The sequence below is a fragment of the Butyrivibrio sp. WCD2001 genome (assembly GCF_000424485.1).
Classification (GTDB): domain Bacteria; phylum Bacillota; class Clostridia; order Lachnospirales; family Lachnospiraceae; genus Butyrivibrio.
The window spans coordinates 1-230,686 of sequence record NZ_KE384200.1 but is presented as its reverse complement, the minus strand read 5'-3'; the positions used below and the strand labels follow the sequence as shown (position 1 = coordinate 230,686).

Annotated in this window: 214 protein-coding genes and 1 other annotated feature; of the genes, 14 read left to right on the top strand and 200 right to left on the bottom strand. The window is 42.6% G+C overall.

The features are described 5' to 3' along the window. Nucleotides 1–7: 7 nt before the first annotated feature. From G630_RS0118900 to G630_RS23980, 43 genes are all read right to left on the bottom strand, one after another. The gene (locus G630_RS0118900; RefSeq protein ID WP_196805828.1) at nt 8–2,314 is read right to left on the bottom strand and encodes a glycogen/starch/alpha-glucan phosphorylase; all 2,307 of its coding nucleotides are present in this window, start codon (nt 2,312–2,314) and stop codon (nt 8–10) included. Between the two features lie 257 nt (nt 2,315–2,571). Continuing rightward, nucleotides 2,572–3,561, bottom strand: coding sequence for a LacI family DNA-binding transcriptional regulator (locus G630_RS0118895; protein WP_022760897.1), 990 nt, complete (start codon nt 3,559–3,561; stop codon nt 2,572–2,574). A 3-nt stretch (nt 3,562–3,564) separates the two neighbouring features. Further along, nucleotides 3,565–4,647: an SGNH/GDSL hydrolase family protein gene (locus G630_RS0118890; RefSeq protein WP_026499464.1), complete on the bottom strand. Its 1,083-nt coding sequence runs from the start codon at nt 4,645–4,647 to the stop codon at nt 3,565–3,567. Nucleotides 4,648–4,802: 155 nt separating this feature from the next. Next, complete coding sequence (locus tag G630_RS22930) at nt 4,803–5,414, bottom strand: VanZ family protein (RefSeq protein ID WP_049946312.1); 612 nt, start codon at nt 5,412–5,414, stop codon at nt 4,803–4,805. Beyond that, nucleotides 5,411–6,736 carry an FxLYD domain-containing protein gene (locus tag G630_RS0118880; RefSeq protein WP_026499463.1) on the bottom strand — a complete coding sequence of 442 codons (1,326 nt, stop codon included), beginning with the start codon at nt 6,734–6,736 and terminating at the stop codon, nt 5,411–5,413. Before G630_RS0118880 ends, G630_RS22930 begins: the two co-directional genes overlap by 4 nt. A gap of 124 nt (nt 6,737–6,860) precedes the next feature. Next, on the bottom strand, nt 6,861–8,012 hold the full coding sequence (locus tag G630_RS0118875) for a FecR domain-containing protein (RefSeq protein ID WP_026499462.1): 1,152 nt from the start codon (nt 8,010–8,012) through the stop codon (nt 6,861–6,863). Between the two features lie 86 nt (nt 8,013–8,098). Continuing rightward, nucleotides 8,099–8,620, bottom strand: coding sequence for a cysteine hydrolase family protein (locus G630_RS0118870; protein ID WP_026499461.1), 522 nt, complete (start codon nt 8,618–8,620; stop codon nt 8,099–8,101). A gap of 90 nt (nt 8,621–8,710) precedes the next feature. After that, nucleotides 8,711–9,613: an AAA family ATPase gene (locus G630_RS0118865; RefSeq protein WP_026499460.1), complete on the bottom strand. Its 903-nt coding sequence runs from the start codon at nt 9,611–9,613 to the stop codon at nt 8,711–8,713. A 597-nt stretch (nt 9,614–10,210) separates the two neighbouring features. Continuing rightward, nucleotides 10,211–11,548: an O-antigen polymerase gene (locus tag G630_RS0118860; protein WP_081668061.1), complete on the bottom strand. Its 1,338-nt coding sequence runs from the start codon at nt 11,546–11,548 to the stop codon at nt 10,211–10,213. A gap of 91 nt (nt 11,549–11,639) precedes the next feature. Further along, nucleotides 11,640–13,058, bottom strand: coding sequence for a flippase (locus tag G630_RS0118855; RefSeq protein ID WP_026499458.1), 1,419 nt, complete (start codon nt 13,056–13,058; stop codon nt 11,640–11,642). Further along, the gene (locus tag G630_RS23995; protein WP_026499457.1) at nt 13,018–14,079 is read right to left on the bottom strand and encodes a glycosyltransferase family 2 protein; all 1,062 of its coding nucleotides are present in this window, start codon (nt 14,077–14,079) and stop codon (nt 13,018–13,020) included. Before G630_RS23995 ends, G630_RS0118855 begins: the two co-directional genes overlap by 41 nt. Continuing rightward, nucleotides 14,064–14,879, bottom strand: coding sequence for a glycosyltransferase family 2 protein (locus G630_RS22920; protein WP_049946311.1), 816 nt, complete (start codon nt 14,877–14,879; stop codon nt 14,064–14,066). Before G630_RS22920 ends, G630_RS23995 begins: the two co-directional genes overlap by 16 nt. A gap of 29 nt (nt 14,880–14,908) precedes the next feature. Next, a complete protein-coding gene (locus G630_RS0118840) occupies nt 14,909–15,835 on the bottom strand; it encodes an ATP-grasp fold amidoligase family protein (RefSeq protein WP_026499456.1) in 927 nt (308 codons plus the stop codon). A 6-nt stretch (nt 15,836–15,841) separates the two neighbouring features. Next, on the bottom strand, nt 15,842–16,942 hold the full coding sequence (locus G630_RS0118835; protein WP_026499455.1) for a glycosyltransferase family 4 protein: 1,101 nt from the start codon (nt 16,940–16,942) through the stop codon (nt 15,842–15,844). A 220-nt stretch (nt 16,943–17,162) separates the two neighbouring features. After that, the gene (locus G630_RS22915; protein ID WP_044959905.1) at nt 17,163–17,435 is read right to left on the bottom strand and encodes a hypothetical protein; all 273 of its coding nucleotides are present in this window, start codon (nt 17,433–17,435) and stop codon (nt 17,163–17,165) included. A 42-nt stretch (nt 17,436–17,477) separates the two neighbouring features. Then, nucleotides 17,478–18,263 (bottom strand): hypothetical protein, encoded by a 786-nt coding sequence (locus G630_RS0118825; RefSeq protein WP_155832035.1) that lies wholly within the window; start codon nt 18,261–18,263, stop codon nt 17,478–17,480. 70 nt (nt 18,264–18,333) lie between these two features. After that, a complete protein-coding gene (locus G630_RS0118820) occupies nt 18,334–19,371 on the bottom strand; it encodes an aldo/keto reductase (RefSeq protein WP_026499453.1) in 1,038 nt (345 codons plus the stop codon). 5 nt (nt 19,372–19,376) lie between these two features. Next, the gene (locus G630_RS0118815) at nt 19,377–20,585 is read right to left on the bottom strand and encodes a UDP-N-acetylglucosamine 4,6-dehydratase (protein ID WP_026499452.1); all 1,209 of its coding nucleotides are present in this window, start codon (nt 20,583–20,585) and stop codon (nt 19,377–19,379) included. Between the two features lie 99 nt (nt 20,586–20,684). Then, nucleotides 20,685–22,058, bottom strand: a complete 1,374-nt coding sequence (locus tag G630_RS22910) for a sugar transferase (RefSeq protein WP_049946310.1) — start codon at nt 22,056–22,058, stop codon at nt 20,685–20,687. A 101-nt stretch (nt 22,059–22,159) separates the two neighbouring features. Then, nucleotides 22,160–22,894, bottom strand: a complete 735-nt coding sequence (locus G630_RS0118805; RefSeq protein ID WP_026499451.1) for a hypothetical protein — start codon at nt 22,892–22,894, stop codon at nt 22,160–22,162. A gap of 141 nt (nt 22,895–23,035) precedes the next feature. Continuing rightward, a complete protein-coding gene (locus tag G630_RS23990) occupies nt 23,036–23,818 on the bottom strand; it encodes a class B sortase (protein WP_049946309.1) in 783 nt (260 codons plus the stop codon). A 13-nt stretch (nt 23,819–23,831) separates the two neighbouring features. Continuing rightward, entirely contained in the window at nt 23,832–24,908 is a 1,077-nt protein-coding gene (locus tag G630_RS0118795) for an LCP family protein (RefSeq protein ID WP_044959902.1), read from the bottom strand. A 2-nt stretch (nt 24,909–24,910) separates the two neighbouring features. Next, entirely contained in the window at nt 24,911–25,372 is a 462-nt protein-coding gene (locus G630_RS22900; RefSeq protein ID WP_139176184.1) for a DUF5011 domain-containing protein, read from the bottom strand. Nucleotides 25,373–25,382: 10 nt separating this feature from the next. After that, nucleotides 25,383–26,246, bottom strand: a complete 864-nt coding sequence (locus G630_RS0118785; protein ID WP_022760873.1) for a polysaccharide biosynthesis tyrosine autokinase — start codon at nt 26,244–26,246, stop codon at nt 25,383–25,385. Between the two features lie 91 nt (nt 26,247–26,337). After that, on the bottom strand, nt 26,338–27,063 hold the full coding sequence (locus G630_RS0118780) for a YveK family protein (protein WP_026499449.1): 726 nt from the start codon (nt 27,061–27,063) through the stop codon (nt 26,338–26,340). A 78-nt stretch (nt 27,064–27,141) separates the two neighbouring features. Then, the gene (locus tag G630_RS0118775) at nt 27,142–27,867 is read right to left on the bottom strand and encodes a CpsB/CapC family capsule biosynthesis tyrosine phosphatase (RefSeq protein WP_022760871.1); all 726 of its coding nucleotides are present in this window, start codon (nt 27,865–27,867) and stop codon (nt 27,142–27,144) included. A gap of 184 nt (nt 27,868–28,051) precedes the next feature. Then, on the bottom strand, nt 28,052–32,341 hold the full coding sequence (locus G630_RS0118770) for an endo-1,4-beta-xylanase (protein WP_026499448.1): 4,290 nt from the start codon (nt 32,339–32,341) through the stop codon (nt 28,052–28,054). Between the two features lie 238 nt (nt 32,342–32,579). Further along, nucleotides 32,580–32,762 (bottom strand): DUF4250 domain-containing protein, encoded by a 183-nt coding sequence (locus tag G630_RS0118765; protein ID WP_022760869.1) that lies wholly within the window; start codon nt 32,760–32,762, stop codon nt 32,580–32,582. 112 nt (nt 32,763–32,874) lie between these two features. Next, complete coding sequence (gene clpB, locus G630_RS0118760; RefSeq protein WP_026499447.1) at nt 32,875–35,463, bottom strand: ATP-dependent chaperone ClpB; 2,589 nt, start codon at nt 35,461–35,463, stop codon at nt 32,875–32,877. A gap of 147 nt (nt 35,464–35,610) precedes the next feature. After that, nucleotides 35,611–37,257, bottom strand: a complete 1,647-nt coding sequence (locus G630_RS0118755) for an ABC transporter substrate-binding protein (protein WP_044960010.1) — start codon at nt 37,255–37,257, stop codon at nt 35,611–35,613. A gap of 44 nt (nt 37,258–37,301) precedes the next feature. Then, nucleotides 37,302–40,019, bottom strand: coding sequence for a hybrid sensor histidine kinase/response regulator (locus G630_RS23985; protein WP_049946307.1), 2,718 nt, complete (start codon nt 40,017–40,019; stop codon nt 37,302–37,304). A 184-nt stretch (nt 40,020–40,203) separates the two neighbouring features. After that, nucleotides 40,204–40,500 (bottom strand): hypothetical protein, encoded by a 297-nt coding sequence (locus tag G630_RS0118745; protein ID WP_022760866.1) that lies wholly within the window; start codon nt 40,498–40,500, stop codon nt 40,204–40,206. Between the two features lie 22 nt (nt 40,501–40,522). Then, nucleotides 40,523–41,164 carry an HdeD family acid-resistance protein gene (locus G630_RS0118740; protein ID WP_026499445.1) on the bottom strand — a complete coding sequence of 214 codons (642 nt, stop codon included), beginning with the start codon at nt 41,162–41,164 and terminating at the stop codon, nt 40,523–40,525. 22 nt (nt 41,165–41,186) lie between these two features. Beyond that, complete coding sequence (gene yihA / locus G630_RS0118735) at nt 41,187–41,801, bottom strand: ribosome biogenesis GTP-binding protein YihA/YsxC (protein ID WP_022760864.1); 615 nt, start codon at nt 41,799–41,801, stop codon at nt 41,187–41,189. A gap of 51 nt (nt 41,802–41,852) precedes the next feature. Next, entirely contained in the window at nt 41,853–43,127 is a 1,275-nt protein-coding gene (clpX, locus tag G630_RS0118730) for an ATP-dependent Clp protease ATP-binding subunit ClpX (protein WP_022760863.1), read from the bottom strand. Nucleotides 43,128–43,129: 2 nt separating this feature from the next. Beyond that, nucleotides 43,130–43,732, bottom strand: coding sequence for an ATP-dependent Clp endopeptidase proteolytic subunit ClpP (gene clpP, locus G630_RS0118725; RefSeq protein WP_022760862.1), 603 nt, complete (start codon nt 43,730–43,732; stop codon nt 43,130–43,132). A 157-nt stretch (nt 43,733–43,889) separates the two neighbouring features. Beyond that, a complete protein-coding gene (tig, locus tag G630_RS22885) occupies nt 43,890–45,338 on the bottom strand; it encodes a trigger factor (RefSeq protein WP_044959899.1) in 1,449 nt (482 codons plus the stop codon). A gap of 228 nt (nt 45,339–45,566) precedes the next feature. Next, nucleotides 45,567–46,172 (bottom strand): hypothetical protein, encoded by a 606-nt coding sequence (locus G630_RS22880; protein ID WP_044959896.1) that lies wholly within the window; start codon nt 46,170–46,172, stop codon nt 45,567–45,569. Between the two features lie 9 nt (nt 46,173–46,181). Then, nucleotides 46,182–46,733: a DJ-1 family glyoxalase III gene (locus G630_RS0118710; RefSeq protein ID WP_022760859.1), complete on the bottom strand. Its 552-nt coding sequence runs from the start codon at nt 46,731–46,733 to the stop codon at nt 46,182–46,184. A 44-nt stretch (nt 46,734–46,777) separates the two neighbouring features. Next, nucleotides 46,778–48,358, bottom strand: coding sequence for an extracellular solute-binding protein (locus G630_RS0118705; RefSeq protein ID WP_026499444.1), 1,581 nt, complete (start codon nt 48,356–48,358; stop codon nt 46,778–46,780). A 79-nt stretch (nt 48,359–48,437) separates the two neighbouring features. Then, nucleotides 48,438–49,970 (bottom strand): 4-alpha-glucanotransferase, encoded by a 1,533-nt coding sequence (malQ, locus tag G630_RS0118700; protein ID WP_026499443.1) that lies wholly within the window; start codon nt 49,968–49,970, stop codon nt 48,438–48,440. Between the two features lie 78 nt (nt 49,971–50,048). Then, nucleotides 50,049–50,975 carry a carbohydrate kinase family protein gene (locus tag G630_RS0118695; protein WP_022760856.1) on the bottom strand — a complete coding sequence of 309 codons (927 nt, stop codon included), beginning with the start codon at nt 50,973–50,975 and terminating at the stop codon, nt 50,049–50,051. An 80-nt stretch (nt 50,976–51,055) separates the two neighbouring features. Next, nucleotides 51,056–51,658 carry a TetR/AcrR family transcriptional regulator gene (locus G630_RS23980; protein WP_022760855.1) on the bottom strand — a complete coding sequence of 201 codons (603 nt, stop codon included), beginning with the start codon at nt 51,656–51,658 and terminating at the stop codon, nt 51,056–51,058. 156 nt (nt 51,659–51,814) lie between these two features. On the opposite strand from G630_RS23980, the gene G630_RS22870 reads away from it, so the two are divergent. Then, nucleotides 51,815–52,144 carry a hypothetical protein gene (locus G630_RS22870; RefSeq protein ID WP_044959893.1) on the top strand — a complete coding sequence of 110 codons (330 nt, stop codon included), beginning with the start codon at nt 51,815–51,817 and terminating at the stop codon, nt 52,142–52,144. Between the two features lie 81 nt (nt 52,145–52,225). Here the strand turns inward: G630_RS22870 and G630_RS22865 are convergent, their stop codons facing one another. The 5 genes from G630_RS22865 to G630_RS0118660 all read right to left on the bottom strand — a co-directional run bounded on the left by G630_RS22865 (nt 52,226) and on the right by G630_RS0118660 (nt 59,666). Next, a complete protein-coding gene (locus tag G630_RS22865; protein ID WP_022760853.1) occupies nt 52,226–53,095 on the bottom strand; it encodes a DUF2225 domain-containing protein in 870 nt (289 codons plus the stop codon). Between the two features lie 35 nt (nt 53,096–53,130). Then, entirely contained in the window at nt 53,131–54,792 is a 1,662-nt protein-coding gene (locus G630_RS0118675; protein WP_022760852.1) for a glutamine--tRNA ligase/YqeY domain fusion protein, read from the bottom strand. A 61-nt stretch (nt 54,793–54,853) separates the two neighbouring features. Next, nucleotides 54,854–57,520, bottom strand: coding sequence for a sensor domain-containing phosphodiesterase (locus G630_RS22860; protein ID WP_049946306.1), 2,667 nt, complete (start codon nt 57,518–57,520; stop codon nt 54,854–54,856). A 175-nt stretch (nt 57,521–57,695) separates the two neighbouring features. Next, nucleotides 57,696–59,150 carry an IMP dehydrogenase gene (gene guaB / locus G630_RS0118665; RefSeq protein ID WP_022760850.1) on the bottom strand — a complete coding sequence of 485 codons (1,455 nt, stop codon included), beginning with the start codon at nt 59,148–59,150 and terminating at the stop codon, nt 57,696–57,698. Nucleotides 59,151–59,162: 12 nt separating this feature from the next. Beyond that, nucleotides 59,163–59,666: a DUF6106 family protein gene (locus tag G630_RS0118660; protein ID WP_022760849.1), complete on the bottom strand. Its 504-nt coding sequence runs from the start codon at nt 59,664–59,666 to the stop codon at nt 59,163–59,165. A gap of 136 nt (nt 59,667–59,802) precedes the next feature. Here G630_RS0118660 and G630_RS0118655 point away from each other — a divergent pair, with 136 nt between their 5' ends. Further along, a complete protein-coding gene (locus tag G630_RS0118655) occupies nt 59,803–60,528 on the top strand; it encodes a hypothetical protein (protein ID WP_026499441.1) in 726 nt (241 codons plus the stop codon). A gap of 40 nt (nt 60,529–60,568) precedes the next feature. Here G630_RS0118655 and G630_RS0118650 read toward each other — a convergent pair whose 3' ends face one another. The 3 genes from G630_RS0118650 to G630_RS0118640 are packed head-to-tail and all read right to left on the bottom strand — an operon-like array spanning nt 60,569 to nt 63,614. Next, complete coding sequence (locus tag G630_RS0118650) at nt 60,569–61,888, bottom strand: aspartate kinase (RefSeq protein WP_022760847.1); 1,320 nt, start codon at nt 61,886–61,888, stop codon at nt 60,569–60,571. Between the two features lie 23 nt (nt 61,889–61,911). Then, complete coding sequence (locus tag G630_RS0118645; protein ID WP_026499440.1) at nt 61,912–63,117, bottom strand: homoserine dehydrogenase; 1,206 nt, start codon at nt 63,115–63,117, stop codon at nt 61,912–61,914. A gap of 44 nt (nt 63,118–63,161) precedes the next feature. Beyond that, on the bottom strand, nt 63,162–63,614 hold the full coding sequence (locus G630_RS0118640) for an ACT domain-containing protein (protein ID WP_022760845.1): 453 nt from the start codon (nt 63,612–63,614) through the stop codon (nt 63,162–63,164). A gap of 192 nt (nt 63,615–63,806) precedes the next feature. Between G630_RS0118640 and dapF the strand changes: the two genes are divergently transcribed. Continuing rightward, entirely contained in the window at nt 63,807–64,670 is an 864-nt protein-coding gene (gene dapF / locus G630_RS0118635; protein WP_026499439.1) for a diaminopimelate epimerase, read from the top strand. A gap of 2 nt (nt 64,671–64,672) precedes the next feature. Here dapF and G630_RS0118630 read toward each other — a convergent pair whose 3' ends face one another. The 16 genes from G630_RS0118630 to rpmG all read right to left on the bottom strand — a co-directional run bounded on the left by G630_RS0118630 (nt 64,673) and on the right by rpmG (nt 83,864). Continuing rightward, nucleotides 64,673–66,193 carry a hypothetical protein gene (locus tag G630_RS0118630; RefSeq protein ID WP_026499438.1) on the bottom strand — a complete coding sequence of 507 codons (1,521 nt, stop codon included), beginning with the start codon at nt 66,191–66,193 and terminating at the stop codon, nt 64,673–64,675. A 70-nt stretch (nt 66,194–66,263) separates the two neighbouring features. Further along, nucleotides 66,264–67,493, bottom strand: a complete 1,230-nt coding sequence (locus G630_RS0118625) for a hypothetical protein (protein ID WP_026499437.1) — start codon at nt 67,491–67,493, stop codon at nt 66,264–66,266. 13 nt (nt 67,494–67,506) lie between these two features. Beyond that, nucleotides 67,507–68,775 (bottom strand): leucine-rich repeat domain-containing protein, encoded by a 1,269-nt coding sequence (locus G630_RS0118620; protein ID WP_026499436.1) that lies wholly within the window; start codon nt 68,773–68,775, stop codon nt 67,507–67,509. Between the two features lie 207 nt (nt 68,776–68,982). After that, on the bottom strand, nt 68,983–71,112 hold the full coding sequence (locus tag G630_RS0118615) for an NAD(+) synthase (RefSeq protein ID WP_026499435.1): 2,130 nt from the start codon (nt 71,110–71,112) through the stop codon (nt 68,983–68,985). Nucleotides 71,113–71,132: 20 nt separating this feature from the next. Beyond that, nucleotides 71,133–72,041: a class I SAM-dependent DNA methyltransferase gene (locus G630_RS0118610; RefSeq protein ID WP_022760839.1), complete on the bottom strand. Its 909-nt coding sequence runs from the start codon at nt 72,039–72,041 to the stop codon at nt 71,133–71,135. A gap of 54 nt (nt 72,042–72,095) precedes the next feature. Further along, nucleotides 72,096–72,614 (bottom strand): COG2426 family protein, encoded by a 519-nt coding sequence (locus G630_RS0118605; RefSeq protein WP_242829967.1) that lies wholly within the window; start codon nt 72,612–72,614, stop codon nt 72,096–72,098. Nucleotides 72,615–72,704: 90 nt separating this feature from the next. Beyond that, nucleotides 72,705–76,130 carry an Ig-like domain-containing protein gene (locus tag G630_RS0118600; protein ID WP_081668059.1) on the bottom strand — a complete coding sequence of 1,142 codons (3,426 nt, stop codon included), beginning with the start codon at nt 76,128–76,130 and terminating at the stop codon, nt 72,705–72,707. Nucleotides 76,131–76,323: 193 nt separating this feature from the next. Beyond that, complete coding sequence (gene hisC, locus G630_RS0118595) at nt 76,324–77,391, bottom strand: histidinol-phosphate transaminase (RefSeq protein WP_022760836.1); 1,068 nt, start codon at nt 77,389–77,391, stop codon at nt 76,324–76,326. 95 nt (nt 77,392–77,486) lie between these two features. Next, entirely contained in the window at nt 77,487–78,626 is a 1,140-nt protein-coding gene (locus G630_RS22855; protein ID WP_049946305.1) for a YncE family protein, read from the bottom strand. A gap of 148 nt (nt 78,627–78,774) precedes the next feature. Further along, the gene (locus G630_RS0118580) at nt 78,775–79,803 is read right to left on the bottom strand and encodes a glycosyltransferase (RefSeq protein ID WP_026499432.1); all 1,029 of its coding nucleotides are present in this window, start codon (nt 79,801–79,803) and stop codon (nt 78,775–78,777) included. Nucleotides 79,804–79,916: 113 nt separating this feature from the next. Then, nucleotides 79,917–81,347 carry a CapA family protein gene (locus G630_RS22850; protein ID WP_049946304.1) on the bottom strand — a complete coding sequence of 477 codons (1,431 nt, stop codon included), beginning with the start codon at nt 81,345–81,347 and terminating at the stop codon, nt 79,917–79,919. Nucleotides 81,348–81,472: 125 nt separating this feature from the next. After that, nucleotides 81,473–82,162, bottom strand: coding sequence for a 50S ribosomal protein L1 (gene rplA / locus G630_RS0118570; protein ID WP_022760832.1), 690 nt, complete (start codon nt 82,160–82,162; stop codon nt 81,473–81,475). A gap of 14 nt (nt 82,163–82,176) precedes the next feature. Beyond that, the gene (gene rplK, locus G630_RS0118565) at nt 82,177–82,602 is read right to left on the bottom strand and encodes a 50S ribosomal protein L11 (protein ID WP_022760831.1); all 426 of its coding nucleotides are present in this window, start codon (nt 82,600–82,602) and stop codon (nt 82,177–82,179) included. A 173-nt stretch (nt 82,603–82,775) separates the two neighbouring features. After that, on the bottom strand, nt 82,776–83,429 hold the full coding sequence (gene nusG, locus G630_RS22845; protein ID WP_026499431.1) for a transcription termination/antitermination protein NusG: 654 nt from the start codon (nt 83,427–83,429) through the stop codon (nt 82,776–82,778). Nucleotides 83,430–83,438: 9 nt separating this feature from the next. Continuing rightward, the gene (gene secE, locus G630_RS0118555) at nt 83,439–83,660 is read right to left on the bottom strand and encodes a preprotein translocase subunit SecE (RefSeq protein ID WP_026499430.1); all 222 of its coding nucleotides are present in this window, start codon (nt 83,658–83,660) and stop codon (nt 83,439–83,441) included. Between the two features lie 54 nt (nt 83,661–83,714). After that, a complete protein-coding gene (rpmG, locus tag G630_RS0118550; RefSeq protein WP_022760828.1) occupies nt 83,715–83,864 on the bottom strand; it encodes a 50S ribosomal protein L33 in 150 nt (49 codons plus the stop codon). A 365-nt stretch (nt 83,865–84,229) separates the two neighbouring features. Between rpmG and fliD the strand changes: the two genes are divergently transcribed. Beyond that, nucleotides 84,230–85,525 (top strand): flagellar filament capping protein FliD, encoded by a 1,296-nt coding sequence (fliD, locus tag G630_RS0118545; RefSeq protein WP_022760827.1) that lies wholly within the window; start codon nt 84,230–84,232, stop codon nt 85,523–85,525. Nucleotides 85,526–85,607: 82 nt separating this feature from the next. Here fliD and G630_RS0118540 read toward each other — a convergent pair whose 3' ends face one another. From G630_RS0118540 to G630_RS0118390, 31 genes are all read right to left on the bottom strand, one after another. Then, nucleotides 85,608–86,876 carry a UDP-galactopyranose/dTDP-fucopyranose mutase family protein gene (locus tag G630_RS0118540; RefSeq protein WP_026499429.1) on the bottom strand — a complete coding sequence of 423 codons (1,269 nt, stop codon included), beginning with the start codon at nt 86,874–86,876 and terminating at the stop codon, nt 85,608–85,610. A 167-nt stretch (nt 86,877–87,043) separates the two neighbouring features. Further along, a complete protein-coding gene (locus G630_RS0118535; protein ID WP_022760825.1) occupies nt 87,044–87,376 on the bottom strand; it encodes a hypothetical protein in 333 nt (110 codons plus the stop codon). Nucleotides 87,377–87,776: 400 nt separating this feature from the next. Then, complete coding sequence (locus tag G630_RS0118530; protein WP_026499428.1) at nt 87,777–89,378, bottom strand: glycosyltransferase; 1,602 nt, start codon at nt 89,376–89,378, stop codon at nt 87,777–87,779. A gap of 75 nt (nt 89,379–89,453) precedes the next feature. After that, nucleotides 89,454–91,052, bottom strand: coding sequence for a CTP synthase (locus G630_RS0118525; RefSeq protein WP_026499427.1), 1,599 nt, complete (start codon nt 91,050–91,052; stop codon nt 89,454–89,456). 87 nt (nt 91,053–91,139) lie between these two features. After that, a complete protein-coding gene (locus G630_RS0118520; protein ID WP_026499426.1) occupies nt 91,140–92,354 on the bottom strand; it encodes an LL-diaminopimelate aminotransferase in 1,215 nt (404 codons plus the stop codon). Between the two features lie 235 nt (nt 92,355–92,589). Next, the gene (locus G630_RS22840) at nt 92,590–93,198 is read right to left on the bottom strand and encodes a methyl-accepting chemotaxis protein (protein ID WP_049946303.1); all 609 of its coding nucleotides are present in this window, start codon (nt 93,196–93,198) and stop codon (nt 92,590–92,592) included. Nucleotides 93,199–93,226: 28 nt separating this feature from the next. Continuing rightward, nucleotides 93,227–94,417: an elongation factor Tu gene (gene tuf / locus G630_RS0118510; RefSeq protein WP_022760820.1), complete on the bottom strand. Its 1,191-nt coding sequence runs from the start codon at nt 94,415–94,417 to the stop codon at nt 93,227–93,229. Nucleotides 94,418–94,585: 168 nt separating this feature from the next. Continuing rightward, nucleotides 94,586–96,700, bottom strand: coding sequence for an elongation factor G (gene fusA, locus G630_RS0118505; protein ID WP_022760819.1), 2,115 nt, complete (start codon nt 96,698–96,700; stop codon nt 94,586–94,588). 48 nt (nt 96,701–96,748) lie between these two features. Next, nucleotides 96,749–97,219, bottom strand: coding sequence for a 30S ribosomal protein S7 (gene rpsG, locus G630_RS0118500; protein WP_022760818.1), 471 nt, complete (start codon nt 97,217–97,219; stop codon nt 96,749–96,751). A gap of 174 nt (nt 97,220–97,393) precedes the next feature. Beyond that, nucleotides 97,394–97,813: a 30S ribosomal protein S12 gene (rpsL, locus tag G630_RS0118495; protein WP_022760817.1), complete on the bottom strand. Its 420-nt coding sequence runs from the start codon at nt 97,811–97,813 to the stop codon at nt 97,394–97,396. Between the two features lie 221 nt (nt 97,814–98,034). Next, nucleotides 98,035–101,730, bottom strand: coding sequence for a DNA-directed RNA polymerase subunit beta' (gene rpoC / locus G630_RS0118490; protein WP_044928007.1), 3,696 nt, complete (start codon nt 101,728–101,730; stop codon nt 98,035–98,037). Between the two features lie 68 nt (nt 101,731–101,798). Then, entirely contained in the window at nt 101,799–105,659 is a 3,861-nt protein-coding gene (gene rpoB, locus G630_RS0118485) for a DNA-directed RNA polymerase subunit beta (RefSeq protein ID WP_022760815.1), read from the bottom strand. Nucleotides 105,660–105,867: 208 nt separating this feature from the next. Beyond that, a complete protein-coding gene (gene rplL, locus G630_RS0118480; RefSeq protein WP_022760814.1) occupies nt 105,868–106,245 on the bottom strand; it encodes a 50S ribosomal protein L7/L12 in 378 nt (125 codons plus the stop codon). A 47-nt stretch (nt 106,246–106,292) separates the two neighbouring features. Continuing rightward, nucleotides 106,293–106,889, bottom strand: a complete 597-nt coding sequence (gene rplJ, locus G630_RS0118475; RefSeq protein ID WP_022760813.1) for a 50S ribosomal protein L10 — start codon at nt 106,887–106,889, stop codon at nt 106,293–106,295. A 23-nt stretch (nt 106,890–106,912) separates the two neighbouring features. Beyond that, nucleotides 106,913–107,043 (bottom strand) — a sequence feature (ribosomal protein L10 leader region). A 76-nt stretch (nt 107,044–107,119) separates the two neighbouring features. Further along, nucleotides 107,120–108,262 carry a peptide chain release factor 2 gene (prfB, locus tag G630_RS0118470; RefSeq protein WP_026499424.1) on the bottom strand — a complete coding sequence of 381 codons (1,143 nt, stop codon included), beginning with the start codon at nt 108,260–108,262 and terminating at the stop codon, nt 107,120–107,122. Between the two features lie 107 nt (nt 108,263–108,369). Beyond that, nucleotides 108,370–110,937: a preprotein translocase subunit SecA gene (gene secA / locus G630_RS0118465; RefSeq protein ID WP_022760811.1), complete on the bottom strand. Its 2,568-nt coding sequence runs from the start codon at nt 110,935–110,937 to the stop codon at nt 108,370–108,372. A 176-nt stretch (nt 110,938–111,113) separates the two neighbouring features. Then, entirely contained in the window at nt 111,114–112,151 is a 1,038-nt protein-coding gene (locus G630_RS0118460) for an ABC transporter substrate-binding protein (RefSeq protein ID WP_026499423.1), read from the bottom strand. Next, nucleotides 112,148–113,182, bottom strand: coding sequence for an ABC transporter permease subunit (locus tag G630_RS0118455; RefSeq protein WP_022760809.1), 1,035 nt, complete (start codon nt 113,180–113,182; stop codon nt 112,148–112,150). The genes G630_RS0118460 and G630_RS0118455 overlap by 4 nt, the downstream gene beginning before the upstream one ends. Next, a complete protein-coding gene (locus tag G630_RS0118450) occupies nt 113,183–114,268 on the bottom strand; it encodes an ABC transporter permease (protein WP_026499422.1) in 1,086 nt (361 codons plus the stop codon). 3 nt (nt 114,269–114,271) lie between these two features. Continuing rightward, nucleotides 114,272–115,756, bottom strand: coding sequence for a sugar ABC transporter ATP-binding protein (locus G630_RS22835; protein WP_044959994.1), 1,485 nt, complete (start codon nt 115,754–115,756; stop codon nt 114,272–114,274). 111 nt (nt 115,757–115,867) lie between these two features. Then, complete coding sequence (locus G630_RS0118440) at nt 115,868–116,971, bottom strand: ABC transporter substrate-binding protein (RefSeq protein ID WP_026499421.1); 1,104 nt, start codon at nt 116,969–116,971, stop codon at nt 115,868–115,870. Between the two features lie 149 nt (nt 116,972–117,120). Beyond that, complete coding sequence (locus tag G630_RS0118435) at nt 117,121–118,455, bottom strand: sensor histidine kinase (protein ID WP_044959890.1); 1,335 nt, start codon at nt 118,453–118,455, stop codon at nt 117,121–117,123. 3 nt (nt 118,456–118,458) lie between these two features. Continuing rightward, complete coding sequence (locus G630_RS0118430) at nt 118,459–120,063, bottom strand: response regulator transcription factor (RefSeq protein WP_044927980.1); 1,605 nt, start codon at nt 120,061–120,063, stop codon at nt 118,459–118,461. A 146-nt stretch (nt 120,064–120,209) separates the two neighbouring features. Beyond that, nucleotides 120,210–121,277: a butyrate kinase gene (gene buk / locus G630_RS0118425; RefSeq protein WP_022760803.1), complete on the bottom strand. Its 1,068-nt coding sequence runs from the start codon at nt 121,275–121,277 to the stop codon at nt 120,210–120,212. Between the two features lie 71 nt (nt 121,278–121,348). Beyond that, nucleotides 121,349–122,266: a phosphate butyryltransferase gene (gene ptb, locus G630_RS0118420; protein ID WP_022760802.1), complete on the bottom strand. Its 918-nt coding sequence runs from the start codon at nt 122,264–122,266 to the stop codon at nt 121,349–121,351. Nucleotides 122,267–122,380: 114 nt separating this feature from the next. Beyond that, a complete protein-coding gene (locus tag G630_RS22830) occupies nt 122,381–123,040 on the bottom strand; it encodes an HD-GYP domain-containing protein (RefSeq protein ID WP_022760801.1) in 660 nt (219 codons plus the stop codon). Between the two features lie 71 nt (nt 123,041–123,111). After that, on the bottom strand, nt 123,112–123,621 hold the full coding sequence (locus tag G630_RS0118410) for an acyl-CoA thioesterase (protein WP_022760800.1): 510 nt from the start codon (nt 123,619–123,621) through the stop codon (nt 123,112–123,114). Between the two features lie 107 nt (nt 123,622–123,728). After that, nucleotides 123,729–124,280 carry an ANTAR domain-containing response regulator gene (locus tag G630_RS0118405; protein WP_026499418.1) on the bottom strand — a complete coding sequence of 184 codons (552 nt, stop codon included), beginning with the start codon at nt 124,278–124,280 and terminating at the stop codon, nt 123,729–123,731. Between the two features lie 24 nt (nt 124,281–124,304). Beyond that, nucleotides 124,305–125,660, bottom strand: coding sequence for a type I glutamate--ammonia ligase (glnA, locus tag G630_RS0118400; RefSeq protein ID WP_026499417.1), 1,356 nt, complete (start codon nt 125,658–125,660; stop codon nt 124,305–124,307). Nucleotides 125,661–125,816: 156 nt separating this feature from the next. Beyond that, nucleotides 125,817–128,588: a hypothetical protein gene (locus tag G630_RS0118395; protein WP_026499416.1), complete on the bottom strand. Its 2,772-nt coding sequence runs from the start codon at nt 128,586–128,588 to the stop codon at nt 125,817–125,819. Nucleotides 128,589–128,677: 89 nt separating this feature from the next. Further along, nucleotides 128,678–129,355 (bottom strand): hypothetical protein, encoded by a 678-nt coding sequence (locus tag G630_RS0118390; protein ID WP_026499415.1) that lies wholly within the window; start codon nt 129,353–129,355, stop codon nt 128,678–128,680. A 265-nt stretch (nt 129,356–129,620) separates the two neighbouring features. Here G630_RS0118390 and G630_RS0118385 point away from each other — a divergent pair, with 265 nt between their 5' ends. Further along, on the top strand, nt 129,621–130,148 hold the full coding sequence (locus G630_RS0118385; protein WP_026499414.1) for a QueT transporter family protein: 528 nt from the start codon (nt 129,621–129,623) through the stop codon (nt 130,146–130,148). Between the two features lie 135 nt (nt 130,149–130,283). Here the strand turns inward: G630_RS0118385 and G630_RS23975 are convergent, their stop codons facing one another. Beyond that, entirely contained in the window at nt 130,284–131,351 is a 1,068-nt protein-coding gene (locus G630_RS23975; protein WP_022760794.1) for a hypothetical protein, read from the bottom strand. Between the two features lie 236 nt (nt 131,352–131,587). On the opposite strand from G630_RS23975, the gene G630_RS0118375 reads away from it, so the two are divergent. Further along, nucleotides 131,588–133,525, top strand: coding sequence for a PilZ domain-containing protein (locus tag G630_RS0118375; protein ID WP_026499413.1), 1,938 nt, complete (start codon nt 131,588–131,590; stop codon nt 133,523–133,525). Between the two features lie 57 nt (nt 133,526–133,582). Here the strand turns inward: G630_RS0118375 and G630_RS0118370 are convergent, their stop codons facing one another. Next, complete coding sequence (locus G630_RS0118370) at nt 133,583–135,223, bottom strand: sensor domain-containing diguanylate cyclase (protein ID WP_026499412.1); 1,641 nt, start codon at nt 135,221–135,223, stop codon at nt 133,583–133,585. Further along, on the bottom strand, nt 135,220–135,861 hold the full coding sequence (locus G630_RS0118365; protein WP_026499411.1) for a hypothetical protein: 642 nt from the start codon (nt 135,859–135,861) through the stop codon (nt 135,220–135,222). Before G630_RS0118365 ends, G630_RS0118370 begins: the two co-directional genes overlap by 4 nt. A gap of 215 nt (nt 135,862–136,076) precedes the next feature. On the opposite strand from G630_RS0118365, the gene G630_RS0118360 reads away from it, so the two are divergent. Beyond that, entirely contained in the window at nt 136,077–136,796 is a 720-nt protein-coding gene (locus G630_RS0118360) for a LytR/AlgR family response regulator transcription factor (protein ID WP_026499410.1), read from the top strand. Here the strand turns inward: G630_RS0118360 and G630_RS23970 are convergent. The 33 genes from G630_RS23970 to G630_RS0118195 all read right to left on the bottom strand — a co-directional run bounded on the left by G630_RS23970 (nt 136,791) and on the right by G630_RS0118195 (nt 173,257). After that, nucleotides 136,791–139,289, bottom strand: coding sequence for an HD domain-containing phosphohydrolase (locus G630_RS23970; RefSeq protein ID WP_049946302.1), 2,499 nt, complete (start codon nt 139,287–139,289; stop codon nt 136,791–136,793). The two genes, G630_RS0118360 and G630_RS23970, sit on opposite strands and share 6 nt — an antisense overlap. Before the next feature lie 14 nt (nt 139,290–139,303). Next, nucleotides 139,304–139,684 (bottom strand): response regulator, encoded by a 381-nt coding sequence (locus G630_RS22815; protein WP_022760788.1) that lies wholly within the window; start codon nt 139,682–139,684, stop codon nt 139,304–139,306. Beyond that, nucleotides 139,677–141,389: an ATP-binding response regulator gene (locus tag G630_RS0118345; protein WP_155832032.1), complete on the bottom strand. Its 1,713-nt coding sequence runs from the start codon at nt 141,387–141,389 to the stop codon at nt 139,677–139,679. Before G630_RS0118345 ends, G630_RS22815 begins: the two co-directional genes overlap by 8 nt. 116 nt (nt 141,390–141,505) lie before the next feature. Next, nucleotides 141,506–143,122 carry an ATP-binding protein gene (locus tag G630_RS22810; protein WP_049946301.1) on the bottom strand — a complete coding sequence of 539 codons (1,617 nt, stop codon included), beginning with the start codon at nt 143,120–143,122 and terminating at the stop codon, nt 141,506–141,508. 5 nt (nt 143,123–143,127) lie between these two features. Next, nucleotides 143,128–145,029: an EAL domain-containing protein gene (locus G630_RS0118335; protein WP_026499408.1), complete on the bottom strand. Its 1,902-nt coding sequence runs from the start codon at nt 145,027–145,029 to the stop codon at nt 143,128–143,130. Nucleotides 145,030–145,133: 104 nt separating this feature from the next. Further along, entirely contained in the window at nt 145,134–146,789 is a 1,656-nt protein-coding gene (locus tag G630_RS22805; protein WP_049946300.1) for a L,D-transpeptidase family protein, read from the bottom strand. Between the two features lie 268 nt (nt 146,790–147,057). Beyond that, entirely contained in the window at nt 147,058–148,011 is a 954-nt protein-coding gene (locus tag G630_RS0118325; RefSeq protein ID WP_022761270.1) for an ABC transporter permease, read from the bottom strand. Nucleotides 148,012–148,031: 20 nt separating this feature from the next. Further along, the gene (locus G630_RS0118320; RefSeq protein WP_022761271.1) at nt 148,032–149,528 is read right to left on the bottom strand and encodes a sugar ABC transporter ATP-binding protein; all 1,497 of its coding nucleotides are present in this window, start codon (nt 149,526–149,528) and stop codon (nt 148,032–148,034) included. A gap of 10 nt (nt 149,529–149,538) precedes the next feature. Next, complete coding sequence (locus tag G630_RS0118315; RefSeq protein ID WP_022761272.1) at nt 149,539–150,486, bottom strand: ABC transporter permease; 948 nt, start codon at nt 150,484–150,486, stop codon at nt 149,539–149,541. Nucleotides 150,487–150,602: 116 nt separating this feature from the next. Beyond that, entirely contained in the window at nt 150,603–151,775 is a 1,173-nt protein-coding gene (locus G630_RS0118310; RefSeq protein ID WP_026499407.1) for a sugar ABC transporter substrate-binding protein, read from the bottom strand. A 136-nt stretch (nt 151,776–151,911) separates the two neighbouring features. Beyond that, a complete protein-coding gene (locus tag G630_RS0118305; protein ID WP_022761274.1) occupies nt 151,912–152,364 on the bottom strand; it encodes a hypothetical protein in 453 nt (150 codons plus the stop codon). 122 nt (nt 152,365–152,486) lie between these two features. Continuing rightward, nucleotides 152,487–154,097, bottom strand: coding sequence for a response regulator transcription factor (locus tag G630_RS0118300; RefSeq protein ID WP_022761275.1), 1,611 nt, complete (start codon nt 154,095–154,097; stop codon nt 152,487–152,489). A 13-nt stretch (nt 154,098–154,110) separates the two neighbouring features. After that, nucleotides 154,111–155,958, bottom strand: coding sequence for a cache domain-containing sensor histidine kinase (locus tag G630_RS22800; RefSeq protein ID WP_022761276.1), 1,848 nt, complete (start codon nt 155,956–155,958; stop codon nt 154,111–154,113). An 82-nt stretch (nt 155,959–156,040) separates the two neighbouring features. Further along, nucleotides 156,041–157,459, bottom strand: coding sequence for a HAMP domain-containing sensor histidine kinase (locus G630_RS0118290; RefSeq protein ID WP_022761277.1), 1,419 nt, complete (start codon nt 157,457–157,459; stop codon nt 156,041–156,043). Between the two features lie 8 nt (nt 157,460–157,467). Further along, nucleotides 157,468–158,154: a response regulator transcription factor gene (locus tag G630_RS0118285; RefSeq protein WP_022761278.1), complete on the bottom strand. Its 687-nt coding sequence runs from the start codon at nt 158,152–158,154 to the stop codon at nt 157,468–157,470. A gap of 69 nt (nt 158,155–158,223) precedes the next feature. Further along, complete coding sequence (locus G630_RS0118280) at nt 158,224–159,120, bottom strand: hypothetical protein (RefSeq protein WP_022761279.1); 897 nt, start codon at nt 159,118–159,120, stop codon at nt 158,224–158,226. 1 nt (nt 159,121) lies between these two features. After that, entirely contained in the window at nt 159,122–159,877 is a 756-nt protein-coding gene (locus tag G630_RS0118275; RefSeq protein ID WP_022761280.1) for a hypothetical protein, read from the bottom strand. Nucleotides 159,878–159,879: 2 nt separating this feature from the next. After that, nucleotides 159,880–160,560 (bottom strand): ABC transporter ATP-binding protein, encoded by a 681-nt coding sequence (locus G630_RS22795; protein WP_022761281.1) that lies wholly within the window; start codon nt 160,558–160,560, stop codon nt 159,880–159,882. A 197-nt stretch (nt 160,561–160,757) separates the two neighbouring features. After that, nucleotides 160,758–161,408: an ABC-2 transporter permease gene (locus G630_RS0118265; protein WP_022761282.1), complete on the bottom strand. Its 651-nt coding sequence runs from the start codon at nt 161,406–161,408 to the stop codon at nt 160,758–160,760. A gap of 1 nt (nt 161,409) precedes the next feature. Continuing rightward, on the bottom strand, nt 161,410–162,255 hold the full coding sequence (locus tag G630_RS0118260; protein WP_022761283.1) for an ABC transporter ATP-binding protein: 846 nt from the start codon (nt 162,253–162,255) through the stop codon (nt 161,410–161,412). Beyond that, complete coding sequence (locus G630_RS0118255; protein WP_022761284.1) at nt 162,255–162,629, bottom strand: GntR family transcriptional regulator; 375 nt, start codon at nt 162,627–162,629, stop codon at nt 162,255–162,257. The genes G630_RS0118260 and G630_RS0118255 overlap by 1 nt, the downstream gene beginning before the upstream one ends. A gap of 108 nt (nt 162,630–162,737) precedes the next feature. Further along, complete coding sequence (locus tag G630_RS0118250; protein WP_026499406.1) at nt 162,738–164,636, bottom strand: endonuclease MutS2; 1,899 nt, start codon at nt 164,634–164,636, stop codon at nt 162,738–162,740. Between the two features lie 426 nt (nt 164,637–165,062). Continuing rightward, a complete protein-coding gene (locus G630_RS0118245; protein ID WP_022761287.1) occupies nt 165,063–166,073 on the bottom strand; it encodes a hypothetical protein in 1,011 nt (336 codons plus the stop codon). A 33-nt stretch (nt 166,074–166,106) separates the two neighbouring features. Then, complete coding sequence (locus G630_RS0118240; RefSeq protein WP_026499405.1) at nt 166,107–166,823, bottom strand: flavodoxin family protein; 717 nt, start codon at nt 166,821–166,823, stop codon at nt 166,107–166,109. Next, nucleotides 166,820–167,482, bottom strand: a complete 663-nt coding sequence (locus G630_RS22790; protein ID WP_044959885.1) for a TetR/AcrR family transcriptional regulator — start codon at nt 167,480–167,482, stop codon at nt 166,820–166,822. The genes G630_RS0118240 and G630_RS22790 overlap by 4 nt, the downstream gene beginning before the upstream one ends. A gap of 176 nt (nt 167,483–167,658) precedes the next feature. After that, nucleotides 167,659–168,465 (bottom strand): CPBP family intramembrane glutamic endopeptidase, encoded by an 807-nt coding sequence (locus tag G630_RS23965; RefSeq protein WP_049946299.1) that lies wholly within the window; start codon nt 168,463–168,465, stop codon nt 167,659–167,661. Next, nucleotides 168,455–169,021, bottom strand: coding sequence for a TetR/AcrR family transcriptional regulator (locus G630_RS0118225; protein ID WP_026499404.1), 567 nt, complete (start codon nt 169,019–169,021; stop codon nt 168,455–168,457). Before G630_RS0118225 ends, G630_RS23965 begins: the two co-directional genes overlap by 11 nt. 232 nt (nt 169,022–169,253) lie before the next feature. Continuing rightward, nucleotides 169,254–169,934 (bottom strand): nucleotidyltransferase domain-containing protein, encoded by a 681-nt coding sequence (locus G630_RS0118220; RefSeq protein WP_026499403.1) that lies wholly within the window; start codon nt 169,932–169,934, stop codon nt 169,254–169,256. Between the two features lie 18 nt (nt 169,935–169,952). Next, a complete protein-coding gene (locus G630_RS22780) occupies nt 169,953–170,624 on the bottom strand; it encodes a helix-turn-helix domain-containing protein (RefSeq protein ID WP_081668054.1) in 672 nt (223 codons plus the stop codon). A gap of 112 nt (nt 170,625–170,736) precedes the next feature. Continuing rightward, complete coding sequence (locus G630_RS24495) at nt 170,737–171,921, bottom strand: GNAT family N-acetyltransferase (protein WP_081668052.1); 1,185 nt, start codon at nt 171,919–171,921, stop codon at nt 170,737–170,739. Between the two features lie 93 nt (nt 171,922–172,014). After that, nucleotides 172,015–172,458, bottom strand: coding sequence for a hypothetical protein (locus G630_RS0118205; RefSeq protein WP_026499401.1), 444 nt, complete (start codon nt 172,456–172,458; stop codon nt 172,015–172,017). Beyond that, the gene (locus tag G630_RS0118200) at nt 172,445–172,660 is read right to left on the bottom strand and encodes a helix-turn-helix transcriptional regulator (protein WP_022750258.1); all 216 of its coding nucleotides are present in this window, start codon (nt 172,658–172,660) and stop codon (nt 172,445–172,447) included. Before G630_RS0118200 ends, G630_RS0118205 begins: the two co-directional genes overlap by 14 nt. A gap of 99 nt (nt 172,661–172,759) precedes the next feature. Then, entirely contained in the window at nt 172,760–173,257 is a 498-nt protein-coding gene (locus G630_RS0118195; RefSeq protein WP_242829966.1) for a plasmid recombination protein, read from the bottom strand. A gap of 104 nt (nt 173,258–173,361) precedes the next feature. Between G630_RS0118195 and G630_RS0118190 the strand changes: the two genes are divergently transcribed. Continuing rightward, nucleotides 173,362–173,694: a tyrosine-type recombinase/integrase gene (locus tag G630_RS0118190; protein ID WP_026499399.1), complete on the top strand. Its 333-nt coding sequence runs from the start codon at nt 173,362–173,364 to the stop codon at nt 173,692–173,694. A 334-nt stretch (nt 173,695–174,028) separates the two neighbouring features. Here G630_RS0118190 and G630_RS0118185 read toward each other — a convergent pair whose 3' ends face one another. The 21 genes from G630_RS0118185 to G630_RS0118080 all read right to left on the bottom strand — a co-directional run bounded on the left by G630_RS0118185 (nt 174,029) and on the right by G630_RS0118080 (nt 193,695). Continuing rightward, a complete protein-coding gene (locus G630_RS0118185) occupies nt 174,029–175,378 on the bottom strand; it encodes an MATE family efflux transporter (protein WP_026499398.1) in 1,350 nt (449 codons plus the stop codon). Between the two features lie 816 nt (nt 175,379–176,194). Further along, nucleotides 176,195–177,001, bottom strand: coding sequence for a Cof-type HAD-IIB family hydrolase (locus G630_RS0118180; RefSeq protein WP_026499397.1), 807 nt, complete (start codon nt 176,999–177,001; stop codon nt 176,195–176,197). Between the two features lie 9 nt (nt 177,002–177,010). Beyond that, nucleotides 177,011–178,369, bottom strand: coding sequence for an alpha-galactosidase (locus G630_RS22775; protein WP_081668050.1), 1,359 nt, complete (start codon nt 178,367–178,369; stop codon nt 177,011–177,013). Then, the gene (locus G630_RS0118170) at nt 178,311–178,550 is read right to left on the bottom strand and encodes a hypothetical protein (RefSeq protein WP_026499396.1); all 240 of its coding nucleotides are present in this window, start codon (nt 178,548–178,550) and stop codon (nt 178,311–178,313) included. The genes G630_RS22775 and G630_RS0118170 overlap by 59 nt, the downstream gene beginning before the upstream one ends. A 156-nt stretch (nt 178,551–178,706) precedes the next feature. After that, the gene (locus G630_RS0118165) at nt 178,707–179,693 is read right to left on the bottom strand and encodes a hypothetical protein (protein ID WP_026499395.1); all 987 of its coding nucleotides are present in this window, start codon (nt 179,691–179,693) and stop codon (nt 178,707–178,709) included. 193 nt (nt 179,694–179,886) lie between these two features. After that, on the bottom strand, nt 179,887–180,339 hold the full coding sequence (locus G630_RS24930) for a hypothetical protein (protein ID WP_022761297.1): 453 nt from the start codon (nt 180,337–180,339) through the stop codon (nt 179,887–179,889). Continuing rightward, nucleotides 180,332–181,213: a RhuM family protein gene (rhuM, locus tag G630_RS24485; RefSeq protein WP_022761298.1), complete on the bottom strand. Its 882-nt coding sequence runs from the start codon at nt 181,211–181,213 to the stop codon at nt 180,332–180,334. Before rhuM ends, G630_RS24930 begins: the two co-directional genes overlap by 8 nt. Then, nucleotides 181,200–181,412 (bottom strand): helix-turn-helix domain-containing protein, encoded by a 213-nt coding sequence (locus G630_RS0118150; protein ID WP_022761299.1) that lies wholly within the window; start codon nt 181,410–181,412, stop codon nt 181,200–181,202. Before G630_RS0118150 ends, rhuM begins: the two co-directional genes overlap by 14 nt. A gap of 435 nt (nt 181,413–181,847) precedes the next feature. Beyond that, the gene (locus G630_RS0118145; protein WP_155832031.1) at nt 181,848–183,167 is read right to left on the bottom strand and encodes an IS3 family transposase; all 1,320 of its coding nucleotides are present in this window, start codon (nt 183,165–183,167) and stop codon (nt 181,848–181,850) included. A gap of 35 nt (nt 183,168–183,202) precedes the next feature. After that, complete coding sequence (locus G630_RS22760; RefSeq protein ID WP_044959882.1) at nt 183,203–183,658, bottom strand: hypothetical protein; 456 nt, start codon at nt 183,656–183,658, stop codon at nt 183,203–183,205. Beyond that, on the bottom strand, nt 183,627–185,579 hold the full coding sequence (locus G630_RS22755; RefSeq protein ID WP_049946297.1) for an IS3 family transposase: 1,953 nt from the start codon (nt 185,577–185,579) through the stop codon (nt 183,627–183,629). Before G630_RS22755 ends, G630_RS22760 begins: the two co-directional genes overlap by 32 nt. 118 nt (nt 185,580–185,697) lie before the next feature. Beyond that, complete coding sequence (locus G630_RS25985; RefSeq protein ID WP_330363839.1) at nt 185,698–186,153, bottom strand: hypothetical protein; 456 nt, start codon at nt 186,151–186,153, stop codon at nt 185,698–185,700. A gap of 58 nt (nt 186,154–186,211) precedes the next feature. Then, nucleotides 186,212–186,634, bottom strand: a complete 423-nt coding sequence (locus tag G630_RS0118125; protein WP_026499391.1) for a bis(5'-nucleosyl)-tetraphosphatase — start codon at nt 186,632–186,634, stop codon at nt 186,212–186,214. 61 nt (nt 186,635–186,695) lie between these two features. Then, a complete protein-coding gene (locus tag G630_RS0118120) occupies nt 186,696–187,625 on the bottom strand; it encodes a hypothetical protein (protein WP_026499390.1) in 930 nt (309 codons plus the stop codon). A 45-nt stretch (nt 187,626–187,670) separates the two neighbouring features. After that, the gene (locus G630_RS25225) at nt 187,671–188,672 is read right to left on the bottom strand and encodes a GNAT family N-acetyltransferase (protein ID WP_196805826.1); all 1,002 of its coding nucleotides are present in this window, start codon (nt 188,670–188,672) and stop codon (nt 187,671–187,673) included. A 622-nt stretch (nt 188,673–189,294) separates the two neighbouring features. Further along, a complete protein-coding gene (gene rpsI, locus G630_RS0118105) occupies nt 189,295–189,693 on the bottom strand; it encodes a 30S ribosomal protein S9 (RefSeq protein WP_022761304.1) in 399 nt (132 codons plus the stop codon). A gap of 20 nt (nt 189,694–189,713) precedes the next feature. Further along, nucleotides 189,714–190,142, bottom strand: coding sequence for a 50S ribosomal protein L13 (gene rplM / locus G630_RS0118100; RefSeq protein ID WP_022761305.1), 429 nt, complete (start codon nt 190,140–190,142; stop codon nt 189,714–189,716). A gap of 220 nt (nt 190,143–190,362) precedes the next feature. After that, entirely contained in the window at nt 190,363–191,109 is a 747-nt protein-coding gene (gene truA, locus G630_RS0118095) for a tRNA pseudouridine(38-40) synthase TruA (protein WP_022761306.1), read from the bottom strand. 65 nt (nt 191,110–191,174) lie between these two features. Then, nucleotides 191,175–191,975, bottom strand: coding sequence for an energy-coupling factor transporter transmembrane component T family protein (locus G630_RS0118090; RefSeq protein ID WP_022761307.1), 801 nt, complete (start codon nt 191,973–191,975; stop codon nt 191,175–191,177). A 32-nt stretch (nt 191,976–192,007) separates the two neighbouring features. Next, entirely contained in the window at nt 192,008–192,853 is an 846-nt protein-coding gene (locus G630_RS0118085; RefSeq protein ID WP_022761308.1) for an energy-coupling factor transporter ATPase, read from the bottom strand. Continuing rightward, complete coding sequence (locus G630_RS0118080) at nt 192,844–193,695, bottom strand: energy-coupling factor transporter ATPase (protein ID WP_026499389.1); 852 nt, start codon at nt 193,693–193,695, stop codon at nt 192,844–192,846. The genes G630_RS0118085 and G630_RS0118080 overlap by 10 nt, the downstream gene beginning before the upstream one ends. A 209-nt stretch (nt 193,696–193,904) precedes the next feature. On the opposite strand from G630_RS0118080, the gene G630_RS24925 reads away from it, so the two are divergent. Both G630_RS24925 and G630_RS24920 read left to right on the top strand, forming a co-directional pair. Further along, complete coding sequence (locus G630_RS24925) at nt 193,905–195,770, top strand: flagellinolysin (RefSeq protein ID WP_155832030.1); 1,866 nt, start codon at nt 193,905–193,907, stop codon at nt 195,768–195,770. An 18-nt stretch (nt 195,771–195,788) separates the two neighbouring features. Beyond that, nucleotides 195,789–195,962, top strand: a complete 174-nt coding sequence (locus G630_RS24920) for a hypothetical protein (RefSeq protein ID WP_155832029.1) — start codon at nt 195,789–195,791, stop codon at nt 195,960–195,962. Nucleotides 195,963–196,063: 101 nt separating this feature from the next. On the opposite strand, the gene G630_RS0118065 is transcribed toward G630_RS24920, so the two are convergent. The 31 genes from G630_RS0118065 to rpsJ all read right to left on the bottom strand — a co-directional run bounded on the left by G630_RS0118065 (nt 196,064) and on the right by rpsJ (nt 212,426). Continuing rightward, a complete protein-coding gene (locus G630_RS0118065; protein WP_022761311.1) occupies nt 196,064–196,600 on the bottom strand; it encodes a bL17 family ribosomal protein in 537 nt (178 codons plus the stop codon). A 156-nt stretch (nt 196,601–196,756) separates the two neighbouring features. Beyond that, nucleotides 196,757–197,719: a DNA-directed RNA polymerase subunit alpha gene (locus G630_RS0118060; protein WP_026499387.1), complete on the bottom strand. Its 963-nt coding sequence runs from the start codon at nt 197,717–197,719 to the stop codon at nt 196,757–196,759. A 108-nt stretch (nt 197,720–197,827) separates the two neighbouring features. Further along, complete coding sequence (gene rpsD, locus G630_RS0118055) at nt 197,828–198,421, bottom strand: 30S ribosomal protein S4 (RefSeq protein ID WP_022761313.1); 594 nt, start codon at nt 198,419–198,421, stop codon at nt 197,828–197,830. 159 nt (nt 198,422–198,580) lie between these two features. Further along, nucleotides 198,581–198,979 carry a 30S ribosomal protein S11 gene (gene rpsK / locus G630_RS0118050; RefSeq protein ID WP_022761314.1) on the bottom strand — a complete coding sequence of 133 codons (399 nt, stop codon included), beginning with the start codon at nt 198,977–198,979 and terminating at the stop codon, nt 198,581–198,583. Nucleotides 198,980–199,037: 58 nt separating this feature from the next. Next, entirely contained in the window at nt 199,038–199,406 is a 369-nt protein-coding gene (rpsM, locus tag G630_RS0118045; RefSeq protein WP_022761315.1) for a 30S ribosomal protein S13, read from the bottom strand. A 166-nt stretch (nt 199,407–199,572) separates the two neighbouring features. Continuing rightward, a complete protein-coding gene (rpmJ, locus tag G630_RS22730; protein ID WP_022754357.1) occupies nt 199,573–199,686 on the bottom strand; it encodes a 50S ribosomal protein L36 in 114 nt (37 codons plus the stop codon). A 150-nt stretch (nt 199,687–199,836) separates the two neighbouring features. After that, nucleotides 199,837–200,055 carry a translation initiation factor IF-1 gene (gene infA / locus G630_RS0118040; RefSeq protein WP_022761316.1) on the bottom strand — a complete coding sequence of 73 codons (219 nt, stop codon included), beginning with the start codon at nt 200,053–200,055 and terminating at the stop codon, nt 199,837–199,839. A 38-nt stretch (nt 200,056–200,093) separates the two neighbouring features. Beyond that, nucleotides 200,094–200,852 carry a type I methionyl aminopeptidase gene (map, locus tag G630_RS0118035; RefSeq protein WP_022761317.1) on the bottom strand — a complete coding sequence of 253 codons (759 nt, stop codon included), beginning with the start codon at nt 200,850–200,852 and terminating at the stop codon, nt 200,094–200,096. Nucleotides 200,853–200,870: 18 nt separating this feature from the next. Continuing rightward, entirely contained in the window at nt 200,871–201,512 is a 642-nt protein-coding gene (locus tag G630_RS0118030; protein WP_022761318.1) for an adenylate kinase, read from the bottom strand. A 92-nt stretch (nt 201,513–201,604) separates the two neighbouring features. After that, the gene (gene secY / locus G630_RS0118025; RefSeq protein WP_022761319.1) at nt 201,605–202,921 is read right to left on the bottom strand and encodes a preprotein translocase subunit SecY; all 1,317 of its coding nucleotides are present in this window, start codon (nt 202,919–202,921) and stop codon (nt 201,605–201,607) included. Next, nucleotides 202,921–203,361: a 50S ribosomal protein L15 gene (rplO, locus tag G630_RS0118020; RefSeq protein WP_022761320.1), complete on the bottom strand. Its 441-nt coding sequence runs from the start codon at nt 203,359–203,361 to the stop codon at nt 202,921–202,923. The genes secY and rplO overlap by 1 nt, the downstream gene beginning before the upstream one ends. Before the next feature lie 15 nt (nt 203,362–203,376). Next, nucleotides 203,377–203,580 (bottom strand): 50S ribosomal protein L30, encoded by a 204-nt coding sequence (gene rpmD, locus G630_RS0118015; protein ID WP_022761321.1) that lies wholly within the window; start codon nt 203,578–203,580, stop codon nt 203,377–203,379. 29 nt (nt 203,581–203,609) lie between these two features. Continuing rightward, a complete protein-coding gene (gene rpsE, locus G630_RS0118010) occupies nt 203,610–204,119 on the bottom strand; it encodes a 30S ribosomal protein S5 (protein WP_022761322.1) in 510 nt (169 codons plus the stop codon). A 16-nt stretch (nt 204,120–204,135) separates the two neighbouring features. After that, a complete protein-coding gene (gene rplR / locus G630_RS0118005) occupies nt 204,136–204,504 on the bottom strand; it encodes a 50S ribosomal protein L18 (protein ID WP_022761323.1) in 369 nt (122 codons plus the stop codon). A 19-nt stretch (nt 204,505–204,523) separates the two neighbouring features. Then, nucleotides 204,524–205,063 (bottom strand): 50S ribosomal protein L6, encoded by a 540-nt coding sequence (gene rplF / locus G630_RS0118000; RefSeq protein WP_022761324.1) that lies wholly within the window; start codon nt 205,061–205,063, stop codon nt 204,524–204,526. A 15-nt stretch (nt 205,064–205,078) separates the two neighbouring features. Continuing rightward, nucleotides 205,079–205,480 (bottom strand): 30S ribosomal protein S8, encoded by a 402-nt coding sequence (gene rpsH / locus G630_RS0117995; RefSeq protein ID WP_022761325.1) that lies wholly within the window; start codon nt 205,478–205,480, stop codon nt 205,079–205,081. Between the two features lie 88 nt (nt 205,481–205,568). Beyond that, the gene (locus G630_RS0117990; RefSeq protein WP_022761326.1) at nt 205,569–205,754 is read right to left on the bottom strand and encodes a type Z 30S ribosomal protein S14; all 186 of its coding nucleotides are present in this window, start codon (nt 205,752–205,754) and stop codon (nt 205,569–205,571) included. Nucleotides 205,755–205,773: 19 nt separating this feature from the next. Further along, nucleotides 205,774–206,313: a 50S ribosomal protein L5 gene (rplE, locus tag G630_RS0117985; RefSeq protein ID WP_022761327.1), complete on the bottom strand. Its 540-nt coding sequence runs from the start codon at nt 206,311–206,313 to the stop codon at nt 205,774–205,776. Between the two features lie 21 nt (nt 206,314–206,334). Then, nucleotides 206,335–206,646: a 50S ribosomal protein L24 gene (rplX, locus tag G630_RS0117980; RefSeq protein ID WP_022761328.1), complete on the bottom strand. Its 312-nt coding sequence runs from the start codon at nt 206,644–206,646 to the stop codon at nt 206,335–206,337. 11 nt (nt 206,647–206,657) lie between these two features. After that, nucleotides 206,658–207,026 (bottom strand): 50S ribosomal protein L14, encoded by a 369-nt coding sequence (gene rplN, locus G630_RS0117975; protein ID WP_022761329.1) that lies wholly within the window; start codon nt 207,024–207,026, stop codon nt 206,658–206,660. Between the two features lie 33 nt (nt 207,027–207,059). After that, nucleotides 207,060–207,314, bottom strand: a complete 255-nt coding sequence (gene rpsQ / locus G630_RS0117970) for a 30S ribosomal protein S17 (RefSeq protein WP_022761330.1) — start codon at nt 207,312–207,314, stop codon at nt 207,060–207,062. A 24-nt stretch (nt 207,315–207,338) separates the two neighbouring features. Next, nucleotides 207,339–207,542, bottom strand: coding sequence for a 50S ribosomal protein L29 (gene rpmC / locus G630_RS0117965; RefSeq protein ID WP_022761331.1), 204 nt, complete (start codon nt 207,540–207,542; stop codon nt 207,339–207,341). Beyond that, nucleotides 207,532–207,969, bottom strand: a complete 438-nt coding sequence (gene rplP, locus G630_RS0117960) for a 50S ribosomal protein L16 (RefSeq protein ID WP_022761332.1) — start codon at nt 207,967–207,969, stop codon at nt 207,532–207,534. Before rplP ends, rpmC begins: the two co-directional genes overlap by 11 nt. Further along, nucleotides 207,969–208,640 carry a 30S ribosomal protein S3 gene (rpsC, locus tag G630_RS0117955; protein WP_022761333.1) on the bottom strand — a complete coding sequence of 224 codons (672 nt, stop codon included), beginning with the start codon at nt 208,638–208,640 and terminating at the stop codon, nt 207,969–207,971. The genes rplP and rpsC overlap by 1 nt, the downstream gene beginning before the upstream one ends. Before the next feature lie 20 nt (nt 208,641–208,660). Beyond that, complete coding sequence (gene rplV / locus G630_RS22725) at nt 208,661–209,047, bottom strand: 50S ribosomal protein L22 (RefSeq protein ID WP_022761334.1); 387 nt, start codon at nt 209,045–209,047, stop codon at nt 208,661–208,663. 41 nt (nt 209,048–209,088) lie between these two features. After that, nucleotides 209,089–209,370: a 30S ribosomal protein S19 gene (gene rpsS, locus G630_RS0117945; RefSeq protein WP_022761335.1), complete on the bottom strand. Its 282-nt coding sequence runs from the start codon at nt 209,368–209,370 to the stop codon at nt 209,089–209,091. Nucleotides 209,371–209,403: 33 nt separating this feature from the next. Then, nucleotides 209,404–210,246 carry a 50S ribosomal protein L2 gene (gene rplB / locus G630_RS0117940; RefSeq protein ID WP_022761336.1) on the bottom strand — a complete coding sequence of 281 codons (843 nt, stop codon included), beginning with the start codon at nt 210,244–210,246 and terminating at the stop codon, nt 209,404–209,406. A gap of 88 nt (nt 210,247–210,334) precedes the next feature. Next, entirely contained in the window at nt 210,335–210,634 is a 300-nt protein-coding gene (rplW, locus tag G630_RS0117935) for a 50S ribosomal protein L23 (RefSeq protein ID WP_022761337.1), read from the bottom strand. Then, on the bottom strand, nt 210,634–211,257 hold the full coding sequence (rplD, locus tag G630_RS0117930; RefSeq protein WP_022761338.1) for a 50S ribosomal protein L4: 624 nt from the start codon (nt 211,255–211,257) through the stop codon (nt 210,634–210,636). The genes rplW and rplD overlap by 1 nt, the downstream gene beginning before the upstream one ends. A gap of 29 nt (nt 211,258–211,286) precedes the next feature. Continuing rightward, complete coding sequence (rplC, locus tag G630_RS0117925) at nt 211,287–211,970, bottom strand: 50S ribosomal protein L3 (protein ID WP_022761339.1); 684 nt, start codon at nt 211,968–211,970, stop codon at nt 211,287–211,289. Between the two features lie 144 nt (nt 211,971–212,114). Then, nucleotides 212,115–212,426, bottom strand: a complete 312-nt coding sequence (gene rpsJ, locus G630_RS0117920) for a 30S ribosomal protein S10 (protein WP_022761340.1) — start codon at nt 212,424–212,426, stop codon at nt 212,115–212,117. A 481-nt stretch (nt 212,427–212,907) separates the two neighbouring features. Between rpsJ and G630_RS0117915 the strand changes: the two genes are divergently transcribed. Then, nucleotides 212,908–213,771 (top strand): class I SAM-dependent methyltransferase, encoded by an 864-nt coding sequence (locus tag G630_RS0117915; protein WP_022761341.1) that lies wholly within the window; start codon nt 212,908–212,910, stop codon nt 213,769–213,771. 116 nt (nt 213,772–213,887) lie between these two features. Here the strand turns inward: G630_RS0117915 and G630_RS22720 are convergent, their stop codons facing one another. The 9 genes from G630_RS22720 to G630_RS23950 form a co-directional block, all read right to left on the bottom strand. Next, nucleotides 213,888–214,745 carry a GTP pyrophosphokinase gene (locus G630_RS22720; RefSeq protein ID WP_081668048.1) on the bottom strand — a complete coding sequence of 286 codons (858 nt, stop codon included), beginning with the start codon at nt 214,743–214,745 and terminating at the stop codon, nt 213,888–213,890. Between the two features lie 146 nt (nt 214,746–214,891). Next, complete coding sequence (locus tag G630_RS0117905; protein WP_026499386.1) at nt 214,892–216,121, bottom strand: bacterial transcriptional activator domain-containing protein; 1,230 nt, start codon at nt 216,119–216,121, stop codon at nt 214,892–214,894. Nucleotides 216,122–216,229: 108 nt separating this feature from the next. Further along, on the bottom strand, nt 216,230–217,312 hold the full coding sequence (locus G630_RS0117900) for a nucleotidyltransferase family protein (protein WP_044959880.1): 1,083 nt from the start codon (nt 217,310–217,312) through the stop codon (nt 216,230–216,232). Between the two features lie 31 nt (nt 217,313–217,343). Further along, nucleotides 217,344–218,030 carry an acylneuraminate cytidylyltransferase family protein gene (locus G630_RS0117895; RefSeq protein ID WP_026499384.1) on the bottom strand — a complete coding sequence of 229 codons (687 nt, stop codon included), beginning with the start codon at nt 218,028–218,030 and terminating at the stop codon, nt 217,344–217,346. 19 nt (nt 218,031–218,049) lie between these two features. Continuing rightward, entirely contained in the window at nt 218,050–219,048 is a 999-nt protein-coding gene (gene neuB, locus G630_RS0117890) for an N-acetylneuraminate synthase (RefSeq protein ID WP_026499383.1), read from the bottom strand. Nucleotides 219,049–219,078: 30 nt separating this feature from the next. Then, nucleotides 219,079–219,723 carry an acetyltransferase gene (locus G630_RS0117885; protein ID WP_026499382.1) on the bottom strand — a complete coding sequence of 215 codons (645 nt, stop codon included), beginning with the start codon at nt 219,721–219,723 and terminating at the stop codon, nt 219,079–219,081. A 104-nt stretch (nt 219,724–219,827) separates the two neighbouring features. After that, a complete protein-coding gene (locus G630_RS0117880) occupies nt 219,828–221,672 on the bottom strand; it encodes an AAA family ATPase (RefSeq protein ID WP_026499381.1) in 1,845 nt (614 codons plus the stop codon). Nucleotides 221,673–221,754: 82 nt separating this feature from the next. Beyond that, the gene (locus G630_RS22715) at nt 221,755–222,300 is read right to left on the bottom strand and encodes a Uma2 family endonuclease (protein ID WP_049946296.1); all 546 of its coding nucleotides are present in this window, start codon (nt 222,298–222,300) and stop codon (nt 221,755–221,757) included. Between the two features lie 54 nt (nt 222,301–222,354). Continuing rightward, the gene (locus tag G630_RS23950; RefSeq protein ID WP_049946295.1) at nt 222,355–222,990 is read right to left on the bottom strand and encodes a helix-turn-helix domain-containing protein; all 636 of its coding nucleotides are present in this window, start codon (nt 222,988–222,990) and stop codon (nt 222,355–222,357) included. Between the two features lie 193 nt (nt 222,991–223,183). Here G630_RS23950 and G630_RS0117865 point away from each other — a divergent pair, with 193 nt between their 5' ends. Next, entirely contained in the window at nt 223,184–223,993 is an 810-nt protein-coding gene (locus G630_RS0117865; RefSeq protein WP_026499380.1) for a hypothetical protein, read from the top strand. Next, the gene (locus G630_RS25220; protein ID WP_049946294.1) at nt 223,980–224,777 is read left to right on the top strand and encodes a hypothetical protein; all 798 of its coding nucleotides are present in this window, start codon (nt 223,980–223,982) and stop codon (nt 224,775–224,777) included. Before G630_RS0117865 ends, G630_RS25220 begins: the two co-directional genes overlap by 14 nt. 49 nt (nt 224,778–224,826) lie before the next feature. Here G630_RS25220 and G630_RS0117855 read toward each other — a convergent pair whose 3' ends face one another. The 5 genes from G630_RS0117855 to G630_RS0117835 form a co-directional block, all read right to left on the bottom strand. Beyond that, complete coding sequence (locus tag G630_RS0117855) at nt 224,827–225,906, bottom strand: hypothetical protein (RefSeq protein ID WP_026499379.1); 1,080 nt, start codon at nt 225,904–225,906, stop codon at nt 224,827–224,829. Between the two features lie 38 nt (nt 225,907–225,944). Then, nucleotides 225,945–226,607, bottom strand: coding sequence for a PIG-L deacetylase family protein (locus tag G630_RS0117850; RefSeq protein WP_026499378.1), 663 nt, complete (start codon nt 226,605–226,607; stop codon nt 225,945–225,947). Then, nucleotides 226,604–227,494 (bottom strand): formyltransferase family protein, encoded by an 891-nt coding sequence (locus G630_RS0117845; protein ID WP_026499377.1) that lies wholly within the window; start codon nt 227,492–227,494, stop codon nt 226,604–226,606. Before G630_RS0117845 ends, G630_RS0117850 begins: the two co-directional genes overlap by 4 nt. Beyond that, nucleotides 227,491–228,666: a UDP-N-acetylglucosamine 2-epimerase gene (gene neuC, locus G630_RS0117840; RefSeq protein ID WP_026499376.1), complete on the bottom strand. Its 1,176-nt coding sequence runs from the start codon at nt 228,664–228,666 to the stop codon at nt 227,491–227,493. Before neuC ends, G630_RS0117845 begins: the two co-directional genes overlap by 4 nt. An 89-nt stretch (nt 228,667–228,755) precedes the next feature. Continuing rightward, on the bottom strand, nt 228,756–230,090 hold the full coding sequence (locus tag G630_RS0117835) for an ATP-binding protein (protein WP_026499375.1): 1,335 nt from the start codon (nt 230,088–230,090) through the stop codon (nt 228,756–228,758). A 385-nt stretch (nt 230,091–230,475) separates the two neighbouring features. Between G630_RS0117835 and G630_RS24465 the strand changes: the two genes are divergently transcribed. After that, nucleotides 230,476–230,686 (top strand): transposase zinc-binding domain-containing protein (locus G630_RS24465; RefSeq protein ID WP_081668085.1); only part of this gene is annotated, 211 nt, incomplete at its 3' end.

The following is a 230,686-nucleotide window of genomic DNA, read 5'->3' as shown; positions in this document are numbered from 1 at the left end:
GTGATTATTAAAGTTTCCAGATGTCTCTGTTATACTCTTCAATTGTTCTGTCTGATGAGAAGAAGCCGGCCTTTGCAATGTTGGTAAGCATCATTCTCTTCCACTTATCACGGTTCTCGTAGTCTGCGAAAATCAAATCCTTTTCACGGATATAATCCTCGAGATCGATAAGAGTCATGAACCAGTCCTTCTTAAGGAGCTCATCCTGGAGACGCTTCAAGTTCTCCTTGTGTCCCACTGCAAGGCACTGCTTGGATGTGATGAAGTCAACTGCTTCCTTGATGACCTTGCTCTTCTTGTAGTAATCCTTGGAAACGTAGTCTGCCTTCTTGTAATGAGTGATAACTTCATCTGCACTGATACCGAAGATGTAAATGTTATCATCACCTACGAGATTGTGGATTTCTACGTTTGCACCGTCATCAGTTCCAAGAGTAACTGCACCGTTAAGCATGAACTTCATGTTACCTGTTCCTGAAGCTTCCTTACTTGCAAGTGAGATCTGCTCGGATACATCACAAGCGGGGATAAGCTTCTCAGCATAGCTTACGTTATAGTTCTCTACCATAACAACCTTCATGTAATCCTTTACATCGGGATCATTGTTAACGATCTCCTGAAGGCAGAGAAGCAGGTGAATAATATCCTGCGCAATTACATAAGCGGGAGCAGCCTTCGCACCAAAAATGAATGTGATGGGACGCGCGGGCTTCTTGCCGCCCTTGATCTCCAGATACTTGTGGATGATGTAAAGGGCATTCATCTGCTGACGCTTGTACTCATGAAGTCTCTTAACCTGAATGTCGAAGATGGAGTTAGGATCAACCTCAACATTCTCCTTCTTCTTAAGGTAAGCAGCAAGTTCTTCCTTCTTCTGGTGCTTGATGGCATCAAGCTTATCCAGAGTTTCCTGATCATCGATGAACTTAAGGAGATCCTCAAGCTTATCAGCATCCTTCTTGAATCCGTCACCGATCTTATCAGAGATGAACTCAGTAAGAGGATGGTTACAGGACATAAGCCATCTTCTGAAGGTTACGCCGTTTGTCTTGTTATTGAACTTCTCAGGATAAAGCTTGTAAAAATCGTTAAGCTCTGAGTTTTTCAGAATCTCAGTGTGGATGGCAGCAACACCATTTACGGAGAAACCGTAGTGGATGTCAATAAATGCCATGTGTACCTTCTTATCCTTGTCAATGATCTGAACTGCAGGATCCTTAACCTTAGCACGGATTCTCTTATCAAGCTCCTTAATGTAAGGAACGAGCTGCGGAACAGCCTTCTCAATATACTTAAGAGGCCATGTCTCAAGTGCCTCTGCGAGGATTGTATGGTTTGTATAAGCGCAGGTCTTAGATACAACATCGATGGCATCATCCATTGAAAATGCCTTATCCTCAACAAGAATTCTGATGAGTTCGGGAATAATCATTGTGGGGTGCGTATCGTTGATCTGGATAACTGCATGCTTATTGAGCTCGCGAAGGTCATACTGATGCTCCTTCTGCTCCTTCAGGATGAGCTGAGCTGCATTACTTACAAGGAAGTACTCCTGATAAATTCTAAGGAGGTTACCTGCCTCATCAGAATCATCGGGATAGAGGAAAAGTGTGAGATTCTTCTCGATCTCTTCCTTATCAAAAGTGATGCCCTTCTTTACAAGGCTCTCGTCAACTGTCTCAACATCAAAAAGTCTGAGTTTGTTAACACCTGTGTCATAGCCGACAACATTCATGTTGTAGAGTCTTGAAACTACTTTCTTTTTGCCAAAAGCAACCTCGAATGTAGTGTCTGTCTTCTCAAGCCAGGATTCATTCTCAATCCACGCATCCTTCTCTGCAGTCTGAAGGTTGTCCTTGAACACCTGCTTAAAGAGACCATAGTGGTAGTTAAGGCCGATACCCTCTCCTGAAAGTCCCAGGGTTGCAATTGAATCAAGGAAACATGCTGCAAGTCTTCCGAGACCGCCGTTACCAAGTGAAGGCTCGGGCTCGCACTCCTCGATGGCTGCAAGGCTCTTGCCGTTCTTTTCAAGAATCTCGCTTACCTTATCATAGATTCTGAGGTTGATAAGGTTATTTGAAAGGAGCTTTCCGATAAGGAACTCCATTGAAATATAATATATCTTCTTCTCGCCGCCTGTAATCTGCGCTACATCCATAAGACGATTTGAGTACTCAAGAAGAACAACATAGGTCTCCTTATCGCTCAAATCTTTAAGGCTCTTGCCGAACTTCTCGTTCGCAATGCCGCTAAGTGACTCCTCCATATTGGTTACTAAAACGTCCTGCTGTAAATTACTGTGCTGACTCATAATTCCTCCTTTCGCCTTTTTGGAGAAAACGTTTTCTCCAAAACTGAATATATCATATCATGCGAAAACGTTTTCCGCAATATTAATTTTTTCGAAATTTTTTTGACTGTTGTATTCTTTGAATAACAGAACCTATTGCAGACTCGGAATCAATGATTCCTCGTTGTAGGGCTACCGCCCTATGAAGAAAATAAAAATGATCAAGCTTTGTGCAAGCACAGCCTGATCATTTTTATTTTCTTCGCACTGCAATAGGTTTAACAGATGATGTCTTCATATTTAAGTCTAACTAATGTATGAGGTAGGCGGACCTTCCTGCCGGCGGAGCCGTTGAGGAGGCGGTTCAATTCGCAGACTGCCTCGGCTGAAACATTGTTGAAATTCTGCTTAACCGTATTCATCTGCTTACCAACGTACCCCATCAGAATGATACCGTCGAAACCGCAGACCGGTCTGAAAATATCCATATCGATAAGGGCTTTCATCGCACCAATTGCCATCAAGTCGGAACCGCAGACAACCACATCCCTGTTCTTTGCATACTTAAGAGTAAGATTTCGCGCCTTTAATTCGGAGAAGTCGCCATTGCGGATGAAAAGCTTAAGCTTCTTCTTTTTCGCAAGATCCTCCATTGCTCTTATCTTCTCGTCAGTAACGAAACTGTTTCTCATACCGGCGATGTAGAGAATCTTCTTACACTTATTCTCGCGTATAGTCTTCTCAGCTACATCATACTGAGCCTGATAATGATCAACGCCCACAACTGATGTGTTTTCATTTATATTGGCGCCGTCCACCACAACTATCTTGAATTTCTGTGAATCAACCAGCTGATGAAGAACCTTATCATCGTTGTTCATTCCGAAAATGACTATTCCGCTGATACTCTGAGACGCAAAGTATCTGATCATCTCCTCTAAATTCATCTCAGCAATAACAGAATAAAACACAGTTATGACATCGAGCTTTTTCTCCTGAGCCATGGCGAGAGCACCTGAGATATACTGCATATCTATCTCATCTATCGCCTGCGTCTTCATATTTAACTTCAAAAGAAGCGCTATCCTTCCCGATCTCTTCGAGGACAGCGCAGCCGCAACCTGGTTAGGGACGAAGTTTAAATGGTCAACTGCCTCCATAACCTTCTTCTGAGTTGATTCACTTATGTTCGGATAATGATTTAAAACCTTAGAAACTGTTGAAATGGCAACTCCCGCTTCTCTTGCCACATCCTTAATGGATACCATGTATCATGCTTCCTTCTGCGCTGCAACCTGATTCATATAGTATGTATACAGCGTCTTATAAGTATCTGAATTATAATGAAGGCCATCACCTGATGAAAATCCCTTATTCTGGAGATATGAATACCCATCGAGCCATCCGATTCTGCTATCAAGCCCGCTTTTCATCTCACTGTTGAATTCTTCGATATCTGAATTGGTGATAGTGGGATAATCACTTACAGGAGTAACCGCCGCGTAGTAAACAGTGGCGCCTGCTGCTATCCATGAATCTACCTTCTTATTTATAAGTTTAATATATTTTTCGGCGTTGTAAAGGTCATTTACGCCATAGTTGATGATAATTGTGCTTCCGCTTCCTGCCTCAGCATCGATCTTCGGAACCGCTTCATTAGAGAAAAATGAGAAGCCCTCACCCACCTTGGCAATCCATTCGTAGTCATCCTTATCAACGGCCTGACTCATCTGAACTGTTCTGGAATCGCCGGCAAAAATATACTCGGTACCCGGCTCCTTTTCCTGAAGATAATCCATCTTGATATATCCGACTTCATCATCATGCTTTACCTGATACCATCCGTTATCGGTCTCTCCGAGAACTTCTACCTTTGAATCTCTGGCGATTGTATCCAGTCTGTCAAACATTATGCCCGCACCTGATCTGATATTGACACGATCATTTGAATAGTAATTCTTTACATTTTCATAAACGGTTATCGCATAGTCGGTTACCATATAATCGATATCCGATGCGTCTGTCTCCTCAGATTCTGCCTTTGGAGTTTCTGTCTCCTCAATCTCTTTTCCTGTAATACCTTCCTTCACAATAGTCTGGGTATCGGCTGCCTTGGCATTGAGAGCGGTGAATATTCCCACGGTCAGGGAACTGCTATCTGCAGCGCTTGCCGTATTATCGGCCGGCACGTGGATAGTCTCCTGTTTAGTTTCGATAGCACTCTTCTCATCAATGGCCTTCGCACCAAATTGAACAAGAAGTACTATTATAAGAAGTATGGAAGCGGCAAACACGATTCGTGCTGCCGGGATAAATTTCCTGACGTTTTTGTTCCTGTTACCTGTTCTTTTCATAAAAATACTGTTAAACTCCTTGAAATTCCTATGAGAAACAAGTTTAAAGGTTGCAAAATGTGCTTAAATACAGACATAGGGAGCGATACTGCTCCCCATAGTTCGAGATATTACTCCAATTTTACACATTCGTCAAGTTTTTGTAATATTTTTCTTTAGCTTTTCTTTTTCTCTTCTTCCTCTTTTTTCCCGAAAATACGCGTGACAATCAGCCCCATCACGCAGAAAATGCCCCAAATAAGCCATCCTATGGCACCTCCTGCTGTATTAGTCACAACATCGTCCAACTCTGCGATTCCAAGCCCTTTTACAAACTGAATCAGCTCAATAAAAATGGAGAGAACAGTGCAGGTGAATACACACACAAAAGGATTCCTCAACCTCTTAAAAGCACTCGGCAACAGTATACCCATCGGAATGAACATAATGATATTTTCAATAAACATCGCTCTCTTTAAAGTCGTCGTGCCCCAGGAGGACCACAGTTCCAGATTTACACCCTCATATTGCCCGGGTTCTCTGCTCATGAATACTATGAAAAGAGTTGCCGTTAAATAAATCAGCAGAGCGAAAACCGCAACTGCATGTCCGGTGGTAAGCTTTCTCTCTTTTCCCAAAAGCTTACATATTACAACGTACAACAAATAGACCGCCCCGTACATCAGGGCGATCCCTATGCCTATATTCATATATTTAGTTACACTCACCAAATCTGATAGTACCTGTTTGATGAGTGTACCGTAATTACTAATTAATTCGCTTATCATTGCTTGCTAACTGCTTCCCTTGCATAGACAACACATTGAACTATGTTGGAGCGCTCCTCTCTTGTGAGAATATAGCTTACTCCGAAGCTTCTTACTGCGCCGGTATAAAAATCCGTGATGGAATCCTTTCCTACAGCGATCGCATTACCCCTGCGATCAAGCGCAACAACCGTAACCGGAATATAATCAACATTTCTGTCGGAGAGATTGGTAACATCTGCAGACAGAGTGAAATAGCCGCTTGTATTACTTCCATACATTATATTACTTATATCGAAGTCGCTGCGAGGATCATTCGCGCACTTTTTAACATCAAGGTTGGGCATTATAAAGTACTCATGCACTCTGTAAAGTGAGAGTCCGGGATAACTTGGTTTTTGTTCTTCTTTGGATGAGCTCTCAGCTGCTGAAGAAGCTGCACCGTCCTCTGAAATAGCTGCATCGCCGGAGGTAACTTCCTCTGTACCCTCCGGTGCTCCTTCATCAGGTGCCTGTCCCTCAGGCGGTATCTCTTCGCCATTCTCATCAGCGGGAAGAAGCTCTGTGCCGCCACTACTCTGATCAGCTTCATCGACAGTAGTTCCTCCGGCAGAATCTGCGGCTGCCATGAGCTTATCTGCGCTTACTGCTATCTTTTCAACATCCTTTATTGAAGAAGAGGTCAGCCCCTCCTCCTTAAGAGCTTTTTCAAGCTCATCTATATCTATAGCGTTAAAATCCTCACCGTTTACATTTGCGGGAGCACTGTTGGCCTCTGAAGGATCAGGTGAATCTCCGGAAAGATCTCCCTCTTCAATGGTTACGCTGTCCTCTCTTGTTTTTATCTGACCGTAAGGAACGTAGAAATAACCCTTCTCACCCGGTGCGATGACATCAGGAACTGCTCTGACATAATCATAGGAATCCACAACCTCAAGGTTTCTGTCCTCTATATCAAACACCGATTCCGAGCCGAGATAGAGATTACTCTTACCAATATTCTCAATAGTAACTACTGCGTGAAAACCGGAATAAAGACCATCATCCTCATAGACAAAGGTAGTTCCGGTGATTCGATAATCGATGTTCTCAGAAGCATCAGCGCCTGTGGAAACTGAATCGCCGCTTCCACCATAGCCGCTCTCACTCTCGCCGTACTTAAAAATCCAGTTTCCGTCACTGTCATAGTAGGCCGAATTATCCAAGGCCTCCTCCTGTGAGGGCGCCTCATTAACCTGCTGGGCGGGAAGAGGGTTGTTCTTTCTATACATATAATATGCGCCGAAAATAAAGCCCCCAAGCAGCGTCACTATTAATGCAAATGTAGTAAAGGCATATTTCATAATGTTCCCCTCAAAAAAAATTCTTCCGATTTTATTGTAATAAACATCCGAGGCTGTTTCAATCTTTTAATGCCAGAATGATTCTCGACAGATGAGAGGATATCCTATGAGACATCTAAAGTATTTAATCCTTGGCGGAGGTTCCTACGCCCTCATACGCATGAAACAGAACTACTGCTGTGGGACTGGGAATAATTCTGTAATGTGCGCTCTCACTACCTGACGGACCCGATTTTGCTGAAATCTCTCTGATCACAGTTCGTCCTCTGCCGCTATTATTATCGGATGAATTATCTGCAGAGGCCTGATCTGCCTGAGGTGCCTCCTTTGCTATCTGCTCCTCACTTACAGGCTCCGGAATTATAACAACATCCCCCTCTGTGGTATAGAGTATTTTTCCTTCCTCATGCTCTCTGAAAAAGTCCATCTGTATAGCTTTTTTAGAGTCAACCTTTGCCTTTGCCGATGTATTTACAGCTGTGCTCTGATCCTTTTTGATTCTGGACTCTACGACATCACTTGTTAGGCTCCTGAAATCAAGTCCGCTTTGCTGAAATACCTTGTTTGCAAGACTCTTATCATTTAAGAGTTCCTCAAGTACGAACCCCCTTATAGCATCAGGATTCACATCCTCTGTGACAATTTTGCAGTCACCCTCACCTTTTCCCGAAAGATAAAAATCCGCTGCCTGCCCGGCAAGGAGGATCACTGTCTTGCTCTCCCCTGACTTAAGGCTTGTGATCTTACAGTGGAGACTACCCTCAAGAAGAGACACCCTGGTATGCTTCGAATCCAGAATCTCCACTTGTGCGCAGGTTCCACGAACAGACATAACCATATTTGAAGTACGAATATTGAAAATCTCATTTTCCGAAAGCGCTGATGTCACATTAAAGAAAAGATTGCCGGCATCCAGGAGAACCTCTGCCTTGCCCTCCTTCTTTCTTACTTCCGCCTTAGATAAGCTGTCCAATTTAATGTACTTTGTGCTGTCGATTTTCACAGTCGCAAAGCTTTTTGAAGATGTTGTAACCATGCTGCCGTTATCAAGTCGCATCTTGGTTGTGGCTTTTGTCTTTTTGCCCCTGCTGTCTGTAATGGTTATTGTTCCCTTACCGGAGGTAAGTCTTATTGCATTCTCAGTCTCGGACTTCACTTCAGCAGCTATAGCATCTCCTGAAAAGCTTATAATCAAAAAAAGAGCAACCGCAATCGCGAGCAATTTCTTGCCCGCCTGAGCTGCTCTATAAATCGTATAATCGTATTCTCCCCTCATAGCGCCACCTTTCTCATAGGCCTATATGAAAATAATACGATATTTTGATAAGAATTGAAATAAAATAAGTGTAATATTTTTATGAATTAGTACACCTTTATCTGGCAGGATCTCATTGTCTCGAGAGCCGCATCATGCTTATCCGGAGTTACTCCGGCGCAGCAGGATGAATCCACACTTATCGGTACTTCCGGCATAAAAGCTTTGAGCATGAGCGCATTTGAAACCACGCATATATCAGTACATAAACCGATAAGTTCAATCTCGATATCTTCCTTCGCTGCAATGTCCTTTATCATCTCTGCAAGCTTCGTGCTTCCAAAGGTCGGCTTATCCACAATTGTTGCGCCTTCTGAGAGGGCCTTTATATTCTCATCAATTTCCCACCCGGGAGTTCCTTCTATGCAGTGCTCCACCGGAAGATTCGCCCCCTCCTGTGTCTGCATATAATCAGTCTGATGAGTATCCCTTGTGAAAATCACATCATTTTTGTCATGGCTTTTAATTTTCTCTACAACCTTCGGAACAATGCTTACCGCTTCCTTTGTTCCGAGCGCCCCATCAACAAAGTCCTTCTGCATGTCTACAACTACAAGTATTTTTCTCATTTTTCATACACCTTCCATAGAATTCAGTAGATATCAACTCTATGATTATAGCAGATTTTACTTTTTTAATTCCATGAAAAGCATAAAACTCTAGATCTGCATAAGCCTCGATCTTATCGCTCCGACAGTTCTTCCATGTCTTCTTGCTATTTCATCAAGGCCCATTCCCATCGCCCACTCGTCCTGAACCTTTCTGTCTTCCTCATCGTTCCATCCGGAATATGCACGTGCAACTATCTTTCTGCTTTCATACAGATCTGACACCGCTTCGCCCGCGATTTTTACATAAAAATCGAATACTGCCTTAGTGGTTCTAAGAAGTGTCTCACGCATATCGAAGGTCGCATCCGACTCCCGGCTCATTCTGATCCTGTTTAGTCTCTCCATATAATCGGGAGTTTTACTGTTTTCAACAGGTGTTTTCAAAATGATATTTACCAGAGAAAGGTCATCCCAAAGAGACGAGTTGAACGCAAAGCGATCCTCACCTCTCTTATATCCCCATTCGGTCACAAAATCCGACCTATCCTCAACATTCACCTTCGGCGGTTTTTGATAGAAATCTCCGATCAGAATCAGCTGCTTATTGTAATGATCAGGTTTCTCCGCAAGGCTCTTTCTCTTAATAATATCGCGCAGAGTCCGAATCACATACTCAAACTCATCCACCCTGCAGCTGTTTATATCATCAATTATTATTATGTCTGCATCATTCAGAATGCTTCCCGGGTTGTGGTTATACTCACCCACCTTGATGATTCTGCCCGGAATATCAAATATTCTCTGAAGCGTATCTCCGCAGATTGCGGTTGCCTTCTTCTCCGTAGGCGCACAAATCACAATGTTGCTGTTTCTTCTCTCAGAGATAAACTTATTTATCAGGAAGGATTTGCCCGTTCCCGATATTCCGGAAAGAAAAATGTTCGCTCCGGTCCTCATGACTTCCATTGCCCGCTGCTGATCAGTTGTTAATGCATTCGATTCCTTACTCATACGTATCCCCCAATACTAAGAGTCTCGAATATTACTATCCGGCAAAATGTGAGCTTGCTGCGTTTTCTATAGTTTGTCTCCTTTATCTGTTGTACTTGTGTATTTGCTTGAAAAAAGAATTCGTTATGATATTATATACATATAAAAGGTGCTACCGATAGACGGTTGGCTCCGTTAATTACTACAGATCAAAAAAGACCGCAGCGTTTGGAGTCGTGGCGGTCTTTTTTGATGCTTACTTTTTTGATTCTTTGTAAATACTGATGATCGTCACGATAATACTTACTATCGTAACTACAATACTCACAAGAGTAATCGCAATTTCTATCACCAAGTTTGCTCCCGTCAAAATTTCTCATACGCATCCCTCCCAATACTGAGAGTTCTCGGAATGATATACTCCGGCAAAGAGCCAACCGCCTACCGTTGTTGGCAGCACCCAAGTTATTTTATCGCACATTTGTTCGATATGCAATGATCCTTATTTCGTGCTGCGATTTACGGATTTATACGTTTCTTAATTTATAATAATCTGGAATAATGATGTCCTAAAAATCTTCACCTACCAAATCGATTGGGTAACAAACACTCTCAACCTCAAATTCTTATTGCTGTTCTAGTATAAAAAGAATATATCAACAACATAATTATAAACGTAATAAAATAGTATACAGATACCATAAGTGACAAAACATTTGCATAAAAAGATAAACCGATTATGTAATAAAAAAACGAATACATTATAATTGCTTTATTCCTTTTTATACTACCATAAGTATTCTTTATCTTAATAAAATAAAAGAAATCTAATAACACATATATTATTGTTATCAATATTAGCATTCCCATTATTCCAAAATCGATTGTTGGTGCTCCAAAAATAGTATCTGCATTTCCATAAACCTTTGAATGTCTATCAATAGGAACGAATGCCGATGATTTAACTCTTCTATTATTAACCATTCCTAAATTTCTTAGTGTGTTCCAAAAAGAAGAAAGCGTGAGATTTCCCCAAACGCCACCTCTAAATCTATGTATTCCTCTTACAATTTTATTATTCAACGCTATCCAAGGAGATCCTATATAGTAGAATAAATATGATAACATTCCATATTTTTCATTTTCGGCTAAGTGAGCAGATTTTATTGAAAATCTAGAAACATAAAACACTATTAAAAAAGCCAAAACAGGAATCAACACCTTTTTTAAAACATTTATTATACTTATTCTTTTTTTCCAATTGTTTTTTTCAGAATAGCCAATCAACATATACACAAAAAGCGATAACATGATTCTAAATATTTCAGTTCTCACTCCAGTAAAAACCGAGCAAATCATTCCACAAAGGCATGGAACTATATATATCCAGTCAATTTTCTTCTTTTTTAAGGATAATGAATTATTAACAAAAATAAATCCATTTACATAAGAAGCAGCCATTACAAATTTTACACCTTGCTTAAATATCGGATTTACCACCAGCCTCTCAGAAATACGTACTTTATATATAAAGCCTGCTATTCCCCTGGTTGCTGAGGTTGTACCCAAAAAATAGATATTCAGTGCATAGCCAATGGTCAAAAAAATACATAAAAAAACTATTATTTGCACATTTAGAAGTGGTGGATCTACTCTATCTACTTTATGTTCAAAAGATACCTTTTCTGTTTTGCTCTTTACGATGAATAATGAAACAATTTTCTGCGAAATGTAATCTAACACACCTATCCAAATGAGCGCTATAACCACAATGAGATAAGTATCTATATGAAAATAATTATTCCATTTCATATTTCCTGCTATAGAAAACAAAGATGATAACATACAAAAAAAATAGGTCCCCACGCATGGGCATAACAAATCACCATTATTATGTTTATATGCTATACAAAATAGTATAAATATCGATATCCCCAAAACATTTAGATAATCCATTAGTCCCTCGCGAAAAAATCAATTTCATTTGCTAGACTTATTTCTATTTCAGTATTTCCTTTATATGGAGAATAAACCAGTTTCAATCTATTTAATCAAAATAGATTGCCAATTCCCTTATTTTCTTTCTAAAAACCAACAAACACCACCCCACCGATATAAAGGTTGGCATGAAAACTCTATATATACACCCATTGAAGCATTTGCAAAAATAACATATAAAAATTACACCTATATTAGCAAAGCATATCAGGCTTATTGTTCTACAATCTATTATTATATCTATTAGTTTTCTGCATTTTATAAATCCCAAAACTGCAACAATAGTTTCAGCCAAAAATGTTGTAATTGCTGCACCTACCATCCCACATCTAGGAATTAGTACCACGTTTATTGTTATATTCACAATTGAGGCAATCAATGTCGCTCTAAATACAATAGTATCTTTTCTATTCGGAATAAGAATTACATTCACAAAATATCCCGCTAGTGATGCTACGCATATTGTTAATGCTAGTATTTTAAATGCAGAAGCACCACCGATATATTCTGCTCCGCTAACAAGTAGAATAATATCTTCTGCCAGCATATACGCGCCAATACTTATCGAAATTGATATGATTACAAGTATCTCAAAAAAGGCTATGCTTAGTTCTCTAAAAGAACGCGAATCTTTTTTATTTATAACAAAAGAAATTCTTGGCATCATAACTAACATAGCAGATCCAAGAATCTGCTTAATCACAGAATAAAGCTTTGAAACAGCAGAATAAACTCCAACAATATTATCATTTGTAAAATATCTTACCATCATAATATCTGAATTGATATATATCTCAGTTGCTATACTTCCTGCAAACAATATCATAATTGGCTTTATGTGCTTTAATAGATCATTAGGTTTCACTATTCTCAACAAAAAATGTTTTTTTAAATAGAGAATATTACATATATTACCGCCTGCACTTGAAATCACATACACTAAGCAAAAAATCAAAATATTACTTTGATTTTTTACAAATGCAAACATTACAATCAGTGCTACAATTTGAAATATTAAATTCCTATACGCAAGATACTTGAAATTTTCGTAAACATAATTCACCCAATCAGCACCTATTCCATTCAAAATAATTATCAGCGATAGACAAAAGCTTAATGCTTCATATGCTTTCAACTGCCTAAAAAAAACAAAAAAAGAGCATAAAAAAGCGAGCGAAATAAATGATGATAGAATACTCATCATTAAGATCTCGCTCACTAATCTGTTAATCTTATCTTTGTCATTTTTTATTCTAGAGCCTTCTCTAATTGCATAATTACTATTTCCAAGGCTTGCAATCAAGATAAAAATATTTATTAGAGATAGCGAAAAACTAAACTTTCCAAATCCTTCAGATCCAAGAATTCTAGAAGCATATGGAAAGGCCACCATCGGAAAAAGAAATCTTCCTATTTGTCTAGCTATGCTATATACAAAATTCTTTTTTATTGATACTGTGTTTTCCATATTTAACTATCCATTTTTTTATATATAATATTCCCAACAAAAATACATACATTCTTCTTTCTGTGAGTCTATGTATTATTTGAATATAAATTCTTTTTTTTGAATTAATTTCTTTGTACTGAGTATACTGACTTTTATACTTATCACATATTTCTTTTATAGCCTTAATCTCTCTTAATTGCACATCCCATGTTTTATCACTCATACTCTCAAAAAACCAACTATATCCTATTCTTAGACCATATAAATATGCATATCTTTCCATACTACATTTTGATAAAGACTCATACATTGTTGACATAAAAAAATCTAAGTCACTAATATAATTCATGTTCTTTTTCATTGAAACACTCTGTCCATCTCTTCTTCGATATATATATAAATGGTCTGATACTAATGAAATCATATTGCATTTATTTGCATATAATAAATTAAATAAAGTATCCTCATGCCCCATCTTGAGTTCTGGTGAAAACATAATTTTATATCGCTTTATCAATTCTGTTTTATATACGCAATTCCATATATGAGCTAAGCATAAATCACAATCAAGATCAAAAATCTTTCTATATATATTATCCTTTGTAATAATACCATCCCTATATCTAATGCATCTCTGATTGACTAGCCTCCCTTTCACATCAAAACACTGTATTGTCTTCCCCCCAATTATCATATCACTATCGTTTGTTGCTAAATATCGACATAACCTATCAATTGCTCCAGGTACAATACTATCATCCTGATCCACGAACAAAATGAAACGTCCTCTAGCCTTTCCAATTCCAGCATTTCTTGCCGAGCATATTCCTTTGTTTTCTTGGTTAATTAAATCTACTCTTTTATCATGGAGTGCATAATTTAAGCATATTTGTTTAGACGAATCAATCGATCCATCATTTACTATGATGAGTTCAAATGAATCATCTGAATTATTCAAAATAGCACCGACAGATTCGCTTAAATATTTTTCTCCATTATAGACAGGCATAATTATGCTTAAATTCATAATATTTTCCATATTTGGCTCTTTTTACCAACTGATCCAAAAAGCTTTTTCATTCTAATCCTTTGATTTATTGGAATAACTTTTTTTAAACCATATTTCATCAACTTAACAGCAAAATATACTACAATTTCACAGTTATTTGCCCCATGTTTTTTTAATATATATATTGACTCCTTATTTTTTGTCTTATTATCTCTGCTTCTAAATGTCAATCCATCCAATGAATAATATGCCACAGCCCTATCAATATATTTTATATGCGCATTATCTTTTGAAAATCTAAGTAAAATATCCCAATCCATCTTATATTTCAGCTTTATGTCATACATCCCATACTTTAAATATGCATTCTTCGAGACAAATGTTCCTTGATGACACACATTAACAAAAGGCTTCTTCACAGAAAAGTACAACGTCGGTCTTTCAATAGCCTTAATACCTTTTTTTTCGTCAATCAAAAAAATATTGAACCGATATACGTCAACTTGAGCATCATATGCTTCACTTACCATTTCTAAAGCATTACTTTCTAGCCAATCATCTGCATTTACAATTCCAATAATATCCCCACTTGCAGCTAGTATTCCTTTATTAAATGCATCGCTTATACCTTCATCCGGTTCCGAAATAATTTTTGTAATATGATTTTTATACTTTTCAACAATATTAAGTGTATTGTCTGAAGACAATCCATCAACTATTATATACTCTAGATTTTCATACTTTTGGCCAAGCACACTTTTAATTGCTCTTTCAATTGTATTTTCTGCATTATATGTAATTGTTATGATGGTAATCTTTGGCTTTTCCATTTGTATTTAGTCAAATCCGCTGTAAAATATTATTCTTCCATTTCATCATGTTTGGGGATTTCGAAACAACTCCCGATCTCAAAATCAAAATCATCCGGATCATATTTCATATAACCACTTCCATCCCAAAACGTCATTTCCCCAAATAAAATTCTTCCCTTCACACTATATAAATCTATTCTAACTTCTGGAAATCCTTCAGATAATGTTCTAGCAACATGCTTCATCTCTTCAAAATTTTCTGGCTTATTTATCTTTCTTTCAAGTTTCTTTTCATCAGTTCTATATGCATTAATAGCATTAAAATTCTCATCATATATGCCCAAACTTGCTTGTTTTCCAATTATCCTATCTGAAATCACATATATATATTTAGGGACTCCATTAAAGCAAAAAAATTTATAATCGATAAGTCCGCACGCGTCATCGTTAGGTTCAATATATTCTTCAATAATAATCCTATGCCTTTTACCAGAGTAATAAGGCCACTCTCTTCCACCTGTCTTTACATTCGACTTTTTGTGCACCCATGCATTAGCTAATTTATATACCTCTTCTTTCTTCTCAGCATTTTTATCCTTAATTATTTTCACCGATGCACCACCCATTCCAAGTGTGTCCTTAATAACAAATGATCTTGGCAAGCTGTCCCATGGGATTTCTTCAATTGTTTCGTACACACCATAGCATGGAATAAGAATACTCTTCATGCCTTTATCGATAACATATTCTCGCACATCAGCTTTATCAACGCATTTTATCATCAATGGATTTTTATAATTCAATTTGTACCACTGTAATTTTTCTGTAAATCTATTTGGGGTCTTAATATTCAATTTTCTTCCGGTCTTAATCCTATATTGAATACTTATCATCATTTTATCTGGCACGAACCCTAATGCTTGTAATATGGCTAATCTAACTTTTTGGCTCTTTATTATTTTTTTATAATCCATATACAATTACACCTTTATTTCATTTAGTTCTTCCATATACTTATCAACAACTATCTCACGATTATATTCTCGTACTACTTTATTCCTAGCCATAAGACCAAGCCTTCGCTTTTTTTCCCAGTCTAATTGGATAAAGTAATTCACTTTTTCGATTAGCACTCTACAATTTTGTATTGGAACAATCATTCCAGTTACTCCGTCATCTACTGTATCTCTACACCCTGGATTATCAGTTGTAATTATTGGCCGTCCACATGCAGCAGCTTCCAAACAAACGTTACTTATTCCTTCTGGATAATAACTTGGATGAATCAAACAATGTGCCATCCTTAAATACTCTCTTGTATCTTCTACCATTCCATGATATTGAATTATTTCTTTTTTTTGCGCTTCCTCAATTTCTTTTATGTATTTCTTATCATCACATGGTCCAATTACATGAAAAAAAATGTGTCTGCTTCTCTTCTTTAGTTCTTCTGCAGTATGCAGATACTCATCTATCCCCTTTTCTTTAATTATTCTAGCTATAAACAGAAAATGAATCCCATTATCTTCATTTGGATACTCTTCATAATCCCAATATTCAATATTAACACCCGATCCCGGAATCAAATGTTCTTTCTTAGGCATTATTCCTTTCTGATGAAAAAAATCTCGATTATATTTATTTTGAAAAAAAACACAGTTTGCATTTTCTACTGCTTTTTTATACATTATTATCAGAAATCGCTGTAAAAAACTCTTTTTTCCAACAGCTGTACCAAGTCCAGAAACATTAATAATGTAGGGAATACCTTCTTTTCCTGCTACTATTCCCCCATATAAGTCAATTTTTGTCGTATATAGCAAAACAACATCTGGGGAAACATTTCTTATTATTTTTTTTAACATAATAAGCAATTTATAATCTCGAAATATATTCTTCCCTCTCCCGTCAATATCCAACGGAACAAAACGAGCTCCAGCTTTAACCATAATATCCACTTTAGGGCCATAAGGTAATGCTATGTACACTTCATTACCGTTCTCAATCAACTTTTTTATGAGTTCAAACCTGAAATTATATAATACAAAATCACGATTTGCTAAAAATAAGAGTCTTTTCATGATTATTCCACACTAAAATAATATCGGCAGCCACGCCGAATATTCGGGCGCGCTGCCGCTTATAAATCAAAATATAAAATGCCCCCGAATAATAACTTTTTTCATAAAGTTAACCACATAAGAAAATCCCCATAGAACACGCAGTTCTATAAGGATATTATACGCTAAATATGTTTTTTTGTCATTGACCTAAAATCCACCTTAATAGTCATGAGACAAATCATACAGATGCCTTTTTTGAAGCTTCCAATTCGTTAAATATAGCATCAACATCATAGTCCGGAGCATACTGATTGGCGACATCACAAATCTTTTGAACCGCAGAAATATCTTCCTCGACTTCATCTGCAATAATTGCCGTATTCTTGCCTTTTGACAACTTTTTGCAAATCAGTTCAATAAGATGCCTATCTATTCCTTGTTCTATTCCTTGTTCTATTCCTTGTTTTACGCCTTCTTCGAATTCATCTTTCATCATTTCCTGGAGTGTCATATATTCTTTCCTCTCTATATCCGCAAAATTCAATGCCACTTTTCAATTCAACTTATCAAAAATATCATCCAGAGATAATTCCTTTCCCGTCCTGTCTTTATAGATTTCATCGAAGTCCTTATTCTGATCCTGCGGATCAAAGTCGACATCTTTGGCATGAGATTTCATGTCGTTGCTGTCGGGGAGTATCTGGTACGCCATGTTGTGCTGGACCCACTCGTAGGCCATGTCCTCAGCATCTCTGTAGGATTGCATATCTCTTCCATGGACGGGTTTCTCATCTATCAGAGCCTGGCAGATATATAGCATATCGCTGACGCTGTTTATTTTATACGAGTCTATTATTTTCCAATTGTCCTCGACATAAATTGCAGAGAAATCTTCGCTGTTGTAAGTGAAGATGTAGTTTTTGCCTGAACCATCGTCATGGAGATTAATGTCTGCCGAAGATGTCAGGATTCCGTCATCCTTATCCAAACTCCTACTTTCATCCCCTACTGCATTGGCAGACGCTGAGATATCGTCAGTATTGCTATCCTCATCCGAAGTAACTGATTCAGACGATTCCGCAACATTCTCAATATCTTGAGCCATCCCTGATTCATCCTTTTTTGTTAAGTCTACGTCTTCCGATTTTACTTCATTGTTATCCTGATTCTGTGTTTCTTCTACCTTATCAGCATCTTCAATCTTCGCAAAAAGCTCAGAAGCAGAATCTCCGCCATTCTCCGATGTATCATTATTTCCGCCACACCCTGCCAGAATCCCTGACAAAACTATGGTTCCGGCCAGTAAAAAAGCCGGAACCTTTCTCATAATCTTACTCATAAAAATCTAATCCAATCCTATCTTATCTCTTAATCTGCGCACGGACTCATCCCTTTTCCATGCTCTAAACTTATTTTACTTTTCTGTTCCCCGCCAGAACCTCTCTGTAATCCTCGAGATTCTTCTTAAGAAGCTGCGGAATCCGAAGCTCATACGGGCACTTTGAAAGGCATACTCCGCAGTTCACGCATTCCTCAATCTTATTCATTTCTGCCTGCCAGTACTCGGAAAGCCAGCTGTCACTGGGCGCGCGGCGAAGCATAAGTGTCATGCGGTTACACTGATTGATCTGGATACCCACAGTGCAGGGCATGCAGTATCCGCAGCCACGGCAAAAGTCGCCCATGAGCTCTTTTCTCTCACTCTCAATAAACTCTTGAATTTCCGCATCCACCTGCGGCGTGTCGTCCATGTAGGAGAGCCATTCGTTAAGCTCGGTCTCTCTCTGAATTCCCCAGATAGGAACAAGTCCGTCAAACTGATTTGCAAAGGCCATTGCAGCCTTCGAATTAGTGATAAGTCCACCGGCAAGCCCCTTCATGCAGATAAATCCGACATTCTTCTCATTACAAAGATGTATTAAATCTATCTCCTGATCTGTTGCAAGGTAGCTCATCGGATACTGCACAGTCTCATACAGATCTGACTCAGCAAGCCCCTTTGCAATTCCAATCTTGTGCGCGGTTCCGCCGATATGCTTTATCTTACCCTGTTCCTTGGCCTTGATCATACACTCATACATACCCGTGCCGTCGTCAGGCTTCCAGCACTGATTCATCAGATGGAACTGGTAAATATCAATGTATGAAGTCTTAAGTTTATCAAGTGAAGTCTCCAGATGCTCCCAGAATTCTTCGGGAGTTTTAGAGCCTGTCTTTGTTGCGATGACGATGTCTTCTCTTTTTACATAGCCGTCACCGAAGGCAGCGCCCACCTTCTCTTCACTGTCACTGTAAGCTCTTGCGGTATCAAAAAATCGCATACCTCCGTCATAAGCTTTGCGAAGGAGCTTCACAGCATCTTCAAGTGGTATTCTCTGAATCGGAAGTGCGCCGAACCCATTTTGCGGAACGGTTATGCCGGTGCGGCCGAGTGTTACTTTTTTCATAGTCATTACATCCTCCCATCAAGAAATTTGCCTGTTTCCTTATGGTTGAAATTGGGAATCATCCTATTAAACAAATCAATAAGATCCGCTCTCTCCCAAGTTCCTCGTCTCTTCATGTCAGCAATTGTATTTACAAAATCATCCAACAAATCAGCATTAAAATCAAGCTCATTTTTGATGATTCCGATGGATTCGAATTTATCCATATCTAGCACTTCATTATCGGTGTAAAATTCCTCAAAGTCCTTCTCACCGGTTGTATCACTGGCAAAGAAATACACAGGGTATTTGTGCTGCGCTTTGAGTTCTCCGACTCTGTCCCTTGCCTCCTGCTCTGTAGCACACTGTACGGGCTCATAACCCAGGTTTGCAAGATATTTCTCCGCAATGCTGCTAAAGGTGATGAGGTTTAATTCTTCACTCAGTTTAGGAAAATAGATATCTCTGTTCTCCCCTGTAAGGCAGGACAACAGGCAGAGTTCACCTGATTCCTTCAGAGTTACAAAATATCGTCTGACATCGTTAGGCGCTGCAATTGGCTGATTTTTCTCTATTCTTCTGTTAAACCCATAAAGCAGACTTCCGTCCGAAAATGCCACGTTGGCAAATCTCGCCATTGATAAGGGCATGTTCTCACTTCTTCTACTTAGAAACATCTCCATGATTCGCTTGGATGCTCCCATCATATTTACGGGATTGGCGGCTTTGTCGGTGGATACGCAGAAGTACTTTTTAGCCCCCATATCCTCTGCCATCCTCATGAGTTTTTCCGTATAAAAAATATTGGTGTCTACCATTCGCATCAGAGTAAACGGATCTTTCTCCGAGCGCACATGCTTAAGCGCAGAGGTGTTGAAAATATAGTCATAACCGCCGATGCGCTTTTTCTGAGCTTCTATAAAAGCTTCAAAAATCTCACTTCCACAGTCTATCGCGAAAGTAGCAAACTCACCGCTTCCGTAGCCGGCAGAGGATCTGATATCACGCACAAGTTCAACCATGTTATTTTCACTTATATCAACTACATGTAAAACCTTCGGATCCCTTGCGAAAAGTTCTCGGCAAATAGCGGAGCCAATTGTTCCTGCACCGCCGACTACAAGGAATCTTGAGGATGAGATAATCTCCTTTAACTGCGCTTCTCTGTTTTGAATATCATTAACAAAAAGCGGTTCTGTTCTTCCGATAAGTTCGAGTATGTTATCCTTCGCCATTTTTCACCTCACCATAGGCAGAATAAAAATATTTATGCCACAACTAAACGAAACTCCTTTGCCTTCGCAAAGGAGCCTCATAAAACTCACTTAATAATATCAACCAGCTCTTCTCGCTTTTCTATTCATAAGGCGAACCATCTCTTTTTCGAATCCCTCTGTACTCTCACCCCTGAACATAACTTTAACTGTCAGCATGATAAGTCTTATATCAAGACTGAGAGACTGGTTTTCAATATAGAGCATATCGAGTCGTAACTTATCGAATGCAGATGTATTGTATTTTCCGAAAATCTGAGCATAACCTGTAAGTCCTGCTTTAACCTTCATTCGATATTTGAATTCCGGAAGCTCCTTGGTATAGAGTTCTACATGCTCGACTCTTTCAGGCCTTGGTCCCACAAAACTCATATCACCCATAAGGATATTGAATACCTGCGGAAGCTCATCCAGTCTGTACCTTCTGATAACTGAACCAACCTTGGTAATTCTGGGATCGAAGTTGATTGTCGGTTGTAAACCCTTTGCCTCTGCATCAACTATCATACTTCGGAATTTTAGGATTTCAAACACCTCACCATCCTTTGTACATCTCTTTTGTTTGAAGAACACCGGACCGCCATCCTCGATTTTTATAGCAAGAGCAATGAGGAGCATGACAGGAGAAAATGCTACCGTAAAAACTATTCCGAAACATACATCAAATATTCTCTTCGCATTTAATCTCTTATGATCTTCATAGACGTAATCATACTTCATAAGAGGTGTATCCAGGAGATGTCTTGTAGAGCATCCCTGAAGAATAATATCTTCAACTCTTGGTGTAAAGTAGAAATTTTTATGTTCATCTATGCATCTCTGCATATAAACTCGTCTCTGTTCTACCGACAGTCCAAACATTATTACCGTACAGCATTCAGATAGTTTTTCTTCGAAGGAAAGGGGATTTATCGACTCATACTCAACATATCTGAAATCAAACAGATGACTGTATTTTTTAAGAATTCTCTGTTCAAATCTTTCGGCTTCATCCCTTGAAACCCAGCTTCCGATAAGAAGCAGCGTCTTCTGAGGAGTTACGCAGTTCATGAAGTATCTCTTGGCAGCCATGATGATAATTGCCGTCCCGACCACCTGCATAACTACTATGATTGCTCCCGGTACAAAGCTTGTATATCTGTTTCTGATAAGGTTACATTCGACATAAAGTATCAGATCCGCAATTCCAAAAGAAATAGACTGCGACAGAACCATCTCAGATATCGAGGAAGACGCAATTCGAAACGCATTATACAGGTTGCATAATCCGTTATATATAAACACGTATATGATTACTGAAATAAAACCGCCAAGCACATAGTATGTCTGAAAAGCATTGCGATTGTAGAACGCATACCAAATATATGCGAACAATCCAATGTTCCAAAGCATTACGATGAACTTGGCTGTATGTGTCACCTTTTTGCTTTTCAAGTACTTCCCCTCATCCGTCAGCTTCGCTGACACCTATCACAAACGGAAAGGCTTTAATTCATACCATCCGATCGCAAGAAATAATTATTCTGTCCAAAAAATTAATTCATTTTAAGAAATGCAAATGTTCCGGCTCTGTTAACCGTGCAGATTACATGTCCTTCGCGTACTTCGTCAACCTGCACTTCCTGCCAGTTGCCCTTGGAGCACATCTGGAATACTCTATAGATATCGCCGTCGTGAGCACCGTAAACCTTGAAATCAACCTGTGCTGTACTGAAACGAACACCGGGTGCGTAGGTCTCAACCACGTTCTTAACCGATCCACCGATCTGTGCTGCAAGGATCTTTGCGGAATCAACCTTGGCAGATGTGGTCTCTCTCATAACGAAAGTTGCTCTGGTCTTAACTCCGCAGATAACGAGCTTTCCACCCTGTCCTACAGGGATCGGGCAATCAAGTCCCGGGGCTTTAAGAACTGTATTTACAAAAGGCTCTGATGCCGGTGAATAACCGCTTCCAACTGTGTTATTCTTAACAACCACCTTCGGTTTTGATGCTTTGCCGTTTTTAACCGTAACCTTTACTTCTACGTTGGTCTTTTTATTTGCAAGCTCAATAACTTTATTGTAAAGGTTCTGCACCTGCGCTTTGAGGTCAGCGATTTCTCTCTCAAGATATTCACCATGTGCTTTTGCTTCCTGATATTTGCCTTCTGCCAGACCGCGCTGGTAAGCTTCTTCAGCTCTGGGTGATCTGATAACAGTAGCCCCTGCTAATATCGGGGTTGACATAATCATTGCTCCCGCCAACAATAAAGCCATTATCTTTTTCATAACAGTTCCCCTTTCTACGCCTTTCAGCGTATGATACTCATAAGATAACCTAAATTAATATTATCAAAAATACGACTAATATACTACTTAAAAAACTATAAACTCTGCATGAACACTAGCTTTATTTTTACTTAATTACGATTAATCGGATGGCAGCTCAGGTGTCTGCGTATCACCTACATCCGGTATCTCATCATTCCTGTCAATAGTGCCGTTTTGATCATCTATAAGGCACCCTACGACCACCCACTGTTTATCCGGATGCTCAGGATCTACGGTCACAAGACTCACAAGGAAATTGTCAGGTGTCGCCCCCTGTTCCCATTCGCTTCGAATGTTAGTGGCTGAGGTCCAATCCTTCTTCATATCATCAAGGTACTGCTGACAGCCCTCTGCTTCCGTGAAATCATACTGATGCATCACATCATTATTATCTCTCGCGTAGGCTGTCCAGACTTCGTATGTCAGTATGTTATCCGCGATGGCAATCATGAATGTCTCGTGGCTGTTAAAAAAGTCTTCATCCGCGAAATTCCAGAGCTCCGAGAACATATCCCCGTCCTTCGTGGTGGATCCGTATATCACGGTGTTAAAATCGCACATGTCATTCATGTTGACCGACTCAATATAAATCCCGCCCTTTTCACTCTCCTTCGTTCCGGTGATATCATGAGTCTTGTAATAAGTGTCGTCACCATCAAGACTCTGGGCGATCGGATAATCAATATTCGTATCAGGTACGACAAGCCATCCGAAAATATCAGGATTCTGATCAATAAGTTCCTGAGATTTCTTTGTTTTTTCCTCTTCGGTTTCAGTCTGATTACCGCATGACGCAAGAACAGCCGCCACACTCATACCAATCAGAAATAGTCCCCCTTTTTCAAGCAACTTATAAACTGTCCATTCTTTATATCGGTTCATTGTTTAGTTTCCTTTACCCCTGCACATCGATTTTTTCATAAAAAACATCTAGAAACATCTCGTATTTAGCATCCTCGTCCGGATAGAACTCTTCGAACTCATCTCCAAGTCTCGTTTCACCTTTAAGAAGCAGCAGGCTGTCAGCATCAAACTTATATCCGGAAACAGTGGATGCTATATAGGACAGCTGATCAGCCGAAACATCTGTTACCATTTGCTTGCTTATTTCTTTGTAAATATCCACTGCGAGCGTAGGCTGACTCTCCGCCCTATCAATAACCTGTGAAATAAATGCTGTCAGATATATTTTTTGTCTCTCAAGTCTTCTGTCTGCTGATCCTATCTGAGCCATATTTCTTCCACGCAAAAAAGCAAAAGCGGCTTCACCGTCAAGATGAACGGTTTCTCCCGCTTTAAAGTTGTAATCACCGCTCTCGAAATCAGCTGTGGGCGTCACATCCACACCTCCGACAGCATCATTTATCGTAGTGATTGCACTCATATTGATAGCCGCATAACCATGTATGGGCAGTTTGTAAAACAGATCGCTCACAGCTCTCTTCTGGAGCTCACAGGAACCTTCAACGCCATCTCCGAAGCCGTGCTGAAGCGCAATCTGTGCCTTTATCGTGTTTACAAAATTGCCATATTCATCGTACATTTCAATATCCGTCATGGTATTTCTGTTAATACCGATGACCTTGGTCGTTTTATCATGAGGATTGAAAACAATAAGAAAAAGTGCATCTGCCTGACCGCCGTTTATCTCGCCGTACACAGGGCTGACCTCCTCGTCCTTCTTGTCAATTCCCATCACAAGAAATGTCATTATATCATCGTTATAATCGTATATTTCGCCGTTATGCTTTACCCAGTCGTCCTCCCATTTCATGGCACTCTCTGCCTGGGTCAGCACCTCAGTGCTCTTAGTTACAGGCGCACTTACAGCATTTTTTGAAAAAAGGCCGGACTTACCAATGACCCTTGTAGCCTGAAAAGCTCCAAGGCCCACCAAAATCAGTGTGACCACTATACACCATATAAGCAGGAATTTATTTAATCCATTTTTTCTTCTTTCATGCCCACTCATAATTAATTACCTACGGTTTCTGATTCTCCCGTTCCAAATCCCTCTGTGTTAAATCCGTCTGTTACTACACCCTCCGGATAAGCGTTGTAGCTCTGGTCGCTTGAAAACAGCACATTGCCGTTACTTTTAATACTGTCGATATTTGCCGGAAAAACTCTGGACTGTTTAGTCACATTACCGGACTTATCACTCACAGCATAGTAAACAACAGCAGTTTCCTGCTCTTCGTTCAGAATTGTCTTCTCAACAACTATCCTGTCTGTGATGTCCCCGTCAATAGCATCATAAGCTACCACTCCGTTAAGAAGATCTGCTTCCTTCGTATTTTCATCGTAAGTGAGCTCATATGAGGAGAACCTCATCTCAGGCTGAATTCTATCAGTCATGTTGTAAAACCAGACTATGAAAACAGCCATCACTATACTTCCTATTGTGAAAAAGAATGCAAGTATATTACTTTTCACTTATAGTTCCTCAATCCTTTCTGACTACGCCTTCAATGTAATCAAGTTCATCAAGATTGCCCTTGGCCGCTGCACTTGAAGGTGCAGGTCTCTCTGACTTTACCTGCGGCTGCATGATTCTTCCCGGCTTTCCTCCGGTCATACTGCCATCACTGTATGAATCATTTTTTCCGTAATATTTCCCGTAATACTTGCCATAATATCTGCCGTAATATCTGCCATAATGACCGTAAACGCCGCCGGTCATATCAACCTTATTGAGCACTGCACCTATAACCTTGGCACCCGCTTTATCAAGCTGACTTTTTACCTTCTGAGCAAAGCGGTAGCTTATGGCATTATCCTCAATAACCATTATTGTGCCGTCACACTGCTTCGCGATAACGGCTGCATCAATAACACTTCCAAGAGGAGGAGTGTCGATTATTATATAGTCGAAAACATTCTTCATGTTATCGAGAATCTTGCTGAAAATCTGACCTCCAAGAAGCTCACTGGGATTGGGCGGAATAGGTCCAGAAAAAATAACATAAAGGTTCGGAGTATCGGTCTCGCATATAACATTGGAGAGCTTCTCGCGGCCCACAAGACAATGCGTAAGACCAAGTCTTACGGAGCCTGTCTTATAGCGGCCTACCATTACAGATTTTCTCATGTCCGCATCCACAAGAACCGTCTTCTTTCCTGCCTCCGCAAAGGCTCTCGCAAGTGCCATGGATACACTGGATTTGCCCTCGCCGGGTGTGCAGCTGGTCACCGAGACTGCGCGCACATCCTGCCCGCTGAACTCAACGTTACTTCGAAGAGTTTTGTAGGCTTCCTTTATCTGGTAATTATTTTCGGATTCGCTGAAATGTAATGTGGTTTGCTGCATGTTACCCCTCATCCGGCGCTGCGCGCCACCTTCTCCACAGGAGAAGGCATAAATAATTTTCTACATACCACCTTTTCCAGAAAGGTAGCTATTACGTCTTACTTGATTTTGATTTTCTCTTTTTCTTATTGTTCTGCTCATCGGATATCGCAGGTATCATGGCAAGGGTGCTGAGTCCCAGGTATGCCTCTACGTCATCACTTGATTTTATAGTGTCATCCATAAGGTAATTGAGAATGATAACTACGGATACCACAACAACAGCTGCAACGCCGCCGATCATAGTCCACCTCTTTGCACTGGGGCTGTACTTTTCAGTCGGCATGTTTGCAAGCTCTGCTATGTTAATGGCATCGATATCCATAACGTTCTGAATGTGTTTTGAAGCAACCTCACGCACGCAGTTGGCTTCCTTCATCGCCATCATAGGATCGGAGTCCCTGACAGTGATTGCTACAATACGCGTATCATCAGGAGTGCTGATGGATACGAGATTGCTCAGCTCGTCGTAATCCATGTCGAGTCTGAGTGTCTGAATAACCTCTTCAAGCACATAGCGACTTTTTATCAGCTGTGCATAATCCTGCGTCAGCTGCGTGGATATCTGCACGTCCGAATAGGTTACGGTCGCGCCTTCTTCCTTGTTCAATATGTATATTTTTGTAGTTGAGGAATACAATGGAGTCAGTACGAATTTACTGACAAATAGACAAAGGAGCGCAAAGAACACTCCCGCACTCAGGATGAGCCATGCTCTTCCAAGTAAGACTGCGAACAATTCCCCCAGATTAATTTCAATTACATCATCTTTTCCCATACGCCCCTCATTCGTCCGGTCACAGAATCAAGTAAATAATCCTTCCCTAAAAATCGGTTAAAGGATCAAATTTGTTTGTCAGATAACTTCATTTCTTAGCACTTTCATGGCATTATCATGAAAAATCTTAAGCGCATAATCTTCGCCGAGCTTCCCCTCCACATAATCCCGACAATCCAGGAGGTGCGGCGCCCGCGAACCATTGTCATGTGCATCGGTTGCAACAAAATGAACCATCTGTTGTTTTAATAACTCTCTGGTAAAATGCCTTATTCCAAGGCCATATTTTCCCATTACGCTATTAGCATTAACCTGTATATATATTCCCATATCTAACAGTTCATCCACATACTTCACATGCTTAGCCATATCCGCATAGCGTTCAACATGCGCAAGAATCGGCATGTATCCTGCTGACTGAACTGCGTACAGGGCATTATGTATAGTCTTATACATATCTGTTGGATGAAACTCTATAAGTACATAATCCGACTGGGCAAGAGTTGATGCTCTTCCACTCTCGAGCTCTCTGAGCGTCTGATCACTGTAGTATATCTCATTTCCGGGAAAAAGCTGAACGTTGATACCTGCCTGATGTGCTCTCTCCATAAGCTCACCCGTATATATCGGAAGATGTTCCGGGCTTACATTGTGATGCATCGGCTTATGATGCGGAGTCAGTATCATGCCCTTAGTGCCCTCTGAATAAGCGGTTTTCAGCATTGCAAGACTGGTCTCCATATCAGGAGATCCATCATCCACACCGGGCAATATATGACAATGAATATCAATTGAAGGTACCACGAAAAATAGCTCCCCGACCTACTATAACTTGTACTTATACACTATATATTATACTTCATGTGGTTTTGTATCGCAATAAAATAAGATAAACAAAGGCCCCGGATGAGAGCGCTCTCATCCGGGGCAGAAAGGGATACTTAAATTAGCTTTAAATTACTAATTAATAGCAATATCAAGTTATTGGTTATTTAACCTTAATCTTGAAGGTCACTTCTGTTGTAGCTTCCTTGTGTGTATCGTCGCCGGCTGCCTTAACTGCAACCTTAACCTTATAAGTGCCCTTCTTAAGACCCTTCTTAACAGTTACCTTACCTGTCTCACTGTCGATCTTAATGTTCTTGTTACCACTTACCTTTGTATAGGTTACATCGCCCTTTGCCTTGCTGACTTTAACCAGTTTGGAAATCTTTATCTTCTGAGTCTTTTTGCTAACCTTAGAAGCCTTGATGGCTACTGTCTTACCCTTAACCTTAAGAGTATTCTCTTCCTTCTCCTTAACACTTTCTGCAGGAGTAGTAGCTGTAGCAGTCTTTGCTTCTTCCTTTGTTTCTACTGAAGATGCTTTCTCCTCTGCGGGCTTTGTCTTCTCTTCAGTCTTCTCCTCAGTTTTTTCCTCCGTCTGCTCGGAAGGTGTTTCTGCAGGTTCCTCTACAGCAGGCTCCTGTGTAGCGGGCTCTTCTGTAGCAGGCTCTTCTACAGGATCAACTGCCTCACCTGTAAGAACGATAGTTCCAAATACCTCTGTTGAAGACCAACCGTTACCTGTGTTATCTGCCCAGCTGAGTGTTCCGCTTCTCTTTCCTGATGCGTTAGCATCGTTGATCTGAAGTTCAAGACCAACCTGAGCACCTGTCTTAGGTGTGATGTCTGTCCACTTGAATGCTGCTTCGATCTGATAGCCACCCTCTGTAAGAACTGCCGCAGACTTTACATTATCCTCAATACACTTTGTGCCGTTGAAGCTGTGCTCGTTCAGATAGTTAATTCTGTACTGCTTGTCATCATCCTGATATGAACTTGTCTTTGCATTGTTCTCATCGATGAATACTTCAAGTGAATCCTGCTGGTACTCATCAGATGAATCCTTGTTTAAAACTGCGTCCTTAACATCTGCAAGAACATAGAGATACTTAGAATCCCAAAGGAGCTTAGCTGATGCCTCTACCTCTGAACCAAGGTTAATTGTAAGCGGAACTGCTTTAACATCATTCCATGCATCATCAACCTTACCGTCAACTACTACGCTGCCGCTTGCAACTGCAAGAAGAGGCTTAACTACTGTTACTGCGAAATACTTGGTATCGAGCTTATTCAGATCGCTGGGATTCGGAAGTTCATCAAGTGCCTTAACCAGAGTTGTATCACCAAATACAACTGCATTGCATTTATCTGATGCAACAAAATCCATCTTTACTTTATTTGTTTCAAGTGCTTCCTGATCAACCTCAAGATTTACTACTGCCTCATAACCTGTATCTGTTACTTTTGCCTCTTCTCTTGTAACATTTACAAATTTGAGTTCTCCTGTTCCGTCATCTGCCAGAACCATGAAGCCATCTGTTTCATTCACTGTTGAGTCGTTTACGGTTACCTTTACAGTAATCCCGTTCTCATCCCAAACAGGAATAAATGTAGCATCGAAATCGTCGCCTGTAACCTTGTAAGATTCTCCTACTGAGAAGTCATCATTTACTTTCTGCACAAGAGTAATGCTTCTGATCTCGGGCTCAAGCTCACCTGCTTCGGCAAGAGCATAGAACGCATTCTTTGCATGGTAGTTATCATCGAACAGAAGAGGATACTGTCTTGAGCTTCCGTTTGATCCGCCACCGTTGTTGTTTGCTGTCTGGAGCCATGAATGCTTATCTGTGATTCCCCAGATAGTCATACCTGTGAAGTTCACGCCTTCATTTCTAAGTCTTCTGATTGTGTCATAAACTGCTTTGTATCTCTCAGCGAGCTTCTCGTCCGTTGCACTTGCAGCTCCTTTGAAGTCAAGCTCGGTAACCTGAACCTGATCAACGAGTTCTGCATATCTTCTTGCAGCAATCTTGAACTGCTCCATTGTAGGAGAGTTAGCTGCAACCTGATAATGAGCCTGCATGCCCATACCGTCGATTCTTGCGCCGGGTGTAGCCTTAACATTTTCGATAAGCTTGCAGATACCTTCCATCTTGTTAGTAACTGTCTCGTTGTAGTCGTTGTAGAAGAGGTCAACATCTGCAGGCATATATTTGTTTGCATATACGAATGCATTGTTGATGAACTCGGGTGACTCATATACCCTCCACCATGTTGAGTTCTCGCTTGCATTTCTGTATGTACCTGTTCCGTCACTGACTGCCTCATTAACAACATCCCAGCCATAGAACATTCCTGCATATTTGCTGCCCTCACCTGTGAAGTGCTCAGCAACTTCTCTGATGTATACCTCGAGACGCTTGTTCATAACCTCAGGTGTTACATAAGGCTTTGAAGTATCATAATCCTCACGGAAGAAGAAATCCGGTGTCTGTGAGTGCCATACAAGAACGTGGCCTCTGATCTTGATCGGCTTCTCGGGATGCTGTTCATTCCAGTCAACAAAGAAGTCGAGACGACTCTCAGGTAATGAGAAATCAAGTACCGGGAATGCAATCTCCTCGCCATCAAGAACTTTTGTCGTGATCTCTGCATTTGCCTTAAGCATTGACTCAGGCTTAAGCTCATTACCAAGTGTTACGCCATTGAAATGCTTTGTTGCAAGCTCCATATCAAGAGGATCACGGAACTCATCATAACTTGCTGCTGTACCGATGATGAAATCATCACCCATAAGAGCTGTTACGGGATCGCGAAGATCCACGATATCCTGCTCAACTTCCTTCTTGGGACGAAGTGCTTCAGGTGTGTTATCAACTGTAAGTTCTATCTTTTTCACTGTAACATCAAACGGGAATGCCTCATCCTGGTTATTCATAGCCATGATAGCAATTCTGCATGCATCTCCTGTTGAAGAAGGGCGATAAGTATATGTGCTCTGTCCACTCTGTCCGTAAACCTGAGTTACCTCAGTATCCTGCTCATCATATAACTTAAAGCAAAGAATATTTGTTGCTTCAGTGAAATAGAACTTTATTTCCTTGATATCATCTATTGCATAGGTCTTGCCAATGGACATCCAATATTCATTCCACTGTTCAGCGTATGAAAGAGTTTGTCCCTCAACATCCTCGCCTGTATTCTTATTGCTGAACTTAAGATCATCACCTTCGAAAACGATTGTCTCTTCGTATTCATTCTTCTCGGAAGATGATCCATCCTTTTTATTTACCTTGATGCTTGTGACGGTCACGCTGTAAGGATAGTTACCCTCAGCCATGGACATGATACCAACATATCTTACAGTACCATCAAAGTCAGGGGTATATGAATACTCGCTACTGCCGTTTGCGTTATAGTCCTGGAATTTCTCGCCGGCTTCTGACAGTTCGGAGTATAGCTTGATGCAAAGGTTGTCACCCTGATCCTTAACTTTAACCGAGATCTTATCTACCTGATCTGTAGGGATATCCTCTCCCAGATCATAAACGAACTCCTCATACTGAGCGTTGAATGTAAGTGTTCCCTGTGCTGAGATGCTCTGATCCCATCTGCCCATAAATACCGGAGCTTCAGTATTTTCCTCTGATCCTGCAGCATTCTTACGCTCAACAGATATGTCTGTAACTGTGACGCTCAAAGGATACACGTCGGCATTATCGTTACTCATAACAGCAACGTATCTTACTGCTCCGTCATAGTTTGGAGTAAAGGAATACTCATCCTTTCCGCTGCAGTTGTATTCATGGAAATCTTCTTCTTGCTGACTAAGTGAAGCATAAAACTTAATGCAAAGGTTTCCACCCTGATCTTTTACCTTTACAGAAATCTTCTCAATCTCATCTGTAGGAATCTCTTCTCCGAGATCATAAACATACTCCTGATATATCTCTGAGAATGTAAGTTTTCCTTTTACAACATCATTCGGATTCCATCTGCCTCTGAATTCAAGTCCTTCAGTTTCAGCTTCCTCCTCGGCAGCTGCAGGTGCGGCCTCTTCGGCTGCTTCCTTAGTCTCCTCTGCTGTTCCAACAGTTTCGCTCTCATTAGCCTTGGTTTCTTCAGCCTTGGTTTCTTCAGCCTTGGGTTCTTCAGCCTTGGTTTCTTCAACCTTGGGTTCTTCCACTTTTTCCTCAGCTGCCTCTTCCTTCTTCTCTTCGGGAGCTTCAGCTTTGGTTTCTTCTTTGGTTTCTACCGCTGCCTCTTTTACTTCCTCTTTTGTTTCAGACTCAGCTTTCTCTGCTGTCTCCTGCTCAGATCCAGTAGTCTCTTCCGCCTGTACTACTGCTTCTTCTGTAGCCGCATTAACCGGTAGCGTACTTACATTGACAGATGATACAGCGAGGACTGCTGCCATCAAAACAGATGACATACCCCAATACTTTTTGTGCATACCTTACACATCCTCCTTTAAAATTTTGTCGACGTTGTGCAATCCCCCTATATTACACAGCAAGTTGATTAATTATAAGGGGAAATATTGCCCAAACGCTTACCAGAAAGTGCGCTTGCCTTTATCACATTTTGTCAACAAATTCGCAATATATGAAAAGAGGATGCCAATATTTGACATCCTCTTACTCAATACGTAATAAACCTTGAATTCATGCGGTTTTTTTATAAATAAAATTTCAGGCAAACTTATTGGAATCCGGATTATAAACATATCCAATCCCATTAAGTTTTGCTACAATCCCATCCAGCTCATCTTTTCCTATATCAAGCCCTTCCGCAAGTGCGTCGAGACTGCTGTAATTGTCCCTGAGCTGGGTATTTATGTAACTAAGTAGCATTATTGGATCTTTCGGTATCATGCGGCCCCCTCATCCGGCGCTTCGCGCCACCTGTCTTCGCTCCGCTTCGGTCCGCGCTAAACCGACGTCCCCCGGACGTCGAGCGCCCCCTCGGAGAAGGCAATAATATTTATCAAACTTTTATTGCACGTGCGACAAGCGCATCATCTTCCACATCGATTTCAATTACATCGTGTGGCATAACCTTATCTTCAAGTATAAGCTTTGCGGAGAGAGTTTCAACATGCTTTTGCACAAATCTCTTAACAGGTCTTGCACCGTAATTTGCATCATAGGCATTGTCCGCAACAAACTGCTCAGCTGCAGGTGTAAGACGAATGCTAATCTCTCTGTCCGAAAGTCTCCTGTTAAGATCGTCAACGATCAGTTTAACGATTCCGCTGATATTGTCCTTGGTCAGCGGCTTAAACAGGATCATCTCATCAAGTCTGTTAAGGAACTCCGGTCTGAAGCGCGCATGCAGCTCGTTCATTGTAAGGTCCTCTGCTTCCTTGCTGATGCTGCCATCCTCCTGAATTCCGTCAAGAAGGTATGGCGCACCGATATTGGAAGTCATGATGAGAATTGTATTCTTAAAGTCCACAGTCCTTCCCTGAGAATCAGTAACACGTCCATCATCAAGTATCTGCAGAAGTACATTGAATACATCGGGGTGCGCTTTTTCCACTTCATCAAAAAGTACAACCGCATAGGGCTTCCTGCGAACCGCCTCGGTGAGCTGACCGCCTTCCTCATATCCCACATATCCGGGAGGTGCTCCGATTAGCCTGGACACGCTGAACTTCTCCATGTACTCACTCATATCAATTCTGACGATATTGTTCTCATCATCGAAAAGCGAAGCCGCAAGGCTCTTAGCCAATTCCGTCTTACCTACACCTGTGGGTCCGAGGAACATAAACGAGCCGATCGGTTTGCCGGGATCCTTGATACCTGCCTTCGAACGCATGATAGCTTCGGAAACCTTGGTCACAGCTTCATCCTGTCCGATGACTCTCTTATGAAGTTCATCCTCAAGGTGAAGAGTCTTATTTCTCTCACTCTCAGTCAGCTTGGCAACAGGAATGCCTGTCCATCTTGAAATAATCCGGGCTATCTCTTCATCGGATACTCTCTCATGGACAAGAGACATGTCCTTCGATCCAACCTTCTGTTCCTCCTCTTCGAGCTGTTTCTTAAGTTCGGGAATTCTGCCGTACTGAAGTTCACTGGCCTTCTCAAAATCACCTCTTCTCTGGGCAATCTGAAGTTCACTGTTTGCAGACTCAATCTCTTCACGAATTACCGCAAGCCTGTCCACAGCTTCTTTCTCATTGGTCCACTGTGCCTTCTGATTATCAAAACTGTCCTTTAATTCTGCCAGTTCTTTTTGAAGATTTTCGAGCCTCTCCTTACTTAAGGAATCATCCTCTTTTTTCAGAGCAGTCTCCTCGATCTGCATCTGCATGATCTTCCTGTTCATCTCATCAAGCTCTGCAGGCATAGAATCCATCTCGGTCTTAATAAGTGCACAGGCCTCATCCACCAGGTCGATTGCCTTATCGGGAAGGAATCTGTCGGAGATATATCTGTTACTGAGTGTCGCTGCACTAACGAGCGCTGAGTCCATGATCTTAACACCGTGATAAACCTCATAGCGGTCCTTAAGTCCTCTGAGGATGCTTATGGTATCTTCAACTGTAGGCTCCGAAACCATTACAGGCTGGAAACGTCTCTCAAGAGCAGCATCCTTCTCAATGTACTGTCTGTATTCATTAAGCGTTGTCGCACCGATACAGTGAAGTTCGCCTCTTGCAAGCATGGGCTTAAGCATATTGCCCGCATCAAGCGCGCCATCTGTTTTTCCCGCACCCACTATTGTATGAAGCTCATCTATGAAAAGAATTATCTCGCCGTCGGATTCCTTGACGTCCTGTAGAACTGCCTTAAGTCTCTCCTCGAACTCACCGCGGTACTTGGCGCCCGCAACAAGTGAACCCATATCCAGCGAAAAGATTTTCTTATCCTTCAGGTTCTCAGGCACGTCGCCCTCCGCAATTCTCTGCGCAAGCGCCTCAACCACCGCCGTCTTACCTACACCGGGCTCACCGATGAGAACAGGATTGTTCTTGGTCTTTCTGGACAAAATTCTTACGACATTTCTTATCTCGGCGTCTCTTCCGATAACGGGCTCAAGCTTCTGCGCCTTTGCCTTGGCCACAAGCTCTGTTCCGTATTTTTCAAGCGTATCGTAGGTGGCCTCAGGATTATCGGAGGTCACCTTCTGATTACCTCTCACCTCGGACAGTGCCTTAAGGAATCTGTTCCTGTCGATTCCGAATGCCTGGAATATATTGATAATCTCTTTGTTAGGATAGTGAAGCATCGCAAGGAATATGTGCTCAACTGACACATATTCATCGCCCATCGCCTTCATCTCATCCTCACTCTTAAGGAGAACCTTATTAAGGCCGGCACCCACATACGGGCTTCCTCCCTGCACCTTGGTTCTCTTTTTCAGAGCTTCATCAACCCTTGACAGGAACACCTTATTATCGATACCCATCTTCTCAATGAGTTTCGGAATAATGCTATCCTCTATGGTCAGCAGGCTGTATAAAAGATGCTCCTGCTCGATTTCCTGATTGCCGTAGTCAACCGCAACCTTCTCCATGTTCTGGACAGCCTCAATTGATTTTTGTGTAAATCTGTCTATCTTCATAACTATCACCTCTTTTACCGGTTAGTAGTTCTTCCTGACTGAAATTTTGTATTATATTCTGTTCTACAACTGTTATAACACGATTATTAGCACTCGTCAATAGAGAGTGCTAATAATTCTTTCCGGTTCATCGAAGTGATGTCATGGTCAATATATAGTCTTTAACTTTTTCGACATGTTTCTATAATTATTCTTCACTGAGCCATTCCAGGATGCCTTAATGCCATCCAGCTTTTCACTCTTCACATAGTATCGGATTCGTGAAAACAGCGGTATCCACGCAGCTTCATCCTGAATAATCGTCTTCTCCAAGTCTCTGTATTCCTTGATGCGCTCATCCTTATCCGTAATGGCACGGGCATCGGTAACCCGTTTCATGATGTCCTCACGCGGGTAGCAAAGACTCCTGAAGGTTGTGTTCTCCTTATTTCCGAAAAATGTATAAATGAAATTATCGGGATCGTTAAAATCTGCTGTCCAGGTTGCCTCGTAGCAGGTAAGCTGTCCGCTCTTTCGAAGGGTCATCCATTCGGAGTCATCGATTACCTCCACAGTAGCTTTAACTCCTATCTTTTCCCACATGGATGCTACTGATTCCATCATAGACTTTTCCCAGTCGGCTACAGAAGATTTGACGCTGATTGTCATTTCAAATCCGTCCCCATACCCAGCATCAGCAAGGAGCGCCGCCGCTTCATCAGGATCATAGGCAATCTCGGGAAGATCCTCATTGTAACCGCTAAGGCCATGAGGGAATATTCCCTGCTCAATCTCTCCCCTTCCATTCCTGCTGCTGTCCAGAAGTGCCTGTCTGTCCAGCGCCATCTGCAGTGCCTTACGTACAGCCACATTATTTAAAGGTTCTATGGACTCATTAAGCGCGATATAAGTGATACCTACCGGATGTGCGCGGAACAAACGATCCTTATACGAACTATCATTCAGATATTTATCAGCATCGCTGCCAAGGCCATCCAGATCCAGGATATCCAGTTCACCCTTTTCAAATAATGCCTCAATATCTTCTGCCTCTGACAGGAATCTCAGATCCAGTCCTTCGCACTTAGGTACTCCGTTCCAGCAATTCTTATTTGCTTTGAGCAGCATACCTTCTCCCTTATTCCATTTCCATAGAACGAAGGAGCCGGTTCCGACTGTCCATTCGGGCTCCGTCCCAAAACGGTCCCCTGCCTCAACAGTTGTCGCTTCATCCATAATAGATGCACCGGGCATGGATAGGCATGGCAAAAATGCCGCAAAAGGTTCCTCTAAAGTAATGGAAAAATCAAGATCTCCCAAAATCTTAAAGCCTTCCAGCTGATCAGTCTCACCGGCTTCTAATTTAGCGGCACCTACAATATTATCAATGATATCCTGATTGCAGGAATCAGGATGAGTCAGAAGACGGGTAAATGAATACAGCACATCCGAAGCCGTAAGCGGTGATCCGTTACTGAAGGTTACACCCTCGCGAAGGTGAAATGTGTAGGTCATACCGTCATCAGACACTTCCCAGTCCTTTGCCAGAGATGGCAGAACAACCGCGCTTCCATGGGCATTGTTTTCCATCTCTACCAGACGGTCGAATACATTCTGTGCAACTGTGTAGTGAATGGACGTGCACTGAAAATCCACTGTATCCGGCTCTTCTTCGATAGCAACTACAAACTCAGATACGTCCGGCTCGGCATTTTCCGCACTGTTTTTTCCTGACGTGCTCCCCGGTGCTGTCGCACATCCGGACAACAGAGAACCCATTAGAAAAAATGCTGTCAACAGGTATACCGGTTTCATAATTTTGTGTTTTGTCATTTTCCACACCTTTCTGCGAAAAATCACTACTTCGCCGCTTTTTCCACTATAGCCAACAAGTCCTCCCGGAACTCACGGTAAGACTTAAGAAAATCAGGTGTATCGCGTTTAATTGTTTCTATATCATTACTTTTTCCTGCCAGTTCAAGCGCTTTTGCCCTTGCAGAAAAATCTTTCATACCAATGGATAGAGAAGAGCTCTTTAATGCATGAACCTTGGTTGTATACAGTTCTATATCCCCATCGGCAAGGCTTTTCTCAATTACGCTAGCATTTCTCTCTGTCGCATTAGCAAAAAACTCAAGTGCGTCCATGTACATAGGTCCGCTTCCGCAATATTCAACGCCTTCCTTCGGATCAAGCCAGGAACATGCAAATGCCTCCTCCGGAATACCCTCGTAAGGATCCTCGGCCTCAGCCTCATCACCGGTCGCCTGGGAGATCAAATTTTCCGGCAGATATTTTAGAAGTACATCATCCATGTCTGCGATATTCACAGGCTTAGTCAGATAATCTGTAAAACCTGCTGCTATCATACGTTCCCGGTCTCCCTGAATTGCATTCGCAGTAAGCGAGATAATCGGGGTATTAGCTACCTTCTCCGGCTCCTTCTCCTTCAGGATGTTCAGAGTCTCCACTCCGTTCATATTCGGCATTCTGTAATCCAGGAATACCAGATCATAGGAATTAGCACTGAACAATTCAATGCATTCTGCTCCGCTGATCGCTGTAGTAATCTGTATCTGCGTCGGCTTAAGGAGTCCCTTGATTACTTCCAGATTCATTTGTGTATCATCCACGATCAGGATATGACTGTCCGGAGCAACAAATGAAAAGCTTTGAAGGCGCATATGATCTTTGATGGATACCGTTTTCTCATCAAGCTGTCCTATTTCAGCAGGATCCGAAATCTCCTGCTCAAGATTAAATGAGAACGTCGATCCCACATTATAGGTGCTTTTAACATCGATATCGGTTCCCATCATCACAAGAAGCTTTCTTGTAATGGCGAGCCCCAGACCGGTTCCTTCTATCGTCTTTGTTCTTTTTGTATCAAGCCTGTCAAACTTTTCAAAGAGCTTGTACATCTCCTCCTCTTTAATTCCAATACCGGTATCGATAACCGCAACATATATCGTTGCTTTCTTTTCATCTTTTTCCTTAAGAGATACCTTAAATGTCACAGAGCCTTTCTCCGTATACTTTATGGCATTGGTCAGCAGATTGGTGATTACCTGCTTGATACGAAGCGCATCACCGACAAGCTCTTTCGGAAGATGCGGATCTACATCCAGCCGCAGGCTCAGACCCTTATCACCGGCCCTTATCTGCAGCATAGAATATAAATCTCCGATAAGGTCTTTCAGAGAATAGGATGCTGGAACGAGTTCCATTTTGCCTGCTTCAATCTTGGAAAAATCGAGGATGTCGTTAATTATTCCCAGAAGATTGTTCCCTGCTATGCGAATGTTATCGCAATACCCGAGTATGGTCTCGTCATTTGTTTCTCTACTGATAATCTCATTCATTCCAAGAACAGTCGTAATAGGAGTCCTAATCTCATGACTCATATTGGACAGGAATGAAGACTTTGCCCGGCTTACCTGCTCAGATTCAGCAAGTGCATGAATTTCAGTCTGAAGGTTCTTTGCCAGATTAGAAAAGGTCTTTGTAAGGATGCCGACCTCATCATCTCCGCTGTAATTAAGTTCAACGTCGTAATTTCCGCTATTTATCTGTTCAGTGGCTTTTGTAAGATCATTGAGCGGTTTAGTAAGACGCAGTGCAAACCTGCGATTAATGTGACTTAGAACAATCAGCAGAAAAACGGAAGCAATCATTATCTGCACTACCATTTTTCTAAGTGTTCTGTTGATTTCAGATGTAGGTACCGTTACATGCAGTCGCATCCCGTTATCCAGCGGTAGCCATAAGCCCATCTTTTCTTTTCCGTCGACTGTATAATGATAATGTCTTTCTGCTGTCAGAAGCTCCGGCGGAACATCCGGTCTGCTCATATCCGTCAGTATGGTAGCATCAATATGCGGATGGTATATCAGATTACCTGCTTCATCTGTGATAAAGGCATACCCATTGTCATACAATGTAATATTTCTTACCTCTGAAGACATAAGTGAGTAGTCAATCTCAGCCCCTATAACGCCGATGAACTCGTTTTTCCAATAAACAGGAACATTGTAGGAAATGACTCGCGCCTCATCGATGTCGGTGATGTAGGGAGAAATCCACACCGGTTCTCCGGTAACCTTCGGAACAGTGAACCACGGAAGCTCACTGGTATCGTTGGTATCATAGAGAGTCATGTCAATCATCTCGTGTTCTCTAAATCCCTCTCCGTCAGGATTTGAATACCAGAACCCTTTGATCTTTTTCGATACTGCAGGGTCAATCCTGTAGTAATATGTTAAAACGCCATTTGTCTGATACATAACCTTCTCGAAGGCGGTGCGCATACGTTCAATATGATCCCCTAGCTGATCATCCGAAGTTCTCTCAAGATCCTCTTCAACAATATCTGCAATCTTGGTCACTGAATGCTCTGCACTGTCAAAATACGCATTCAGATTCTTCTGTCCGGCCTCACAGAGGTGCAACAGCATTTCATCCGCATCGCTGTTGCCCAGTTTATTGATTGAGCAAACAGCAATTGCGGCAACTATAATAACTGCAATGACAATGGTACACACCGTCAGCAGAGTAATTTTTGTTCGTATTGACTTCATGCCATTTTATCCTTTCCGGAATGCATCTATCGTCAAATAAAAACGTCAACAAGGTTAGAAAATCCCAATTCTCCAATAATAATTGTAACAATGAAGAATAAAATGAATATTAATGCACTATAAAAAAACAATTACAATAACATCAAAAAAACCTGCAAGACAAACAATTGTTGTCTTACAGGTTTTACTCACCATCTCCAAGTCCGTAGTAGAGAATTTCATTATATCTGGCATTGGCTTCCTCACTGGCTTTCTTATCTTTCCATCTGCTCACATCACTGCAAATAGCCAGCATCTCGTCCACTATAAGCTCAGCGCTTTGCGGCTTCACATTATACAAATACGCCAACATACGCTGCATAGCTTTGGGGCTTCCAAGCTGCCTTGCCACCTGATCTCCCAGTTCTCCCGGAAACCCTAGCTGTTCCACAACATGAACCAGCTCATCATGGGTCCTCGCCCATTCCACTCTGTTATCCATAACTCCTTCTCACGGATTAGCTCTAATTATCTAAATCCTTGCTTTCCACATCTATGATTTCCTGCTTCGCCTCTGCCTTTGGCTCCACTTCCACGCTCTCCACGTCGACAATCTCTTTCCTGTTGACCTTGTCAACCTTGTGAATTCTTGAGATGATCCAAAGGTTTGAAGCGCCGTTGTATGCAAGAGCTGCGCCTATTATCTGCACCACGTACTTAACCATAGTGAGCGGATTGAAAACAAGGAATGCTCCTGCTGCAATAGTAAGCGCCGCAAGAATAAGCGCAATCCACCAGTTTTTATAGCTGTTTTTTCCAAGGCTGAGAGTCTCACCAAGATTCATGATTCCGCTAAAAAGCATGATCACACCGGCGATAACGGGAATTATAGCCTCAAAAAATTCCGGATTAATCAAAATCCAAACACCCACAACAGCGATAACAAGCCCAAATCCTAGTGAACCGTTCTTTGTAAGTACGTTCTGATTTTTCGATGCAAGTCCTGTCACCACAGATATAACTCCGGCGACAAGTACCACAGCTCCTATCACCTTTGTGAGGATATTGAGTGAGGTTCCGGGAAGGAATATAAGAACCAGTCCAACCACGATAAGCGCTATTGCATCTACCAGAATATTCTTTTTAAGCCTTACGAAAAATCCCATATGGGACCTCCTTCATCTGTTCTTATTCTTCCTGAGACTCCTGTGGTCTGCACTCCTCAAGGAGTCTGTCCATCAGCTCATAGATTTCTTCTCTTCCGGCCTTACTCTGCGCCGAAAAAGGAAGAATCATTCCATCCTCAGGCATTCCAAGGGTAGTCTTAATCATATTCAGATGCTTCTCAAGCTGACTGTTCTTTATCTTATCAGACTTAGTAGCAATGATAATCGGGCTTACACCCTGCGAGACAATCCATTCATACATCAGCTTATCATTTGCCGAGGGCTCATGCCTTATGTCTATCAGCAGAAAAACCTGTTTAAGCATTCGGGATTTATTCAGATAATTCTCTATCATCTTTCCCCATTGCTTTTTCACAGACTCCGGAACCTTCGCAAAACCATATCCCGGAAGATCCACCAGATAAAACTCATTGTTAATGTTGTAATAGTTTATTGTCTGAGTCTTTCCCGGTTCCTGACTCACTCTGGCATAATGCTTGCGGTTCATAAGTCCGTTGATCAAAGACGATTTTCCTACATTACTTTTCCCCGCAAATGCAAACTCCGGTTTATCATTCTGGGGAAGCTTACTCGTAACACCTATTACAGTTTCAAGATTTACATTTTTAATTACCATAAAAAACCTCTTTAAAAAAGGCAGAAATGCTCTGCATCTCTGCCTCAAAAATCACTTCGCCGGTTTAAGTCTCTTAGCCTCATCCTTGTAAACAATCAGAGGACTTGAAGAACCGCTGACTGCTTCCTCGGTAACAACGCACTCTGAAATGTTGTCATCTGAAGGAATCTCGTACATAACATCCATCATAGCCTTTTCCATAATGGATCTTAAGCCTCTGGCACCGGTCTTCCTCTCGTGAGCCATCTCTGCGATCTTATCAATAGCGTCATCCTCGAAGGAGAGCTTAACATCATCAAAATCGAAGAGTTTCTGATACTGCTTAACAAGAGCATTTCTGGGCTCTGTAAGAATTCTTACAAGTGCCTCCTTGTTAAGGCCTTCAAGAGTAACACAAATCGGTACACGTCCTACGAATTCAGGAATAAGTCCGAACTTAGTCAGATCCTGAGGAGTAACCTCTTTTAATACTTCTCCGATCTCTCTCTCCGTCTTATCTGCAATCTCTGCATTGAAACCGATAGAATTGCGATCAAGTCTGGCCTCAACAATCTTATCAAGTCCGTCAAAAGCACCACCGCAGATGAAAAGAATATTTGAAGTATCAATCTGGATAAGTTCCTGATGAGGATGCTTACGTCCACCCTGCGGAGGAACGCTTGCTGTTGTACCCTCGATTATCTTAAGAAGTGCCTGCTGAACACCCTCACCGGAAACATCACGGGTGATTGAAACGTTCTCACTCTTCTTGGTTATCTTATCAATCTCATCAATATAAACAATACCGTACTGTGCTCTCTCAACATCATAATCAGCTGCCTGAATGAGCTTCAAGAGAATGTTCTCAACATCCTCACCTACATAGCCGGCCTCTGTAAGAGTTGTAGCATCGGCAATTGCAAAAGGAACGTTTATAATCTTTGCCAGTGTCTGTGCAAGGTAGGTCTTACCCGAACCGGTGGGACCAACCATGATAATATTGCTCTTCTGAAGCTCAACTTCATCATCAACACCCCGAGCCTTGGGAGCCATAACACGCTTATAGTGGTTATAAACCGCTACAGAGAGAACCTTTTTAGCCTCGTCCTGACCGATTACATAGTCATCAAGGAAGTTCTTAATCTCAACGGGCTTAAGAAGATTAATGTCCCTGTCATCATGCTGCGTGGGCTCATCTTCAAATTCCTCTTCAATGATATCGGCACAGATGTCTACACACTCATCACAGATGTAAACGCCTGCAGGTCCTGCAATCAGCTTCTTGACCTGGTTCTGTGTCTTGTTACAAAATGAGCAACGAATCTCACCGTTGTTTTTACCTGCCATAATTACTTATCCTTTTCTTCCTTTGGTCTTGATTCAATTACTGAATCTATAAGTCCATACTCAAGAGCCTCCTGAGCTGTCATCCAGTTATCGCGCTCAGTATCTGCTGCGATCTGCTCATAAGGCTTTCCTGTATTCTCTGATAAAAGAGTATTCAGTTTTTCCTTTGTACGAATGATGTGCTTAGCCGCAATCTCAATCTCAGTTGCCTGGCCCTGAGTTCCTCCGAGGGGCTGATGAATCATGATCTCCGCATTGGGAAGAGCCATACGCTTGCCCTTAGCACCGCCTGCAAGAAGGAATGCTCCCATACTTGCTGCCATACCTATGCAGATTGTGCTGACATCGCACTTGATGTAATGCATTGTATCGTAGATAGCCATTCCGGATGTGATCTCACCGCCGGGGCTATTGATGTACATGTGAATATCCTTACTTGGATCCTCTGCTTCGAGGAAAAGGAGCTGAGCTACTACAACGCTGGCTGATACGGAATTAACCTCCTCACCCAGGAACACAATACGCTCCTTCAAAAGTCTTGAATAAATATCGTATGAGCGCTCACCGCGGCTCGTCTGTTCTATGACATAAGGTATTAAACTCATTAAAATCGCTTCCTCTCTGTTATATTTAGAATATAATACCAAATTATTATACCCCATTTTATTCATTTTGCGCAACCTTAGTAAAATACGCCCACAAAAAACCTCCCTGAATATTGTAATTCAGGGAGGTGAATATTTTATTTATTTAGAGAAAGAATTATTCCTCTGTCTTCTTTGCTGCAGTCTTACGTGTGCGCTTCGGCTTCTCCTCAGCTGCATCGTCGTCCTTCTTAGCTGCAGTCTTGCGAGTACGCTTCGGCTTCTCTTCGCCTGCATCTTCGCTCTTCTTAGCTGCTGCCTTCTTAGTAGTCTTCTTAGCACCAACTTCCTTAGCGTTCTCTACAAGGAACTTAGCTGCCTTCTGAACAAGAAGATCATCCTTAAGAGTCTTGATCTCGCGCTCGCCCATGAGCTCCTTAACCTTGTCAGCTTCCATGTTGTACTGCTTAGCCATCTTCTCAAGTTCTTCCTGAATCTCATCCTCTGAGATCTCGAACTTCTCAGCTGCAGCTACAGCCTCAAGAACAAGTCTTGACTGGATACGCTCTACAGCCTGAGGCTTAACCTGCTCCATCATCTGATCAACAGTGTTGCCTGTGTACTGCATGTACTGCTTCATGTTCATGCCCTGATACTGAAGTCTCTGAGCAAAGTCATTAACGATCTGTCTCTGCTGTGTTTCGATCATCTTCTCAGGAAGCTCCATCTCAGCGTCCTCGATAACAGCCTTAACTGCCTCATCCTCACGCTTAGCCTTAGCTTCGTTTTCCTTGCGCTCTGCAAGCTTCTTCTTAACATCTTCCTTGTACTCAGCTACTGTCTCGAACTCAGAAACATCGCTTGCGAACTCATCGTTAAGCTCAGGAAGCTCTCTGGTCTTGATAGCCTTAACTGTACACTTGAAGGTAGCATCTTTTCCTGCAAGATCCTCTGAATGATAATCCTCAGGGAACTTAACATTAACTTCACCCTCTGTACCGATCTCGAAGCCTACAAGCTGCTCCTCGAATCCGGGGATGAAAGAACCTGAACCGATTGTAAGAGGATAATCTGTGCCCTTACCGCCCTCGAAAGCAGTTCCGTCAACGAATCCCTCAAAATCAAGAGTTACGATATCGCCATCCTCAACCTTGCGGTCTGTAACCTCGATTGTTCTTGCGTTTCTATTACGCTCCTGATCGATCTCAGCATTGATCTCGTCCTCGGTTACGTCAATATCCATCTTCTCAACCTCAACGCCCTTGTACTTGCCAAGCTTAACTTCAGGCTTAAGAGCAACAGTTGCTGTGAAGATGAAAGGCTTGCCTGCCTCAAGCTGTGATACTTCGATATCGGGATTGGAAACAACGTCCTCACCACACTCATCAACAGCCTTGGGATACTCCTCGTTGATAACCTCGTTAGCAGCATCCTCGAAGAATACTTCCTTACCGTACATACGCTCGATCATATGACGGGGTGCCTTACCCTTACGAAATCCGGGAATCTGGATCTTGTTCTTCTGCTTGTTGTAAACCTTGTCGATTGCCTTGTCGAAATTCTCAGCTGCAACTTCGATTGTAAGCTTAGCCATGCTCTTCTCGAGCTTTTCTACTGATACGCTCATCTTTACGTAATTCCTCCTATTACTACATATAAAATCGTTGTAACTATCCGTATCTACAAATCGAATGATTTAAAATAGCTACAAATTAATGTACACAACTCAGATTGTGATATATAAAACGACCTGTGCTACTTACCTCGGCACAGTCGCCTAAAGATTATAGCACAGGTCTGATTTATTTTCCATATTAATTTATAATTCGTAAAAAGCAGCTCAAACGCTCGATTATTATACCATTTCAGAGCAGTCTCGCACCTTCTCCGTACTCATATGTGCATTGCTGAATCTGACGTCACCGGTAACATCCTCATCAAACCAGTCCGCCATACAATAGGCTGCTGCCGCTTCTTCGCTTGGAAACTCCACTTCAGCCAGAATTCTGCCATCGAATGGTGCTCCGAAAACATCCAGTTCGATCTTAATATCTCCGCTTTCAAATGCTTCTCTTGTTTCGGAATTCCTCCTCAAAAAACCATCTTCAAACGCATCCTCATTTACAGGGATAATATACCTCTTTTTCCTGATTACATTACCGTCTGCCTTTTCCACAAGATGATCGTATGAGTCTTTATCAAGCGGGAGATTATATTCAATCTTGCCGATATCCTTTTGAACGCCGGCATTGTCACCAGCACCGCTTTCAGAGTCGTTCTGCCCGGATATTCCGAATCCCTTGTAACTTTTATAGGTCATATAATATCTATCATCCTCGCGTCTTACCCTAATTGCGGGCACAACACTAAGATACCCCTGTTCAATAATATGTACAGGATATTTTTCCAGATTCTCGGGCAATTTCTTAACTGTAAATTTTCTTTCAATCTCAAGTCCCATATTCTAATCCTACAGCCTGAATACAACCTTTTTTCCGAGTTCGTCTGCTGCCTCTTTGCCGCAGAAGCGCTCAACAATAGCAAGTCCGAAAGGAATAGCTGTTCCCATTCCCCTGCTTGTCAAAATATGTCCATCGACTGTAGTCTCCGTCATCTGCACATCGGCACCTTTAAGTTCTCCCTCAAGTCCCGGGAAAACACATGCCTTCCTGCCGTTTAAAAGTCCTGCTCTTCCGAACACGCCGGGTGCTGCGCATATAGCGCTGATATACTTGCCCGCCGCATCAAAAACGCGAACCTGTTCCATAAGCTTTTCTGTCTTTTCAAGGTTTGTGGTTCCGGGCATTCCTCCGGGAAGAACCAACATATCCATAGCATCAAACTTAACATCAGACAAAAGCTTATCAGCTTTCACCTCAATTCCGTGGGATCCGGTAACGGAGAGCCCCTCCATAACCGATACCATGTCAATATTAAGTCCGGCTCGTCTGCACAGGTCAACCACTGTAAGAGCCTCTATCTCCTCAAATCCGTCTGCAAGAAAAATTGCAATATCAGCCATTCTCATATCCTCCAACTGTCAAAAAACATTTTCAAAAACTTCTATCACTTACCAAGCCTCAGCTCACCGCTGTCATAGCTTGATGCTCTCTCATCAAGAACTTCTTTTAGCCCAAGATCCAGCAGTCTCGAGTACTCCTCATGCTGTGTCCTGTCAAATTCACTTGTGGGACAACATATCAGATTATACGCATATTCCACCAGCGCCACATCGAGATCAACCTGATATTTCACCTCGGATTCAAGCACACTGCTGCAGGTAGGGAATGTAAACTGATCCGTCACACATACATCATAGTAATTCTCAAACCAGTCCGGTGTTTCCCATCCGCAATTTTCCGTCCACAGAGACACCTGAGCTTCCTTGTCATCAACAAAATCAAAATGTTCATTTACTATGCAGTAATCACCTGGCGTCCCGGAATAGCCGCGCGAGAACAGATGCTCCTTTGACATGGTCATAGCTGCGCCAGATTCAGTATCTTCATGATCCGGTGTAAAGTTTACCATCTCGGCATTAGCAGGATCTGCAAGCCAGTTGAGATATTTCACAACCGCATCTGTCTTATCCTTACTGGTAGCAGGAACCATCACATACATTCCGTAATCCGGCTCCGCCACATTTCTGTACCCTCCCCCGGGAAGATCAAAACACAGAATCGGATCAAGTTCTATAGTAGGATCCTTTTCCTTCAAAATAGATACATAAGTAAAAGGGCTGGCCGAATCATCCACCAAAAAGCCGACCTTTCCCGCCTCTGCATCCGCAACATATTTTGAATTATCCGAATCTGCAGTAAAATCCAGAGAGATAATCCCATCATTGTAGAGCTTGTTTAGTACCCTCAGTCCTTCTACTGCCCCGTCAGCCACAACCATATATCTCTCGGAATAGATGAATGCATCCCTCTCCGAAAGATTCTCCACATAGGAACCGACAAAGCCCTGATAAAAACGTTCAGAATGAACATCTCCGCCCATAGCCCAGGGAATTACGCCATCCACTCCTCCGGGATTTTGCTCTTTTACAGCATACAAATAAGATATAAGTTCCTTCTTGGTCTTAGGCACACTGATTCCCAGCGCATCACACCAGTCTTTTCTGATATAGGCGGTATGCCTTGGGGACTTAAAGCCTCTCCTTTTCATTACAGCAACCTGAAGATCATTATAGGAACCCATATACTGAATATCACCGATGTATTTCTCAATATTCTGACCGTACTTTGACAGTGATTCGGTTAGATCCGCAACCTTGCCCTGCTTTGTCATATATCCGAACACAGAGGATGAATATGTGAAAACAATGTCCGGCGCTATGTTCTCATCGACCATCTTCTTGATGGTTTCATCAGAAGTGGATCTTCCCACGCTTACAAAATGAACATCTATGCCACACTCATCCTTTACCTTGGCTCTTATCCAGTTAGCGAGCGTATTATCATCAGCTGTGTAACCTTCAGGCATGTTGTCACGATCCCACACCATACAGGTTATGGAATTAACGTCTACCTGATTATCATCGTTTTCAACCGTCTGCTGCTCACCAAGTGCACCACAGCCCACAGTAACAGTCAAAAATGATACCGTTAAAAATACGCTTATTGCCCGGGATAATCTACTCATAGTAAGTCCTCACATTAAGTCACATTCACCTTAGCTCGGAGCATTTATCATCTACAGTCAAAACAATTTCGCTATACTTTTATAAAGCACTTCTTCCGTAAGTCTTTGCCATATCAAGCATCTTTTCCGCAAGTTCATCGGTAAGCACACCGTTCTTCATGCGCCAGGTCCAGTTCTTACCGAGAGTCGAGGGAATATTTATTCTCGCCTCACTTCCGAGTTCGAGATAATCCTGCATGGGAATTATCGCTGTTTCGGATACACTTGCAAAAGTAGCACGAATAAACTCCCAAACAACGCCCTTGTTACTCTTAATATTCAGATACTTCTTGGCAAAACGCTTGTCTTCCCTTGGTATCGTATTAAACCAACCGAGAGTTGTATCGTTATCATGCGTTCCCGTATATACTATGCTGTTTTGCACATAGTTATGCGGCAGATAATCACTCTCTTCTCTGGCGTCAAATGCAAATTGCAGAATCTTCATTCCCGGGAATCCGGTTCTCTTAACCAGCGCAATAACAGAAGGAGTCAGGTATCCCAGATCCTCCGCAATCACTCTGCAGTTACCGAGCTCTTTTTTCATAACATCAAAGAGCTTGTAACCCGGGCCCTTCACCCAAGTTCCGTTCTCAGCAGTAGGCTCGCCGAACGGGATGGAATAGTATTCATCAAAACCGCGGAAATGATCAATTCTGACTACATCATAAAGCTCATAGCAGCTCTTTATGCGCTTAATCCACCATTTAAAGCCGGTCTTCTCGTGATAATCCCACTTATATAAGGGATTGCCCCAAAGCTGTCCTGTTCTTGAAAAAGAATCCGGAGGGCAACCGGCAACCGCTATCGGAAGGTTCTTCTTATCCAGCTGGAAAAGCTTGGGATTTGCCCAGGTGTCAGCCGAATCAAAGGCGACATAAATCGGGATATCACCGATAATGTCTATATTCTTCGAATTAGCATAGGCTTTTAGTTCAAACCACTGCTTCATGAAAATATACTGTTCAAACTCATAGAGTCCGATTCTGTCAGCATACTTTTCTCTTGCAGTCTCCAGTGCTTCCTTTTTTCTGAGCCTGATATCCTCCGGCCACTCATTCCAGCTAAGGCCGTCATAGCGCTTCTTAAGTGCCATATAAAGAGCATAGTCAGCAAGCCAATCCGAATTCTTCTTCACAAAGGCTTCAAACTCTTTTTTAAGCGCAGGCTTCGCTTTTTTCTTGCTGTTTTCGGAGAGACCGCTGTTAACATAAGCGGTGTAAAGTGTAAGATCACGAGCCTTGAAAAGTCTCTCATAATCCACAAACTCCTCGCTGTTTCCGAAGTTTACCTTATCAACCTCGTCCTTCTTCAAAAAGCCCATCTCTATCAGCTTCTCAAGATCGATAAAATACGGATTTCCCGCAAAGGTTGAGAAGGACTGATACGGAGAGTCTCCGTAGCTTGTGGGACCAAGCGGCAGTATCTGCCAGTAGCTCTGTCCGGATTTTTCAAGAAAATCCACAAATTCATATGCTTCCTTGGAAAATGTTCCGATGCCGTACTTAGAAGGAAGGCTGAATACAGGCATCAGTACGCCGCACCTTCTTTTGTTTTTTACTTTTTTTGCCATTTTTTCTATCCTTTTCTTTTTTCCCTCATCCGTCAGCTCCGCTGACACCTTCTCCAAAGGAGAAGGCAAGAGTTATTATCATAGTCCGTTGTCTCTGATTCCCCAGATAAGATTACGCCACTGCTCCATCTGTTCGGTTGTCATGAAGCCGTTTGAAGTTCCCATATATCCGATCTTGTAGGATGAGAACAAAAGCGCATTCTTGATGGAGTTGACCGAATCCTCGGTTTCCTGGTAATAGTGCAAAAAGCACGAAAACAGCGCATTACCGGCACCCACCGTATTGACGATTTCATTTGTCTTAACGGTCTTGTAATCGGCAATGAATTCACCCTTTTTATCAAACAGGATAACACCCTTGGAACCGCGGCCCATGATGATGATCTCGGTACCGTAGGTCTTACTTATTCCGCGGATGAAATCATAAGGATCTTCCTCGAGCTGATCATCCGAGAAATACAGAATAGTAGCCGCATCCAGGAAATCTCTGTTGTATTTTTCCTTTTCCCTGCAGAAATTACGAATGTTAACCGCTACCTTTTTCCCGCACTCAGCTGCAGCTACGGCAAAAGGTCTGCAGAAATTCGCGTTCGCAAGAACTACCATGTCTGCCCAACCCGCAAGAGGTGCAAACATTGACATGTCATAAACCTTGTCGCGCAGATCCTTGATATCCTCGAATATCTGTCTTCTGCGTTCCTTGTCATAGAGAATTACACAGTTCGGAGTTTCCTCCATCATCTGCACAACATATTTTGTAGAGAGCTCAATCTTGCTCCCCGGAGGGTTAAGATCTTCAACGGACTTATCCCTTCCGATGATGGACATGAATTCAACCTCATCACCAAGCCATCTGAGCGCCAGGGACTCATTATAAGCATCGCCGCCAAGTCCGGTATAAATGGAATTGACCTCTGTTGTGAGCGGCGCATACTCAATTGGGACCTTATTAACTCTGACAATTGTCTCAACCTGCGTGATACCTGCTACGACGAATTTTCCCATGTGTGCCTCCTTTGTATAGGATAATGTACCTGATAGGAGTGTCAGAAAAACGATTTCCTAACAGGCAAAATTTTTTATGCTTAATCATATGTAACTGCTCTAAGCATGTTCATATGTTTCATAACCTCTTCAAAATAATCCTCCGGCTGAAAAATTCCCTCTCTGAACATTCTCTCCAAAATCTCTTTATTTATCATCTGAATCATGTCACCGACAAGCTGATAGTTGGCGCCCGGCTTAAATCTTGTGATGTCACCTCTGTCCAAAATGCTCTGTATCATTGCTTCGTAACCTTCTCTGGTCTGAAGAATCGCAGATGCTGCCTCCGGTGTATCTTCGGCTTCCGCTTTGTATAAAAACAGCTGAATATACGGATACTGCTGCATGCAGACAGATAATACCTTTTCAATTTCCTCTCTTATAGTGAAAAAGTCGGTGATATCACCTGATACAGCGGCGCGTATCTCCAAATTGATAACGCGGATGCTGTAATCGTACACAAACTGGTAAAGTCCCAGCTTGGTCTCAAAATAATGAAAAATCAGCCCCTTGCTGATTCCTGCCAGCTTAACGATATCGTCCGTACTGGCATGGAGATAACCGCCGAGAGCAAAGGCTCTAAGCGCAGCGTTGATGATACGATCCTGTTTTTCCTTCTTAAGATCAAAAAATTTCTCGTTCATAAAAAACGCGTCTCCTAGAATTGACCGGACTAGTCCATTTCAATATAGCATTTCGCGTCTCTTTTTACAACATTTTGCTGACAAATGCTTTTCTTATCTGACGATTTGTATTAAAATAAATTTTGCAATATGAAATTCTCTTACGAGGAGGGTACAATGGCTAAGCATTTCGGAAAAGTAGTATTATTTGCAGCTGCTCTGGGAGCTGCAGCAGCCGGTGTTTATTACTATCTTACTCAGAAGGACAGCGTTCTTACTGATGATTTTGATGAATTTGACGACTTCGAAGATATCGATGATTTCGAAGATGATGATACCGGAAGCCCGTTTAAACGTCGCTATGTAAATCTCGGCGATTCAGAAGAGGAATCTGAAGAGGAAGCTTCTTCAGAGGAAGAAAGTGTTCCCGATAAAACTGAGGAATTCTTCGATGATGATGAGGATGACGACATTAACGACCTCAAGAAGATGGACGGTGCTCTGTAAACTACTGCAGCAATAAACCCTCCGCTACATGTTCGTAGCGGAGGGTATTTTTTATCAGTATATCTGCCAAAGTGGCACAGCTTATTCAGCGGGAGCGGCTGCTTCTGCTTTTTTCTTTGCTTCTGCCACAAGGTCTTTAAGATCCTTTGCCTTTTCCTTGATACGGGAATTAGCAACCCTGGAACCGATAATATTAGATATCATTCTGTTCGCAAGATCAAAATCTTCAACCTCCATAGCAATGGCTGCCATGAGATAATCGGTAGTGGTCGCATCCATTCCGGCGATCTGAGTTTCGCTCTGCCTTGCAATTACGAAACCATCGAGAGCCTTCTTAAGGAGTTCCTTCTCCTCTGCCTCATTCTTCTTCTTTTTCGCCTCATAATCGGGAGCTGCAGGATCAAGATGCTCTGTCTCGCCTCTTATAAGCCATGCCATCTTAAGGCATAGATATGCCTTCTCCGAATTCTTGGACTTCTTGACCATGGCTGTTGCTATGGCAAGTTCATAGCGCATGCGTGCTTCTTCATAAGTGTAGGTTGTTTCACTGAATTGCTGCTTTTTATAATTTGCACTTATCTTACTTTTTACTTCATCAATCTGGAACTTTGTAAGATTGCCGAAGTACCTTGCCATTACCGAATAACCGCATTCAGGGCAGGTTACGATCTCATACTTACTGGGATCCATTTCATCGTAAACCGGGCGAAGATCCACATCCTGGCTCTTCATCCTTACCTTACCCGAGCGAAGCGTCTTTACATTGAACTTAGCCTCACAGATAGGGCAGGTATAGCCTTTATCAAAAAGAAGAGTCTCTTCGTTTATTACTACCGGAGCCTTCTTGGGTTCTTCCTTCTTGGCTGCAACCTTCTTTTTGGGATCCTCATACAGTTCTTCATCCTCTAATGCACCAAGACCAAACTTCTTTAATCCATCCAAAAATCCCATGATATTACCCCTCATCAATAGAAAAAATTAAAAAGTTACGCTTTAGGTAAAACAAAAGAACTCTTAAGAGAAACTATACGGTTGAAAACAGGTGCCCCGTCTTTGGAATCCTTGCTGTCCACACAGAAGAATCCGTTTCTCACAAACTGGAATTTATCATAAGCCTTGGCTTCCATAAGCTCAGGCTCCAGCTTCGCATTTTTAATCACGGTGATGGAATTGGGATTGAGGTTAAGTGATCCGTCCTCGTTATATACACCCTTTTCCTCATCTATGATGTTTTCATAGAGGCGAACTTCTGCCTCTCCGCACTTCTCAGCTGATACCCAGTGAATTGTACCCTTGACCTTTCTGCCATCCGGGCTGTCTCCACCCTTGGTCTCGGGATCATAGGTGCAGTGAATTTCAGTCACCACTCCGTTTTCATCCTTGACGCATCCGGTGCAGGTTACGAAATACGCATTCATCAGACGAACTTCGTTTCCGGGGAAAAGTCTGAAGTACTTCTTCGGAGGCTCCTCCATGAAATCTTCACGCTCAATCCAAAGCTCTTTTCCAAACGGAATCTCTCTGTTTCCGAGCTCGGGTGCTTCCTTGTTGTTCTCGATAGGAAGCATCTCAACCTGTCCCTCCGGGTAGTTATCAATGATAAGCTTAACCGGATCGAGGATCGCCATCATTCTCTTAGCCTTAGGCTTCAAGTCCTCACGGATACAGTACTCAAGCATCGCATAATCAGCTGTGGAATTAGCCTTACTTATACCGCAAAGCTCTACAAACTTCTGAATTGACTCAGGTGTGAATCCGCGTCTTCTCAGAGCTGCGATGGAAACAAGTCTCGGATCGTCCCATCCGTCTACAATTCCGTCCTCTACCAGCTTCTTGATATATCTCTTACCAGTAACAACGTTCTGCAGATAAAGCTTTGCAAACTCAATCTGGCGCGGAGGATTCTCATATTCGCACTCGATTTTCACCCAGTCATATAAAGGTCTGTGGTCCTCAAACTCAAGTGTACATATGGAATGTGTGATTCCTTCCTCAGCGTCCTCGATGGGATGAGCAAAATCGTACATAGGGTAGATACACCACTTGTCGCCTGTACGCGCATGAGTCATGTGCGCAACTCTGTAGATGATCGGATCACGCATGTTGATGTTAGGTGATGCCATATCAATCTTGGCTCTGAGTGTCATCGCACCATCCGGCACGCTTCCGCTCTTCATCTCCTCGAAAAGACGAAGGTTCTCTTCAACACTTCTGTCCCTGTTGGGATCATCTTTTCCGGGCTCTGTGAGAGTTCCTCTGTACTCACGCATCTCTTCTGCTGTGAGCTCAGATACGTATGCCTTGCCTTTTTTTATAAGCTTAACTGCGTTCTCATACATCTTGTCAAAATAGTCGGATGCATGGAAAAGTCTGTCCTCATAATCAGCCCCAAGCCAGTTCACGTCCTCGATAATGGCATCCATGAACTCGGATTTCTCCTTGGTGGGGTTAGTATCGTCAAATCTCATGTTGAACTTACCGCCGTATTCCTTGGCAAGTCCGTAGTTTAAGAGAATACTCTTAGCGTGTCCTATATGTAAAAAGCCGTTTGGCTCCGGAGGAAATCTGGTAACAACGTGGTCGTATACCCCCTCCTTTAAGTCCTTATCGATTTCCTGCTCAATAAAATTTCTTGATTCTTCTGACATGTTTCTATTTCCAACTTTCTAATAATGTTTCCCCTCAGACTATACATAGTTCATTTTATCATCAAATATACTTTTTCTCAAACTCCTCCGCGGGCATGGGTTTTCCGAAATACTCACCCTGCACAAGCGGAACCTTAAGTCCTTTTAAGATGTCGATCTGAGTCTTCTCTTCAACACCCTCGACACATACACTGGCACCGATTGCCCCGGAGAGATCCATGAGTGAGACAATAAGCGACTTAGCATACTCCTCTTTTTCAAGCTGTGAAGATATGGTTCTGTCGACCTTGACCGTGGCAAAAGGAAGCGCGCGAAGTCCGTTTATGGAGCTGTAGCCCGTTCCGAAATCATCAAGAGATAGCCGAACTCCCATCTCGCTTATCTTTTCCATCGCTCCTTTTGTACGCTCCGTGTTATTCATAGTGAGAGCCTCTGTCACATCAAGGACCATCTGCGAAGGCTCTATCCCTGCCTCATCAACTGCCGTCTTAAGCTTGCCGGCGATGTCAGGCTGCATCAGCTGAACCACGGACATATTCACATGGATGCTGATCTTCCTTCGAAGCTTCTTACTCCATTTTCCGCAGCACTTCGCTGCCTCTTTAAATACGTGTTCTCCGATGGGATTTATAAGTCCCAGATATTCCGCAAGGGAAATAAACTCCGACGGGCTAACCGCGCCAAGTATGGCACTGTTCCATCTGACAAAAGCTTCCGCCCCAACAACTTTGGGATTCTTACCCTTGATATCCATAAGCGGCTGGAAATGCACCGAGAACTCCTTGCATCCGTCCTCCACAGCCTTGTACATAGCTTTTTCCATATCAAGGCGCCTTATGGTGGAAGCATCTATGCTTTCCGAATACTGAGAAATCCTGTTCTTTCCTGATTTCTTAGCTTCGTACATCGCTATATCCGATTTTCTTATAAGTTCCTCCACCGTATCTCCGGCAGTCGGAAACTCGACGGTACCCATACTCATGGTGCAGTAGTAGTCGCCGTCCTTTAGGTACCAGGGTGTGGCAAAAGCGCGGCGTATCTCTTCCAGAATACTGTCCAGTTTATCGTAGCTTTCAGGAGGAACGATAATTACAAACTCATCTCCACCCATGCGGTAGCAGGAATTCTGCACACCATCGATATTCTTTATCGCGGTGGAAATATCCTGAAGCAAAATATCGCCATACTGGTGTCCCAAACCGTCATTGATTTTCTTGAAATCATCGAGATCGAGGTACATCAGCATACCCTTAGTGCCCTTTTTCTTAGCCTGTTCGATATATGTGACCAGATCTCTCTCACAGCACAATCTGTTAAAAAGTCCTGTAAGGAAGTCAGTGTATGCCTGCTGTTCTATACGTTTCTGATAAATCTTTTTCTCGGTTATCTCATAGATGGCACAAAGTGAAACAAGTCTGTCATCAACCCACTTGATCCTTGTATAGTAAAGGTCGTACCATCTGTCCTTCTCATCGTAATAGATTTCATAATTTCCGCTGTGGGAACGCGGAGGAATATTGCCTTCAAACAGATCCTTGAGCTCATTCTTCTGAAGCTCCTTTGCAAAGTGCTTGCGAAGACTTCTGTTTGCAAATAGAAGTTCATCGGTCTTCATACAACGCACATAGATCGAACTTCCCACATTATCAAGAACCGCCTCCAGCGACTGGAAAGAGCTGGCGATAGAGTTCTTCTGAATTCTCTTTGTAATGATATTCTGAAGAATTTTTATTGAATCATTTATGAATTTGATGTCGTCTACAAGCCAGTCCTTACCACGGTTATCCTCCCTCGTCTCCGCGAAGCAGGCATAGAAAGGAGTCTGATCAGAAATCGTGATCGGTACGGAAACGACGGCCTTGATTCCAAGGTCCTGCAGCTGTTCCTTCTCCCCGGAGTTCATTGTCGTACTTGAAGAAACCGCTATCATCTGAGGATGGCCGATAAACCAGCAGGGATCCAAATCCTTTTCCTCTTCGAAGAGCCTGAAAACACCCTGCCCCGTCCACTGCACAACGATATCCATGAGGTCGTCCTCGGAATGCATGCGGCATATGAAAGAATTGCTGATATCAAGATATTCGCATATCTTCTTTAAGATATTCAGCATGATGTCTTCTATTTCATCATCACTGTCGAGAAGTGATACTATCTCTGTCATCAGTTCCGCTCTGTGGAACGATAGCTTGAAATCCTCCGAGCGCTTGAAATTCTCAGCTGTCGAAGCGGCAGCCTGATTCTCGGATTTGAGTGCGCCGACAAGTGCAACCGAAGTAACCCTGAGGAAATCCAGGGAATTATAGAATTTCTTTTCACTTGTAATATAGGAAAAATCTGTAATAGGCTGCTCTGTGTAGAGATCGGGCTCATACTCGGCATCCTTTAAGATTGCACATACTATCCAGACGAGCTGCGGCTGTCCGTCGAGCTTGGCTGCAACCGCCGCCACTCGGAGATTTGGAATCATGGTTCGCTCAACCGCCTGATCCTCAAGCTCACCCTCCGTAACTCTCTGAAAAATGTTCCTTATATGAATTTCATCAACAGCCTTTTTTATTGTCGGAAGTTCAAGAAGATCACCCGAAAAATCGGTAATCTTCTCTCCCGAGGAATCGAGGCAGCATAAATACACTCCTGCCATAGCTGCGAAGCTGTCCTGCCACCTGCGGAGTTCTTTATCCTTAAGCTTTATGAAATTGCCGGGATTTTTCCTGGTATCTCGATCCAAAGCTGTCTCCTTCAGATATTTGTAAATTCTATTATATCACTATTCTATAAAGAGAACATAAAAAAAGCCTTCCCCCATTTTTTGGGGGAAGACATAGGAAGTTCTGCTCTCACTACGTTCGCCAGAACAACTCCATCCCACTAAGCTCGAAAGAACCTCGCTAAGTGGTATAGGTTTATTCATCCACGCTATAGTTCGGAGCTTCCTTCGTGATATGAATATCATGAGGATGACTCTCCTTAAGTGCAGCGCTTGTCATCTTTATAAATTTACCGTTCTCATTAAGTTCCTTGATTGTCTCGCATCCGCAGTAACCCATACCTGCACGGAGACCGCCGATAAGCTGGAATACTGTGTCCTCAACTGTTCCCTTGTAAGCAACACGTCCTTCAACACCCTCGGGAACAAGCTTCTTTGCGCCTTCCTGGAAGTAACGATCCTTTGAACCGTTCTCCATAGCTGAGATAGAACCCATTCCGCGGTAAACCTTGTATTTTCTTCCCTGGAAAAGCTCGAACTCACCGGGAGCCTCATCACAGCCTGCAAACATTGAACCCATCATTACAAGACTGCCGCCTGCTGCGATTGCCTTTGTGATATCTCCTGAGTACTTGATACCTCCGTCTGCGATGATCGGAATACCATAATCCTTAGCTACTGAGTAGCAATCCATAATAGCTGAAACCTGAGGAACACCGATACCAGCAACAACACGAGTTGTGCAGATGGAACCGGGTCCGATACCTACCTTAACAGCATCTGCGCCTGACTCGATAAGAGCCTTGGTAGCTGCCGCAGTTGCAACGTTACCAGCAATAACCTGAAGATCCGGGAACTTTTCCTTAATCATTCTGAGGCATTTAAGAACGTTCTCTGAATGGCCGTGAGCTGAATCAAGAACAACACAATCAACCTTAGCGTCTACAAGAGCACCTACTCTGTCAAGAACATTGGCACTGATTCCAACACCTGCGCCGCAGAGAAGACGACCCTGATCGTCCTTTGCTGAAAGAGGATATTTTATTGTCTTTTCAATATCTTTTATAGTGATTAGTCCAACGAGATTGTAATCATCGTCAACGATAGGAAGCTTTTCCTTCTTGGACTTCGCAAGGATCTGCTTTGCTTCCTCAAGAGTGATTCCTTCCTTGGCAGTTACAAGATTCTCACTTGTCATGATGTCTCTGATCTTCTGATCAAAGTTCTGCTCGAATTTAAGATCGCGGTTGGTTATGATTCCAACAAGCTTTCTGCCCTCTGTGATCGGCACACCGGAAATTCTGAACTTAGCCATAAGAGCGTCTGCATCAGCAAGTGTGTGATCGGGAGAAAGAGAAAATGGATCAGTGATGACGCCGTTTTCAGATCTCTTAACCTTATCAACTTCATCGGCCTGATCTTCGATTGACATATTTTTATGGATAATACCGATACCACCCTGACGTGCCATTGCAATAGCCATGCGGTGTTCTGTTACGGTATCCATTCCTGCACTCATCATAGGAATGTTGAGTCTGATCTTCTTAGTAAGGTTTGTGCTTACATCAATCATGTTAGGCACTACCTGCGAATATGCAGGAACCAAAAGTACATCATCAAAAGTAATTCCTTCGCCAATAATCTGTCCCATTTTTCTCTCCTTTTAATCCATGAATACTTTACGGGGTGCTACGTTTTTAATAGCGTCTACTAGTTCTCTGTTAGGCTCGAGAATTACCTTCTCCCTGCCATCATAGTACATTGTGTAAGTTGAATCCTCACCCGCACCGGATGAATAATCAAGTGTTCTGTATTTGTCCTGTCTGCGATATTCGTCAAGATGATAAGACTTAGACGGAGCAAGCGCATCGATACGCTCTGTAGCGAAAGTTGCTATTCTTTTTCTTCTGCTCTTATTGAGAATTTTGTCCACGGTAACTTCACGCTCACAATACTGATATTCATACTCTATTGATGCATTCAGAGTCGCGAAATATGCTCCGACGGCGCATCCAATGAATACTATCATGAAAAGTATACCGCCACCAAGAAAGCTGATAATAAAAGAAAAAACAGCCATAATAATCATAAGATATTTAAGAAAAACCACTAACGGTCTGGGTTTTCCCGCAATCATACATTCCACATAACTGTTGTCATTCATCATGATATTGCACTTTTCCTTCCATATTTTTTAAACGTTATGATATATTAAGTGTATTCTCCCGTCAATAATAGTTTTAAACATATTTAAAAAAATATTGCGGGTGACCTAATTAAATTTGGATGGAGTATATGAAAAAATGAATATCAACGAAGAGAAGAGACACCAGTGGCAAGCCTTGAAAGGCATGGGCTTTAAGGCTCACTGGGATTATTTTTGGGATTACTACAAAATTCACGTCATCGTAGCTTTGATAGTGATTATCGGTATTGCTTCCTTTGCAAAGGAAATCCTTACAAGAAAACCCGATGCCTTATCCGTCACCATAGTAAATGCGGCAAACACTCAGGATGCAACGCTTCTGCATGACGAATTTGCTGAGTATGAAAAAATCGACACATCACAATATAACGTACTTATAGATTCATCTTCAGTCATAAACATCGAGAATCCGGACAGTTACACAGTAGCTAATTCAGAGAGACTCTACGCAATGATAGCAGCTCATGATCTCGATGTGCTCATGGCCGATAAGGACGTATTCGATAACTATGCAAAGAGCGAACTGTTTTTGGATCTTAGGGAATGTTTCAGTGAAGAAGAATTAAAGAGTTTCGGTGACGCCGTTTATTACTTTGATACAGCTGATTATAACAGCAACGGTGAATATGACATGGATACCGGCGAGTATGTGAAAAATGAGAATGTTAAATCCGAATTGATTCCTGTAGGAATTGTTTTGAATGATAATCCTCACCTTACCGCAATGGGCTTTTACCCGGGAGTTTCACCCATCGTGGGGCTTGCGGTTTCAAGTGAGAGAACGGATGTAGGTGCGGACTTCATAAGATTTTTGATGCAATAACCCCCTCATCCGGCGCTTCGCGCCAGATGAGGGAATTATATTACAGCTGTGTTACTACAAAGATATCATAAATAGCCTTGATGGCTTTCTCAAAATCTCTGTTCTCAACACCGATGATAATGTTAAGCTCGGATGAACCCTGATCGATCATTCGGCAGTTTACATTGACATGTGCAAGTGCGGAGAAAATTCTTGCAGCGGTTCCGCGCTGCCTCTTCATTCCCCTACCAACGACTGCGATAAGCGCAAGGTCTGACTCAATCTCAAGAAGATCAGGCTTAGCCAGGCGGTGGATCTCTGAAACAACAGCCTGTTCCTTGTCGATGAACTCATCCTGGGCAACGAACACTGTCATAGTGTCGATTCCTGAAGGAACATGCTCGATTGAAATATTCTGATCTTCAAATGCCTGAAGAACTTTTCTCACAAATCCAACCTCTGAGTTCATCATATCCTTAGAGATGTTCACACAGCAGAAGCCTTTCTTTCCGGCAACACCTGTGATTGTGAACTTGGACTTCTTAGCAGTGGATTCAACGATCCAGGTGCCGCTGTCCTCAGGTCTGTTGGTGTTTCTGATATTGATCGGAATGCCCTCTTTTCTTACGGGGAAAATCGCATCCTCGTGAAGGACGGAAGCACCCATGTATGCGAGCTCTCGAAGCTCTGTATAAGTAATTGTCTGGATTGGAGCAGGTCTGTCGATGATTCGGGGATCCGCAACAAGGAATCCGGATACATCTGTCCAGTTCTCATATACGTCAGCGTGAATAGCACGTGCGATGATGGAACCTGTGATATCTGAACCACCTCTTGAGAAGGTCTTGATTCTGCCGTCTTCATAAGCACCGTAAAAACCGGATACAACAGCATACTCGATATTAGCCAGACGCTTCTGCATTCTTCTGTTAGTTATCTCTGCATCAAAGGAACCATCCTCATCAAAAAGAACAACTTCAGCGGGATCAATATATTCAAAGCCCAGGTACTGTGCCATGATCTTACCGTTTAAGTACTCACCTCTTGAAGCGGCATAATCACTTCCTGCCTTCTTCTTGAACTGCTTCTCGATCTCGGCAAACTCTTCCTTTAAGGACATCTTAAGCTTAAGTCCCTTTATGATCTCATTGAATCTTGCCTCGATTGCTGCAAGTTCCTTTGAAAAGTCTTTTCCGTTCTCAGCAAGTTCATAGGTCTGATAGAGCATATCCGTAACCTTGGTATCAAGGTTGGTCCTCTTACCGGGCGCAGATACAACAACATATTTGCGCTCCTTGTCACTCTTTACGATATCTGCTACCTTCTGAAACTGCTTTGCGTCGGCGCAGGAACTGCCGCCGAATTTCACTACCTTGCTCATTTCTTCACTCACTCCTCTGTAAATTACAATAATCTAAGATAACTCTTTGCTCCGTCGAGCTCCGCAAACTTCTTTGCAAAATCGCCCTCAGTCATCTCAGGTGTAATAAATGCGAACTCGCCGCTAACCTTATCTGACTTAACCTGCTTTACATCTCCGAAAAGCTCTTTTACGCCGGCCTCTGCCGAAGCATCGCATCTCACAAAGAAATTCCTGATATCATCATTTATCGGTGCAACCTCTGCGGGAACATTTCTGAGGTTCCAGTCGATGTGCTTACCCTTGTGACGGACAATGTCAATTACATCTGCTACAACTGCGGAAGCGGTAGCCTTTTTTCCTGCTCCCTTGCCGTAGTACATTACATCGCCGAGCATATTTCCGTGAACATCAATGGCATTGAATACACCGTTTACCATTGAAAGTGAATTGTCAAAAGGAATAAGGAAAGGAGCAACCATCGCAAAGAACTTGCCGTCCTCTCTCTTGCAGCTTCCGAGAAGCTTGATAGCCATGTTGAGCTCTCTCGCATACTCGAAATCTTCACCTGTAATCTTTGTAATTCCCTCTGTATAAATATCGTCGTGCTTTACAAACTGACCGCTCATAATGGAAGCAAGAATTGCGGTCTTTCTGCAGGCATCATGTCCCTCGATGTCAGCCTCGGGATTTCTCTCAGCATAGCCCTTATCCTGAGCCACCTTAAGCACTGCATCAAAATCGGCTCCCTCCTGATCCATCTTGGTCAGGATATAATTGGTTGTTCCGTTTAAGATACCTGTGATGGAATCAAGTCTCTCGTGGCGAATGGAATCATTCATGGAACGAAGAACCGGTATTCCGCCGCCAACGCTGGCTTCAAACAGATAGCTTACATTGTTCTTTTTTGCAAGCTCTACGAGCTCAGGTCCGTGCGCTGCAACGAGTTCCTTGTTGGAAGTGCATACGCTCTTGCCGCTCTCAAGTGCCTTCTTCTCAAAAGTGAAAGCAGGCTCAATGCCTCCCATTGTCTCACAAACAACTTCAATCTCAGGATCATTTAAGATTACATCAAAATCGTGTACTACCTGACTCTCATGCTTATCTCCCGGAAAATCCCTAAGATCCAGTATATATTTGATCTCAACTTTTTCACCGGCACTATCCTCAACGCAGGCTCCGTTTACATCCAGAACCTCTGCGACACCGCTTCCAACCGTGCCGTATCCTAATACTGCAATCTTTGCCATTTCGACTTCCTCCTAAATAGATAAATTTTTTCAAATGTAGGCTGCTAGACTTCGGTACTTCTGCCGATTATCTGCACCTTATGTACACGGCTCTGCTTCTCGAGCTTAGTAAGCATATCCGTTATATTCCCTGTGGTGGGTAAAACCTGAATACCTACAGACAGCGCTGCAACTCCGTTATACGGTATCGCCTGATGTATTGTCAGAATGTTTGCTCCGCACTTTGAGATTATCCGGAGCACTTCGGATAAAACTCCGAGCTCATCATCCATCTGCAGATTTAGTGTAAGAGTGGTACCCTGAAGACTGTCATGAAATTCATAGATATCATCTTTGTACTTATAAAATGAACTACGGCTGATTCCCAGGCGTTCTGCTGCCTCGTTGACTGTCTTGCATTTACCGGTATCTATCAGCTTCTTAGCCTCGAGAACCTTTAGCAAAACCTCCGGAACTGCCTGCTTTTTGAGCACGTAGTATCCTGTTTCTTCTCTCATAAGCGATATTTCCTTGCTTTATGGTGTTTTTGTGGCGCGGACATTTGTACGCCCTCGAACGATATTATCACAGAAGAATTTTAATAGCAAGTACTTTCGCGAATTAAATCGAAAAAGTTTTTTGACATCATAAAAAAATCAAGCGTATAATCAATGTTGTATTTATTGCTTAAGAAATGGAGATTTTCATATATGCACTTTACTAAAATGCACGGCTGCGGCAACGATTACATCTATATTGACGGAAGCCGTGAGGGCATTCCCAAAAAAGAAAAACCCGAGCTTGTGAGACTCCTCAGCGACAGACACTTCGGTATCGGCGGAGACGGAGTTATTTTTATAAACAAAGCAGGTGACCTTGCTGACTTCGAGATGGAGATGTATAACGCAGACGGCTCCTACTCCGAGATGTGCGGTAACGGCATCAGATGCGTTGCCAAGTTCGTCTATGACAAAGGTCTTACCGATAAGAAAAAGCTTCGCATCATCAGCGGTGGCAAGATTAAATATCTTGATCTCAAGACCGAAGATGGCATGGTCACAAAGGTTCGCGTCAACATGGGTGCGCCTATCCTCGCACCTGCTGAAATTCCGGTAGCTCTTCCCGATGAGAAGGTCATGGCAGGTAAGCAGGTTGTAAACTACCCCATTAAAGTTCTGGATAAGGATTACAACATAACCTGTGTTTCCATGGGTAATCCTCATGCCGTAGTTTTCCTGAACAGAGGCACCGATCTTGATTCACTCGATCTTGAAAAAATCGGCCCCAGATTTGAGCACCACGCGTTCTTCCCCAACTGCATCAACACTGAATTCGTAACCATCGATGACAGAGAGAACGTCCATATGCGTGTATGGGAGCGCGGCACAGGTGAGACTCTCGCCTGCGGTACAGGCTGCTGCGCAACAGTTGTTGCATGCGTTTTAAACGATCACACCTCCGATAATATCACCGTTCACGTAAGAGGCGGCGAGATAAACTGCAAGTGGGACAGAGAAGAAAATGTAGTCTACATGACAGGTCCCGCCACCACAGTTTTTGAAGGAGAAGTCTAAAACTATTCAAGATATGAAGACAGTGCTTTGTCGTTATGATGAGGGCTGTCTTTTTCTATGCGCTCAAGGTACTCATAGAAGGCATAGGAAAACTGCTGGTGCGATATATGGAATACCGTCGTAGGCGCACTTGCACCTGCTATTATCGTATCCGAATCGAGATGAGTCATCATGATAATTGAAGATGGAATCTGATTCACAGCTATAATTCTGTAGCCCTCGTATTTTTCCGACAACTCGGCTGCATGCTTTAAATGTCTTAAGTATTCATCACCGGTATATCTGTAATCCGCGCTTCCGTACATATCGGCAAGCGGCAGCGGTGCACCATTCGCCATCAGCTTGTCCTTATCGGGGAGCGCGATCATTTCGGTAATCTTCCCTCCCCCTTCCAGCACTCTTATCATATTTTCGTTTAGTGCCTTGGAGACATTTATAACATCAATGCTCTTTGCCCTCTTAGCTATGGCTGCTGCTATATCTTTAGGCATGGTCCAGAGTGACGGCGCGGGACTTGACAGGAAAAATTTCCCCGCCACTGCATTTTCACCAAGCAGAATATCCGTAAACCTTTCCCTGTCCTTAGAAACGTACATCTTCATAAGAGGTCTGCACATGCCAAGATAATTCTGATACTCTGCTTCAAGCGCAGATACCGCCTCTGTATTTCTCACTAGGAAATTTACCATCCCCTCTGTTTTGTCACCCACAGAGGTCGAAATAAGTGCAGAATATCCCTTGGCTATAAACAGAGATCGCCTGTATATCTTGTCACGCATTTTAGGACAGTAATAGGGCTCAATGGCACCCATTGCATATAGAGGAAGCCACTTTCTTATCGCTTCCATCATCTCCGTAAATTCGCGTCCTATCGTATGTATTATCTGTATATGTGAGCCGCTTTTAATAAGGCTTACCAGAAGCCCCGTCCACTCTCTGGCAAAAACAGGATTTTCGTAGAGCCAGCTCATATCCTCATCCGAATACAGATAAAGCAGGAATGGCCTTTTTTGCATAAGAAGCGATGAGAGGAATCTTTTTACACTGTCACGTTTCCCCTGGTTCCCATAGAACACTCCCACCGGGATGACTCTCTCGTCGCTCTCCGCAGACGCTCCAAAAGAAGCCGGCGCATCAAACATATCCGGTCTGGCCTTGTCATAACTTTCCAGCATCTGCGTAATATCGTCGATTAGTCCGGACATGGAACCGCCGCGTTCATCCTTGCTAAGATCATCCTGAAGCCAGTTATAGATCAGTTTCTCAAGCTCATCCTCGTCGATGGGCACATACTCATCTCCCCTGATCATTTTGGAGAGTGTCTCGAGCTGGTACCTGTCTTTTATGTTTCTGGAAAAGTAAGCCGCCACAGGCCTTGAAAAAGGCTGGCTCTTGGGAATGCCACGGCTCCCTGATCTGATCCTGCTAATGTAAGAAGGATCAAACGAGAGAGCCTTGCCAAGCGCTGAATTGCGCGTATTTGTGATGTTCATTAGAAAATCAAGCTTTTCAGAAATATTCATTTGTTATACCCCACAAGAAAACCAATCTTCTTAATGTAAAGTATAACATTTTTGTCATGAAATGTGCCAATCAGTCTTTCTTTTTTCCTAAAATTGAAGAAACAGCATCATCATAGGTTACTGTGCCGTGACACACAACCTTTCCTTTCTGATCGAATTCAAAGGTAAGGACTATAGCAAAGCCATCACCCGAATATGCATAGACACCGGTGCTCTCATCATAATCCTCAAGATCTGCCATCGTCATCTTATTGTCAGCGGTATTTGTGTTTGTCTCACCGGAAGCTGTCACTGTCTCATAGGTCATAAGATAATCGCCCACCAGATCTTCCTTCGTTGGAATCTTATTTACAGCTCCTGATACCGAATTACTATCGCCTTTGATTGTGATATCACTTACAACCTCCATAAGAATGTTCTTAAAAGTCTCGGTTGAAAGGTAGGGTTCGGTGTTGCCAAAGTAATAAAAGCGTCTGTCAATGACGGTCATATAACTGTACAGATTCATCGGACAGGACACATCCTCAACTGTGAAGGTCGACTCACAAATCAGCCCCTTTCTTCCACCAATCTGCACTTCTTTTCTGCTGATAAGTTTTTCGGAGCTTTCAAGATAAACATCAGCAAAGGTCTCCAGAAGCTCATCATCGGAAATTTTATCGAAAGCAGAATCCGTCAAGTCATCGGTATGAGCAAGCAGAAAGGCAGGAATTTTATCGGAGTAATATATATAAAGTGTATCCGTTGATTCCTCGGTTTTAAAAGCTGATGAGGTCTTAAATGTAGCTTCCCCATATGTATATTCACTGTCCAGAGCGTTTTTTTCCACAGCATAGTCGCAAAATGAAAGTCTGTAGGAATTATCGGTGCTTTCCATTCTGTAAAAGCCCGCATAAATATCCGAATTTATGAAGCTAACTTCAGGGATGCCGAGATTTTGAGAAGTCCCGGTGTATTTTCCGAAAACGCGAAGATCCTTGTCAACTGCCTGTACTGCAAGCGCATAGAAGCTTGACGTTCCGCTTTCGCCGCAATAAGCTGCCCATTCACCATTCACTGTTCTTATAATAATGGATTTTGCCTTTTCATTATAGGAAATGCCTCTTCCCTCAATCCACACAAGACTATCCTTAACGGATGCATCTTCATTAGCGTACTTTTCGTAGTCGCTTACCTTTTCAAAACCGTCAGTATAAAGCGCATCCTTTACATCCGCTTCTTTCGTCTTAGCCTTTGCAGAAAACGGTAAAAGCAGACACATCGCACAAATTATCAGCGCACCTGTGAGTCTTTTCTTCATGAGCAGATCCCCCTTATTTAAATTTTGCATTCTCCGAAGCACCCGCTGCTATAAACAGTTCCTTGTACTTCTTTTTCTTACCCCCAGGAAAATTATATTTTGCTTTTTCAGGTGTACCATAAAAAGCATTCTCTCCAACATATGTAAGTTTCTTTGATTTTATTTTTATCGTCTTTAGATTCCTACATTCACTTAAAGCCTCATCTCCTATTGATTTAAGGTTTGTCCCTAGTGTTACCGATTTAGCTTTGGCACCCTTTAAAGCACCTTTCCCAATTTCTGTAATCTTGTATTTTTTCCCTTTGAATGTTACGGTCTCCAGCTTTATTTCTGCCTTCTTATTCTTTTTCTTATCACTTATCCCGATAAGTCTTGCTGTCTTTTTCGATTTGCTGGTTATGTAATAAGTCAGTCCGTCTTTTTCTACAAAAACATTGCCATATCTATACTGCGTGCCATTGGCTGTTGGAATGGTTCCATAGATTACTTCCAGTTCTTTCTTGAAGGTCTCCATATCGGAACCGCTTACATCTGCTGTAGCAACAGTATCTCTGATATGTGTGGTATGTTGATTCGCTACCTTGTAGCTCTTCATCTGCTTAGTTGTAAGACCAAAGAAGTCATGTCTTCCAAGGCTGTCATCCCATGTCGCATCTACCTCATACCATTCTCCATCATCGAGCTGGATAATGTTCCAGGCATGTCTTTCGCTTCCTCCTGCATTACTTGCAGTTCCCGTAACCATATAGCATGGAATATCTCTTAAATCGCACAAAAGCTTGTAGGATGCAGCATAGCCTGTGCATGCCGCTTTTCCGAGGACAAGAGCCTCATAAGCTGACTGTGCTCCGTTAACCCCGTTTCTGTCATAGGAGACAGCTGCCATTACCTTGTCATAGAGTCCCAGCGCTATCTCAAATCTAGTACTTCCGGATACACTTGCAGCAATTGACGCCGCCTTAGAAAGGGTCTTCGCGCCTTTATCCGCAGATATTCCCTTGTTATAATCAACAAATGTCGCCGGATGATCGAAGGCATAGGCATAGGCCCCCGGAATATATTTAGTTCCGCAATCCCATAGTTCTCCGCCTGCCAGTACTTTTACCTGGTTATATCCTTCTTTGTAAATACCCGTCAAATGACTTGCATAATTACCATCTGTCTTTACATAATCAGCATAAGATGATGGCACGGCAGCTGCCGTCTCCATCCCAAATGAATTCAGTATTACTGACGCACAAAGTACAGCCGCAATATATTTCCCTAACACTTTTCTTATCATGGATTGCGCCCTCCATTACAAAAAATCCCTGCAATCTTATTTTTTCAGATTGCAGGGATTTTTTCATTACTTATAGTTGCATTGACAATGACAATTTTTTTGTCACGGTTCATGCCATCATTTTTCAGACTTATTTAATTTTTTATTAAGGCTTTAAAAAGTTTCTATTCGAAGTATTTATAAGATATTTCTAAAGCCTTCTTTATCTCACATCCACAGCGCAAAACTTGCATCGGATGGCATTCTGAGATCGCCTCTCGGAGAAACAGCCACCGATCCGACCTTCGGTCCGTCAGGCAGACAGCTTCTCTTAAACTGCTGCGTGAAGAAGCGCTTGCAGAATATATCAAGCCACTTGTTTATTGTGGCATGATCGTATATCTCCTCACCGTCTTCCACCTCTCCCGCACTCTTCTTTGAGCTCTTCTTTTTACCCTCTGAAAAAGCGAGATAAGCAATTCTTCTGATTTTCTCCTTGGAATATCCCCACCTCAACATGTAATACAGAAAAAAGTCATGCAGCTCGTAAGGACCCACAATGGACTCTGTCTCCTGTGAGATTTTACCGTCAGTAGGCGGAAGAAGCTCGGGGCTTACAGGCGTATCGAGGACATCAAGAAGAACCTCTCTTACTGTCTTTACTTCCGAAGTCTTTGCTTCTTTTGCTGAAGTCTTCTTTGAGGTTTTAGCTGCTGTCTTCTCACCTTTCTTATTTGGAACAGAAATCACAAACGGGCAGGTATCTGCGTAGTATTTAACCAGATGCCTTACAAGCGTCTTCGGAACACCGGCGTTAACACCGTACATTGACATGTGGTCGCCGTTATAGGTCGCCCATCCAAGAGCAAGTTCGGAAAGATCACCGGTTCCAATGACCATTCCGCCCTTCATGTTCGCAATATCCATAAGCACCTGTGTGCGCTCTCTCGCCTGGCTGTTTTCATAGGTGACATCGTGCTTATCTGGATCCTGTCCTATATCCTTGAAATGCTGGGTCACAGCCTTCTTGATATTTACCTCCTGAAGTGTTGCTCCGAGAGCCTTCGCAAGGCTGCATGCATTGTTATAGGTTCTGTCTGTTGTCCCAAAACAGGGCATTGTAACTGCAATAATTCCGCTTCTCTTAAGACCAAGCGAATCAAATGCTCTCGCTGTGACAAGGAGTGCCAGTGTAGAATCAAGTCCGCCGGAAACACCAATTACAGCTGTTTTGCAGCCTGTATGCTCCAGACGCTTTTTAAGTCCCATTGCCTGTATGGAAAGAATCTGCTCGCATCTCTTTGCACGCTCGAATTCAGATGAAGGCACAAAGGGCTTTCTGGGGAATTTTCTATCCAGCTTTGTCTTTGTAAATTCTATATCACACTCAGCTGTCTCAAAATCATCTTCACTATGCTTTGTAACAAAGGTTGTGGTCTTTTGTCTCTCATGAAGGATTCTGTTTATATCAATGTCAGCGTAAGTGATTCCGTTTTCAAAAAGTGTCTGCTCGGCAAGAATTGTTCCGTTCTCGGCTATGATATTATGTCCGCCGAAAACAAGATCCTGGGTCGACTCTCCCTCACCTGCAGAAGCATATACATAGCCTGCGATAAGTCGTCCGCTCGTAGCCTGCACGAGGCTTCTTCTGTAGGAGTCTTTTCCGATAAGATCATTCGACGCCGAGAGATTCACAATTATGGTCGCTCCCTGCTGCGCATAGGCTGTGGAAGGTGTGTCCGGCACCCACAGATCCTCACAAATCTCGCAGCCTATCTTCAGTCCGTGCATCACTTCTGACAGATCAATTATCTCTCTTCCAAAGTCGAAGCTGTCGATATCGTCCTCATCCTCATCGTCGTCTTCATCATCCCCGTCATAGTCGGAATATTTAGAACCTCCGACATAATCATTAAAAAGATTCTCTGCGGACACGTAGACTGTCTCATTAAAATCAGCCCCACTCTCAAAATATCTTCTCTCATAGAATTCCCCGTGATTAGGAATGTTTATTTTGGGGATCATCGCGCATATCTCGCCCTGATTGATAACGGCAGCGCAATTGTAGAGCTTGCCGTCGTATTCAAAAGGAACTCCCACAAAAAATACGGCGTCAAGGTCTTCGGAATGGCTTACAATTTTGCCAAGTGCCTTCATTGCTCCCTTGAGTAATGCATCCTGCAGGAACAAATCTCCACAGGTATATCCTGTCACACAAAGCTCAGGGAAAACGACTATCTTTGCACCCTTTTTCACCGCTTCATCCATCTGCTCCATTATTCTGTCAGCGTTATAAAAAGGGTCAGCGACCCTGATCTTCGGAGTGGCTGCTGCCACCTTAATAAATCCGTCTTTCATAGTTTATGTATTCTCCTCTATTAGTTCATTAACTTACCATGCTCTCTCGCAAGCACGTAGATCCGTTCGCTATCCTCTGTTGGCTGATCGTGCGTATCCGCATCTATTGCGGTTATGAAGCTCATCCCCGCCTGTTCGATAAATGCTTTCATCTCATCTAAAGTGTACCCTCTCTGAAGGTGCGTCTCTATAGATCTCTCAAAGAGTTCCTCTTCCTTGTCGCCACTCTTATCTTTTTTCACGAAAAGTGTGAGATCATATTCATTTATATTTGTATCGATGTCGAAGAAGTTTTCCCAGATAAAACTGCAGTCCTCACGGTTCTCCGCAATTGTCACGTTCCCGATAACATCTCTGTATTTGTGCAGGGTATTGAAATCGAATAAAAACAGTCCGCCGGGATACAGATAATTATTCACCTTCGTGAATGCCTTCCGTATCTGCTCGTCCTCAATGAGATAGTTTATGCTGTCGCAAACGCTGACTATCGTCCCTGCGGTGCAGAAAAGATCAAGCTCGCACATATCCTGCTCAAGGTACATGATATCAAGTCCCGCCTTTTCCATCTTGTTTCTGGCTATTCCCAGCATTTCTCCGGAGTTATCTATGCCTATCATATCATAGCCAAGTTTAGCCATCTCCTCGGTAAAGCTGCCGGTGCCGCAGCCAAGCTCTACCACCAGGTTCTGCTCCTGCAGAAGTAGTGCCTCTTTGTCCTCTTCTTCCTCTTCTCCCGGCTGTGAGGTGGGGGCGTCAATATCCTGACTTTCTGCCCCGTCTTCCTGCGTGGGGTCCTCACTTTTTTTCTTGTAAGGAACAGAAATCCCATATCCCGAAATAAGCCGCGATATATACGCAGCCCAATCGTGATATGGGGTCTCGTCCATAAATTCATCATATACTTTTGCAAAATCGGTATAGGCTTCCATAATTATCTCCTATTATGTGCTACACCTTATTCTAGCAAATACGTTCTGCCATTATCAACCTGCAAATCCCAATATTGCTCCAATGCTGAGGAAGCTAACCAGGCTCATAATTATTCCTGCTAAAGCTATTCCACCTATAACCGCAAGAACGCTCTTTTTAAAATCCATGTCAAGGATAGAAGCTGCAAGAGTACCTGTCCATGCTCCTGTTCCCGGAACCGGGATTCCTACGAAAAGTAGAAGAGCCCAGTAAAGTCCGCCGCCTGCTTTTTCCTGAAGTTTCATTCCACCCTTTTCACCCTTCGTGAGGCAGAAGTTAAAGAATCCACCGATTACAGGCTTGTCCTTTCCCCACTCAAGAAGTCTTCTTGCAAAGAAGAAGATAAAGGGCATCGGAATCATATTACCAACAGCAATAAGAATATAACCAAGAATTATATTGAATCCCGTGCCGGTTTTCAAAAAGCCATAGGCAAAAGGTACCGCTCCACGAAGTTCAACAAGCGGAACCATTGAAAGCAAAAATACAAAAATATACTGACCAACTAACGATGTTTTAAAAAAACTAAGCATACAAACAGCCTTTCCGATAAAAATCACCTTTAATCAAAACACTCCAAGGCACAATTTTACCAAAAGGCTGCTTTATCATCAAGTTTTATTTCACTTTACAGTTACTCTTATTCTCTTACCCACTCCGTTCTGGGCATATACATATACCCAGGCTTTACCGGGTTTAAGCCCCTGAATAAAGCCTTTTTTATCCACTCTTACTACGTCCGGTCTGTCGGTCTCATACCTGAACTTCGCTATGTGAATATTTACCTTTTTATCATACTTGAAGGATGCCGAAATCTTTACTATTTCATTCTTTTCTATCTTGTACTTCCTTTTTTTCACCTGGACACTGGTCGGATTGCCACGCCTCTTTGAGCATGTCAGCGCATGAACGGACTTGGAGGTACTGATCCTATTTATCGTGTCTCCTTCCATCTTATAAGCAATAACCAGGTATTTATAATACCTATCCTTCTTGACCTTCTTCGGAGACCATGAAGTCTTTTTATTGTTCTTGATGGTGGTGATATATTCCATCTGTATTCCGCATGGTGACCCGTATATCATGTACCCTTCCGCTTCCGGAATCTTGTTCCATGAAAGCTTCAGCGTCTTTCCCTTAGGTTTAAGCTTTGCTGCAAGGATATAATACTTGGTATCCTTTACATCTGTTTTATCTGTATTGGTCTCGGCAATTTCCTTATCTATTGCAGGTTTATTGACCGCGTTCTCCGGGTCCACTTTTTCTACTAAGGTTGTGGTTATGCACTCCGGGGCACTATCCTTATGGTTCGCATCTCCCACTATCTTGTACCAGATATAGTAAGTCCCTGCCCCCTTGGCTTTTGGAACATTTGTCGAAAAAGCACTGCTAGCCGGAGGTGTGGTATCATCCGTACCAAGCGCATACAGAATTGTGCCCTCTGCGGTACTCCCAAGATTAGCAAGTGCTACATCAAGGTCGCCGCTGATCAACTGATTCCCTGTAGGTCTGGTTATATAATTCGATGGTACTTTATTAACCTTAACCCTGACGCGGGCAGTATCAGTTCCTATATAGCTGATCCTATCATTAGGAGTAAAAATCACCAGATATTCAGTGTAGTTACTGTCTAAAACTTCAGGTCTGGTTGTAGGTTCTGCCCATGCAAAGGTTCCCTGAACATTAGAGACTCCGCCTGAAAGCACACTGCTTGCAAGTGACTGCCCGTAATCAATCTCTGATGCCACCGGAGGAGTAATGATTCTCGGAGTATTACCTATCAAAACTGTAGTAACATATTCCGGCGCACTATCCCTGTGATTCGCATCGCCAACAATCTTGTACCATACATAATATGTTCCCGGATTTTTAGCCTTGGGTATAGTAGTAGAAAAGGCACTTGCAGCAGGCGCTGTAACTGCATCTGTTCCCACTGCGTACAAAATGGTTCCATCGGAGGTGCTTCCCGGATTAGCGAGTTCTACCTCACTTTCGCTGCTATCCTGATGTTTTCCTGTAGGTCTGGTTACATAGTTGGAAGGCGCCTTATTTACCTTAACCTTTAAATATGTAGTAGCTGTCCCAACATAACTGACTGTATCATTAGGTGTAAAAATAACCATGTATTCCGTCACCTCACTGTCAGAAACAGCGGGTTTTATAGTCGGCTCAGCCCATGTAAAAGTTCCGGGAACATTTCCTACGCCGCCTGAAAGCACACTATCTGCCAGTGACTGCCCATACTCAATTTCAGATGCCACAGGAGGAGTTGTTATGATTGGAACTCCTTTGAGTATAATCCATGACTTACTACCTGTCCCCGTATAATTGCCGCTCCCGGTTACAGTTATTTCATATCCCGGTGATTCGTTTATATCGGTTGCACTTCGTTCGCCGGTCACAGTATAATCTGTACCTTCAGTAAGAACTTTATTCCCTTTTGTAACAATCACTCTGGGTGCCTTACTGCTTCCATCATAATCAAAATGGGTTGGGGATAGAGCCAGATCATCACTCGTAATAGTGACCTGATTTATTTCAAAGTCCTTAGTGATCGTCACAGTATTCGCACTAGTCCCATCAGAAACAGTGGCATATGCTGTATATTCACCGGCATCACTGGGCGGCCCGGCAAGATCAGATGTCGCCCCTCGAATCTTGTACTTGGGTTCACTTACTTCTATTTCATCAGGAAAATCGCTATCTTTAGTGACCTGAGCCGTAACAAGCGTTCCATCATAGGGTTTACTTTCATCTGAAACACTTATAGTTGCGGTATATTCACTGCCTTGAGTGTATGGGCAGCCAGCCACAGTACATTTTACTTTTGCAGTATCCTCAGGTGCCTTGTTAATCACCCAATTATGAGCATGTATTGGCCCATCAATTAAACGAGGAGTGCCGGCGTAATCTGTCTCATGATCTCCTTTTACAATCTCCGCCAAATAATATATTTTATCTGTACTGCTATCATAAGTACTTGGTAAATTGTTTGTATCAAAAGTAACTCTTCCATTTGTCGAAACAACACCACCTACCGGCTCTAATTTGCCATAGTATTTGCAGGTTCCGGTATAATCATTTAATACACCACTTGATGGCAGCTCTGAACTAGTTATAAGAATTGATATTTGGTTTACATCCCCGGCCTTACTTCCTGTAAGTCTATATGGAATTGAAAGAATATCACCGTTTTGAGTCATCGTACCAGTGGTAGGAAATTCAATACCAATGTCACTGTCTCTAAGTGTGAGTTTATACTCATATGGTCCTGATAATCCGCCAGAGCTGTTACAACGAGATGTAAATAATACAGAATTCAGGTCAATATTAAATGCAGGACTTACCCCCGCATAGCTACCATCAAAATGTGAAAAATATCCGCCAGCTGTAACCAACATATCATAGCCACAAGTAGCACTATTTCTTGTAGCTGTGCATATGGATCTTGTTAACCATTGAGTTTGTCCTGCTCCGCTTTTTGCTCTTTTATCATCCGCCATACCTGAAGATGATGACGAATTGAAACCATATAAACTATTATTTAACTCAGCCACATCGAGCTTAAATATATGCTCTCCATTTAACGGTGTAAATTGTCTTGTTGTTATCACCGTGTCACCTGTAGTCGGATTTGCCTTCACACTTGCAGCTATTGCTGATTCTTCCATAGCTGTAAACACACTTCGATTGTGTAAAAAATAATCACTGTTTAAATCATGATATGAACGCGTAGGATGACTAAATGATTCTTTATAAAGTATGCTGTCACAGTCCAGAAGCATAGTCCTGCCACCAAAATCAGTTGTGTCCATTCGAAGTACGCGATATTTTACAGGCTGACCATCATATTTCCCATAATAAAGATATGCCCATGATTTTCCTACACCCGGATTTCCTATAAGCCTTGTTCCAAAACAGGTAAATCCTTTATCCGCTGCCTGTGCAGTCACATTTTGGGTTAGAAAAGTACCTGTAAAGCTCGTCAGACACAAAATCGGAATCATTATTTTACTTATTAAGTTGTTAAAAAACGAACGTTTTTTCATATCATGTCAGTCCTTTAGGGTATAATTTGGTTAGCATACTTCATATTAATCTTCGCAAACCCCGGGCGGCTTTTCAATTAATTAGGACTAAACTTTCTATTAGATTTTAGTAAACGATTTTTTATTACATAGGTGTTTTCTATGTAATAAAAAACTGCCGGCTTTTATACCGGCAGGCCTTATTTGCAATATGCTATTTTTCCGATAGATAATCCTTCAAAAATGCGACAAGCTTATCCATCTCCTCGTCTGTTCCGATGGTGATTCTGAGATAATCAGCTATCCTTTCGGCATTCCAGTGTCTTACGTAAATTCCTGCTTCTTTCAGGGCAAGGAATAACTCTTCACCGCTCACCTTATCATGCTTAGCGAAGATGAAATTGGCCTTGGAATCCGGGAATGTAAATCCCAGCTCTGCAAGTTCCTTCTTTACCCGCTCTCTGGTATTAATGATTTTCGCACAGGTCTCCTTGAAGTATACATCATCCTTGATTGCAGCTACGCCCAGCTCCAGTGATGGTCTGTTCATGGTGTAGGAATTGAAGGAAAATTTCGCATCCTTCAGATATCCTATGAGTTTCTTCGAACCGAAGGCATATCCTATTCTCATTCCCGCCATAGCCCTGGATTTGGAAAAAGTCTGCACCACAAGAACATTGTCATATTTTTCAATAAGCGGAAGTGCGCTCACTCCGCCAAAATCGATATATGCCTCGTCAACTATGCAGACAGAATTAGGATTGTGAGCTATTACCTTCTCAATCTCAGACACAGGTTCAAATATTCCCACCGGTGCATTTGGATTTGCAATAATCACTCCTCCATTGGGATGATTTTCCTCATAATAGTCTTCGAATCGTATCTTAAAGTTCTCATCAAGCGGAATCTGCTCGTAAGGCACCTTGTATAGCTCCGCCCAGACATCATAGAACGAATAAGTGATATCCGGGAACAAAACCGGCTTATCCGAGTTAAAGAACGTAAGATACGCCATCGATAACACATCGTCCGATCCTACGCCTACAAATATCTGATCCTCCGGGACGTCATAATATCTTGAGAGTGCCTCCACAAGTACCTCGGCCTCCGGATCCGGATAAAGTCTCATATCCTCATATTTCATATTCTCAATAAGAGTGTTGACAGCCGGCGCCGGCGGATATGGACACTCATTTGTGTTTAGCTTTATTATGTTTTTATTCTTGGGCTGTTCGCCCGGAACATACGGATTTACTCTTCTTACGGATTTTTCCCAGCTCATAACTCGCTCCATTTCTGTTGTTTATGATACTTTAACATATTATCACGCTAAAGCATAAAAGTGCAAGTCAAAATTTTTCTTTTACTTCCGTACTTTTAGTACAACGCCTGAACATCCGTTATCTCATCATTTTCAATCTTATAGCTCCACACAGAATGCCCCGGAACCCTGTGCTCCGTAAGATACAAAGTATCCCCAACCCTGGTGATATTGTAGGGAGTCCCTCCGCCAACAAAATACTCACTGTAAATCTCCTCGTAATCGCCGCTTAAAAGCCCGTGAAGATCCTTTGTCCTTATCATGGTGGCTGCATCCTGATTGCCTGTTATATCGGTCGAAACTGTTATGTAGAAGTATCCTCCATCCTTTCTAAGAGCCACCATTCCCGCCATATCATCCGGGACCTCTATCTTTTCCTTAATCTCGAAGCTATGCTTATCACACACCAGTATCCCCGATGCCTGTCCGTCAGAGCCTATTCCGGAAACAAAATAAATCTCTCCGCCATCAATGTAAAATGACCTGATATAGGTGTCCTTTGTACCCGCATCCCTTATCTCTGTCAGGTACATCTTCGTATCGTCCGCAGCATGCCTGAAAATGTACATCTCACCGGTTGTCGAGCTCCATACATAAAAGGCTTTATCCTCTTCATCATAAACTGTATAATGAGGTCTTTTCCCAATATCATTAAAAAGCTGAGTATTCACATAGGAATCGCCTCTCTTCTCATACACAAGGACTCTGTTATTCTCTGTATCATCAACCAGAATAACGCTGCCATCTCCTGCAATCGTATGAGGCTGCTTTGCTTCTTTAGTCAGAACCCGCCACTCATTTAGCGGCGCTGTCATATTGTCGTTATATATAATTTGATCGTGATAGCAATCCACAATAAACCATTTATCGTCAATCCTAGTAACAAAGGTCGGAACACTTAATGAAAATTCTGTATTGAAAGCATTCTCACCCTCCTGCAAACTCTGATCGCTTTCTACATCTCCGCTTTGCATCAAAACTTCCTCAGATTCTTTTAAGTAGCCGTCTTCAGGCCTAAAATCCGCAGTTTCAACAGTGTCATAATCTTTCTCAGTATTCGTTATCGTCACCTGTCCATTTCCCGTTTTACTGCATCCTGCAGCAAGACATGTACCCAGAAAAATAGAAGGAATCAGCACTATTACAGAAAGTGCCTTATATAATTCAGCTTTTATAAAATTCTTCTTTATTTCCATACTTACACCCAAAAACATATTTATTAGGAATTACGGTGTAATTTCCCATAAGATAAAAAGCTGCTTTTTTCAGCAGCTTTTTAATAACAAAAATATAACTCAATGAAAAAGAAATATCTTTTCCCCAAATAGCCTCTTATGAGCTTATTCAGCTGGGATCCGGAACTACCCAGTGATTAGCTTCATTTTCATAATCCTCCGCCTGCTCCAGATTACCCATCTCACGGTAGCACTCAGCAATCTTATGGAGAGCCATATCTCCTCCGCGGTGAATATCAAGAATCGGTGAGGTCTCATACGCAGCATTATAATACCAAACTATTGCCTCTACGAGATCTCCCTTGTTTCTATAATAACTTCCAAGTTCATAGCACATCTCACTTGAAGGAATGGTCGTGAGATCCTTCAAGGAGTACTTCAGTATCTCCTCAGCTTTCCCATCAATAACCGCTATGTGTGCAAGGACACATGCCGCCTCCTTTATCTGGTCAAGGTCGCGACCATTGTCCTCAATCGACTCCTCAAAGAACTCCTTGGCAAGCATGAAGTCCTCATCCGTTCCAACCATGTAAAGTTCTCTGGCATACATGTTGTGAAGGCGCTTACTGATGTACTCACCTTCTCTGATAGCCCTTCTGAAAGCAGCCAGATCTCTCTGTCCATGATCTTCTGTCGGATTGTGCTTAATCTCAACTTCACTGTTGCAGACAGTGGAATCGAGCTTTATCATCTCATGGATCGGATCGTGCCACACATATTTACGAATTCTTCTGAAAAGCTTAGGTCTAAGCTCTCTGTCATAATTATATACAGTATTATGGCTAAGCTGATTGCAATAATACATCTGAACAATATCAATATTCAGCTCATCAATATCCTCTTTGAGCTGTCTGAAGCGTTCCTGGTTTTCCTCGTCTATCGTCTCATCAGCATCCGCAGAATAGATGAAATCACATGTAGCCTGCTCAAACGAATAGTTCCTGGCATCCGAAAAGCTGCCGGTCCACTCAAAATCAAACACCTTGGCCCCATAAGATTCCGCAATCTCTTTGGTCCTATCAGTTGAACCGGTATCAACGATGATCATCTCATCAACAAGATCTTTCAGACAATCCAGGCAGGTAGCCAGTTTATCCTCTTCGTTCTTAACGATCATACACAAGCTTACAGTAATCATAAATTATCCCTCATAATCTGCGAAATACCGACAATATTTCACTTATATATTACTCAAAAAGCCATTTTATGTCAATGATAACGGTTGCCTAGGAATATATATCCAAAACCTGTCTATTGAATAAAGCCGTTTTCATCCAAGGCAACACCGGGTGACATTTCACGCATGTGATTTAGGATTGCGGTTTTTCGTTCGCCTGTGGCTTCGTTAACTGTACAGCCGCTTTGAACACAGGGCACGAATTGCAGACCTGTGTGTCCGTCGGTATAGATATTAACGCGTAGAAGTCCTGTATTAAGATCCTTGGAATTAAATAAAAAATTACCAAGACTATATATAACCGGAACGCCATCTATATATCCTATTTTCTGTAATATATGCGGATGAGCTCCAACTATCAGATCCGCCCCTGCTGCAACAATCTCCGGTCCCTGTTTCTGTTGCCACCAGTCAATAGTTTCATCATTCTCAGTTCCCCAGTGGATACATACTATCGTATATGCACCGGCAGCCTTTGCCTCCTTAATTCGACTAAGGAGCTTTGTTATATCAAGACATCTGAAAACTCCGGGCGATGTATCTGTGGCACCTCTTGTGTCAGGATTGTCTATCCTTTCAATCTCTGTAGCGGATATAATGGCTATTTTTATACCATTACTCGACGTGTAGTAAACAGGATGTGAAGCCTCCTCAAGATTGGCGCCTGCGCCTATTCTGGCAACCCCGACACTATCTAAGGTGGAAAGTGTATCAAAAAGCGCCTGCTCCCCATGGTCATATGCGTGGTTGTTTGCGAGTGTAGCTACATCAACTCCCATCTGGTTAAGCAGCGCTGCCGATGACGGATCAGCCCTAAAGGTAAAGGTCTTTCCTTCTATCGGAGTTCCTCTGTTGGAATATGGAAACTCGTTATTTACTACCATAATATCGGCACCACGCATATATGAAAGAAGGCTTCCACCTATCACACCCTCTATTCCGCCTCCATTCTGGCGGATTTTGTTCATAATTGCATACCCCGGGTCAAAGAGGATATCTCCTGCAAAAGCAAGGGAGACATAATCCGAGTTGGCCGGCGTTATATTGTACTCCCAATTTGCTCCTGAAATATAAGTTTCTCCTGTACTCTCCACAGCCTCTCCAGCGTCATCTGCTCCTTCGCTGCTCTCATCATTCTGGGATTCATCTCCACTCTCTGCGGAACCTTCCGCTGTTTCTTCACCCGCAACAATCTCAGTATCATTTTCATCATCAGCAAGAGCGTTATCCGCTGCGGTAGCCTCACCCTGCAGACTAACATCAGCAGTTCCACCTATATCATCCGAGCGCTTCTCTGAAAACGGAAGCCTTGAAGCTACTGTCTCCTCTTCAAAAACATCCGCTTCTACAGTTTTTGTAGTCTTTCCTGCTTTCATGCTAAGAAGTGCGACTCCACCAATTGAAACAGTAACTAAAAAAGCGCATACAAAAGCTATTACAGCCTTGTTTGCACCTGCAAAAAATCCGGTTTTCTCATTTTGATAGTCTAATTGTTCTTTTTTCATACCTATAGCACAGAGAATAACTCCCTGTTCGTCTCCTCGCTTTTAGAATAGCATATTTGCAAAGAAAAAGCACAAAATCTTGCGATTTTGTGCTTTCTGATAACATCATATTGGTATATAACTTATCAATACTTGTTTGATACAACCTTGACACCAGGGCCCATTGTTGTAGCAAGTGAGATGCTCTTAAGGTACTGACCCTTAACTGTTGAAGGCTTAGCCTTAACAATAGCATCCATAAGAGCTGTGTAGTTCTGCTCAAGCTGCTCTTCTGTGAAAGATGCCTTTCCGATAGGGCAGTGGATGATGTTAGCCTTGTCAAGACGGTACTCAATCTTACCAGCCTTGATATCGTTGATAGCCTTTGTAACATCCATTGTTACTGTACCAGCCTTCGGGTTAGGCATGAGACCCTTAGGTCCAAGAACCTTACCAAGACGTCCTACAACACCCATCATATCAGGTGTAGCAACTACAACGTCAAAGTCAAGCCAACCTTCGTTCTGAATCTTAGGAATAAGCTCCTCGCCACCTACATGGTCAGCGCCGGCAGCCTGTGCCTCGTCAAGCTTTGTTCCCTTAGCAAATACAAGAACCTTAACAGTTTTACCTGTTCCGTGCGGAAGAACAACCGCACCACGGATCTGCTGATCCGCATGACGACCGTCGCAGCTTGTACGAATGTGTACTTCAACAGTCTCATCAAATTTTGCAGTAGCAGACTTCTTTACTAAAGAGATTGCTTCTGCAGCTTCATACTGCTGTGCTCTGTCGATGAGCTTAGCAGCTTCAACATACTTCTTTCCGTGTTTCATCTCTCAGTCCTCCATCAGTCTTCTACTACAACACCCATGCTGCGTGCAGTTCCAGCGATCATGCTCATAGCACCTTCGATATCAACTGCATTCAGGTCAGGCATCTTTGTCTCTGCAATTTCTCTGATCTTATCCTTAGAAATTGTTGCAACCTTGTTCTTGTTCGGAACACCAGAAGCCTTCTGGATGTTGCATGCCTTCTTGATAAGAACTGCTGCAGGCGGAGTCTTTGTGATGAATGTGAAACTTCTGTCTGCATAAACTGTGATGACAACAGGAATGATGACATCACCCTTGTCAGCTGTCTTAGCGTTGAACTGCTTTGTGAACTCAACGATGTTTACACCATGCTGACCAAGTGCCGGTCCAACCGGGGGTGCTGGTGTTGCTTTACCAGCCTGGATCTGTAACTTAATGTATCCTTCGACTTTCTTTGCCATAATGGCACCTCCTAGAAATAATGTGGTCAGGCGCATTCCATGTGCATTTCCGCGCTCTCATATGAAAGCAATACACAAATGCTCCCACTCCAGTTCCCATGAATTGAAATATCTTAATTTCAACTCATCTATATATAGTAGATTGCTCTACAATATACCAAAATTATTATATATTAGCTTGTCACCTTACGAACTTCTGAGAAACCAATCTCAACAGGAGTCTCTCTGCCAAACAGATTAACATTGATTGTAGCACTCTGTTTACCGAAGTCCATACGCTGTACGATACCAACTGTACCGTTCCATACGCCGGCAACAACAGCAATCTCGTCGCCTACGCCGAAATCGACAGTCATATTCTCTGTCTTGATTCCAAGCGGCTTGATCTCTGCATCTGACAGCGGCACCGGCTTACTTCCGGGTCCTACAAAGCCTGTAACACCTCGGGTATTACGAACCACATACCATGTCTCGTCATTCATGTCCATGTTTACAAGAACATAACCGGGGAACATCTTACGGCTTACTGTCTTACGTGCGCCATTCTTCATCTCAACAACATCCTGAAGCGGTACACGAACCTCAAATATCTGATTCTCAAGATGACGGTTCTCAATAGTCTTCTCAAGGTTAGCCTTAACCTTCATCTCATAGCCTGAATATGTATGAACAACATACCAATGGGCATTCTCATGAGCAGGAGCCTCTGTGGATTCCTCACTGCCTTCAGCAGTCTCGTTTACAGCTTCAGCAGCCTCGTTAGTGCTCTCCTCTGCTGATCCCATAGTCAGATCGAGTTCATTTTCATTCTGCATCTCTTCTGCCATAACACTCCTTTATCCAATCTTGGTGATGAAGTTAATCAAATAACCAAAAGCATAGTCAAACACAGCTATAAGAGCACCAATAATAACAGAAATGATAACTACAGCCGTTGTCTGCTTGTAAATATCCTCTCTTGTAGGCCACTTGATCTTATTGAACTCAGCCTTAATACCCCTAATAAAAGCAGATACTTTACTCTCCTGTGCATTCTTTGCAGCATTATTTTCGCTCATATCAACTAAACTCCCTTCAACTCAAGGACTTCCTCTACCTATATTATAGTAGAATTACTTTGTCTCCTTGTGCGGTGTGTGCTTCTTGCAGAAAGGGCAGTACTTCTTGATCTCCATTCTGTCAGGATGTGTCTTCTTATCCTTTGTTGTGTCGTAGTTACGGTTTTTGCACTCTGTGCAAGCAAGTGTGATTCTTGTACGCATTGTTCATTCCTCCGTGCGTTATTCTAAAAGGTTTACCGCCTATTTTAAGGCATAAAAAAAAGACCTAAATTTCTGTCGCTTGTATAATATAGCATAGGTCTCCTGCTGAGTCAACATCTTTTTATAAATTATCTGCTATATGCACCTACTTATAATACAACCGTTAACGTAATCGGTCAATTAGTAAATATTCTTAACCGACTTTCTTCTATTTTAAGAATATGTTTATACTTATTTAATTGACGCTATTGACTAGGGGATGATAATGTTAAGGTAATAAAACATGTCTTTGTATGCCCTCGTGTCGGTTGCCAAAGGAATGGCAGAAGCACTCGCACGACATCAAGGAAGAAAGGAGGGGCAGCATGGCAGGCATTAGTGTTAATGAAGCTTATAATCATTTCGCGTCAACATACGTCGCAAAAGAGAATGCGAATGTAGACAAGCATAAGAAAAGCGAACTGCAGAGTGTCTACAAATCCATCGCACGGATCAACAGAAAATCCCCTCTTCATGTTTTAAAACAGGATGATAATGCTCAGGCTGAGGCCGTGGGCATTAAAGAGCATGCCCGGACTCTTAGAAGTCAGCTGGATGCAATCAGCGGCGAAGAAGATGCAGCTCTTAGCAAAAAATCAGCTATTTCATCAAATCCTGATAAGGTAGCTGTTGAATATGTAGGAAAAGGCCAAGGAAACACATCCGAATTTACAATCGGTGTTGATCACCTCGCAACGAATCAGATCAATGCCGGTCATTTCCTAGTACCCGATGAAGAGGTTGCTCTCCCCAAAGGAAGCTACGCATTTAATGTAAGCATAAACGGTCATGACTACGAATTCCAATATAGCATTCGGGATGGTAACACCAATCATGATATTCAGGCTAAGCTGTCCCGTCTTATTAATAAAGCAGGCATCGGACTTATTGCCGGAATGCAGGAGGATGCACAAGGAAGAACCACATTGATTATCGGTTCGAGCGATACCGGTCTTAAGCCCGGGCATACTCATCGCTTCGAAGTAAGTGAATCCCAAATCTCAGAGAATCCGCATAGTGTATCCTATTTTGGACTTAATCTGATAGCACAGGAACCTACAAATGCACATTTTTATCTGAATGGTACGGAGCACAGTTCCTCTTCCAACAGATTTACGGTTGGAAATGAATTTGATATCACTCTTAGAGGCGCAACAGATCCCGCATCTCCCGTCTCGATCAGTATAGAGGATGAGAATGATGCTCTCGTAGAAAATGTCCGCTCCCTTATAAACGGATACAACGGATTTATAGACAGTGTCAGTGATGTTCACGATGCCGGATTCAAGAGCACCAAGCTGGTCGGAGAAACCATAGCAATTGCCGAAAAGCATCTGACAAAGATGGATAATTATGGTATTTCCCTAAATGAAAACGGACGAATCGATTACGATTCAGGGCTTTTGAGAGAAAAATCCGCAAAAGGTCCTCCCAAGGAAGTCCTACATCCACTCATGGATTTTGCAAAAGCGCTTATCCAAAAGACCGATGAAATATCTATAGATCCAATGAAGTATGTAGAGAGACCCGTATTCAATTACAAGGATCCGCACGGCAGCAACACACCGTCGCCATATATCACAAGCGAATACAGTGGTATGATGTTTAACAATTATTGCTAACAGTCCGTTCAAATAACAAATAGGTGCACAATAAATCTCGTTGCTTACGCATAATCGATTTATTGTGCACCTATTTTTATTTTCACATTCCTTCTACCATTTCCAATGCGGCGGCGATGACCTGATCCATATTGTAGTATTTGTACTGACCAAGGCGGCCTCCAAAGAGAACGTCACCGAAATCATCAGCGAGCTTTTTATAATCTTCAAAAAGCTTGTTGTTTTTCTCGTCGTTCATCGGATAGTAAGGCTCATCACCGGGCTTCCAGTCCGCAGGATACTCTTTTGTGATGATGGTTCCTTTGCCGGTACCGAATTCAAAGTGCTTGTGCTCAATAATTCTGGTATAGGGCACTTCACGCTCTGTATAGTTTACAACTGCATTTCCCTGATAGTTATCATTATCGGGAAGATCCTTTGTCTCAAATCTGAGAGATCTGTACTCGAGATTACCCAGCTTATATCCAAAGAATTCATCTATCATACCTGTGTATAGGATCCTGTCAAAAGTATCCCCATCAGTCGATGTGAAAGGTTTTGCAGGTACATCTCCATCCATTTTCACGAAATTCTTGAATTCAGTTTCAGTCTTTACAGTTATGCTTCCGGTCAGGTTATTTTCAGATGCAACATCTGAAGGCTCCAAAAGAAGAAGCTTCTTAATAGCGCCGGTATAGCCTCCCATTGGGATTCCCTGATATCTGTCATTAAAATAGTTGTTATCATAGATAAATCTGAATGGAAGTCTTCTTATAATAAATGCAGGAAGTTCCTTGCAGTCCTTACCCCACTGTTTCTCTGTATAGCCCTTAACAAGCTTCTCAAATACATCTCTGCCGGCAAGGGAAAGTCCCTGCTCCTCTAGATTAGCTGCTTCAAAGCCTTCGCGAATATCCTCTCCACTGGCCGCTGCCACATCGAGCTGTTCTGCTGCTGCCTCATCGCCATTTGCAGCGCGTTCCTTCAAGATACGTTTCACTTCCTTCTTTGCCTGCTCATCAATAATGGCACGGGCTTCATCCGGTGTTCTGATTCCCCAGAGCTTGCTGAAAGTATTCATGTTAAAAGGAAGGTTATAAAGTTCATCGTGATATACCGCCACAGGTGAGTTTATATACTGGTTAAACTCAGCAAAGCGGTTTATGTATTCCCATACCTTCTTGTCGGATGTATGAAAAATGTGGGCTCCGTACTTATGGACGTTAATTCCCATTCTGTTTTCAGTATAAATATTGCCGCCGATATGGTCTCTTTTATCTATTACAAGAACATTCTTGCCTTCTCTTGCCATCTCATGTGCAAAAACGCAGCCGAAAAGTCCTGCTCCAACTATCAAATAATCGTATTTCATTTTTCCCTCCAAAACCATGTACATAATACCGCAGGAGATAACTAAGTATGCGGCACAATCCCACCATCATGACAGGACACTTGAAATAGTATCATATTTCAGGGCAAATAGAAACCCGGAAGGATTTCCTTCCGGGCCGGTAATCTTCATAATATAAACGGTAAATCTTATGCCTGGTATTTCTCAAGGGCTGTCATGTCACTCATATAATCAAGCACCTTTTTGCGGCCAACCTTGTTGAGCTTAACATACTGCTGCATCACACGATTCTCTACAATCTTGTTTCCAAGATCTGTTCCCTTCTCCAGTGTGCTGAAATCAACAGGATTAAGGTTGAGCTTGTCGCACATACGAATAACGGTACCATAGGCCATGCCCTCAATACCTCTGTCAAGTGCTGTTACCAATGTGCTATATGGAATCGACATATCAATCGCGAATTGTCTGACACTCTTATACTGTGCTAAAATTTCTCTCTTAAGTATCTCAGCTTTTGTCATTACATATACCTCCTATTCGTAATATTTATTTCAGGTCTCCTTACCTGGCCACAATAGTAATAATAAAATGCAATCAGATACTTCTGTAGCATTTACAAGTATAACGTATGAACGTTTTTTCGTCACTTATTTTTTTCTTAAATTTTGTGATAATATTCAATAAATTTATCTGCGTTTTTTGGTCATGTTGCCAAAAAGTGCATGGATTCTGAATTTTTTATAACTATTTCAAAACCCATGCACATTTTTTCGTCTTTGAGATTTCACTCATCCGACAATATTTGAAATATATTTTTAGAAAAATTTGTAATTTTCAAAATATTTAACGAAATTACATACAAATTTTCAAAAATATTTCGAAATATTATTTCGTTTTTTCGTGTGTAAAATAACGCCAAAATCAATCAGTTTCCCTAATAACATTTATTAGCTGGCCATTTTCCTTTAGATAAACATGTAGTTTCCTAAGAAGCTTCTCCGGATCAGAAGCAGACGCCGGAATATCTCCCAGAATAATGAAATCAAAGCTGTGTTCAGGCCATGGGAAAGTCACCAGTTCAGGGTTTCCTGAAATCATGTCATCAGCCATATATTTAGAGAGTCCGGCAAAAACATCTACGTTAGTTATTCCGGCGGTAAAGCTGTCAGGCATCTGATACTTTATCGCAGACAACGTAGTTCCCATCCCGGCACTGATATCCAATATTCTAAGCACACGGTTATAAAGCTTAAGGTCCGTCTGATTTCTGCTTGCACCGGCATCTTCATCAATTGAAGCTCTTTTATCACTCTCAGCAATCGCAGACATAAGCGCATTCATCTTATCTTCCTCAAGGAGGGTATAATTCCATATATCAAAGCCCCACTTTTCCTTGAACTTCTCCCTGGAAGCCTCCATCGCATCTGTTTTATCGGCAAAACCGCTTCCGCCATGATGATATATAAATGCGTTATGACACAGAATCTGTCTGTAACCCGCAAGGCAAAGACGTATCCCGAGATCATCATCTTCAAAGTACCCGGGAGAAAAGCGCTCATCAAAGAGCCATTTCCTTTCCTCTGAATCCTTCATCATCACATTATTCAGAGCTTCTCTTCGAAGCAGCACGGCAAATCCTGTAAGTCTGCACCTTACCTCAAACGGATTCCACATCGGAACATTGTGATCCTTCGCATAACTTTTTGCGGTTTCAAGAGCCGAATCCAGGCTTATTGTACGCCACCATCGGTGTTCTTTGACATCCGAAGATATACTGGTTATTGGTCTTGTCTCATCCATCGGAGCATTTTGCAGATAAGGTTGTAGTGATTCCATTGACACTTCCTGAGAAGGCGCACAGTTTGTAACCGCCCCGGATGCTCCGTTTCTCTTATCGGCATAGAGTCCCATTTTCATCCAGAATAGTGCATTGGGCATAAGTACTGCATCGTTGTTTAAGAACAATACATCATTTTCCGAATTAGCAGCTTCCAGTCCCTTGTTGCACCCGGCAGGAAAACCTTCATTTTTATCATTTTCGATCAAAATAAATTTCTTGTTTTTTTCCTTCTGCTCCCGCAAATATCTAAGAAGAGCTTCATCTGTCGAGGCATTATCCACTACAACTATCTCTATATCATCCTTGTGATAATATCTCCTAATGGCTCTTATGCACTCCCTGCAAAGTTCAAAATCATTATAGGATACAATTACTATCGAAGTCCCACGAACCCTGGCCCTGTCCTTTATTCCTTCAATAGCGTCACGGATTATTTTTTCATCCTCAGGTTCATCGCAATATCTGATAGCGTTCTCAAAACACAAAAATGCCTGATCTGCATTACGATACCTGTAATACAGACCAAGCATAAAATACAGCTCATAGTTGTCATAGTGAGCCCTGAGTCCTTCTATCAAAACCGCATACTCATCCACGCTGCTGCCTTCCTGCTCGAAGACGCCCGCACGCAAAATATATGATTCCGCTGATTCACGTTCAACTTGTTTAGCATGAGCTTCCATATACATCTCCAAAAAGCAAATCACGATAAATAGTCAAAATAATTATATTAAAGTGATAAGCTTTTTTCAAGAGATTTACTTTGTCTCAAGTGATGCTCTTATAAATTCTCTGAAGATCGGATGAGGTCTGTTGGGTCTGGACTTAAACTCAGGATGATACTGAACTCCAATATAGAATGGATGATTCTTGACCTCAACAGTCTCAACAAGCTTTTCGTCCGGTGAAAATCCGGACAGGCAAAGACCGGCTCCCGAGAGCACTTCTCTGTAGTCATTGTTAAACTCATATCTGTGACGATGTCTCTCATTGATGAGGCTCTCTTTATAGCATCTTTCCATAAGAGTACCCTCTACGATACAGCAAGGATAGCTGCCAAGTCTGAGTGTACCGCCCTTATCTACTTCATCTGACTGCCCCGGCATGAAATCAATGACTTTATGCTCCGATGCATGTGAAAACTCGCCCGAGCACGCATCTTCAATACCCGCAACATTTCTGGCATATTCTATTACGGCGATCTGCATTCCGAGGCATATTCCAAAGTAAGGAACATTGTGAGTTCTTGCATATTTTGCCGCAAGTATCATTCCACCTATGCCTCTGTCTCCAAAGCCTCCCGGCACAATGATTCCATGGAGATTTTTCAATCTTTCCTCATAGTTATTCTCATCAAGCTCTTCCGAATCAATCCACTCGATGTTTATATGCGCATTAAATGCAAATCCCGCATGAGTAAGAGCCTCGGCAACGGAGAGATATGCGTCGTGAAGCTTTACATATTTTCCTACAAGTCCTATGTTTACTTCCTTGTTCCTGTTTTTTATCATGCTGACCATCTGTTTCCACTCATCAAGTTCGGGTTCGGGAACATCAAGTCCGAGTTCTCTGCAAACTACCTCTGAGAACTTCGATTGTTCCAGCATGAGCGGCGCTTCATACAGACTGCCAAGGGTACGATTTTCAATTACGCAGTCCTCCTTGACGTTGCAGAACAGTGATATCTTCTGAAAAATGCTGTCCTCAAGCGGTTCATCGCATCTAAGTACAATAATGTCAGGATTTATGCCCATTCCCTGCAGTTCCTTAACAGAGTGCTGGGTGGGCTTTGATTTGTGCTCATCAGAGCCGTGAAGATAAGGAACAAGCGTAACATGTATGAAGAGACTGTTCTCTCTTCCTACTTCCAAAGATATTTGTCTTACAGCTTCCAGGAAAGGCTGTGACTCAATGTCACCAATTGTACCACCAATCTCGGTGATTACTATATCCGCATCAGTCTCTCTGCCTACGCGGTACACAAAATTCTTGATTTCATTTGTGATGTGAGGAATAACCTGAACTGTAGATCCAAGGTATTCACCACGTCTCTCTTTATTAAGCACATTCCAGTAAACTTTTCCCGAAGTAAGGTTGGAATATTTATTTAAATCCTCATCGATAAATCTCTCATAATGTCCAAGATCAAGGTCTGTCTCGGCACCGTCTTCCGTGACATAAACCTCACCGTGCTGATAAGGGCTCATGGTTCCCGGATCCACATTAATATATGGATCTAGCTTCTGTGCTGCCACCTTAAGGCCTCTTGCTTTCAATAGTCTTCCCAGCGATGCCGCAGTAATTCCCTTTCCAAGTCCTGAAACAACTCCCCCTGTTACAAAAATGTACTTAGCCATATCCTCTCCCTTCTATCATAAAAAACATTACACCGAAGTATCAGTTTAGGCTGTATCCTCGGTGTATGGTCAATATTATTCAAATAATCAAAGCTTCTTAAAACGCTCTATCGCTCTTATTGTATTTTCTCTGCTACCAAATGCTGTCAGTCTGAAATAATGCTCTCCGGAAGGACCAAATCCCGATCCGGGTGTCCCTACAACATTTGCCTTTTCAAGGAGGTAGTCGAAGAATTCCCAGCTTGTCATTTCATCAGGTGTCCTAAGCCAGATGTAAGGAGCATTTATTCCTCCGTAAACTTCGTATCCGGCTTCCACCAGTCCATCCTTTATTATTCTCGCATTTTCCATATAATAAGCTATCTGCTCATTTACCTGACTTCTTCCTTCAGCTGAATATACTGCTTCGCCGGCCCTCTGAACAATATAAGGAGCTCCGTTAAACTTTGTCCCATGTCTCCTTGCCCAGAGCGGCCATAGCTTTTCACCGCCTGCAGTCAGTTCCTTCGGAACAACTGTATAGCCAAGTCTTAAGCCTGTAAAGCCTGCTGTCTTGGAAAATGACCTGAACTCGATCGCACACTCTTTTGCCCCATCACACTCATAAATACTGTGCGGAACATCGTCCTCCGATATATACGCCTCATATGCAGAATCGTATAGGATAATTGAATCATTTTTACGTGCATAATCAACCCATTCCTGCAGCTGAGTTTTATTCATCACCATACCCGTAGGATTATTGGGGAAACACAAATAAATGAGATCTGGCACCTCCTCAGGAAGTTCCGGCACAAAGCCATTTTCTTTGGTGCACTTCATATAAATAACATCTTTAAAACGCTCTGCCTGAGGATCATACTCCCCTGTCCTTCCAGCCATAACATTGGAATCAACATAGACAGGATAAACCGGATCACATACAGCTATCTTATTATCTGTGTTGAAAATCTCCTGAATATTTCCGCAATCGCTCTTAGCACCGTCTGATACAAAAATCTCATCCGGCTCTATGTTACATCCACGAGCCTTATAATCCTTCTCAGATATCGCATTTCGCAGGAAATCATATCCCAGATCCGGAGCATAACCTCTGAAAGTGTCTGCATTTCCCATTTCATCAACTGCACTGTGAAGTGCTGAAATAATTGCAGGTGCAAGAGGCTGTGTAACATCGCCTATTCCAAGTCTTATAATCTCAGCATCCGGATTATTCTCCGAATACTCCTTTACCTTTTTTCCGATTGTTGAAAACAGATAGCTTCCGGGAAGCTTAAGATAATTATTATTTATGCTCGCCATGATAAACCTTTCTACAATAATAATGAAGTGCTGACTGCTCTTCTTTTCATTAAACAGAAAAAAGGCGTCTCGGAACACACTTCCAAGACGCCTTTGCCTTTACCGATTTAATTTACAACTGTTTAGAGCGATTGTCAAGACACTTATTACGCCCATTTTGAGGTTATATCTATCACTCCCTCCGGCTATCTATTTTCCCGATTTGCTGATTTTCAAAATCTCATGAAGGATATCTTTAGTGGTCTCCATATCCTTTTCCTGCCGCTCCTGCCCTGGCCGCTTCTATGGAAGCATTGAGTGCCAGTAGATTGGTCTGTCCTGAAATGCTAAGAATGGTATCTACTATATCCTTAACCGTTCCTGCTGACTGCTGAAGGTTTGATGTCATTTCCGCTGTTTCTGCATTTATTGTCGAGGATTCATCGGACTTTGCACGAAGCTGTTTTACAAGTCTGTTACCATCACTGACATTCTCTGAAACATCATCTGAATTATTGCGCATTTGTCTGGACTGGTGCGCAATATTTTCAAGCGCCGCGGTAATATTCGAGTTCATCTCCGTCTGAGTCTGTATCGCTTCCGCTGTTAAAGTGACAGATTGTGAAATCTGCTCTGAGGATTCAGCAGTAGATATTACCTTCTCAGAAAGCGCTTCCATAGATTCGTTTGCATCTACAAGTTTGTCGGCTATCTGTTCTCCGATTTTTTTGATTGTTTCTGCATCTTCCTGCTGCTTTTTTGCAGCATCCTGAATCTCATCTATCGTTTCTTTGTTTTGCTTGCTGTTAAGCCTCACATAGAAAACAGTCCTTCGTGCGAACACGAAGGACTGCTCTATTTGCATTTTATGCGGTTAGCTCAAGGCTATGTAATTACTCAACGATTGTAGCAACCTTACCTGATCCAACTGTACGTCCACCCTCACGGATAGCGAACTTAAGACCCTGCTCCATAGCGATGGGGTGAATAAGCTCGATAGACATTGTTACGTGGTCACCAGGCATGCACATCTCTGTACCCTCGGGAAGATTGCAAACACCTGTAACGTCAGTTGTTCTGAAGTAGAACTGAGGTCTATAGTTGTTGAAGAAAGGTGTATGACGTCCACCCTCGTCCTTAGTAAGAACGTAAACCTCTGCTGTGAACTTCTTGTGGCAAGTTACAGAACCGGGCTTTGTGATACACTGACCTCTCTGGATACCGTCACGGTCTACACCACGAAGAAGAAGACCCACGTTGTCACCAGCTTCACAGTAATCCATAGTCTTACGGAACATCTCGATACCAGTACATACAGACTTAGAAGACTCTTCCTTGATACCAACGATTTCGATTTCGTCGTTAAGGTTGAGGTGACCTCTCTCTACACGACCTGTAGCAACTGTTCCACGACCTGTGATTGTGAATACGTCCTCAACAGGCATAAGGAAAGGCTTATCTGTCTCACGAGTAGGTTCAGGGATGTAAGAATCAACTGTATCCATAAGCTCCATGATCTTATCGCCCCACTCACACTTAGGATCCTCAAGAGCCTTAAGTGCAGAACCACGGATGATCGGAATATCATCTCCAGGGAACTCATACTCTGTAAGAAGGTCTCTGATCTCCATCTCAACAAGGTCAAGAAGTTCAGGATCATCAACCATATCGCACTTGTTCATGAATACGATGATGTAAGGAACACCTACCTGACGAGCAAGAAGAACGTGCTCTCTTGTCTGAGCCATAACACCATCAGTAGCAGCAACAACGAGGATAGAACCATCCATCTGTGCAGCACCTGTGATCATGTTCTTTACATAGTCAGCGTGGCCAGGGCAGTCAACGTGTGCGTAGTGTCTTGTAGCTGTCTCATACTCGATGTGAGCTGAGTTGATTGTGATACCACGCTCTTTTTCCTCGGGTGCTTTATCGATCTGATCGAAAGCAACAGCAGGGCTGAATCCTCTGTCTGCAAGAACAGTTGTGATAGCTGCTGTAAGAGTTGTCTTACCATGGTCAACGTGTCCGATTGTACCAATGTTTACGTGCGGCTTACTTCTGTCAAACTTAGCTTTTGCCATTTTTAAATATCCTCCTTAAATAAAAATGTTACTTCAACATTTTTTCTCATAATAACCGACTATATCGATTATATTAAAATTTACACTTGAAATCAAGCATAAAATAGTATAAACAAGGGCTTTGTGGCACGATTTCGTTAGAAATCGTTGCCGCCCTTAATTTATTTATTAATTTTTGTTGGAAAGTACTTTCTCCTGGATGTTCTTCGGAACAGGAGCATACTTCTCGAAGAACATAGAGTAGTTACCACGACCCTGAGTTCTTGAACGAAGGTCTGTAGCATATCCGAACATCTCAGCAAGCGGAACATGTGCTCTGACAATCTTTCCACCGCCCATGTCGTCCATACCTTCAACCTGTCCACGACGTGAGTTAACGTCACCGATAACATCACCCATGTACTCTTCGGGCATTGTAACTTCAACCTTCATGATGGGCTCAAGAAGAACCATTCCGCCCTTAGCCATAGCATCCTTGAATGCCATAGATCCGGCAATGTGGAATGCCATTTCTGAAGAATCGACTTCATGGTATGATCCATCATAAACTGTTGCATGTACACCAACAACCGGGAATCCGCCGAGAGAGCCTGCCTTCATAGCCTCTTCGATACCCTCGCTGATAGGCTGGATGTATTCCTTAGGAATAGATCCACCGACAACTTCGCTATCGAACTGGTAAAGGTTCTCTCCGTTGGCATCCATAGGCTCGAAACGAACCTTACAGTGACCATACTGACCACGTCCACCGGACTGCTTAGCATACTTACTTTCAATATCGCAAGCATTAAGAAGAGCTTCTCTGTATGCAACCTGAGGTGCACCAACGTTAGCCTCTACTTTATACTCACGAAGAAGTCTGTCAACGATGATATCAAGGTGAAGCTCACCCATACCAGCGATGATAGTCTGACCTGTCTCAGAATTTGTATGTGCTCTGAATGTAGGATCCTCTTCAGCAAGCTTCATAAGAGCTTCGTCAAGCTTCTGCTGACCAGCCTTGGTCTTAGGCTCGATAGCAAGCTCGATAACAGGATCCGGGAACTCCATAGACTCAAGGATTACGGGGTTCTTCTCATCACAGAGTGTATCACCTGTAGTTGTGTTCTTAAGACCAACAGCTGCAGCGATATCACCTGAGTAAACCTTATCAAGGTCTGAACGCTTGTTAGCGTGCATCTGAAGGATACGTCCAAGACGTTCCTTGTTATCCTTAGTACTGTTAAGTACATAAGAACCTGAATTTGCTGTACCACGATATACGCGGAAGAATGCAAGCTTTCCTACGAAAGGATCGCTGACAATCTTGAATGCAAGAGCTGCGAACGGGCCATCATCTGTTGACTCAACCTCAACCTCATTGCCATCCATGTCAGTACCCTTACAAGCAGGGATATCAACAGGTGAAGGCATGAACTCGATAACAGCATCGATAAGCTTCTGGATACCACGGTTTCTGTGTGCAGAACCACAGCATACAGGGAAAGCCTTACACTCACAAGTAGCCTTACGAAGAGCAGCCTTAAGCTCCTCCTTAGTAGGCTCTTCACCTTCGAGATACTTCATCATAAGCTCGTCATCAAGATCACAGATCTTCTCAACAAGCTCACCATGATAAAGCTCAGCATCATCTTTAAGATCTGCAGGGATCTCTCCGATTGTTACATCTTCACCCTTATCATCATTATAGATATAAGCCTGCATCTCAAAAAGGTCGATTATACCCTGGAACTGATCCTCAGCTCCGATTGGGATCTCGATCATGATAGCATTTTTCTTAAGTCTATTTCTGATCTGCTCAACAGCTCCGAAATAGTTTGCTCCAATGATATCCATCTTGTTGATGAATGCCATACGAGGAACATTAAATCCATCAGCCTGACGCCAAACGTTCTCAGACTGAGGCTCAACGCCTTCTTTTGCACTGAATACGCCTACAGCGCCATCAAGTACACGAAGTGAACGCTCAACCTCAACGGTAAAGTCAACGTGGCCGGGAGTATCGATAATGTTGATACGATGCTCCTGAGCACCGGGCTTAACCTTTCCGTTTTCCTGAAGTGTCCAATGGCATGTTGTAGCTGCAGATGTGATTGTGATACCTCTCTCCTGCTCCTGTTCCATCCAGTCCATGGTAGCAGTACCTTCGTAGGTCTCACCAATCTTATAGTTAACACCGGTGTAGTAAAGAATACGCTCTGTAAGAGTAGTCTTACCGGCATCAATATGAGCCATAATACCGATGTTTCTGGTTCTCTCCAATGGATATTGTCTTTCAGCCAAAGGTTTATCCTCCTAATAATAATCGACGTTTCCGACACCAAAATTCTATTAGAATCTGTAGTGTGAGAATGCCTTGTTTGCTTCTGCCATCTTGTGCATATCTTCTTTTCTCTTTACAGATGCACCAGTGTTGTTGAATGCATCAAGAATCTCTGATGCAAGTCTGTCAACCATGGTCTTCTCGCCTCTGTTACGAGAAAATGTTACAAGCCAGCGAAGTGCAAGAGCCTGACGTCTGTCCGGACGAACCTCGATCGGTACCTGATATGTAGCACCACCGATACGTCTAGCTTTTACCTCGAGAGCGGGCATGATGTTGTTCATAGCACCCTCGAATACTTCAAGAGCAGGCTTACCAGCCTTCTCCTCTACCTGTGCGAATGCACCATATACGATCTTCTGTGCAACACCCTTCTTACCATCAAGCATAACTGTGTTGATAAGCTTGGTTACAACCTTGTTATCGTATAAAGGATCCGCTAATACGTCACGTTTTACAATATGTCCTTTACGCGGCACGGTTCTTCCCTCCTTTAGAATCGCAGATGAGTGTCAGTCTTCATCTGTTTACTATAGATCATAGGTACTCACTAATTTTAGTGTACGTGCGGTTCTCTTAATTCTATATATTAAATATGAAAAAAAGTACCAACACTTAATAAAAATTAGATCTTGTTATGATAGTTACTTAGATTACTTTGCAGCCTTAGGTCTCTTTGCGCCGTACTTGGAGCGAGCCTGCTTACGGTCTGCAACACCTGCTGTGTCAAGAGTTCCACGGATAATGTGATATCTTGTACCAGGCAGGTCCTTAACTCTTCCGCCACGGATGAGAACTACGCTATGCTCCTGAAGGTTGTGACCTTCTCCGGGGATATAGCTTGTTACCTCGATACCGTTTGAAAGACGTACTCTGGCGATCTTTCTAAGAGCAGAGTTAGGCTTCTTAGGTGTAGCGGTCTTAACTGCTGTGCATACGCCTCTCTTCTGAGGAGAAGATGTATCAATCGCCTTCTTGTGAAGAGAATTGAAACCTCTCTGAAGCGCAGGAGCTGTAGACTTCTTCTCGGAAGTCTGACGACCTTTACGAACTAACTGGTTAAATGTTGGCATTCCTTTCACCTCCTGTATTAATTGGTAAAACATTTATGATAAACAAGTTATCTCCTGACATGAGAAAACCCGCAATCACCGACATGCATCAAGCGAAAGGGCATAGTTACCCTCTCGCTCGTCGCACAGTTTTTAAGTATAAATATATAAATTTGCCTTGTCAAGCACAATCTAATTAAAATTGCACTATTTTATATACTTTTCATAATTTCGAAAAGTACTTACTCCTCATCATCAGCTACAACTACTTCTTCTGCATCTGTGTCGAGGTCAGTAATAATCTCATCGTCATCATCAAGACGCTTCTTTAAGATGAGCTTCTCGGGATCCTTGAAGTTTGCATCTGTATTGAGCGCTGTGTTGCGATAACGCTTCATACCTGTACCTGCAGGAATCAGCTTACCGATAATAACATTTTCCTTAAGTCCGATAAGCGGATCAACCTTACCCTTAATAGCTGCATCTGTAAGAACCTTTGTGGTCTCCTGGAATGAAGCTGCTGACAGGAATGAGTTGGTTGCAAGCGCTGCCTTGGTGATACCAAGAATAACCTGCTTGCCTTCAGCGGGCTTTTTGCCTTCGCTGATAAGTCTTTCGTTGTCATCCTCAAAGTCGAGTACGTCAACAAGTGTTCCGGGAAGGAAGTTTGTATCTCCGCTCTCCTCAATACGAACCTTCTTGAGCATCTGACGAACGATAACCTCGATATGCTTATCGCAGATATCAACACCCTGCAGACGATAAACTCTCTGAACCTCGCGGAGCAGATAATCCTGAACTGCACGGATTCCCTTGATCTTAAGAAGATCATGAGGATTTACACTACCTTCTGTAAGCTCGTCACCGGCCTCAACCTGCTCGTTATCCATAACCTTGATTCTGGATCCGTAAGGAATGAGATATGCCTTGGACTCTCCGGTCTCATTGTTTGTGATGATAACCTCGCGCTTTTTCTTTGTATCCTTAATGGTAGCTGTACCATCAAGCTCTGAAATAATAGCAAGTCCCTTAGGCTTTCTTGCCTCGAAAAGTTCCTCAACACGGGGAAGACCCTGTGTGATATCGCCACCGGCAACACCACCGGTATGGAAGGTTCTCATGGTAAGCTGTGTACCGGGCTCACCGATTGACTGAGCAGCGATAATACCAACTGTCTCACCAACCTGAACAGGCTCACCTGTTGCCATGTTTGCTCCGTAGCACTTAGCACAGATACCGATGTGTGAACGGCAGGTAAGGATTGTACGAATCTTAACCTTTGTTACAGGATCACCATTACTGTTAACACCCTCACTGAGAATTCTCTTAGCACGGCTGGGCGTAATGATGTGATTCTTCTTAACAATGATGTTACCATCCTTATCCTTGATGTCCTCACATGTATATCTTCCTGTGATACGATCCTCTAAAGGCTCGATCATAGCCTTACCATCCTTGAATTCCTTGACGGTAATTCCGGGGATAGTAGCCTTTCCTTCACTACAGTCAAGCTCACGAATGATAAGCTCCTGAGATACGTCAACCATTCGACGTGTCAGGTATCCGGAATCGGCTGTACGAAGAGCTGTATCTGACAGACCCTTACGAGCACCATGCGCTGACATGAAGTACTCCAGAACATCCAGACCTTCACGGAAGTTTGACTTGATAGGAAGTTCGATTGTACGACCTGTTGTATCAGCCATAAGTCCACGCATACCTGCGAGCTGCTTGATCTGCTGATCACTACCACGGGCTCCGGAATCAGCCATCATGTGGATGTTGTTGTACTTATCAAGTCCCTTAAGAAGTACATCTGTAAGTTGTTTATCTGTCTCCATCCAAGTCTCAACTACAAGACGATAACGCTCTTCGTCTGTCATAAGACCACGACGGTAGTTTGTTGCAATCTCATCAACTACTGCCTGAGCCTTATCAAGCATCTCCTGCTTCTGCGGAGGCACTGTCATATCTGCGATTGATACAGTCATGGCAGCTCTTGTTGAGTAGTGATAACCTGTAGACTTGATCTTATCAAGAACCTCTGCTGTAGCAAATGTTCCATGAGTATTGATCATATTTGTAACAATCTTCTTCAGCTGCTTCTTACCAACCATGAAGTCGATCTCAAGCTTATACTTGTTCTCCGGTACGGAACGATCTACAAATCCAAGATCCTGAGGAATGAACTCATTAAACAGGAATCTTCCGAGTGTAGATTCAACAAGTCCTGATTCTTCCTCACCGTTCTCGTTCTTACGGCTTACACGGATAGTAATCTTTGACTGAAGTGTAATGTAATCATTTTCATATGCAAGGATAGCTTCATCAATGCTCTTGAAGAACTTACCCTCGCCCTTAGCACCTTCACGCTCCTGTGTAAGATAGTAGATACCAAGGACCATATCCTGAGTAGGAACGTTTACAGGGCCACCATCTGAAGGCTTAAGCAGGTTATTGGGAGCAAGCATAAGGAATCTGCTCTCTGCCTGTGCCTCAACTGACAGCGGAAGATGTACAGCCATCTGGTCACCGTCGAAGTCCGCATTGAAAGGCGTACATACGAGAGGATGAAGCTTAATAGCTTTACCTTCTACAAGGATGGGCTCAAACGCCTGAATACCAAGTCTGTGAAGTGTGGGAGCACGGTTAAGCATTACAGGGTGCTCTTTGATTACATCCTCAAGCACATCCCATACCTGCTCATCAAGTCTCTCAACAAGCTTCTTGGCATTCTTTATATTCTGTGAGATTCCTCTGGAAACAAGTTCTTTCATAACGAAGGGCTTGAAAAGCTCAATAGCCATTTCCTTAGGAAGTCCGCACTGATATATCTTAAGTTCAGGGCCTACGACGATAACTGAACGTCCTGAATAGTCAACACGCTTACCAAGGAGGTTCTGACGGAAACGACCGCCCTTACCTTTAAGCATGTCTGAAAGTGACTTAAGTGCACGGTTTCCGGGGCCTGTTACAGGTCTTCCACGTCTACCGTTATCTATAAGGGCATCAACTGCCTCCTGAAGCATACGCTTCTCGTTTCTTACGATAATATCCGGAGCTCCAAGGTCAAGGAGTCTCTTCAAACGGTTATTACGGTTGATGATACGACGATACAGATCATTAAGATCTGATGTAGCAAAACGTCCACCATCAAGCTGAACCATAGGACGAAGATCCGGAGGAATTACCGGTATGCAGTCAAGAATCATCCATGACGGATCATTACCTGACTCACGGAAAGACTCAACAACCTCAAGTCTCTTGATGATACGCTGTTTCTTCTGTCCGCTTGAAGTATCAAGGCCTTCCTTGAGTTCCTGATACTCTGCCTCAAGATCGATGCTCATAAGAAGCTCTTTTACAGCCTCTGCACCAATGCCGGCACGGAATTTTCCGCCCCACTCTTCACGAGCATCCTGATACTCTTTTTCTGAAAGAACCTGCTTGTACTCAAGGTTAGTCTCACCTGCATCAAGAACTATATATGATGCGAAATAGAGAACCTTCTCAAGTACTCTGGGTGAAAGATCAAGGATAAGGCCCATACGGCTGGGAATACCCTTGAAATACCAGATATGTGATACAGGAGCAGCAAGCTCGATGTGGCCCATACGCTCACGACGAACACTGCTCTTTGTTACCTCAACGCCGCAACGGTCGCAGATAACACCTCTGTAACGAATCTTCTTATACTTTCCGCAGTGACACTCCCAATCCTTTGTGGGTCCGAAAATCTTCTCACAGAAGAGACCGTCTCTCTCAGGCTTAAGTGTACGATAGTTGATTGTCTCAGGCTTTAATACTTCGCCATGTGACCACTCTCTGATCTTCTCAGGAGAAGCGAGACCAATCTTAATTGCGTCAAAAGTCATTGGCTGATATGTCGGTGCTGCTGAAGATCTTCCGCTTGAAGCATCGTTTATTGCTTTATTCATTGTAGAATCAGACATTCGTAACCTCTTTTCTGTTGTTTACATGATTGCAGTTACTTTATTACCGCATATTAAAAGTTGTCATCAAGACCGTCTGCAGCATCAAATTCTTCCTCGAAAGCTGCTCCGTCTTCATCTTCAGTCACAAGCTCTCCGTCTTCATCAAAAGCCTGTGTCTGATAACCGTTCTCAGCAAGATTCTCACGATCGTAATCGCGGTTAACCTCACCTTCGATCTCATAGCGGTAGTCAGAATCACTGTAATCAACTGACTCCATGATCTCAACCTCTGTATTATCCTCGCGAAGTACGCGTACATCCAGACCAAGTGACTGGAGTTCCTTCAAAAGGACCTTGAAGGATTCAGGTACTCCGGGTTCAGGGATATTATCACCCTTAATGATAGCTTCGTAAGTCTTAACACGACCAACAACGTCATCAGACTTAACTGTAAGGATCTCCTGAAGTGTATAAGCTGCGCCATAAGCCTCAAGAGCCCAAACTTCCATCTCTCCGAAACGCTGTCCACCGAACTGAGCCTTACCGCCAAGAGGCTGCTGTGTAACCAGTGAGTAAGGGCCGGTTGAACGTGCATGGATCTTATCATCAACAAGGTGATGGAGCTTAAGGTAATGCATGTGTCCGATAGTGGTCGGTGAATCGAACGGAATACCTGTGCGTCCGTCGCGAAGCTGTACCTTACCATCTGTGTGGATCGGAACACCCTTCCAAAGCTCTCTGTGATCTCTGTTGTCATATAGATACTTCATGATCTCGGGATCAACAGAATCTTTATATTTCTCTTCAAACTCTTCCCATGAGCTGTTTACATAATCGTTAGCCATGGTCAGAGTAGCCTGTATATCTTTCTCGTTAGCACCATCAAAAATAGGTGTTGCAATATTGAATCCAAGAGCCTTAGCAGCAAGTGAAAGGTGAATCTCAAGGACCTGTCCGATATTCATACGAGAAGGCACGCCAAGAGGATTAAGCACGATATCCAGCGGACGTCCGTTAGGCAGGTACGGCATATCTTCAATAGGAAGCACGCGGGAAACGACACCCTTGTTACCGTGACGACCAGCCATCTTATCTCCGACTGAAATCTTTCTCTTCTGTGCTATATAAATACGAACTGCCTGGTTTACACCCGGGCTGAGTTCATCACCATTCTCTCTTGTGAATACCTTGGCATCAACAACGATACCATACTCACCGTGAGGAACCTTAAGTGATGTATCTCTTACCTCACGTGCCTTCTCACCGAAGATGGCACGAAGGAGTCTCTCTTCTGCTGTAAGCTCTGTCTCTCCCTTAGGAGTAACCTTACCTACAAGGATATCACCCGCACGAACCTCTGCACCGATACGAATAATTCCGCGATCGTCAAGGTCCTTAAGTGCTTCATCGCCGACACCGGGAACATCTCTTGTGATTTCTTCAGGTCCGAGCTTTGTCTCACGAGCTTCTGCTTCATACTCTTCAATATGAATAGAAGTGAATACATCGTCACGAACAAGTCTCTCACTAAGAAGAACAGCGTCCTCGTAGTTATAACCTTCCCATGTCATAAATCCGATAAGAGGGTTCTTACCAAGACCAAGCTCACCCATGTAAGTGGAAGGACCATCAGCGATAACCTGACCTGCTTTAACATGGTCACCCTTGAATACTATAGGTCTCTGGTTATAGCAGTTACTCTGGTTACTTCTCTGGAACTTGATAAGGTGATACTCTTCCTTCTCACCGTCATCATAAGTCATCTGAATAAGTTTGCTGTCAACAAAGTCGATAACACCATCTTTTTTAGCAACTACGCAAACACCTGAGTCAACAGCTGCCTTCTGCTCCATGCCTGTTCCTACTGCAGGTGCCTCTGTTGTAAGAAGCGGTACTGCCTGACGCTGCATGTTTGATCCCATAAGAGCACGGTTAGCATCGTCATTCTCAAGGAAAGGAATAAGCGCTGTAGCAACTGAGAATACCATTCTCGGTGATACGTCCATGTACTCGAACATTGTCTTCGGATACTCGGAAGTCTCCTCTCTGTAACGGCCTGAAGCATTATTCTTCTTGAAATAGCCGTTCTCATCAAGAGGTGTGTTAGCCTGAGCTACATGGAAATTATCTTCTTCATCCGCTGTAAGATACTCAACCTCATCAGTTACACGAGGGTTCTGAGGATCTGTGCGATCTACCTTACGATAAGGAGCCTCTACGAAACCATACTGGTTAACTCTTGCATAACTTGCAAGTGAGTTGATAAGACCGATGTTGGGTCCTTCAGGAGTCTCGATAGGGCACATACGTCCGTAGTGAGTATAGTGTACGTCTCGAACCTCGAATCCTGCTCTGTCTCTTGAAAGACCGCCGGGACCAAGTGCGGAAAGACGACGCTTATGTGTAAGCTCACCAAGAGGGTTGTTCTGATCCATGAACTGTGACAGCTGTGAAGATCCGAAGAACTCCTTAACAGCAGCCTGTACAGGCTTGATGTTGATAAGGCTCTGTGCTGAGATCTCATCTGCGTCATGAGTTGTCATGCGCTCACGAACAACACGCTCAAGTCTGGAAAGACCAATTCTGTACTGGTTCTGTAAAAGCTCACCAACACAACGGATACGACGATTACCAAGGTGATCGATATCATCGTCATGGCCAATACCATATTCAAGGTGCATATTATAGTTAATGGAAGCAAGAATATCTTCCTTAGTAATGTGCTTAGGAATAAGCTCGTTTACATTCTTTCTGATAACGTCAGCAAGGCTCTCAGGATCCTTATCAGCATACTCTGTAAGAATATCTCTGAGTGCAGGATAATAAACATCCTCAGTAATTCCGAGCTCTTCAGGATTACAATCGATAAAGCTTGTAATATCAACCATCATATTAGAAAGAACCTTGATATTACGCTCCTCGCCCTGAATAAGAACATAAGGAATACCTGCATTCTGAATGTCAGTTGCAAGAGCACGATCAACCTTTGTGCCTGCAGCTGCAATCATCTCGCCTGTGTTCTCATCGATAACATCCTCTGCAAGAATCTGCTTATTAATTCTGTTCTTGAAGTGAAGCTTCTTATTGAACTTATAACGTCCAACCTTTGCAAGATCATATCTTCTTGCATCAAAGAACATAGCTGTAATAAGGCTCTCTGCACTTTCTACGCTAAGAGGCTCGCCGGGACGAATCTTTTTATACAACTCAAGAAGACCACTCTGGTAATCAGTCGAGGGATCCTTTGTAAATGAAGCCTGGATCTTGGGCTCATCACCAAACAGGTCTAAAATTTCTTCGTTGGATCCGATTCCAAGCGCACGAATCAGGACAGTAACCGGTACTTTTCTGGTTCTGTCTACTCTTACATAAAATACGTCATAGGAATCGGTCTCATACTCGAGCCATGCACCACGGTTAGGAATAACGGTGCATGCGATAAGCTTTTTACCGATCTTATCGCGAGTAATATCGTAATAGATACCGGGGGAACGTACAAGCTGGCTGACGATTACACGCTCTGCTCCGTTGATAACGAAGGTTCCGGTTGCTGTCATAAGAGGAAGATCACCCATAAAAATCTCATGCTCTGCGATCTCTCCGCTCTCCTTATTGTTAAGACGGACCATAACCTTAAGCGGTGCTGCAAAAGTTGCATCTCTCTCTTTACATTTCTCGATTGTGTTCTTGTTTTTATCGATTTCATCTTCACAAAGCTTGAAATCAACAAACTCAAGACTCAGCTTACCGCTGTAATCTTCAATAGGAGAGATATCGTCAAAGACCTCTTTAAGGCCCTCGTCAAGGAACCATTGATAGGAGTTCTTCTGAACTTCGATCAGGTTCGGCATCTCCAGGACTTCCTTCTGGCGCTGGAAACTCATACGTACATTCTTACCAGTACCACTAGGATGCAATCTGTTTTTTTCCATTGACATTCACCCCGTTCTTATTTTTTATTTGGCTGCTGAGCTGTTGTACTCTAAAAAAGCGCGCAAAAGCCCACCACTCCACAATAGTGCATCATCCATTGTACAACAAGCTTTTTCGCGCGTCAAGTAATTTTTTTATCTATTTTTTTGAAACGAAAAAGGGAAGATACCTGCGTATCTTCCCTTCAGTAAATTCATAAGTGATGGATTACTTAAGAGTAACCTTAGCACCCTCAGCCTCAACCTTAGCCTTGATGTCATCAGCCTCTTCCTTAGAAGCGCCTTCCTTGATCATCTTAGGAGCATTGTCTACAAGATCCTTTGCTTCCTTAAGACCAAGACCTGTGATCTCACGAACAACCTTGATAACCTTAACCTTGTTAGGACCTACTTCTGTAAGCTCTACGTTGAACTCAGACTTCTCTTCCTCAGCACCTGCTGCTGCGCCGCCTGCTGCTGCTACAACAACACCTGCTGCTGCTGATACGCCGAACTCTTCCTCACAAGCCTTAACGAGATCGTTAAGCTCAAGAACTGATAACTCTTTGATTGCATCGATAATCTCTGCTGTAGATAACTTTGCCATTATTATTTACCTCCATTAAAAATAAGTTTGTTTTCAAAATTAAAATATTACTCAGCTGTTGTTGCTGCTGCCTCTTCAGCAGGAGCCTCAGCTGTCTCTGCTGCGGGAGCCTCCTCTGCAGGAGCTGCTTCTGCTGCAGGTGCTGCTTCTTCACCGCCCTCAGCCTTCTTCTCAGCGATCTGCTTAATAACGCGAGCGAAGTTTGTGATAGGTGACTGCATAGAACCAAGCAACTTGGAAAGCAACTGATCCTTGGGAAGGATGTTTGCGATCTCCTTGAGTGCCTCTGCATCATACAGCTTGCCCTCGATCACACCACCTTTGATCTCAAGTGCCTTTGCCTTCTTTGCGAAATCGCAGAGCACACGTGCAGGAGCTGCAGGATCTGTCTCGGAAATAGCGAGTGCGCTGGGTCCGTTAAGAAGATCTGAAAGCTGCTCAAAATCTGTGCCCTTGAATGCGAAGTTCATCATCGTATTTTTGTAAACCTTGTAGCTGACGTTCTCAGCACGAAGCTTTCTACGAAGCTCTGTGTCCTCAGCAACAGTTAAACCACGGTGATCTACAAGTACGAGTGCCTGAGCGTTCTGAATTTTCTCAGAAATCTCTTTTACTACGGGCTGTTTTAATTCAACCTTTGCCATCTTTTTACCTCCTTATAGAATTTACCGCCAAAGAAAAACCTCTTATCACAAAGACAAGAGGTATAAAAGTCATATTAAAACTTTTTCCTCGGTAGGCGCTGTGCTTACGTCATCAAATGACACCTACTGTCTTCGGCTGGTCATAACGACCTTGAGTAGATTAACACAATAATACAACTGTGTCAACAACTTTTTTCAAAAGTTTATAATCAGTTTCTTAATATTTGATGTTACTCTTCTTCTGTGTCTCCAACAGGCTTACCACCGGTTGCGAGCCACTTAAGATACGCATTGATGAACGGATCAAGATCCCCATCAAGAACTCCGTCAGCATTAGACGCCTTAAAACCTGTTCGAGTATCATTAACCATTGTGTAAGGCTGAAGGACATAGGATCTGATCTGACTTCCCCATGCGTTATCCATTACCTCACCTCTGATACCTGCAAGCTTCGCTGCCTGCTCTTCCTGTTTCATAATGAAGAGCTTTGCTTTCAGCATCTGCATTGCCTTGTCCTTGTTCTGGAACTGAGAACGCTCATTCTGACAAGCAACTACAACACCTGTAGGAATATGTGTGATACGCACAGCAGATGATGTCTTATTGATGTGCTGTCCACCCGCACCACTTGAACGATATGTATCAATTCTAAGGTCATCAGGGTTAATGTCGATATCTACATCTTCCTCAATATCAGGCATGATATCACAGGAAACGAATGATGTCTGTCTCTTAGCCTGTGCATTGAACGGGCTGATACGAACAAGTCTGTGAACACCGTGCTCTGACTTAAGAAGTCCGTAAGCATTAGTTCCTGAAATCTGGAATGTAACCGACTTGATTCCGGCTTCGTCACCATCGAGATAGTCAAGAACTTCTGTTGAGAAGCCCTTTCTCTCAGCCCATCTGGTGTACATTCTGTAGAGCATTGATGCCCAGTCGCAAGCCTCTGTTCCACCTGCACCTGCATTAAGTCTGAGGATTACATCATATTTGTCATAAGGTCCGTTCAAAAGGTTACTGATACGGATTTTCTCAAGAGTATCTTCAAACTGATCAAGCTCTGACCTGATCTCTGCAGCCATATCGTCATCATCAACACCCTCTTCATTCTGAAGGTCGATGAGATCCATCATATCGTCGTACTGTTTGTGAAGGCCTTCTACCTCTGCAACAAGATCCTGCATGTTCTTAAGATTTCTTGTCTTCTTGTTGGCCTTCTCAGCATCATCCCAGAAGGTAGGCTCTTCCATCTCACGGGAAAGCTCTTCGATCATTTTCTTCTTTGAATCAAGGTCAAGTGAACCTGTCACCTCGTCGAGAGTCCCCCTCAGGTTTGAGAGTTCAACCTTCATCTGATCTAAAATTACCATACTTGAATCCTTCCATAAAAAAACTTGGATTATAATTCCATCCAAGATAAACCTCATCCGGCCGCTTCGCGGCCACCTTCCCCTTAAAAAGGGGAAGGCAGTAATTGTTACTGCATTCTGCCGTGGCAGTTTTTGAATTTCTTACCGCTTCCGCAAGGGCATGGATCGTTGGGATAGACCTTGGCTTCCATACGCTTAACGGGTTCCTTCGCAGCACTGTCGTCCTTATTGGTACCTGTTACCTTTGCAACCTGCTCACGCTCCACCTTCTCTTCGATGTGAACGTGGAAGAGAAGTCTTACGGTATCTTCTTTGATGTTACGTGTCATCTCATCGAACATCTCAAAACCGGCAAGCTTGTACTCAATCTTAGGATCTCTCTGAGCGAAAGCCTGAAGGCCGATACCCTGACGAAGCTGATCCATATCGTCAATGTGGTCCATCCACTTTCTGTCGATAACCTTAAGGAGGATTACACGCTCGATCTCACGGATTGTCTCGGGTTCCGGGAACTCCGCTTCTTTTTCCTCATAGAGCTTAACTGCCTCTTCCTTGAGCTGCTGCTTAAGGCCGTTCTTGGTAAGCTTGTTGATCCGTCCGCGATTGATCTTCTTAAGCGGAATCGTAGGAAGCAGAAGCTCATTGAGCTCTGTAAGATTCCACTCATCGGAATCGGTCACCTCTCCTACTACTGTCTCCACAGCCTCCTCAACTATATCCGTAATCATCTTATAAACAGTATCACGCATGCTGTCACCGTTAAGAACACGTCTGCGCTCGTCATAGATGATCTCTCTCTGCTCATTGTTAACCTGGTCATACTCAAGAAGGTTTTTACGAATACCGAAGTTGTTATCCTCGATCTTCTTCTGAGCTGACTCGATTGCTTTTGACAAAGCCTTATGCTCAATCTCCTGTCCCTCCGGAATACCAAGGGAATTAAACATAGAGATAAGTCTCTCTGAACCAAACAGTCTAAGAAGGTTATCCTCAAGTGAAAGATAGAACTTTGATTCACCGGGATCTCCCTGACGTCCTGAACGTCCACGAAGCTGATTATCTATACGTCTACTCTCATGACGCTCTGTACCCACAATCTTAAGACCGCCGGCTGCAAGTGCCTCGTCATCAAGCTTAATATCGGTACCACGTCCTGCCATGTTGGTAGCGATTGTAACAGCGCCGTGTTTTCCTGCCTCTGCGACAATCTGTGCTTCCATCTCATGGAACTTCGCATTCAATACGTTGTGCGGGATTCCTCTCTTTTTAAGGAGCTTACTTACTTCCTCTGAAGACTCAATTGTTATGGTACCAACCAGAACAGGCTGTCCCTTTTCATGAGCTGCCTGAACAGCATCAGCTACAGCATTGAGTTTCTCCTTCTTTGTTTTGTAAACAGCATCCTGAAGGTCCTTACGGATAACAGGTCTGTTGGTAGGAATCTCTATAACGTCCATTCCGTAGATATCACGGAACTCGCGCTCCTCTGTTAGAGCAGTACCTGTCATACCACACTTTTTCTCGAACTTGTTAAAGAAGTTCTGGAAAGTAATGGTAGCAAGTGTCTTGGATTCTCTCTTAACCTTTACATGCTCCTTAGCCTCGATAGCCTGGTGGAGACCATCTGAGTAACGACGTCCGGGCATTACACGACCGGTGAACTCATCGACGATAAGTACTTCATCATCTTTAACAATGTAGTCGTGATCCTTCGCCATAAGGTTGTTTGCGCGAAGAGCAAGGATTATGTTGTGCTGGATCTCGAGGTTTTCGGGATCAGCAAGGTTATCTATTCTGAAGAAGTTCTCAACCTTAGCAACACCCTGTGCAGTAAGGTTTACAAGCTTATCCTTCTCATTAACTATGAAATCTCCGGACTCCTCCTGCTCGATACCCATGATGGCATCCATCTTGGAGAACTCTTCCATATCAGCACCGCGAGTCATCTGCTTAGCGAGGATATCGCAAGCCTCGTAGAGCTTTGTGGACTTGTCGCTCTGACCGGAAATAATAAGAGGTGTACGGGCTTCGTCGATAAGAATTGAGTCAATCTCATCGATGATGGCGTAATTAAGTCCGCGAAGAACGCACTGCTCTTTGTAAATAGCCATATTATCACGAAGATAGTCGAAACCTAGTTCATTATTGGTAACGTAAGTGATGTCGCAGTTATAAGCTGCCTGTCTCTCCTCACTGTTCATGCTGTTAAGAACAACACCGACAGTCAATCCGAGAAACTCATGAACTTTTCCCATCCACTCAGCATCACGCTTAGCAAGGTAATCGTTGACCGTTACAACATGAACACCCTTACCTGCAAGTGCATCAAGATATGAAGGAAGGGTAGCCACAAGGGTCTTACCTTCACCGGTACGCATCTCTGCGATACGACCCTGATGAAGAATAACTCCACCTATAAGCTGAACGCGGAAATGTTCCATACCGAGTACTCTGCATGCTGCCTCACGAACAGTGGCATATGCCTCGGGCAAAATGTCGTCCAGCGTCTCCCCACTCTCAAGTCTCTTCTTGAATTCATCGGTCTTAGCCTTCAGTTCTTCATCGGAAAGTTTCTTCATCTCAGGCTGCAGACTCTCGATCTTATCTACAGTTCCCTGGATTCTCTTAAGCTCTCTCTCGCTGTGTGTACCGATGATCTTATCAATAATGCTCATTTCTTAACACTCCGTTTAAATAATTACATGTAAAAAAGTAGGAGGCCTCTGATTCGCCTCCTACTTTAATAAAGACAAAATCTCACATGACATTCTAACAAATAACAAAAATATTATCAACATAAAACATGGCAGCACTGCCAAAACAGGCTCCGTCATCCTTTGGGAACGCCCTCTCAGGGCTCCTCAACCGCATACTCTATGCCATCCACAGTAACACTCTTTACCGTGTTAAGAGAACTGAATATCTTCTCATCAACATAGTTGAAGGTTTCCGGAGTCTCTCCTTTGTCCAGAGCCTCAATAAGCGCCCGGACTCTGGGACCGTGGAGCGGGTTGCACTCTGCTATGCAGGATATCTTTCCTTCTCTGCAATATTCAAGGGACTTTTCATTCACGCCATCAAAAGAGACCACCATTACTTCTCCGTTTTTTATATTGGGTCCCACGCGTTTTCCTGCCGCTTCCAAGGCGTCTATTGCACCTATAGCCATATTGTCGTTCTCGCAGTAAACCACGTTGATGTTGTCATACCCCTTGAGCATTGCAGCCATGACTTCCCTGCCTTTATTTTCAGTAAAGTCACCGCTGACCTCTGTTATGAGATCCCAGCCGTTCTCCCTTGCTGCATTGGCCAGTCCCCTGGTTCTTCCGATCTGAGCGGTGGATCCCATCGTCCCCTGGATATTTACTATATGAAGCTCCTCAGGTGAGATGTTTCGTACTTCAGTTAATTTCCTTAGCCATTCGGTCATCTTCTTACTTTCAAGCTCGAAGTCCGAACCAACCCAGCAGGAAAAGAGTGTTTTATCTGCTACATCAACTCTTCTGTCCACTAGAATAACAGGTATTCCTGCGTCTCTGGCTTCCGTCAGAACTGATTCCCATCCTGTCTCTGTTGCGGGAGCAAGCACGATATAATCGACGCCCTGCTGAATAAACATCCTGACTGCAGTTATCTGGTTAGCCTGTTTTTGCTGTCCGTTTTTATATACAAGATTAAAACCGTTATCCCTGGTGAAGGCCTCCTGCATGGAGATTGTATTGGTATTTCTCCAGTCGGATTCCGCACCAAGCTGTGAAAATCCCACAGTTATGAGATCTTCTTCAACGGTTTCATCTGTGCTTTCTTCTTTAATGGCACTGCTCCCGCAGCCGGCTGCAAGAGCCGGCAGGAGGAGCAGTAAGGTAAGTAGTGTGGCAATCTTTTTCATGCTTTTAATGCTTTCTTTTTCTGAGCCATAACCACGCTCTGGATCAGAAGGAATATGCAGAGCATCGCTGCGATTGTGATACCGGTCCACCAAGCCTGGTCAAGACCTGCTGACGAAACGATGTTCTGAATTGTACTAAGTGAGAGCACTCCGAAAAGTGTTCCGATAATATTTCCTACACCACCGGTAAGCATTGTGCCACCGATGATTGATGATGCGATAGCGTTCATTTCCATACCCATCGCATGGCTGGCTGAACCTGAACCAACATGGAGGAAATAAACATAACCGCCGATACCTGCGAGAACGCTGCAGATCATGTGTGAAAGGAACTTTGTTCTCTTTACATTGATACCAAGCATAAGTGCGCTCTGCTTGTTGCCGCCCACTGCGTAAAAACTGCGGCCGAGTTTTGTCCAGCGAAGAGCAATAAACAAAACGGCTACAACTATCAGCGCAACGATTACACCGATTTCTACATAGGCAGGTACATAAATGCCCTTTTTGTTTGTGGTTCCCATTCCGGGAATAATAATTCTTGTAAGCTTAAGGGCTGTAAACTCCTCATCAGCAACATTGAAAGGAGCTGTGTTAACAATAGTTGTCATACCTCTTGCAAAGAACATACCTGCAAGGGAAACGATGAAAGGCTGGATATCAAGATAAGCTACAAGGAAGCCCTGAACTAAGCCGTAAGCAATACCGATGCCAAGAGCTATAAGTATTGATCCGATGATGCTTCCGTCGTGATAATCAAGATAAACCGCGCAGCACATGGAAACAAGAGCAACGACACCGCCGACTGAAATATCGATTCCGCCGGAGATCATAACCACGCTCATTCCGCATGCTGTAATAATGAGAGCCGCATTTGCATTCAGGATGTTAAAGAACATCTGGGGCTTTGTGAAAGCACCCCCCTGGAACACAATAGCTCCGATATACATAAGGAAGAAAATCACTATAGTAATAGTAAGGAGAAGAGAAGTATCATTCATCTTCCCGAATATGTTTTTCTTTGAACCGCTCATTCAGGCCACCTCCTTCTTCGCAGGTGCGACCTTCTTGGTAAGCTGCTTCATGTAATCTCTCACTGTCGGAGCAGAGAACACAACAAGTACGATAACGACTACTGCCTTGTATGCTGCAAGAGCATCCGACTGAACGTTGAATTTATAGAGAGTTGTTGTAAGGAACTGAATTACATATGCTCCCAAAATAGAAGCCCACATATTAAACTTACCGCCGGAAAGTGCATTTCCGCCAAGTGCAACCGCAAGGATTGCATCCATCTCTATGTCCTTTGCAATAACGGAATAATTGATGGTTGAAAGTCTGCTGACCTTGATAAGTGCTGCAACTGCCACGCAGAGTCCAAGAATAACAAAACTGAGGAACTTTATAAATGTAGGATTGATACCGTTGAGTCTTGAAGAATTCTCGTTGATACCAACTGCCTGGGTATAAAGACCGAGGTTTGTAAACTTAAGCACAAGTGCGATTACAATGATGCATGCAATAACAATGAAAACTGTTGTCGGAACCGGAATTCCGGGAATAAAACTTCCAAAGTATGCGAACTTGGGATCCGGAACAATAGGAAGCTCATTGTTGTTGATCCACGCTGCGATGGAGCGTCCGGCCGTAAACAGTATAAGCGTCGCTATCATGGGCTGAATCTTGAATACCGCAACCAACATTCCGTTAAAAGCTCCACAGAGCATTCCTACTACACAAGCTACAAGGAATGCAACAATGATCGGTGCCGCAAGCTCTGTAGGTCTTGAAGTACCGCCGCACAGAACTCTCAGCATAGCAGAACCAGCAATAGCGATTGTAGCGCCGACAGAAATATCCTGTCCGCCTGAAGCAGCTGTAACCAGTGTCATGCCTATAGCCAGAATACCAAGCTCTGAGCCGTAGTCCAGAATTGTTATAAGGTATCCGGAGAGAACCGGATTACCTGCATTGTTAGTTCCGAGAGTTATTTTGAAAAATCCCGGATCATTGATCAGGTTTATTACCGCCAGGAGAAGAAGTGCCAGGATCGGTATAAACAACTGATTTCCAACGAGCTTTTTGAAAAAGTTCTCATCTTTATTTGCTGTTTTACTCATATCTTACTTATCCCCCGCGATTGTACTCATTATCTTATTCTGTGTAAGGTCACCGCCACTGAGTTCCCCTACAACCTTTCTGTCTCTCATAACCACAAGTCTTGAGCAGGTTCTGAGCATCTCGTCTGTTTCCGAAGAAATGAAAGTAACACTCATACCCTCTTTTGCAAGCTCAAGAACAAGCTTCTGAATATCAACCTTGGTTCCTACATCGATACCTCTCGTAGGCTCATCAAGAATAAGATACTCAGGATGCATAAGCAGCCATCTCGCAAGGATAACCTTCTGCTGATTTCCTCCGGAGAGAGACTTTATAGGTGTGTCTACCGAAGCTGTCTTTATGTTCAGCTTCTTTATGTACTCCTCAGCAAACGCATTTACCTGAGCCTTGCTGAAGGGCTTGAAAAATCCGGTAAGCACCTGAAGTGCCAGGATTATGTTTTCCTTAACAGACAGATCACCGATTATACCGTCACCTTTTCTGTCCTCAGGAAGGTAAGCGATTCCGTGCTTCATGGCATCGAGCGGCTTGCCGATCTTAACCTCTTTTCCGTGCATCTTTACAGTTCCGTTAAGAACTCTGTCTGCTCCAAAAATAGCTCTTACGCACTCACTTCTTCCGGAACCGAGAAGTCCGGTAAATCCGTTAACCTCGCCCTTTTTAATATAGAAATCAAAGGGCTTGATTCCTGCATTACTCTGAAGCTCCGATGCCTCAAATACACGTTCATCGGCATCCGCACCTTCATAGCTTCCGCCCTCTCCCTTAATATCCGAGAGGTCATCCATCTCTTTACCAAGCATCTTGGCAACGAGCTGAACTCTGGGCAGATCCTTGATCTCATATTCTCCGACAAGCTGACCGTCACGAAGAACCGTTATCTTGTCGCAAACTTCGTAAACCTGATCAAGGAAGTGGGTTACAAAAATGATACCTACGCCTCTGGCCTTAAGATCTCTCATGAGACCGAAAAGCTTTTCAACCTCCTGCTCATCAAGTGATGATGTCGGCTCATCGAGGATAAGCACCTTACAATCCATATCTACCGCCCTTGCAATTGCAACCATCTGCTGAACCGCGATGGAGCAGTTTGAAAGCTGCTGCTTTGCCTTGGCAGGTATTTCCAGTGACTGAAGAAGCTCGTCCGCCTCCTCATTCATTTTTTTCCAATTTGTTATCTTACCTTCTCCGCGCCCTATGAACATGTTCTCGGCAACAGTAAGATTAGGACAAAGTGTGATCTCCTGATACACTGTACTGATGCCATTTTTCTGGGCATCCTGGGGTGAGTGAATTGCTACTTCACCCTTTCCTTCAAGAGTGATGGTGCCTGCATCCTTACTGTAAACACCCGTGAGAACCTTTATCAGGGTTGATTTTCCTGCGCCGTTTTCTCCCATAAGCGCATGAATCTCACCTTTATTCAGAGAAAAGTCCACATTCTGCAAAGCCTTAACACCCGGGAAGGTTTTTACTATGCCTCGCATTTCCAAAACTCTGTTATCTTCCACTGACTTACCTCTTTCCTTTTTTTCTACTTACTCCATTTCAAAAGAAAGAGCGGTGCGGACATTCCGCACCGCTCAATAAATCAACTATTAGATTCCGTACTTGTCTACGTCATCCTGTGTAATTGTTGTAGCATCGAAGCCCTTCTCATCCATGATGATTGTCTTCTCTGAAAGTGTGCCGCCGCTCTCAAGAGTCTTGATGATCTCATCGATGTAACTAGCCTGGAAAGGATTGCACTGTCCGTCGTAGTTCCAGTTCTGAGCAAGAAGCTCTTCAAGTGCCCACTTGTTGCAGTCATAACCCATAACGATTACGTCTTTGCCAACGCCGTGAGAGATACCAGCTGCGTCAAGAGCTGCAACTGCACCCTTAGCCATATCGTCGTTCTCTGCATAGATTACGTTGAAAGGTGTGCCTGCATCGATAACTGACTGAACGATCTGCTGAGCTTTCTCTGCATTCCACTCAGCTGTCTGCTGTGTAACGAGGTTCCATGATGCCTCTGCGTCAACCTTGTCGCTAAGAGCTCCGGAACGTCCCTGCTGAGCTGCTGAGCCCATAACACCCTGAATGTGGATGATGTTGTACTCATCAAGTCCCTGACCTGCGAGCCACTCAACTGCCATCTCACCTTCCTTAGCCATATCAGAAACGATAGAAGCCTCATAGAGTGAAGGATCTGCATCGATTGTACGGTCGAAAAGAATAACCTTTACACCTGCTGCCTGTGCATCCTGAAGAACTGAATCCCAGCCTGCTGTGTCAGCTGCGGAAAGAAGAAGATAATCAACTTCGTCCTGGATAAAGCCCTGAGCTGCTGTGATCTGCTCATCATTCTTTAAGCTGTAAGCAAACTTAGCATCATAGCCGTTTGCCTCATTGAACATTGCCTTTAAGTCAGCATCGTTAGCTGTACGATAACCGGACTCGTTAGGATCGTTGTTGATGATACCAACCTTGATAAGGTCGCCAGATGCTGCTGTTGTCTCTTCAGCTGCGGGCTCTTCTGTAGTTGTCTCTTCAGCTGTTGTCTCTTCAGCTGCGGGCTCTTCTGTAGTTGTCTCTTCAGCTGCGGGAGTCTCTGTTGCTGCAGACTCTGCAGGAGCTTCCTGTTTTGCGCCGCCACCGCATGCAACAAGGCTAAGTGCCATTGCTGATGCCATTACCATTGACAATACTTTTCTTTTCATAACTTTTTTCCTCCTAAAAAAATATGAAAGTTAATAGCTGTGGGAACCCTTATGTCCCCGACAAGTATTATTCTAATTTTTTTAGTAAAAAAAGCCATTGAATAAAAAATGCATTGAAGTTGATTTTTTTATGTAAATTTTATTTAAGTTCATTTTTTTATGATTTCGGTTAAGATTTTCGGGAGGCGAATATTTACAATAGTCCCGACACCTTCCGTGGAATCAATTCCCACACCGTACTCATCACCAAACGACAGCCTGATTCTCTCATTTATATTGTAGAGACCGTAAATTGTATTATCCTCGGGCTTGTCACTTTTCAGATTTTCCCTGATCGATACAAGTCTCTCATCGGAGATGCCCATACCATCGTCCTTTACAGTGATCTGGATAAACTCACCCAGATCTCCGCCGGTAACTATTATCTTGCCGCCGCCTCGCCTGTTCTTAATTCCGTGATAGAGCGCATTTTCTACCACCGGCTGAATTGTGATCTTCGGAATCACATAGTCATAAATCGTCTCCGGAACATCTATCTCATACGAAAGGATATCCTGATACCTTATCTGCTGAATCTCAAGATAACTCCTGACGTGCTGCAGATCCTCCCTGATGGTAACAATTTCTTTACCTTTATTTAGTGAGCTTCTGAAAAAGTCGGAAAGACTTCCGACCATGCTCACAACCTGCTTCTGATTACCGGCCTCCGCGGACCATACAATAGCATCGAGCGTATTATACAAAAAGTGAGGATTTATCTGCGCCTGCAAAAGCTCAAACTCCGCTTTTCTCAGCTGCTTCTGCTCATTTTTTACCTGCTCCTCGATAGGCCTTGTAATCCACAAAGGCCCCCAGAAAGACATAACCATAATGAAGATAACGATAAATGCAAACAAACCGGTTGAGATTTTTACGATATCAAAATAGAACTGACTGGTCTCCTGCTGAGCCGTTTGAAGCTGTCTGTTTTCATAGTAGACGTACTCATTGATGGTTTCCTGCAAAAGCGACGTTACAATCTGGACATCATTCTCCCAGATCGTGATATTTGCCTCGTACCTGTCCTCGTAGTTCATATTATCTTCGATTCGATCAATATAAGTCTCGAGGTTGTTAAGGTATTTCTGTGCGCTCTCAAGACGCTTCCTGTTATCCTTGGTATCAGTGTAATCCTCGAGCCTCTCAACAACTTCCCTGGCATCGGACAAATACTCCGGTATCTTGGAATCCGCAAGCGCTACGTTTCCAACAATGAGCAAATAGGTCTCGTAATCAAAGTCCTCTTTGAAATCAAGACTGAATTCACTGGCCGCCACCACCGAACTTAGCATGTCTTTGTATCGCTCATTGATCGTCCACATATTATAAAAAGCGTACGCCATGAAAATGATGCTCGGAAGGAGCAGTATCACATATGAAATTCTTATCTGATTGGCCAGCTTGGATTTTCCGCTAACCGACCGTCTGCTCAATCCGTTTTCCATCAACTAATTCTCCTCCGTGCGATTACCGCCTCTGTACTGAGTAGGTGTAACCCCCTGAGTCTTTTTAAATAAATACGAAAAATAATGAGGATCCTTATATCCCACCATGAGCCCTATCTCGTTGCTCTTTTTGGATGTACTGCTGAGAAGCTCCTTCGCAGCATTCATACGATAGTCGGTGAGATATTTGATAAACGGCTGACCTGTCTGCTGCCTGAAAACTGCACTTAAATGATTAGGTGAAAAGTTAACGTGCGCGGCAAGTGTATTAAGCGACAGATCCTCCTCCGTGTAATGCTCCTCTATATAATTCATCACTTCGTTTACAACGTCGCGATAATGTCCCTTGTTATCATTTTCCCTTAAAGCCGCAGCATTTTTTACTATGCGGACCATATACTGCTGCGTCTTTCCCTCATCCGCAAGGACATCGGGAACCGGTATCTCCGGCTTCTCCTCACAGTGAAGCTCATTTTCCATAAAATCCGTAACACAGAAATAGACATCCATTGCTATATACTGACGAAGCAGCGTTGAACGAATCGCGCCTTTTCCCATTCCGTTAATGAACTCTTCGATGAAAAATTCAGCCTCTGTGGCGTCTCCTCTTCTGAGGAACTCTCTTATCAGCCTTCTGTCTATATGTCTTGGATCAATTTCCGACAAAACCACATCCTCCTGCTGGGGATGAAGCATGTCCTCCTGACCTATCAAAAAACCGTTGTCATCTGTCAAATACATGTGTGCGAAGGCTCTGCTGGCCCAGGAAAAAGATATCGGGATATCCGAAACTCGTCCTACGCACTGTCCAACACCTCCAAAATATTTTATATGATGGTACTTCTCGAAAAGCTTCTTCATTTTGAGCATGCTTTCTTCGATTTTCGCACCAATTGATTCATCGTCATCACCCTTGAACAAGAGTGCCGCACCCTCGATTCCAAGATCAAAGAAAATAGCACCTGCCTCTTCCGCAATGCCCCTTACACCCTTCTCAATTTCCACAACACTCTGGGAATACTCGTAGGCATCATGGCGGGTAGACCAAACCTTTAGACGAATCACGTTATATCTTATGGAAGTAAGGTCGAGTGAAAGCTTTTTAGCTCTGTCAAGAATCTCAGACAGCCCCTTGGTGCCTGCCACAAGATCTGCGAAAAGTTCCTGTCTGTCGTACTCAGTGCGCTCCAGCATTTCTTCTTCATAGCGCTTTTTCACTTCACGCTCACGGCGCTTTTCTCTTGTTTTCTCAGCAAGATTATCAATCTCTTTTAATAGATTTTCACCGCTTATGGGCTTACTAAGGTAGCTGGACACACCTATCCTTATAGCTTCCTGGGCAAACTGGAAATCTTCGTAACCCGTAAGAAGAATTATCTCTATCCAGGGAAACTGCTCCTTTATCATTCTGCTAAGAGTCAGCCCATCCATAAAGGGCATCTTGATATCTGTGATCACGATATCCGGCTGGAGTTTCTGAATCATGGGATAGGCCACTTCACCGTCTCCCGCTTCGCCGCAGAATTCGTAGCCATGTGCTTCCCAGTCTATATTATTTTTAATTCCTTCTCTGACGACAAACTCGTCTTCCACCAAAAAAACTTTCATGCTTCCTCCAAAAAATAGGAATTTCGGAGACATTTCCTATAAGATAAAAACCCTTCCAGGTGTGACACCCGGAAGGGTTAATTCACCCCTCTTCCGTCAGCTTCGCTGACACCTTCCCCCCCAGGGGAAGGCTATGAGGGCTCGTTTTACTCGTAGATCTTAGCCTTTTCCTCACCGTTCATAACGCGAAGGGCGCCCTGAGCAAGTGCAAGAAGCTCATCCTCTCCGGGATAAACAGTAACAGGTGCAATAAACTTAACCTTATCTGTCAATCTATCCATAAGTGTAGCATTGTATGCAATACCACCTGTGATGATGATCTGATCAACCTTACCGTCGAGAACAGCTGCTTCGGATCCGATGTTCTTAGCAAGCTGGAAAAGGAATGCATCGATAACGAGCTTTGCCTTCTCATTGCCCTCATCTCTCATCTTAACAACTTCTCTCATGTCGTTGGTGCCGAGCCATGCATTGAAGCCGCCGTTACCAACTGCCATCTTACGAACCTCTGCCTCAGAATATTTACCTGAGAAGCAAAGCTTGATAAGACCGCCTGTAGGAAGACCGCCTGCACGCTCAGGAGACATAGCTCCGTCACCGTCAAGAGCGTTGAATACATCGATGATCTGACCGTTCTTGTGAGCACCAACGGAAACACCACCGCCGAGGTGAACTACTACAAGATTGATATCCTCGTACTTTTTGCCGTTTTCCTTAGCAAATCTTCTGGCAACAGCCTTCTGATTCAGAGCATGGAAAATTGAAACTCTGGGGAGCTGAGGAAGACCTGAAACTCTTGCCTCATCGCAGAGCTCATCTACAACAACGGGATCTACTATATAGGAAGGAACACCGATCTCATCAGCGATCTCTTTTGCAAGAAGTCCGCCGAGATTAGATGCGTGTTCACCCTGAACGCCTGCCTTAAGATCCTTAAGGAGTGCATCGTTAACTTCATAAGTACCGCCCGGGATAGGCTTTACAAGACCGCCGCGGCCTACGATTACGTTAAAAGACTTAACATCAACATTTGACTCTTTAAGGAAATTGAGAATAAGTTCTTTTCTCCAGCCAAGCTGATCTGTGATGTGGTCATACTTTGCAATCTCTTCTGTGGGATGGCGAAGTGTCTCATCCATCTTAAGAGTCTCATCCTCGAAGATACCGAGCTTTGTTGATGTGGAACCGGGATTGATAATTAAACTTTTAATCATGGTTTTCTCTCCTTTATAATACCCCCTCATCCGTCTGCTTCGCAGACACCTCCCCCCAAGGGGAAGGCTAATTAGAGGTTCTTCTCTTCTGCTACTACTGCTGCAAGTGCGATAGAGTTGAGCTTAACCTCAACTGAATCGGAACGTGATGTAAGAATAACGGGAGCCTTGGTTCCTGTTAAGATGTTACCGTTTTTAACTGTTGCAAGACGAACGATTGTCTTGTAAGTAAGGTTACCTGCATGGATGTCAGGGAAAAGAAGAATATCAGCGTCGCCGACAATCTTACGATCCTTAGCACCTGCCTTGTGCTCTGCTGCAGAAGGATCAATTGCAAGGTCCATGGAAAGAGGTCCGTCAACGATGCAGTTCTTGATCTCGCCTGCCTCATTAAGACGTGTGAGCTCAGCTGCCTCAACTGTAACGGGCATCTTGTCGTTTACAACCTCAACTGCTGCAAGAGGAGCAACCTTAGGACAATCAACTCCGCAAGCACGTGCTACGTTAACTGTATACTCGATAATAACCTTTTTATCTTCAAGAGTCGGATAGGGCATGAAAGCAACGTCTGTAAGGAATAAAAGACGATCAATGCCTGGAATCTCAAATACACAAACATGAGAAAGAGGACGACCTGTACGAAGTCCAACCTCTTTATTCAGAACTGACTTAAGGAAGGTCTTGGAATCAAGCTGACCCTTCATGTAAATATCAGCTTTACCGTCATGAACAAGTGAAACTGCAGTTGTAGCTGCCTCTACTGTGTCCTTCACATCAATAATTTCGAACTGGGAAAGATCCATTCCCATACCTGCTGCGATCTTCTCGATCTCATCCTTATCGCCTACAAGGATTGCATCGGCAATGCCGCGCTCCTTAGCAAGCTTAACAGCCTCAAGAACAGGCTCATCCTGTGCGCATGCAACCGCAAGCTTCTTAGTGCTTGCTGTCTTTAACTTTGCAAGAATATCGTCGAAACTCTTACTCATTTGTGTTCCTCCTGATTGTTGAAAAAATAATAATTCTCTGCCATATAATAAAATAATGGCACATCGTTAAAATTTTACCACGATGTGCCACGCATTTCAATCTAACTGGCTTATTTACTCCATTCTTGAGAAGTATTCTTCTATAATATATGTAGGTACTTCGGAATTCATTACATAATTTTTGTCGTCGTCTATCATCTGAAGAAGAACATCGGCAATTTCGGGATCAAACTGGGTTCCCTTTCCATCCTCGATTTCCTGTCTTATCTTCTTCTGCTTCATAACGCAGGAATAATTTCTCTCTGAGCTCATTGCATCATAGGCATCCGCAACACCTATGATTCGCGCCTCCTCAGGAATTGCCATTCCTACGAGACCATCCGGATATCCGCTTCCGTCAAATCTCTCATGATGCCATCTTGCACCCACCGCAAGCCCCGGAATCTCTGTGATGTCCTGGAGGATCTTCGCACCTATCATTGGATGCTTTTTCATAAGGTCGTACTCTTCCTCCTGCAGCCCCTCCGGCTTAGCGGTTATGGAGTCGGGAACACCGATTTTACCTATATCATGAAGCAGTCCCATCTGATATATCTCGTACTGCTCCATGCGGCTTTTCCCCATGCGTCTTGCAATCTCCATCGAGTAAAGCGCAACTCTCTCAGAATGCTCTTTTGTATATCTTCCGTTTTCATCAGCAACCCTTGCAAGTGCATGCATAAGCTGATCCGTGATTCTCTTTTGCTGATGATATTTGATTTCAAAATTATCCATTTAATGACTTCCCTTGATTTTCTAATTCCCATCTAAAACAGTTATTAGATTTTAATACATCACAGGGAATTTTAAAAGCCCTCTTTTCTTCTTTGTGCACGAAGTTCAATCCTCTTCTCGGCACCCTGCCACTCAGCCCGCTCAGTTTCGGTGCGCACATTAAGACCGTAGGGAACTGTCGTCGGTCTTCCGTCCTCATCTACGCAAACCTCGGTGAGATATGCTCTGTTAACCACATGTCTCATACCGGTTCTGAGGTCCTCAACATAGGTATCCACGCGAACCTCCATAGAAGTGCGGCCTACGTGAGTAATTCTTCCTATAAGAACAACGATATCGTTAAGCTTGATCTCCTGTTTGAACTGCATGTTATCGATTGCAGCAGTAGTTACGGGTGTTCCTGCGTGCCGCAGTGCAACGGTTCCCGCCACCTGGTCGATCCAGCTCATAAGCTCTCCGCCAAAGAGTCTGTCGTAGCCGTTGATCTCATTGTACTGAACAACTCTGGTCCACTCAGTAACCGACTCCTCTACATTTTTACTTGCTATCTGGTGATCTACATGAAAAACACGATTATTCATAACAAGCCTCCGTATGTATAATATTCCCCTCATCCGTCAGCTTCGCTGACACCTTCCCCCAATGGGAAGGCTTTATAGTAAATATTATAACATAACTTGCTATGTGATTACTTAAGACTTAAAACCATTTCTGCGGTTTCAAGAAGAGATGTTCCGGAATCCATGGAACACTTCTGAAGATATTTGTGTGCTTCGGGCTCAGTCATGTTGTGGCGCTCCATAAGGATAGCCTTGGCGCTGTCGATAACCTTCTGGTCCTCGCTGCTCCTGAACCTGCGCTTGTCTTTTATTTTCTTGCGTCTAAGCTGCACGCCCTCGATCATCATCGTAAGGGTTGAATAGAGGTCATCCTTTTTCAGGGGAGTTGGCAGATAGACGATATTTTCATACGCGTGAAGTCCAAGTTCATCTGCTTTCGCAGGGCTTGCCACCAGAAGCATCTTGAAATACACAGACATATCCTCTGAAAGCTCGGTACACAGCATGTCACCAAGCCTTGAGCCGCAAATGACCACGCCGCTACCAAGGTTCTCCATTGCTGTGAGAACCTGAGCACCGGTCTGGCATACGTAAGCGATTTCAAAACCGCCACGCATCAATATGCTTTTGAAATTCTGCGCATCCGTCTGCTTTGCGAATGCAACGATGATGTTTTGCAAATTGGTACTTCCTTAAAAAGTTTATTACTGCTTATTCAAATATTCCCTGATTTCCCACTGGGTTACACAGGTGCGGAAGCTCTTCCACTCGCTGCGCTTGGCATCGAGATATCTGTTGAAAACAGCTTCTCCTAGTACCTTCTTTACAAATTTATCCTTCTGATAGCTTTCGATGGCTTCTCCGAGAGTCTCGGGAAGGGTGGAAAGCCTGGTTTTTCTGAGTTCCTCATCGGTCTTATTTTTCAGGTTGACCTTGAGCTCTGCAGGAGGTGTAAGTTCTTTCTTAATTCCATCCATACCTGCTGCCAGAATAAGCGCCAGCGCAAGGTAAGGATTGCAGGCAGCATCCGGGTTTCTGAGCTCAATTCTCGCATTCCTTCCTGTCATAGAAGGAATCCTGATGAGTGCGCTTCTGTTAGTTGAAGATGCTGACCATGACACATTGACCGGAGCGTCGTAGCCCGGCACAAGTCTCTTATATGAATTTACAAGTGGATTGGTAACAAGAGTCATTCCACAGATATGGTCAAGGACACCCGCAATAAAATGGTTGGCCATATCCGAAAGCTTTCCGTCCTTTCCGGCAAAAAGGTCGTTACCATCCTCATCCTCACAAAGGATATTGATATGCATACCGGAACCATTCACACCTTCCTTGGGCTTGGGCATAAAAGTGGCATAGAGTCCGTGACGCTTTGCGATGGTTTTGACCGCCATCTTGAAGGTCATGATCATATCTGCCATTCTTGCAGCATCATCCTCGGTGAAATCAATCTCATGCTGGGCAGGTGAAATTTCATGATGAGATGTCGTTATATTAAAATCGAGTTCCTCAAGGTTCATGATAATATCACGGCGCACATTCTCACCCTGATCTGCGGGAGCAAGGTCAAAATAGCCGGCATTCTCATGCGTTCTTGTCGTGGGCTGTCCCTCATCATCAAGGTCAAAAAGGAAGAACTCAAGCTCGGGATCTGCCTTGAAGATAAGTCCCATATCCTTAGCTTCATCAAGGACTCTCTTTAATATTGATCTTGAATCACCTGAAAAAGGCTTTCTGTCTGCGGTATAGACGTCGCAGAACATTCTGGCAACTTTTCCGCTCTGAGGTCTCCAGGGATAAATCTGGAAGCTGTCAAGATCGGGGTAGAGATACATATCGCTCTCAAGGTCTTCAAACTGGTCTCCTGCCAATCCCGTAAAGCCCTCTATTGCAGAACCGTCAAACATGCAGTCGTTGTTAAGTGCGCTCTCCAGCTGCCCGGCGGTTATCGCGATGTTCTTGGGCGTTCCGAAAATGTCGCAGAACTGAAGTCTGATAAAAGCAACATCCTCTTCCTTGACTATTCTAAAGATATCCTTCTTGGTTAGATTACCCATGTCGTCCTCTTTCTGCGCCTTGATATGCGGCGGCGCTGCCGCGTGTATATAAAACTAAAGGCAAAGACACTTATCCCACTGGAATGGCGCCTTTGCCTTTTGTCTACGATAACAGAAAACACAAGCTAACGTCAATCATTTTTGTACGTTTTATTTTCATCTGCGCTTCTTAGACAAAAACTTTGCAAGCTCTGTTTTGATGTTCTTACTGTTATAATGTTCTTCTCTCTTATCCGTCCCTATCGGAATCTCCTTATAAGCTCGGGGAAGAGTCACATTATCACCCTCGAAAGGATGAATGACTCCCGTCTCATCGCCGCAGATTATCGCGCCGTCGCAGAATGCCGAAAGTTCCAAAAGCTGTCCCTCACTGGGGTTTGCGCCGGCAAAGCCCGCAAGGCACATGCAGAATTTCTCCCTCACACCGCTGTAGGCAGCTGCCGTATTTATGGGCTTTTCATTGACAAAACTGTCCGCATATTTCTGCAAAACTCCCTCGCTCTCAGAAGGGTATTTCTTACTTTGTATTCCATAGGTTCCATAGGGATTAAGACTAAGGTGCTGTCCTTCTCCGTCAGTCAAAAGTCTTCCGGGACATATAGCAAGACCTCCCAGAACAGTCCTCGGAATTCCTATAAGTATTCCGGAGAGAGCTCCCTTTGCTCCCACAATACCTGCGGTCATCTGATGATTAAAGGATGCGATATTCTCATTTCCGGGAACCGATTTTCCGAAAACAGAAACCGGATAATCACCCACGATTCCGTTAAAGCTTCTCCTTATCACCGACACACCCGCACGATACTGCGGCGAAATCTGAAGCGGTGCGATCTCCTCCAAAAATGCCTCTCCCACACCCTCAAGACTGGGATAGGTAACATCCATATGAAGAAGAATTCCGTCAATACCTTTAAGCGCTGCAGTTTTTATAATCTGAAGTTCATACCTTCCGGGAGCTGATTCGCCGCCTGCGTGAACTGCTCCGGAAATCGTAACTCCCATGCCTTCTCCGGCAAGCTCGGCGTCCTTGATCTCTTCGCAGGTAAACTCGGAAACAGTTCCTCCGCTTTTCACAAAGGAAGAAAGAAACTGATTATCGCCGATTCTCTCATCATCGTAAAATACTTCGCGAATGTGACCCTTCGTAGCTCCCATGCCGCTTATCACAATCCTAAGTTTTTGATCCGGGCTTGATATAACATAGCTGTCGCGCTCACCACCTGAGGTAAGAGTCTTTGCTCTTGTTACCCCCTGTGCACTGTTTATCTCCGCGATACGATTAGCAACAGCCTGCCTCCTGCCATCATCGGGACTTGGCGGCGGTGCTGCTTTAAGTTTTCCCTGCGCCTCCAGAAGCCTCTTCATGGCACCCTCTGCATGGAAAACCGGATGATCCTCAGGTTTTAATTCAATAAGAGGCTTGTGCGGCTCCTTCGGAATATCCGAGCGATCGAAGTGATAGTATATCTTATATGTCCCTTGTGCCTCCGCGAACCGCATCACCACAAAGGCAGAATTAACATATCCATTCTCCTTGCTCATTTCTACAGCAGTATAGGATCTTATCTGACACTCATCACACTCCAGAACAAGTGTCCCGATTTTTGGACACTGCCCGCTGTCGATCAAAAGCTGAAAACTGACAACGCGCTGTCCCTTAGGATTCATAATGATGAAGGAATTCCTCTCCTCATCATCTTTTCTTCTTGAATAAAGATGCTTACCGATTGCACTGTTGTTGAGCCTTTGGCGGCCACTGGTTCGCATGGACATCTCTTTTTCGTTTATGGCTTTTCTCTCAATCTTCTGAATCTCGGCGGAGAGTCTGTCCATCTCGGCGAATCTGTCCTTGGCGGGAGCCGGCGAAAAGAGGCCAAATTCCGAAGCCGACAAAAGCTTTATCCTCTGTGCCAAAGTATCGGAAACTCTCTCATGGTCGTATACTCTGCTGCCCATACGGGCTCTTTCTATTCTGGTCCAGATAAGTCTGTCATAGGGAAGTTCACTGTAGGCAGAAAAGTCTCCACTTGTTCCTCCTGCCAAGTCTCCCGCAAAAGAAATCTCCGACACCGGAGCATGCTCCTTAAGATATCCTGTCGGTGTGTTATAGGCTATGTAATCAAATTTCCTCAGAGCTTTTATAAATCCGGAAAGTCCCTCTGTCCCCGATGACTTTCTGAAAATATTTCTGATCTCCATATCTTCCCACCAGGGACTTCTGACATCTGCTCCGACAAGAACAAAAACATCACCGTCTATCTCGCCCGATAACTGCTTATTATGCAGGGAATCAAGGAATTTTTTCAGTGATCCCTCCTCAAGAAAATCAGCGGGAGTATAGTAGGGAAGCACAGTTATTGAATTGTTCCCGTGTCTGTAGGTTGCGGGATTATATTTTACATAGGTATTTTTTCTAAGATCTTTAGTGACTGTGGAAAGCGCATTAGGCCCCACATTGCTGTTGCCAAGAAGCACAGCTTCGATTCCTGCTTTTTTAAGTCTTCCGATTATCGCAGGTGAAAACAAATCACCCTCCGGGCGAAGAACATTTGAAGTTTCTCCAAGCTCGTTTGATTTATAGTGAAGCGCAAAGCTCAGCTCTTTTCCGGTCATTCCCGCAAACAGTCCTGCGTGCTTCCCGGAAAAAAGAAGTTCATCTCCCCTTTCACGAAGCCTAGTCTTCACACCATCTATTACATCAGGTCCAAGCGAGGGCAAAATCCGCCCAAGCGTGTAATCGTTCTCAAAATCCCACGCTGCGCGCACCGGCTGTCCTTCATTATTTGCTTTTGCTAAAATATCGAGAATATCGCGAATCCGTGCAAGGTCACGCCCAAAGCCCCTGTCATCATTTGTATCACCGAGCCCTGCATGATAAAAATTCACATGAAAAAGAAATCCGAAATGGATCCTGTGATTCGTCCCCATAAAAAAATCCCCCAAGCAAGTATTATATGAAAATTATACTAGATTTTGGGGGAGTAGTAAAATGGGAAATAGCTGTTTTTTCTACAATATCATTCTGTTTTAAGTGTTTTGAACAGTTCCTCATAATCGAATCCGAACTCACTCCGAATAGTTTTGGGAACCGGATTCCCGGTCCTTTTCAAATAGTTTATGAACTCCTCCGGCGAATCAAACATTCGTAAATTGTCTCCAAGCTTTTCGGAAATATGCGGAACGAGCATGAAGCTGTAGAAATATTTCTCTGCTACCGAATCATTTAAAACAAAATAGATATAGCTGTATTTCTTAACGGATATCTCCGGCCAAATATCCCTGAAATCGCATATGGAATCAAATAAAATGGCATCAGTTGTCTCTTCGACTTCCTGATCGGCATAAGCATCCAGATCTATCGGATAGTCCCCTGCGAATTCATTGGTATCATTCACATAGATATAATACTTTGTGTTCGAAGCAGGATAAAAAGTCAGTCTCAGATCCTCAAATTCAGGGATATCATATTTTTTATTCGGATTACCCTTAAGAAAAATTTCCACATTGTTATCATAAGCCTGCCTGAATTCATCCAGATTGGGTTCTACAAAACTGGCATACAATGCCTCTACTATGTATTTCTTGCCCTCTAAATCAGATAATTCATGCGCAGCAATAAAACTCTGCAGCGCAGAATCATACTCATGCTTATCATATGCTTCAAATGCATTCTTAATGTATTCTTCCCGAGTCATATTGTCTCCAATCTTATCAAGCACCTTATATACATATTTTAATAGGTTTTCCGCGCTTTTGCAGACATCTTACTGTAATATAATAATTTTTTTATTCTTTTATAATACTTTCGCCTCTATTTTACCGTCGAAGGCACCCTTTTCCACTTGACATCTGTTAAATTACGCCTTATTCTATAATGCGCTACAAAGAAATACGAGTGTTAAATCCTTCCCACTCGAAATCGGTCGGTATTTTGACCACTAAACCCTAAAGGAGAGAAAAATGAAAAACAATAACGTATTATTTATCACTCAGGCAGCGATGATTGCTGCTATCTATGCTGTGTTAACGGCGATGATTCAGCCGTTCGACCTTGCAAGCGGTGCTATTCAGTTCCGCGTTTCCGAAGCACTTTGTGTACTTCCCTTTTTCACACCCGCTGCAGTACCCGGAGTTATAATTGGGTGCTTTATCAGTAACATTTTTGCAGGTGCAGGAGTGTGGGATATCGTTTTAGGTACATTTGCAACAGCTATTGCGGCTTTTGCTTCCTACAAGCTTAAGGATCACAGATTCCTTGTGACACTTCCTCCGGTTATTTCAAATATGGTAATCGTTCCTTTCATTCTTATTCTGTGCGGTGTGGTTCCCGCAACAGTGGCTTCATATTTGTTCACTGCATTTACAGTTGCTATCGGAGAGGTTCTTGCATGTGTTGTACTTGGATCCGTTCTTATCTCAGCACTTTTACCCGTAAGAAACGTTATCTTTGGAAAAGCAGCTGACTACAACAGCAATACTGCTGCTTGAAAGCATCGTAAAACATCAAACCAAAAGAAGGATACTTCAGCAAAATAAGGCTGGATATGATAAAAGGACACCTCAGAGGAAAAGGTGTCCTTTTATTTTTTATGGCTATATTATCGGCACAACCGAATCGCTTATCTAAGCAAGCTTTGCCAGATCGATCTGATGGACTGCTCCGGCTTCTCCCGTCGACTCTCTTAGGAAAATTCCGCTCGACTTAAACTGTGCATTCACTGCAAAATCCGAGCCTTGGGATGTGAACTTTGTTTCCGCATTTCCAAGGAAAATTGCTCCGACATCAGCTTCCTTAAGAGTCATAAGTGAGTCCTTTCCATCCTCACCTCTGCACCAGACTCTCAGTTTTTCATATATCGCATCGTTCTCATCAATCCAGCCGTTGTTATCACTGTCAAACTCCGAAAGTTCCATAAAGCCGTCACCGCTTTTTGCACCAAAGAGTTCGCTTCCGTCACCAATTACGCCATCACCGTTTCTGTCATATGCAAGGAATCCGCTTCCGGGGCCTATGCTCTTTACTTCATCCAAGGTTCCGTCACAGTCCAGATCAAATGTGAAGGTCTGATCCGAAATCTCCGTAACACCGCTTCCCACATTGATCACAAGCGGATCGATAAGCTGTGCAGGTCTGATCTGAGTGATACCAACCGCCTCCGTAAACTGCCTGGTCATGCTGATCCCTACCCCGAAGCTGATCTCTCTTCCGTCTTCGGTCCTGGCAATCCCCTGCGCTGAAAAGGCAGTATATTCTTCCTGCGTGTGGACATAAGTTGCAGTGGATACACTCATCCACTGATAGGATCCGCCGCCCATCCGGCTGCTCAGCTCCCTCATGTACTCCTGCATCTTGCTCCTTCCACCGCCTCCTGTCTGTCCGTAAAGAATCTGCATGATGTTCAGAAGTCTTTCCATTATCTGCATTCTTATGTTTTCTATCTCGGATACTTTCGAATAATTTGGGCTCTCACCTGTAATTGCAAAGCCACCGTCCGCATTGTAATTTGTAAACAATTCTTCTTTTTCACCCGAGAGTCTTGAAGCTTCCGACGACATCAAGGCTTTCTTAAATTCCGACGCCGTATCTCCAATCGTCTGTCCGGTCGTCAAAGCATTCTGCCTTGTAAAAGAGTAGTTTTCCGTGTACCTCCTTTCTGAAACAAGGTTGACTGTACTTCCCGTAATCCTCATAAGCACTACCTCCAAGCAATAACGCGCATCCTTGCTCTTGTGAATATGTTTTGCGCCGCTTTCGCGCTACAAAAAATAACCGGGCATACCTGTCGGTCTGCCCGGTTCATTATCCAAATAGCTCCGCTACTTTGGACTCAAAATATATTTCGGATTATTCTGATATTTCTTTAGAGTATTCTATTTACGAAGATTATATAGCGTTATAAAATATTTATATGAAACTAAGTGATGTGATGAAAGATTCAAAAATTAAAATTCATGCGACCATCAACGGGCACGGAATCCTTCTTATTACCAAGGCTGAAGTGGGTGTTCGGGATGGTCTTCTTGTGGACTCACTGACCTATTTTGATGAGGATCTTACATTCGCCGAGCCTTCCAAGGTTGTAGCCGTAAACAAAAGAGACGGACGTTCCTACGAGTTTACTTCAAGCCGCATCGGGCCTGTAGAGACGCGCTATGGCAAATTCCATCTGATCAGGTGTACTGAGGATGGTAAAATCATCAACCGCAGACAGGCTGAGCGCTACGATATCGACAGACTGGGCGTCATCAGAATCGGCGACAGCAAAGATATCAGAAACGCCCTCGTTTATGATATTTCCATGAAGGGCATCGCCTTTATCCTCGACACCAATACTACGGCCAAGGTCGGAGATCACATCATCGCATCCTTCCGATACGATCCCAATTATTTTCATTTCTATGCCTGTGAAGCGACAGTTGTCCGCGTTTTCACTTTGAACGGACAGCCCGCTGTCGGTTGCACTCTCGATGCTATGGGAGCCGACCTTGTAACTCTTATCAGCAGCAAGAAAAAAGAAAAACTCGGAATCGGTGTTGACGACATTCTCGGTATCGCAGATTCTCCCGATGAAAAAATCGCATCCGGTGACAAGATACCTGTTAATTATGTACCTCAGCTCGCAGTCTCTGAAGAATACGAGCGTCAAAAGCATGCAAATAAGTGGGAACTTCCCGAAAAGAAGAAAGAAGTCGCACCTGCGCCTGAGCCTCAGCCCGAACCTGAGGATGCAGAATATCTTACTCCGGAGGAGGCTGCCGATCTCATTCCCGAGAGAAGCGTGGAGGATATACTTCAGGCAAGAGCCGAGCGAGTCGCAGATATTGAAGACTTGACTGATATTCGCGACATCAGCGAAATAGTATCCGCTGAAGATCTCGCAGAACTTGCATCTATCGAGGACAGAACTCCGGGGAAGAAACAAGGCTCAAAGCCTGCTTCCAAGCGGCCTGCCACTACTGCAGAAGAAAATGCTCTGAGGGAAAAAACTTCAGGCGATACTGCTCCGGTAAAAGATGCCTATCAGGAAGAACTTGATTCCATAGAGGACAGAACTCCCCGAAAGGGTGCCGGAGTTAAGAATACAGTTTCCGGCAAAACAAGGAAAACCGATGCCGCTACGGCAAAGAAAAGTTCTGCTGAAACAGTAAAGAAAACAAAGAAAAAGCCTCTTCATGATCTCTCAGAACTTGATTACATGGAAGAGACTCCCGTCAGAGCAAAGAGAAGGCAGCTTGAAGAGCTAACGGCACTTGAGAGCTCCGCTTTCAAGCCATCCAAAAAAGCAAAAAAGGAAATCGACTTTATATCCTCAGTGGTAAGCAGTGAGGAAGGTCTTGCTGCGCGCCTTGCAAATAAGGCAGCTTCAGGGTCTGCAAAAAGGCCTGCACGTTCATCCGCTTCCGGCGGCAACACACGTCGTTCATCCGTTTCCGATGTACCTGCTGCAAAGAGACCCAAGGTCTCCTCTGCTCCTGTCGCACCGGCTGAACACCAGGCAAAATTTGTTGATGCCTACCAGAGTTCCATGGGTTCAGGCTCGAAATCCACAAGAACAAGTACTGACAGCGCCAAGGCTTCTTCAACAAAAACCACAGGTCGAAACTCGCTCAGAGAAAATCGAGAAACAAACTCTGCACCCAAGCGCCGCGGATATCTTGTAGAAAACCGTCAGGCTGACGAATCTGCAAAGAGACAACACGCCCATGATACCGGTTATTTCCCGGAGGACTACGACGGCTACTTCAATCAGAACGGCAACTCCGTCGATGAAGGCCTCTTCTCTCCAAACAAGAACGATGGCTTCTTAACTCCCGAACAAATCGCCGACATCATCGAACTCGAGCGAATAAGTAAGAACGAATAGTTCCGCCTCATCAGTCTGCCTTCGGCTGCTAGCTTCCCCTCAAGGGGAAGCCTTTTTTTACCCCATCTCGGCGAGTTTCATCTTTTGTTTGGCAACATACATGCGGGCGTCTGCGCGCTTGAAAACCGATTCCACATTCGCGTCGGTCTCGGGATCGTACTTCACCATACCTTTTGCGATATTGATCTTCTCCCACTCATTTACAGTCTCTAAATTGTGGCGCTCAGCCTCCACATCAAAATCACGAAGAAGCTTGTAGCAATTATCGTAGTCATCTCCCTGAAGAATTACAACAAACTCATCTCCGCCAATTCTGAAAACAGGACTTCCCTTGAAAATCCTACAGGTAAGACGGCAGGCATTCTGAAGATAAATATTGCCCCTCTCGTGACCGTAAGTATCATTTATCTTCTTAAGATTGTTTGCATCAAAAACAACTATACCGTATTCCTTCTCACCGCCCTGTGAATCCAGCTTGGATGCGGCATCATCATATGCCGTCTTGTTCTTTACGCCCGTCAGAGAATCGTGATAAGCAAGTGAATTCAGATCGTCGATGTGATGCTTCAAGTGATGAACCATCTTCTCCATGGCATGAACAAGATCTCCTACCTCATCGCTGGTCTCTTTAGGGAAAGTCACCTCGAGTTTACCATCATTGATCTCTCTTGCAACCTGAGCAAGAGTCTTAAGAGGCCCTGTAATCCTGCGGCTAACCATAATAGTAAGGAACAGGAATGTGAACAGAACGATGATCGTTGATATAATAACTCTTCTTGTAAGGTTATTACTCATCGCGAGTATCTCACTTCGAGGCGCTGTTATGATAAGTCTCATTCCATTAACAAGACTGCTGTAGGAGAGCAGTTTTCTCATATCTCCGAGATAATAATCAACCGGCTCATCTCCGCTGCTCTCGGCTTCAAAAGACATAATACCTCTAAGGTTCATCTCTTCCATAACAGTTCCGGGATCAAAATTGGGATTGTAATATACATCACCCTTATCATTTGCAAGGCATGCATATCCGGTATCATAGCACTTGATAGCCTTAACGGTATCAACAAGAGTATAATAATCTATATCCATTCCGGCTATACCGACAAGCACACCGTTTTCATACAAAGGAACAACATAGGATATAAGATCCTTGTCGATATTCTCATTATGATAAGGTTCAAGCCATGTGGGTACTCCGTTTTCAACCGGTATGTACCACCAGTTTACACGGCCCATATCGTCCTCATCGTAAGCCTTGATATCTGTAGGCTCGGTCATCTCAAATTCATCATCAAGGGAATCTCTTCTGTAAAAGAGTCCGCTCGTAGGCGGCATGATATCAGGATTATACCTGACATAATAAGAAACTATTCCCGGAACGTTCTCCGCGATATTAGAAAAAAGATTGGACAGCTGAACAGTGTAGCTGTCTCTGTATGCCTGATCTCCGGCAAGTTTTTCGACTGAAAAAAGGCGTTCAACCGCATAATCAGCCAGGATATTAACAGCCTCCTCCGTATTTAAGAGGACTCTGTTAATTGTATCTGCCTCCTTTTCACAGGTAAGATGCAGAATTTGAGCCGAATTGTACTCACCCGCTTGTCGCAAAGTGAAAATTGCGGTTCCGCCTACAATAAGAGCTACCATAAGAATTGCTATAGTTGTAAGAAGCGTGATTTTTTCCTGAATAGATTTCATTTTTCCCTCATTTTGTTACTGTCTCTTATAAAGACAATAAAAACTGCCAGCATTATCAGTATCAAGAAAATATACATAACCAATTCAAGTGAATAAGAATTCATAAATTCGTAAGGCGAATCTGCCTTTGCTGCATCCTCGTCCTCGATTTCAACAATCTCTTCATCCTCTGAGACGACAGACTCGCTCTCTTCGGATTCTGCTTCATCTTCCTCAGCATCTCTCTTAGCGCCGAGAACCGCTTTCTTCTCGCTGATTCTGAGGGTCCCAGGTCTAAGCTCAACATTGACGAATTTCTCGGTCACGTTAAGTCCGCTCGGATCGAATATAGCATAATCAGTAACTATGTTGTTGTTCTCCTGATTTTCCTCAGGATAAGTAATGCTCCCTTCTGCGACTGCTTTGTAGGTATATCCCGGTGGAAGCCCCTGTGCCGTGACATCAATCTGTTCCGTAAGCGGAGTTCCGTCAAAAAGCTTCTCCGCACTCGGAGCCGTAAAGATCACCTTATTATTGTAAACACCCTGAAACTGAGCATTTCCCTTCAGTCCGCAGAATGGGGACTGAATAAGCACGCAGAGAACAATGCAGACTCTCAAATACGTGGATATCCTGCTTCCCAGACTGTATTTTTTCATCTCCCCATCACCTTTCGCTCCTAGTCAGAGCAATTATGACATAATGTTACAAATATTATTATAACAGTCTTTTTTCAACAAAAACTACGAAATATGAACTGTTCTGTTCATAATTCGTACTTGACAAATCTAATAATTGTGATATTAGTTGTCAAAATCGTCACATTTTATGATATTATAATTAAATAAGAACATTATTTTATGAGGGGTTGCATATGGGTGCATCTGATATTCTAAAAATCGCTGTATGTGATGATGAAATGGCTCAAAGGCGTCAGCTTCAGTTCATAATCGATAAGGTTCGTCCGGGTTGTGAAATTATTCTTTTTGAGTCCGGCGAGGCATTCCTGGATGCTTTCAGGCCGGGTTTGTACGACCTTATTTTCATGGACATTCTAATGCCGGGCATGGGCGGCGTTGACGCAACCACAAGAATACGAAGTATTGACGCTTCCGTTCCGATAGTATTTGCCACATCCAGCCAGGATCACGCTATGGAAGGTTATAAAAACCGTGTAATCCGCTATCTGATGAAACCTTTTGATTCTACCGAGGTTTCCGAAGTATTGGAGCTCGCTGCCTCGATGAAACATACCCAGGGCGGTGTTTCAATCAGAGTGGGAGGGAAGGATATGACCTTTCCCTTTGAAAAAATCTGTTATGTTGAACAGAGTTCTCACACGCTTTATTTCCATATGGCTAACGGAGCAACCATTCAACTTACAGGTAAACTCGACAACATCGAGGCCCAGACTCCGGACGATTCCTTTATCCGCTGCCACAAGAGTTATCTTGTGAATCTCGCCCATGTAAAATCCGTGGACAAGGATCTTCAGGTACTCCAGATGAAGGACGGAGACTCCGTTCATATCAGAAGGGAAAGTGTTCGTGAAGCAGCTCGCATGCTCGCAGATTATTCCCTTAAAAACTTATGACTCTTTATCATCTATCATTCCTATTAGCACATCTACAAGAACCGGATCGAACTGTTTCCCGCGGTTTCGCTCCAGTTCTTTTTTTATCTTTAGGGGCGGCATTACAGAGGCATACGGTCGCTGCGAAGTCATAGCGTCATAGGCATCGGCAATTCCTATGATCCTGGCCTCTATAGGAATCTCCTCCCCTGCAAGTCCGTCCGGATATCCTGTTCCGTCATATCTTTCATGATGCCATCTGGCTCCCGTCGCAAGTCCCGGCATCTCTGAAATATTCCTCAGAATTTCATATCCTATTATAGGATGCTGTCTTACTATCTCGGATTCTTCCTCCGTCAGGCTGTCGGGTTTTCTCAAAATCTTCTCCGGAATGATAAGCTTTCCTATATCATGTACAAGTCCCATGTAATAGACATCCTGCTGTTCGGTCTCGCTTTTCCCAAGCCTTCTTGCTATTTCAGACGAGTATCGTGCAACCCTCATGGATCTGCCCGGATTGTTTATATCCCTGGAGTCCACTGTATTTGCAAGCGCGAGAAGAATCTGGGCAGACAATCCCCCACCAAGAGGAGAATCTGCGGCCTGCTGCATTCCCGAAACCGCCGGCGCACCATCTTTGTCGTCCGCAGTCTGAACAGGCATATTTTTGTACTCATCAAGACCCTTTTTCAAAGCAATGCAAAGTTCATCAAAGTGAGTCTTCAGAGCACCATGCCCCTTAGTAACGCTTTCGTAGCGGCCCTCTTTTAATGCATTTTCAATTGCCAGCGCCTCTTCGGATAACGAATCGGCGCCGATTGTCTTTGCCGTACTCTTTAGAGAATGCACAGATATAAGGTAGCTTTCCCAATTTCTGTTTTCCAAAAATCCCGCAAGCTCAGTACCTTTATCGCTGTCGGCAAACATCTCAACCTGCGACAGATAGAATTCCTCGTCGCCCATGCAAAAATCAAGTCCTGCAGTCACATTCATATCAGGGAAAAGCTCAGCCAGTGATTTTCTGTAAATCGTGACATCGGTCTTTTCTTCCTGCTCCTTATTTACCGGCGTGTTTTCTTTATAAAACAAGTGCTCCAGTGAAGCTCTGCTCTCAATCAGGTGTGAAGGCATCAGATCGATAAGAAGGTCGTAAAGCTTATCCGCAACCACAGGCTTTGAAAGATACGCATCAAAGCCAAGCTCCTTGAATCTCTCCTCATCTCCCCTAAGACCGCCTGCGGTCAGCATGATTACAGGGGCATCCTTACTAAGGCGCTCCTCTTTCATAATACTCAGCGTTTCAACACCGTCCATTATCGGCATCATGTGATCCATGATTACGAGATCATATGTCTTTTTGCGCAATTTCAAAAGAGCCTTCTGCCCGTCCACCGCTGTGTCAATCTGCGCCTCTGTCTTTTTCATTATCTTAAGCAGCAGATCCACATTCATTGCATTATCATCAACAACCAGAATCTGAGCCTTTGGCATAATCGGAACTATTGTTTCATCTATATCTGTTTCCAAAAGAGACGAATAGTCAAAAAGGCTGTTTATATCCACATCCTCTCCGGGATTCTGCGCAATCAGATTGAGTAGATTATTAAAAAAAGCTAAAAGGGTTTCGCCCGCACCTTTTATCTTAGAAGCATACTCCGACACCCTGGCTTCTCTTGTGTTTTCCAAAATCAGATTGTCAAATCCGAGAATTGAATTAATCGGTGTTCTTATCTCATGGGACATCTGTGACAAAAATTCACTCTTTGCTTCACTTGCTTCCTCAGCTTTTTTTCTTGCTTCCAGAGCTTCCTTCTCAGCCTTCTCAAGTTTTCCTATGGTCTTCTCAAGCCTGTGGAAATCCGGTGTCTCCAAAGAGAAAAACAGTACCAGCATCGCAAGTGATGCAGAAAAGAATATGAGGACCAGATTTGTAAGGAAAAACGTCTGAATAACATAAATTGCAAATACTATGGAAGTCGCTATTCCTATACTAAACAGCTGCAAAATTGTATAGCAGTCGTGGTTAACCGCAGTAAATCCGGTTGCCAATAATACATAATATGCCGGCAGAAGGAATGAACACGCAAGATAGAACGCCCCGAATGTGTAGCCATTTTCCGGCGAATACATATAAACATTACCGGTATAAACATTTTGAACCATCAGGAAACACTGCAGAATAACCACAGCAAGATTGATCTTATGAAGAAGTGTGTCCTTGATATCAACATTTGCACAGGCAACTATATATTCCGCATATGAATTTGCGGCAACTGTCGCAGACAAAATATTGAAAGCGTGTATCACATAATGTCCGACTACAGGAATCTCCCCTGTATAAATAAGTGTTGCCTCCGTTGCCACATCTACAATAGTCGCTATTGTAAGGTAATACGCAAACTTCCTGAATGCCTTAGTGGTCCTTGACGAATCCGTGTAAGTGATTGTCAAGAAAAGGCATATCATTAAGTTATATAAAATTGCTGAAAGCTCAAAGAACAGCCTATGAAACATCAGCCTGATCCCCCTTAATCAGAAACCTTTGCATACATTGAAATTGCAGCCTTAAGCATATTAAACTCTACCGGCTTCTCCAGATAATTAATAAAACCGGTTTTCTTCAAAAAATTCCCCTGAAAATCCGTGACACTCCCAAGTACAATTGCATTTGTAGCTGCGTTATCACCGGGATTTTTCTCCAGAATCATTTTTATGAGATCCGACCCAAGACTCCCCTTTAGGAAATAATCAATAAAGATCAGATCATATTTTTTTATGGACAACTGCCCAATAGCGGCATCCGGACCGTCTGCTTCCGTAACCTCAATGTTTTCAATCTTCCCAAGAAGTTCCGAGAGATACAGTCGCTCCGTTCCGGAATCATCCACGATTAAAATTTTCTTACTCACCCTTTTCCACCTGTAACTGCGTAATTATTGACTCTGAAAGCGCATTTTTTTCTGCTATAAATGTACCAATTCGTTCACGTAAAAGTTCAAACTCCTTTTTTCTGCATAACAGTTCAAGCTTTTCCGCCATCTTCACAAGACTTTCCGCACCTATAAGCTTTGCTTTGTGAATCTCCGACATGATGATCGCTATCGCCTCTTCATAATTTCCGCCCCTTACCGCCAAGGAAAGATCTGAAGAAACATCCTCCTCCGAATAGGAGATTAATATCTTTTTGTACAACGCCGTATCATGAAGAAGATATTCTCTGGCATTGGCCACGCGAAGCATCGGCAGCTTTTCCTGCAGATTCTCCCAGGCACTGATATCCATATCATCTCTGGCCTTTGCATCCTTCTTTGGAAGATACTTTTTAAGCACTTCCCTTACCTTATCCTCTGTAAAAGGTTTTGTCAGATATGCTGCGAACCCTTCATTTAAATACTTCTCTTCCTCACCCGTGATCGCATTGGCAGTCAGCATAATTACAGGAGTAATATCGCAAAGCCTCTCATTCCTAAGGATTTTCAGTGCTTCCACACCGTCCATAACAGGCATCAGATGATCCATGAAAATGAGGTCATATCTGAATTTTCTGACCTGCAAAATAGCTTTCTCACCATCGGTCGCCGTATCCACTGTAAAGCCCATGGGCGATATCATTCTTACCATTAGATCCAGATTCAGCGGCGTATCATCCACCACAAGTATCCTGATCTCCGGAGCTCCGGAAAGCCCTATACTTCTTTCGCTGCTCTCATCCTCCAGATATTCAAGCTCATCACCTCTCTCAATGAGCTCTGCCATGGAAGGCAATCTTCTTGGTCCGTTCTCATCAGTCTCCTCCGACACATAATTAAGCACATTTTCAAAGAAGGTCAAGAGTCGCTTCGCGGATATTTTTACACGTCTCGTATATTCTCTTGTCGCCTCCTCGTTTGTATCAGCCAGGATCAGATTCGAATATCCCATAATTGCATTTACGGGAGTTCTGATATCATTTGACATCTGTGCAAGAAACCTTGTCTTTGCACGGCTTCCTTCCGTAGCCCTGATATTTGAAGCTTCGAGTTCTCTTTTTGAAATGGACAATTCCTCCAGGGTCTTTTGAAGTTTTGCATAATCCGGAGTTTCCAAGGTGAGAAACATCACTAGTATTGCGAGTGATGCCGCAAAATAAGTGACCAGAAGACTTCTGTATACAAACATTTGGAGAGCGTAGAGTCCTATCATAAAGAAAAAGGTTCCAACGAGCGCATACTTCATCTTCTTGGCATAGCTCTCCGGATGACTCAGTATAAAAACCCCGCCATAAAGAATATAGTATAGGGGATACGCATACACTATCATCATAAAAAGCGCACCGGCCTTGGGCTGCCCGTTATCAAGATAATAGAAAACCGTTCCCGTAAAAATGTTCTGAATAATGATTACGGCATAAATTCCCAAAAGCACTTTATTGATAAATGCCCCTGTGGTCTTATTGTACTTATCCCCTACATAAGCTATTACATATCTTATGAACTGATATGCTCCTATAGTCGCCAGAACATAGTTTAATGTATTCACCAGGTACTTGATGGCTATAGGTACACCGGCGCCTATACTGATAAGTACTGCATCCACAATATCAATAACAGTACCCAGAAACACAAGATAAGCCAAAATTTTAAATTCTCGATTTACTCTTGTGTCTTCCTTATATTTCAAGCGGAAAAACACGCACAATATGAAGTTTAGCGGAACCGTTGCCAGCTCCAGAAATATATTGTATTTGAGTATCAATTCACACGCTCCCGTTGTGCAAGTATTGTTAACGCTTCATTCAGTTTTTCTTCCGTATCCAAAAGCGGAACATCTTTCTTTTTTGTCATAATATCCTTCACGGACATGCGTTTTATTTTATCTGCCGGGATATACTTTTGAAGGATCATCTCCAATTCTTTGAATGCCACCGGTTTTAACAGATAATCCGTAAATCCAAGCTTTTTATAATCACTCTTTGTTTCCTGAAGAGCTCCTGCCGTAAGAGCTATGCAGGGAGTCTCTCTATTCCTGATTTTTTCAGCGTCCTTATCCGAATTATATTTCTTCCTGTATTTTTTGCCCGAATTATATTTTCCTTTGTCATGCCCCGGCTCGTAATCTCCGCGGAGCTTTCTTATCATTTCACCGCCGTTTATTCCGGGCATTCTAAGATCAACAAAAATCACATCATAATCATTTTTCTCTGCAAGCTCCAAGCCTGTCGTGGCCGAGAGAGCAGAATCAACCTGTATACCTGTGCCATTAAGAAGTCCTTCCATAACCGCCAGATTCAGTTCCGCATCATCAACCACAAGCACTCTTGCCTCCGGAGCAGTGAAACTTATTGCAAAATGATTCTTGTCTGCGACATTTCTCGCATAGCTCTTCTCGAAATCTCCCACAGGTTCCCTTCCGGCAACCCTTTGTTTAATTGAAAAATGGAAATTACTTCCCTCTCCGTAGATACTTTCAACCTTCAGTTCAGAATCCATAAGTGATAATATCTGCCTTACGATTGAAAGACCTAGGCCGCTTCCCTCAATATTTTTTATCTTATCCTCTTCAATACGCTCGAAGGGCTTATAAAGCTTCTGTAAATCCTCTTCCCTGATACCTATACCTGTATCTCTTATTGCAACCTTGAGCAGAATCTCCTCATTATCTGATCCCGGGTTAACAGGCAGTGCCTCAAAATCCATGGAAAAATCAATTTCACCTTCATCGGTGTACTTAACGGAATTGGTAAGAAGATTTGCAATACACTGCTTAAGTCTGTCGGCATCACCATAAAGCCTTCGCGGAATGTTTTCATTAACAAATCCCTTAAGATCAAGTCCCTTGGCAAGCGCTCTCGGTCTGATAAGGCTCATCATATCCTCGATAACCGTGCCTACGTCGTACTCGGCAATGAACAGTTCCATTTTACCGGCTTCTATCCTCGAGTAATCCAGTGAATCATTTATGAGAGACAGAAGTGTATTTCCGGCAGAGCGAATATTGTACGCATACTGGCGAAGTGCAGGATCATTGTACTCTCTCAGAATAAGCTCGTCGTAACCCAGAATTGCATTAATTGGAGTCCTGATCTCATGAGACATATTTGCAAAATATTCCATTCTGCGCCTTGCCTCTTCCTCATCACTTTCCTTCTGTTTTCTCAGGACATCGTAAGCACTGTCTCTCTGGCTGGACATGTACACATATCCCGCAAGTACCAGGAACAATGCAAAAAGCAGCGTAAAAAACAAAACCCACAGTATTTCCCATCTGTAGGCAATTGCCACGCCGCCCAAAAACAAGCTGATCAGCATCAGAAAAACATATATTATAAACTTAACGCGATACGCGCTTAAAATATCCCCAATTTTCATTGTGATTAACCCTTCGCATATTTTTGGGCAAAGTCCTCAGCAGGAATAGGAGCAGAAAACAGCATTCCCTGCAAATAATCACAGCCAAGCTCCGTCATTTTCCAAGCCATCTCTTCAGTCTCAATTCCTTCTGCTGTTACCCCGAAATTCATCTTCTTAAAGGCCTCTACCATCATAGGGAGTATTTCATCCGGAGCGTTGCAGTAATCCCACACGATTTCCATATCAAGCTTTACATTTACGAAGGGGCTCTTCTTAAGCCTTGTCAGATTGGAATATCCTTTTCCGTAATCATCAAGCACAAATTTGAAGCCATAATTCTGCATCAGACGGATCTGTTTCTCCATCTGCTGCTCATCGGTCATGGACTCCTCGGTTATTTCGAGATGAATCCTGTCCGGTGTAATACCATACATATTGAGGGTTGATAAAAATCCCTTTCCCAAATCTGAGCGCATAAACTGTATGGGAGACAGATTCACATTGATAAAAGTCAGTCCCATTATATTCGCGTCATTTTCCGAAATAAACTGGCAAACCTTTTCAAATACCTGCTCTCCCAGCTGGTTTATTCTTCCATTCTTCTCAGCAAGGGGAATAAAAGCCGCAGGTGGAATGATATGTCCGTCGTTGTCCCGTATTCTGGCAAGAGCCTCAGCTCCGACCAGCTTCCTGGTTTTGGCAGACACAAGAGGCTGGAAGAATACTTCGACAGCCTTCCGGTCTATGGCATTTTCCATGCACCGCTTTACTTCTATTCTGTCCTGGAATTCCGAAAGCACATTTTCATCTGCCAGTATATTGAAATCGCTCCCGAGAACATCCGCTTTTTCCAACATTATCGAGATCATATTGAGGACCTCATCTGCGGAAAAATACCCTTCGGTACAATCTATAAGCGCAAAGCCAGCCTCCAGATAAAGTTCGGCATCGTCAGAGGTCCAGGGCAGCATGAATCTATGGCGGAGCTCCTCGTGAATTTCCTCCCAATCCATATTTACGCCGCCGAGAAGGATGAATCGTCCTCCCTGATTATAGAAATCCAGACAATCCGGATAATTCACCCTAAGATATGCGGAAATAAGTGCGATTCCCTGATCCATCTGAGTAGTACCGTATATTTCTCTTACATCATGGTAATCCCTAATAACAAATGCCAGAATTTTGTATTTACCGTGCTCCTCATTTTCTTCGATGTAGCTTCGAAGAGCCTTACTGTTAAACGCCATATTTCTGCGTTCCAAATAAAACTCCGGGTTACCGAAGGAAAGATAAATTATGATGAGTGCCATCAGGCAAAAGGTATCGTATAAAAGCAGCGTGGGTAATGTAATTCTGAAAATAGATCCGATTAGGATAATCGTATTAAAGCACAATATACTTACCCTCTCGTGCTTTCTTCGGATCCTCATCCTGAATTTATAGATCATGAAAAAAGAAGTAAACAGGTAGAAATACAGACACACGTAAATTGTAAAATGCAGCGGTCCGCGGTTATACCCGTTTTCATTAATATAGAAAATATTCCCGGTAAACATACCGGTTATTATTATTATCTGTTCTGCAACATAAGGAATACATAAAAGAATTGCCGCAACTTTATTCTTCCAGATATTGACCCTGAGAACTATAGTAGTCAGCTCAAAAAACAGGAAGATACGAAGTGCCAGCGAGAAAAAATAGACCGAATTTAATATAACCAGAAGCCACACCGGCAATATGTCATGCATATTGTCTGCCCAGCTCGAGATTATATCAAAAAGCATTACTACGCCTTCATTTATAAGAATAGCCAGATAGGTTTTGTTCAGTCTTACCGGGAGACGCGGAAGAGCAAAATAGTACCCCATAATTATGAGCAAAACCAGAAAGCTTGGAACAACAAGACTGACATTCCAATTAAGCATTTCTTTCCCCTCGGTTAATTAATACTTTTTCCTTCACTTGTAATAATTTTACCATAAATCCGGATTGGGTCATACCTCGCGGCAAAAATCAGAAGTATAAGGCATCAGCCCTCCGGTACAGTACTCTGTTCCTGTACCTCAGCATTCTCTCCAGTCGTTTCAGAAGTTGCTTCCTGAGTCTCAACATTCTCTCCCTGGACACCGGTATTTTCTTCCTGGGGCTGAGTAACTTCTTCCTGGGGCTGAGTGGTTTCTTCCTGAGCAGCGGCTGCTTCCTCCTCACGGACTGCACTTATAGGCATCTTAATGGTTGTAACTTCTCCTGTTTCGGGATTGGTCACCTCTCTTGTTACAACCTCCTCAGGCTCAGTCTTTCCTCCGTATACAAATACCGCTTCGCCCTTTTCCACAACCTCATAGATCTCAGCTGCTTTGGAAGTCGGAAGATTTATGCAGCCGTGCGAACCGTTTATAATGTAGTACCATTTTCCAAATTCCGATCTCCAGCTCGCATCATGCATACCGACATTTCCGTTAAAAGGCATCCAGTACTTAACATCCGAAGCATAGTTCTCTCCCACAAGCGTCGCATCTCTCTGCTTGTAGGTTATCGCATAGCTGCCCGTAGGAGTAGTACGTCCCTTATTCACACACCCTGAAACAAAATCGGAATCAATAACTGCCACACCATCTTTATAAACCCAAAGGTGCTGAGCAGTAAGGTCTATCTCCACATATGAATTACCCCAGTCATTTTCTCCGTAAGCTGCTGCCGTTCCAAAGTACACAGGAGTTCTGTCTGTCTTCTCTCCGTTTTTCACAGCCTCGATAAGCTCCGAGGTCTCAGTTGCTCTGTCCATCCACCAGCCATAATCTCCACCGGTTATAGTAACTTCTTCACCGGTGTGGGAAATGATGGTACGGTTTTTTCCAAACGAATCATACTGGCGCGCCATACTGTTTACGAATTCCCTTACCTTTTCGGGATTCAGCGTGACACTTGTGCCGTCTATGTCGCACCATTCCTTTATCTTTGTGCCGTCCACCACAAGCTTCTCATCACCGAAGGTATAGGTAATGATTGCCTTGCAATAGTTGTTAAGGCTGTCTCTATATGCTATAAGTTCCTCATTATCCTGAAAAATCGTAGGTACGTTATAGCACTCATCGTCAATCGTAACTTCGGGTTCAAGAACATCAAGCGCTGCAGTAATCTTTTCTACAACCATATCCTTTATGGGGGACTGTCCCTGATCCTCCGGAACTATATAAAATCCGTCTTCGCCGGACTCATCGGGAATATAAGCATCCACAGGCTCTCTGACATTTTCCGGAGCAAAAAGATTAAGCGTTTCTATCTTTTCCTCCAAAGTCTGCTTCGAATAAACAACTATGTTATCAGTTGTAAGCCTTGTCTCCTTGAAGAAATATGATGGCCACAAAAACGGATTCTGTGACTTTAATGCTCTGTCAAACTGACCGTCAATCCTCAGCGACAGACTGATGTCGTCGGAAGTTATAGTGTCCGTGATACCGCCTCTTGAATTAATTACAAGCGAATATCGCTTAATTCCGTCGGTTACTTCTTTTTCTATATCTTTTGCAGTTAATTTATAAGCAGGAATATCATTAACATATGTGTTACAGGAAAAATGCCCCATAAAGTATACTGCAAATCCTATATAGACAAATGCAAGTATTCCAAAGGTAATTGCAAGAATTATGCCTGCTATGTTTCCGGCTTTTCTTTTGTTACTCATTTTTTCATTTACCCCTCAAATCTTAGTGCCATGCACTTCGCAATAACCGAAGCGCCTTCAAGTCTATCTTCTTATTATATAACCAGGGCCCTTAAATATCCATTCCAATTATTTTGCCTTCCCCCTTCGGGGGCGCTCGACGTCCGGGGGACGTCGGTTCAGCGCGGACCGAAGCGGAGCGTAGACAAGGTGCCCGAAGGGCGGATGAGGGGCTATAAAAAGCGCTTCCGGACCAATCCTCCGGAAGCGCTTATCCCCTAACAAAACATCACTTAACTATCATTCCCGTTTCTCTGTCTGCAAAAACCGCAACCATTACAAGGAATACGATACCCATTATGAGCTGCTGTGTTTTGGGCTCTATTCCGAGCATTACAAGTCCGGCTGTCAGAATCTTGTAGGTAAGAGCTCCAAGGATTATGTTATAAAACTTAACCTTGGCCCCACCGTTTACAGGCATTCCGCCAAGTACCAGCGCTATCATGATCTGCGTCTCCAGCTGGTTACCTGCCGTTGATGTAACGGAGCCTACCTTGATACTGTTTATAAATGCCGCAAGGCCTGTTATCATACCCGCTGCCATATATACCAGCATCTTGGTTTTCTCAACTCTTACTCCCGCAAATCTCGCTGCGGTTTCGCCGGCGCCTATAGCCTTAAGTCTGTTGCCGAGACCAGTGTACTGGAATGCCACAAACGCACCCACAAGTATCAGTACGGTAAACACCAGATTAAAACCGATAGTATTATAGGAAGTGATATTTGCCACACCGTAAACAGGGCTCTTGGTCGTAGCATAGGCCACCATTCCGCGAAGCAGATACATATTGCAGATAGTAACAATAAAAGATGTGATCTTGCGCTTTACGTTAAAAAATCCGTTTACAAGACCGATAATTCCACCTGTTATAACTCCGCATATAACCGCGAGCACAATATTTATATTTGATAAAAAACAAATTACAACAGAACATATGCCGAGCATAGAGCCTTGTGAGAAATCAAGTCCGCCCATAGTCATTACCATGAACACTCCCACGCAGGCTATAAGAAGCACATATGACTGTGACAAAAGAAGCTTTAAGTTTCCTGCCGTATAGAGCTGACCGCCGGTAAGAATCGCAAACAACACCACAATAAATATGAAACCTGCAAAAGGCATTATATTTCTTACTATCGGCCTCTCCATGAAGGGAACCTTTATTTTTTTCTCATTCTCCATATCTTCCTCCATCCCGAAGCTTATACCATCTTTGCAATAAGGTCTGTATCTTTAAGTTCTTCGGATCGTTTGAATTCACCGTTCTTTCGTCCGTCCTTCATGATGATGATACGGTCCGCCATACCAAGAAGCTCCGATATTTCTTCCGAGATCATAATGATCGACTTTCCGTTCTTTCTCATCTTATCCATCATCTGATAGATATCAGCCTTAACCTTGACGTCAATTCCTCGTGTGGGAGAATCGAGAATGATTATATCCGAGTCTTTCCCAATCCATCTGGCCAATACAACTTTCTGCTTATTACCTCCGGAAAGAGCCGACATAAACTGATGCACACCTTCCATCTTGGTACTCATCTGTTTTGCAAACTTCTCGGCAAACGCCTTCTCGTCCTTCGCGTGAAGAATGTGGTTTTTCTTGAGGTCCTCCAGGGACGGCAGACAGATGTTATCCTGAATCGTATCATTGATTACAAGTGACTCGTTGTCCCTGTCCTTCGAGGCATAAGCTATGCTGTGGTCGATGGCGGATTTGATATCATTTATCTGCGTACCATCAGACAGAGTTACGCTTCCCTCTCTGTCATAGGAAGCACCGAAAAGAGCTTTTCCGACTTCATGCATTCCGCACTCCGACAGTCCGCCGATTCCGATAATCTCGCCCTTGTGGAGCTCAATTGAAAAATCTTCGATCTCACCCGGCACAGTCAGATGCTCACCCTTAAGGACCACTTCACCCGATATCTCCTCATTGTAATCCGTGCGGTAGTAGTTGTTACTCATCTCTCGGCCTACCATGAGCTTCTTCAGATCATCGGTAGTTACACTGTCACTTTTTACGGTATCAATAAGAACACCGTCTCTTAGTACGCTGATACTGTCCGACTGCTCAATAACCTCATCAAGATCGTGAGAGATGAAAATGACGCATCTTCCGTCATCCTTAGTCTGCTTCATAACTTTGAAGAGCTCTTTTCTTCCCTTCTCGCCAAGAGCCGTTGTGGTCTCATCCACCACAAGAACCTGCGGCTTAAAGTGTGTAGCTTTTACGATTTCTATCAGCTTCCTGTCCTCGAAATTATATTTATCGATGATGTCCGTCGCCTTTATATAGCTGAAGCCGTAGGAATCAAGAAGTGACTGAGCTTTTTTATTCATGCTCTTTGTGTTCTTTACTTTGAACTTCGTAAACTCATCCTCTTTTCCGAGGAAGATATTCTCAGCCACGGTAAGTCCAGAAAGCGTTCCAATCTCCTGTACAATAATTGCGACACCTTGATAATTACCATCGACCTGATTTTTAGCATTTACTTCTTTTCCATTTAATGTAAAGGTTCCGGTATCCTTGTGATAAATACCTGTAAGACAGGATGTAAAGGTTGATTTGCCGGAGCCGTTTTCACCGATCAGTGCATGCACCTCGCCCTTGCTAAAGTCGAGAGTCACATGATCGATTGCGTGAGTAACGCCGAAATTCTTATCGATTTTCTCGGCATGTAAAATAACTTCGCTCATGTCTCCCTCCTTACTTGACTACTACGCCCTTAACAGGCTTGATGGTCATGGTTACGATCGCGAGCAGCACAATACCGGTTACGATATTCTGTACCGTAGTCGGTGCTCCGAGAGCAACGAATCCCTGGAACAACAGCTGAATTATGAACTCACCTATAACAATGGCGATAACCGGATGTCCGTACTTTTTAAAAGCAAGTCCGAAGAACGTTCCCATAAGAGGCGGGAAGTTTCGGCTCATGGAAGCAAGATTGGATGCACTTGTCATTGAAGTTCCGTAGGAAATAGTAAGGATAGCCTCGATTCCCACGAAAAGTCCGCAGAGCACAAATGCTACAACCTTGTACTTATCTACATTTACACCCATATTCTTTGCAACAACTTCGTTGGATCCAATGGCATAGGTGTATGTTCCGATCTTGGTATATTTGAGAATAAAACCGCAGAGGAAAAATGCCGCCAAGGCCAGAATGAGGTTCCCCGGATAATCACCGAAAGCTCTGTACTGCGGAGCCAGAATAGCCTCTTTTCCGTTTGTGGCAAAGATAGACAACGCCTCGTAAACCAGCGAAAGTCCTGCGGTTACGATGAGTGACGAAATTCTGAGTTTTATATATACAAGTCCGTTAAGCAGGCCAACCAGCACACCGCTTATAATCGGCGCAATGAGAAGTCCCGCATATCCGAAACGTTCGCTCATATTTACGGCAAGCACCGATGAAAGCACGATGTTTGCACCCACGCTCATATCAAAAGGTCCCATTACGCAGATAAAGTAGAGGCCGCAGCCACCTACCGCATAATAAAGAGCCGTTTTCAAATATGTCTGTAATTTGTCAAAATCTCCGAAGGTCTGCGGCGCCAGTATTTTGAAAAACGCCCAGAACACAAATGTCAAAACAGCAAGAAGCACCAGTCCGTACCAGTGGCTCTGCTTAAATTCCTGAAACTTATTCATATACTCCTCCCGTGATGAGGTATACTTTTCAAATCTGTATTTCTTAAAGTCCCTATACAGTCATGCTCGCCGAACCTCCTGGATGGCAGGAGATCCGGCAGAGCTTTTAACCTGGATTAGTTGTTGTGACAGGAAATAACGTCGTCAATTGACAGATTGGAAGCTGCCTTGTTGAGATCGTCGAAGCTGTAATTAGCCATCTCTGCAAGCTCATCATCTGTGTAAGGATCATCGTTTACAAAGTACTTCTCATAATTTGCATAATCATCGGGTGATGATACATACAGATAAGGGAAGAGTATCTCATAACCGAAGGTTCCTTCTTCTTTCACGTAGTTACCCTTAACTGCGTTAAGTACAAGATAGAATGCGAAAAGAGGATCACAGAAGTGTCCGCCTGACTCTGCAAACATTCCGCCTGACTTAAGCTGATCTGCGAGGTCATCAAGGAAGTCTGTTGATACAACGTCGATCTTGCCTGTAAGACCTTCGTTAGCATAAGCGCCGATTGAACCAACAAGGGGATCTCCGCCGCCGCCCGCTACGATAAGAGCGTCCATACCGGGATTTGAATTGTAAAGTGACATAGCTGCTGCAGCACCTTCTTCGGAAGATGTGTTTGCGTATACGGGCTCAGTCATTGTTGCGGGATCATCAGCGTGTGCTGAATTCCACTCATCTATAGCCTGCTGATAGCCCTTCCATCTAAGCTGGAATGTAGCATCACCAACTGTCCATGCCTCAAGTCCGATGGTTCTGTCGCCATTTTCAAGAAGGAGATTAACAAGTGTATATCCGTTTGTTACCTCATCTTCATGAACTGCGCCTACATAATACTTGGAGTTGCAAGCTGTCTTATAAACCTCAGGGCTGTTCTCTTCAGAGATGATGCGGAAGAACTGAGCGATATAAACGCCGTGCTCTGTACATGTGTTGATAGCTGAAGTCATCTCGGAATCAGCCGAGTTACAAATGATGATTCCCTGGCATCCTGCTGCGCAGAGCTGCTCAACAGATGCTGTAACCTGCTCGGACACGTGAGCCTGGTCAACATACTGAACTTCTACGCCGTTAGCCTTAGCTGCCTTATCCACGATTTTCTTACACTGGCTTCCAAGAACGTCTGTGGAACTCCAGATTGAAACACCGATCTTAATCTTGTCAGATCCGGATGCGGATGCTGATCCCGAAGATCCTGCGCTGCCACTGTTAGCACAGCCTGTCATCAAAGATGCTGCCATGATACCGGTCATGAGCAGTGCTCCCAACCTCTTGATACTCTTTTTCATAGATTTGTAACCCTCCTTTTTGCCTTTGAAAAAAATTATTGTTTCACCGATCCGAGCCATCCACGAACCGGAATTGTTACCATTCACTTGCCTTCTCCCACGGGGAGAAGGTGGCGCGCAGCGCCGGATGAGGGGCTTATCGTTTCAGTCCCTTCACCTCATAGGTCTTACTCTTCTGCGTTCCGAAATCCACACCTGCTGCCTCGGCCGCGGTGTTGTCATAAGATACCGACACAACTACCTGATCTCCGTTTGACAGCTCCTTATTCTTATCTATGCTGAATGAAATTGAAGAAACCGCATTGATGTACTTTGTCAGCTCCGCCAGATCATCAACCTCATTCATCTCTTTTATCTTCTCTTCACCGCCGACCATCTCGGTTTCGATTCCGTCGTAGTCAACGTTTACATAGGCTGTACCTTCGCCATTTTTCCCACTGAAGTCCACGGTCACGTAATCAAGAATATTAGTTACTCCGTCATTGGTATCTATCTTCGCCTGTCTGCTCTCGCCGCATCCTGTTACAAGGAGTGCTGCACTCAGCGCAGCTGCAGCGATTATTGCTGTGATTTTTCTATGGTAGAACACCGGATTATCCTCCTCCCCAAAACAAAAAACTTCGCGAACAGGTTTGTTAATTCCCTGTCCTCGAAGTTTATATTAGCAATTATGACTTTGTGACAATTAGCACAATTTAGAAAAACTCACTATCACTTTTTTGAAATACTGTTTCGATACTCTGTCGGACTTTTTTTCTCACACCTTCTGAACACTCTGCTGAAATAGTTATAGTCATCATAACCGACCTTAAAGGAAATAACCTCCAGCTTATTATTCTCATCCTCCATAAGTTCCTTTGCCTTTTCCATGCGACACCTGGTGATACATGCCGTAATGGTCTCATTGTATTTTTGTGAAAACTTCTTCGAAAGGTAACTCGGCTCCACATAAAATTGCTGCGCCAAATCCGACAAGGTCAGATGATCCATGTAGTGCTCCGCGATGTAATCACGAACGCTCTCAACCTGCTCACTTATCGTGGAGTTCTCCGAACTTCCCGCATTTGAAGCAGCCCCCGAACCTGCTCCGATTCTAAGTGCCAGTTCGATATTGTCCAGAATGATATCTTTATTCAGCGACCTCAGTCCATAGTTGATTGCATCCTGAACCTCTTCATATGTCCGGCTGTTACTGGTTTTATCCGCCTCAGCTATAATATTTATCATTCTTGTTGTAAACTGGGTAACCTCAAATAAGCTCCACTCTTCACTGTCGCACTTCTCCAGCCCTGCGGTCTCCATGATAAGGCTTCTCGCTTTAGATATATCATTATTCTCAAGACACGCCGCAATCTGAGCTTCCAGTCTGTCAGTAAATCTATCCTGCAGCTTTGATTTTCTCCTTATCCCGTTGCATGCGATGATGCTGTGCCTTCGTCCAAAGGGCCTCGAAACAAGCTCAGCGATCATCTCCCTGTACACTGTCGCAATATCATCAAGAGAACTTGCCTGAGCATGAAGTACGATAGTGACAGGTCCCTGTTTTTCTATCGGAAAAGCAGCGTAGATGCGGTCTGCTATAAGCCGGAGCCTTGCAGGTGTAGCATTTAACTCGATAATAAATTCATTCACCTTATCCGTATACTGGAAGACGATCGAACCTTCCACGTCGATCAGTTCGCGTAGTCTCTCCTTGATATCATAGGACATCCTAAGGACGTCCTTATTGTAATTTTGCTTCAAAATCTCCACATCATGGAACTTCACAAGAATCGTGGATATCTCCGAGAACACTCTGGTACTTGGCACATGGGACTCTTTCCCCGGTCTGAAGAGCTTACCATTTAATAGCGAGGAAAACTCATCATCCTCAAAAAAGGACGAAATATAATTTTCCCTGAGACGGTTATCTTCCTTCGAAGCCTTCTCGGCCTCCCTCTCCTCCAGAGTTTTCAGCGCCTTACTAAGAGAGCCTACCAGTTGTTCTCTCCCCACAGGCTTAAGCAGATAGTCGATTCCACCCGCCATGAAAACACCCTTCACCTTCTGGAAGTCATCATAACCGCTGACTGCGAGCGTTATAATATCGGGATATTCTGTGTGAATCTTATTAAGAAGCTCCAGTCCACTTATAAAGGGCATATTGATATCCGTAATGACTATATCCGGTTTCTCCTGCGGAATCCTTTCAAGGACCTCCTCCCCGTCGCAGGCAGGCTCAAGAAAGTCGATGGAATAATCCTCCCACGACAGCATTCTTCTAATATTCTCGCGGCTCCAAAGTTCATCGTCCGCCGACAACACCTTGTATTTTGCTCCCATATATTACCTCCCCTTATTCACTGCCAAGTGCCAGTCTTGCCTGCTCAATTGCAGATAATTGAAGCTTCTCTTCCTTCCTTGCTTTGACCACAGGCAGTACGATCACAGCCTTTGTCCCCGTCTCCGGACTGCTCTCGTAATGAATTCCATACCCATCACCATACACATTTTTCACACGCGCATTCACATTCATGACACCGATTGAACGCCCCATCTCAATCCTGCTTATATCTGCCTCATCAAGCTGTTTATTCATAGCATCGGCATCCATTCCCGCGCCATTATCTTCGATAACAATCACCAGCTTATCACCCTCATGTCTTGCGGAAATAATAAGCTCCTTATCCTTCCTCCTCGTATTCCTAAGACCATGCTGAAGCGCGTTCTCAACAATAGGCTGCAGCGTAATCCTCGGAATATTGTCCTCCAGAGTATCCGAATCAATCTTATAAATATACTTGATGGAATTGCCGTTTCTGACATCCATTACATACAGATAGTTTCTGACATGTGCCATCTCCTGCTGCAACGTCGACTGTGTATCCGAGATATCAAGACTGTATCTGAAAATCGCGGAAAGCGACTGGCATAGTCCGCTCACCAATGTACAGTCCTGAGACGCCGCAATTCCGCTCATGGTATCCAGTGTATTGTATAAAAAATGCGGATTAACCTGTGCCTGAAGCACCTTGTACTGCGTCCTCTCCATCAGCACCTTTGCTTCGGTTTCCTCCTGAACCATGCGGCTTATCTGATCAAGCATATCATTGAACTCATCACCCATGACCTTGAGCTCTTCACTCCAGCCATCAGTTTTGGCCCTAAGATCCGTATCACCGTTTTTAATCTTAATGATTGTTTTACTTAACTGTTCCACCGGCGTATATATAAATCCGGAAATCCTGGTTCCCAGAATCAGAGTTACCAGAATGATGAAAATCGCAATTACTATCAGCGTCCTCGCAAGTGCACTCTGGGTATGCATCATCAGCGACTGCGGAGTCAGCATGATAATGTGCAGATTATATTTTTCGGAATTTCTGCTGTTTAAATAAAAAGAGCCGTATTCATTTTCAAACTGTGGAAACTCATTTATTGAAGTTGCAACTATTTTTGTCAGGTCGGAAAATATCTTGCTCTCCTCCTTCGTGGTATTACCCACTTGTGCTATCGGAGAATCTCCCCTTGGCTGAAGCCAGACATACACATCTCTCGACGATATGTATTTACTCATGATATCTTCAACATTCTGCGTATTGAAATCGCACACCAGATACCCGAACTGCGATCTGTCATCATCATAGGTATGAAGCTTTAGCACAAAACGAAGTACATCCTGATCGGCCTCCTCATTGTGATATCCCGACAACATCAGCGCATAGTCGTCAGATTTGAGATAGCTTTTAAGGTGAGCAACATTAACATATTGCTCTGTATTATAAAGATCTTGTGGGTAATTATAAGGCTGTTTTCTGAAAGAACTTATCAGATTATTGCGGTTATCATATATATACATGGCAAGAAGCTGGTCTTCCGAATCGAAGCGTCTCTCCGAAAGATGCCAGGCATCAAAATAATGATCACCTTTAGATTTGTGATTTTTACCGGAATTTCTCATGTCGTAGACCATATCAGTCTCATTGTAAATGGTCTGCATTTTGACAGAAACATCGTGAATATAAGAATTTAACTCCGCCTCTATGCGCTGAAGCGTCTCATTGTTATTTAAAAGGCTCTCTCCCCTAATCTGCTGCCTCGAAATAACTTCAAACACCACCGTCTGCGTAATTATCGCAAAAAGCGTACACAAGGTAACCAGCCCTAAAATGGCCTGGCGCATAGTCCACTTCCCTTTTATCATACCCATTGTCCCCTAAAACAATAACCATACCTACTTTGAAAAAGATAATAACATACTACACACAGAATTGATAATTATATTTTTATAGGACAATAATAAAGCAGTTTTTTTCATCACTTCGTTTATATTTGAGAGTCCCCCCGTGCTTTTCAACTATCTTGCGGGAAATTGCCAAACCAAGTCCCGTTCCCCCATCGGTTTTCCTGGTCTTATCTCCTCTTGCAAAGGACTCGAACATTCTCGCGGCAAAATCCTCCGCTATAGCTTCGCCATCATCCGAGACTTCAATCGTTATTCTGCCTGAATCATCGAACACTTTGACTGCGATGTTATTTCCGGTCTCATTATACTTGTTGGCATTACTTAGGAGATTATTAATCGCCCTTCCGAGGAGCTGCGTATCCACCTCTGCAAAAAGCGACTCCTCTGATATATCTATATCAAATTCCTTTCCTGCAGCTGTGATATCCTCATAAAACTCTGCGCAGATTCTGCGTACAAGCTCGCATACATCCGCCTTCTCCAGATTCAGCTTATACTCGTCACTCTCCATCTTAAGACTGGTGTTTATATCTTCGGTAAGAGTCCTTATTCTTTCTGCCTTCATCTCGATAGTCTTGTAATAATCATTTACTTTCTCTTCGGGGACAAGGCCCTCCTCAAGCGCACAGATACTCCCATTTATGGAAGCGATAGGATTTTTTATATCATGAGCAAGTTCAAGCAGCATCAAATTTCTGCTCTGCTCCACCTGATGTCTTTTATCTTCACTCTCCTTCAGCTTTTCCGCCATGCTGTTGAATCTGTCCCTGATGTCCTCAAATTCCTTATCAGTAATGTAGTCTATGACCACATCTCTTTTTCCCTCACTCACCTCATCCATTCCCTGCATAAGGAACTTAAGCGGCATTTCAATGTGCCTTTTCAGATACAAACTGATGCCTACAATTTCAACAACGAAAAGCGCAGCAAAAACCAGCAGAAATACGAGGTATCTGTTTCCGTTTTCGTTTGTAAGCATATATGTAACTCTGTAGGTCACCATATCGGTGGGGTAAAAAACCAAAAAAACGCGCTTAGGATCTCCCACATATCTGGCACATGCCGAATATATCTTTTTGTCGGTAGCCTCATGCTGACTTATGATAACTCCGTTGCCGCTGGATGCCACATATCCCATGTCGACCAAATACGCAAGCTCCTCGATATTGTAGGTGTACTTATCTGTTTTCTTTTCTCCCACAACATCGACTACGTTACCGCTTTCGTCAAGTTCCTCAACCCATCCTCCGCTGTGTTCCAAAACTTCGGTGTCGTTGATTGTTCCATCGTATTTCACAACCGTCTGCGGTGAAGCATTCGAAAGACTCCCATTACCCAGATACATCACTATTGCCAAAGTCAAAGTGAGATACAGCACGATAGTCACAACAAGAAACAGAACATAACTTTTTACAAGCCTTGAAAAAATGCTTTTCTTCTTTACTCTCTTTTTCTTCATAACAGGATTTATTCTTTCTCGAATTTGTAGCCAAGTCCCTTGACTGCCTTAATCATTGCAGCTTCTTTATCTGCTTTCTTAAGCTTATTTCGAAGATTACTTATATGCACCATAATAGTGCTGTCATCAGCAGCGTAGTCACTTTCCCACACATACTCTGATATCTGCTGTTTGGTGAAAATATGCCCCGGATGAGGCATCAGAAGTTCTAAGATTTTGTACTCTGTACCGGTAAGAGCTATACTCTCCCCTCCCGTTGTTACAGACTTTGCATCGGTGTTAAGTTCTATTCCGAAAGCTTTATACACCTTGTCAAATTTCTCATGGTAGTCATAGTTTCTGCGCAGCTGCGCCTTGATTCTCGCAACAACTTCCATGGGATTGAAGGGCTTTGAAATATAATCATCCGCCCCAAGCTCAAGCCCGAGAATCTTATCATAATCCTCCGTCTTTGCCGTAAGCATAATAACCGGAACATGACTTATCTCACGTATCTTTCTAAGAACTGAGAATCCGTCAAGCCCCGGCATCATAACATCAAGCAGCACCATGTGCGGCTTTTCTTTTTTATACAACTCCAAGGCCGATATTCCGTTATCGGCCTTGAGAAGTCTTATCCCCTCTTTGCTCAAAAACAATTCCAGCGAATTAAGTATTTCTACTTCATCGTCTGCCCCAAGTACTGTGTATTCCATACCTTCCTCCGTTCCCTGTATTATCTTGAGCTCTGATGTATGATTCTTTTCCCCTCTCTCAGTATGGATTCAGCTGATATAATCATCAATCACTTCTTCGAATGTTCTGTCAAAGCTGTAGGAGTTTTTCCACTCAGGATCCAGCTTATCAAGAAGCATACATTCAAGCATTCCGAGACGATAGTATTTTGCGTTTCCGTCCACGTATTTCGACGCTGTACCAAGGTATTCCTTTTGGTATGTCTCCTCGCCGTTCTCGTATCTCACAGCCAGTGATTCCACATAATATGCGGAGCCTTCCATCATTAAATAAAAATCCTCAGAGCCGTTCACCTGCTCACTAAGAAGTCCCCTCCTCTCCTTAGCTATTTTGCTATATTCTATCGCAATTTCGTTTACATCGCCACTGTTTTCATCAGTAAATATGCGGCTTAATACCTCCATCTCCTTTGAAAACAATCTCTTTGCCTCATTGTCCGAATCAGCAATCTCTGAAAGCTCTGTTTCGGAGAGTACATTCTGCGTAGTCTTTTCGTACAACTTATGATAGGAATTCTGATATGCATGGAAGCCTTCATGCCAGATAACAGCGGAAAGGGGCTCATTATTTACAGCTTCAAGTGTTATCCAGGTATCATATTCGGGAACAACCACTTCAAACTCATCGCCGTCCTGATATATACTTCCGACAAGTCCTCCGTAAACAGCATCTCTCTTGGTATAGTTGCACTCGCCGCCGTCATAGCTTACGACAACATCCTTCTCAGAATCCGAAAATGCCACTTTATAATCCAGTGGGCAAAAACCCTTGAAACCCATGTCACCAAGCTCTTCATAATCCTCAGCAACCTTATAGAGCATTTCCCTGTTATTTTCCTTAAGTCCCCTCTCGGTTGTTGCAAACCCCGAAACCATCAGAGTTGCTCCAACCAACATATATATTACAAATCCCGCTTTTTTCATCATCTTATGCTTCCTCTCTTCTCAAGATCATTACCAGAAGTCCTGCTGCCCAGATCACTAAAAATGCCATTATGATCACATGAATATTTAAAGGTTTTTCCTGAACCAGATTGCCTGCCTGATTACTGATGCCGGCAAGATCCGGAATGAGCATTACCGCTCTCTTTATTACTGCTCCGCCGACTCCCGTAAGTGTTGCGGTCAAAAGCTTAAGTGCATCTCTAAGTGCTCCGAAGACCAGAATGATTACCATTATCGTTCCTGTAAAAAGTGTGGGTATCCTGATTGAAAGCGCCGATGTGAGCATGCAGATACAAGCCGAATAGATCATCATGAAAACCGTTGCCATCGCTATTCTTCCAAGGATATTTGAATATCCGTTTACTACAGCGAATACTCCGAGTGTCGCATATAATATGATTCCTGAGATCCAGGACACTACTATATTTCCTGCCGCAAGGCACATGTGATATCTGCTCTGGCTGATTCCTCTTGACCAAATCAGATGACTTGTTCTTCTCTCATACTCCTGTGGAATTGTTGAACATGAGATTGCAAGAGCTATCGCACCATTAAGGAAATTCAGAACGTTTATAAGTATGGGAAGAAGCACATGATAATCCTTTATACTTTTTCCTCCGATAGTGAGGCTACCCATATCTGTTGAAAAAACAGCTACCACAATAATTCCCAGTGCCATTGTCACATATAACATCTTTTTGCGGATTTTCTCTCTTATTACGTTAACTACGATTTCCATGATTATTCCTCTCCTACAAGTCTCACAAATTTATCTTCAAGTCTCTCTTCGCTTTCGCCTTTGGTCCAGGTATCTATCACTTTTCCTTTTTTCATGATCACGCCTCTGTCACAAACAGCCTCTATATCATGCAGTATGTGGGAGTTGATAATAACTGTCTTTCCCTCTTCCTTAAGTCTTTTCAGAAGTTCAAGATTATGTTTTCTTCCAAGTGCATCAAGTCCAGCTGTGGGTTCATCAAGAATCAGGATGTCCGGATCAGAGATCAGTGCCTGTGCAAGTGCCAGTCTCTGGATCATACCTTTTGAATAGTTCTTTACCTTAATCTTGTTATCCGATAGTCCTGTAAGTTCCAAAAGGCCTTTAAGATATGCTGTATCTTTTTTGGATTTGTCACCTTCTATTCCCGCGTAATATTTCATCACTTCCATTGCTGTCAGATATTCGGGAAAATACGGTGTCTCCGGTGAATAGCCAATCTTCGCTCCACTCTCAATCTCTATATCTCCTGAGCTTGCCTTTGCAAGTCCCAGTATCATTTTTATTGTGGTGGTCTTACCTGCTCCGTTTGCTCCAAGTAGTGCAAACACCTCGCCTTTTTTAATATTCAGTGACAAGTCATTTACTGCCGTCATCTCCTTATATGTCTTTTTTACATTTTTCAAAACCATTATGTCGTTCATCTGTCTTGCTCCTCCTTACAGTTCATATAGTAACAGGACAAATAAAAGTCTCCTTAAAGCCAACCTAAAGATTTCCTAAAGATTTTTCATTCCCGGAAAAATGTATTCGCGCAAAAAAAGAGATGTCCAATATAATGAACATCTCCTTTTAAACAATTTCTAATTTTTCCTGTAAAATTTCACTACCAGACTTAGACTCAGAATTCTTTATTCTCCATGATTCGCACACTGCACAGATAGGATATGGTTGTAACGATGACGCAAACTGCGACCAGAATAAGGATTGTAACCGCTCCCGGAAGATCATGAAGTATGTTTATCACACTCACAAACGGGTTGACGGAATCAGCCAGAAATGAACTTGAGCCGATTGCCAGCACTGCGACAATTCCAAAAATGACAAAGAGTGCGATTCTGCTTTTTTCAGCACCGAATTTAAGCTGCAGCGGAACTATTATCGCAGTTGCAAGATACATGGAGGGTATGACTGCAGTCATCATTGGAATATCGGATAAACCCGCACCGTTGTTTCTAACCATATCCATAACAGCAAATACCAATGCTCCAAAGCACCATGCAGCAACAGCAGCAATCAGGCTAAACACATACTTCTCTCTCACATATGTTTTCCTGTCAAAGGGAAGAGTCATTAAGAAAGGAAAGCCGTTGTCATACTCATCATAGCTTATGCTTCCTGTTCCAACTATCAATGCAAGCATCGTAAGGTATGCGATAAGAAATGCACCATTATTGGATAATCCCATGACAACCGCCATTACCAAAAATATTATAAGTGTTTGTTTTCTAACCAGTGTCAGTCTAAGATCTTTTTCTATGAGTCCACGCATTTTAGTTGCCTCCTGTCATCATCAATATCAGATCGTCTATGTCGCTGTTTTCAATGACTATATTAGGGTTGTTTTCCGCATAAAACTGTTTCTCATTTGTAAAGCAGGCGTATCCGAAGTGATCCTTTTTCGTGCTGAGAATATAACTCTTGTCGAGTTTCTCATAGGTGGCTTCGTTCACCTTGAGAACTCCGTAATTACCAAGTATCGCATCCGTATCCTCATGCAGGATAACCTTGCCATCGTGGATCAGATAGATATCATCACAAAGTCCCTCAAGATCTGATGATATGTGGGATGTGATAAGTATTGAGCGCTTTTCGTCCTCAACAAGATACTCTCTGAGAAGGTCAAGGATATCATTTCTCGCTTCAACATCAAGACCAGCTGTGGGCTCGTCCATGATAAGAATCCGTGCATTATGACTCATTGCTATAAGCACTCGGAGCTTTGCTCTCATACCTGTTGAAAATTCCTTGATTGCCTTATCAAAGGGAAGTCTCTGGGACGAACAGTTTTTCTTGAAAACTTCTTCATTAAATGAAGGGTACATCTTTTTCATGATAACTGTTATATCCTTAACTGTAAGGAATGTGCTAAACCCTGAGTCAGACAGAGCAACTCCTATCTCTTCTTTATCTTTCGCGGTAAGCTTCGATGCCTCTTTACCGTTTATCGTGACAAGTCCGCCGTCAGGCTTTACGAGTCCGAGAATTGACTTTATCGTGGTACTTTTTCCTGCGCCGTTTTTCCCAACAATCCCGGTAACTGTTCCGTCCGGTATTTCCATTGAAACATCCAGCCTAAAACTGCCGTAGTTTTTAACAAGATTATCAACTTTAACCATCAGTTTTCCTCCAATATGATCTGTACGATCTCAAGAATATCCTCTTTGGTAAGTCCAACCGCGCTTGCCTTCTGCACTGCTGCCGCAAAGTCATCCTCCACTGTCTTCCTTCTCGCCTCCATGGCAAGAGACTTATCAGTTGCAGCGACGTAGGTTCCTTTGCCGTGAACCGTTACGACAAAACCTTCTTCTTCCAGCCTGTCATAGGCTTTTTTTACAGTTAAAGCACTTATCCTAAGCTCTCCTGATAATGCCCTGACAGAAGGAAGTGCTTCATCCTCCGCAAGTTCGCCGCTTATTATTTCATTCTTCACCTGATTCACAAGCTGTTCGTATATTGGCACCATCGAGGTGTTATTTAAAATGATATGCATATCACCATCCTCCATAAACAGCATATAACAGTATATAACTGTTGTCAACTGTTATATACTGTTATACTTAAAACTTTTTATCAAGAGAGTGTTTGCGTCTGTATTATGTCAACTGTTTTCATCATAAACTATGACTTTATCCGTGAGCTTCCTGCTCATTTCATGCCTGGCTTTTCGATTCGCAACTGTATCGAATATAATTGAAAAATCGTAATCTTCAGGGTAAAGTTCATCTGCCTTTACATGCAGTTTTACTCTCTTGTGGTTTATGTAGATTTTCTTGTTTGGCAGCTGCACCCTAAGAATTCCCTTTTTATTTATGGGCTCGCATACAATACCAATCTTCTTGTCGGGATATATCATAACGCTGTCGCCAATACTGAATTTCTGTTCCAGCTCTGCGGTGGAATGTATTCTCTTTGCCTTGACGATTTTTCCGGTGCCTCGTTTTCTTATTGCATTCTTTTTACCCGAAAACTCATAGTCCTTGCCATATGCGGCCTTGGCTGCAACCTTCAGCATCTCTGCAGGCATGCCGAGTCTCTCTGCAATATAAAATGCACAGCTTTCTCCGGCTTCTCCGATTATCATCTCATAGGTCGGGCGAAGCGTCTCCTTATCAAACACCATCCTCGCATTCACAATATGCTCAGCCCTTGAGGCGTACTCCTTGATCTCGGGATAATGCGTTGTCACAAGGAAGTTCGCGCCGCTCTTTCTAAGCTCCTCCAATATCGCAACAGCAATTCCCATTCCCTCTGCAGGATCTGTTCCAGAACCAAGCTCGTCCATGATTACAAGGCTTTCCTGATTTACATTTCCGAGTATATCAAGAACATTTTTAATATGAGCCGAAAAAGTCGACAGGTTTTCGGAAAGATTCTGACCGTCTCCAATGTCCGACAAATAATTGCTGTTCATGCAGATATCTGCTGCTTTACACGGTACATGAAGTCCGCACTGAGCCATGTAACAGCTCAGCATGACTGTTTTGATGGCAACTGTCTTTCCACCGGTGTTGGGACCTGTTATCACAATTCCGTTTACACCTTCATCTCCAAGTGAAAAATCCAGCGGAACATTTACCTCTTTATCCATTAGCGGATGCCTTGCTTTAGTAAGTTTTATGCGCCTTTCAAGATTTATTGTAGGTTCAATACAATCAAGATCAATACTGAGCTTACCCTTCGAAAAAACGTAATCAAGTTTCTCCATCATCTTGATATTTTCTTCCAGTATCGCAGCACAGTCCGACACCATTGCCGTGAGGATATACAGTATCTTGTAAACCTCGTTCTCCTCATCTATGCGAAGAAGTTCCAGTTCCTCGTAGCACTTCGACAGGCCTGTGGGCTCAACAAAGAGCGTATTTCCGGTCGCAGATTTATCAATCACACTTCCCGGTATCTTAGCTTTACATTCTTTCTTCACCGGAACGCATACTCTGCCGTTTCTCATTGTGTAGTAGGAATCCGCCATGTATTCCTTGTTCTTCCTGATGATCTGCTCAGCCTTCTGCTTCATGGATTCTTCCATGGTTGTTATGCGATTCCTGATCTCATAAAGTTCTTTTGTTGCCCTGTCATCCACCTCTTCATTTCTTATCTGTCTGCAGATTTCATCTTTTAACTCATAAAGTGGATTTAAATTTTCATCATAATATGCAAGTGAATTTTCATACTGTTTACCGCGTGACAGATAGTCCATCATCCTCTCTACTGCAACAAGAACCTTTTCAACTCTCTCAAGCTGATAGGGTGTAAGACTACTCCCTGTGTCAGCTATCGTTAGAATCTCTCTTATCTCAGTGACATTCTGCACCGGAGGATTTCCCAGCTTTTCTATCAGTTTTCGGCTATCCGTGGTATCCTGAAGTTCCTTTCTAAGCTCCCTTTCATTTAGTATAATGTCAGCCTCTCTTATCTTTTCCTTTGCATAATCTGTACTTGTGAGCTCTGCCCACATATTTTTAATCTTATCGAATTCAATTTGTGTTTGTGTGTTCATTTTTCCCTCCGGTTACCCTCACGGTAACCTCTCATCATTCAAGCAGATTCCTAAACACCTAGGTGCTGTTCAAATATCTGCATAAAACCTTCCTGCACTTTTCCTCCTAAACGACAAAAAACCATGATATCTTACGCCAAAGATATCATGGTTCATAAATAAACATATCAAAAAATGACCTCATAAAATGCGGCTCTTTCCCATAATATTATTAAGCGTAATCTAATAAGCCGGTAGTTTTCACCACAGACTCACAAATATTGATTCATTGAATCTTTTGCTCATTGCAATATCACGAGGCCGTATTGCAATGAAATTAGTTCACCACGCTTAACATAAAGCTCCTCTTTTTTATATTATGGTTAAGCACATTTTATGCTCTGATTCGAATATATTACTCTAAAACCTGTATGTCAACATACAGTCCTACAAATTAAAAGTTTTAATAGTATAGGAAATAAGATACATAATCAGTACAGCAACAACGCCAAGAAGTATGTACTTTTTCCTACTGTTATCAATTTTACTGGGATTATTCAATCGGTCCTGATCAGCAATAAATGCCGGATAGTTGTCCGGTTTTACAACAGGTACAAATCCATCTGTTATTGCACTGCCATACCAGGTAGTTCCCGCATTAGCACTTACAAATCCGCTGAATGTATTTATGTTCTGAAGATCATTACATTCTTTTGCTGCCTTATACAGATAAAAATGTCTTTTTACTTCATCAAGCGGTCTTTCATACGCGCTTCCAAAGAGCTGATATATATGCTCCATATCATGATTTATATAATAATTCGCGTAATCTCCATAGGTCTGAATATCAGAATAAGCCTTTTGAACATAGCTTGCCTGAGATGCCTTTGGATGCAGAATTCTCGCATCATTGGCACAGCCTATAACCTCATCCATATCCATGTAATACAGAGCAATAAGCTGCTTTAAATAAAGAGCCAGAATCATATCGTTTGCGGTGGTACATGAGTCCTGCATAAGGCTCAGCATTTTTGATGTCCTTGTAATATCTCCCAAGTAGTAAAGGCCAATGCCCATATTATAGTGAACCTTGCTCCAAAGTATCTGCTTTTTCAGCATCATTGGAATAAAATTCACATAGCGGGATAACCCCTTATCCGGGTAACATTCCCTGAAAAGGTACGTATTAAGCTCTCTATAAAGAATTTTTCTTTGCTTAAGATACGAAAGAATAACTACTAAAGTCAGCGAAAGAATAATCAGTGACAGGAAAATGTTTTCATCTATAAAAATATCCTTTATCATCAGATAAAACAGTTCAGTAAAAAGAACTATATAAAATGCATTCCTGACATTTTTAAACTTAGTTGCGCAGTTGTCAACAAACTCCTTCTCCCCGGAATACTGGCTCACATCAACTATCTCCAGTATCTTTTCATACTCCTCTTTGTTACTCATTTTTATTTCCTCCAACATTTAATATAATTTAATCTATTTCCATGGTCTTACTTTACCGATCCAGCCGTTCTCATTCCAGTATTTAAAGTCGGTGTATTCGGGATTCTTTTTACCGAGGCTCGTTTGCAGCATCCTTACTATATAGAACTTTGCTTTCACTATAACATTTGTATTACCCGGTTTATTATAATCAATGACATGGAATTTTTTTGCAACACTGCTTAGCTTCTTTTGGATGGAAGCTTTCCTCTTGTCCTCAATCTTGTTCCAGTCAATTTCAGACATTAATTTGAAGCTTACGACTTTGATGGTCGAAATGCCCCACCAGGAAAGACTGTCCTTAATATCCTTTGCTGTGGATCGTCCACCCGCTCCCAGGCACTGTGTGATTATCACTGCCCGCTTTCCGAACATTTCCTTTGCCGGGCGGTGAGGCATCCACCGATAACCGAAATGGTCAAGCATAGCCTTCATTGCGCCGGTTGTATGGAAAACATATGCCGGTGATGCAAAAACCAGCAAATCCGCTTCAAGCAAAGACTTCTCTATCTTCTGCACCTTTTCAGCGTCCTTGCAGAGATTCTGATTATTCCTGAAACACGCAGTACAACCCGTGCAGAACCCCGGACCATCTTTGGGAAGATAGTATTCCGTAATCTCTGAATCGTCTCTGAACTGCTCTAAAAATATTTCCTTCATGCTGTATGTAACACCGTGTTTTTCGGTTCCGTTTATCACTGTAATCTTCATTTTGTATTTCTCCGCAATCTCTTCTTGTTATCCTGACTTGGTTTTTCATCTCTTGCGTACAGTTTGTTGAACTGCCGGATGTGTGCTTCCATCGTCTTAAGTGCCTCTTCCTCACGCTCTGGTTCTCGATCGCATATGGTCAGAAGCATATATATCGGCGCGTAAAAATGCAGCGTCATGATCTCCACATTCTCTGTCTGCAACACTCCAGCGGAAGCCATCAACCCGAGAAGCATTCCCTGGTATGAAAGCGGATCATCCACATACTGTTTCATATATGCAGCCGCAAGTTTTTTATCATGAAACTGTTCAATGGTGAGCATCTTTCGAAAACGCCTTGTGTAGTCATCATGCAAGAAATAAAGAAACAGATCCTTTCCAAGAGTGATCAGCTGCTCTTCAGAAATATGCTTATAGATTTCGGCATCCGCCACTGCATCGTCTCCGCTTATCTGCAGCGCGCCTGCCTCCTCCAAAAATCTCCTATTCATCTCTTCAATGATTGCATCAAAAATTGCCTGTTTGTTTTTATAGTGTTTGTACAGTGATGGAGCCTTAATGCCAACCCTTTTCGCAATATCCGCAACAAAAACATTTGCATATCCCTTTTCAGAAAACAGCGTCAATGCTTCATCCAGTATTCTTTGTTTGGTGTCCATCTAAGTTCCTCTCCATCCTGTCCTGAAAACTTTTATTGCATTCAGCTAATTTGGATTAGCCTTATTGTAAGCTAATTCTAATTAGCCGTCAAGAAAAATAGTCAAGCTCTACATCCTTGTATTTTTCCGGATTACTGTATATGTCTTCAACTGTTTTAATATGGTCATATACTCTCTTATTTTGCCTCTCTATCTTCCTTATACCAAATCACCAAAGCAGCTATAAAAATAATTCCAAAGTATATATACGCTGTATTTGAATTCGGGTAAGAATCAAATAGTTTATTCCAATCGTAAATTGCGCCTATGGAATTTATAAAAGAATGATAAATGGCACATGCCAGGACGCTCTTCGTTGATTTATAAATCGCAGCAGCTACAAAAGCCCATACAAATATGTTTATAGCAAAACCAATCATGCTATCGCCATAGTGGTTGGAAGTTGGCTGTAACCATATCGGAAAATGCCATACACACCAAATCACCGCCACAATAGTAGTTGCAACCGGAAAAGGAAATCTTTTTTCCAGCATAGGCTGCAGAAAGCCACGCCAGCCTGTTTCCTCCGCAAATCCAACAAACGGCAGCATAATAAGAAACCCCAGCGGCATCATGTACAATGGAGAACCGTTTAGTTCACCGCAAAATATAGCAAATAATAACGCGCACAGGCAAAACAAGCCAGTGATCAAAACTGTTTTTATTATCTTTGGCGTATACAAAAAACGTTTTATAAATTCTTTTACTGTGATTTTTTCTTCTTTCCTAAGTAGGATAAACAGAGCTATCACCGGTCCCGGTGTTGTAAAAAGAATTCCTATAGCTGCATACATCACATATGAAAAAGACAGTTTTCCTGTTTCCGCATTATTTATTGAGGCTGGCTCAAGTATCAGCATTAGTAATTCAAAAAATACACTTAAAAATAATATCCAACCAAGATAATCTATTATTGGGGCTTTCTTTTTTTCATCAACCCACATTTTCTTGTCCTTTCATAATCCCTGAAATCAACGCATCTACGCCATATGCAAAACTTTCATCCAAAGAAATTTCATCTCCAAAACTACCATGTAATTCCAGCATCGAAAATCCTTCCACAAAGCCTCGCAGGCTTCGTAGCACATGCATTTTATTGACTTCGCCAAACTCAAGAGAATCCAAAATAGAATACAATGATGATATAACCCCTTTTGTAATTTCATGGTTCAGTTCAGATGTATATGAATTGTGCCAGCATATTGCCTCAAAAACTCCGGGATGATCATGAGCGAATTCACGAAGCGCATAACACATTGCTTTTAATCCATCTTCCCGTGATTTCCCTACCGCTGATTTAGCAATCTTTATATCAATATTGTTCCAACCATATATTATGATTGCCTCTTTTATTTCATCCAAACCGCCTTGAAAATGCTTATACAAAGATGGCGGCTTTATGCCTAATCTATCAGCAATAGTTTTTATAGAAAGATTCTGAAAACCATCTTTGTCTATCATTTCAACACACACTTCAATAATTTCCTGTTTTCTGGACATTTTTTCTCCTTGCTAATCCATTTAGCTTATAGGCTAATTCTATTAGCCTATAGATTAGCACAGAGTATTAATACTGTCAAACCAACTATCTTTACAGGGCAATAAGAAATGAACCGCTTTCGACACGCAAAAAGACCCGGTACAATGTACCGAGCCTTCTGAAATGTGCCTAAGAAACGATTATTTCTTTCAAAAAGTCCAAGCAAGTATTATTGTAAGATTATATGGAATTTTATTTGTATCCCGATGTTCTTTTCAAAACATCTTTACACCAATCCAATAGCAAATCTAATTTCTGATCTATGTTCTCATAAGTAACATCTTCCAAAAAACATTCCCAAACCTGAAGATCAATTCCTTTAACCATAGATGCCACCTCAGATTTTGTCTCAATAAAGTTGTTATCTTCCAGATAATAAAGATTCTGAAGAATAAAGAAAATGTCTCTTTTAACTAAGGGCAGTTTATTAACGTTCTTTTCCATTTCAGAATGAATACGTCTGTGACAAAGCATATGATATAAATTTCCGACACTCATCTTGATATAGTCCGCCACATCCTTTTTACTGTAATTTGGCACTATACACTTAAGTTTGCCATATATATCCGAAGTGGTATGAAGTATATGACAGATTTCTTCAGGAAACCAATTTAATAATTCGTCCCTTCCACATACAAATCCGCATGCTCGCTCATATTCTCCAAGATCTAACAATATCTGACGATAAGAGTTCAAATCTTCGGCATGTACTTTATCGAATACAAGCATAATATCAATATCACTCTCAAGTGTAGCTTCGCCTCTAAGATAACTTCCCTGAAGCCCAACATATAAAAGCCTTTTGCCAAACTTCATTTTTAATTCTTCTGTTAATCTTTGCGTATAATCTTTTATGTCCACTAGATTATTCATCTGAAAGTCTAAAACCTCCTATCCAAACAGCATATCCGCTACCTTTTCCAGTTCTCTGCGTTCCTGCGAATCCTCATATCCGCTTTCCCTGTCATCGATACCCTTTACCGGATCAATCGAAAACAGACCGTCCCGGTTGCAGTAAAAGAAGATTCTTCTGACTCCGCTGATCTTAAATCTTGCTTCAGCGTTCCCTTCCGGGTAGAGCTTCACCATCTGCATATTATCGGATGACGCCGCCGCCACAAACGAAATGTAATGCTCCTTCGTCATGCTGTGATCAATCCGCACATAATACTCATCCTCCACGCGCTCGACAAAAACCATGTGCTGTTCATCTGAAGGTTCTGCCTCTAAGGGTATAAGCTGGATCCCATGGCAATGGATTGCCGCCTCACCCATGCTGTGTATCACATTCCCGCAGACTGGGCAGACATAAAACTTTGACCTCAGCATATTTGCGGATACATTCGCATTATGAATAGTATTACCTGATATCAGCTCCGTCACCGAAATGCTGAATGACTCTGCAATCGGCTCCAAAAGAGTAATGTCCGGAAAGCCCTTGGCAGTTTCCCATTTTGACACGCTTTTATCGCTCACTCCCAGCTTTTCCGCCAGCTCGCTCTGTGTCATTTTGTTCTTTTCCCGCAGTTCCTTAATAACTGCGCCTGTAACATATTGGTTCATATTCGTTCTCACCTCCATACACAGATTGTATATCAGCACCAAAAAGTAAGGTACCTACGGAGAGTAGAGTCGGATGGATTATCTTCAAATACAAGAGTAATTGCAGGATATGCTATTCCAGGCGCATATCAAAAGCCTTTTTTGATGCTCCGTTAAAGCCTTTATTTTCGTAAAACCGATGTGCTCCAGTACGGGCTATTCCGCTCTGAAGTATAGCTTTATAGCAGTGCTGATCCTTGGCAAAGGCAACAGCCATATCTATGACTTTTGAAGCCAAGCCGCGATTTCTATACTCTTTATCTGTCACCACATTTTCGATGAAGCAAATGCCTCTATTTCCACGAGTTAGGTTCGGAATGTAAACGGCATAACAGGTAGAAACAACTTTACCATTATCAATTGCACCAAAATATTGAATATTTGGATTCTCTTCTATTTCCTTCCAGACTCTTTCGCTTTGCTCAAAAGCGCACTGTTTATCGTCTTCATCCAGTTGCTGGTATAATTCAAGCAAAGACGGCAAATCTGAAATGGTTAGCTGTCTGAATTCCAATCCAGGTTTCATCCCCCAAAGCCCGTAGGGATCACGTTTTAACTCATTTTCATACAATGAAACCACAGACCAGATATCGAAAAACATCACCTTGCACTTGCCTATTGACATTTCTTTTATGAGTCCTTTTTCATAGGCCATATCCTGAATCTTGTACCATGCCTTTACAGGAGGGTGTCCGGCTTCCATAAACCACTCTTCCGGAGGATATTTTCGGTTAATCTCTTCACTTGGCTCAAACTGCTTGTTTATATCCTCCGGTGTGATACCTTCCACATAATGCATTGCAGTAAGTTTATAAATATCGACACCAAGTAAAAGTGCCTTACCTCCATTGTGGATTGGATAATCAAGTCCACTTGTCACCGCTTCTTTTCCATGCTTTCCCCAGCCTGATGTGCTTATGGTATCTTGGCCTGTGTAGGTATCAGGAAGTTTTCTGAATGTGTCTGCAACGATTCCCATTGCCGTTCTGTCTGCATCTGATGGAAGCACCTTTATCTTAACTGTAACTCCCATCTTCCTGTCATCATCTGAAAGAGGAAGTTCTTTACTAAGACGAAGTGCAGGCATGAAAAGACTGCCCTCTTCTGTAACTATATCTTTTAATGTGTCTATCACGGTTTCTGCACCACCCTCAAGTTCACCAAAACTACTGAGTGAAGAATGCACTTCCAAAGTCATTCCCTTCGTAACTCCAAGCGCTAAAAGTGATTCTTTTAATTCTTTCTTTGTAACCATCATCAGAATGCTCCCAAAAGTATTGAAAACTCGATTTCCATTACTATATATCTCATTTTATCCTATCATTTGAATTCTTTAATAAGGGCAATTAAATCAGTATTTTTTCCTCAATTGATAATACACCACTTTATCTATTGCAATCTGTATAATTAACAATCCAAACAAATACCAAACTATAATCTTATGGTTGATAATCACTCCTGCTTTTCCAAGAATAGCGAATGTCACCTCGGAAATGCATATCAAGAAAAAAATGATATTATAAGCTATTCTACCCGTTTTGTCGCGTAGTTTCTCGTTCAATTCATCATGTAGACAAATATCTTCCTGTTCCTTAATTTCACTGTATCTTTTCTGGTTTTTGGGAGCAGACCAGTAAAAATGCTTTACAATCCATCCAATACCGGGTCCTAAAGCGCCTCCCGCCAACCCCCAGAGCAAGCCGTCTACTGCACCCTCGGCAAAAATCGCTGCTAGAACAAAGCAACTTCCAACGAGTATACATAAAACACCTTTATTAAGATCACTTATTTTCATCGTTTCCACCTCCCTTATGAATAAAAATATCTTCAATTGTCATTCCAAAATAATCTGCTATGGTAAACGCGAGATCAAGCGATGGATTATACTTACCATTCTCGATTGAACTAATCGTCTGCCTGGAAACTCGGATTATTTTAGCAAATTCCTCCTGGTTTAAACCGCGTTCCTTCCGAAGCTTCTCTACATAATTTTCCAATGCATATCCTCCAATTGAAATTTGTCAAATTTCCTTTACATTTTGAATATATCATAGCGTGTCATCTATGTCAAGGTTCCTTTACATTTATTCAGTTATTCATCTCTCAGGTCTTAGATTATTCCTATTAAGATTTGGACCTTGCTGCTCTTTCCTCTTATCAACTATCGCCTGGCTTTCTCTTAGCTTTTGCAAAATGCTTGTTTTAGCCTTTTCAGCTATCTCAGGCTTCTTGGTCTTGTCCAACCACTCCTTGAATGTTTTGAAGGCTTTTGAGAAGTCACTATTCCTGCCTTTTCCTTTTGGCTTAAGTGTTTCATCTCCAAAAATCTCTGGGTGGTCTTTCATCTGATGTTCTACAAAATCGTGCATCTGATCCTGTATCGTTTCTAATCTTTTCTGGTCGAATACTTTTGTCTTTGCCACCTGCTTGCTTAATCCTCGTTTGTATCCCGTCGCTACAGGAACTCCTACTACGTGCATGTGAGGAGAATCTTCATCCAAGTGCGTTACTGCCGATGCAATTTTGAATTCCGGAACTATCTCTTTTACATCATCGAGAATATTTACTTCACTCCCGACTTCCACTTCGATCATTTCTTCGTTATACTCTTCACTTTGAAATAATCGAAGATTGTGTATACTCACCGAAACCACATCTCTTGTTTTAGTGAGCGAATGCTTCTTACATGAAATGTGAAATGTTACTGTTAGCAGACAAGGTTCTCCCATTCTACAAGGCATGGTATGAATCCTCTGATTGCGAATACCTTCTACACACCGATGAAAACAAAAAGTTCACCTACAGAAATTATAAAGACAGCTACTGGACACCACTAATTGAAAATCTTGGGATGGAGCACACTCCTCATGATACAAGACACGCCTGCATATCAATGCTGGCAGAAGCTCATGTGGATCCTACAATGATAAAGAAAATCGTAGGACACTCCGGGGCGATGTCTCTGACAGAGAAAGTGTACACCCACCTTGATATCCAGTCTCTGGTAGAAGCAATCAACAAGCTTCACTAGACTCGAAAAAACCTTGTCAAGTGAACTTGTATGGTTCGTACTAAGCTCGTAGAAAACCTCGCTAAGTACTCTACTCAAACAAAATCTAAGACTTGAGAATTTTGCTGTTTACCTGCTGCGTACGGTAGAAAGCTCAGGGCTACTGTATGCTGCTGGTGGCAACTTTGTTATTCTTTATTGTCAAACCATTTAGGAACTTTGTGGGACAATCTCACAAGACTACCATCTTTGTAAATTGCAAATCTTCTAAAATCTTCTGTGTTATCATATACCGCAACAAGATTACAAAAGGAGTCCTTGGATAAAAAATACAGGGAGTCTTTTTATTACTACTTTATGCTATTGCTTTAGTTCTTTTGCCAATTAAACAATAGTATGTCACCATGAGCATCAGAAAAGCGCCTATCCATGCAGATACTTCAGAAATGGCAATTCCCTTAAATCCGTTCCTTCCTACCAAAAAGCCAAAGATCAGCCTCATAATGACTTCGAGCCCGCCTGAGAGCATTGGTATAAAGGTATTGCCCAACCCCTGAACAGAGTATCTGTATACAAAAAGCCAGCCCAGGGCAAAAAAGCTTATTCCCATGATCGGCATGAAATCGGTACAATAACCGATTATCATGTTGTCAGTCAGCAGCATCCTTGCTAAGCTTCCGGGCACAAATATCATAAGGAGCGATATAGGCACATTCACAAGTGTAGAGAGCATCAGGCCCTGTCTTACTCCTGTGCGTATCCTGTCATATTTGCCAGCGCCCTTATTTTGCCCCACAAAGGTCATCATGGAAAGACCTACGGACATTCCGAACTGCTCAAAGAGTGATGCAAATTTCATGCAGGCTGAATAGGCTGCCACATATGCGCTTCCCATAAGATTTACGAAGTACTGCAATACCATGGCCCCTGCAGCTGTGACCGAATTCATAAGTGCCACAGGAAGTCCTATTTTCATCAGTTCAACCAATATATTCTTTTCATCTGCTATTTCTGACGTGTCTTTTCCCAGACTCATAAAATCGATGGTTCTAAGCTTTTTAAGGCACAAAAGGTATGATACAAACTGAGAGACCACTGTTGCCACTGCTGCTCCGACAACTCCTGTGCCAAAGGCCATTATGAAAATAATATCAAGCATGATGTTCACGAGTGATGAACAGATCATAGCAGTGAGGGGCGTTCTGGAATCTCCCATTGACTGGAGAATTGTAATCTCAAGGTTATTCATAACCGTCACTACAATTCCCAATAAGATCACAGCAAAATATCTATACGAATCATCAAAGATATCTTCAGGAGTGTTCAAGAACGTCAGCATCTTATTGAGCAAAGAAACGCATACAACAGTAAAGGCTATTCCAAACGTGATACTGAGCTTCTTGGCTGCTCTGATGTATGCATTCAGCATAGCCATATCGTTTTTTCCAAAGTTCTGGGCAAAGGTTATGCCAAATCCTCTGGTCATCCCCACAACAAATCCAAGTATAAGGAAGTTAAGTGTCCCGGTTGCCCCAACAGCAGCCAGCGCCTGATCCGAGATTCCCTTGCCAACTATAATGCTATCCACAAGACTATATAGTTGTTGGAAAAGATTTCCCCATAATAAGGGCAAAAAGAACAGTATGATCTGTTTCATACTGTTTCCTGAGGTCATATTTTGTGTGGTCTGTTCTGTATTTGTCATGGCCGCTCTCTTTGGTCTTTCTCTTGATGTTAATTTTAATAGTTAAGATCATTTAAGTATCCAGGCTATTCCCTTTGCAAGACGCAGATCCGCATCTTTAAAATGATTTCCGGGATTCATTTCAAACGTAGTTTCTATGCCCTTATTCTTGTATTGATCATAAACTTTTCCGGTCTTATCTTCAACTGTGCTAAGAAGCGCGTTGCGAGTGCATGCCTCTCTATCGCCAAGGGAAAAATATATTGTTTTTCACAAATATATATTTACAGCAAACAATTTATTGCTATTTATCGTGTTTACTATGCCCAAATTTACACACCCCTTTTTCCGCGTGTAAAAATGTGTAAATCTTTTCAAATGTTATAGTAATTTTAAGTTATTTTTGTTAGTTTCAAATCTACCTACTGTTTGGAAGAATATAAAAAATTCTCCCTCTCATTTAGTTTTATCCCCTCTACAAACCCACTGAAAATCCCATAGAATCAATGTTTCACTATTATTAAACATAAAAAAGAGCCATCCAATCGGATGACTCTCTTGTATAATGCTTTGTAATCTCGTATAGAGAGATGATTATCTCTTTGAGAACTTTTTCACTGCCTTAAATACCTTGTTTTGGGCATTTGTAAGACAAGTTGCTGTTTACCTGCTGCGTACGGTAGAAAGCTCAGGGCTACTGTATGCGGTTGGTGGCAACTTTAATAACCGCGATCAAAAATAATACTCTGATTTTACTTTCTACTCATTAAATATATCTGTGAGAAAAATGAAATGGAAAGTTATGACATATGAGCTCTATCCACACTGTCATCTCCCTCACTCCAATAATAGGCCAATACTCCTAAAGGCTTCTGAAATGCTCTCGTCATCATTACTTCCGATCACACACGAGAATTCCTTCTTCAATTCCTCCGGAGCATTTCCCATCAGAAAAGGAAATCCTACAGATCGTAGCATTTCTGCATCATTAAAATGATCACCAAAAGCAACCGCTTTCTCCGGCGGGATGTTCATATACGAGCATACTCGCCTGACTCCGTCGGCCTTTGTAATTCCCTTTCCCATGATTTCAAGAAGAACATCTGAGGATTTAACTATCGACAGCTTTGGAAATCTCTTTTTCAATTCATTTTCTATACCACATATTGCTTCAGGCTCACATATGCAAAGGAGCTTTCCTATGATTGCATCTTTTGGAAGAAGCTCTATGCCGCCCTCTGTTGCACAGACCTCAACGATTTCCTCTTCTGCGCGGACCAGTCGGTCATTCCTGTCATTTACAATCCACAATTCTTCTGAATAGATATTCCATGTACAGTCAATCTTCTCCGCCTCTATATAAGAAATAATATCCCTCGCGTCATCGGCATCAAATCCCTCCGAGTACATTATCTTATCGTTTTCATCAATGATAAGCGCCCCACTATAACAGATCATCGGGCAGGTAAACCCGTACCTTTTAAAAATCGGCCGTACTCCGGATGGCCCCCTTGCTGTCGCAATGACGAAAGGGATATTGGCTTTCTTTAGGGCAAATATTGCATCAAGTGTGCCCTTAAGCATTCTATGTTCACTGTTTAGAATTGTTCCGTCTATATCTGAAAAAACTATTTTGAAATCCATTGATGTCTCTTAACATTTCTTTCTAAAATGAAGTTGTATCGCCGGGTATGAACCGAACACGGGATCAAAGGCATAGCCTGCATTCATTAGCGCAGCTCCGCTAAAAACCTGTCCAATTACATCTGCTTTCTCTCCCGCATCATTTTCCGGAACCTTCTCACAGGATGAGATACAGTTATCGACCTCATACATCGCTTCAGGATCAAGATTTCTCATGCGAACGTATATAACTTCCGGATTGGCTCTCACATCGGTGACCACCAGATTAAGAAGCGCCTCGGACTTATCCTCTGACACAAATCCCCAGGATGTGTAGTACTCTTCGTCAAGTTCATCTGACAGGCGAAGGTACATTCCCCTCTGTATCAGATCATAATATCTGTTAAAAACGTCTATCTGCCGGCGGATCATTGCCTTCTCGTCTGCACTGAGTGTCCTCGGGTCAAGCTCATAGCCAAAGGTTCCCACCATTGCAACAATTGTTCTTGTCATAAGTGGTACTTCGCGTCCGGTCTGGTGATTGGGCGAAGCAGATACATGACTTCCGATTGTGCTCACCGGATAACCGTAGGTTGTGCCCTTTTGTATTTTCAGACGATTGATTGCCTCGGTGTTGTCAGAACACCATATCTGAGGTGAGTAGAACAGGATTCCAGCATCAAACCTTCCGCCGCCACCTGAACATCCCTCAATCATCACATCAGGGAAACTCTCCCTTAATCTCTCCATCAGCCTGTATGAACCGAGAACAAACCTGTGGGCAACTTCTCCCTGCCTGTCTGCGGAGAGCCCTCTGGAAAAGACATTTGACAGTGATCTGTTGAAGTCCCACTTGATATAGGATATCTTAGCTCTCCTAAGCACCGCTGAAATACTCTCATACAAATATTCTATAACCTCAGGCCTTGACATATCAAGCACCAACTGATCTCTTGCCATCACCGGCTTTCTGCCGGGATCAGTGAGTGCCCAGTCGGGATGTGCCCTGTAAAGATCAGAATCCTCATTGACCATCTCCGGTTCAAACCACAGGCCAAATTTCATGCCAAGGCTCTCTACATGATCAGCAATGGCATCCATGCCCTTCTTTAGCTTATCCCTGTTAACCACCCAGTCTCCAAGTCCCGCGTGATCATCATACCTTGCTCCAAACCAGCCGTCATCAAGGACCAGCATCTCACAGCCCGCTTCTTTGGCACAGTCGGCTATATCCATTATCTTGTCATCATCAAAATCAAAGTAGGTACCCTCCCAGTTATTCATAAGGACAGGGCGCTTAATGTCGCGAAACTCCTTAGGGCATACATTTTCACGGATGATCCTGTGGAAGCGTGTCTGCTGATATGCCTCTCCTGTTCTTGTACTCATAGGGGTTTCCCGAGAACCCTCTGTCCAGTTCCTTGATCAGATACCCCATATCAAAGCCACTCACTCTTTTACCATAGTAGGTGTGAAGAACCATTCCCGGCTCATTTATCTTGATCTGATACTCTGTATTTGCAGTCATCAGGGAAAAGAGCTTGCTCTTTTCATCAAATACTATCGACATATCAAGTTGTGCATCTATGCTATTGCCGCATCAATGTCTTCCTTTAATGTCCCCTCATCCATCTGATGATGAAGAGCATCGAGTCCGTCAAACGAATGCAAATATGGCGAATCTGAAACCCAGTTTTCTGTATCCGTATTAATCGGAACGTTCTATTCACCCCTTCAAAAACATCTTAATTTCAGCGAGTGATCGCTCTCGCACTATATCGTCAGTGGTTATATTCACATAAAACTTTCCGTCCCGCCAAGAAGAATACTGCATAAAAAGATCCTGCGAATACATGGTCTCAAACTTGCGAATATCCTCGTATCTGCGGCAGAAGATCTTATCCTGGTATGTATCGTAAAGGAATGGAGCTGTTGTGAACAGTCTGAAATCCACTCTGCTATCCAGGGCCGCCAACATCATAGGGATTGTTCCCATATAGCCTGATTCGATCACCACAATCCTGTTCTGTTTAATGGTTCCGAGCATATCAGAAAGAATCTTTTTCAATTCCGGGTATTCATCAAGTGCTTCGAGTATTTCTTCTCGGCAGAAAGGAAAATATCTATCATACGAAACATGGCCTTTTTCAAGCGCCCCATAAAGAGGAATACGGATATCATCATCCATGTCATCTATTTCTGTAATTTCCCTCAGAAATTTGCGGCTGATCAGCCACGGATAGAGATTATCCCGATTCTTGCTGCGGAAGTATATATACGGGAGCAATGCATCCCTCATCAAAAATACATATGCTGTATCTTCATCATATCTGATCCATTCACTGTACTTGTATATTTCTTCAAGGAACGGATTGGCGGAAACGCTGCCTACCTTGCCTGCTTCTGATAATAATTGTCCAAGCAGTTCTTCAAGTTCATACTCCTCCTTGCTGTAAACAGTATCCGCTAACCTTTCGTAATCAATCGGAAAAGGCGCTACCCCGTTTTTATGGAGGACCTCCCTCAATCTTGTCAGACATGAGAAATCTTCTTCCATACAATCATTCAGATTTGTGTATCCTTCATCTGCTAAATCATCAAGCACCTTCAGCAGTTGCTTTGCTTCGTAAATATCCGCGTCGGAAAGCTGATCTCGCTCATACTTCTCCAACTTTTTGCGGTAATAGTTCTCGTTAAACGATATGAATCCCATGTTTTCTCCAACCTTTCTATTTCATACATGAATACCAATGCTGTGTTCCTTGTATCGGTAAATTGTGATTTGCCTGTATAAGACTTACGTAATACCCAGCATTTTAGATTATATGTGTCTTCTCTATCCTCTTCAATATTCTTACACATAGAACAAGGACGTTTTCACGCCCCTGTCCTCTACTTTAGAAAGATTATCTCTCTATTCCCAAGTCTGTTCTGTGTGATTTTGGAATCTGCTGTTCGTTGTGCTGATCAGCCCTAACTCCAGCTTCCCTTAGCTGTTCCAGGATACTCGTTCTAGCCTTTTCGGTCACCTCAGGCTTTCTAGTTCTATCCCACCATTCCTTGAATTTCTTGAATGATCCGGATACGAGTTTTCCAAGTGTAGTTTTTGGATTTTCTAATGACGCATATCTCATGAATTCCTTATTCATCTCGGATTTCACTACAGCATCTATATACAGCTTTTCATATTCTTGCTGCTTTAGCCTTAAGTAGAATTCTTTTGAGAAGTCGCTATTCCTTCCTTTTTCCTTTGGCTTTAAGGTTTCATCTCCAAAGATCTCCGGGTGGTCTTTCATCTGATGCTCTACAAAATCGTGCATTAAATCTTGTATTTTTTCTAGTCTCTCCTGATCAAACACTTTTTGTTTTTGCCACCTGTTTGCTTAGTCCTCGTTTGTATCCTGTTGCTACCGGAACTCCTACTACGTGCATATGAGGTGAATCCTCATCCAAGTGTGTTACCGCCGATGCGATTCTCTTACAGCCATCCTCAAAAGGATGGTCTTTTATCATGAAATAAAGAAGATTGGCCGCCTTTTCCTCGAGCGAAGGATACACTTCCCCTCCAAAGACATCCTGATAGACTGCTGCCAGAATGCCTTCCACTTTACCAACTTCTTTCTCTACACCAAATACGTCTGATTTAAAAGTATCCTCCATGTAATTGACCATCTCTCTGCAGTCTTTATAGGTGATTCTGTATATTGGGCTCGATCCTTCAGGCTTCTCAAGAGACTGGTGATCATATTGATCCAAAAGCATAAGTGCTTGCGTGTATAAATTTACAGCCTTAAGTACATCCTGTTGCTCAATATCCAATGTCCCTGCAATCATCTTTGTTTGTATTTCCACAGTTTTTTGAAGTGCCTGTAACCTGCGCTCGTTGATAGCACAGCCATTTAAAGTATACTGTTTAAGCACCGCACTTGCCCATCGTCTGAAAGCTATACCTCTCTTTGAATTAACTCGATATCCAACAGAAAGTATCATATCAAGATTATAAATCTTTGGTTTTCTTCCTCCGGAACTTTTGTCGGAAAAACCGACAGAAGTCTCATCAAGCTCTCCTGAGCTAAGAATATTGCTAATATGCTCGCTTACCGTAGCATGCTTAACATCAAATAACTGCTCGATTTGTTTCTGTGTTAGCCAAACTGTTTCTTGCTCAGGACTTATCTGCACCTCTATCTCTGTATTCCCGTCTGTAAATAAAACAATTTCATTCTTTGCCATTAAATTCCCCTCTATCCTTCATTATTTTCTCATATTCCAGCTGATAAGCGATCAGCCTCGGAATATACTCCGGAGGAGTCCTGCGCCCTGCTTCCCAATCCTCTAAAGTACGAACCGGTATACCAGTGTGAATCGAAAACTCTTTTCTTGTTTCTCCCGTGCTCTCTCTTAATTGCTTAATTTTCTCTGCTATATCCATAATTGCACCTCCACGCAATGCGTCAAGTGAATTATATCATGCCTTTCCATCACTCGCAATGCGTGTTTTTATATGTAATCAAAAAGGGAGTCCTAAACCGGTTCGAAAGTCAAGGACTTTTTTGTGACAGATTTTAAGGTTGAATGGAATCATAATAGACAGTGCAAAAATATATATGACAGTGATGGATTTTAAGTAGTACTACGATAGACTTTAGGTTGACAGTAGTACTTTTTTATAGCTTTTTGTAGGGGATAATGATAGAGGGTACAACAAATAGGCCAGAGGATTCCCTGGCAATCAAAAAGCTGTACCGTCAGAGAGTGAGGTGAACTCGCATTTGCGATAAGCCAGACCCTTACTGCCACGATACAGCTGCGTTTATTATACAGCTGTAAAGTATTTAAAAATATAAGATTTTGAAGAATATATAGATCAGAACAGTTCGTTCATCATGAATACATAACTTAGTTCAGTATATTTTCTCCATGCAAGTGGTTCTTTAAGTTCAGAGCGTTTGTCTTCTGTAAGTGACTTTATGAACTGAAGAGCGCTCTTGGCCTTTTCCAGGACAGCCTGCATTTTTGTGATCTGATTAGATGCTGTCATTTCCTTATCCTTCCACTTATCTATTACTGACTTAAGAAGGCGTTGGTCACGAAGTATTACTTTTTCAGGATTAACAAGCCGTTTTTCTTCACGATGCTTTTGGGATGCTTCTCTGCGAACTGCAGCTTCTTCATCAGCATATCTGCGTCTTACTTTCTTCAGATCACCACCTGTCATCATAATTGATGCAGGAACACCAAAGTAGTTGTCAAGTGGATATACTCCCGTTGTGGCATACTGATAGAATTCCTCAGGAGTAAGTCCTGCAAGATCATACTGATAGTGCTCTGAATTGTATGCCTTAAGGTAACCATCCACAAGCTGTCTTGCAGATGTAAAATCCCTGCACATAGCAACCATATCGAGGATGGCTGTTTTAAGCCTCCCAAAGAAGCTCTCCATAGGTGCGTTATCCTGAGAATTGCCTCTGGCTGATACAGACTGTACAAAGCCATCATCGTGAAGTAGCTCAGTAAAGGAAGTGGCAAGGTACTGGCTCCCCTGATCATGGTGCACATAAACTTCATTGGTCCTCATGACTTCCGCAAGTTCGCCAGCATGACCACTCATCATATCCCGGTAGGCTTCTTCTACGAGTTTTAGAGACATATATCTCCCTATGCTCCAACCAATGTTTTCACGAGTATAGGCATCCCTGAATACGCACAGATAAAAAGTGGTCCGATATTCACCATAGTAAAGATATGTTATGTCTGAAAGAATGACTCTTCGCGGAGCGATGAAGAAGTTCTGGTTCACCGCATTTACCGGCGCCGCGCACACGTGATTATGTGATGCCTGATGCTTATATGCATCTTTATGCGGCATCTGTGCCTGTATGTTCATCTCAGCCATAAGCGCCGCTATCTTTTTGGTATTCACAGTCCTGCCAAATCTTCTAAAAAGCTCCACCCTGAATGTCCTTTTCCCAGGAACCACGCCATTTCTGGCAATGATAATCCTACGCATAAGTTCTTTGATTGCATCCCTGTCGGCTTTTTTCTCCGCCTGTTTTCCAAATATATCTTCCTTGCGGCCTTTCCATGCATAGTAGCCAGAGTCAGACACTCCAAACATACGCAGGCATTGTGAAACGTTATACCCATTGAGTTTCGACTTCTGCTTATTTATGAATGAATCAACCATAACAAATCTGTCTGCCCGGATTTCCTTTTCCTCAATCAGGTAAAGTACTCCTCCAATTCGGATCGGATTTTTTTTTGAGCCAAAAGCATTTCTTCAAGATAGTGGTTACGCGCTACAAGATATGCCCGTTCTTCTTCTGGCGTGAGATTTCCCATCTGTTCACGGGAGACGGAGCCGTCATAATTCGTCTCATCTACAGTAAAAAGTTTGTTGTCTCTGGCCTTCTGCATTACGCGCTTTCCGGCTGAATAGGCTCGGTCTTCTCCCAAGATATTTGTGTCAAATCCAAGCGCCTTATAAGCCTGAACATATGTCATTCCTTCATCATGGATTTTCTTGTACAGGGCAATGTCAAAGTCTTTAGAGTAGAAGATCCTGTCCTCTTTGAAGCCAGTAACAAACTCATTATCGAGAAAGGGAATGATCTTTTCATCAGGTCTGTCACTGCCGTCCTCATATTTATACTTTTTTGAATGATCCACCAGTTTCATCGTTTAATCCCCCAATACTTTTTTCTGTAAACTCCTTATAGCTTCTTGCAGCCATGTGAGCGTTTTTTGCTGACTTTACCTTCATCTTTTCAAAGCGTTCTTCTTCTCTCGCCAGATATTTGGCGAATTCTGCTTCACTCATCTGTTCCAGGTATTGTTCATACTCTGCAGGTGTCATCTTTTCTCTATCCCACATGCCTCTTTCATTATTATAGTAAAAGCCATATCTATCAATACATTCCTGCAATTCTTCGAGATTTTTACATTCCTCATAATGACACTCATCCTTAAAGTGCCCAAAGAATGATTCCTGTACTGCATTATCCCAGCAGTTCCCGCGTCTTGACATTGACTGCGTAAGTTCTCGTTCAACAACTGCAGCCTGAAAGTCATCACTCATGTAAAGCATGCCCTGGTCGGAATGAAGTATTGCACCACTTTTGGCAGGGTAAGAATCCATTGCTGCCAGGGTATCAAGCGCAAGCTGAAGATCATTGTTTTCACTGACAATGAAGCATATGAGTCTGCCTGTAACCGGATCCACAGATGCTGAACCATAGGCACGCAGACCATCACCATAGTCAAGATATGTCACATCTGTAAGCCTTATTTCATTGGGTCTGTGAAGCCTGAATCTCCGCATGATGAGGTTGGCTTTTTGGTTTCTCGCTATGAGTTCTTTCATTGCTTTTCTATTCCGGCTGGGACGTCTTATTGTTGTTCGGATTCCGTTTTTATTCATAAGCCTGCGTATCTTGTACATGCTAAAAGACTGTCCGGTAACCCTTGGCATAAGCATATATACCTGGCGTATACCTTTCTCAAAGCCTTTGTATGCAAGTACCTGGCGAATTATTGCTATATCTTCCTCATCTCTGCGACACCTGTTAATTTTGCCTGTTCCATATGTTTCATTATGTAGCAGTGCGTAATAGCGGCTTTTTGATAAATCCATCAGTTTCAGTATCCTTTTTCTGGAATAGTATCCCCAAGGATCACTGGGGAGTCCATCTGCCCATCGACAAACTTTGCGCTGAATATCATAATTGTCAGTTTTGAATATCTGTCCTAATTCGCAAAAACCTTTTCTTACTTCCTGGAACATCATAGAAGCCCGTCTATTCTGTATCTTCAAAATGCCTTCATTACATGGAATAACCTCTGTCTCCAAAGGCTTCCATGCTTGCAAAGATGAATTGATCCGCGTTTTACTCCAGGTATTCACCAAGCTATCATCAATTCCGTATATCTCAAAAATCTTTGAAAGCGGAATGGGTATCATGTATACCTCATTAAAGAAGGCATTTTTCATGTACAGATTTCCACGTACTATCTTTTCTACATAGGGATTCTCTAAGAGCTTTGGAGAGGCTGCAGAAACATGATACTCGACTTTTGAAACACCTTCAGACGCAGCATATCGTCTGAATATTTCTCTCTTAAAAGCCTGTTCCAATCTGACGATTCTTTCACATCCGACATCAAGTGGATCAATCCCATTGCGCCTTAACATATCTTCAATTGATGTGTCAGGGTAAGCTTCCATTAATTCTTGGCGAAATCCGGGATCTATCGTCATTCCGAATCCTCGTTTCTTTCTGTAAAACTTCCCTGACAGTATCAAAGGATTAGTTTCTTTATATTCCGGATCTATTTCAGGGTGAGATTTTTCTGTAGGTAGAGGATATCCGCCGTATTTGAATCTTGCACATATATCTTTAAATGAATGGGATAAGAGGTCTATTGCCAGAATATCAACTTTCTTAAGCTCTTCCTCTATGGTTTCAGGGGTAGGGTTTTCTTTCCATTTTTCGAAGAGTTTTATCCTAAAGGGAAGTGTAAATCCCACTGTTTCACCATAGATGGTTTCGACAACCGGATTATCATTTAGCTTTTTTCTGTTTATATCCCTTCCATACATTATGATAGATTCCTCCTGACAATAGAAATACCCAGACAATGGGTATTTCAACTGTCATGTTGAAGTCCATCATCTGGGTATCAGTTTATCCACACTTGAACTCCCTTTTCCACATTCCTTATTCCATATAGCTTTCCTCCAGAATTCTCAATCCTTCCTTATAATCCTGTCCCAAAACTTCCTGTGTCTTTTGGAAGTCATACTTCTCATGTAGTCTGTCATGAACCTTTAAGAACTCTTTCTTTCCGTATTTCCTTATATATAATGCCTGAGCCTTTGCTGCATTTGCCCCGTCATTTGATGGAATATAAAATCCTTTATTGCAATTTTCGAGCTCATCACACTCATAACATCCGTCCAAATCTTTTTCCTTACAGCATCTCACATTCGGACATATTCTGTCCTCCGCACAGGTAACAAAAGAGCAGACATTGTGCTTCGTTCTGCAGGACCCGCACCACTCTGAAAGGAAACAGTGATTACAGGAAAAGCCACAATAAGCAACAGGATCAGCACCCTTTCGTGCTATCTTGCAGAGTTTATTCTTGATGCAGCGCATGGCTTCTATATGCATGATCCAGTGACGGCTAAATGGCATCTGGATCAGTCCTTTAAATCTTTACAATATTTTTTCATATATAGTTCTTTTTTATATAAGCATCGGCCTGCTTGAGCAATTCTTTTTTATTGTCGTGTTCAATAATATCAATAGCTTCCTCAAGTCTAAGACTTTTTAAGGTACGAACTTCATTTTGGCGTACCACACAAGGCTTAGCATCTGTATATTTTGCAAGAAAATAAACAACTTCCTTCCTCGTTCCAGGCCTCTCTGCTGGATTATAGCTTTCTGTCACTCTGAAATCAGTATTTAATTCTACTTCAAGATTTGTCTCTTCTTTTATTTCACGAAGTGCTGTTTCTTCCTCGTTTTCATTATTTTCCACATGTCCTTTCGGAAAGCTGTGACAGCCACTCATTTCCTCTACAAGAAGATACTTTATTTCTCCATTTTCCAAAGTAAAAACAATTGCTCCACATGATTTTTCAAATACCATGACTTTCTCCAATATCAAATCTGTATCATACTATAGGCACAATAAATATTCTTTTATGCTATCACAGAATTTCTAATCCTGTTAGCCTTATTTTATCCAACTGCTCTGCGCTCAGTGTACCCGCCCTGTAAAGATTAAGATATTCATTTTCAATTGACGAGTCGAAGATCAGCAGATCATCAGTATTTATGGTAACCCTGACACCATTCTCCACCAATATTTTGATTGGATGTGTTTTATAATCCTTTGCAAATCCCAGCATTACATTGCTGCTGGGGCAGACATTAACCTGTATCTGATTATCAGCAAGAAATCTCATGGTTTCTTTGGATGTTGATGCATTAATTCCATGATGAACTTCTGATAGGCCCAAAGTCTCTACAGCCCTTCTTACATCCTCAGCCGAACCTGTTTCTCCAACATGCATCTTCTTGGTCAAATGGTACTTCTCAGCCTTTCTATACAGTGGCAAAAAAGCTTCAAATGGCTGGACTTTTTCTCCTGCGCAAATATCTATCGCCTTAAAGTATCCTGAACTGGCATATTTATCGAGTTCGTCTGCCTCTTCTTCCACGTTTCCAAAGGAGGGATATGTCAGCTCAGCTTCAAAGATACTATCCGGACAATATGTTTTATGGAACCCTTCAATAAGTTCTTGGAACTCTTGTACCGTTCCTACCTGATCCACTTCAGCTGTACCAAAATTCATAACAAGACGAGTAATATTATTTCGCCTAGCCTCAGTAAAAGCGCCCTCCCATCTAAGCAGCATATTTTCATAGCCATCACAAAAGGGTTTTATAGAGGACCTAAACCATGCCTGCATACCTTCAAGTCCATCAAGGCGCTGTGGTGGCTTAGGAATATCAACATTCAGTTTCTGGGCAAGCCACTCTCTCCTGCATCCTTTGGTAGAGTGATTGTGGAGGTCACTCTTGGGTGTAGCCAGAAGTTTGCTTATATTGTTTTCCTTTAAACCTTCTACAAACATTGTGTCCCTACTCTATCTATTTTTTATTTATGGATATAACACCACTTAAAGCCTGATTCTGTATTTCTCAAGCGTAACATTATCTTCCTTCACAAAAACCGTCTCGACAAATTCTCCGTTATTTGCCAAGATTGTTTTCCTACTAGCTTCATTTTCAGGAAGACAACTTACATAAACCTTTTCAAATCCGAAACTCGAAAGAAAATCCAAAGCCTTAGCCAGCATCTTTTTTGCGTAACCTTTTCTTCGCTCTGATGGGCGAACCGAATAACCCACATGTCCTGTATACTTTTTCATCCTCTCGGTGAGAACATTGTGAACCTGCATGCAACCTACCATCTTCATATCAGACTTCCTGATGACTAAAAGCACATTTCCCCATGCACCATGTTCATCTGCTTTTCTCCTTGGGTTGGCCCAGCCTATACAGTAATCTACATATTCTTGTATGTCAGGCATTCTTTTCATGGAAAAGCATCCATCAAATGAGGACCCGGCATCCAACATTTCCTGTCTGTATGCTGCTATTTCTTTTGCAAAGTTCATTGTAGGCTCAGCAAAAAGAAGCTCCTCATCAGCAATTTCTTTTCCCGGAATATATTCAACGCAGAATTTTTCGCAAACCACGCGCGATTCCCAGCTAAATTGCATTTTGTTTTCGCCAAGACAATCCATAAAAAATGTTTCGTGAACCTCACGCCAGTATTGGAGCGATCTGTCGCCCTCCCCCTCGGCATAAGCGTGAAAAGGAGGCACATCCCCAAATGCTCTCACGTACACGTCATAAGTTCTGATCACGCATACAGCCTCGTCTTGGCTATTCAGTATTACACTGTAATCACCGATTTTCGGAAGCGCATCCAAAGCATCCTCCATAACATACTCATCGTAAGAGCTTGCTGTTCCAAACTTTTTTCCCTCCAAAACTAATTCTGAAAGCTTGTCCATATCTTCTTCAGTACTGCCAAATCCCCAAGCTTCGTATGGTGTATTTATATCTATATTCTTCTTTGAACAGAACTCTGTCCATAACTCTTTATGTGTCATTATGCCTTTTCTCCCCCATTTCTCTCGTATTATCACATACATTGTAGTATGCAATATAATCTACCGGCATGCAAATCAAATAATTACAGTTCATCTGAGATATTTATCCATAGATCACATCTTTTTTCTGCTGAATATGACTCAAATTAGAAGCTAATAGAATTGAAGTCAACGGATTCCAACCTGGCTGTTGACTCAGGTACAAGATATTAGAAATGCGGTCATGAAAATTCCCTAGGACCATTGACTCATTCTTGAAATTACATGATTTGAGGTCAACGCATCCCCATGCAATAGTTGACCCATATATGGTAATACTGGATTTGCAGTCAAATCCACAACCGTAGCTGGTTGACTCATATAGAATAATCTTGGAATTGCAGTCAATCAGACACACTGCGATCATTGACTCAAACAGAATAAAACAAGATTTGTAGTCAAGAACACTCAGAATCACAAACCAATAGACATGCCTTAAGAATAAGCCTGAATAGAATTAAAAAATGAAATTACTAATTTCTGAATAGGATTGACTTAAATAGAAAACCGGAAGCCACACAGGCTTCCGGTAATAGATCTTTGAATATTTCCGAAGAAACAACATTCTGCAATAGCAGATTGATCATCTCTTTGAGAACTGAGGAGCGCGACGAGCCTTTTTGAGACCGTACTTCTTTCTCTCCTTCATTCTAGGATCACGTGTAAGGTATCCAGCCTTCTTAAGTGCAGGTCTGTACTCATCAGAATCAGCCTGAAGAAGTGCTCTTGAGATACCGTGACGGATTGCACCAGCCTGACCTGTTGTGCCGCCACCGCGAACTGTTACGTTAACATCGAACTTATCAAGAGTATCTGTCAGTACAAGGGGCTGACGAACGATAACCTTAAGAGTCTCAAGTCCAAGATACTCGTCGATGCTTCTCTTATTGATAGTGATATTGCCCTTACCGGGTGTAAGATAAACTCTGGCGATAGACTTCTTTCTTCTACCTGTGCCATAGAAACTTGCTGCTTTAGCCATTTTCAAATTCTCCTTTCAGATTAGAATGTAAGTACTTCGGGCTTCTGAGCTGCATGATCGTGCTCAGGGCCTACGTATACGTGAAGCTTTGTGTACATCTGTCTGCCAAGAGAACCCTTGGGAAGCATTCCCTTTACTGCATGCTCGATAACACGCTCCGGGTGTGTCTCCATCATCTGACGAAGAGTGAACTCCTTGTGGTGTCCAACGTAATCTGTGTGGTGCCAGTACATCTTCTGGTCCATCTTCTTACCTGAAACCTTAATCTTCTCAGCGTTGATTACGATTACATAATCACCTGTATCAATGTTGGGTGTATAAATCGGCTTATTCTTTCCTCTAAGTACATTAGCAACGTTAGAAGCAAGACGACCGAGTGTCATATCTGTTGCGTCTACAACATACCATTTCTTCTCAACAGAAGAAGCATTAGGCATATATGTGTTCATTCTAATTACCTCCATAACCAGTTAACAGTTAAACTCTGGTGCGAAGAACCCTTCACCTGATCCATTCGCTTATATATTGTATAAGATATACGCCTCGTTACTTACCGGGATAACTTTGGCGATAATCGTCACACAGTCATATATTATATGCTTATTTCTTTCAATTTGTCAACCCAAAATCCACCGAAAATAGCACAAAATAGCTGAGGTTATAAAAATTTTATAATTCCTCGGGGAATCTGTATTCTATAAGGAAAAGTCCCTGCGGCGGAGCTGTCGGTCCTGCTGCCGCTCTGTCCTTTGCTCCGATCATCTTTTCAACGTCCGAAGACTCGCCCTTCCCCCTGCCTATCTCCATCAGAGTCCCCGCTATAATTCTCACCATATTATATAAAAAGCCGTTGCCTGTGATTCTAATCACTATCTCATCGCCCTGTCTCACAGCCTCTGCCGAAATAATCCTTCGAACATGGCTTAGTGCCTGAGATCCGGCTGCACAAAAGCTTGAAAAATCATGTTCTCCCACCAGGTACTTGGCAGCCTCGTTCATCCTCTTTTCATCAAGAGGATAGCTGTTATGGCAAAAATAGAGCCTCTTAGTAGGCACCATTGTCTTAACGTTCAGGATTCTATACTCATATGTCTTCTCTGAGAGGCACTTTCTCGGATGGAATTCAAGCGGAACTTCCTCCGACCGCATGATTCTGATATCATCGGGGAGCTTATTATTCAATGCCGGTGCAAAGCTTTCAGCAGGAATGGTGGATTCTGTTTTAAACACCACCAGATTTCCATATGCGTGCACTCCGGCATCTGTCCTGCTGGCACCGATAATCTCCGAATCCTCACCGGTCAGCGCATCAACGGCATTTTTCAGCTCACCCTCTATTGTCCGGGTGTTTTCCTGAAAAGCGAAGCCGTGATAGCCGCTCCCATCATATGCAACTGTCAGCATAATATTTTTCAAATCTTAGCCCTCAATTATATGCATATAAGGATATATCAATAATAAATTGCACAATATTGCGTCAATCAAAACAGAATTCCCACAGCGATCATTGCGCATAAATACACAAAAATCACTATATATGCAAAAATATCCCATTTCTTATAAGCAAGAGGCTTCATTTTAGTCCTGCCTTCGCCGCCTCGATAACATCTGGCCTCCATAGCCATAGCAAGGTCTCCTGCCCTTCTGAAGGCAGATATGAAAAGCGGAACAAGAAGCGGTATCAGACTCTTAGCCCTCTGGATAAGCGATCCGCTCTCAAAATCGGCACCTCTTGCCATCTGAGCCTTCATGATCTTGTCTGTCTCTTCCATCAAAATCGGAATAAATCTGAGTGCAATCGACATCATCATAGATATCTCATGTACCGGCACATGGAACACCTTAAGCGGGTTCATGAGGCTCTCCATACCGTCCGTAAGCTGATTTGGGGTGGTAGTGAGCGTCATTATTGAAGACCCTGTTATAAGGAAAACAAGCCTCACTCCCATCATAACCGCTATTTTAAGTCCCTCTTTGGTTATTTTCAGTTTCCAGAAAGTCACCAGAGGCTCTCCGGGCGTCAAAAAGAGATTAAACAGCATAGTGATAAGAAGCAGCAAATAAATAGCCTTCATGCCCTTAAAAATGAATTTTGCGGGCACATTTGACTTCATAATGGCAAGCACAAGAAAGGCTGCTGCTATCAAATATCCTATAAAATTGTCTACTACAAAAAGGGATACAATATATACCAGTGTCGCTACAATTTTTACCCTCGGATCCAGTCTGTGAATAGCGGAATCTGTCTGGTAATACTGTCCCAGCGTTATATCTCTAAGCATTCAGTACATGCTCCCAACTTTTTATATAAAAATCATCCAAAAACCCGCATAATCTCATCTGCTGCCTCATCAATAGTGGTAGCATCCGTATGTACGGGAAATCCGGCTTCTCTGAGCTCCTCCATAACATATGTAACCTGCGGTGCAGCAAGACCTATAGCTTCAAGCTCTTTGTAATGCGCAAATACTTCCTTCGGGGTTCCGTCATAGACTGCTTCACCCTTATTCATGACTATTATTCTGTCGACGTAATTCGCCACATCCTCCATGCTGTGTGACACCAGAATTACCGTGATTCCCAGCGTATCATGAAGTTCAGCGATTAAATCAAGTATCTCATCCCTGCCTTTAGGATCAAGTCCTGCGGTAGGCTCATCCAAAATCAGCACCTCCGGCTTCATAGCAAGAACTCCGGCTATAGCCACCCTCCTCTTTTGTCCCCCGGACAGATCAAACGGAGACTGATAAAAATATTCATCCGGAAGGCCTACCTTTTTAAGGGCATCATACGCTCTAAGCTCTATCTCTTTCTGAGGAACCCCCAGATTTTTTGGCCCAAAGCACACATCCAGGAAGCAGTTTATCTCAAAAAGCTGATGCTCGGGATACTGAAAAACGAGTCCCACCTTGGCTCTGAGATTTTTTCTGTCATATTCGGGATCGTTTATGTCCTTGCCATCAAAGAAGACAGAACCTGATGACGGTTTCATAAGGCCGTTCAAATGCTGCACAAGGGTCGATTTTCCCGATCCGGTGTGCCCAATAAGGCCTATAAACTGGCCATCCGGTATCTGAAGCGACACATCATTTAAGGCTGTCCTTGCCATCGCTGTATCGGCCTCATATATGTAATTTACATGATCTAGTATTATTGCCATTTTAATCCCTTCAAAGCAGCTACAAGTTCCCCTCGGTCCAGAATTCCCTCGGGAATATTAAGTCCTCTTTGCCTAAGCTCATGCGCAAGAAGAGTTACCTGCGGAACACCCAGCCTCAATTCCTTAAGTTTATCCACCTGTGAAAAAATCTCCCTGGGGGTACCCTGCATCTTCACATGTCCCTTATCCATAACAAAGACCTTGTCGGAATAGATAACCTCTTCCATATAATGAGTAATCAGAATGATCGTTATCCCTTCCACGTCGTTCAGGGCTCTCGCTGCGCGGATAACCTCTTTTCGTCCGTTCGGATCAAGCATGGCTGTCGGCTCATCAAAAATGATGCATTTCGGGTGCATTGCAATAACTCCCGCAATTGAAACCCTCTGTTTCTGTCCTCCGGAGAGGTGATTGGGTGAGCTTTTCCTAAATTCGTACATTCCTACGGTCTTAAGGCTTTCCTCTACTCTCTCCCATATCTCTTTTGTGGGAACCCCCATGTTTTCCGGTCCAAATCCCACATCCTCTTCAACAACCTGTCCGATTATCTGATTGTCGGGATTCTGAAAAACCATGCCCGCTTCCTGTCTGACACTCCAGAGATTACTTGCATCCGAAGTGTTCATTCCGTCAACAAAGACAGTACCCTCAGTGGGGAATAAAAGTGCATTAAAATGCTTGGCCAGTGTAGATTTTCCTGAACCGTTGTGTCCGAGAATGGATATAAATTCGCCCTTTTTGACTTCCAGATCCACTCCGTCAACAGCGGTGGTTATCCCTTCTACGTTGCCTTCCTCATCTCGTCTTATATATTCAAATGTCAGATTCTCCGTACGGAGCATAGTTTCTGAACTCATTTTGCCTCTTTTTCAGTATTATTGCGCTCTTAAAGTACATCCTCACTATTTTATTATATGCAGTTGTGAAAAACAAGCACAGCTGCGCACTTCTTCTGCCATATTTAAAAAGTGTAAAATTTTTTCATAAAACTGCCGATAACTTTAGTGTAAAGGACTAAAAATATCGATTTATTATCATTAAGGGGCAGCTTGTGGTAATACAACATAACATGCAGGCATCGTATGCAAATATGATGACCGGTATCACAACTTCAGAACGAGCTAAAACAGCCGAAAAGCTGGCTTCAGGATATAAGATTAATCGCGCCGCAGATAACGCAGCAAGTTTAACCATATCTGAAAAAATGCGCCGCCAGATGAGGGGACTTACACGCGCTTCCTCAAATGGCAAAGACGGCATTTCTATGGCCCAGGTTGCTGACGGTGCTTTACACGAAGTACATGAAATGCTTCAGCGATGCAACGTGCTTTCTATTCAGGCCGCTAACGGAACCCTTGCGCCCGAAGACAGAATAGCCATCAATAACGAAATCAAGCAGTTAAAAAGTGAAATAAACGCGATCACCAGTCGTACCAAATTCAACGAAACTCCCATTTTCCCTAAAAAAGGTCGTCTTCCGAGATTAACTACTCTCAATCCGCCTTCTTCTGTAGCAAATGGGATGAAATATCTTGCACAGAAAATCTCTAATGAGTATTTCCCCAACGCTGTAGAACAGATACTAAACAGTTTTTCTCCTATGGGAAATACAGTAAGGACAGCGGCTGAAAACGATAAAACTCCCTATTATTCAACAATGACTATCAATACAATAGACGGTGTGGATAACGTATTGGCATCCATGTCCGCCCAAATTTCATGGCCCGGACAGAACTTCACACCAGGTTCTCTACTGCTTTCAGTGGATAAGGCCGATTTCCCTTCCCTGAATTTAAGCCAAGATAAACTCAGTTTGCTTGAATCAACGGTTGCACACGAAGTAATGCATGGTGTTATGGCTACAGTTTATCCCGAAAGAATGAATATAGGTACAGGTCCTGAAGACTTTCCGCTATGGTTTATAGAAGGAACAGCGCAGTTATCAGGTGGCGGCTATTCATCCGGTTGGAATAGTTATCTCAGTAGTTGTGCAAGTACACTTTCCAGTGCAAACGATCCCTCCAGAGACTATAATATTGCTGCATACCTCTCACAAGGCGGACAATATACAGTCGACGGAAGAGTTTATGGTCATGGTTATCTGGCAGCTGCCTATGCCGGTTACCTTGCTTCCGACACAAATGATTTCTCAAAAGCCACCATTTTAACCGGAATGAACAAAATCTTCCAGGGTTTCATCGATAACAAAACCGATAGCTTTGATACCGTTCTTACAAGCCTTATAGGTATATCCGAATCCGATTTAAAGGATTGCATCAACAACGGTAGTTACTCAAGTCCTGCATCAGGCAAAATGGGCGCAGTAGAATTTGTAAGAAGACTCTCATACGAAAGTCTTGGTGGTGTAGGATCACTTATTACTCCTTCACTTAGCACAGGCGGAACAAATATACTTGGCGAAACTGCGAAAAAGAACAAGCAACCGATTGAAATCATGAATACCACTTTGGGTTATGTTCAAATGGACCTTACTACCGAGAACCAGAAAGGACGCGGATCTTCTATCGCTCTTCACCTCGGAACAGACGCTGATATGACAAACAAAGTGGAAATTGAACTTTTTGACATGAGCACAGATGCACTTCTTATTACAGATGTAAATCTTCTGACAGAAGATAACGCAACCAACGCTATTGACAATTTTTCTAATGCAATCCTGATGGTAAGCGGTGTAAGAAGTTATTTTGGCGCTATTCAGAACCGTGTCGAGCATACTGTATACAATCTTAACAATGTTGTTGAAAATACTACCGCTGCAGAGTCACGCCTCCGCGATGCAGATATGGCTGAAGAAATGGTGAGACTTTCCACATTAAATATCCTTCAGCAGGCCGGGCAGTCTGTGCTGGCACAGGCAAATCAGACCCCTCAGGGTGTTATGGCACTTCTTCAATAAATTTGCTAAAATGACTTTATGTCAAACGAATACTTTAAACCACTAATTATAATAATTGCACTTATTATCTTATGTTCCTTACTGGCCCGTACTATGTCGGGTGGTGAAACGCTTGCAGAATACGCAAACAAGCATCCCGATCAGGCTTATGGAACATCTACAGAGATTGTATCTGATGGCAATGCAGATTAGAATCTATTAAATTGTTGTAGGAATTAGAATCATGCACTGCTAAGCGCACATAAAAAATGAGCGATACGACTAATCGTACCGCTCATTTTTTATTATGTTAATTATACAAGCTCAAGAACAACCATCATAGCTGCATCGCCCTTACGCTGACCGATCTTAACGATTCTTGTGTAACCACCGTTACGGCTAGCATACTTAGGACCATACTCTGTGAAAAGCTTCTCAACAAGGTCGATCTGCTTTGTGTTCTTCTTTCTTCCAGCAGCTTCCTTCGGAACCTCAGTTACAGGATAGAGAGTCTTGAGGATCTGTCTTCTAGCGTGCATACGTGAAGGCTTATCCTTTTTGATCTCCTTCTGAACAGTATCATAAACTGTTACCTTCTTGCCATCCTTAACTTCCTTAACGCGCTTGCCATCCTTGTCCTTGCGGGCAACCTTAGCCTCAACAGTAACTGTCTCGTAGTTGTCCATCTCCTTAGCTGCAAGAGCGATGATAGGCTCAACGATCTTCTTTACTTCCTTAGCTCTAGCCTCGGTTGTAACAATCTTACCATTGTAAAGAAGCATTGTTGCCTGGTTTCTGAGGAGTGCTCTTCTGGGCTTTGTAGCCTTTCCTAACTTTCTGTACATTGCCATAATAATTTACTTCCTTTCTCAATCGCAGAGTTCCCTCTGCTGTGGTGCATACCGGAATACGCTTTGGTTTTACTCCCGATATGTTGTGTTAATACCTAATGAGAATCCGCATCCGTACACGTCGGCTTTACCATCAGCGAATACTAACCTGTTTTATCAGTTCTGATCTTCACCTGTTCTAAGTGCAAGTCCAAGCTCATCAAGCTTAGCAAGCACTTCCTCAAGGGACTTACGTCCAAGGTTACGAACCTTCATCATATCATCGGGAGTCTTGTTTGTAAGCTCCTCAACAGTATTGATTCCGGCTCTCTTGAGGCAGTTGAAGGAACGAACACTGAGCTCAAGCTCATCGATGCTCATCTCAAGAACCTTTTCCTTCTCATCATTGTCTTTCTCTACCATAACTTCTGCAGTCTTGGCATTCTCAGACAGATCGATGAAGAGGCTAAGATGCTCACTAAGAACCTTTGCTGCAAGGCTTACAGCCTCATCGGGAGCAAGTGTTCCGTTAGTGTGAACATCAAGTGTCAGCTTATCATAGTCAGTAACCTGACCTACACGTGTATTCTCTACACTGACATTTACACGTTCAACTGGTGTATAGATAGAATCTACTGCAATAACACCGATAGGAAGATCTGCAAGCTTATTCTTATCAGAGCTTACATATCCTCTGCCCTTTGTGATGGTGAGCTCCATGTAGAGCTTAGCATCCTTACCGGACAGTGTTGCAATAACCTGCTCAGGATTTGTGATTTCTATATCCTGATCAACCTGAATATCAGCAGCTGTGACTACACCCTCGCCTGAATACTCGATGTATGCTGTCTTGGGCTCATTAGTCTCAGAATTATTGCGAATAGAAAGATTCTTGATATTCATTATGATCTCAGTTACATCTTCCTTTACTCCGGGAATAGAACTGAACTCATGCAGTACACCTTCGATTTTGACCTGACTTACTGCTGCTCCAGGCAAAGAGGAAAGCATAATTCTTCTGAGTGAATTACCAAGAGTAATTCCATAACCTCTCTCAAGAGGCTCAACAACGAATCTGCCGTACTTCTTGTCCTCTGAAATCTCAGCAACTTCAATATTTGGTCTTTCAAAATCAAACACTGACATACCCTCCTTATGGTTTTATGGTGTTTCTAAAATTAAATAATTCAGAGCCGGGTTCGAAAACGCACGCGCTTTCGAACTATGGCCACGCTGAACTATTTTAAATTACTTAGAATACAACTCGACGATCAACATCTCGTTTACAGGAACGTCGATTACATCTCTTGAAGGGAATTCTTTAACTGTACCGCTAAGGTTATCCTTGTTAACATCAAGCCACTCAGGAACGATTCTGCCTGCTGTGATCTCTGCGATATCCTTGAATCTCTGGATGCTTCTGGAAGCTTCCTTAACTTCGATAACATCGCCTGCCTTGATGAGGTAAGAAGGAATGTTAACTACCTTACCATTTACAGTGATGAACTTATGAAGAACAACCTGTCTAGCTTCTCTTCTTGTTCTTGCAAAGCCCATACGGAAAATAACATTATCAAGTCTGCGCTCAAGAAGGACCATAAGGTTCTCACCGGTCTGTCCCTTCTGACGATCAGCCTTGTCGTAGTAGTTACGGAAAGGCTTCTCAAGAACGCCATAAATGAACTTTGCCTTCTGCTTCTCACGGAGCTGAAGACCATACTCGCTCATCTTCTTGTTTGCTCTGCTGTTTGTTCTCTTGGACTTCTTGTCATATCCAAGGAATGTGGGATCCAAATCAAGTGATCTGCATCTCTTAAGTACTGGAACTCTGTTTACTGCCATTATTGGCTCCTTTCTTGTTCAGGAAAAATCCTGACTGTTGTTTACAGCACGACACTACCTGTGCCTTCATCCAACGAGTTAAATGTTAATAGTGTCTATATACTCCATCAGAGCCAGACGTAAAAACGCAGGCTCTGAGTGAATATCATATAGGATAAATTATACTCTGCGGCGCTTGGGCGGGCGGCATCCGTTATGAGGTACGGGAGTTACATCCGTAATACTGGTAACAGTAAGACCACTTGCAGCAAGAGCTCTGATAGCAGCTTCTCTTCCTGAACCCGGTCCCTTTACAAAGACATCAACAGTCTTAAGGCCATGAATAAGTGCAGCCTTTGTTGCTGTCTCTGCAGCCATCTGTGCAGCATATGGAGTAGATTTCCTTGAACCCTTAAAACCGAGACCACCGGCACTTGCCCAGCTAAGAGCATTACCTGCAGCATCTGTCAATGTAACGATTGTGTTATTGAAAGATGACTGAATGTGTGCCTGTCCGTGTTCAACGTTTTTCTTGACACGCTTCTTAGTCTTAGAAGCACTTGATTTCTGATTTGCCATTTTAAACTAACCTACTTTCTTCCTATGAATTATCTAAAGTTACTATATAATAAGAGAATTACTTCTTCTTATTAGCGATTGTTCTCTTGGGACCTTTTCTTGTTCTAGCGTTGGTCTTTGTTCTCTGACCACGAACAGGAAGTCCTCTTCTGTGACGGATACCTCTGTAGCATCCGATCTCTGAAAGACGCTTGATGTTCATAGCGATCTCTCTTCTAAGATCACCTTCTACGTCATAATCATTACCGATAATCTCAGCAATCTTCTTAACCTCATCATCTGTGAGATCACGAACACGTGTGTCGGGATTTACATTTGCAGCAGCAAGAATTTTGTTTGAGCTTGTTCTACCAATACCATAGATATATGTGAGACCAATCTCAACTCGCTTATCTCTGGGTAAGTCTACACCTGCAATACGAGCCATTTTTAATATTCCTCCATTTGAAAAAAATTGTTTGCGGAAACCTTTTGTTTCCATAATTAAATGTTACTTGTTTGATTGGGGCGATTATTCAGCCCAATCGGACAGTAGTTAATCCGATCTTTCCAATACACATTGGTATCAAAAAGTAATGTCAAAATGACTCGAATTAGCCCTGTCTCTGTTTGTGCTTAGGGTTTTCGCAAATTACACGAATAACGCCTTTTCTCTTGATAACCTTGCACTTTTCGCACATAGGCTTAACAGAAGACCTAACTTTCATTTGTAACTCCTTTCTGGTATATATGCGTATAAAAGGGCATACTGATACCCCTTTTTAAACGACCGCATTCAATCATAACATATATATAGAACTATTACAAGCATTATTTTAAACTTGTTTTATTCGTTCCGAATTACAGGAGCTAAGCGATTACTTATCTCTCCAAATTATTCTTCCTTTTGTGAGATCATAGGGTGAAAGTTCAAGTGTTACCTTGTCTCCGGGAAGAATACGAATAAAGTTCTGTCTGAGCTTGCCACTGATATGAGCAAGTACGATATGACCGTTCTCAAGCTCAACCCTGAACATTGTGTTGGGGAGCTTCTCAACTACTTTTCCTTCAATTTCAATTACATCTGCTTTAGACATCTGATCTTAACCTCATTTCTATATCACATTTAAGTGGTTCATTTAATAATTGTCAGTATCTCGGGTTCTCCGTCAGGCGTTACCGCAATGGTATTTTCATAATGTGCCGCCAAAGAACTATCAAGAGTTACAACAGTCCATTCATCATCGAGAAATGCTATTTTTCTGCTTCCCATCGTAATCATGGGTTCCACACAGAGCGTCATTCCCGGTTTTAAGAGTATACCTCTTGTTAATTTCCTATAATTGGGAATATATGGCTCTTCGTGTAATTCTCTGCCGATTCCATGTCCTGTAAGTTCCCTTACTATTCCGTAGCCATGCGGTTTGATATATTTATCAATCGCCTTGGAAATGTCATATAAGTGATTTCCGGCTTTGGCATATTTGATGCCTTCAAAAAAGCTCTCTCTCGTGACATCAATCAGTTTCTGTGCTTCCGGGGAAATATTTCCTACGCCCCATGTTCTGGCCGCATCTGAATGAAATCCTTCATATATCAGACCCGTATCAAAAGAAACTATATCGCCTTCTTTTAATATAGTCTCAGCTTTAGGTATTCCGTGAACAACCTCATCATTCACGGAAATACAAACTGATGCCGGATATCCTTCATAATCCTTGCAATTCGGTATTCCACCGCGTTTGCGAATGGCTTCTTCGCCAATTGCATCCAACTCTAAAGTGGAGATTCCCGGTCTGAGCGCATTATGTAGTTCTTCATGAACCTGTGCAAGCAGCTCACCTGCTTTTCTCATGAGGTTCAATTCTTCGTCCGTTTTAATGGTGACCGGCATTACTCATTACCTCAATAATTAACCGAGAATACCTGTAATCTCATTAAAGACTTCCTGCATGTCCTTTGTTCCATCGACAGTCTTAAGAATGTTCTTCTTTGTGTAATAGTCGATGAGGGGCTGAGTCTGCTCATGATAAACGCTAAGACGGTTCTTAACTGTCTCCGGCTTGTCATCATCTCTCTGAACAAGCTCACTGCCACAAGTATCACAGATTCCTTCCTGCTTCGGAGGAATGTGCTCAATATGGTAAGTAGCACCACACTTAAGGCATGCTCTTCTTCCTGACATTCTGCGAACAATGTTCTCATCCGGAACATCTACGTTAATTGCATAGTCAACCTTGTCGCCAAGCTTTGTAAGCTCTTTGTCAAGCACATCAGCCTGAGGAATTGTTCTCGGGAAACCGTCAAGAACATAGCCGTTCTTGCAGTCATCCTGCGCTACTCTGTCAAGAAGGATCTCAACAGTAAGCTCATCCGGAACAAGCTGTCCCTGATCCATGTATTCCTTTGCTTTCTTTCCGAGTTCAGTTCCGTTCTTGATATTTGCTCTGAAAATATCACCTGTAGAAATGTGCGGAACCTGATATTTATCAGCAATCATTTTTGCCTGTGTTCCCTTACCTGCACCGGGTGCACCTAACATAATAATTTTCATACTGGAAGTCTCCTATTTTTCTTATATTTCTTAAATGCACAATAAGAGGTTAGGAAGCATACCTTTCGGTATACTCCGAAACCTCTTAAGTTTTAATCATCTAAAAAACCTTTGTAATTACGTACCAACATCTGTGATTCAATCTGTTTCACCGTTTCAAGAATAACACTTACAACAATGATAAGGCTCGTACCACCGAAGGATACGTTAGCACCGAATACACCATTGAAGAATATCGGAAGGACACCGATAATGGTAAGTCCAACAGCTCCGATGAAAATGATGTAATTCAGAATGTTTGTTAAATAATCACTGGTAGGCTTTCCGGGACGAATACCGGGAATAAAGCCACCCTGCTTTTTCATATTATCTGCAATCTCAAGCGGATTAAATGTAATTGATGTATAGAAATATGCAAAGAAGATAAGCAGTAAAACATATACAACAAGTCCGATTGAATACTTGAGATTTGAGGTATTGCACCAGTAGCTCTGATTCAAGTATTTAAGGATCTCGCTCCATGCACCTGTTCCCTTATAGCCAACAAGCTGGCTGATAATGATCGGGAACTGGAAGAGAGACATCGCAAAAATGATAGGCATAACGCCTGCGGTGTTAACCTTAAGAGGAATCTCTGAATGATTTCCGCCATAGGTCTTTCTCCCCTGAATCTTTTTAGCATACTGTACCGGAATCCTGCGCTCTGCGCCGTTGAGAAGAACAACGAGAACAACCATTGCTACGATTACCGCAACAATAATGATCACGGATACCACTCCTCTGGCAATGTTCTTGCCTGTTACAAACTGTGTAAACAAGCTACTGAGGTCGGAAGGCATTCTTGAGATAATGTTAATAGTAAGTACGATAGAGATACCGTTTCCTACACCATTATCTGTTATACGCTCACCGATCCACATAAGGAACGCACTGCCTGCAGTAAGTGCTGCAACAATCTCTACTACATACAGAGGAGATTTCTCGATGAGGAATCCACTTCTGTAGAAACCTATAGCCATTGCTACTGACTCAATAAGAGCAAGTGCTACAGTGATATAACGTGTGAGAGCTGCAAGCTTTTTTCTTCCATCCTCTCCATCACGTTGCCATTCCTCAAACTTAGGAATAGCAATCGTGAGAAGCTGGATAATAATAGAAGATGTGATGTAAGGTGTAATATTGAGTGCCAAAATTGACATGTTCTCAAATGATCCACCTGTGAATCGATCCATAAAACCAAAGGCATTGTTTTCCGATAATTCAGCAAACCACTGCTGAAAAACAGATACGTTCATTCCGGGTACCGGAATTGCTGAACCAAGTCTAATCACCAAAAGCATTGCAAATGTGAATAATAACTTTAATCTTATATCTTTGATTTTGAATGCGTTCTTAATTGTTGTGAACATCAAATCACCTCTGCCGTTCCCCCAAGAGCCTCGATTTTCTCCTTAGCAGATGCACTGAAGGCATTTACTTTAACCGTAAGCTTTTTGGTAAATTCACCGTTTCCAAGTATCTTAACACCATCATACTCATGCTTGATGATACCATTATCCTTAAGTGCCTGAATGTCAACAACACTGTCGTTGTCGAAGCGCTCAAGTTCGCTTACATTTATAGCTACGATCTTCTTAGAATTGATATTCTTGAATCCTCTCTTAGGAAGACGACGGAAAAGGGGCATCTGTCCACCCTCGAATCCGGGTCTCGGAGCACCTGAACGAGCCTTCTGTCCTTTGTGTCCCTTACCTGCAGTCTTGCCATTTCCTGAGCCATGACCGCGGCCTCTTCTGAAATTGTCACTCTGAACAGAACCCTCAGCAGGTCTCAAATTAGATAATTCCATGACTTTCCTCCTTTATTAGTTCAGTTCTTCGACCTTAACAAGGTGTCTGATCTGCTGGATCTGACCTCTGGTAGCAGAGTTATCCGGCAGTTCTACACTGCTGTTAAGCTTCTTAAATCCCATTGATTTTACCGTAGCAACCTGCTTCGGAACAGCACCAATAGTGGACTTAACCAATGTGATTTTAAGCATTTTTCCACTTTCTTTATTAGCTGCCATTGTTTTCTCCTTTACTAGTTGCCTATTTATTATGCGATAACTTCTTCTACAGACTTACCGCGCTTCTTAGCAACTTCTTCCGGTGTCTTGAGATTTGCAAGACCATTGATGGTTGCATAAACTACGTTCTGCTTGTTGTTGGAACCAAGTGACTTTGTACGAATGTTCTTGATTCCTGCAAGCTCACATACAGAACGAGCAGGACCACCTGCGATGATACCGGTACCTTCAGGAGATCTCTTAAGCAGAACCTCTGCAGAACCGAACTTACCAACGAAATCATGTGTGATACTGTTGTTCTCATCAAGCGGAACTGTGATGAGGTTCTTGGTAGCATCCTCCTTACCCTTACGGATAGCATCCGGAATTTCAGTAGACTTTCCAAGACCTACACCTACATGACCGTTTCCGTCACCAACTACAACGAGTGCGGTGAACTTCATGTTACGTCCACCCTTTACAACCTTAGTAACTCGCTTGATGGTAACGACTTTATCTGTTAATTCAAGCTGACTTGCATCAACGATTGTACGCTTCATTATCTTTCTCCCTTCCTTAGAATTCTAAGCCTGCTTTTCTGGCTGCCTCAGCCAGTGCTGCTACCTTACCATGGTAGATGTAACCGCCTCTGTCGAAAACAACAGCCTTGATACCCTTTTCCATTGCTCTCTTAGCAACAACATCACCAACGTATGCAGCGGCCTCAACATTATCTGTAACCTTAAGAGCTGACTTAATGTCCTTCTCAAGTGTGGAAGCAGAAACGAGTGTCTTACCGGCAACATCATCGATAACCTGAGCATACATATGATTATTACTTCTGAAAACTGCAAGACGCGGTCTTTCAGCAGTGCCGCTGAAACGATTGCGAATTCTCAGATGCTTCTTTTCGCGACTTTTCTGTCTGGACTCTTTACTAACCATTTTTTACTCTCCTTATCTCTTACTTCTTACCGGTCTTACCAACCTTGCGGCGGATAACCTCATCAGCGTACTTGATACCCTTGCCCTTATACGGCTCAGGAGCTCTCTTCTCTCTGATGATAGCTGCATGCTGGCCAACCTTTTCTTTATCTATGCCCTTGACGATGATAGCATTACCATCAACAACTGTCTCGATTCCTTCAGGATCATCGAGTTCTACAGGATGTGAATAGCCAAGGGTTAAGGTGAGTTTCTTACCGCTCTTAGCTGCTCTGTAACCTACACCATTAACTTCAAGTTTCTTCTCATAGCCATCTGTAACACCAACAACCATGTTATTCAGAAGACTTCTTGAAAGTCCGTGAAGCGCTCTGGTCTTCTTCTGATCATCAGGTCTCTTAACTTCGATCTGACCATCTTTCTGCTCAAACTGCATCTCTGCAGGGAAAACTCTCTCAAGAGTGCCCTTAGGACCCTTAACAGTCACCTTATTATTTTCTGCAACTTCTACTGTAACTCCAGCAGGAATTGCGATTGGCATTTTTCCAATTCGTGACATGCCCGTACCTCCAATTTACCATACAAATGCAAGAACTTCGCCACCAACCTGGAGCTCTCTTGCTTTCTTATCAGTTACAACACCCTGGTTAGTTGAGATGATAGCGATACCGAGACCACCAAGTACTCTCGGAAGCTCCTCTCTACCTGCGTATACACGCAGACCGGGTTTGGAAATTCTCTTCAATCCGGTGATAACCTTATCATTTCTGTCAGCACCGTATTTAAGTGTGATGTGAAGATTCTTGAAACCGTTCTCTTCAACAACGTCAAGTTTCTTGATATAACCTTCGTCAAGAAGAATGTTTGCAATAGCAAGCTTCATCTTTGAAGAAGGAACGTCAACTGTGTCATGCTTTGCAGTATTAGCATTACGAATTCTTGTAAGCATATCTGCAATAGGATCATTCATTGCCATTTTGAAAAAGCCTCCTTAATTTTCTATTATTGCTCCGCCTTACTGTGCCCGTCTGCACAGAGACACGAAGCCGCAATGGTTTAAATAATTACCAACTAGCCTTACGTACACCCGGGATCTCGCCCTTGTAAGCTAACTCACGGAAACAAATTCTGCAGATTCCGTATTTTCTGAGATAAGCATGAGGACGACCGCAAATTCTGCAACGGTTGTATGCACGTGTTGAAAACTTGGGTTTCATCTGCTGCTTTACCTTCATGGATAATTTAGCCATGTGTTCGATTCCTCCTTAATTACTTAGCGAAAGGCATGTTGAAGAGTGTTAAAAGCTCACGAGCCTCTTCATCAGTCTTGGCAGTTGTTGTGAAGATGATGTCCATACCTCTTGTCTTATCAACCTTATCGTACTCGATTTCAGGGAAAATAAGCTGCTCCTTGATACCAAGAGCATAGTTTCCTCTGCCATCGAAAGCGTTCGGGTTAACACCACGGAAGTCACGGACACGAGGAAGTGCAAGGTTTACAAGGCGATCCATGAACTCGTACATCTTCTCACCACGAAGAGTTACTTTACATCCGATCGGCATACCTTCTCTTATCTTGAAGTTAGCGATGGACTTCTTAGCCTTTGTATAAACAGGCTTCTGACCGGAGATGATCTGCATATCGTTTGCAGCGTTCTCAAGAACCTTAGCGTTCTCCTTAGCTTCACCTACAGCCATATTGATTACGATCTTATCGAGCTTCGGAACTTCCATGACGTTCTTATAACCGAACTTCTTTGTCATAGCGCTCACGATCTCGTCTTTATATAAATCTTTATATCTACTCAAAGCTCCTTACCTCCTTTCCTATCAGTCAATGACATCACCGGTTGACTTTGCGATGCGGACTTTCTTACCATCCTCAACCTTGAAACCAACACGTGTTGCCTTTCCCTTATGAACATACATAACATTGGAGATGTCCATGGGAGCTTCCTGCTGAACGATACCACCGTTGGGGTTAGATGCAGAGGGCTTTGTGTGCTTTGTTACCATGTTAGCGCCCTCAACTACTACCTTGCCGTTCTTTGTGTCAACGGAGAGTACCTTGCCTTCTTTATCTTTGCTCTTACCGGCGATAACCTTAACAGTGTCGCCCTTCTTAATCTTACTTGTAGACATTCGGTGCCTCCTTATAATACTTCCGGAGCGAGAGACAGAATCTTCATGTACTTCTTGTCACGAAGCTCTCTTGCAACGGGTCCAAAAATACGAGTTCCTCTCGGGTTACCTTCATCGTTGATGATTACTGCAGCGTTCTCATCAAAACGGATGTAAGAACCATCCTTACGGCGAGTCTCTTTAACAGTACGTACTACAACTGCCTTAACAACATCACCCTTCTTTACAACGCCGCCTGGTGTTGCTTCTTTAACCGAAGCAACAACTACATCGCCGATTCTCGCATATCTTCTTGTAGAACCACCCATAACACGGATTGTAAGAAGCTCTTTCGCACCTGTGTTATCAGCAACTCTAAGTCTGCTTTCCTGCTGAATCATGTTATTTCTCCTTTATAATCAACTATCAGCTAATTACTTAGCACGCTCAATAATCTGAACCAGTCTCCATCTCTTATCTTTAGAGATCGGTCTTGTTTCCATAACCTTGACTGTATCACCTATATGGCACTCATTGTTCTCATCATGAGCCTTCAGCTTATAGGTTCTTTTTACGATCTTCTTGTAAAGAGGATGCTTTACATGATCTTCGATGGAAACAACGATGGTCTTATCCATCTTATCGCTTGTTACTTTACCAACACGCGTTTTTCTTAAATTTCTTTCCACGATATACTCCTTTCAGGATTCCAATTACTGTGCTGCCTTCTGTGTGATGACAGTCTGTATTCTCGCAATATTCTTTCTAACCTCTTTGATTCTTGCTGTGTTATCCAGCTGGTTAGTTGCGTTCTGGAATCTCAGATTAAAAAGTTCCTTTTTAGCTGATACAAGCTCCTGGCTGAGTTCCTCAGCAGACTTAGCTTTCAGCTCTTCTACATACTTATTAGTTTTCATTGGATGCACCGCCTTCCAAATCAGCCTTTGAAACGATCTTGCACTTGCAAGGAAGTTTGTGTGTTGCAAGACGAAGTGCTTCTCTTGCAACTTCTTCATCGACTCCGCCGATTTCAAACATTACACGTCCAGGCTTAACAACTGCTACCCAGTAATCTACAGAACCCTTACCGGAACCCATACGAGTTTCAGCAGGCTTTGCTGTAACAGGCTTGTCAGGGAAAATCTTGATCCAAACCTGACCACCACGCTTGATGAAACGAGTCATAGCGACACGGGCTGCCTCGATCTGATTTGAACGAATCCAGCAGGGCTCAAGCGCTACTATTCCATACTCACCGTATGCAATTGTGTTGCCGCGTGTAGCCTTACCAGCCATAGAACCGCGGAACTGCTTACGATGCTTTACTCTCTTCGGCATTAACATTATTTATCGCTCCCTTCCTTATCTGAATTCTCGGATGCTTTAGTAGGAAGTACTTCACCCTTATAGATCCATACCTTAACACCAACCTTACCATAGGTTGTATCTGCCTCAGCAAATCCATAATCAATATCTGCTCTAAGTGTCTGAAGCGGGATTGTGCCCTCGCTGTAGAACTCGCTACGTGCGATATCAGCACCACCAAGACGTCCGCTGCAGCATGCCTTAATACCCTGTGCGTCTGTCTTCATTGTTCTGCTCATGCAGGACTTCATAGCACGACGGAAGGATACACGGTTCTCAAGCTGCTGTGCAATGTTCTCTGCAACGAGCTGAGCGTCCTTATCGGGCTTCTTGATCTCTTTAATATCAACAAGAACCTTCTTGTCTGTGAGCTTTGAAAGCTCTTTCTTAGTAACTTCAATCTCAGCACCACCCTTACCGATTACGAAACCGGGCTTAGCTGTATAAACGATAACCTTGACGCGGTCAGATGCTCTCTCGATCTCGATCTTGGAGATACCTGCAGCGTAAAGCTTCTTCTTCAGAAACTTTCTGATCTTGTAATCTTCAACAAGGTTGTCTGCAAACTCATTGTTCTCTGCATACCATTTGGAATCCCAATCTGCAATGATGCCGACTCTAAGGCCATGAGGATTAACTTTCTGTCCCATTGAACTTACTTTCTCCTTTCTTATCTCTCATCCAGAATTACAGTCAAATGGCTTAATCTCTTCTGAATTCTGTAAGCTCTACCCTGAGCTCTAGGCTGAATTCTCTTCATAATCGGGCCATTGCTTGCATTGCACTCTGCAATGTACAGATTAGCTCTGTTCATGCCGTTGTTGTTCTCAGCATTTGCGATTGCAGAATTAAGTAACTTATAAATAACGCTGGAAGCGTATCTCGGATTGTACTCCAGGATAGCAAGTGCTGTCTCAACGTCCTTACCCCTGATGGCATCCATTACGAAGCATGCCTTCTGAACAGGGATTCTTGCGTAAGATAATTTTGCTGAAGGTCTTGTATCCTTCTGAGCATTTCTCTCTCTTTTAACTTGAGATCTATGTGCTGTTGCCATAGATTTAACCTCCTTTCAATGTTGAACCAAGTCACACAGACTTAGCGAACTCCGCCCTTCTTCTCGGCGCCTGCATGACCTCTGTAGGTTCTTGTAGGAACGAACTCACCAAGCTTGTGACCAACCATATCTTCCGTTACATATACCGGAATATGCTTTCTTCCGTCATGAACAGCGATTGTGTGTCCAACGAAGGAAGGAAAAATCGTGGAACGACGGGACCATGTCTTAACGATTTGCTTCTGATTCTCTGCATTCATTGCATCGATCTTCTTAAGAAGACTAGCATCTGCGAAAGGTCCCTTTTTAAGTGATCTAGACATTGTCATTCTCCTTTTCTATCAATCAGGCATCAATTACTTGATTGCCTTACCATCTCTTCTTCTAATGATCATCTTGTTAGAAGCCTTTTTCTTCTTACGTGTCTTGTAACCAAGAGCAGGCTTACCCCAAGGTGTGCTGGGACCGGAACGACCGATAGGTGCTCTACCCTCACCACCACCATGCGGGTGATCATTCGGGTTCATAACTGATCCGCGAACTGTAGGACGGATACCCATGTGACGCTTACGACCAGCTTTACCGATGTTGATAAGGTTATGATCAATGTTACCTACTGTACCAATTGTTGCACGGCACTCGATCGGAACAAGTCTCATCTCGCCTGAAGGAAGACGAAGAGTTGCATACTTACCTTCCTTAGCCATAAGCTGAGCTGAGTTACCTGCTGAACGAACAAGCTGACCGCCTCTTCCGGGATAAAGCTCAATGTTGTGTACGCTTTCACCGACAGGAATGTTTGCAAGAGGGAGGCAGTTACCGATACGAACCTCGGCTGCAGGACCATTCATGATTGTCATGCCATCCTTAAGTCCCTGAGGAGCAAGGATGTAAGCCTTTGTGCCATCCTCATACTCAAGCAGTGCGATGTTTGCAGTTCTGTTAGGATCGTACTCGATACCGATAACCTTTGCTGTGCACTCATCCTTGTAACGCTTGAAGTCGATGATTCTGTACTTTCTTCTTCCACCGCCACCGCGATGTCTTACAGTGATTTTACCCTGGTTATTACGTCCAGCCTTGGAATTCTTAGAAACAAGGAGGCTCTTCTCAGGTGTCTTCTTTGTGATCTCTGAGAAATCAGAACCTGTCATGTTTCTTCTGGACGGTGTATATGGGCCGTATTTCTTAATTCCCATGATTCTTCTCCTTTTTGATATCACGCACGGTTTAAAACCCGGATCCGGACTTTGCTTTGATCCTGTGCGTATAGTTAATTAGTTATTATCAAAGTCCCTGGAAAATCTCGATGTCCTTGCTGTCTGCAGTAAGCTGTACGATTGCCTTCTTGATCTTAGCAGTTCTGCCGTAAGTCATTCCGCGTCTCTTAAGCTTGCCGTTTGCGTTAAGTGTGTTTACCTTAGAAACCTTAGCGCCGTCGAACATCTTCTCAACTGCTTCCTTTATCTGAGTCTTGTTAGCTTCAGGATGAACGAAGAAAGTGTATTTCTTTTCGCCCATGGCATTCATGCTCTTCTCTGTAAGTACAGGCTCAAGGATTACGTCATAGTACTGTAATGCTGCCATTATGCATACACCTCCTCAATCTTAGCAACTGCGTCCTTTGTAAGAACGAGTGTCTGAGCGTTTACGATATCATATACATTGATTGTGTTTGTAAGCGCTGTCTTAACTTCAGGAAGATTGCTTGCTGACTTAACAACCTTAGTATCGTTGTCTGCAAGAACAACAAGTGCCTTACGTGTAGCCTTGAGGTTGTTCATAACCTCTGCAAGCTTCTTTGTCTTGAATTCATCCATCTTAAGCTCGTCAAGAACGATAAGCTTACCTGTCTGAACCTTATCTGTGAGTGCAGACTTAAGAGCCGCTCTCTTCTCTTTCTGGTTCATCTTGAAAGAGTAATCTCTCGGAACGGGAGCGAATACTACACCGCCGCCTGTCCACTGAGGAGATCTTGTTGAACCCTGTCTTGCATGACCGGTTCCCTTCTGTCTCCAAGGCTTACGACCACCTCCGCTAACTTCGGAACGTGTCTTTGCCTTCTGTGTACCCTGACGATTGTTAGCAAGCTGCTGAACTACTGCCAGATGTACGAGATGTTCATTTACTTCAACTCCGAAAATGGCATCGTTAAGATCGATGTTGCCAACTTCTTTGCCTTCGATATTATAAACAGATACGTTAGCCATCTGTATGTCCTCCTTTCGTATTCTGGAAATTATGCCTCAACCTTTGTGGTTTCCTTGATTGTTACAAGTCCCTTCTTAGGTCCGGGTATTGCGCCCTTTACAAGGATCAGATTCTTGTCTGCATCTACACGAACAACCTCAAGATTCTGAACTGTTACCTTTACGCTTCCCATGTGACCAGGCATTCCTTTTCCTTTGAATACACGGCTCGGATCAGAACTGGATCCGTTAGAACCCTGATGACGGTGGAACTTAGAACCATGAGCCATGGGTCCTCTGTGCTGACCATTCTTCTTGATGGCGCCCTGGAATCCCTTACCCTTGGATGTTGCTGTAGCATCAATCTTGTCACCAGCGGCGAAGATGTCTGCCTTGATCTCGCTTCCAAGCTCATACTCAGCTGCGTTCTCAAACTTGAACTCGCGAACGAATCTCTTGCATGATACGCCAGCCTTCTTGAAGTGACCCTGCTGAGCCTTGTTTACACCATGTGCATGTACGATTGTCTTCTTGCCGTTCTTGTCTCTGTTGATGATCTTTTCTTTCTTATCAACATAGCCGACCTGAACTGCACTGTAACCATCGTTCTCAACGGTCTTGATCTGTGTTACTACACAGGGGCCTGCCTGTAAAACAGTTACAGGTACAAGTGAACCGTCTTCGTTGAAGATCTGAGTCATACCGATCTTCGTAGCTAAGATAGCCTTCTTCATTGTATTTACCTCCTTATTACATCTACAGCGGATGCTTAAATCGTTCGCAATGTCGTCTCAATTGCCCTTGGGCAACTCTCCAGTTTTACGGCATCATGCGTCTCGCATCATACTAGTAGAGGTTTAACATTAGTTGCCGATGAATTATTTCATCTTGATGTTGATGTTTACACCTGCGGGCATCTCTAATCTCTGAAGAGCCTCAACTGTCTTAGGTGTAGGTGTGATGATGTCGATCAGTCTCTTGTGTGTTCTCTGCTCGAACTGCTCTCTGGAATCCTTGTACTTATGTACAGCACGGAGGATTGTAACTACTTCCTTCTTAGTCGGAAGCGGTACAGGTCCGCTAACCTGAGATCCGTTCTTCTTTACTGTTTCGATGATCTTCTTTGCAGATGCATCTACGAGCTGATGATCATACGCCTTAAGTGTAATTCTCATTACCTGATTTGCCATAAAAAAAGTCGCCTCCTTTTCGCACTTTAATTAGATAAGTACGACAAGCGGTGACTGTACACTCTCCCGTGTGTGTCATGGACTCAAACCATTCTCATCCTGTTCTCACACGTCGTTTCTGCTAGCATAGCTTCGCAGACAAATTGTTTGTACAGTGACTTGTCGTCAGATTGTCTGACCTTGCGGTCTCTTGACATTCGCTCCACGGAAAACCTGTCTCACTGGATAAGACAGCAACCTCACGCTTCACAGCTATCATGTCACAGCATGGATAACTATATCCCATTTTTTCATTTCATGCAAGCGTTATTTTCAAAATTAATCACTTTTTAATAATAATAGGCAATTTTAGCTGCTTTGGCTTGATGTTTTTTAATCTATTTTATGCATAGCCTAGTTTTTTATGCATTTTGGGATAAAATCTTTACTTGTTTCTTCTATAATATAAGTGTAATGATAAACAATAGCAAGGAGTACTTCTATGTGGATTGCAGATAATTGGAAAGATTACGAAGTTATTGATACCTCCGGCGGTGAGAAACTTGAGCGCTGGGGTGATTATATGCTGGTCCGTCCGGATCCGCAGGTAATCTGGAACACCAAGAAAAAGCACATGGGCTGGAAAAAGTGGAACGCCCGTTATCAGCGAAGCAATAAAGGCGGCGGTGAATGGGATTTCCGTTCACTCCCTGAAGAATGGACTATTAATTATAAGGAACTTACTTTTCATTTAAAGCCCTTCAGCTTTAAACACACAGGACTTTTTCCGGAGCAGGCTGCCAATTGGGATTGGTTTTCAGACCTTATAAAAAATGCGGACCGCGATATTAAGGTTCTTAACCTCTTCGCCTATACCGGCGGTGCTACAGTATCCGCTGCCAAGGCGGGCGCTGCCGTAACCCACGTCGATGCCGCCAAGGGCATGGTCCAGTGGGCAAAAGAGAATGCTGCTGCTTCAGGTCTTGCAGATGCTCCTATCAGATGGCTCGTTGATGATTGCGGTAAATTCGTCGACAGAGAGATAAGACGCGGCAATCACTATGACGGAATTATAATGGATCCGCCTTCCTATGGAAGAGGCCCCAAGGGCGAGATATGGAAAATTGAGGACTGTGTATATGATCTTATACTTCGAAGTGTTCAGTTGCTTTCTGATAAGCCTCTTTTCTTCCTTATTAACTCATATACCACAGGACTTCAGCCAGCAGTTCTTTCCTATATGATACATACAGCAATTGATCCTATCCACGAAGGAACTGTAGAAGCAGACGAAGTCGGACTTCCTGTTTCTTCAAACGGACTGGTTCTCCCCTGCGGCGCCAGCGGCAGATGGACTGCAAAATAATATAATCTGGCAATTTTTCAAAATAATAATCACAAAGAAAAAATGCCATCCCGTTAACCTTCATAACGGGATGGCATTTTTCTTCCTTATATATAAAGAACAATTTTATACATACATCATTCTGCTTTCTTCTTGCCGCGCTTGCGTGCTGCATTCTGCTCAGCCTGAATCTCACGTCTTATGATCTCCATGGTCTCGCAGTCAGCTCTCTCCTCCTCTTCGGTAGGAGTCATACCATAGGGCTTACCGTCACCGGCATCAATTCGCTCACGTATCTGCTGCATTCTTCTGTCAAGCTGATTGATCAGATCTGCACTGAACTTCAGATCCTCAGAGATAAGCTCAGCATTCTCGATATCCTTCTTATACTTCATCTTATGTTCAAGACTCGCCCAGAAATCCATCGCAATGGTTCTGAACTGCACTTCAACCTTCATGAACTCTTTGTTTTCAGTAAGGAAAATCGGAGTCTCTATTATAATATGAAGACTACGGTAGCCACTGTCTTTCGGAGTCGCGATATAATCCTTCTCTACAAGTACATGAACATCGTCCTGCTTTTTCAGACAATCAGCGACCATATAAATATCATCAACAAAAGAACAGATAGCGCGGCATCCGGCGATATCCGAAATATTACTCTCGATATTTTCAATCGAAAACGGGATTCCCTTGCGATTTAACTTTTCGTAGATGCTAACGGGAGTTTTGATCCTGCTCTTTATATTCTCAAATGGATTGCGATTATTTTTAAGTGATAGTTCCTTATTAAGTATCTCTAACTTGGTTCTGACTTCGGATAATGCGCAATCATACTTCATCATCATCATCTGGAATTCCTGCACCTGCCCTCTCATGATAAGCAGCTGCTCGATTTCCTTCTGTGATACATTGCTAACGTTTAACAGTGACTTCTGCTCATTGGTCATCAGCGTCCTGTCGAGCTGAGTCAAGTCAAGATTTCCAATAGCCATGGGCATTCCTCCAAATAACTAATATGCCCCCTCCATTACAATTATATCACTATCATTTATTTAATTATGAACTAAATATAAAGCTTTTATAATGTTATGGATAAAACATCACATAATTCTAAAAAATCTGAAAAAAACTTTCCAAATTACTCTTCGTCATTCTCTGCAGCCATATCTGCATAAGAAATGATGCGATAGTTGAGTGTAGCTCTGGGTCCTGCCAGGACCTTAAGTCTGTCCTGAAGACGTCTGTGTACCAACATGCACTCCTCAACGCCGGTTCCTGTAAGAAGTACGAGATACTGCGTTCTGGAATATCTGCAGAAAGCATCACCGTGTCTTAAGGTCTCGTTTATAGCCACTCTGAGGGACTCCATACGTCTCTCAGCCTTTTCCTCCTGTCTGATCTCCTTGCCCTCGTAATCGGCGATTGTGAGAAGAAGAAGGAAAACAGTAAGACCGTGTCTCTCCATATTCCTGCTGAGAATCTGATAAGAAGCTCTCATCTCAGGATACAGGCACTCGTAAGGGCCACCCTCTTCCTCAAGCACAAGACCGCTCTTAAGCCCATTCTCACTGGAATCCTGGCTAGTTGCATGATCTTCGGAGAAAGCGGCATCCTGAAGCTCCTGATAGCAGCGCTGCATGTTATCTGTAGGCGCTATTCCAAGCTCCTCAGCATAATATCTGATCATCTCCTCATAGAGAGAATATGCCCTCTTATAATCCTTCATAAGCCTGTAGGCATCGATCTCTCCAACCTGCCACTCACAGTCGGGATCGATTGCTGACGCATTATGAAAAATCTTAGCCATAGCTTCGTAGTTCCCGGTAGCTCTGTAATAGCCCGCAAGGAAATCTACGCACTCCTCATAGAGAGTCCTTAAATCCTCACTCTTTTTGGATATCCAGTAAAGCTCGTTAAGCTCAGGCAGGAAATTGCCCTTATAAATATCGAAGGCCTTCTGGTAGCTCTTTGCTTTATCCTCATCCTTTTCGGAATTTCTGGCATTGTTTATAAAAGCTGTAAACTCAACGTTATCAGCTGTAGCCTCAACGCTTGGATCAGCCTTATAAAGACCGTCTGAGAATATAAACACATTACCGCCCGGAATTCCGGCCTTCTCAGCAACCTTCCTGAACTGATAAATCAGGTTGTTCATACTGTTGTTGAGGTTACTCTTCACATTAAGATCTTCCGAGTAGATATCATCCTGAAGATCTTCCTTCTTAACCCCTTCGCTTCCGGCAGAAAAAACTCTTGCCACAAGCTGAATATACTTAGATGCGCGGTTTCTGCCGAGAGTAATCTCCTTACCATTACACTCAATACCAAACGCACCTAATGTTTTGATGTATAACTTTGTTTTTTTCATAACTTTTTTCGCTTCTCTCCATACCCATTAAAATATGTTCTATTGTATCATAAAATCACAAATTATTGCGAAAATATTACCACACAAAACTCAGAATATGATTGGTCATCACAAAACCTCACTTATTCTGTCTTCCATTCGCTTCATCTCCTGGAATTCTCCCATATCAAGGAAAGACATCTCGCTTATAGGATACATGCCCACTCTGCCGCCGCTTTTCATAAGGTCATCGGCCAGATCCGTCATGTGGTACATAACACCCGGAGGTATCATATTAAAGCATGCAGGATTCACGACATACATACCCGTATTAACAAAATAGGAAAGATGCGGCTTCTCCCTGATAGCCGTCACGAGACCTTCCTTCTCAGCATCCAGAACCCCATATGGAATAGGAAAGTTTTTAAGTGAAGAGACAATCGTTATTCCATTCTCGGATGCAATGTGGTGCCTTATTATACTGTCATAATCGGCATCGATAAGTATATCGCAGTTCGTCACAATCACAGGTCTTTCGAATTTTTCCTGAATAAGTCTGATGCTGCCGGCGGTGCCAAGAGGCTTATCCTCTTCAACATACACAATTTCATAAGGAACCTTCTGCTCTGCGAAATAGGACTTTATCATCTCCTTTTTATAATTCACCGTCAGATAGAACTTTCTCGCCCCATATTCGTGGAACCTGTTCATGATTCTCTCAAGAATAGGAATATCGCCCACAGGGATCAGCGGCTTGGGTAAAATCTTGGTGTAGGGATAAAGCCTTGTGCCTTTACCACCCGCCATGATAATTATCGGTGTGTCGGAGAGCGCAAGATCTGCCGCCTCAATGTAATCAGCCTTACTCTTATCCCGGAAAATAATATTAACAATTTTATTTTCCTTATCAAGGATCGGAATAGACGTAATATGTGCGCTGTTCATCAGGAAGTTGCACTTGTCCGCCTCATTTTCATACAGAAATCTCGGCGTTTTAAACGCTGCCATCATGACATTGTCATTAACATCTCCCGACTTCAGTATCCATCTTCTGATATCGCCGTCAGAGATACTCGCCACAAGAACACCGTCATCTTCCACTATGTACAGAATACTTCTGGTATTAACATCAATTTTCTGCATAGCCTGAAGTATGGTTATATCCTTTGTTGAGATGAACTTTTCAAGAGTGTTGTTATTTTCTTCCGACATACGTACCCCCTCATGGCTGTTGTCAGCTTGCTTATAAACCTCTATTCATCAGCAATTCCGCATATAAAAAATCTTCTTCATTATCTATATCAACACTGGAACGTGTAGACATCACATAAGCATAGCTTCCGTCTCTGTAGAAAAAATTGTCCTTGGCAAAAGCTACTATATCCGCAATATAAATCGAACCATTTAAGCGATATGACTTTTGCATCTTCTGCCTCTGATTAGCTCCGGCTCTCTCTATAAAGCCGTCCATACTCAAACTCTCAGGCAGTGTCCCGCACCAGGAAAGTGGATGCTCCGTCTCACACACGGAGACAACAAACTTCGCCTTCTTTTCAATGAAAAGATCATAGGCTCCTCGTATATCTTCAGCAGTCCTAAGGGGAGATGTCGGCTGAAGGAGACAGAATGTATCGAAGCTTTTACCCATCTCCGCGTACTTCTCAATCACTTCCGTAACCGCATCCCAGGAACTGGCCGAATCCGAAGCCGTCCTTTCACTTCTTAAAAACGGAACCTCTGCGCCAAGCCCTCTTGCAATCTCTGCATATTTCTCAGAGTCCGTCGACACCATAACCGCATCAAACACTCCGCTACTTAATGCCGCATCAATCGTATAGCCCATAAGAGGCTTTCCGTTCATCGGCTTTATATTCTTATCCACAAGCCCCTTCGAGCCACTCCTCGCGGGGATTATTGCAAGATTCTTCATATTGTGTGCCTCATACTATTCAAAGCTCTATCAATTCATCCTCTGCAAAATCGCGCTTAGCTGTCTGTCCAATGATCTCATTCCACCTCATGGGTGAAATGCCGGTACCGGGCCTCTTAGTAGTGAGATTTTCTTCTGTGAAAATTTCACCGGCCTTTATTTCTTTTGCCGCAATTATGCTCTTTCTTACCACAAGCCGGTTCTTAAGTTCAGCTTCGGTAGGCTGCTTGGTTCCATCACCCAAAGCCTTTTCAATATTTCTCACCGAAAGTACCATCTGTCTCAGTTCATCAGGCTCAAGCGACGCCTTATGATCCGGGCCTTCCATATTTCTGTCCAGTGTAAAATGCTTCTCAAGAACAGTTGCTCCAAGTGCTGCTGCTGCTATCGGAACCTCTATCCCCTGTGTATGATCCGAATATCCTACATCACACCCAAACTTCTCCTTAAGGGCAAGCATCGCTTTTAGATTCACATTCCCCATCGGTGTTGGGTAATTTGTTGTACAGTGAAGTATGGTCAGTTTACCTGTCCCATTTTCTTTAAGAACCTTCACCGCATCTGCAACCTCATCCATGGTGCACATCCCGGTCGAGAGAATCATATCCTTGTTAGTCTTAGCTATCTCTACAAGGTATGGATAATTGGTTATCTCTCCGGATGGAATCTTCCATATATCAAGGAGCGGATCAAGAAACCTTATACTTTCTATATCAAAAGGTGTAGACAGAAACTGTATTCCCACTTCCTTGCAGTAGTTTGCAAGTGTAATAAAATCATCAAAAGGAAGAAGGAGTTTTGAGAGCATATCCTTCTGTGATTCTTCCTTACCGATGTTATTCTTTTGATATTCTGCCATGGGCGCACTTTTGGATACCAGGCTTGAAAGCTTCGCAGTCTGGAATTTTACAATATCTGCGCCGCATTCTTTAGCAGTATTCACAAGCTTTTTTGCAAGTTCCAGCGAACCGTTATGATTCACGCCCGCTTCAGCGATGATTAATACTTTATCTGCCAATGCTCATCCCTCATAAGATACAATTACAGATTAGTTCCATCTTCTAAGTATTCTGGCCGGAGCTCCAACAGCCGTGCAGGATGCTCCGATATTTTTTATAACTACTGATCCGGCGCCGATAATCGCATCATTCCCAACTTCCACACATTGCAGAATAGTTGCTCCCGCACCAATCAGTGAATTGGCACCAACCTTACTCTCGCCGCACACCTTGGTTCCGACCGCCACATGAGCAAAATCACCTATTTTGCAATCATGCTCCACTATAGCTCCCGTGTTGATTATGGCGTTATCCCCAACAGAAGCTCCTGCGTTTATAACTGCAGTTTTCCCAACAAATATCCCGCTTCCAAGCTTGGCATCCGCAGCCACAACAGCGGAGGGATCAATGATGTTAGGAAAACTAAATCCCAAATCTTTCGCCATGAAAAACAATTTACTTCTAAGACCGCTCGGCTTAACAAATCCCACAGTTATAAATGCATTCTTAACGCCACCAGCCAAAAGCTCAGGCAGCTTATCATCACCGCCCACAACCTCACAGCCAAGAATCGTATCCCCAGGCTTAAGATTCACATCCGTTATATAGATTTTCTCGAATTTCCTGGACCTGAGCGCCGCATCAATCACTGACTTGCAATGCCCGCCGCCACCTATCATAACTATGCTTTCCATGTGGGTTCCTCCGAGAGAATTGTGCTAACAAATCAATATATTCCTAAGATATATTATACTCGATATTTCGTACAACGTGAACATCCGGCCTTTCTTAATTAGAGTCACATTTCAGATAAATACTCCTCAACGTTCCTATATTCCATGCCATCTGAAAGTATCTCTGTTTTTCCGGAATATAGAACACATCTCTTTTCAATCATTCCATATATCGCCCTAACGTGATCCAGTTTCTTCTCATCCATAAGATGCTTCCACTGATTATCTGCTCGTTCGCCGCTGTGCTTTATTTCATACAATTCACAGCTGTCGGTTTCCTGATCATAAATGACCATATCAATCTCGCCGACATCGAACTGCAGCTTAAATACACGCTTATTCTTCCCCAGAGCCTTCTGCGTCTCTAAGAGAACAATATCCTCAAGCATTATTCCACGTACATCTTCAAGAATTTTACTTGAAATAAGCAGTTTTTCGCGTTCGCTAAGTGATTTAAATTCTTCATTCCTCATAAGTAAATACACAAGCGCCTGTGCCTGGCAGTACCTCATTCCCGGTTGAGTAAAAATTGTACGCCAAAGGTCACCTGCTCCAGCATTAGATTCAATTTTTATATATTCGATTAAATCCAAAGCTTTCAAATACTCTTCAATTTCCGAAAGGACCTCTGCAGAGATTTCCTCTGAAAGTTCACCCTTTTCCTTTATTTCAAGTATCCCTTTTAGTTTTTTCATAACTCCGGATATGTCTATCTCATCAAGCGCGTCTGTCCTTTTCTCAGGTTCTCTTGCACTTCTAAGCATCTGTGCAGATGACCTAAGATCCCTTGAAACAAACTCCTTCAGAATGACTTCCTTGGTAAAATCATGATTCATATCTTGAATAATTCTATTGATGACATTCGTGAGTTCATGGGCATCATATAACCTTTTCAGATTCCTAAAATGAGTCCCTTCCTCATAACAAGCCAGAGAATGTTGAATATTTTTGCATATCGCTGTATCGATATAACGTCTGGTGCTCTCATCATCTCTGAATGATGCCTCCTCAAAATCCTCGTCATCTCCAAATCGAAGTTCCCCCGCTTTTAATGTTCCGCCATATCGAATATAGTCATCTATGCTGGTTATTCCCAAAAGCCTTGCATGCTCCCTGTACGAAATATATGTTGTGTGTACCATAACGGCACGATCATATAACTCTTCATTTGAAGCAAAATAAAATCCCAAAGAATCCGTCCCTGACATTATTATCTTTAGTCCCTGAGCAGCATAGACATCTGAAAAAAGTGATGCAGAATCAATAAAGTCACTGATCAAAGTAACTTCATCAATGAACAGATACTTAAATCCGCTCTTTACCGCCAGCTTCATAGCCTTATTCATTTCAGCCATCGTGTCTGCAGTCGTTGCCTTAATATATAGAGATTTATCAAAATCAACTCTCTTCATACCTAGAAGGAGCTGTCTTAAAAGTGTTGTCTTCCCGGTACGTCGAAGTCCATATATCAGACATACTTTATCAGACTGCCTTCCATAGATATACTTTTCCAATATCCCATAGCAGTCTCTTCTCTCCAGTCCTTTAGCTGCCTCTGCCATATTTCTTAGCGAGTCTCCATATATTGCATTTACTTCAAAATCAATGCTTTTAGAAGCTATAGTCTTTCCATAGGCTGCACCAGCTTCCATCAGATAGCGTTCCTTATGCCCATTTTCAGCTTTTCCAAGACTCCTAAGATCCTTCTGAAGTTCCTTTCTAAGCTCTATCTGTTTCCGAAGAATTGCAGCACTCTCCTCGCTCACGCTGTCATAATGCATCTTCCCATTATCATCCTTCCATTGATGATAATGGTATATTTTGTCGTTAATCTTCTTCTGAGTGACATAGCCCCTTGGAAGTTCACTAATCCTCTTATTCAGTTCAAAACTTTCATTATAACTATTCATGATCATTAACCTCTAAAGTAATTTTAACCCCAATTAACCCATGTGTCTATAGGTTAATTGGGGTTAAAACATTTGAATTACATCAAGACTTATTTAAATAATCCACATTCCAATCAGCTATTTCTAAGCATATCTCCGGAAACATCCTAGAATAAATAGTCGTGTCAAACTCAAACACATCCACATGCGTATTATCTTCTTCAAAACAGTATATAACCGCTGTCCTTTTCTCCGGATTTATCAACCAATATTCTTTTACATTGGCATCCATGTATAATTTTAGTTTTGTCACATAATCATGATATAGATCTTCAGGTGAAGTTATTTCCATGATCAGATCCGGAACCTTTACAATGCACCTCTCAGCAATTATCTTTCTATCAGTAAAGATCATCAAATCCGGCTCAACTATAGTACGCTTTCCAAGTTCTAATGCAACCGGTCCTGGCATCATATGCAGTTTTCCCGCTGACTGATCACATTTATCCATGATTTGACACATAATTTCACCTAGAAGATCCTGATGTGCTATTCCCGGATGTACCCTTTGATAAAAATCACCGTCTATAAGTTCAATCAAAGCATACTTTGGTGTATTATAATAATCCTCTTTTGCGTGCTTTTCCATATTATCCCTCATAACTCATATCCCAAAATCTTTGTTACAACACTACAAGCCATCTCAATCCCACGCATCCAATTTCATTATTTTTTTTGAGTTCCACATCGCTATAAGAAAATGCTTATAATCTTCATACCACGCCTCTATAACAGGTTTTACATACTTAGAAAATCCACCCTTTATAGTTCCGGTCAACATATCAATAGTTCCAAGAACATCTTCATCAATATAGTAAACATCCAGGACCGGTTGTCCTTCAAAACTCGAATCAATATATACTTCTACATCATCAAAATCCGCAATTCTTACCTTTGATTCTCCTCCATCTAAATTCGGTTGCCGTTGCTCAGCCCTTTTCTCCTCCAACTTGCGTGCATAGTCAATAAGATGTGCTCTGTCAAGCCAGTCCATATCATTGAACATCTCAATAAGTTCACGTTCTTCTGTCCCTCTTGGAAGCACCATATAATCCATCTCCCGACCTCTGCAACTATCCTCTGTAACCCCAGAAAGCAGATACTCAGGAGTCACGCCCAAAGCCGCACATATTGCCATAATCTTATCCGATCCCGGATTTGTATTCTTTTTCCGCCAATCACTAATGGTAGTTGTTGCTATGCCGGTTCTATCTGAAAACTCTTTCTGTGTCATGTTTTTTTGTTCAAGCAGATAAAAAATCTTTTGTCCTATGGTCATATATGCCCTCCGAGCCAATATCGTTATTTACGGATATTGTATCATTCCTTTTCAAATATCGTCAATTACGGATTTGTAGTGTGCCGAATTGATGTTTTATTTTACTTACGTCATATAATACATTATAATTGCACTATAGATATCATTTATATTTTACTAACGTCAAAATCACATTCACTTATGAGGTACTTATATGCCCACAATAATTAAAGAAAAGCAAGACCTAACCTACCTGAAATGGTCTCATATAAGGCACTCCGGCAGAACTGCAGGCACTTTTCTGAAATCCTCTTCCACACTCGGAAGGAATAAGGAGTATTATAAACTCTCACTGTTTGATTCAGAAAAAGGCATAATCGGACACGAGTGCATTAATGAAATTATTGCAGACAGGTTACTGACAATTCTTGGCATAGAACACCTTAGCTACATTCTTATAAACGCAGACATAGCTGTTGATGGCAAAACTTACAGCACTTATCTATGTGCTTCGGAAGACTTTAAGAAACGAGGCGAGAGCAAAATCGCACTTGATGATTATTACAGAACAGGTGCCGATCCCGGAGAATCCAAATACGATTTTTGTGTAAGAATGGGCTTCAAGGAATACATAGACAGAATGATAGCCTTCGACTATATAATCCTCAACAGAGATCGGCACGGGGCCAACATTGAAGTCCTGAGAAACTCAAGGCAACACACGTTAAGAATAGCCCCCTTATTCGATCACGGCTCTTCTCTTTTATGCTCATGCCTTACAACAGAAGATGCTTCTGTCTTTGATATTATGGCAGATAAGCCCTGCAACAATTACATCGGCACACGTTCATGTCTGGAGAATCTGTATATGATAAAAGAACAAAAGAATCTCTTTCCAAATAAACTCAGAGAGGCGGATAAGAGCTTTCTGTTTGACGGTTTAGATGACATATTGCCTGATATTTTCATAAATAAAATCTGGGATATGGTCTACGAGAGGTACTTATTCTATGAGAATCTATGAGATCTTTGATAAGGAAAATGATATATCTATCGGAGTCCTTTTATATTATGAAAAAGAAAGAACCTTCATAATAGAGCTCCAGGAATACCTTGACGAGTGGAGTGCGCCGCTCCTGGTGACAAACTATGTTAAAAGGGGCACATTTACAATTCCCCGTGACATAAGTTTTTTATGGGTTAAAGAGCGCATAATCCCGAACAGCCGACAAAACATAAGCGATATCCTTAACACGCATGGCCTCAGGGAATATGATGAAATAAAATTCCTTGAACTATCGCATGGCCGATGCTCTCAGGACAGTCTGTATATAAAAAAGATTGATGAATTGCCAGAGTATGTATTAGAACGTCAGCGAAAGAACCTTACTAACTGCACGATTCTGGGCGGCACCTTTTTGCTGTGCTTTTTTGAAGATGACACCGTTAGAAAAATCGACCTGCGAACTCTCAGTTATCTTCCCGATGTGGATGCTGTCATAAAAAACAACGCGCTTTTTTCCTCCTGCAAAATTGGCACAGATGGCTACTTTATCACGTTTAACGACTCTATTGATATTCCTTCTTACATATTGTATGAAGCAGGTACTTTTATACCACTAAGACCGCAGGACTTCTTCCTGTTTGCAAAAAACAATCTCGCAGACACCACCGAATGCTGCGAGATGTTAGAATGCACCAGACAGAATCTGTCCTATATGGTAAAACGCGGACAGCTTACTCCTGCGAAGAAAAATGTGAAAGGAAACCTTTTTTCAAAGGGTGATGTGATGAAGAATATTTGGTGATAAGATGTCTATGTCTTAATTTATTTAGAGCCCCTGCTGAAAAGAGATTCTATGAATAGCCATGTAAAATCTTCATACGCTCCATAAACATCCTATAATCATCATCTCTGCCCTCAAACCACTCAGGATCCACCTCGCTTATCCGGTTCATCCCGATTTTGTTTACCGCCTCTATCGCAGCCTGCCTTTGAGTTATTCTTCTCGGAAGCGTTGTCTGACAAAGAGCTCCGTCAACATTATCATATGCTTTGAATGCCTGATTGAAGTCCATAAGATCATGAAGCCGTAATACCTTTCCGGTCTCATTATCAATCAGCAATCCCCAGTTTTCCCAGTGCCTGTCCGTATTTCCCACTAGATAATCAAGAATATTCATCATATAATATCCGTATCCATCCAGTTTTATGATCTCATCAATCGGATCCATATCATGATTAACAGCGTAAATATCAAATGCTGCTCTTGTCGCAATACTATATTTCTTGCTGGTCATTATCTTACTGACAGACACAAGGTCTCCATCAAAGTTTTCTTTCTCATACAAAACCTGATTGCATTTAAAGCATCTGCAGATTTTGCTGGCCAGAATCTCATTCTCCACATTTTGAATATCGCCATCTTTGTATAACCAAAATCCGTCCTCTTTCCTAACCCAAGCCTTAGGACATACTCCGCTTGTCGAAATGTCATCTGCTATGAGGTGCGCATTATCTACTGTCATAGCCTTGCCCCTAAGAGACAAGTCGACAAATGCATTATCCAAATGATTATCGTAAATATTTATATCATCAAAGGAGACTATTTCATCATCCGTTTTCACCCAATAAATATCTTTAAGGGATAAGCAATGATAAGAAAGCGCAACCTTTGCCCTGTCCTTATCAGTTGTTCCTTGCTGTGCTCCTATACTGCTTAGTATTTCCTTTGCATACTCACGATCTAATGTCAAAACTCTTGATGCACACCAATAATAAAAATTTGTAAGATTATTAACAAGAGTATCTACATCGGTTGCTTCTTCCAACCACAAATCTAAGGGCATAAAGGCAGAATTATGCACTTTTGCGATACCATTATCTGCTATCTCAGCAATAATTCTATTGTCATGCATTATTTGCCAATTACTCATCGCATCTCCCATATGCCACTTATGCAGCAGACTTTATACTAATCTATTCTCCCCTTTACAAGATAAAATGCTTCGCAATTATTATAATAACCGGTAGCACCCCTGTATGCGGCTAATCCCCTGATTGCGTTAGCATTTCTGGGGAACGGCTCCGTATCAACCTCACTTTTGTAAATATTCATAATTTCTATCTTACGTTCCACATAACCGTCTATATTGATAAAAACATTCGGAACAAACCCGCTTTCCTGCTGTGCCTGGTCCGTTTCCGATAATATCTCCATGCTTAATACAGTCTTCAGATATGGTGCACGGAACGATTTTGTACATGAATAAACCATATCAAATATCAGACGATGATCTGAATGAACATCAAAGCGATATGGTATTAGCAACAACTCCGGCTTTACCTCTTCAAAAACGGTCTTAAACCTTGAAATAAGCTGTCCGGTTTCATATTTATCAACTCCGGCAGGCTCAAGTCCAAAATCCCAGAATCCATCAAAAGAATATGCCTTCTTCACAGCTTCAATCTCAGCATTTCGTTCATCGATTCTCTCCTGCTTATATCCATATTCTGTCTTCATATTGGTGACATTGAGCCAATAGATTTTATGACCGTTTTCTTTAAATTTTAACAGAGTACCACCGGCTCCCAGTGTCTCATCATCCGGATGCGGCGAAACAACCAACACATTCATCTAAGATACTCTCCTTCACTCAAACTTACTTTATCGCAATCCAACACATGAACAATTCCGTCATATGCTTTTATTTCAAAATCCGTCTCTGAATTGACCTTCAGCACTTTTCCGGGTTCTATATTTTTATAAGTTTCGCATTTTTCGGCTTTGCACTTCCATACTTTAATCTCTGTCTCACCGTACATGAAATGTGCACCAACATACGGATGCGTCAAAGCTCTTACCAGATTGTAAATCCCGTCACATGACATTCGCCAGTCAATTTGCCCGTCCATGCGTCCACGTTTTCGCCATGTATTACCGGCTTTCGGATCTTGCGGCATCCGTGATAATAAATCATTGCTAATCTTATCTGTAAACTCTATCACCTGATCTTTAGCAGTTTGAAGGACTTTGTCATATAGCGACTGTGCATCATCCTCATAGTCAATAATGATTTCCTTTTGGCTGATAATCTCTCCCGTGTCTGCGCCTTCATCCATCACAAAAAATGTAGAAGCTGTTTTGTCTAAACCAAGCGCAAGTGCCCATATAAGAGGATGTCGTCCTCGGTTGCTCGGTATCGCTGCCGGATGAAAACCGATTACTCCGTAATTTGGTAATGACAAAAGTTCTTTGCCAATCAGTCTTGACCATCCAAAACAATAAATCACTTCCGGATCCTTGGATCTGACAAATTCCATCGTCTCTTCATCGTTGATATTCTTTGTGACAAAGCAGTCAATTCCATATTGCTCAGCCAGTGGAGCCAGAGAATGGAAATCCGCATTGGAAGCTGAACTCTCCATCGTTATAACTCCCGAAACCATCAAGCCATTCTCCAACATATGTCTCAAAATAACATATGAGCTCTCTACACATCCTATAAAAATCGTCCTCTTCACCCGTTCACCTCTATATCATAAAAATTCTTTACAATTCCTATGTTTCCGTCTTTTTCAAATATGGAACGAATTATTTCTGTAATTTTCTCAGATGTATTTCCATCTCCAAAAGGATTTGTCATCGCTTTGACTTTCTCTCGAAAATCATCGCTAACAGCTTTTTTCATAGCATCAATGATTGCTTCGCTTTCGGGCTCGCAGCATATAACACTATCCGGCATAAGCCTTCCTTTTTGCCTATCTCCAATATTTACTGTAGGAACATGCAGGCAAGGAGCCTCAGTTATACCGCTTGATGAATTTCCAAGAACAATACAGCACCCCTTCACCGCACTTAAATATCGTTTGACACCAAGCGATGTTACAGCAACAACATTGTCCCTTTTTTCCGCATATTCATCTATACGGCTGTTTATATATCTTCCACCTGCGTCTGCATTTGCCTTTGTAATGATATATTTCATATCCGGGAACGCATCCATAGCCTCCATCAGCTTATCAAACTGCTCAACCCCACTGTTTTCTTCCAATGTAACCGGATGAAATGTTACAACCGCATAATCACCGGATAAGTCGATTCCAAGATCTTTTCCCAAATCTTCTCTTGAAATAAATTCAGTATTCTTAGTATTTTCAACAGCTAATGCTCCGACATTAAATACCCTGTCCGGCTGTTCGCCCATCTGTATTATTCTGTTTCTATAAATATCTGTACTCGCAAAATGGAGCTGGCTCATCTTCGTGATGGAATGACGTATAGCTTCATCAATCAGACCCTCTGTAGCCTCTCCGCCATGAATATGTGCAATAGGTATCTCTGCTACCATCGCAGCCATACATACCGCCATAGTCTCATAGCGGTCTCCCAGCACAATCAGCAAGTCCAATCTGTTATTGGCAAAATAGTCCCCAAACCCGGTCATAGCCATTGCCATGTTATTTGAAATATCCTTAGGAGTATCGCCCTCCGTAATACACTCTATTTTCTCTGCAATTGGAATACCTGCTTCCTCTATCTCTTTATATGTATTGCCAAATGCCGGGGAGAGGTGCATACCGGTAACAAGCACTCTTGTATCGCAGAATTCTTCTTCGAGTAATCTCAAAATAAGAGGCTTAAGAAGTCCAAATTCAGCTCTTGTAGCTGTTAATACACCAATTTGTTTTTTCATGCTCGGATACTCCTAACATCTTATAATAATTCTCTTGCATTATTCTCCCAAGTCTTCCATCTGTCATCAGTTTTCCTAATAAACAGCACTTAAAGTCGCTCTAGAATTGGTAATTCAACATCATCATTTACAAACGCGCACATATAAATCGGCATGTAAATAAATTTACCGTCAACAGAAATATCACAATTAGCAAAAACAAACGCCTTTTGTACTTCATATTCCTTATTATCTGTAACTTTATTTATTGCTGAATGAACAGTATAGTCTTTCCCGCTTTTCACTTCTATCGGAACAACATGGAAATCATTCTCTATCACAAAATCAAGTTCTCCTATGCTATGGCTGTTATAGTAATAGCTTTCAATACCATGTGCATGTAGTTCCTGCGCAACAGCATTTTCGTATACCCCGCCAAGATTAACTTTATTATCATCAGCAAGTATACTTGCTTTCATAGCCCTGCCATACTGACCGGTAAGTAATCCAACATCCGAAGAATACAATTTTACAAAGGAACTCTTTTCATTCTGTTTAAGAGAAACTCTTGGCTCTGTCGCTTTATATGTTGTTATCACTACCCCTGCCGCCTTCAGCCATAAAAAACTGCTTTCTATTCGTTCAAATTTCAAGCCTTTTTTTATATCAGCATAGTTAAATCTTTTATTCTGCCGTAATAATTCCGTTGGCATCAGGTCATATATAGAAATGAGCTTTAGTTTCTTTTCCTTTTCTTCATATTTTGTAAAATCCCTTTTATACAGTTCTATTATATTATTCTGTATTTCAGTAACTACTGAAATGTTCCCGGTAGTTATATATTCCTTTACTGCATCCGGCATACCACCAACTACGAGGTACCTTCTAAAATGCTCCATCATTTTGGAATTGACTGCATCACCGACCTCACTCTTTTGACGAAAGCACTTTTTTAAATAGGCAAGTGTTTCCTCTGTTACTCCGGAAGCAGCTAAGAATTCTTCAAAATCCAACGGATACATCTTTATTTCTGTCATATATCCAACCGGCGCTGATCTCAGATTTTTGAGTTCGATTCCAAGAAGTGAACCGCTAAGCACATACTTAAACCGGCCATCATCCACCCAAAACTTTATCCTGGTGACAATATCCGGAACTTCCTGAACTTCATCGATAAATATTATTGTTTTGCCGGGTACAAACTTATAATTTGTAATAGCCGAGACGTTAACAATAAAATCATCAACGCTCATTGCCTTTTCTATAAGCGGTATTACCTCCGGATTCTCAATTAAATTTATTTCTAAATAATCCGCGCTTTTTTCATTAAGGCACTTCCGTATGGTATATGTCTTCCCAACCTGTCTTGCTCCGCTTACCAAAAGCGCCTTATCAGAATTATCTATCCAATCTAAGAGCGATTTTTCTACTTTTCTTGCAATCATATAAGATTCCTCCTATATTGATTGTAAGACATTTCGCCACTTTTGCAACCGTTATCGAATTGTTTTTGCCACTTTTGCAATGATTATTTAATCATTTCTGCCACTTTTGCAACAACCCTTGTGCTAGTCAAGAAAAGTAGAACACGATTTCATCCGGGCATCCTCTCGCGCCAAGCACAAAATCGTGCATTCATATATATTATATCGTCATTTCGATTATTTTAACAATTAATTATTCATGAATTTGTGAGACTTTCATCCACTGCAAACAGAGCTAAGTTATGCAATCGTACTCTAAAAAAGTGCCTACGGCACCTCAACTCCCCTGCCCCTCAATCATGAGGGGTGGGGTTGTTTTTTGCCTCAACTCATTCATAATGATTTTATGAAACGAAATACTCTACAAGATCTGTTCCGCGATCATTATGAAGAAATTCAATATACTCTTCATCCCCGCAAGACCGAAATAGAAAACATCGATAAGATGATCAATTGCGGGGATCCTGCTTATGGCGGCGCCATGTACGGCTGCCCTGATTGTGGTACTCTCAAATTTATTCCCTTTCGTTGTCATTCAAGATTCTGCCCTACATGCG

What these genes read in the sequence shown, in the direction of transcription:
- G630_RS0118900 (WP_196805828.1), bottom strand. Translation starts at nt 2,314, where the DNA reads ATGAGTCAGCACAGTAATTTACAGCAGGACGTTTTAGTAACCAATATG.
- G630_RS0118895 (WP_022760897.1), bottom strand. Translation starts at nt 3,561, where the DNA reads ATGGTATCCATTAAGGATGTGGCAAGAGAAGCGGGAGTTGCCATTTCA.
- G630_RS0118890 (WP_026499464.1), bottom strand. Translation starts at nt 4,647, where the DNA reads ATGAAAAGAACAGGTAACAGGAACAAAAACGTCAGGAAATTTATCCCG.
- G630_RS22930 (WP_049946312.1), bottom strand. Translation starts at nt 5,414, where the DNA reads ATGATAAGCGAATTAATTAGTAATTACGGTACACTCATCAAACAGGTA.
- G630_RS0118880 (WP_026499463.1), bottom strand. Translation starts at nt 6,736, where the DNA reads ATGAAATATGCCTTTACTACATTTGCATTAATAGTGACGCTGCTTGGG.
- G630_RS0118875 (WP_026499462.1), bottom strand. Translation starts at nt 8,012, where the DNA reads ATGAGGGGAGAATACGATTATACGATTTATAGAGCAGCTCAGGCGGGC.
- G630_RS0118870 (WP_026499461.1), bottom strand. Translation starts at nt 8,620, where the DNA reads ATGAGAAAAATACTTGTAGTTGTAGACATGCAGAAGGACTTTGTTGAT.
- G630_RS0118865 (WP_026499460.1), bottom strand. Translation starts at nt 9,613, where the DNA reads ATGAGTAAGGAATCGAATGCATTAACAACTGATCAGCAGCGGGCAATG.
- G630_RS0118860 (WP_081668061.1), bottom strand. Translation starts at nt 11,548, where the DNA reads ATGGATTATCTAAATGTTTTGGGGATATCGATATTTATACTATTTTGT.
- G630_RS0118855 (WP_026499458.1), bottom strand. Translation starts at nt 13,058, where the DNA reads ATGGAAAACACAGTATCAATAAAAAAGAATTTTGTATATAGCATAGCT.
- G630_RS23995 (WP_026499457.1), bottom strand. Translation starts at nt 14,079, where the DNA reads ATGGAAAATATTATGAATTTAAGCATAATTATGCCTGTCTATAATGGA.
- G630_RS22920 (WP_049946311.1), bottom strand. Translation starts at nt 14,879, where the DNA reads ATGGAAAAGCCAAAGATTACCATCATAACAATTACATATAATGCAGAA.
- G630_RS0118840 (WP_026499456.1), bottom strand. Translation starts at nt 15,835, where the DNA reads ATGGATTATAAAAAAATAATAAAGAGCCAAAAAGTTAGATTAGCCATA.
- G630_RS0118835 (WP_026499455.1), bottom strand. Translation starts at nt 16,942, where the DNA reads ATGAAAAGACTCTTATTTTTAGCAAATCGTGATTTTGTATTATATAAT.
- G630_RS22915 (WP_044959905.1), bottom strand. Translation starts at nt 17,435, where the DNA reads ATGACACTCCAGGAAATGATGAAAGATGAATTCGAAGAAGGCGTAAAA.
- G630_RS0118825 (WP_155832035.1), bottom strand. Translation starts at nt 18,263, where the DNA reads ATGAGTAAGATTATGAGAAAGGTTCCGGCTTTTTTACTGGCCGGAACC.
- G630_RS0118820 (WP_026499453.1), bottom strand. Translation starts at nt 19,371, where the DNA reads ATGAAAAAAGTAACACTCGGCCGCACCGGCATAACCGTTCCGCAAAAT.
- G630_RS0118815 (WP_026499452.1), bottom strand. Translation starts at nt 20,585, where the DNA reads ATGGCGAAGGATAACATACTCGAACTTATCGGAAGAACAGAACCGCTT.
- G630_RS0118805 (WP_026499451.1), bottom strand. Translation starts at nt 22,894, where the DNA reads ATGAAAAAGATAATGGCTTTATTGTTGGCGGGAGCAATGATTATGTCA.
- G630_RS23990 (WP_049946309.1), bottom strand. Translation starts at nt 23,818, where the DNA reads ATGAACCGATATAAAGAATGGACAGTTTATAAGTTGCTTGAAAAAGGG.
- G630_RS0118795 (WP_044959902.1), bottom strand. Translation starts at nt 24,908, where the DNA reads ATGAGTGGGCATGAAAGAAGAAAAAATGGATTAAATAAATTCCTGCTT.
- G630_RS0118785 (WP_022760873.1), bottom strand. Translation starts at nt 26,246, where the DNA reads ATGCAGCAAACCACATTACATTTCAGCGAATCCGAAAATAATTACCAG.
- G630_RS0118780 (WP_026499449.1), bottom strand. Translation starts at nt 27,063, where the DNA reads ATGGGAAAAGATGATGTAATTGAAATTAATCTGGGGGAATTGTTCGCA.
- G630_RS0118770 (WP_026499448.1), bottom strand. Translation starts at nt 32,341, where the DNA reads ATGCACAAAAAGTATTGGGGTATGTCATCTGTTTTGATGGCAGCAGTC.
- G630_RS0118765 (WP_022760869.1), bottom strand. Translation starts at nt 32,762, where the DNA reads ATGATACCGAAAGATCCAATAATGCTACTTAGTTACATAAATACCCAG.
- clpB (WP_026499447.1), bottom strand. Translation starts at nt 35,463, where the DNA reads ATGAAGATAGACAGATTTACACAAAAATCAATTGAGGCTGTCCAGAAC.
- G630_RS0118755 (WP_044960010.1), bottom strand. Translation starts at nt 37,257, where the DNA reads ATGAAACCGGTATACCTGTTGACAGCATTTTTTCTAATGGGTTCTCTG.
- G630_RS23985 (WP_049946307.1), bottom strand. Translation starts at nt 40,019, where the DNA reads ATGAAGTCAATACGAACAAAAATTACTCTGCTGACGGTGTGTACCATT.
- G630_RS0118745 (WP_022760866.1), bottom strand. Translation starts at nt 40,500, where the DNA reads ATGGATAACAGAGTGGAATGGGCGAGGACCCATGATGAGCTGGTTCAT.
- G630_RS0118740 (WP_026499445.1), bottom strand. Translation starts at nt 41,164, where the DNA reads ATGGGATTTTTCGTAAGGCTTAAAAAGAATATTCTGGTAGATGCAATA.
- yihA (WP_022760864.1), bottom strand. Translation starts at nt 41,801, where the DNA reads ATGGTAATTAAAAATGTAAATCTTGAAACTGTAATAGGTGTTACGAGT.
- clpX (WP_022760863.1), bottom strand. Translation starts at nt 43,127, where the DNA reads ATGGCAGGTAAAAACAACGGTGAGATTCGTTGCTCATTTTGTAACAAG.
- clpP (WP_022760862.1), bottom strand. Translation starts at nt 43,732, where the DNA reads ATGAGTTTAATACCTTATGTCATAGAACAGACGAGCCGCGGTGAGCGC.
- tig (WP_044959899.1), bottom strand. Translation starts at nt 45,338, where the DNA reads ATGAGCGTATCAGTAGAAAAGCTCGAGAAGAGCATGGCTAAGCTTACA.
- G630_RS22880 (WP_044959896.1), bottom strand. Translation starts at nt 46,172, where the DNA reads ATGGGACTTGAGATTGAAAGAAAATTTACAGTTAAGAAATTGCCCGAG.
- G630_RS0118710 (WP_022760859.1), bottom strand. Translation starts at nt 46,733, where the DNA reads ATGGCTGATATTGCAATTTTTCTTGCAGACGGATTTGAGGAGATAGAG.
- G630_RS0118705 (WP_026499444.1), bottom strand. Translation starts at nt 48,358, where the DNA reads ATGAGTAGATTATCCCGGGCAATAAGCGTATTTTTAACGGTATCATTT.
- malQ (WP_026499443.1), bottom strand. Translation starts at nt 49,970, where the DNA reads ATGGCAAAAAAAGTAAAAAACAAAAGAAGGTGCGGCGTACTGATGCCT.
- G630_RS0118695 (WP_022760856.1), bottom strand. Translation starts at nt 50,975, where the DNA reads ATGGGAAAATTCGTCGTAGCAGGTATCACGCAGGTTGAGACAATTGTC.
- G630_RS23980 (WP_022760855.1), bottom strand. Translation starts at nt 51,658, where the DNA reads ATGAACGAGAAATTTTTTGATCTTAAGAAGGAAAAACAGGATCGTATC.
- G630_RS22870 (WP_044959893.1), top strand. Translation starts at nt 51,815, where the DNA reads ATGGCTAAGCATTTCGGAAAAGTAGTATTATTTGCAGCTGCTCTGGGA.
- G630_RS22865 (WP_022760853.1), bottom strand. Translation starts at nt 53,095, where the DNA reads ATGGGATTTTTGGATGGATTAAAGAAGTTTGGTCTTGGTGCATTAGAG.
- G630_RS0118675 (WP_022760852.1), bottom strand. Translation starts at nt 54,792, where the DNA reads ATGTCAGAAGAATCAAGAAATTTTATTGAGCAGGAAATCGATAAGGAC.
- guaB (WP_022760850.1), bottom strand. Translation starts at nt 59,150, where the DNA reads ATGGGACAGATTATTGGCGAAGGAATTACTTTTGATGATGTACTTTTG.
- G630_RS0118660 (WP_022760849.1), bottom strand. Translation starts at nt 59,666, where the DNA reads ATGATGAATGACAACAGTTATGTGGAATGTATGATTGCGGGAAAACCC.
- G630_RS0118655 (WP_026499441.1), top strand. Translation starts at nt 59,803, where the DNA reads ATGAATATCAACGAAGAGAAGAGACACCAGTGGCAAGCCTTGAAAGGC.
- G630_RS0118650 (WP_022760847.1), bottom strand. Translation starts at nt 61,888, where the DNA reads ATGAGCAAGGTAGTGAAATTCGGCGGCAGTTCCTGCGCCGACGCAAAG.
- G630_RS0118645 (WP_026499440.1), bottom strand. Translation starts at nt 63,117, where the DNA reads ATGGCAAAGATTGCAGTATTAGGATACGGCACGGTTGGAAGCGGTGTC.
- G630_RS0118640 (WP_022760845.1), bottom strand. Translation starts at nt 63,614, where the DNA reads ATGAGAGAAGAAACAGGATACTACGTGCTCAAAAAGCAGGCAGTTCCG.
- dapF (WP_026499439.1), top strand. Translation starts at nt 63,807, where the DNA reads ATGCACTTTACTAAAATGCACGGCTGCGGCAACGATTACATCTATATT.
- G630_RS0118630 (WP_026499438.1), bottom strand. Translation starts at nt 66,193, where the DNA reads ATGAATATTTCTGAAAAGCTTGATTTTCTAATGAACATCACAAATACG.
- G630_RS0118625 (WP_026499437.1), bottom strand. Translation starts at nt 67,493, where the DNA reads ATGAAGAAAAGACTCACAGGTGCGCTGATAATTTGTGCGATGTGTCTG.
- G630_RS0118620 (WP_026499436.1), bottom strand. Translation starts at nt 68,775, where the DNA reads ATGATAAGAAAAGTGTTAGGGAAATATATTGCGGCTGTACTTTGTGCG.
- G630_RS0118615 (WP_026499435.1), bottom strand. Translation starts at nt 71,112, where the DNA reads ATGAAAGACGGATTTATTAAGGTGGCAGCAGCCACTCCGAAGATCAGG.
- G630_RS0118610 (WP_022760839.1), bottom strand. Translation starts at nt 72,041, where the DNA reads ATGGAAGCCTATACCGATTTTGCAAAAGTATATGATGAATTTATGGAC.
- G630_RS0118605 (WP_242829967.1), bottom strand. Translation starts at nt 72,614, where the DNA reads ATGCTTAGTTTTTTTAAAACATCGTTAGTTGGTCAGTATATTTTTGTA.
- G630_RS0118600 (WP_081668059.1), bottom strand. Translation starts at nt 76,130, where the DNA reads ATGAAAAAACGTTCGTTTTTTAACAACTTAATAAGTAAAATAATGATT.
- hisC (WP_022760836.1), bottom strand. Translation starts at nt 77,391, where the DNA reads ATGAGCTGGGAAAAATCCGTAAGAAGAGTAAATCCGTATGTTCCGGGC.
- G630_RS22855 (WP_049946305.1), bottom strand. Translation starts at nt 78,626, where the DNA reads ATGGAAATAAAGAAGAATTTTATAAAAGCTGAATTATATAAGGCACTT.
- G630_RS0118580 (WP_026499432.1), bottom strand. Translation starts at nt 79,803, where the DNA reads ATGATTACTGTAAGCTTGTGTATGATCGTTAAGAACGAAGAGGATAAA.
- G630_RS22850 (WP_049946304.1), bottom strand. Translation starts at nt 81,347, where the DNA reads ATGAAAAAAGAACAATTAGACTATCAAAATGAGAAAACCGGATTTTTT.
- rplA (WP_022760832.1), bottom strand. Translation starts at nt 82,162, where the DNA reads ATGAAACACGGAAAGAAGTATGTTGAAGCTGCTAAGCTCATCGACAGA.
- rplK (WP_022760831.1), bottom strand. Translation starts at nt 82,602, where the DNA reads ATGGCAAAGAAAGTCGAAGGATACATTAAGTTACAGATCCAGGCTGGT.
- nusG (WP_026499431.1), bottom strand. Translation starts at nt 83,429, where the DNA reads ATGGCAGAAGAGATGCAGAATGAAAATGAACTCGATCTGACTATGGGA.
- secE (WP_026499430.1), bottom strand. Translation starts at nt 83,660, where the DNA reads ATGAGCGAAAATAATGCTGCAAAGAATGCACAGGAGAGTAAAGTATCT.
- rpmG (WP_022760828.1), bottom strand. Translation starts at nt 83,864, where the DNA reads ATGCGTACAAGAATCACACTTGCTTGCACAGAGTGCAAAAACCGTAAC.
- fliD (WP_022760827.1), top strand. Translation starts at nt 84,230, where the DNA reads ATGGCAGGCATTAGTGTTAATGAAGCTTATAATCATTTCGCGTCAACA.
- G630_RS0118540 (WP_026499429.1), bottom strand. Translation starts at nt 86,876, where the DNA reads ATGAAATACGATTATTTGATAGTTGGAGCAGGACTTTTCGGCTGCGTT.
- G630_RS0118535 (WP_022760825.1), bottom strand. Translation starts at nt 87,376, where the DNA reads ATGACAAAAGCTGAGATACTTAAGAGAGAAATTTTAGCACAGTATAAG.
- G630_RS0118530 (WP_026499428.1), bottom strand. Translation starts at nt 89,378, where the DNA reads ATGGAAGCTCATGCTAAACAAGTTGAACGTGAATCAGCGGAATCATAT.
- G630_RS0118525 (WP_026499427.1), bottom strand. Translation starts at nt 91,052, where the DNA reads ATGGCTAAGTACATTTTTGTAACAGGGGGAGTTGTTTCAGGACTTGGA.
- G630_RS0118520 (WP_026499426.1), bottom strand. Translation starts at nt 92,354, where the DNA reads ATGGCGAGCATAAATAATAATTATCTTAAGCTTCCCGGAAGCTATCTG.
- G630_RS22840 (WP_049946303.1), bottom strand. Translation starts at nt 93,198, where the DNA reads ATGCAAATAGAGCAGTCCTTCGTGTTCGCACGAAGGACTGTTTTCTAT.
- tuf (WP_022760820.1), bottom strand. Translation starts at nt 94,417, where the DNA reads ATGGCAAAAGCTAAGTTTGACAGAAGTAAGCCGCACGTAAACATTGGT.
- rpsL (WP_022760817.1), bottom strand. Translation starts at nt 97,813, where the DNA reads ATGCCAACATTTAACCAGTTAGTTCGTAAAGGTCGTCAGACTTCCGAG.
- rpoC (WP_044928007.1), bottom strand. Translation starts at nt 101,730, where the DNA reads ATGAATAAAGCAATAAACGATGCTTCAAGCGGAAGATCTTCAGCAGCA.
- rpoB (WP_022760815.1), bottom strand. Translation starts at nt 105,659, where the DNA reads ATGGAAAAAAACAGATTGCATCCTAGTGGTACTGGTAAGAATGTACGT.
- rplL (WP_022760814.1), bottom strand. Translation starts at nt 106,245, where the DNA reads ATGGCAAAGTTATCTACAGCAGAGATTATCGATGCAATCAAAGAGTTA.
- rplJ (WP_022760813.1), bottom strand. Translation starts at nt 106,889, where the DNA reads ATGGCAAAGGTTGAATTAAAACAGCCCGTAGTAAAAGAGATTTCTGAG.
- prfB (WP_026499424.1), bottom strand. Translation starts at nt 108,262, where the DNA reads ATGGTAATTTTAGATCAGATGAAGGTTGAACTCTCAAACCTGAGGGGG.
- secA (WP_022760811.1), bottom strand. Translation starts at nt 110,937, where the DNA reads ATGAGCATTATTGATAAGATCATCGGTACACACAGCGAGAGAGAGCTT.
- G630_RS0118460 (WP_026499423.1), bottom strand. Translation starts at nt 112,151, where the DNA reads ATGAAAAAGATTGCCACACTACTTACCTTACTGCTCCTCCTGCCGGCT.
- G630_RS0118455 (WP_022760809.1), bottom strand. Translation starts at nt 113,182, where the DNA reads ATGAGCGGTTCAAAGAAAAACATATTCGGGAAGATGAATGATACTTCT.
- G630_RS0118450 (WP_026499422.1), bottom strand. Translation starts at nt 114,268, where the DNA reads ATGAGTAAAACAGCAAATAAAGATGAGAACTTTTTCAAAAAGCTCGTT.
- G630_RS22835 (WP_044959994.1), bottom strand. Translation starts at nt 115,756, where the DNA reads ATGCGAGGCATAGTAAAAACCTTCCCGGGTGTTAAGGCTTTGCAGAAT.
- G630_RS0118440 (WP_026499421.1), bottom strand. Translation starts at nt 116,971, where the DNA reads ATGAAAAGAAAAGTATTGTCAATGGTAATGGCATCAGCAATGGCACTT.
- G630_RS0118435 (WP_044959890.1), bottom strand. Translation starts at nt 118,455, where the DNA reads ATGGAAAACGGATTGAGCAGACGGTCGGTTAGCGGAAAATCCAAGCTG.
- G630_RS0118430 (WP_044927980.1), bottom strand. Translation starts at nt 120,063, where the DNA reads ATGAAAGTTTTTTTGGTGGAAGACGAGTTTGTCGTCAGAGAAGGAATT.
- buk (WP_022760803.1), bottom strand. Translation starts at nt 121,277, where the DNA reads ATGATTAAAAGTTTAATTATCAATCCCGGTTCCACATCAACAAAGCTC.
- ptb (WP_022760802.1), bottom strand. Translation starts at nt 122,266, where the DNA reads ATGAGTAAGAGTTTCGACGATATTCTTGCAAAGTTAAAGACAGCAAGC.
- G630_RS22830 (WP_022760801.1), bottom strand. Translation starts at nt 123,040, where the DNA reads ATGGATAATTTTGAAATCAAATATCATCAGCAAAAGAGAATCACGGAT.
- G630_RS0118410 (WP_022760800.1), bottom strand. Translation starts at nt 123,621, where the DNA reads ATGAATAATCGTGTTTTTCATGTAGATCACCAGATAGCAAGTAAAAAT.
- glnA (WP_026499417.1), bottom strand. Translation starts at nt 125,660, where the DNA reads ATGGGTAATCTAACCAAGAAGGATATCTTTAGAATAGTCAAGGAAGAG.
- G630_RS0118395 (WP_026499416.1), bottom strand. Translation starts at nt 128,588, where the DNA reads ATGGGGACGAATCACAGGATCCATTTCGGATTTCTTTTTCATGTGAAT.
- G630_RS0118390 (WP_026499415.1), bottom strand. Translation starts at nt 129,355, where the DNA reads ATGACTCGGGAAGAATACATTAAGAATGCATTTGAAGCATATGATAAG.
- G630_RS0118385 (WP_026499414.1), top strand. Translation starts at nt 129,621, where the DNA reads ATGAAAAACAATAACGTATTATTTATCACTCAGGCAGCGATGATTGCT.
- G630_RS23975 (WP_022760794.1), bottom strand. Translation starts at nt 131,351, where the DNA reads ATGAGGATTACGGGAAGTACAGTCAACCTTGTTTCAGAAAGGAGGTAC.
- G630_RS0118375 (WP_026499413.1), top strand. Translation starts at nt 131,588, where the DNA reads ATGAAAGATTCAAAAATTAAAATTCATGCGACCATCAACGGGCACGGA.
- G630_RS0118370 (WP_026499412.1), bottom strand. Translation starts at nt 135,223, where the DNA reads ATGAAATCTATTCAGGAAAAAATCACGCTTCTTACAACTATAGCAATT.
- G630_RS0118365 (WP_026499411.1), bottom strand. Translation starts at nt 135,861, where the DNA reads ATGAAAAAATACAGTCTGGGAAGCAGGATATCCACGTATTTGAGAGTC.
- G630_RS0118360 (WP_026499410.1), top strand. Translation starts at nt 136,077, where the DNA reads ATGGGTGCATCTGATATTCTAAAAATCGCTGTATGTGATGATGAAATG.
- G630_RS23970 (WP_049946302.1), bottom strand. Translation starts at nt 139,289, where the DNA reads ATGTTTCATAGGCTGTTCTTTGAGCTTTCAGCAATTTTATATAACTTA.
- G630_RS22810 (WP_049946301.1), bottom strand. Translation starts at nt 143,122, where the DNA reads ATGAAAATTGGGGATATTTTAAGCGCGTATCGCGTTAAGTTTATAATA.
- G630_RS0118335 (WP_026499408.1), bottom strand. Translation starts at nt 145,029, where the DNA reads ATGCTTAATTGGAATGTCAGTCTTGTTGTTCCAAGCTTTCTGGTTTTG.
- G630_RS22805 (WP_049946300.1), bottom strand. Translation starts at nt 146,789, where the DNA reads ATGAGTAACAAAAGAAAAGCCGGAAACATAGCAGGCATAATTCTTGCA.
- G630_RS0118325 (WP_022761270.1), bottom strand. Translation starts at nt 148,011, where the DNA reads ATGGAGAATGAGAAAAAAATAAAGGTTCCCTTCATGGAGAGGCCGATA.
- G630_RS0118320 (WP_022761271.1), bottom strand. Translation starts at nt 149,528, where the DNA reads ATGAGCGAAGTTATTTTACATGCCGAGAAAATCGATAAGAATTTCGGC.
- G630_RS0118315 (WP_022761272.1), bottom strand. Translation starts at nt 150,486, where the DNA reads ATGAATAAGTTTCAGGAATTTAAGCAGAGCCACTGGTACGGACTGGTG.
- G630_RS0118310 (WP_026499407.1), bottom strand. Translation starts at nt 151,775, where the DNA reads ATGAAAAAGAGTATCAAGAGGTTGGGAGCACTGCTCATGACCGGTATC.
- G630_RS0118300 (WP_022761275.1), bottom strand. Translation starts at nt 154,097, where the DNA reads ATGGGAGCAAAATACAAGGTGTTGTCGGCGGACGATGAACTTTGGAGC.
- G630_RS22800 (WP_022761276.1), bottom strand. Translation starts at nt 155,958, where the DNA reads ATGATAAAAGGGAAGTGGACTATGCGCCAGGCCATTTTAGGGCTGGTT.
- G630_RS0118290 (WP_022761277.1), bottom strand. Translation starts at nt 157,459, where the DNA reads ATGAAGAAAAAGAGAGTAAAGAAGAAAAGCATTTTTTCAAGGCTTGTA.
- G630_RS0118285 (WP_022761278.1), bottom strand. Translation starts at nt 158,154, where the DNA reads ATGGAATACACAGTACTTGGGGCAGACGATGAAGTAGAAATACTTAAT.
- G630_RS0118280 (WP_022761279.1), bottom strand. Translation starts at nt 159,120, where the DNA reads ATGATGAAAAAAGCGGGATTTGTAATATATATGTTGGTTGGAGCAACT.
- G630_RS0118275 (WP_022761280.1), bottom strand. Translation starts at nt 159,877, where the DNA reads ATGGAAATCGTAGTTAACGTAATAAGAGAGAAAATCCGCAAAAAGATG.
- G630_RS22795 (WP_022761281.1), bottom strand. Translation starts at nt 160,560, where the DNA reads ATGAACGACATAATGGTTTTGAAAAATGTAAAAAAGACATATAAGGAG.
- G630_RS0118265 (WP_022761282.1), bottom strand. Translation starts at nt 161,408, where the DNA reads ATGCGTGGACTCATAGAAAAAGATCTTAGACTGACACTGGTTAGAAAA.
- G630_RS0118260 (WP_022761283.1), bottom strand. Translation starts at nt 162,255, where the DNA reads ATGGTTAAAGTTGATAATCTTGTTAAAAACTACGGCAGTTTTAGGCTG.
- G630_RS0118255 (WP_022761284.1), bottom strand. Translation starts at nt 162,629, where the DNA reads ATGCATATCATTTTAAATAACACCTCGATGGTGCCAATATACGAACAG.
- G630_RS0118250 (WP_026499406.1), bottom strand. Translation starts at nt 164,636, where the DNA reads ATGAACACACAAACACAAATTGAATTCGATAAGATTAAAAATATGTGG.
- G630_RS0118245 (WP_022761287.1), bottom strand. Translation starts at nt 166,073, where the DNA reads ATGAGTAACAAAGAGGAGTATGAAAAGATACTGGAGATAGTTGATGTG.
- G630_RS0118240 (WP_026499405.1), bottom strand. Translation starts at nt 166,823, where the DNA reads ATGAAGATTACAGTGATAAACGGAACCGAAAAACACGGTGTTACATAC.
- G630_RS22790 (WP_044959885.1), bottom strand. Translation starts at nt 167,482, where the DNA reads ATGGACACCAAACAAAGAATACTGGATGAAGCATTGACGCTGTTTTCT.
- G630_RS23965 (WP_049946299.1), bottom strand. Translation starts at nt 168,465, where the DNA reads ATGTGGGTTGATGAAAAAAAGAAAGCCCCAATAATAGATTATCTTGGT.
- G630_RS0118225 (WP_026499404.1), bottom strand. Translation starts at nt 169,021, where the DNA reads ATGTCCAGAAAACAGGAAATTATTGAAGTGTGTGTTGAAATGATAGAC.
- G630_RS0118220 (WP_026499403.1), bottom strand. Translation starts at nt 169,934, where the DNA reads ATGAATAATCTAGTGGACATAAAAGATTATACGCAAAGATTAACAGAA.
- G630_RS22780 (WP_081668054.1), bottom strand. Translation starts at nt 170,624, where the DNA reads ATGAACCAATATGTTACAGGCGCAGTTATTAAGGAACTGCGGGAAAAG.
- G630_RS24495 (WP_081668052.1), bottom strand. Translation starts at nt 171,921, where the DNA reads ATGATGGTTACAAAGAAAGAATTAAAAGAATCACTTTTAGCGCTTGGA.
- G630_RS0118205 (WP_026499401.1), bottom strand. Translation starts at nt 172,458, where the DNA reads ATGAAAATAAGTGATCTTAATAAAGGTGTTTTATGTATACTCGTTGGA.
- G630_RS0118195 (WP_242829966.1), bottom strand. Translation starts at nt 173,257, where the DNA reads ATGATCGAAGTGGAAGTCGGGAGTGAAGTAAATATTCTCGATGATGTA.
- G630_RS0118190 (WP_026499399.1), top strand. Translation starts at nt 173,362, where the DNA reads ATGTTACTGTTAGCAGACAAGGTTCTCCCATTCTACAAGGCATGGTAT.
- G630_RS0118185 (WP_026499398.1), bottom strand. Translation starts at nt 175,378, where the DNA reads ATGACAAATACAGAACAGACCACACAAAATATGACCTCAGGAAACAGT.
- G630_RS0118180 (WP_026499397.1), bottom strand. Translation starts at nt 177,001, where the DNA reads ATGGATTTCAAAATAGTTTTTTCAGATATAGACGGAACAATTCTAAAC.
- G630_RS22775 (WP_081668050.1), bottom strand. Translation starts at nt 178,369, where the DNA reads ATGAGTACAAGAACAGGAGAGGCATATCAGCAGACACGCTTCCACAGG.
- G630_RS0118170 (WP_026499396.1), bottom strand. Translation starts at nt 178,550, where the DNA reads ATGTCGATAGTATTTGATGAAAAGAGCAAGCTCTTTTCCCTGATGACT.
- G630_RS0118165 (WP_026499395.1), bottom strand. Translation starts at nt 179,693, where the DNA reads ATGGGATTCATATCGTTTAACGAGAACTATTACCGCAAAAAGTTGGAG.
- rhuM (WP_022761298.1), bottom strand. Translation starts at nt 181,213, where the DNA reads ATGGCAAAGAATGAAATTGTTTTATTTACAGACGGGAATACAGAGATA.
- G630_RS0118150 (WP_022761299.1), bottom strand. Translation starts at nt 181,412, where the DNA reads ATGGATATAGCAGAGAAAATTAAGCAATTAAGAGAGAGCACGGGAGAA.
- G630_RS0118145 (WP_155832031.1), bottom strand. Translation starts at nt 183,167, where the DNA reads ATGGTTGATTCATTCATAAATAAGCAGAAGTCGAAACTCAATGGGTAT.
- G630_RS22760 (WP_044959882.1), bottom strand. Translation starts at nt 183,658, where the DNA reads ATGAAACTGGTGGATCATTCAAAAAAGTATAAATATGAGGACGGCAGT.
- G630_RS22755 (WP_049946297.1), bottom strand. Translation starts at nt 185,579, where the DNA reads ATGTATGGAAGGGATATAAACAGAAAAAAGCTAAATGATAATCCGGTT.
- G630_RS25985 (WP_330363839.1), bottom strand. Translation starts at nt 186,153, where the DNA reads ATGCATATAGAAGCCATGCGCTGCATCAAGAATAAACTCTGCAAGATA.
- G630_RS0118125 (WP_026499391.1), bottom strand. Translation starts at nt 186,634, where the DNA reads ATGGTATTTGAAAAATCATGTGGAGCAATTGTTTTTACTTTGGAAAAT.
- G630_RS0118120 (WP_026499390.1), bottom strand. Translation starts at nt 187,625, where the DNA reads ATGTTTGTAGAAGGTTTAAAGGAAAACAATATAAGCAAACTTCTGGCT.
- G630_RS25225 (WP_196805826.1), bottom strand. Translation starts at nt 188,672, where the DNA reads ATGACACATAAAGAGTTATGGACAGAGTTCTGTTCAAAGAAGAATATA.
- rpsI (WP_022761304.1), bottom strand. Translation starts at nt 189,693, where the DNA reads ATGGCTAAAGCAGCAAGTTTCTATGGCACAGGTAGAAGAAAGAAGTCT.
- rplM (WP_022761305.1), bottom strand. Translation starts at nt 190,142, where the DNA reads ATGAACACATATATGCCTAATGCTTCTTCTGTTGAGAAGAAATGGTAT.
- G630_RS0118090 (WP_022761307.1), bottom strand. Translation starts at nt 191,975, where the DNA reads ATGCTTAGAGATATAACGCTGGGACAGTATTACCAGACAGATTCCGCT.
- G630_RS0118085 (WP_022761308.1), bottom strand. Translation starts at nt 192,853, where the DNA reads ATGGCAATAATACTAGATCATGTAAATTACATATATGAGGCCGATACA.
- G630_RS0118080 (WP_026499389.1), bottom strand. Translation starts at nt 193,695, where the DNA reads ATGCTCCGTACGGAGAATCTGACATTTGAATATATAAGACGAGATGAG.
- G630_RS24920 (WP_155832029.1), top strand. Translation starts at nt 195,789, where the DNA reads ATGTCAAACGAATACTTTAAACCACTAATTATAATAATTGCACTTATT.
- G630_RS0118065 (WP_022761311.1), bottom strand. Translation starts at nt 196,600, where the DNA reads ATGGCAATGTACAGAAAGTTAGGAAAGGCTACAAAGCCCAGAAGAGCA.
- rpsD (WP_022761313.1), bottom strand. Translation starts at nt 198,421, where the DNA reads ATGGCAGTAAACAGAGTTCCAGTACTTAAGAGATGCAGATCACTTGAT.
- rpsK (WP_022761314.1), bottom strand. Translation starts at nt 198,979, where the DNA reads ATGGCAAATCAGAAATCAAGTGCTTCTAAGACTAAGAAGCGTGTCAAG.
- rpsM (WP_022761315.1), bottom strand. Translation starts at nt 199,406, where the DNA reads ATGGCTCGTATTGCAGGTGTAGACTTACCCAGAGATAAGCGAGTTGAG.
- rpmJ (WP_022754357.1), bottom strand. Translation starts at nt 199,686, where the DNA reads ATGAAAGTTAGGTCTTCTGTTAAGCCTATGTGCGAAAAGTGCAAGGTT.
- infA (WP_022761316.1), bottom strand. Translation starts at nt 200,055, where the DNA reads ATGTCTAAAGCAGATGTAATTGAAATTGAAGGAAAAGTAGTTGAGAAG.
- map (WP_022761317.1), bottom strand. Translation starts at nt 200,852, where the DNA reads ATGCCGGTCACCATTAAAACGGACGAAGAATTGAACCTCATGAGAAAA.
- G630_RS0118030 (WP_022761318.1), bottom strand. Translation starts at nt 201,512, where the DNA reads ATGAAAATTATTATGTTAGGTGCACCCGGTGCAGGTAAGGGAACACAG.
- secY (WP_022761319.1), bottom strand. Translation starts at nt 202,921, where the DNA reads ATGTTCACAACAATTAAGAACGCATTCAAAATCAAAGATATAAGATTA.
- rplO (WP_022761320.1), bottom strand. Translation starts at nt 203,361, where the DNA reads ATGGAATTATCTAATTTGAGACCTGCTGAGGGTTCTGTTCAGAGTGAC.
- rpmD (WP_022761321.1), bottom strand. Translation starts at nt 203,580, where the DNA reads ATGGCAGCTAATAAAGAAAGTGGAAAAATGCTTAAAATCACATTGGTT.
- rpsE (WP_022761322.1), bottom strand. Translation starts at nt 204,119, where the DNA reads ATGAAGCGTACAATCGTTGATGCAAGTCAGCTTGAATTAACAGATAAA.
- rplR (WP_022761323.1), bottom strand. Translation starts at nt 204,504, where the DNA reads ATGGTTAGTAAAGAGTCCAGACAGAAAAGTCGCGAAAAGAAGCATCTG.
- rplF (WP_022761324.1), bottom strand. Translation starts at nt 205,063, where the DNA reads ATGTCACGAATTGGAAAAATGCCAATCGCAATTCCTGCTGGAGTTACA.
- rpsH (WP_022761325.1), bottom strand. Translation starts at nt 205,480, where the DNA reads ATGGCAATGAATGATCCTATTGCAGATATGCTTACAAGAATTCGTAAT.
- G630_RS0117990 (WP_022761326.1), bottom strand. Translation starts at nt 205,754, where the DNA reads ATGGCTAAATTATCCATGAAGGTAAAGCAGCAGATGAAACCCAAGTTT.
- rplX (WP_022761328.1), bottom strand. Translation starts at nt 206,646, where the DNA reads ATGTCTACAAGTAAGATTAAGAAGGGCGACACTGTTAAGGTTATCGCC.
- rplN (WP_022761329.1), bottom strand. Translation starts at nt 207,026, where the DNA reads ATGATTCAGCAGGAAAGCAGACTTAGAGTTGCTGATAACACAGGTGCG.
- rpmC (WP_022761331.1), bottom strand. Translation starts at nt 207,542, where the DNA reads ATGAAAACTAATAAGTATGTAGAAGAGCTGAAAGCTAAGTCTGCTGAG.
- rplP (WP_022761332.1), bottom strand. Translation starts at nt 207,969, where the DNA reads ATGTTAATGCCGAAGAGAGTAAAGCATCGTAAGCAGTTCCGCGGTTCT.
- rpsC (WP_022761333.1), bottom strand. Translation starts at nt 208,640, where the DNA reads ATGGGACAGAAAGTTAATCCTCATGGCCTTAGAGTCGGCATCATTGCA.
- rplV (WP_022761334.1), bottom strand. Translation starts at nt 209,047, where the DNA reads ATGGCAACAGCACATAGATCTCAAGTTAAAAGAGAGAGAAATGCTCAG.
- rpsS (WP_022761335.1), bottom strand. Translation starts at nt 209,370, where the DNA reads ATGTCTAGATCACTTAAAAAGGGACCTTTCGCAGATGCTAGTCTTCTT.
- rplB (WP_022761336.1), bottom strand. Translation starts at nt 210,246, where the DNA reads ATGGGAATTAAGAAATACGGCCCATATACACCGTCCAGAAGAAACATG.
- rplW (WP_022761337.1), bottom strand. Translation starts at nt 210,634, where the DNA reads ATGGCAGCATTACAGTACTATGACGTAATCCTTGAGCCTGTACTTACA.
- rplD (WP_022761338.1), bottom strand. Translation starts at nt 211,257, where the DNA reads ATGGCTAACGTATCTGTTTATAATATCGAAGGCAAAGAAGTTGGCAAC.
- rplC (WP_022761339.1), bottom strand. Translation starts at nt 211,970, where the DNA reads ATGAAGAAGGCTATCTTAGCTACGAAGATCGGTATGACTCAGATCTTC.
- rpsJ (WP_022761340.1), bottom strand. Translation starts at nt 212,426, where the DNA reads ATGGCAAATCAGGTAATGAGAATTACACTTAAGGCGTATGATCATCAG.
- G630_RS0117915 (WP_022761341.1), top strand. Translation starts at nt 212,908, where the DNA reads ATGTGGATTGCAGATAATTGGAAAGATTACGAAGTTATTGATACCTCC.
- G630_RS22720 (WP_081668048.1), bottom strand. Translation starts at nt 214,745, where the DNA reads ATGGCTATTGGAAATCTTGACTTGACTCAGCTCGACAGGACGCTGATG.
- G630_RS0117905 (WP_026499386.1), bottom strand. Translation starts at nt 216,121, where the DNA reads ATGAAAAAAACAAAGTTATACATCAAAACATTAGGTGCGTTTGGTATT.
- G630_RS0117900 (WP_044959880.1), bottom strand. Translation starts at nt 217,312, where the DNA reads ATGTCGGAAGAAAATAACAACACTCTTGAAAAGTTCATCTCAACAAAG.
- G630_RS0117895 (WP_026499384.1), bottom strand. Translation starts at nt 218,030, where the DNA reads ATGAAGAATCTTGCAATAATCCCCGCGAGGAGTGGCTCGAAGGGGCTT.
- G630_RS0117885 (WP_026499382.1), bottom strand. Translation starts at nt 219,723, where the DNA reads ATGGAAAGCATAGTTATGATAGGTGGCGGCGGGCATTGCAAGTCAGTG.
- G630_RS0117880 (WP_026499381.1), bottom strand. Translation starts at nt 221,672, where the DNA reads ATGAATAGTTATAATGAAAGTTTTGAACTGAATAAGAGGATTAGTGAA.
- G630_RS22715 (WP_049946296.1), bottom strand. Translation starts at nt 222,300, where the DNA reads ATGGAAAAGCACGCAAAAGAGGATTATTATAATACACCAAAGTATGCT.
- G630_RS23950 (WP_049946295.1), bottom strand. Translation starts at nt 222,990, where the DNA reads ATGACCATAGGACAAAAGATTTTTTATCTGCTTGAACAAAAAAACATG.
- G630_RS0117865 (WP_026499380.1), top strand. Translation starts at nt 223,184, where the DNA reads ATGCCCACAATAATTAAAGAAAAGCAAGACCTAACCTACCTGAAATGG.
- G630_RS25220 (WP_049946294.1), top strand. Translation starts at nt 223,980, where the DNA reads ATGAGAATCTATGAGATCTTTGATAAGGAAAATGATATATCTATCGGA.
- G630_RS0117855 (WP_026499379.1), bottom strand. Translation starts at nt 225,906, where the DNA reads ATGAGTAATTGGCAAATAATGCATGACAATAGAATTATTGCTGAGATA.
- G630_RS0117850 (WP_026499378.1), bottom strand. Translation starts at nt 226,607, where the DNA reads ATGAATGTGTTGGTTGTTTCGCCGCATCCGGATGATGAGACACTGGGA.
- neuC (WP_026499376.1), bottom strand. Translation starts at nt 228,666, where the DNA reads ATGAAAAAACAAATTGGTGTATTAACAGCTACAAGAGCTGAATTTGGA.
- G630_RS0117835 (WP_026499375.1), bottom strand. Translation starts at nt 230,090, where the DNA reads ATGATTGCAAGAAAAGTAGAAAAATCGCTCTTAGATTGGATAGATAAT.